Consider the following 230,686-nt stretch of genomic DNA (forward strand, 5'->3'; position numbering starts at 1 on the left):
TGGTAATGCTTTTTTGCCCATTCGCATACGTTTCAATCATCGATCGGTCTAGGAAAATATGAAGCTTCACATTTTCTCCTTCTGTGGAAAGAGTTCCAGAACTGCTAGTTTTCGCAACATCAGGGTCTACACTCATTTTGCTAGCGTCTACTCCAAATTGCTCGTTTGTTTCGTCAAAATAGAGGTTGACTTCTTCTGATGAATCTCCTGATTGACGAACTTTAATACCATATTTCTCATCCGATTTTACTTTAATTTCAAGGATGATTTCTAACATATCTCCTTTCACTTTCTCAAGCTTCTTATTTGCCTTTGATAGACTCGAATTTCTAATATTAATCAGTTGTTTGCCTCGGAGAGTTTCTAATTCTTTAATCGGCTCAACACCAAGCTCTCCATTCTTTAATAGAGACAATTCTAATGGTAAACCAGCGTTATGTGCCCAACCTGCATCATAATGCTCCTGGTCCGTTCTTCGGTCTTGAGCAATACTAAATAGGATCGAACGTCCTTTATCATCAATCATTCCACTTGGTCCAGTAAAATGAACACCGTAATCAAATAGTTTCGGCTCCTCATGGTCTGGGATAAATTTATTCTTTTCTTTATCCCATGAGCCCACCCAATGGAACACGTATTTTATATTATGTTCACTATAGCTCTTAAACCAAGGATTGATAAAAAACGCATACTTTTGTTCTCCGTTTGCATCCTTCCCAATAGGTAAAAACACTGGTAATTCCCATACATCTCCAGTTTTTGGATAGGCTTTGGAATTCCCTGTAAAGAATGGACCGTTATACTCCCAATTTTCCAGGTCTTTTGAAGTGTAAAGGAGTGCGGATCCACCAACATTCTCAATACCCGAACCAACAATTTGATACCAAGTATCACCATCTTGCCAGACAAATGGATCACGGAACTGACCATACATTACCTTCCCTTCCTCTGCTGGAAGATCAGGTGCTTGAACTGTAACCGGATGTTCTAACATATCCCACATCTTCAGCATTGGATCTTGGACATCCATCGGTTTCGCCAAACCTGTCATTTGGTTCGGTGTTTTACTGTCATCTCCCGCTGTAAAAAATAACACCGGCTCTCCATTTTCATCAAAGCTTCCAGAGCCAGACCATACTCCGTCTGGTGACACACCTGATGGAGCTAACGCAACTGGCGCATCTTCCCAATGAACCATATCATCACTTACCGCGTGACCCCAATGGATTTGATGCCAATAAGGTCCTTGAGGATTATGCTGATAGAAGAGATGATATTTTCCGTTATAATAAAACGGCGCATGAGGTTCATTCATCCAGTGACCTGGTGAGAGAAAATGATATTGTGGGCGATAGCGATCCCCATCATACACACTGCGGTCAAAAGATAAATCCGGAAGAGGTAACTGTTCATTTTCATGGCTTGTAATCACTTGTTGATAGTGGCTTTTAATCTCCTCTTCAGATAATGCTTTATTGTAGATTTTCAGATCATCAATCATCCCGTTAAACATATTTGCTGTAAACGAGCTTAATACGGCGGCTGAATTATGCTTACCAATTAAAAGATTATTCTCGGTCGCTGTAATCGTGGCATTTCTAGGAGTATCTACTTCCCCAACCAGGTCACCATTTAAAAATAACTTCATCTTTTTTTCATCCTGGTCAAAAGTGGCTACAATATAGGACCACTGATCTTTTTCAAGCGGTTTGTCTTCTTTTGCCCACACTTCTTTCCATTCGCCATTCATCCCGGCTTGGAATGACCATTTTCCATGTCGACCCATTCCTAAAATATAGCCTTCGCCTTGAGCTTTATTGTGCTGATTAACAATCGCTGACAGCTGACCAAGATCTCCCCATTCATACGATCGTGGTGCTACCCATACTTCTATTGTCAATGCATCACTTGGCTGTGCTGCCTTTTTAATAGGTTGATTGATATAAGTGGAATAGCCATCAAATAGAAGTGCCTGACCCACGACCCCTTTTCTCCAAAGCGGATCGGTAGAAGGCTTATACTTTGCTTCATTAAAAACATATTCTACCTTTAGCTGTTCGTTTTTGACTGATTCAAGAGCGGTATGGCCCTTTTGTTCATCAAAACTCCAGTGACTTAACATCCCGCGACCTTTCACTTGAAAATCATCCACATTCAGATGTCCAAACCCTCCTATATGTTGATCGACCACTTTGATATATACTTTTTCACCTACATATTCCGAAGCCTTCCAGGTAACACGTTTATATGACTCTGATTCAGGTCCTGTTGCTTTGAACAACTCTTTTCCATCGGAAGCACGAACCAAGGCAACATATAAATCGTACTTTTTCTCCCCATCCATCTCATCTCCCCCTCCTACTAGGAAAGAGACGTCACCATTTCCTGATAGTTCAAAGGTATTAGAAGTGAGGGTTCCAGTTCTTTGATCCGCTCCATTGGGATCCGCACCGTTAAAGCCCCATAGATGATACTTCCCTTGATGTTCAAACGGAATTTGTGTATCCCAATAAGTGGCTTGGTCAGTTACCGTTCCATTGAATGCATTTCCTTCTGCTGTCCATCCAGTTAAATCTCCTGTTTCAAAGCCAGGGTTAATGAGATCATCTTGCTTTCCTACGTCTTCGTTAAAAACATGAAAATCATCCACATTGATATGACCAAAACCACCAGAATGATAATCTACTACTTTTATAAAGAGTGCTTCTCCCAAGTACTCGGAAGCATCCCACTTGACTCGCCGGTATTTTTCTGTATTTGCTCCTGTCGCCTTCATCAGCTCTTCACCGGTTGAAGCATTTACTAGTGCTACATACAGGGTATTTAGGTCCTGACCTCCACCTACTAAAAAGTCAATAACTCCATTTCCTTCCAGCACAAAATTGCTAGACTTCATTACACCGGTTCGTAAATCTGATTTATCATCACTCTTCGCTCCGAGGAATCCCCATGAATGATAGATACCTTCATGCTCAAATGGCCCACCCCAAAAGCTTTTCACATCGGAGACAGGTGCCCTAAACGCCGAGCCCGTTGTTGTCCAGCCAGTTAAATCACCTGTTTCAAAATTAGGATTTTCAATCGTATTTGGAAGGTTTTCTACATCCACGTCTTCTACAAATTTCGTAAATGATGCTTCTTTTAATGGATAGAAGGATAAGGAACGTAATGATACCTCTCCGTCTTTTGCATATAATTCAATTTTTTTGCTTGTTTCACTCGGGAAGATTTGATTCGTAAACACGGCGGTTCCTTCTTCTGCAAACACCTCAACCGAAGAACGGTCAACTAACAGTTTTACGTGTAAGATTCCATCATTTACTGTTAGATTCGTATACTGAATGGAAGGAAAATCCTTATGAAAATCGGTCTCTCCTGATTGTGTCCGGTTTACTGATAATTTTCCGTCTGCCACTTGATAGGAAATGGTAGTTCCTTCATTGTCCCCTTTACGTACTTGAAATCCAAACTCAGATGCTGATGTTTCATTCAGGTTAAACTCAGCTTCAAGCTCAAACATATCAGCGGTTACATTTTCTAATACATTTATAGTTGAAAATTTTTGATTCGCGATTTTCACTTCATTCGCTGTATCTCGTAAACTAATTAATTCCTTGACTGGTTGCTGCTTTAATCTAACCCCTTCATTTGTTTCCACTAATGAAAGCTCACGCGGCACAGTTGTGGCACCTCTCCAGGTGGAAGTTGGAATTTGCCCTGCGTATTGTGCAGGATTATTCATCCAGCCTAACCAGATTCTTCGACCATCTTCTGGCTGCTCAACAGTGTTACTCCATGTAACTGCTGCGTAAAAATCGGCCCCGTAATCTGCCCAATTTAATGGTTTGGAGTTGTCATCTGGAGTAAATGTTGTACCATTAAATTCCCCCACATAATAGTGCATCCCTGTTCCACCCGTTGGTGTTGGATTTATACTTACCGTTAGCACCCATTTCGAACCTGTTTGGTTTCCATTCGTATCATACAGGGGCAACTCGAATAAATCTGGACATTCCCAAAGACCAAGTTCTGCTGCTTTAGGATCTGAAAATTCGCTTACCTTTTTCCAGTCTAATAGATTAGTTGATGAGTAAATATCGATGCGCTTTCCACTAGTGATGACAAACATCCATTGCTTCGTTTGTTCATGCCAAAATACCTTTGGATCTCGGAACACACCTGATCCTCCATTACTTGCTTTTAACTCATTCGGCATGGAGATGATTGGATTTTGTTCAAGCGTGGACCATGTTCTTCCGCTATCTCCACTATAAGAAACACTCACATGTTGATTATCGCCGCCAAGTTCACTCGTATATAGAGCAACCATGGGTGGATTTTCTTTTGTTCCTAAACCAGATGTATTTTCATAATCCACCACCGCACTCCCAGACCATGCAAACCCATTTTCATCTGGATAAACCGATATTGGATAGTGCTCCCAGTTTACGAGATCTTTACTAATTGCATGACCCCAATACATCGGCCCCCATACTTTATCAGTAGGATTATGCTGATAAAACAAATGATACTCCCCATTGTAATAAACCATACCATTAGGATCGTTCATCCAATTTTTCTCTGGAGTAAAATGATACCCTGGACGGTAGATTTCATCTTTCACTACTGGTAGGGAAGCTGAGTGAACAGGCACTGAAAATGGTATAAATGATTGATACATAAGTACTAAAATTAAAAGCACTGAGAAAACCTTTTTCCACTTTAGTTTTCTAATCATGACATCACCTTTTTAGAAAAGTATTTTCACTTTCTGTCCATCCGTGGTGTCTTCAACTGGTTGCAAGAAAAAGGGGAGAGAAGCAGCATTGCTTTAATCTCCCGATTTCTTAAATTATCGCCAAGTAGATTTTAATGTATAAAACTCTAGCGATTGTAAAATTACATCTCCCTCTTTTACATACAGTTCTATTTCCTTATGTTCTTCGCTTGGAAAAATTAAATCTGTGATAACCACTTGTCCTTGATTTCCAAACACCTCTACTGACGACTGATCTACAAAGATGTGTAAAGTAATTTTGTTGTTTTCAGGTACAAGTTTACTTTCGTGTTTGCCAGCGAAAGCGTTATGAAAAGCAGCCTCTCCTGAATGGCTTCGATCCACAAAAACCCTTTGATTTTTCACATCGTATCCGACAATCGTTTCTTCATTTGCTCCCTTACATACCTTGAATCCAAATTCTGTTGCCTTTGTCAGTTCAAATTCTGCAATGATTTCAAATGTATTACTTTTTACATTTTCTAAGAGATTTGCCCCTGGCTTTACCTCTTCCTTTTGAAAAGATTTATGGTCCACCCGTAAACATTGCATTTCCTGTACAGGTTTCTGAACAAGTCGAATTCCTTCTTCTGTTGATTGTAATTCTACTACTCTTGGAAGTGTCAACGCACTGCGCCATTCCTTAGTTGGAGTGACATTTGCATAACGCCAATTGCTCATCCAGCCAATATATATTCTTCTACCATCTTTGTTGGGAACATCTGACCAGCTAACACCCGCATAGTTATCACGGCCATGGTCAATCCACAAGACCGTTTCTGGAGAGTTATCATTCACAAAGGTCTTTCCATCAAACTCCCCTGTAAAATATTGTGTTCGAGAACCTTCTGGTAAGCTGGGATCATCACCAATACTAACGAATAACACCCACTTTTTCTGATTTGGATCCTTATCAACAGGCAATTCAAAAAGATCAGGACACTCCCAAACTCCCTGGTGAGAGCCCTCTTCTTCTCCAAATTCACTAGCAAACTCCCAAGATGTTATATTTCTAGAAGTATATATTCGGATCGATTGTCCAGATGCAACGACCATAACCCATCGGTTCGTTTCACCATGCCAGAATACCTTCGGATCTCGGAAATCGGAAATATATTCTTCCTGAAGGACTGGATTGCCCACATACTTTATCCAGGTTCGACCATGATCCTTACTATAGGCAAGACTCTGCCTTTGTCTCGCACGATTGGTTTCTGGGTATGTGTCCGCGTGAGTAAATATTGCTACTAACCCTGATTTCCCCTCAAAAAAACCACTTGAATCGTTCCAATCAACGATTGCGCTACCCGAAAAAATCATCCCATGCTCATCCGGAGCCAGACCAATCGGCAGATGTTCCCAAGACACGAGATCTTTACTAACTGCATGCCCCCAATGCATGGGTCCCCATGTCGTTCCATGTGGATGGTATTGATAAAACAAATGATACTCTCCTTCATAAAACACCATGCCATTCGGATCGTTCATCCAATTCTTCTCGGGTGAGAAGTGATATTGTGGACGATATTTCTCTGTATAATACTGTTGCTTTTCTAAGACGTTATTCATAGTATTGGCCTGCCTCTCATTCGAAATCTTTCAGTTCAATCTTTGGTATGAATTGAAAAGCCAGACGAAAACACTGTCTGGCTTTATATGGCTTATTGCTTGTTATAGCGATCCAGACCCGTCTGGTACACTTCCATTAATTGATCAAGTCCCATATCTTTTAATTGCTGTACATAGTCATCCCATTCATCCTCAATGCCACCATCAACTAACCACTGAGCCTCTTTTTGTTTTACAAATGTTTTAATTTCTGGCTCAATGGTGTTAATGACTTCAAGCTCCTCTGGACTAAAGAAGATAGACGGGTAATTCTCTGATACCATATGCGGTCTATAATACTCATCAAGAATTTCTAGCCTTTCCTTCGCTCTTGGCTCCATATCTACCACACTACCGAAGTGTTCCTTTAAAACGACAAATGGACCACCTGGTGCCACTTTCTGACGCAGCTCACCCATCGCTACTCCCTCTGGAAGCTCTTTATTTACTAACATTCCATTTGCATCTTCTTCATATATCTCGCCAATCGGACCCCAGTTGATTTGTGCAGACATTTTCGGTTCATACAATTCATCAACCCAACGCATCGTCACTTCAGGATTCTTATTGGCAGATGTAATCACAAATGCATCCCTTCCATACTCAGAATAGTTGGATCGGCCAATGACAATATTCCCGTCTTTCCCTTTTAATGGTGGTAACACAACATAGTCATCTACTCGATCCGTTCCCACTACTTCCGTACTCTCCCACCAAATGAATGACCCTAGAGTTGGATCTTCTGTTTTTCCTTTAGCAAATATTTGTTCTGTCTTTTGCGTCACTACTTCAGAATCAATTAATCCTTCTTTGACCCATCCATTATAGTAATTGATCGCCTCTTTAAATTCCGGCTGAACAGCAGCGTATATCACTTTTCCATTTCTTACAACACGATGGTCCGCTTCAAAAGGTGAATCTGGTAATCCAAATAAACCAATCAAGTCTCCTTCATTCCCACACCAGCCGTTATACCAGAAAGTCAAACCAATTTCATCTTGCTTTCCGTTTCCATTTGGATCCTTTTCCTTAAAAGCTTTTAACACATCATGGTATTCTTCAAGAGTGGTAGGCATATCGAGGCCTAGTTTATCTAGCCATACTTTATTTATAAACATTATATTAGGCATACCAATTAGATCCATTTCCTCTGCACGAGGCAAGGAATAAATATGTCCATCAGGAGCAGTAACCACTTTTTTCAAGTCTGGTCTTTGCTCAAATAGTTTCTTTAAATTTGGTGCATATTTATCTATTAAATCCTCTAATGGGATAATCGTACCGTTTTGACCATATTGTACAAGGTCATGATCACTAAATCCTGATGAGTAGAACGCATCTGGCAGGTCACCACTTGCCAGCATTAAATTTTTCTTTTCCTGATAACCATCGCCAGGGATATTATTCCATTTAATTTTGACGTTTGTTGCTTCTTGAAGTCGATCAAAAATGACCATTTCGGAATAGTCAGGTGCTAATGCTGCCTTTGATGAAACGATGTTTAGCGTTACTTGTTTGTCAACAATAGGTAAACCTGTTTTGTTAAAGGCAACTTTTTCTGCACTATCAGAGCTAGCTGAATCATTGTTTGTGCAACCCGTCAACGCAAGTGTCGCTGTTAGTCCTAATACCAAAATCGTTGACGCTTTACTCTTCTTCATTCTTTTTCTCATTGATTTAAGCATTTCTTTTCCCCCTCATTTTTGATCATTTTTTTGTATTAACCTTTAATTCCGCCAATCATTACACCCTTTACAAAATACTTTTGAACAAAAGGATAGACGATTAGTAACGGAACAGAAGCAACAATTATGACACCATACTTGATTAACTCAGAAACTCTTTGCTTCGCAGCTAATGACTCTAGGTCGCTTATCATCATGGTAGACGCCTCATTTTGAATTAATATATTTCGTAAAATGAGCTGCAGTGGATATAAGTTTTCGTTATTCAAGTAGATGAGTGCATCAAAGTAGGAGTTCCAGTGTCCGACCGCGTAAAATAACACCATGACAGCAACAATCGGTTTGGACAAAGGTAAGACTATTTTCCAAAAAAACTTCGCGTCGGAACATCCATCCATTTTGGCAGCCTCTAAAAGTTCATTGGGTATGGAACTCTCGAAATATGTTTTTGCTACAATCACATTCCACACAGCTACTGCCTTTGGTAAAATAAGTGCCCACATGGTGTTCAACAGTCCTAAATTTTTTACAACTAAATACGTTGGAATTAATCCACCTGAGAAAAACATCGTCATTAGGAACAAGAACATGATCACATTTCTTCCATATAAATCCTTTCTTGATAAAGCATAAGCAGCCATTAATGTGAACGATACATTTACAATCGTCCCAACCACTGTATAAATGAGAGAGTTTTTATACCCCAACCAAATCTTGCTATCTCTGAAAATTCGTTCGTATCCTTCAAAAGTGATTTCCTTTGGTAGCAACCACACCTTACCTTCGTAAATCATATTAGGATCACTAAAGGAAGCAATAACAATAAAGTACAAAGGATAAATAACTAATATCACAATGAGCGCCACTAGGAACACGTTAATGGCATCAAACACTCGATCTTCCTTCGATCTTCTAGTAATCTTTTTATTCTTTAATGTTAGTAAACTCATCTTTGGCACCCCCTACCATAATCCTGTACCTGATAATCTCTTTGCGAACTTGTTTACAGCTACTAGTAAAATCAAATTAATCACTGCATTAAATAAGCCAACCGCAGCAGCAAAGCTATATTGAGCTTGCTGTAAACCCATTTTGTATACATAAGTAGGAATGATTTCTGCCGACGGCTGATTCATCGGTGTCTGCAATAAGTAAGCCTTTTCAAAACCAATGTTCATAATGCTTCCCACTGACAAGATTAATAAAATAACTGCAGTAGGCATGATAGCTGGTATATCCACATGGAAGATTCGCTGCCACTTATTTGCACCGTCCATTACCGCTGCTTCATGTAACTCAGGACTTACTCCTGCAAGAGCTGCTAGATAGATGATGGCAGCCCAGCCTGTCTCCTGCCATACTCCAGATGCAATATATAATGGTTTAAACCATTCAGGTTTTGCCATAAAGGAGATAGGATCTCCACCGAACATTAGGATCATATTATTGATCAATCCGTTATTGGAAAAGAACACATATATCATACCGGCTAAAACAACAACGGAAATAAAATGCGGTGCATAAACGACTGTTTGGACAAACCGTTTCGATTTCTCACTTCTCATTTGGTTTAACATAAGAGCGAGGAAAATCGGAAGAGGAAATCCAACGACTAGTTGTGTAACACTCAGTCCAAGAGTATTTTTTATCAACGACCAAAATTGGTAGGAATCAAAAAACCTCTCAAAATGTTTAAATCCAACCCATGGACTTCCCATAATCCCTTTTGTAGCCACAAAATCTTTAAATGCAATCAACACTCCATACATAGGTACATAATGGAAAACTATAAAATAGATTAATGCGGGTAAAAGAAATAAATAAAGCTGATAATTTGTTAAGATTTTTTTGAGCTTCAATCCTTTTTTCACTGTGGTAGTTGAGTTGATTACTGGATCTGCCTTTCTAGCTATTTCCATGCTATCCCCCACTTATATGTGTTTTTTTGAGATGAATCTCTCCGTTGAAACGTTTCCAATCTGTTTTAAAATTTTTTATGCATCTCATAATTATTTTTGAAACGTTTCAATTTGTTAGTAAAGTAATCCCCAACCCCTTTAAGCTTAATAGGGAGTTGAGTACAACCTTTTTGAAACGTTTCATTCTAAAGACTAAAAAAACTTACGTTGTTTCTCCTTCTCTATACATAACCGGAACTCGATAAATATCTTGGTCTAACGTTTCTCCTTCAATCTTTCTTAATAGGAGCTCCACAGACATCCTTGCCATTTCTTCGACTGGTTGCCGTATCGTTGATAAAAATGGACGAAACAGCTTATTATCTTGAATGCCGTCATAACCGATCACTTTTACATCCTTAGGAATAAGAATTCCCTTTTGTTTTGCTTTATCTATATATTTAGCTGCAAGCAGATCAGTATTGGCAAAAATGCCATTTACATCTTCGTGTTCTTTTTTGCTAAAGAAATCATAAAAGAAGGTGTCATCATCATAAACAGCATCGTGCTCTTCGTAAGTCACGTATTCAATTCCTTGTGCCTCCGCTTCGTCCATAAATCCTTTCTTGCGAAGCAAAACTTCACTATATACAGAACTAGTAATTCCAAGATAGGCAACCTTGGTTACCCCCGCCTTTACAAGCTCCATTACGGCCATTCGACCGCCGGCATAGTTATCTGAAGTGACACATGTTATCTTTTTCCCAAAATGTCGGTCCAAGCTAATAATCGGAATATCCGTACTCACACTATCTTCAATCTCATTGTAGGTAATCCCAATAATGCCAGCTACTTTGTTTTGATTAAGCATATCAAGATAGTAGATTTCTTTATCCGGTCTCCCCCCGCTATTACAGAGCATTAACTTATATCCTTCTTTATCGAGTGCGTCCTCAATGTAATAAGCGAACTCTGAAAAAAACGGATGCCATATACTTGGGAGCAATAACGCCACCATCGTTGATTTTTGCATCTTAAAGTTTCGCGCTACTTCATTTGGTATGTAATTCAATTTTTTAATAGCTGCATTTACTTTTTCCCTTGTTTCAGGCTTTACAGTGGGATTCTTATTTATGACACGTGAAACAGTGCCAACCCCAACTCCTGCTAAGTCTGCAACATCTTTTATACTTGGCACTAATAATACCCCCAAAACAATTAAAGCGTTTTCATAAATTTATCATAACATCATAATTGAAACGTTTCAACGGTTTTTTAAAAAGAATTTTCAAAATAAAAAAGAAGACACCGCCTCTCTGCATAGCCATTATTTTCAGCAACAAACACCACAGGAAGCCGCTTCCATATTGCAGCTAATTAATTTTTTGATTCCCTTTTCTATGTATAAAAATAATCGCACTAGTGAAAGCTCACCGTGCGATTACATTTACTTCTTTTCAGATTAAATATTTTTATAACCTCTCCCAAATCGTGGCGATTCCTTGTCCCCCACCTATGCAGACAGCAGATGCACCATATTTTCCACCACGTCTTTGTAACTCATAAGCTAGAGAAAGAGTAATTCTCGTCCCACTTGCCGCTAGTGGGTGTCCTAGAGCAATCGCACCACCATTTACGTTTCCAATTTCAGGATCAAACCCCAGCTCTTTTTGACAAGCAAGATACTGTGCCGAGAATGCCTCATTGATTTCGATTAAGTCCAAATCCTTCAGTGTAAGGTTTGCTTTTTGCAATGCGCTTTGAATCGCCGGAACCGGTCCAATCCCCATATATTTTGGGTCAACTCCCACCACTGCCCACGATACTAGTCTTGCGATTGGCTTTAATCCTTTTTCAGCGGCAAACCCACTAGAAGTGATAATAACTGATGCTGCCCCATCGACCATCCCACTTGCATTTCCCGGAGTAACAATTCCATTCTCTCTAAAACGAGGCTTTAACTTCGCAAGCTTCTCCAGGCTGGTTTTTCGGACATGTTCATCCTGATTAACGATTTTACTTGCTTTCCTTTCTTTTACTTCAACTGGAACAATTTCCTCTGCCATATATCCCCTTTCTATTGCGGCTAGAGCCCGTTCATGACTGGTAAGTGCATGAATGTCAGCCTCATGACGAGAAATGCCATATTTTTCGGCTAAATTTTCTGCTGTATCAGCCATCGTGCAGTCACCGGCGGTATCGTATAATCCGTCCCATACCCAGTCTTCAATAGCAGGTCCACCAAGCGGACTACCCCACCTCATCCCTGGAATAACATGAGGAACATTACTCATACTTTCTGTTCCACCAGCAAGTACCGCATTTGCTTCACTCGTCAAAATATACCTTGCTGCTGTGATAATTGCTTCAACACCGCTACCGCATAAGCGATTGATTGTTAAAGCTGGAACATCTACAGGTAGACCAGCCTTTAAACCAATATGACGAGCTAAAATATGTGCATCCTTACTTGATTGTTGAACATTTGCAAAGACGACGTGATTAATATCTTCGGGATTAATATTCGCTTTTAGAATCGCTCCTCGTGCAGCTTCCACCCCTAAATCGGTAGCTGAAATCCCTCTAAAGGTACCTGAAATTTCTGTAAATGCCGTTCGTGCCCCATCCACCAAAACAATATTGCTCATGTTTCCCCCACTCCTTATAAAACGCTCAGATGAAAGCGATCAAATTAACAATAATAACGTTCTTTCTCTAATACAACATCAGCAATTCTTCGTTTGATTAACACATTATTTTCTGAACTGCTCATAATCAATCGACTAGCAAATCGTGAGAAGATTTCTTCATCACCAAAATGGTTAATCATGTTTAATGCCCTGAGTGCAATCTGTTGTGAAGCTTCATGAGTATATACTTTAGTACAATCAAGCTTCTGCCTGTTTTTTTCCTCCCCCCATCTCATGATTAATTTTTCCGTTCTTAAAATAGCGCTTTCAATAGCGTAAATAGTAATAACCATATCAGCAAGTAATGCGGCAATTTCTTGCTCTATTTGAAAATTACTAAGGCTATTCTTATTTATAGACTGAATAGCAGCATGAAATAATTTTTTTATTAGTTGAAGAATCTGTCTTTCATGTTGAAGTAACCCATTTTTCCACTCTTCGCCTTCAGATAAATCTGCATGGTTTTTAAAGACAGTGGTGGCAATGAGTAGTCTATTAATTTCATTTGTTCCCTCAAAGATTCGATTAATTCTAGAATCACGATACAGGGTTTCAATTTCATACTCTCTCATATAACCGTAACCACCGTGAATTTGAACCGCTTCATCAACAATTTCATCTAAAGCTTCTGTAGACATGACTTTATTAATGGAACACTCTACTGCATAAGGTGCAATTGTAGTAGCAAAATCATCCCCAGTTTTTTTCATATAATCGAAGCCTTCTTCCATCATTCCCGCTGTTCTATAGATAGCACTTTCATTGACATAAGTTTTAATTACCATATCAGCCACTTTATTCTTAATTAGATTAAAGGAAGAAAGACACTGACCAAATTGCATTCGTTGGTTGGCATATTTTACTCCCAGTTCAATAGCTCGTTTAGCTGTACCGAGTGATGTTGCAGAAATCTTATGACGGCCAATGTTCAATACATTAAAAGCAATTTTATGTCCCCTACCTACTTCTCCAATAACATTTTCTATAGGAACCCGTACATTTTCTAAAATAAGTGATCGAGTAGAAGACCCTTTAAGCCCCATCTTCTTTTCTTCTGCACTTGTAGACACACCTTTAAAGCTCTTTTCAACAATAAAGGCGGTAAACTGTGTCCCATCCACTTTCGCATACACGATAAAAATATCAGCGAACGCAGAATTTGTAATCCATTGTTTTTCCCCATTTAATACATAATAATTTCCGCACTTAGATAAGACGGCTATTGTTTTCACACTCATTGCATCTGTTCCTGAAGATGGTTCTGTCAAAGCATATGCAGCAATTTTTTCTCCACTCAAGATTTCTGGAAGATACGTATCTTTTTGGGTATTCGTTCCAAAATAAGCAATAGGTAATGCTCCAATCCCGGTTTGACCCCCAAAAGTAATAGCAAACGAACGACCAAGTGCCATCTTTTCAGAAATAATGGTTGCACTAACCTTCCCTAATCCAAGACCACCATCCTCTTCAGGGATATCTGCACGTATAAGACCTAGTTCACCAGTTTTTTTCATTAATGAAACGGTTTCCTCAAACTCCTGATTTTCAATTTTTTCTAACTTTGGATAAACCTCGTTCATCACAAATTTACTTGCCAAATCTGCTATCATTTGATGTTCATCATGAAAGTCCTCTGGTGTAAGAATGTCCCCTAGTAATCTACCAGTATATAAAAATGGATGATTTTGCCTTTTTTCAATAAGCATGTAACTATCCCTCCATTGCTTTGACTTGAGATTCCATCTTTTCACGAATATAGTCTGGGATAGTTTGGGCTTTTGGTTTACCAGCAAAAGAGGCCCATGCACGGACTCCATAACCTTCGGCAACGATTTGGCCTTCTTTTATAAAAACATGCTTAATTTTAAAGACTTTGTTATGCAACTCTTCTATTGAGCTTTGTACAACAATATGGTCTTCAAACACGAGGGGGCTCTTGAATGCACAATTTGCCTCTAACAGAGGTACCCCAATTTGCTGTTCTGCAAAAAGCTTTGAAGAAGGATAACCTATTTTTGTAAAAAAAGCATGTGTTGCTTCATCCATCCATTTAAAGAAATTTGGATAATAAACGATACCTGCCGCGTCCGTATCTCCCCACCGTACTTGAAAATGATATTCCGATTTCATTTTTCTTACCTCCTTTAACTTTGAATAGTAGAATTAGTATTACTTATTTCTTCGCGAAGCCTTATTTTTTGAATTTTCCCACTTGCTGTTACCGGGAATTTACTTGTGAAAGTTACTTTTTGAGGGACCTTATATAAGGCAATATGGTTCTTTATATAATTGATGATTTCTTCCTCTGTACACTCTTCGCCACTTTTCAATTGAACAACCGCACACACTAACTCTCCTAGGGTCTCATCAGGCAAACCTACTACAGCAGACTCTACTATTTTGGGATGCCTTGCGAGTACAGACTCAATTTCTTGTGGATAAATATTAAGTCCACCCCGAATAATCATTTCTTTTTTTCTACCGACAAATGTTAAATAGCCTTGATCATTAAGAGTGCCAAGGTCACCAGTATAGTACCAATTCTCATGATCGATCACTGCTGCTGTATGCTCTGGCATTTTATAATATCCCTTCATTGTGCCAAAACTCTTAATCGCGATTTCCCCTTTTTCTCCAGGAGCTAACGCGTTACGATTACTATCAACAATTTTTAACTCTACTCCAGGAATTGGCTTTCCTAGGGTTTCTGTAATATTCTTTTCTTTATCATCGTAAGGAGTCATTGTAACGGTAACCGTCTCAGTAATTCCAAATGATTGGCAAAGGTTAATTCCCATGCGATACCGAATTTCTTTCACCTTTGATGGCGGAATCGGGGATGCTCCTACAACACCAGTTCGTAGCGTAGACAAATTATATTGATCGAAGTTTTCCACTTCTAGTAGTTTAATAAACATGGTAGGTACGCCATTTAAAATCGTTACTTTTTCCTGTTCAATTAAACGTAGCATTTCAGTTGGTTGGAACTTCTCCAATAACACGATACGAGAACCTGTGAAGGCAGCGCAAAACAAATTAACTGCCATACCAAATATATGAAATAAAGGAGCAGGAAGAATTAGTACATCTTTTTCAGAAAAAAAGAGTTCCACACCCATTGTATTAGCAGATTGTACGACACTACGATGAGTAACCATGACACCTTTTGGAACACCCGTCGTACCAGAGGTATATAAAATGCAAAATACGTCCTGATCTACATCTATTGGTACTTCGTCCAGATAGACAGATTCCTCGTCCATGATTTCGTGAAAGGATAAGAGTCCTTCCCAACAAAAACGGACAGTAATAACCTCTTCTACTAAAAACAGTACCTCTTTCAACCCAAAATTATGGTTAAATTCTTCAGAGACAATAATTACTTTTGGCTCAGAATTGGTTAGTATATGGTTCACTTCATGAGCTTTATATTTAGGATTAAACGGGACAAGGATAGCACCAATTTTTGCTACAGCAAAAAAAATAACAACTGTTTCGTACCAATTGGGTAAGGATACTGCAACTCGTTCCCCCTTATTTATCCCTCGTTTCGTTAAAGCCACTGCGAATTTATCAACATCACTTTTTAACTGTGAGTAAGTAACTGCTCTTTTCAAATCAAATAATGCTTCATTTTGACCATAATTTTTTGATGAAGACTCCAAAATTCCATATACCGAAAATAGATTTCGATCTTTTCCCACTCTTTTCATCACCCCTCGAAAAAAACATTTTTATTTAATGAAGTACCCATATTGTTTATGGATACTTCATTTGATAAAAACTTTCCCTACTTTCCTGCAAAAATTGGTTTTCTCTTTTCTATAAATGCTTGTAACCCTTCCTTTCGATCCTCTGTAGAGAAGGCGTTTGCAAAACAAGCACTTTCAATAATTAAGCCAGATTCTAGATCCGTGTTCCCTCCAGTATTAACGGCTAATTTTAACATTTGTAGAGCCACTGGTGGTTTTTGGGCTAACTTTAGAGCCCATTCCTGTGCTGTATCAAGTAAATCTTCAAGAGGGACTACTTTGTTAACCATATTTAATTCTAAGGCACGGTAGGCATCAAACATCTCGCCAAAGTAAAGAAGTTCCTTCGCTACTCCCTGGCCAACCATTTTTTGCAAACGCTGTGTGCCGCCCCCGCCAGGTATAATACCAAGTCCTACTTCAGGGAATGCAAACTTAGCTTTACTTGAACTAATCCGTAAATCGCAAGCAAGTGCTAGTTCTAATCCCCCACCAAGAGCTAGACCATTTATTGCTGCAATAACAGGCTTTGTTAAATTTTCAACTTTTGAAAAAACCGTTCTTGAAATTTTGTTCATCTTATTAATTCCAACAAGGCCAAGGTTAGCCATTTCATTGATATCAGCACCTGCAACAAATGCTTTTTCTCCACTTCCAGTAAGGATAATTGCCCGCACCTCATCATTTGCCTCAAGCTCACCAAATATAGTATTTAATTCTTGAAAAACTTTTGTATTCAAGGGATTTACAGGTGGGCGGTTAATTGTAACAACAGCCACATTTTTGTTAATCTCACATAATAAAAATTCATAACTCATTCGCTTTTCCTCCAATCATTATTCATATTCGTAAAATCCTGCACCTGTTTTCTTCCCATATCTTCCTGCTCGAATAACTTCCTTTAAAAGAAGTGGCGGTGCATAAAAGTTGTTATTAAACTCTTTTTTAAAATACTCCATTACATGGTAACCAATATCTACTCCAGCAAAATCTTGAAGCTCAAAAGGGCCCATTGGGTAATTCAATCCCAGTTTCACTGCTTTATCAATATCTTCATAAGAGGCCACTCCCTCTTGAACTAGTTTGATCGCTTCGATAAACTGTGGAAGCATAATACGATTAACAATAAATCCTGGTGAGTCTTTTTTAACTTCAACTGGTTCTTTTGCTAGCTTTATAGATAGCGCTTTCAATTCTTCTACCGTTTCATCACTAGTCTTATATCCACGTACCACTTCTACTAGCTTCATGATTTGTGCAGGATTAAAAAAATGCATTCCTGCTACTCGTTCAGGACGAGTGGTTGCCGAAGCAATCTCAGTGATTGACATAGAGGATGTGTTTGTCGCGATAATGACACCTTCACGGACAATCTGATCGAGGCTTGAGAATACTTCCTTTTTTAATGTTAAATCCTCGATAACCGCTTCAATTACGATATCAACATCCCTCAAATCCTCTAATTGAGTGGTTGTTTGTATACGACTTAATGCTTCTTGTTTCTGTTCTTCTGTTAATTTTCCTCTTGAAACACTTTTATCCATAAACTTACTCATTCGATTTAAAGCGTTTTCTAAAAATTGCTCCTCAATATCTCTTAATACAACATTGAATCCATTAATTGCAGCTAGGTTTGCAATACCCGTCCCCATGGATCCAGCTCCTACAACACCGATTGTTTGAGTGGTCATTGTCGCAACTCCTTTTTTGAATTTTTAATAATTTCTGTAAATTCATTATAACTAATAATGAATGTTTCCTTGTACCTACACTATGTAGGAAAATACTTATGATTTTTCGTCGTATTATAGTAAAGAAATTATCTTCTTATAAGACTTATAGATTTTTTTTGGTGTAACCCGTAATACTATAATGTCAACTATCAATTTATACGAAAAACTACTTTTTTTTCCCTCTTTAATGAGCTTATTTTTCAAGATAAATACACTTATATTTAGCATAAAGTTCCTAATCCTATAACGATCTACAATTTCTTCATAAGGAAAGGAGGATGTTATTAAATTCACCAAAATCGAAAGCGTTTTAATGATAGATTTAATAACTAGGGGGTATTACTAATGAAATTTAAGAAAAGGACCTTTTTCATTACGGTTTTATTAACACTTCTTCTTTCTACTTCAGTTATTGCAGGTGCCTTAAACAGCACCAGTAAACAGCTAGAGGTACCCATTCAAAAATTATCTGTTAGCTTGATTTCTGATGTTGTTTATTCTCAACCATCTATTTTTGGATATCCAAACTATCCATTAAAAATGGATATTTTAAAACCTAATAGTAAAGATCTACTCCCAGCAGTTGTATTTATTACTGGTGGAGGGTTTATGGCAGCTAACAAAGACAACTATTTGCAGCAAAGAATGGATATTTCTGAAGCAGGTTATGTTGTAACTAGTATTGAATATAGGGTAACTCCTCAGAGTACTTTCCCAGCACCACTCGAAGATGTTAAGTCTGCTATTCGCTATTTACGTGCCAACTCTGCAAAGTATGGAATCGATCCTAATCAAATTGCTGTCATGGGTTCTTCTGCGGGAGGATATCTTGCTGCATTAGCAGGTACAACAAATAATATAAAAGAGTATGACAAGGGTGATTTCCTCGATGTAAGCAGTAAAGTCAATGCCGTTATAGATTTGTACGGACTTTCAGATTTAACAAAAGTAGGGGAAGGTTATTCGAAAGAAGTGCAAGAAATTCATAAGTCTCCTTCAGCACCTGAAGCTATGTGGGTTAATGGGGCAGCAGTATTTGGACCGGGCGGTTCCATTCTTGACCATCCTGACAAGGCTGCAAAAGCAAATCCAATTACTTATGTAACAAATGATGACCCTCCTTTCCTGCTAATGCATGGCGATCAAGACACGCTAGTTTCACCGAATCAAACACAAATTCTCCATGAAGCATTAATAAATAAAGGGGTAGATTCAACTCGTTATGTTGTAAAGGGTGCTGGTCACGGTGGAGATGTTTGGGCTCAGCCAAAAATTGTTAATCTTATCATTGACTTTTTAGATTCACATTTAAAGGGAAAAGAAAATAAATAATTAGAAAAATGGCCAAAAATCTTATTTAAAGATAATTGGCCATTTTTTAAGATTGCTACTTTCATCTTAATAAGAGGTTTCTCTCTATTTCTTGGCCGTACATATCATGAAGTTTTAAAGCTAGCATTAAATTAAATCTCACTTCTGCATCACTTAACTGAACATCTAATAGAGATTCTATTCTTTCAAGGCGATATAGCAAAGAACTTCTATGTATATAAAGCTCTTCAGCTGTATTTTTAACATTCCCATTATTTTGTAGAAACGTATGAAGAGTATTGCAAAGATCGGTATTTTTCCCTTCTGAATAAGATAGAAGCCGTCCAAGTTGATTACTTACAAACAGGGCAACTTCCATGGAGTAGTTTAAGTGATGAAGGATCGCATATGAACCAAGTTCATCAAATAGCATATAACCTTTTTGACGTAAGCGACTATTGACAATATTTAGTGCCTGAATGGCTTGCTGATAACTTAAAAAGTAGTCTTGTATGTTACTAGTCATTCCTCCAATCCCCATAAACACTTTGCACCTTATATTGGTTTCCCCCACCCACTTGTTGATCTTCGTATAAAGTAATTGCCAATATTTTTTCGATTGTGTCCCTTCATTTTCACATGGAATTATTAACACATTTTTCTCCTCATGGGTTGCCGTTATGATGGCATAATCTTTTTCTGGTAAATGTGATTTAATATAATCCCATATAAGGTTCCTTTTTGACTGTTGTTCAAAAAGATTGGATCCTTTTACTTCATCTTCATCCAAAATGATAGACAAAACACATAGTTGATGGCTTTGAAATAGGTCCCATTGAAAAACATTTGCAAACTGTAAAATTCCCTCTTTATCTTCTACTTGTTTAGATAATAATTTACTAATAAAACTATCTTTTGTCTGTTCTTTTGCATCTAGTATGATTTTTTGCTTAATAAATTGGAGTGAATATATATTACGAGCAAGTTCAATTGTTAAACGATCGATCTCATCCATTTCTTGGCCCATTCTGCGTACGGCAAGATATCCTAGTAAACTTCCTCCCCCATGTACCATCAAGAACGAAAAAAAGGCGGAGGGATCACCTGAATCCTTAATTAAAAAGTAGTCTGGACTCTTTAATTTTCCCTTTTCTCTTTGTACAATTTCGGTAAGTTGATCGAGAAGCTGACCCTGATTGACTCTATTATTCATATGGACTGAAATTGGCTGCAAAAAACGGTCAAATAAAATCACTGGATTTTGAAATAGATTCGAAAGCATCGAGGTAATGCCATCAAAACCATCCACTTCTATTGTTTCTTTTACAAGCGCTTGTTGGAAATCTAAAAGAAATTGGAGGCGATTTTTATGCTCCTTCTCACTGTTAAATAGTCGTGCATTTTCTAACATGGTCGCTACATGATTAGACAATAGCTCTAATAGTCTCAAGTCATTTTCTGTAAATACATCTTCATTATTGTTCTCGATATGCAATACGCCAATTGTACGTAATTCTATGATTAAAGGGATGGTTAGTTGAGTGCCTCCTGGCTTCTCGAGAAATGGAAAATATTTATTCAGCTTATAATTATCTTCAATCATAATTGAATCAGGATGTTGTTTCTCTCCATAGGAAGGCGGTTGGAATATAAAACAATTTTCCTTTTCGTCATATAAATAAATACAAGCCAAATCAGCATTTGTTCCTTTTCCAGCCCTTAATGTTAACTCTTCAATGTGCTTTTCAATAGGAGCATTAAGAGAAAGGTTTTTGCCAATCCATTCAATCCCTTCGATCTTTTTTAACTGTGATTTCTTTTCTCTAGCCATTTCCATTGCCACAGCAATATCTTTACCGAATTCTTCAAAAGGAGCCTCCATTTCTAATAGTGGAACATAATTTAGGAATCCAATGATACAAAAACCTAAATCGGAATCGCTTTCATATAAAGGAACAGTAAACCATGTTTTTATTTTTGCCTCTTTAAGTACTCTAGATAAATTACAGGTTTCAGGAGGATCAGCGTTTTCATTCGTTAGGCTTTGTCGGAGAAGTCTGCTGGAGCAATATTTTTGTTCAAGGGGAAAATAGTTGGTGAGTTCTGGTACGTTTCCACTCCAAGCTTTAGTCACGAAGTTTCCTGTTTGATTTAAGATAACCCCTACAAAATCACAATAAAGTTCACTTTGAAACGAAGCTGTCAAATATTGTAGTACTTCCTCTTCCGTATCAAACTTTACTAGTTGTCTGGCAGTTGATCGTAAATGATTTTCTAATTTTTTCATAAGGTGATCTTTTACTGTATTTGGCATAGCTCATTCCCCTCGTTTTTGAATTTGATTTTTGAAAACAAAAAATATTCAAAATTTACTAACTAAAAATACTATACTCTTTTTTTAGTAAACAGTAAAATCCCATAGATTACTCTTTGGGATTAATAGCTGAAACTTTTCTATATATTTATTTATCTACTATTTGTCGTTTTTTATGCTCCAGCTGATTTAATGCCAAGATAAGCTGAGATCACCTGAGGATTAGAGCTTATTTCGTCTCTTGTTCCATTTATAATCATTCTTCCCTGATCAATGACATAGGCTTGATCACACACTTTAAGTGCAGCTTTCACATTCTGTTCTACTAATATGACCATTGTTCCTAAATCCTCTTTAATGATCATTAATGTATCAAGTATTTCATTTACTATTTTCGGTGCAAGCCCCATGGAAGGTTCATCTAGAAGGATGATTTTAGGATTTGACATCAAACCCCTACCAATGGCTAACATTTGCTGTTCTCCACCACTTAAATTTCCACCAAGGTTTTTCAAATGTTTCTTTAATCCAGGGAACATATCAAGTATTTTCGTTAAATTTTCTTCTGCTAGCTTCTTCTCCTTATAATATTTTGAAAAGATTCCAAGCAATAAATTTTCCTTTACAGTTAGGTTAGTAAAGATTTGTCTGCCTTCCGGAACGAGACTTAAGCCTTTTTCAACTACCTTATTAGCTGGATAGCCGCTTATAACTTCATTCTCAAGAGTAATCGTTCCAGATGTTGGCCGATAAAGTCCAGCAAGCGTATTTAACAGCGTACTTTTCCCAGCACCGTTTGCACCGATGATTGAGACAATTTGTCCTTTTTCCACCTGAAAATAGATCTCATGGAGAATTTTTATTTTCCCAATATGGGTACTTACGCCATCAACCTTTAGCATTAGACAACCTCCTCTCCTAGATAGGCAGCAATTACCTTTGCATTTTGTTGTATTTCGTCAGGAGTTCCTTCCGCAATCTTCTTTCCAAAGTCAAGGACAATTATACGATCTGCAAGCTCCATCACCGTCGCCATTTTATGTTCAACAAATAAAAAGGAACTACCTTCTGATTTTAATTTTTTAATATAATCTGCCATTCTATTGGTTTCGTAATCATTCAAACCTGCCATTGGTTCATCTAACATAATTAAATCTGGTTTATAAACAATCGCTCTTGCAAACTCCAACTGCTTTTGAAGGCCATATGATAACTGGCCTGCCTGTTCGAACATTAATTCTTCTAGGCCAACTAAATGAATTGCATCTAACGCTAGGTCATAGGCAATTCTTTCATCCTTTAAAATCCTTGGGAGTCGGAAGGCAGCATTCACCACATTGGTTTTCAACTTGACATGAGCACCCATCATTACATTTTCAAGGACAGTCAAGTTGTGAAATATTTGTAAATTCTGGAATGTCCTAGATATCCCTAAGTGAGCTAGTTGGGGAATCTTTTGTCCTGTTAATTTATTACCTTTGAAGTATACTTCTCCATTTGTCGGAGAAAGAAAACAAGAAATCATATTAAATAAAGTTGTTTTGCCTGCACCGTTTGGTCCAATGACTGCTACGATTTCTCCAGCCCCTACATCATAACTGATATCAGAGACCGCTGTAACTCCACCAAATCGTTTTGTTAATCCCCTTACTTCAAGTAGTTTTGACATGACCTATTAAACTCCTTTTTGAGAAATCATATCTTTATGAGCCTTTACACTTACTTTCTTTTTGGGCTTAATCTTTTGAATCGGTTTTGAAATAACATGTATCAGCCCTTTTGGTAAGAACATCATAATCAAAATAATAATTAATCCGTAAACAACAATCTCCACTTCTCCACTAATACCAAAATAAGTGTGTCCTACAAAGCGAATGATCTCATTCAAAAACATAATAACTGTTGTTCCTAGAATCGCACCCCAAACGGAGCTTGCCCCTCCAACCATTACCATAATTAAAAACAAGATTGATTTTGTTATATAAAATGTAGGTGGAGCAACAAAGGTAATATAGTGAGCATACATACTTCCTGCTAGCGATGCAAAAGCAGCACTTAATGCAAAAATAGCAACTTTATAATTCTCCACTTTCACTCCAAGTGTCTCTGTTGCTATTTCGCTATCATGAATGCTTCTTAACACTCTCCCTACATGAGAGCGGACGATATTTAGTGATAATAATAGAACAAGAACAGCAGCCGTCCAAACAAAGAAGTAGAAAAATAATTTATCTGTAAGCGGTACTCCAAATAAAGACAAGGAGGGTATCCCTATTAAACCTGCGGCTCCACCTGTTAACTGATTAAGACCTAAAATTAAAATATAAAATATGATGTTAATTCCAAGTGTTGCAAGAGCTAAAAAATGACCTTTCAATTTTAAAATAGGTATTCCAATTATATAAGCGATAAAAAAAGTAGTAATCATTCCTATAGTAAGTGCTATCCAGGGTGAAAGCTCAAAACTAGTAGTTAACACACCCGACGTGTAAGCTCCTATTCCAAAGAAAGCTGCATGCCCGAGGGATATTTGTCCTGCATAACCAATTAACAGACATAAACCTAGAGAGACGATTGAATAGATTCCTATTAAGATTAAAATGGTAAAAATATACGGAGATTTTACTACGAGAGGTAAAATCAAAATAAGTCCCACTAAAAATAGGATAGGTTTCAATCGATTTCCATACAAGATTTTTTCCAGCTTCGACATCTATATTCCCCCCCCTACTAAACTCTCTCACCTGAAGCTCTTGCAAATATTCCATTCGGTTTAAAAAATAAAACAAGGATCAGTACGAGAAATGTTATCGCATCACTATAAAACGTGGAGATAAAACCTCCAGAAAAAGTTTCCAACAAACCGACAATTAAAGCGCCTGCTACTGCCCCTGGAATACTATGCATACCTCCAATGACCATCCCAACAAATCCTTTTACACCAATTAGAAATCCCATTTCATACGTTGCGTCAGTAATAGGGGTAATCAAAATTCCAGCAATAGCTCCTAATGCGGCAGCCAAAGTGAAAGCCAAGGCTGACATGGTACTTGTATTGATCCCCATAAGTTTCGCGGCACGTTGATTCTTTTCACATGCTCGTAATGCAGAACCGATATAGGTTTTTTCAAAGAATACGTATAGCACAGCTAACAGGATTAACAAAACGATGAAAATAAAAATACTTTGAGGGTTAATAACTGCACCCATAAAATGAATGGGTTCCATTTTAATTAAGGGAGCAAGTTGCTTCGGATTGGTCCCCCATATAATTAATCCCATCCCCTTTAAGAAGGTGGAAACTCCTATTGTAATAATGATTAAGATAATGACTGTAGTATTTCTAGCATGTCGAATAGCCGTACGTTCTACTATTAACCCTATGGTAGCTGAGATAAGAATAGCTAAAATAATAGATGCAGATATTGGTAGTCCTGCATTCGCAAAAGTAATACAAGTCAGCGCACCAATCATCGCAAATTCACCCTGGGCAAAGTTTAATATGCCGGTAATGTTATAGATAGTCACAAAACCGATGGCTAATAAAGCATAGATACTTCCAACTGTTAGCCCCGTTACGATATATTGCATGAGTAATTCCATGGAGGTACTCCTTTCTTAATACCAATGGCAGAGCCTATGTTTCTGCCATTGGTCCTTTTTATTCTTACCATCTAGATACTCTTAAAAACACAACGATGGAACTAATTCTACTCATAATACTTCCATTCATTATTCTCAATACCAAGAACTGAGAATCCATCTTCGTAAGGTCCTACATAATCCGATTGTAATTCGAAGGAACCCGTTAACCCAGAATACTTATTGACTTCTGTCTTTAAGTAATTATGAATATCTTCAGAGGTGGTATTTCCTGCTTTAATCGCCTCAATTAGTAGATGGAACCCATCCGCTGCATGTGCGGTAAAATTATCAGGATCACTATTAAACATTGCACGATAATCTTCACGGAACTTTTCTAATCTGTCTTTTTGCTCTCCATTTGGTAATTGATCAACAACACTTAATTTACTGCCAATTACGTAGATATTTTCATTATTATCTTTCACTTGGTCTAAGAACCCTTTATTAGCAGATGCAGAAGATTGAATCATAGGAATATCAAACCCGAGTGCTTTAAAATTACGTGCTACGATTCCAGCACCTGGTGTTCTTGACCAAACGATTACTGCCTCTGGATTCTCTTTCCGAATATTTGTTAATTGAACCGTCATATCCGTAGCAGTTGCATCAAATTCCTCATGTGCCACGATTTTTATGTCATTTTCTTTTGCTACCTTTTCAAAGGAAGGGAGACCTTCTACTCCAAACCCATCACGAGCATTAATCCAGGCTACTTTTGAAATATTATTTTCTTTTAAGAATTCAATTATTAAGTTAGCATTCGTTAAGTTACTTGGTGCCATTTGATAAATATCCTTCGCTTCAGGATTAACAGGAGCCACAGTCATTAATGGTATTCCCTCGCTAGAGATTTTGGGTAAGATTGCCATTGAGGTACTAGCTTGAGTGGCACCAACAACCGCAACTACCCCTTCTGAAATTAATTTGTCTGCAGCAATCACAGCTTTTGTATCGTCCGTTTCATAGTCTTGCATAATAATTTCAATTTTCTTTCCATTTATAGATTCTTCTTCATCTAATTGTTGCTGGATGAGCTTCACATAATTCGCCTGAGTTTTTCCTAAAGTAGAAGCAGGACCGGTTTCGGCAAAAATAGCTCCAATTTTTATAACCTCTTTATCACCGTCACCATCATTTTTATCATTACTACTAGAAGTTTCCGTGTTACAAGCAGACAAAGCTATGACTAAAATTAACATCAAACTAAACGAACAAATAGATTTCCAAAACTTTTTCATTTTAAGTCCCCCTTTTAACCATGTTTAATTGCAACATTCGCATCTTCTAAACCCTGAAAGTAAAAATTAGTTCGTAACAATTTGTGTCATTAAATAATAAAAATAAACCTTTCACCTCCACTAAAAAACCTATTGTATCCGCTTTCAAAACATAAGAGATAAATAACCAAGAAGCTTTTTAGAATGGAGTCAAAATAAGCGGAGAAATAATATTCAAGAATGTTCAGAAATATCTGTAATTAGATTATAATTGATGGGTATTTTTAAAAATACCTACACCATATACTAAAAAACAAGATCATTTTCGTCATTTTTGTGGAGAAACTATGATTTATAAACTTTTTATAGTAGTAGAATTCTGAAACTCTCCTAATATTAATAATTTGACTTAAAGAACTTCGATCCAGTTTCTTTCATAAAAAATAAGAAAGCAGGGGACTATACATCAAGCCCCCTGCTCCTCACATATTCAAATATACAAAATAATGCCCCTGCCAAGGAATTTCATTTTAACACATACTTCGGGTTAACCAAACACTTTCACATTTTTTCTCAGATTATTTAAAAGACCTATTGAACTGAAAAGAATCGCTAAAATTCTTAAGTGTGTACAGTCTAGCCGTCAATATAAACAAATCATTATAGTTATGTTGGACATATTCATCAATAGTGGTGAGTCCTTTTTGAAAACTATCAACTAAATAGTAAGTGTACTTTTCATCCCATTCAAACTGATTGATTCGATGAAGTTCATCCGCAATAATCTTAAACTTATATTCGCTAATAAATAGTTTTACTTGGTATATTTTATCTGACTCGACCATGAAACTGTTTTTATGTTTTTCAACAAATTGAATAAAACCCTTTATAGCATCAGCAAGTAAAAGTGCCTTCTGCATCTCATGATTCATACACTTCATCTCCTTAGAAATACTATTAAAAAAAGTGTATGAGCGGAAACGTTCTTGTAACACAGATAATCATCACTTATTATCCTCAAGTTAGTATTTATATAATTTTCTGAACATTTAATTTTTCTTCATTGCCCTAATATAGGTAAATTGAACAAAAATTCAAATATTTCAATATAATAATTTATTTCACAATTTATAATATTCGTGTTAAACTATCTGATATTAACGTAGCAAAGCAAAATAGCTTTGTTTTCAGTCTTTATTTTTAATTTATAAAATTGGAGGGTCAAATGAAAAATCTATTTCTTAAGTGGAATGAAGTGAGCCTTGTTAAACGTATCCTCGTAGGCATGATTATCGGAATCATCTTTGCTTTAGCGATTCCGGATGCAACAAAATGGGTATCTATTTTCGGTTCATTATTCGTAGGAGCACTAAAGGCTGTTGCCCCAGTGTTAGTTCTTTTCCTAGTTATGCACGCCATTTCTAAGCACAGAACTGGTCAACAAACCAATATGAAATCTATTATCGGGTTATATGCAGCCAGTACCTTTTTAGCAGGACTTGTTGCGGTTGTGGCAAGCTTTATCTTCCCGGTTAGTTTAACTCTTACATCCGGAGCTGATGACCTAACTCCTCCTGGAGGAATTGTTGAAGTCCTTAGAACATTATTATTTAATATTGTTGATAATCCAGTAAATGCTCTAATCAATGCAAATTATATTGGTATTCTCACTTGGGCTATCCTTCTTGGAATCGCCCTTCGCAGTGCTAATGACTCAACTAAAAACCTGTTAGAAAGCTTTTCAAATGCGATTTCTCAACTTGTTAAATGGGTAATCAGCTTAGCACCAATTGGAATTATGGGTCTTGTGTATGATGCAATCGTAACAAACGGATTATCTGCATTATTAGACTATGGAAAACTACTTCTTGTACTAGTAGGTTGTATGTTCTTTGTTGCTCTTGTGGTGAATCCAATCATCGTTTATGTAAACATTCGTACAAACCCTTATCCATTAGTATTTAAATGCTTAAAAGAAAGTGGAATTACGGCCTTCTTTACTCGTAGTTCAGCAGCAAATATTCCAGTTAATATGACATTATGCGAAAAACTAGATCTAGATAAGGACACCTATTCTGTCTCTATCCCTCTAGGGGCAACGATTAACATGGCTGGTGCAGCGATTACGATTTCTGTTCTGACTCTAGCAGCTGTTCACACCCTAGGTATTCAAGTTGATATTGGTACTGCCCTAATCCTTAGTGTTTTAGCAGCTGTCTCTGCTGCGGGTGCCTCAGGTGTTGCTGGTGGTTCACTCCTGCTTATTCCTTTAGCTTGTAGCTTATTTGGAATTTCTAATGATGTGGCCATGCAAGTAGTTGCAGTTGGTTTCATCATCGGTGTGGTACAGGACTCTTGTGAAACGGCTCTTAATTCATCATCTGACGTACTTTATACAGCTACTGCTGAATACGCAAAGAAGCGTAAAGAAGGTAAAGCAGTTAAGATTAGTGCTTAAATAAATACTAACCCCCATTCATTTAGCTGAACTGCACCCCTTAAAGTAGATGTTGAAAAACCCCCTTCAGGGCAACACTTACTTTTAGGGGTGATTTTTTATGGGCATTAAAGGTCAACAGTACCAAACATACTCGTTCGACTTAAAAATGGAAGCGATGAAAATGAAGCAAAATGGTTATACAAATACCCAAATAACAGAAAAATTACAAATTAAGGATAAAGACCGAGTGAAATTTTGGTGGAGGAAATTTCGAAAGGATGGAGAAACAGCCTTTATCGATCAAAGGGGTCGACGTAATGAATATAAGGATCAGGATCTTTATATTAAGAAGTTAGAGATGGAGAATGACATATTAAAAAAGTATCTGGAAATTTTGAACGAGGAGGTAAGAAAGTAAGATTTCAAGTGGTACATCACTTTCGAGATAAGTATACGATAAAAGAATTGTGTGATTTCCTGGAGGTTTCTGTATCAGGTTATTATAAGTACTTAAAAAGTATGCAGATTAACAAAGATGCGAAGTTAAGTCAACGAATATTGGATATCTATAACCAACATGAAGGGATTTGGGGGTATAGACAAATCCATATGGAATTGACCGAAGGCGACCAATTGAGCGTGAATCACAAGAAGGTATTCAGGATATATCATGAGTTAGGCCTTAAGGCGAAAATCAGGAAAAAGAGATTTAGAAATCGTAACCAGTATAAACAAAAAGAACCAGAAAGAATTGTTCCAAATCTCCTGGAACGTAATTTTACAGCAATAAAGCTTAATCAAAAGTGGGTTACTGATATAACAGAATTTAATATTTTTAAACAAACACTTTATGTTTCAGCTGTAATGGATTTATATAACAATGAAATTATTGGCTATCAGTTTGGGAGAACAGCAGATAGATTATTTGTGATGAAAACGATAGAAATGGCAATAAAAAAAGAAAAGGACGTGTCTGGCGTTATCCTTCATAGCGACAGAGGAAGCCAATACACGTCCCGAGCCTTACAGGACACACTTGAATCTTATGGCATAAGGCCAAGCATGTCACGACCAGGCAATCCATATGACAACGCCTGTATTGAAAGTTTCTTTTCCCATTTCAAAACAGAAGGTATCTATCCATATGATGTCCAAACTGAAGAAGAATTAGAACAAAGAATCATAGACTATATTTATCGTTACAATAACGAACGTAGGCAGAAAAAGTTGAACAAAATGTCTCCAGTAGACTATAGAGTTAAAAATGCATCATAGTGTAAAGGTAATTGGTCCCAAAACGGATGTAAATAGTTAGATAAAGTATTGAGATCAGCTTGATATGGAGCACACGCATAGTAACCTATTTGGTGAATCCAGCTCTAGAAATGAGCTGATTTCCTGGAGGGAGAACTATGCGTGAAGAGGCTCCATGTCAAGCAACATGAGTAAGCTGGCAAAACAAACAATATAAAAGGGAGCAATTACCTTTAAAAGATAATTACTCCCGGGTTTTTTTAACTTCCACTTTTTTGGGGCTAGACCATCTTCATAAATGGTATTTCCTAAAAAATCCCCAAGTACTAATATAAAAACTAAGTGAAACGGGGTTAACTGAGAGATAGAGGTTCTGCGTGTTATGATAATAATAAAAAATAAAGCGACAAAACCTACGATAACTTTGATCGTCAGGAAACTAATGTTAACTTCCTCCAATATGCTTTTCCTCCCGTTATCTAATTTAAATTCGGCTAACTTATGGAAGGATATACAGACTCCTTACATATTTGAGTTGATTAGAAGGTGGTAAATATCAAATTATTTTAGTAGTACGGAGCTAGTTTTAATATGGAAATATCACCAATTTCCCGTTATCAGCAACACTATAAGAAAAGAATTGTTAAACAAGGAAACTGAGTTATCCTTAATTTTCAAGAAAAATAAAAATGGTTGTACTGTAGATTTAATATTGGTCATTTCACTTTACTTAGTTGTAAATCTTAAGATTTAGAAAAAGAGGCTAGTTTTATTAATTTCTAAAATAATGTCTCGTTTAACAAGTTTAGCCCATATAACCCAAGGCACAACTAAAAAAACGACTAGTATCCACCATTCCCAAGTTAAAAACTCATTTTTTAGCCAACCATTTAATTCTAAATGATACAGTTTATCTTCTAATAAACGTATTTCCTTAAGATTTTCAAATATATTATCTATTGATATCACCCCTATATTTAAATTAAAAGGTAACAGATATTTTTGAATTCAAACTCTTTGAGTTTTTGCGAACATGTCCATTTCTTTATCATCAAGGGTGCTCAACTCTGATCCCAATTCGGCTGACCATTTGGAATAATCTGCTCTGACGATTGGATTGATTTTCGTTACCTCTGATTTTGTTTTCAAATTTGTTTTTGATTTTATCCGTTCCGGCACAGCGATTTCCCAATGAACATCAAAGACAGGCTGCAAATCGGCTGATGCTTCTCCTATGACTTGCAAATGAGTATCCCGCCAGAAGCCAACGTCAGGCTTCAATCCTGTATATTCATATCCTATGTTAATGCCACCATTAAAAGCTATCTTTCCGTCGATTATGGCCATCTTACAATGATCCCGATAATTCCAATTGGACAAAAACCAGGGAAATCGCAAAGGAAATATTGTCCTGCATTCTATACCTGCTTCAACCATCTGCCGGATTTTTTCACGCGGGAACTTATAACTCCCCAAGCCATCTCTCATAAAACGAACCTGCACTCCAGTTAATGCTTTTTCGATTAGCAGTTCTGTGATGCGATTGCCAATTTGGTCATTCCGAAAAATGAAATATTCCAGATCAATTGTTTTTTGAGCATCTTGTAGGGATTCAAGGAGTTGTTCATATTTCGCTATTCCATTGTTAAACACTTGGACTCGGCCCATTCGAAGCCCATTCACAGTGAAATGCCGTAAAGAATCGGCAATTACCGATGCTGAATCACTGAATGTCTCAGGCTTCCTAAACGATATGCTTTCGTATGAAAAGTACATTACGGCATCTTATTCTACGGCAATGAATGAGGCAAGCCACGCTTCGCTATATCAGGACATTCACGCGATTTTCGACGAAACGAAGAATTTGCAGCGTGAACTGTATAATCTGATGTTTCAAAAGGGATGGTATTCGCTTGAAGTGGAACAGCCACAAAAACTTCAACAGGAGCACAGCAGTTTACAGGGTACATGTCCCAGTTTCCGCATAATCCTCCAATACAATAAGGTCGTAAAAAGCTATGGTAACCAGTCCATAGCTTTTAAATTATTCAATTTTTTTATATAGACTAACCTTAGTTAAACCGTTGTAACTTTTCCAGAAAATCCATTTGGCGAATAGGGGATTGCTTGTGAAGGATTTTCCTAGCAATATGATGTCAGAACCCAGAATTAGGAACCACTTGGGGATGAATTCAAAAATTTCAAGGTGTTTTTTAACTACAAAAGGCAACTTTTATAAAGGTTCATTGCCTTTTGCCTGACATGGGGTCAATAGGGGGAGTATTTCAGATTATTCATTTTGGGCTGCTTCCAGTGCATTCTTTACATCAATTAAGCCATTGCCGAAATCGCTATCATTTCCTGGGATTCCTAAATCATATGCAGAATTCTTAATAATGTCTATTACTTCTCTGTTAGTTAAATTAGGGTTTGCAGAAAGCAAGAGGCCAGCAAGTCCTGCCACATGAGGCGAAGCCATAGAAGTACCTGATAAAGCTGCATACTGCTGGTTAAAATAGGTGCTCGTAATTTGGACTCCGGGAGCTTAGACATCAATATAATCCCCGTAATTTGAGAAAGATGCTCGTCGTCCTGTGTTGTCGACAGCTGACACACTTAAAACTTCAGGATATGCTGCTGGATAGCTCGGTTGTATAGTATTTTCATTTCCTGCTGCAGAAATCATGACTACATTTTTAATGTATGCATAATCGATTGCCTCTTTCAAAAGAGAAGAAGGCTGATAATTGCCTAAACTCATATTAATGACATTTGCTCCATGGTCCACTGCCCAAATAATCCCTTTTGCTATATCAAAGGTCGTTCCATATCCTTCAGCACCCATTGCCTTTATAGGCATTATTTTGTTATACCAAGTGATGCCAGCAATGCCTTCTTGGTTGTTTGTTTCCGATGCAATGATTCCGGATACATGGGTGCCATGGCCACTGTCATCATCAGGAAAGTCGTTATTTTCCAGAACATTGTATCCATTTGTTAATCTTCCGCTCAAATCAGGATGGTCCAGATCAACCCAAGTGTCTATAACAGCAATAATAATATGTTCATCCCCTGTTGTAATATCCCAGCCTGCTTCGGCTTGAATGATCGGTAAGTTCCATTGATATTGTTCGCGGTATAGCAGATTATTAGGAAGTCCAATTTTATTTTGCAGATAAAGATAATTGGGATAGGTGTACCACGGAAATTAACTGTACCCATTACTTTGGTGCCTATAATGGAATTAATGGTAAGTATACCTCTAATGATTGGTCTTCCAGCTATAGAAGCATCAATACCCCATACAGATGGAAATGGGATACTAATCATGGTTTGGGTGCGGTTTGCAAAGTGGTCCTCTCCCTTATTCAATTTTAAAATATTCTTATAAAAACACATATTAGCGTTTTAGAAACATTTAATAAAATCTTTCATTAAACTTCCCATGATTCAACTGTTTTAAAAGCAGTTTGTGGGTCATATCCTTTTCCCAGTAAATAAGTCATGGCTACTACTTCTGAAAGGGCATGAGAATATGATGTAAATGTTGCTTCTTGCAAACCATAATTCAGAAAAGGTATTACAGTACGCAAAGTTTCACTTTTTACCCCCCATAGGGAGTATAAAAACTGGGGTATGAAAAGGGGTATAAAAACATTTGGTTTCTCAGATCCTTCCTTATAAATACTTCGAACTTAATGCTATCTTATGAATAAGGTAATATTTGGGTTGTTTGTACCATTAAAAATCCATATTTGCCTATCTGAGAATAAAATATAAGAAGGAGTAAATAAGAGAAAACATTAATTTATAGTGGGAGGAAATCGTCTTAAAATTAGTCGTTAACATCTATTTTGTTAATGGTTAATGAATGATCGGTATCTCTAACAGCAGCATAAAAAATATCTTTGATTTGAAGATATCCCTTTGCCTTTAGTTCTTCCTTTAACCACTTTTCATTTTTGTTGATTAATTTTAAATTACGCTTTTGCACTTTCCCTTCAATGACAACGGCTATGGGTAATCCGCGGTATTCCACTTTCATATGTAAATCTTTTGGAGTAATAGGAACTAATTCTTTTCTTGGAAAAATGCTAATTTCACCTGTTGCTTCCAAAATCGCATATTCAATATCGTGAATATCCGGATATCCTGATGTTCTTAAATTAGACAACAGCTCAGGTAAAGGATATCTACTTTCCTTTAAATTTCGATAGATAATTTTCCCGTGTTTAATTAGAATAGTCGGTTTTCCGATAATAAAAGGGTTTAACTTATTTAATAAACTTAACTTTGATATAAATAGATGAATGCATGTTATTACAATGATTCCAATAATCCCCTCCATCACTCCGTTTACTTTAATAGAACCAAAAGCTAAATAAGATAAAAAAAGAATCGCTCCAAAATCATGAGGGGTAAGTTGGGCTAGAGCTGATTTCCCTAAAATTTTTACTGCTACAATAAACACAATATAGATAAAAATAACTTTAACTAAAAAAATAGACACNAGCTGAATGGGGGTTGTTTTTTACCTGATTTACCTTTTCTTTATGATATTCAAATTTTTCTATTAGCTTACTTCTCAAGTCATCATCCAAACAGCTTTCCACTAATAAAAAATGATAATTCATTCGAAAATTGTGCCAACTATACAGTATCTTAGATATTAACGTCATATGTACCGCTCCTATCCTAGATTAACGTGTTGGACTTTACCCGAATCTAATGAATCTTAAACACAACAATCATTACTTTGAAATGAATTTAATAACACCAATAATACCTATCCATATCGGAAGACTAATCACCATAGCCCACGTAAATCCTTTAGCAAAATTCCCTTCATGTTCTTCCATTGTCATCACATCCACTTTTTTATTCTTTATGACCAAAATAGTGGATGATTAAACAAAGTGATGTCCAAGACTTCATAAAAAAAATTTTTAAATCGTTTAATATATAGCAACAACCTTCTTTTCAACATCAGAAGAATCTAATATACTCACATTAATAATCGAATTCCTATTACAAAAATCATTGTAAGCGTTATCAAATGGTGAGAGGAGACTAAACATGCAATCAACACAGGTATTAAACAAGAGTTATATTAACGGCGAATGGACGGAAGGAAAAAGTGAACGAACCTATGATATTTTAAATCCATATGATCATTCTGCGATTACCTCAGTACATCTTGCTACCAAAGAACAGCTAACTGAAGCATTCAATCATGCCCAAAGAGCTCAAAAAGAATGGGCCAAGTCTACCGTTGAAGATAGAAGAGCGGTTCTACATAAGGCTGCAGAATATTTAACTATGAATCGTGAAGAAATAGTTTCTATCATCGTACGAGAAACGGGTGGCACTTTTTTAAAGGCCAATGTGGAGTTACATCTTACCCTAGAATTTTTAGAGGAATCCATAAAATATGCTGATGAAATTTATAAATTAAAAGAAGTACCTGGATCACCTGAGAAATTACATCATATTTACCGTCTCCCACTGGGAGTTATTTCTTCTATTTCACCTTTTAATTTTCCAATGAATCTGTCTATGAGAACGATTGCTCCAGCAATTGCTTTAGGAAATAGCGTTGTTCATAAGCCAGATATCCAAGTGGGACTTTCAGGCGGGATCATCATTGCAAAAGCATTTGAATATGCCGGGCTGCCAAAAGGTGTTTTAAATGTGATTTTGTCTGATATTGAAGAAATTGGAGATGAGATGTTAACCAACCCTCAATCCAAGCTAATAAGCTTTACTGGCTCTTCTGCTGTCGGAAGACGTATTGGTGCCATCGCAGGACAAAATTTAAAACGTGTAGCTCTTGAATTAGGTGGAAACAGTCCATTTGTTGTCCTGTCAGATGCCGATGTCGAACAAGCTGTGAATGCTGCTATCTTTGGAAAGTTTATTCACCAAGGACAAATTTGTATGATTATTAACCGAATCATTGTTCATAAAGATAAATATGATGAGTTTGTTGATAAATTTGTAGCTAGAGCGAGAGAACTTCCGTTTGGAGATCCAAGTGATCCAAAGACAGTTATTGGGCCATTGGTTAACGAGCGCCAATTGGAAAAAGCCCTTCAATACATTGAAGAAGCGAAACTTGAAGGAGCAACTGTTGCTTTAGAAGGGAAACGAGTGGGTAACGTCCTTACTCCATTTGTTTTCACGAATGTCAATAATTCTAGTAAATTGGCACAAACCGAGTTATTTGCTCCTATTGCTACTATTATTAAGGCACAAACAGATAGTGAGGCCATTGAAATCGCTAACGATACTGATTATGGACTAAGTTCAGCCATATTTACAAAGGACTTAGCCCGGGGAGAAGAATTAGCCCTCCAAATTGATAGCGGGATGACACATATTAATGACCAAACCGTAAATGATGCTCCAAATATTCCATTCGGAGGAAATAAAGCTAGTGGATTAGGTCGATTCGGAAATCCATGGGTGGTCGAAGAATTCACAGTAACGAAATGGGTATCTATTCAAACAACAAACAGACAGTATCCATTCTAAATATTAATCAAAACTTGAAAGCACATGAGAATACAATTCGCTCTCATGTGCTTTCAAATTTCCACTTTTCTATTAATTTTTACTGCGCATTCGATCAAGCAGAACAGCAATGACAATGACTATCCCTTTTACGACTTGTTGCCAATAATAATCTACGTTAAGCAAGGTCATCCCATTTGTTAGTACAGCCACAATTAACACGCCAATGATGGTTCCTTGTATTCTTCCTCGTCCTCCTACAAAACTAGTACCACCAAGAACGACTGCTGCAATCGCATCCAGTTCAAACGCGATACCCACCATCGGCTGTCCAGAGAATAAGCGCCCTGCCATCACCACTCCACTAATACCTGCAAGCAAACCACTGATCGAGTAGACATTAATTAATGTACGATTCACTTTAATTCCGGTTAGATGGGCAGCCTCTTCGTTGCCGCCAATCGCATAGACATGGCGTCCAAACATCGTGTATTTCAATACGACAAACATGATGAGATAAACTATGGCCATGATATAGATCGGAGTATACATTCATTCATAAACGTGGATGTTTTTGATCGTTTATGCTCATTTTTGATTATATGTTCTTTTTTACCATTTTTCAATAACAATTTTCAGAAAAGTCAAAATCGAAATAGTCTTTTTTTATTTTTCTCAAATTTTAATTGACTGAATTATTATTTATTGATAATATCTAACTTAATTCAATACAGCCGCCATGATGGTAGTGGATCAAACTATTACCGGAGCAGCTTCTGGAGAGACCGTATGCATACGGCGCCGAAGGATTCACAATCTCAGGCAAAAGGACAGAAGAGAATGTTTGCATAATAATATTTTTGCACACTCTTCTTACCCGAGATTGGAGATACTCCAATCTTTTTTTATTTCAAAAAAATAATGAGGTGGAACAAATGGAAAGAAGACGTGCAGTGGTAAGTGTGATCGGAAAGGACAAGGTTGGCATTATTTCTAAAGTAACAACGATTCTTGCTGATAATAACATGAATATTTTGGATATCAGCCAAACTATTTTACAAGACTTTTTTACGATGATGATGATTATTGATGTGACCGGTAACGAAAATTTGTCACAACTCCGTGACCAACTGGATTTAGTTGGGGAGGAAATGGACTTAAAAATAAACATTCAGCTTGAAGAGATTTTTCAAGCGATGCACAGAATTTAGTTAGGTGGGGACAGACTATGACAATTGCAATGGATGAAATCCTTCAAACTATACGAATGGTTCAGATGGAAAACCTAGATATTCGAACCGTAACAATGGGAATCAGTCTCCGTGATTGTGCGGATTCCGATTTCCATAAAATGCAGCAAAATGTATTTCATAAAATTACTACTTATGCTAAGGATTTAACGAAAGTAGCAGTAGAAACAGAAAAAGAATTTGGCGTGCCGATTATTAATAAGCGTATATCTATTACGCCCATTGCTGAAATCCTAGGAAACGCAACCGTTGAACAAACGGTAGAGCTTGCAAAAACACTTGATCTAGCGGCAAAGCAATTAGGTGTGGATTTTATCGGAGGATTCTCTGCCCTAGTTCACAAAGGTTTTTCTAAAGGTGATGAGACCTTACTTAAAGCCTTGCCAGAAGCACTTAGTGTAACAGAAAGAGTTTGCGCCTCTGTTTCAGTGGCGACTACTCGTACCGGTATTAATATGGATGCGGTTAAGCAATTAGGTTTTGTTATCAAAGAAGCAGCCGAGCGGACAAAGGATCAAAATGGAATTGCTTGTGCTAAGCTCGTTGTGTTTTGTAATCCTGTTGAAGATAATCCATTTATGGCTGGAGCTTTTCATGGAGCTGGAGAAGGCGAAGCGGTTATTAACGTTGGTGTTAGTGGCCCTGGTGTCGTATTGAACGCGTTAAAAAAACACCCACATGCTGACCTTGGAGAAGTATCTGATATTATCAAAAAAACAGCGTTCAAAATTACACGTGCAGGTGAGCTTATTGGTAGAGTGGTAGCCGAGAGGCTCGATATTCCGTTTGGGATTATGGACCTCTCTTTGGCTCCTACCAATGCCATTAATGATAGTGTTGCAGAAATCTTAGAGGAAATTGGCCTTGAGCGCGTGGGTACGCATGGAACGATCGCAGCCTTGGCCCTCATGAATGACGCGGTGAAAAAAGGTGGAGCCATGGCCAGTTCTTATGTTGGTGGATTAAGTGGAGCTTTTATTCCGGTCAGTGAAGATAATGGAATGATTCGAGGAATTATCGACGGTGCTTTAAGTTTATCAAAACTTGAAGCAATGACATGCGTCTGTTCAGTTGGACTTGATATGATTGCTATAACAGGAGATGTTACGCCTGCTACCCTATCCGCAATGATTGCAGATGAAGCAGCTATCGGAATGATAAACAAAAAAACAACAGCAGTAAGGGTCATCCCTGTACCTGGAAAGCAAGAAGGAGAAATGGTTGAATTTGGAGGACTACTTGGGAGAGCACCCGTTATGGGGGTAAATCCATTCAGCTCACAGAATATGATTAATCGCGGCGGAAGAATTCCCGCACCCCTACAAGCACTGATTAATTAATTTTAGAATTAAGAAAAAAACAGTGTTTTCAAATTTTCCATACGTCGAGATTCTCTACTAGAAAAAATCCCACCTTCCTATATAGAAGGTGGATTTTTTCATTATGTTCCTATTGAAGGACTTCTTCTCCTTGAAATATCCGATAGGCTGGAACGATGGTGTCGGAGACTATTTCTTTTCCTTTTTCACGAATGAAGTCCAGTTTATAGTAGGAGTCAAATCGTTGGCTGATTTCTGTTTTCACGAGCTCGGGCGGAGTGACAACGATAAATTGGAACTTTAACTTATCGGCAACTGCAAAGATTGGGTCAAGGACATGTGTGGATGCAGCTTGTCCGAACGGATTATCGCAGACTAAAGGAACCCAGCTTTGATCGGTTTCGCTTTTAACTGATAATAACATCATCATCATCACCATGCGAGCTGATAACTTTTGTCCACCACTGCCATCCGATTTTGTCTTAGAACCTTGATTAATGGTCTGCCAAGTGGAGTAATGCTCTCTTTGCGGTTTCCCATACATAAAGGCATTATCCGTTCTCATATTATAGACAAGTAGCTCAGGATATCGATTTCTCAGTGATACAAACAAAATTTGCTCGTCACTAATAAGCTGTTTAATTTCCTGGTCTAATAATCGATTATGATCATCAATCATATCAAATTGCTTTGTAATTTTATTTATCGCTGAAACAAAGTGCTGCTTTAATAACGGTTCAATATCTTCCGCCTTTTTAGGCAGGATGTCTTCTTTTAATTGGACGAGAGGGAAAGATCCTCGTTCATTTTTCAACTTCATTTTCACAATCATGGAACGAATGGCTTCTGAAATACTCATCACTTTCATACTAGCACGGCTAGCCCAGAAGTTTTGAGCCTTTTCTGCCCTTTCTTTGTCTCGTTCTAATTGTTCTAAACCACTTTGTGAGAATCGCTTCATATTTTTCACAATGCTTTGAATATGCGAGTAATGCCTTGTATCCATATGGTCTAATGTCGTTAACACTTCATTCTTAAAACGAATCTCCCAATCTTTTCCTTCAATTGCAAGCTTTAAGTTACGCAAGGATTGATCAATTTTTGCATGCTTTTCTTGTCCTTCTTCTAAAATCTCTTGATGTTTTTCGCACCAGGATAAGATACATGCTTTCCCTTGAGTCTTAATTAACTCTAGCTCATGTTCGGTAAAGACTGCTGCATCTTCCTTTAAGATCACGGATAGAGTTAACAAGTCCCCTTCATAACTAGCAATATTGGTTTCTGTTTCTTTCTGACGTTTTTCCGTCTTCTTTACTTCATCCTTCGTTATCTTCGTTTGGTCTTTTATTTCTACTTCCTTTACTTCTAAGTCAAGATCTGCCCATTCTTCAGGCTGTCTTTCATGCTTAGCTATCTTTTTTCCAGTCTTTTCACGCTGTTCAGTCGCATGCTGCAACGATGTTTCAGCCACCGTTACAGCCGTTCCTTGTTCACGTTCTTCCTTTTCCGCAGCCTTTGCTTCCTTCTGTGCCGTTTGCAGCATATTTTCTAAGATACTAATAGGTTCGTCAGGTGCAGAGGCCTTTTCCCACTCCTCATTTGCTGCTTTGAGTTTTTTCTCTAATTTTGTTTGCTGCTTTTGTTCGGTTTCTTTCTTTGCTTGAATAACGAGCAACTCTCTAGCTTGTTCTTCCTTTGATTTTTGAAGCTGTTTCAACTCTTCCATTCTCCCATTTATCTCTTCTAATAAATGAGTGGATAGGCGTGGAACTTCTTCACTTTGGTCGACTTTTTCATCAGGTGGAAAAGCTGCTCCTTCCATAAAGAACGCAATCTCCTTTATATTCTGTTCGGTTGTCAGCTTCCATTCTACATACGTATGATTCCACTTGGTTTGCAGCTCCACAATCTGTTGGTGCTCTTTTCCTAATTCTTGTTGCTGTAGGACCAAGGCTTCCTTTAGTTTCTCTTTTTCTTCTTTCACCCGTTTATTTTCTTGATGAAGTGTTTTTTCTTTTTCAAACTCCTCTAATGTTTCCACATCTTTTGTAAGCTTTTCTATTTTTCGCTTTGTGTGTTCCAATTGCTCTTTTAACTGAAGCTGAAATTCCTTTTCCTTTTCTTGTTGAATGATGATTTCCTGCAAATTAGCTTTCTTAGTAAGAAGAGCGTTCTGTTCCTGATTAAGTTTTTTTACGATATCACTAGATAATTCGCCTGATAAAAACCGATCGATTTCTTTTAACATACGACGTAAGGAGTTTTCTGTTTTTTCAATCTCAATCAGTGTATCTTTCTTTTCTTCTATTTGTTTAGCCATACTAATTTTCCAGTGGGTGAATTGATTCTTATCCGATAACAACTCTTTTTCGGTTCCGTTAATGATGACAAAGGAAGATGGGTGATTGTCGCTGTTCATTTCCTCACGCATGAAAATCGGAACCGGACTTTTAAACATTCTTCCTGATAGAACCTGCTGATTAATTTTTTGCCACTGATGCTGACTTACGACTAAACCGTACGGAAGGAGCGGATATGTTAAGCAATAATTCGCCATATCTTCTGCACGTAATGATTGAAGAAACTGTGTACCATAAAACACATCAATGCCTGTCTTCTCGTCGATCCATTCTTTTAATTCTTTTACATCTTTATTAGCAATCCAAAACCCCTCATCATTTAAGGAATGATCAAGCTGCGTTTCCCAAAGTTCTTTTTTAATTTGTTCCCCTTGTTGTCTGTTACCCGCCAGAAGTTCTTCTATCTGTAACGCATACTTTGATAAAAGAGAGTGAGTAAACGGTGCTGTGACATCATCTAATAAACCATGAAGCTTATCTAATAGTTTTGATTCTCTTTGCTCTTGCTCGTTATTTGCTACCTTTAATTCCGTGCACTTTTCTTCTGAAAACTGAATGGATTGGACGAGCGTACCATGGGAAGAGGCAAGTGAATTTTGCTTTTCACTAGATTCTTTATCTTTTGCTTGTATCTCTTCTAAGCTCGTGTTTTTGTCCTCAATTTGTTTTGAGAAAGACTCGATCAAGCCCTTTAAGTCATACGTTAAGCGGTCACCAAATTCTTTGATGAGTGCCTCATCTTTTGATTCAAAAGCATGTATTTGTGTATAAAGAAAATCCATTTCCGTACTAATTTGCGCGATTTCTTTTGTCTTCTGCTTATCCTGTTGCGAGAGCTCCGTTTCTTTTTTCTTTAAGAACTTCTGATAGCCCAAGTACTGCCTTACACCTTCTTGTATGGTTAGATAAGAATGCTCCCATTGTTGTGCTACTTCTTTTTTGATTTCATCCATTCTTTGATTCACTTGCTCTAAGCCACTATTTTGCTCTAAGATGGCAATCTGCTGTGACAGGGAACGAATCGTTTGTTCGTTCTCACTCCACTCTTTCAATAATAACTGAAAGACGAGCTGTTCTTTTCGTTCCAGTTTCTCTTTCACTATTTCTTGAGAGGAGGTGTGTTTTTTTCTTTCTTCTACTAATTTCTTATCCCACGCCATTACCTCTCGATGAGCTTTTGCATACTCCAAATTATCTTTTTGATAGCGTAGGTCTTCTTGCTTGAGTGTTAACTTCTCTAGGTCTTTTTCTAAAGTAAGTAACATTTCCGTTTCTGTTGTCTTCAAAAGTTCTAATGCACCAAGAAGTTGTCTTCCGACCTTGATACTTTCCTGAACAATTTCTTTATGTTCGACCCCTTTAGCTAAATGCTCTTCAAAGGGAACAATATCTTCTAAAAATTCTTTATGGGCTTGCTCTCTTTTTAAAAGAACAGGCAGATCCTTGGCAATACTAGCCTGACTCTTAAAAATCTCGACCAGATCATTCTTTTGGTGTTCCGTTCGATGCAAGACTTGACTAACGGTAGGAATAATTCGTTTTTGGAAAAGGGAATGATCATCTTCAGCTCCCTCAAAATATTTTCCTACTCCACCTTCATCCTTGTTGATATCCTTCATAATGTCCCAATCTTTACGGTTAATTCCGTATGTATCAAGGATGCGATAGTGCTTCTTTATATCTTTATAAACGTCATATCCATTCCATTTCAGATAATCTTTCAAACTTTCACTGTCAGCAACCTCGTCATTTTCATAAAGTGGAATATGCTCAACGGCGGCCTCTTCTTTCCGTTCAAATTCTCTCGTGTAAAATGTAATATTAGGGAGAATCTTTGCTTCCTGCTCTAAAGATTTACTTTCATTTCCACCTTCTTCACTCATCGAAATTCTCTGTTCAGCAGAGAACATTCCTCCAGTGATTAGATGTCTGCGATCGGCACCGTCTAGTTCCCATTGAATGAGAACATGAAAGGTATAAGGAATAAACTGCTCTTTATTATTAAAGAAAAATTGCTGATAATAACGATTGTTTTGTTTTCCCCAAGATGTTCCAGGTTTGAGAATTTGGAAGACCGTTTGCAGAAACACCCCTTTTCCGCCCCCGTTCATCATAGCGATGAGACCATTAGTTGACGTTTCTTCATTATGGAAGTTAAAGGTCGTATCTTTATATTGCTTTTGCATGCCATCATATTTCAGGCCAACAATTCTAATTCGATGGATTTTCGGCATGCTCATTCTCCTCTGATGTCATTAATTTTTTTAAAACTTCGTAACGGTCATAATCATGATACAAGTATTCAATTCTCTCAAATAGCTCCTGTTTTGGAATCACCTTTGGAATATCATCCCGATCCAGAATGACGATTAACCCTTCTGTCTCTAATAACCGCATAGCGCTGGCAATTAATCCGATTCTCGTTCTTCTATTGCCTTTTTTCAATCCATAATCCTCGGTGTCGACCTCCATGTATTTCCATGTAGTCACCATTTCCTTCATATCGAGTCGTTCTTCTTCTCCGAAATTAGGTTTCACTTTAAGAATCTTCTCCCAATTCATCATCAAGTCATTAACATACCGTTCTAAGGCATAGTAGCTAATGCCTTCCCGTTTCGTTCGAATTTTTGCCGCCTGGTTGCGGTCTATCGATGCTAAGAATGACATGATGATCACGCTGATCAGGTGAAAATGTTTTTTCGTTTCGATCTGGCGATGCTTCTCTTTCATATGAGTGAAATTCGTTGCAAACACCGAGCCAGTTGGCTGAACGACTAAATGGATGCGTTTGGGCGATTCAATGATATACGTACCTGATTCGTCTGCTAATAATAAAACCGTCTGTCTGACTTCCGGGTCAAAGAAGGTTTGGAAGTGTTCACTATTTTCTTCGATGACTTTATCTTTTAATAACGTAAAATAGACCGCTGACGCTTTTTTGATCGTTTCAGCATTCATCGTTTCTCCTCCTCTATACATAATTTAAAAGGGGTGATTTTTGTTTGGTACCAAACGATAGGGTCGGCTTCAGGATCAAACATGGTAAAGATTTTTGATCCTTCAAACACTTGAAATTGTGGATATTCTTTCATTAATTTATGGAGAAGAATTTCTCTTTCATCGCTCAGTGTTTCTTCCTTCCGGTGCAGCACTTGAACCTTTAACGGCTTTTTATCAAACATCATCCATAAATCAATCGTTTCAGATTCCTCGAACCACAAATCCTGCACTTCTAATGGCATGGTTGCAAGATCGGATAATGAAAACTCTCTATTTGTTTGTAAAAATTGAAACACATAACTCCACGCACTTATTACCGAATCCCAGTTCGTCACCCGTGGACGAGTTTCGTTTTCTTCTGCTTCTTCTATCACTTCAACATCCGATAATTGTTGTTCATCAAATTCTTGTTCTCCCCAAATCCAATCAAGAGGCAAAATAAACTCATTTCTCGGTGAAAATAACGAAGAGATTACGTTTTCAATGGCTTTAAAATCCTGAACGCCTTCTTTAAATAACCAATTTTCATACACATGCTCGCGAAAGGAAACCATGCTCTTTTCCCAAAACAATGACGGATTTTCTGCTTTTAATTTTAGTTCATACGATATATTTTGAATAACGAGCTTTGCAAAACGATCATGCAATTGCCTTGTATGACCTATTTTTTCTTGAAGAAGAATCAATTCCCTCTGAATATAATCATCTGCTTCATTTCTACGTTTCGTTTTTTCTATCATACTAGTAATCGTACGAAAGTGATTTTTTTCCTCTTCAAATTGCTTTTCTATTTCCACACGATTGTCTGCTCTTTGCCTTTCCTCTTCAACCAATAAAATTTTGGGATTGTTGATCATTTCCTTTTGGAAGGTGAATTCATTTGCCATTAAGCGGTTTACTCGTGAAATGAGGTGATCGAGGTTTCGAGTAGCTTTTCTAAAATTACCGTTTTTTATCAACTGCATACTATAGAGCTGTTCAATCGTTATCGAGAATTCCTCAGCCATTTCTCGGCTCATAAATATCATTTCCTGAGCGACATCTGTTAATTTATAGACAATTGAGCCGCCTATTTCTAGATTCGTATATAATTCATCCATTGTGACGTATCGGAAAGTTTGCGTTTCCCAAGATTGCCTTATTTCGTCGTAATATAAGGCTTCAAATGGTCTACTATATTCCTCTTTCCCCTGATATAAAAGACCACTCGTGATTCGTTCAATGTGTTTGTCATCTGCTAAAAGTCTCATTTGTTTAATCGAATCTTCGACCATATACTTGATATCTGATTTGCTTCTATGATCATCATCATTTAGTTCTCTATAAAAAATGGTGAGGAGCACTTGCATGAGGATGGTTTGGATATGAGGTTTCAATTCCCCTACTTCCATTCCTCTCCCAAGCTCAAATAGAGGATTTAATCGCTGCATTCGCTGGGCGAAGCCTTCCCATGATTCGTTCACATCCATCTCCTCCATGTTTCGATTGTTAACACTTCTTGCGGGATCCGCTTATTTTCCTGCCACAATTCTAGCAATAATGCTTGTTCCTCTTCAGTGAACCATTGGAAAAAGGAATCGCGGTATTTGCTATTTTGCGTCTGACCAGATTTCTGGTCATTTCTTTGTTCTGTACATTCAAGCATTTTCCGATAGATCTTTAAGGCAGGCTGAATACAGCATTCAGGATACTTTTCAATAAGCCGAACCAAGATTCCATATCCTGAGGCATCTAGATCTCCTGCGTAATAGAACAGATAGGATTTGGGCGGAAACATTCGAAAGAAAAAGGAAAAACTACGTTCAATTTTTGTCCCTTCCCCATAAATAATTAGTTCAGGTTCATAATCCAGTACGTTGTCCTCCAATAATTTAATGGAAGTATGAAAGAAAGATAGATTCTCAACAATTAGAACCCTCTGAATATCTTTTATTTCTTTTCCTTGTTTCATCCAAAATACAAAAGGCTCCCCGTAGCTCACCATTTTCAGTTGCTCTTCTGACACTCCAATTCTAGCTAAAAAGCCTTTGCCTTCGGGGAAACTGTCACCATCTAATAAAAATTTTTCATAACCAAACAGTTCCAAGCTTCTTTCTTCAAATGAAACGATTTCCCGTTCCTGATTGCTTTGGAGAAAAGTATAAACATTATGGATTCGTTTCCATTCCTCAACCGTTTGCCATTCAGGATGACGTTCATAATAAGAAAAATCAAACTGATCACTTAACTTCATCATCTCCAAACGATCCCACTTGGTAGACTGAACTTTGATATTCACCCAGTAATATAAGGGGAGCGCCGGTGTTCTTCCGTTATATTGATTATTTTGAATAGGAATCAATTGTCCTTCTGCTTGCAATGTTTCAATGGAATGATAAAACAACGAATAACCATCCATCTCAAAATAATCCTCCATCAGCTTACGCAACTGAAACTCTAAATCGTTAATATTAATCTTCTTTTTTTGTTTAGGGTGTTGAATATCTCCAATAAAACCTCTCACCCGTGTTTCAATGATATCTATAGTAATCACCTACTTACTTTACTTCGTGTCAAAGTCCTACTGTTATCCTATTTGGACATCCTTTTATTATAAACTAGTTGGTCTGTTGTTTGTAAGTGAATTGTTGGTTAAAAAAAAAGGACATGGTTGATTTTAGAAAACATGTCCTTAAGCTATTAGTTTACATATAAAACGAGAACATTTATTTAATTGACCGATAATGTGACAAATCAACCAGCTTGATTTCTGTTTCGGAAGGAATAATCTGTTAAGCATTCTTTTTATTCACATTCAAGATGTGAATAAGGTATTCATTCCTCATCCGGTGTTCAGCAATAGATCCCATCAGTCAAAACTTTATTAAATAACAGTGCATAACCAGCTAATCTCACGACATCACTAGCGTATAATTATTTAATAAATACCGTAGATACCGGTCCTAATCTACTAGTAGAAAAACTGTTCAATTCCAATGATTCGGTTCCTAAAATTGTCAATTTCTTTTAAGTTAGACCATATTACCCAGTCCTTTTTTCATGTATAATTAACCTATCAAAATAGAAAAGAGGAAGTATATTGGAAAAAGTATTAGTTTTTTTAAAAAAAAGATGGAAATATGTATTAACTGGATTAGTTGCTTTTGCTATTGGAGCGTCCGCCGGGCCATCGCAAGAGCAACTGGATAAGGTACAAGGCAAAGTTAATTCTTTGAATAAAAAACTATTAGTAAAAGAGGAAACAGTAGCAAGTTTAGAAGTTACTAACAAAGAATTACAAGCGAAGGTAGATGAAGCTGCTCCTTGGTTTCAAATGAAAGACGACGAGCGTAAACAAAAAGAAGCGGAAGCTAAGGCAGCCGAAGAAAAACGCTTAGCAGAAGAAAAGGCAAAGGCTGAGGCTGAGGCGGCAGCTAAAGCAAAGGCTGAAGCAGATGCAGCAGCTAGGGCTGAAGCAGAAGCAAAGAAAGGCTATGATACAGGGATTACCTATGACCAGTTGGCAAGAACACCAGATGATTTCATTACTCAAAAAGTTAAATTTCGTGGAAAAGTAGTTCAAGTAATGGAAGGCGATGGCACGACTCAAATAAGATTGGCTGTTAATGAAAATTACGACACCATTCTTTTTGCAGAATTTGATTCTTCTGTTGTTTCATCCAGAGTCTTGGAAGATGACATTATAACGATCATGGGTTTGTCTAGTGGTTTAATCACTTACGAATCTACAATGGGCGGCCAAATATCAATACCAGGTGTTTTAGTTGATAAAATAGAACAGTAAATGTATTTTTTTTCATTAGTATAAGAACATTAGCAATGTTTTTAGGTGGCCGATCAATTAACCGGTCTACCAGCGGGTAATCTTTGGAATGTAGAATCCGGAGATTACTTTTTTATTTCTAATCTTCTTTCTAATGTAAGTTAACCATGCTAACAAGATAAACCACCAGTAACCATTGTACCTATATCGATATTAGCTACGTCTCACACCGATATAGGTGTGGACTGACCGATTACCCTCTCTATCACACTCTTAAGCTATACTATAAAACATTGAAATCATACGTATATTTCCCCAAAAACACATACTATATAATTGTATTTAGGTCATTTGTTATAAAAATTTATCAATTAAGTTAAACCACGAAAAGCATTAAAATAATTATATCCTACATACTATAGGCTACGAGGAAATATATTATACCTAAGATTTTGGCTACTCCTATTTTTCACTAGAATAAGGTAACTTAAGCAAAGCACCTTCATTGGTTATTCTTACTGACATTCTGTTTGCTTGTAATATATGAACCTTTGAACATTACAAAAAAGTTATATGTTTTCCTAAAATAACAACCTATAAAAAAATCCACTATTCCTTTTAAAGAATTAGCGGATTATGCACCCTATTAACATAATTCGGTCACACTAGGTCTATGTAGTTTACCGAAAAAATGCAAGTGACTTTTTTGAAGACATATCATCGTTAACCAGAAACTGATTAAAACATTTCATAACTTTAGCTTTTTGGCGGGACTGCCTGGGAATCGAACCCAGCTATCCTGGCACGCAGGACACAAGCGGTTTTGAAGACCGTGGAGGACACCAGTACCCCAATCAGCCCCGTAAGAAGAACCGTGTTCAAAGTTGTTTATTTATAGACAACAGTTTAAGACACGGTTTCTATTATGGAGCACTTAACTCTATTTTTCAAGTAGTTTATCCTAATATACCACGTGCAAACTACCTTTCTGTTAGTGCTAATTCAAAAGCAAGTCGATTATGGATATTATCCCAATCTGCATTAGTGTTGTTTATAATCAATGATCTTATCGGTACACCTCGGAGAAACTCGTTCTCAGACTGCTTCCTCTCTTCCAAGAAATGCAGAACTCCACTTACCCCTGACAGTCCCCTTTCTTTCCCATACTCCTGACCTGTGTAATACCAGGTTATAAAATCAAACCATTCCACAGGACGTTCCTGCCGAATTTTCTCTAGGTTTTCTGCTACATTATCCTGTTCAAAATAAACGATTACTGGATCGAGCTCCGTAATTACATTGGTTATCTGATTTAAGAAATTGAAAATAATCTCTTTTGAACAATTATGTTTTGCTAGTAAAAACGTAAAAGGATTTTGTAAATAACAGCATTCTAGTATGTACTCATGTGCTCCTGATTTTGCTTTTTCAACAAATTCCTTCCACTTTTCCAAAGCAACCTCTACGTAATCTTCTACTGGAAGCTCATATACATCGAACGCTTTTAATCTCTCAAATAACTCTGGATCTTTTTCATACAAACTCGCGTACGAAATGTAATATCTCTCGCCTTTTCGAGTTGCCATCCCCCGTACCGAAGGACACTCTTGTTCAACCACATTCAATTGCTCCTCAGTTAGACAAGCGACAGACTCATGATCAGCCGGATGTTCTCGATTACCCTCCAAATATAGTTTTGCATTATCTCCTAATCTATTTGCTAACCATTTGGCACTGGTCGTTTTTCCTGAACCAGGGACTCCTTCGAATATATATAGTTTCGTCATACTGTTCTCCTTCTCCCATTTTTAAATCGCTTTTAAAACGTTTGCTTGTCTCCCTGCTAGAAGTTTGGCTATAATAATAGTATTAATCATGTTTTGTAGGTGAGTTTATGTTAAGTGGATGGTTTTCAATATTTATTATTTTTTGGGTGTTAATACTAGTCGGTTCGTTTGCAATCGGTGGATTTTTTATGTTTCGTAAGTTTTTAAAAAGAATGCCTCTTGAAGACGGCAAGTCTGTCCTCGATTGGGAAGAGCACTTTGTGAATGAGACTCGTGATCTTTGGCAACAGCCGGAAAAGGATCTTCTTGAAGATCTTGTGAGCCCTGTACCAGAACTTTTTCGCGATGTGGCTCGACAAAAAATCGCTGGAAAAATTGGTGAGCTAGCCGTAGAGGAAAAACGTCCGTCGATTACCGAAGAGCTCGTGATTCGAGGATATATTTTAGCCACTCCAAAACGGGACCATAAATTTTTGAAAAAGAAGCTTGCTGAAAACAAAATAGACATGTCACCCTATCAACACTTATTTTAAAAGACTGCTTTACATGAAGCGGTCTTTTATTTTTTAAAAAACGCCAAATCCATTATGATTTGACGTTCAAAACCTCATAATTTTGTCAGTTTTTCCTGGAATCTTCTAAATTGAAGATACATAGCAATTCTCCACGGAAGGATCATGGAAAAAGCTAATATAAAGAACATTCCGCTTAGTTCCCCATAGTCAATTGAAGAGCTTAATAGTAACTTTAGAATGATTCGTAACACGAGGAGTCCGAACAAAATAAACACAAAAGCACGTGAACGTTTTAGGTATATTTCATTCTCACGTATCTCAAACTTTGAAGTTTTTATTAACAAAATAGAAAAGACTAGTCCAACAGCCATCGCTTCAAACAATTCTAAATATGTCACTCGAAACATCGGAACAACAAACATTAGTGCACCTGTACTCATAAACACAGGTGGTAGTATAATTTTCCTTGCAGTGGCAGGTTTTTTCGCCGCTTTCATACGGACGAACATGGCCAAAATCGCCATTCCAATGGCCCCTATTGAAGAAGCAATAACAACCATGTTGTTCATATACTTTCATTCCAATCTAAGAAATATATTTTCCCTATAATTATAGCGGATACACTTCCAATATTATAATATTTTTTAAAATAAAGAATGCTGACTATCAACGACTAGTCAGCATCTATTATATTTAGGTTAAAACACGATTCACGGCTTCAATTACCCTTCCTTCATCAAAGGGTTTTACAATGAAGTCTTTAGCTCCGGCTTCAATCGCTTCTACGACCATACGCTGTTGGCCCATTGCAGAACACATGATCACTTTTGCTTGTGGGTAGTTCTGTCTAATTTCTTTCATGGCCTCTAAGCCACTCATCTCAGGCATTGTAATGTCCATTGTAACCAAATCTGGTTGTCGCTCATGAAAAAGAGCGATTGCTTCTCTGCCATTTTCAGCCTCTCCCACGATCTCGTGGTTATTTCGAATTAGAATGTCTGAAAGGGTCATTCTCATAAATTTTGCATCATCTACGATTAATATTTTTGCCATCGCTGGTACCCCCTCAACACTACAACAGAATCATATCTCTAAAATACATATTTAAATATAACGAAAATTACATTCAATGACAAAAAGAATATTTCGACTATTTTTGACAGTTGTATCAAAATGACTTAAGACTATTTTCCTATATTATAACAGAAAGATAGCTAAATCAAAAGCCTGTAAAACCACCAAACATATTGGTAAAAATGATAATAATCTTTGTCATCCAATCAAAAAATAGGACAATTCCCATTACTATCATAATATAGCCACCAATTTTCATTATTAAAACATTGTGGCGCTTGATCCATTGTAATTTCCCTATAAAGAAAGATAGGATAAAAAATGGAATGGCAAAACCAAGTATATAAGCAACCATGTATACCATACCTGAACCAGGATTTGTCGCAGCTAGGGCAATTACTGACATTAAGATAGGACCCGTACAAGGTGTCCAGCCAGCCGCAAAAGCAATTCCTATTAAAACCGAACCAAAATATCCTGACGGACGGTGTTTAAACTCATATCTTTTTTCCCTCATCAACGAATCCGGTTTCAGAATACCAACGACCACGAAACCAAAAAAGACGATCACAATGGCGCCTAATTGACGAATGAGATCCTGATAGCCAGCAAAAATTTCACCAATAAAGGAGCTTCCAAAGCCGATCGCAATAAAGATAATGGAAAATCCAACTAAGAAAAACAAGGTATGTAATAAGCTGCGTCTTTGTAGCATGGCATTATCCGTCTTCAGTTCTCCTACTGACATACCAGTAATATACGAGAGGAACGCAGGATATAAAGGAAGACAGCAAGGAGAAATAAAGCTCAAAAAGCCGGCTCCAAGTGCAATTAATACGTTTACATCGGTCAAATGTAACCACTCCTAAAAAAATCATTCTTATTAATTTTATCAAAAGATAAATAGAAAAGATAATAATTAATATTTGAACATTCTGTGACAGCAACAAAAATCGGGCAAGCTCCAGACTCCATATAACTGTATGTAAGAACCCTGAAAAAATGTTAATCACCAAACAAAATTGTCTATTTCTAGATTTTTTCTTTTGAAATTCTCCTATTTCTTGGGTATACTATGTATATAGTTTCACGAAAGATTTTGGATATTATTTGGAAGGGACTAAACAGAATTGTCAAAACAGGAATTTTTAGCACTCATTGAAAAGAAACGAGCGGAGCTAATCGAGATCGCTATGATCAGTGGACTGAATTCTTCTACTGCCCTTCATTACAGTCAGGAATTGGACAATCTTTTAAATGAATATAACCGTATCTTTTTAAAAAAGGTTCCCACCTATTAAAAACAGCTTGAGCCGAAAGCAACTCAAGCTGTTTATTTTTTAGCTGACAACATCCTCTATTCTATCGGCTAAATTATTTTGGAGAAGATACATCTTATAGTACAAACCTCTTAGTGATAGCAGTTCCTGATGACTACCCCTCTCGACGATTTCCCCTTGATGCAACACTAAGATCAGTTCGGCATCTTGAATGGTCGACAATCGGTGGGCAATGGCAATCGTTGTTCGACCTTTTCGCATACGTGAAAGCGCCTCTTGAATCGCTTCTTCAGTCTCTGTATCAATATTGGCGGTTGCTTCGTCCAAAATTAATATTTTTGGACTAGCTGCTACCGTCCGAGCAAAGGCAATCAGTTGCCGTTGCCCACTTGATAGCGTAGACCCTCTCTCCACCATTTGATGCTCGTATCCTCCCTCAAGCTTCTCAATAAATGGATGTGCTTGAACAAACTTCGCAGCTGCTTCTACCTCTTCCATGCTCATCTTCTCATTATGCAAACGAATATTGTCTGCGACGGTTCCAAAAAACAAGAAAGGATCTTGAAGAACCAGACCCATCTTTGTCCGAAGTTCTTTTTCGGGATATTCTTTAATGGAATGCCCATCCACTAAAATTTCTCCTCTTTCAAATTCATAAAATCTCATCATTAAATTAATAATCGAGCTCTTGCCACTTCCGGTGTGACCAACCAGGGCGACTGTTTCACCTGGTTTTGCAGTGAAGGAAATATTTTTTAATACATCTCTTTTCCCATCATATGAAAAACTGACATCACGAAATTCTATTTCGCCTTCTTGAATCCTATTGGCTGTTTCTTTTTGTGAAGGTGATACCTCCTGTTCATCAAGAACATTGAATACCCTAGAAGCTGCGACAATTGCTTGTTGGTATAAAGATAAGCGCATCATCATATTGTTCACCGGCTCAAAGAATCGATCTAGATAGTTAACAAACGCATACAACACTCCGATTTGGATAGGACTTTCAAATGACGAAACACCAAAATAGCTAAGAACGATAATCAAGGCTCCCACATAAACCAGGTCAATCGCAGGACGCAAAAGCAAACCATCTACTTTTATATTCCTCATACCGGCAGTATAATGCTTCTCATTGGTCACTCCAAATTCTTCACGCATTCTTTTTTCCTGACGAAATACTTGAATGATTCCCATCCCTTGAATCGATTCACTAAGCTTTGCATTCAGCTGGCTTAGTCGCTCCCTCATATCATGGTAAAATTTCGAGCTTAGTTTTCGGTACAAGTTCATAATAAAAAAAATCACTGGTAGAATGACTAAACAAAACAATGCTAGTTTAACATCCAAAATAAACATTGCGATAAAAATACCCGTAATGAGGAACCCGCTTTGGATAAACGTTACTAACACCGTCACAAACATATCTTTAATCGCTTCGGTATCATTCGTCACTCTTGATACAATGCTTCCAGCAGGTGTTTTGTCAAAAAATTTCAATCCAAGTGATTGAACCTTTGAGAAGACATCAATACGAATCTCTTGAATAATTTTCAAGGCAATTTCTTGGAATTTTAAGAGCTGAAAATAGGAGATAATGACGTTTAAAATTTGAATACCTAAATACGCGGCACCTAGCATGAATAACGGTTCAAACGAAAGATTTCTAGGCTTTAAGTAATCATCTATAAATACTTTGACTAAAATGGGTCCAAGTATATCACCAACGGTTGTAAGAATGAGGAGACAAAAAGCCAACCCTATCGTTTTCGAGTGAGGCTTCGCATAGGCTAGGAGCCGAACTAATACTTTCCACTGTTGTTTCCCTTCTGATACTTGCTGATTTTCCATCATTTATCCTCCATGCTCCACAAGATCTTCCAGCTGTTGCCTTAGGTACATTTCCTTGTACCATCCCTCTTGATCCATTAACGTATCATGTGTACCCGATTGCGCGATCTGTCCATTATCAATGACTATAATAAGATCAGCATGCTGAATGGCACTTAGTCGGTGAGAGGTAATGATTGTTGTTTTCCCCTCTCGGTTTTCTTTAAGTGATGTTAAAATCGCCTCTTCTGTTTTAGCATCGACCGCTGAAAGAGAATCATCTAGAATGAGCACTTCCGGATTTAATAATAGAGCACGAGCAATGGAAATACGCTGTTTTTGCCCACCAGATAACGAAACACCTCGTTCTCCGACGACCGTATCATACCCATCAGTAAACTGAGTTATATCATCATGAATATTAGCTATTTTCGCTGCCTCTTGGATCTCTTCTTTTTCACATAGAGACTTGGCGAAAGAGATATTTTCACCGATCGTAGCAGAAAATAGGAAATGGTCCTGTGGAACATAGCCGACTGCCTCTCTTAATTTGTCGATTTTATATCGTGTAATGTGCTGACCACCGAATATGATTTGACCATCGGTAACATCATATTCCCTGATCAATAGCTTTAATAATGTCGTCTTCCCGGCACCTGTTTTCCCTACAATTCCAAGTGTTTGTCCCCTTTTCAACTCAAAATGAATATCATGTAGGATGGGTTCTGCTTCGTTCGGATAAGTAAATTGCTGAATCTCATATTGAATATCTCCGCTTGGAGTCACATTTAACGCTGCTTCTTCATCGACAATATCCGCTTTTTCATTTAATAGTGAGATAACGCGATCATAAGAAGCTCTACCTCTTTCAACGATATTAAACAACCACCCGAAGGCAAGCATAGGCCAAATTAATAAGCCTAAATAGGTTGTAAAAGAAACCAACTGTCCAATCGTTAACTCACCATTTATTACATATCTAGCACCAAATGTAAGAGAAAGAAAAAATGAAATTCCTACAATAATAGAAATCGTCGGATCAAACAAGGAGTCCACCCGTGCAACGGAAATATTTTTATCTACTACATCATTGGATTGCTTTCGAAAATCTTCTATATCTTCTTTTTCCTGACCAAAGGTTTTTATCACTTTTATTCCTGTGATACTTTCCTGTGTTTTATCGTTTAACGATGAAAAGGCCTCCTGCGCGAGATGAAAACGCCTGTGTAGTAACGTTCCGTACCAACTGGTTAAAATCGCCATAAACGGCATCGGAATCAAGCTAATTAACGTAAGCTTCCAGCTGATGGTAAAAGCCATGGCAAGAATGACAAAGCCACCTGTAGAAAGGGAATCGACAAAGGTGAGTACCCCTACACCTGCCGTCTGCTGTATCGCTTGAATATCATTGGTCGCATGTGCCATCAAGTCTCCCGTTCTTCTTCTTTGGTAAAAGGATTGTGACATTGAAGTAAAATGATGAAACAATCGATTTCGTAATTGCATGGAGAGCTTAACTGCTGAACCAAAAATCATGATTCTCCAATAATACCTAAGTATGTACATCATTAGAGCAGCCCCTACAAGTAGGAGCAAATATGTCCCTAATATCTTCATCGTTAAGGACCCTTGCTCAATATGATCGACTACAAGCCCAATCACTTTTGGAGGAACAAGCTGCAAAAATGCAACAATTAACAACAGAAGAACCCCAGTAATATATGCTTTTTTCTCCTGCTTGAAAAACCACATCAAATCAATAAAAACTTTCATTCCCCACAACCCCCAACCCTAAAAAACAATTCCTGTAACTAGAATAGTTTACCAAATCTTGTGAAAATAAGGAAGATACTTGCAGTGTTTTGGTATTGTAGTTTAATGAATGGGTGAAGTATTGGTATTTCAACTTCATAATTTAGTTCCTTCGTCCCACTAATTCCTGGAAATCATAGGCTTTAAAATCAAATTTAGTTCCCTCATTCCACTAATTCCTGGAATTCATAGGTCTTAAAATCAAATTTAGTTCCCTCATTCCACTAAATACTGGAATTCATAGGTCTTAAAATCAAATTTAGTTCCCTCATTCCACTAAATACTGGAATTCATAGGTCTCAAAATCAAATTTAGTTCCCTCATTCCACTAATTCCTGGAATTCATAGGTCTTAAAATCAAATTTAGTTCCCTCATTCCACTAATTCTTGGAATTCATAGGTCTTAAAATCAAATTTAGTTCCCTCTTTCCACTAAATACTGGTAACCATAGGCGCTAAATTAGTCCTTCACAATAAAAAACGCCATGATGGCGTTTTCATTGCGTACTATTATTGTTTTTATCGTCACCCTTACCTGGATGAACGGCCTGGTAAATAGCATTTGAAAATTGGTCGACTTCTTCCATCGTTCCACCATGCATCTGGTTGTCTGCACCTAGCTTACTTTTATCCCCTTTAACTGGGTTATGAATGCGTACCATATTTCCCACCTCCTCCTCTATAGGATGGACATTTCCCATCATACTTATCAATATTTAGATAGTGATGGACGAAATCACAATGTCCTGTATAATAGATGAGATAATAATTACAGGGTGAGTGTGATTAGGTGGTTAATGCAATAGGATATGTCACGTTTTTAACATATGAACTAAATCAAAAATTTTCTATTCGAAAGAACCATAATGTAATTAAACTACATAGCTACAAAGAAATTGCTGATCAATATAATAGACCCGCATATGAGGTTACATGTAAATATAGTGTCTACCTACCTGCACATTATGAATGTAAATCATTAGAGGACTATACAGGTAGAGTCTATCCCTTCTTAGAGCATTTTCTTAAAAACATTATTCGAACTGAAGTCCATAGCTTAACTTATAAAGAACCTCCGATAAGGAAGAGGCGAAAAAAGGAAAAAAATTCAGCAGAATAAAAAAACACCTTTTCTGTTTGTTTGTGCAGAAAAGGTGGTCTTTATTTGGGATTGAGTCAATCAAAACATAAGCCTATGTACAGGGCTTGTCCGTGACAAATTACTTGCCCGTTTGCTTGTTCATTGCTGACATCATTTGATTGATTTTCTTCTGAGATGGTTTCATTCCCATTTGCATCATCATCATTTTTAGCATTTGTTCATTGATTGGTGGGTTTTTCTTTAAGTAGCTCATCATGTAACGGCGAGCAATGAAAAAACCTAGTGCAACACCTGCTGCTAAAGCAAGTACGCCTACTAGAATATGCGTCCACATACTAAACTTCCTCCTTCATGTTGTCTATCATACAGTGTACTAAACCAAATGCTATTATACAATATTTGCTGTGCAATTTCTCCTATTTTAAATTAACTTTCTTTCCTTAATTGGTCTGAGCCACCCGTAACGCTCATGTCCGAGGTCAATTGCCAAAAATGAGCTTTCACTTTTACGTAAAACTTCGAAGAAAAGTGTCTCCGCATCGTAACTACCAAATGCATGAATAGTAATATGCTTTTCGAATATCTCTAGTTTGGCAGAGCTTACATGTCCATTTTGAATATAGTATATCCCCTGTTTGTGTTCAAAATCCTGATTTTTTCCTAGTTGTTGAAGAATATATTGTTGAAGGCGAAGTGTCGATAGAGGTTTTGTAATAAACTGGATTTGTTTTTTTAATATATTTTTCAGTTCACCGAAGGATTCATTATACTCAGCAAACAGATCAAAGAACATCTTTTCTCTACCAAAATAATGAGAGGCAAATTCATCATCGATTAAATACAACTGATATGTTCTCACCAAGCTCCTCCTCGTCTGACCAAATAATGTTATTTCTCTCTATTATAAAGAAGTAGAAATAGAACGTTTGTCTTACGTCGTCAAAAACTTCCACTATTTTTGTCGGAAAAAGTCGTAGATCTTGATGCATGAAAAAAAGGCTGTTCTATTTCTAGAACAACCTTTTCAAACTTATAATAGAGCCTTAACTCTAGCAACTACATTTTCTACTGTAAATCCGTATTCTGCCATGATTTTTTCACCAGGAGCAGAAGCACCGAATGTATCAATTCCTAATACTTCCCCTTCATCTCCTGCATAACGATGCCATCCTAGAGATGATCCCATTTCAATAGCTAAACGCTTCTTAACAGTTGGAGGAATAACACTTTGCTTATATTCACGAGATTGCTTTTCGAAGCGATCCCATGAAGGCATACTTACTACTGAAGCTGAAATTCCTTCTGCATCAAGTGCTTTTTGTGCTTCAACAGCTAAACCTACTTCTGAACCAGCAGCAAGCAATAATACATCTGCTTGTTCTTTAGATGCTGGTGAAATAACATAAGCACCTTTCTTAACGCCTTCATATGCATTTTTATCTGTGTCTTTAATGGTAGGTAAATCCTGTCTTGTTAACACTAAAGCTGTTGGAAGATCAGTTGATTCAAGTGCAAGCTTCCAAGCTGCTGCTGTTTCATTACCATCAGCCGGACGAATAACACCTAAGTTTGGCATTGCACGTAATGCAGCAAGCTGTTCAACTGGCTCATGTGTTGGTCCATCTTCCCCAACTGCAATTGAGTCATGAGTGAACACATACGTTACAGGAAGACCCATTAATGCAGCTAATCTAATAGCTGGACGTAAGTAGTCAGAGAATACAAAGAAAGTTCCTCCAAATACCTTTACTCCACCATGTAGAGCCATACCATTTAACGCAGCACCCATCGCAAATTCACGAACGCCAAACCAAATGTTCTTACCTTCAAACGATTCAGGAGTAAAATCACCTACACCTTTAATCATTGTTTTGTTAGAACCAGCAAGGTCAGCTGAACCCCCGATAAATGAAGGCGTGTTCTTAGCGATTGCATTAAGAGCTTCACCTGATGATGCACGGCTAGCAAGTGCTTTTCCTTCAGGATATACAGGAAGATCCTTGTCCCAACCTTCTGGAAGCTCACCTTTAATAGCAGCTGATAACTGTTGAGCAAGCTCTGGGTAGTCATTTTTATAAGAAGCGAACATGTCGTTCCACTCGTTTTCTTTCTTTACACCAGTTTCCACAATGTATTTATTAAATGTATCATATACTTCTGTGGGAACATGGAAATCTTCTTCAAACGTCCATTGGTAAGCTTCTTTCGTTAGCTTTAATTCATTTGCTCCAAGTGGGGCACCATGAACATCTGATTTACCAGATTTGTTTGGTGAACCATAACCGATTACAGTTTTTACTTCAATTAGTGTAGGACGGTGTTGATCACCTTGAGCATCTTCAATTGCTTTTGCAATTTCCTCAAGGTTATTTCCATCCTCTACACGAATGTATTGCCATCCATATGAATCAAAACGTTTTTCAACACTTTCAGAGAATGAACGGTCTAAGTCACCATCAAGAGAGATATCATTTGAATCATATAATACAACTAGACGACCAAGTTTTAAATGTCCTGCAAGTGAAGCAGCTTCAGCAGAAACACCTTCCATTAAGTCTCCGTCACCACAAATGCTATATGTATAATGATCTACTACATTGTAGTTACCTTTGTTATAAGTAGCAGCTAAATGTCTTTCAGCCATCGCCATACCAACTGCCATTGCAATTCCTTGCCCTAGTGGTCCAGTGGTTGCATCTATACCTGGTGTATGTCCAAATTCAGGATGACCTGGAGTTTTACTTCCCCATTGACGGAAGCTCTTAAGATCATCCATCGTTACGTCATAGCCTGATAAGTGAAGAAGACTATACAGCAATGCAGAACCATGCCCTGCAGATAAAACAAAACGATCACGGTTAAACCACTCTGGGTTTTTAGGATTATGATTCATAAAGCGCGACCATAATGTATAAGCCATTGGAGCAGCACCCATCGGCATACCCGGATGACCGGAATTAGCTTTTTCAATCGCATCAATTGATAAAGTACGTATTGCGTTTATTGCTAGTACATCATTTTGTTCAAACATTTTTTCAACCCTTCCTATTCTTTATCTAATAATCCCACTTTTTAATATTATATCTGCTCTACTATTTATACAACAGATTGGCTAAATAAATTTTGAAAAAAACACATATTTTATAATTTTCTGTGTATTCTATCATTTCCTGGTGAATAAATTTAGAAATTAATGTAGTTTTTTGCTATTTTTTAGTTTCTTAAGCTTTTCAGGTGTTACATCCTCGCCCAAAGGATCAATAATTTTTACACCTTCGAGCGTTCCTAGCATAGATGATCGAAATATTTGTAAATATTCACTACGAAGCTTTGACTGCTCCTTTGCTTCCGCTTCTGTTAACCCTTCAGCTTTTGCTTTTTTTGCTAGTTCATTAATTCTAGCGATTCTTTCCTTCGGTAGCATCTCTTTGCTCCTTCACTTTTAGTTTTACCAATAGAAATCATGTTACTAAAAGATATAGTCTTTGACAAGGAAGAAGCGTAAAGAGGTACGAATAACAAAAAATGCCAACAATTTTTATGACTTGTTAGCATTTGGTGAGATATTTTTTAGATGTTTTTCCTCTTCTATGTATTCAAGATATCTTCGATTTACTGTAGCTTTTGAGATTTCATAGCCGAAACCTCTTAAAGTTGCAGCGATTTCCGAAAATGTTAAATCATTGTCTCGTAACCGTACAATCTCTGTTATCGGTACTTCAATACGCTCTCTCCCTGCATGAACACCGTTATTTTTCAGATTTTTCTCTGGTCTGTAACCGTTTTGAACAGCTCGGTTCATTCCTCTTTTAATTTTACTATTATGAAGCTTTCGCTGATATTCCTCTACCATACTTACAATTTGCAATACCATAGAATCCGATTCAGATAATTGTAACTCACCGTTATGTGAGACACTGAAAAGTTTGATGTTATCCTTTAGTATACAATGAAGCAAAGCGATTTTGGCATTTCCTCTACCAAGTCTCGTTTCATCTTGAATAAGGACTGCATCTACTTTCTCATTCTTTAATCGTGAAAGTAGGAGCAAAATACCCTCTCTGTCAAAGTCATAACCACTTGCCTGTTCCTTTATCACTTCAACAACTTCCATGTCGTGTTGTTTTGACAGCTTCAATAACTCTTCTTCCTGTCTTTTTAGAGAAGAGTACTGTGATTCTTTTTCAGTACTTACTCTACAATAGATAATTGCCTTCATATTTCCTCCTAATTCGAAGCAAGCTCTCTAACAGCGGAATCGTTTAATTCTACAGGTATATAGATTTCATCACCTACTAACAATACGTTCCCATTAATATCATTAATTTCTTCTACCCAGGATACAAACTCTGTTTCAGACAAAGCATGCTTATCAGCGTAGTTTTGACAAAGGTCCCAAAGAGTTTCTCCTTCATTAATCGTTACAGACATATATTTTTCCTCAACTGATTCACCACTAGAAATTACTAAAATAATCGACGCTAGGATAGATAAGATAACTAGAATAATAGCATATGAATATTTGTTCCATAAAGTTTTCATGTAAAACACCTCTATTAGAATGTATGTTCGTATTTATGTTATTATTATAGACCGAACATTTGTTTTGTGTCAACAATTATTCGAACTTATGTTTGTATGCACTGGTAGAACATGCTATAATATAGTCAAGATTAACCAATGAGGGGCGGTAAGTATGACAAAACTATCAAAACGTCAGGTCGATATACTAGAATATATAAAAGAAGAAGTTAAGCAAAAGGGCTATCCGCCTTCCGTTCGTGAAATTGGGGAAGCGGTTGGTTTAGCTTCAAGCTCAACCGTACACGGCCATTTAGCTAGACTTGAAAGCAAAGGGTATATTCGAAGAGATCCAACAAAGCCAAGAGCTATTGAGATTCTGGATCTTGATGAGGTGGTAAGCAATATACCAAAATATAATATCGTTAACGTTCCTGTAGTCGGAAAAGTAACAGCTGGTATACCTATAACTGCTATTGAAAATGTTGAAGAGTATTTTCCTCTCCCGGAACGCCTTGCCCCCGCGGATGAACAAGTATTTATGCTTGAGGTTATGGGAGACAGTATGATTGAAGCTGGAATCCTTGATGGAGATTACGTGATCGTGAAGCAGCAGCAAACAGCGAATAACGGAGACATCGTTGTTGCCATGACCGAGGAAGATGAGGCGACAGTTAAGAGATTCTTCAAAGAAAAAGATTATGTTCGTTTACAGCCGGAGAACTCTTCTCTAACACCAATTATCCTACGAAATGTGTCTATCCTAGGAAAAGTTATCGGAGTATATCGTCATATTCATTAATAAAGGAAAGCAAGCATCAATAAATGCTTGCTTTCTTTTTTTACATACAATGGATCAAAGCTCTTTCTTCGACTGAACATTGAGATTATTATTCATAAACGCCACCTCACCATTTACATTCAATCATACAAAGAACCCTCAACACCAGAAAGTGTTGAGGGTTTCTTTATAAGGATTAATACATTGACATGTATTGCTCACGCTCCCATGGATGTACTTGTGTACGGAACATATCCCACTCGATCTCTTTTGCTTCCACGAAGTGTTCGAAGATATGCTCTCCAAGAGCGGTAATCATTGTTTCGTCTGATTTTAAGTTATCTAAAGCAGCAGCAAGTGTAGCTGGTAGATCTTCGATACCAACAGCTTGACGCTCTTCTTTGTTCATAACGTAGATGTTACGGTCAACTGGAGCTGGCGGTGTTAAAGAGTTCTTCACTCCGTCAAGACCAGCAGCAAGTAATACAGCCATTGCTAAGTAAGGGTTAGCAGCAGGGTCAACGCTACGTACTTCTACACGAGTGGAAATTCCACGAGATGCAGGGATACGGATTAGCGGTGAACGGTTTCTAGCAGACCATGCAACGTAGCAAGGTGCTTCGTAACCAGGTACTAAACGCTTATAAGAGTTTACAGTTGGGTTCGTTACAGCTGTAAAGTTAGGAGCGTGCTTAATGATACCAGCGATGAACTGACGAGCAGTGTCGCTTAGTTCTAGGTTTCCAGTTGGATCAAAGAATGCGTTCTTGCCTTCTTTGAATAATGAAACGTTACAGTGCATTCCAGAACCGTTTACTCCGAATAATGGCTTCGGCATGAATGTTGCATGTAGACCGTGCTTACGTGCAATTGTTTTAACAACAAGCTTGAACGTTTGGATTTGGTCACAAGCGCTTAATGCATCAGCATATTTGAAGTCGATTTCGTGTTGTCCTGGAGCAACCTCATGGTGTGATGCTTCAATTTCAAAGCCCATTTCTTCAAGCTCTAACACGATATCACGACGGCAGTTTTCACCAAGGTCCGTTGGAGCAAGGTCGAAATATCCACCGTTGTCGTTTAATTCAAGTGTAGGTTCTCCAGCTTGGTCAAGCTTGAATAAGAAAAATTCTGGCTCAGGTCCAAGATTGAAATCAGAAAATCCTAAGTCTTGCATTTCTTTAATAATTCTTCTTAAGTTGTTACGTGGGTCACCTGCAAATGGAGTTCCATCTGGATTGTAGATGTCACAGATTAAACGTGCCACTTTACCTTTTTCAGCTGTCCAAGGGAAAACCACCCATGTGTCTAAGTCTGGATATAAGTACATGTCTGACTCTTCAATACGAACAAAACCTTCGATAGAAGAACCGTCAAACATCATTTTGTTGTCTAAAGCTTTTTCAAGCTGACTGATAGGAATCTCCACGTTTTTGATAGTTCCTAAGATGTCAGTGAATTGCAAACGAATAAACTTTACATTTTGTTCTTCTGCCATTCTTGTAATATCATCTCTTGTAAACTTAGCCATTTTGTTTCCTCCCTTGAATAGTAAATCTCTTTTTATTAGTGGAAAAAGCGTGACATATCACCTTGGCGCAATGACGAACGATTAAAGCGGCCAGCATGCATAAGCTCTGAGCGCAACATTTTTCGTAACTCATCATCGGACAGATCACGTCTTGCTTTCTCTGCTTCCTTCACCATTTCTTCTGAAAGCACCTGTTGCTCTTTCACAGAAAAAATTTGCTTAATTCCTGCAAGATTCACACCTTGCTCGATCAGATCTTTTATTTCTAAAAGTTGATCAATGTCATTCAAAGAAAACATTCTTCTGTTTCCCTCTGTTCTAGCCGGAGAGATCAATTGGTGCTCTTCATAATATCGAATTTGTCTTGCAGATAGTTCTGTAAGCTGCATCACAATTCCAATTGGAAATAATGGCATGGAACGACGGATATCACTTCCGCTCATTTGTAGTCCCTCCATTTCTCTCTTTCATATTTTCATTATATGAAATGTCAGTTTTTCTGTCAACATAATGTTAGTTTATATAACATGGAATTTTTGTAGAAAAAGAGAAATATTAAAATACCCTACATAATCTACTTAGTTGAGACTAATTAGTTGTTTTTCTGCTAATCGGTTCAACGCAATCAGTATGGCCAATTTCACATGAGAATAAGTTAGTCCCCCTTGTACATAAGCAACGTACGGTGGTCGAATCGGTCCATCGGCGCTCAGTTCAATGCTCGCTCCTTGAATAAATGTTCCCGCAGCCATAATCACATCATCTTCATAACCAGGCATATAAGCCGGGTATGCCGTTACATGTGAATTAATAGGAGAAGCAAATTGAATAGCTTGACAAAAGGCAATCATTTTCTCTTTGTCATCAAACTGAACCGATTGAATTAAATCTGTCCGTTCTGCGTCCCAGGACGGATTTGTGTTCATTCCTAATCTATCAAGAATAGCTGATGTAAAAACCGCACCCTTTAATGCTTGTCCAACCACATGCGGAGCTAAAAAGAAACCTTGGTACATTTCTTGAAGGCTATAAAGAGAGGCACCCGCTTCTGCTCCGATACCTGGTGAGGTCATCCTATAGGCGCATGCTTCTACATATTTTTCTTTTCCAACGATATACCCACCGGTTTTGGCAAGTCCCCCACCAGGGTTCTTAATTAAGGAGCCTGCCATTAAGTCAGCTCCTACATGACAAGGCTCCATTAACTCCACAAATTCACCATAACAATTATCAACAAATACGACAACATCTTCTTTTATATTTTTAACAAATTCAATCATTTCTCTAATTTGATCAATGGTAAAAGAAGGTCGATTTGCATACCCTTTAGAACGCTGAATACCGATCATTTTTGTATTTGGTTTGATCATGGTTTTTACATATTCGTAATTGACCTGTCCATCCTCTTTTAAGTCCACACTTTGATAGGATATCCCAAATTCCTTTAATGAACCTACACCATTCCCACGAATCCCTACTATTTCCTCCAATGTATCATACGGTTTTCCCGTTATGTACAAGAGCTCATCTCCTGGTCTTAACACACCAAATAAAGCGATGGAAATGGCATGCGTCCCGGAGATGATTTGCGGACGAACAAGCCCTGCTTCTCCACCAAACACATCGGCATAAATTTTCTCTAAAGTATCTCTACCAATATCATCATAGCCATACCCTGTTGAAGGGATAAAGTGTGAATCACTTACTTGATGACGTTGATAGCTTTCTAAAACGCGAAACTGATTCGCTTCCACCGTCAGGTCAATTTGTTGATGCTTCATAAAAATTTGCTCTTCGACCTGCCGAACAATCGGCTTTAATGCTTCCCCAAATGTGAAATGCTGATACATGATGTTCTCCTAACTAAATGCTGTATTGATTTATTTGTCCTAATATTTGGTGATCATTGAGTACATATCCTTTGCATAGATACATATCCTTTTCTTCTTCGAATGCTAGCTCCCTTAGTATCGTATCATTTTTTAATTGAGCTAACAGCTTTCCTTCTGTGGAAGGAACCTCAACTTGGTAAAATTTCATTTCTGAAATAATCACCTGTTCCATTTTTTGCTTTAATAAAAAGCGATCTTCTTCACTAAATGCAGAAATCTGCAAAGTTTCCGTTTTGGCAGTTGGAACAAAGTCAGGATTTTTCATATCTCTCTTATTATAAACGGTCAATTGTGGGATTTGCTGAATATCTAAATCCTCGAGTAACTTATGTACGGTTTGTTCATGCTGATATGAGTCCGCACTCGACATATCCACGACGTGTAAAAGAAGATCTGCTTCTCGTACTTCCTCCAAGGTAGAACGAAAGGCAGCAACCAAAGTTGTTGGAAGGTCTTGAATAAATCCAACCGTGTCTGTTAGTAATGTACTAAAACCGCTTGGAAGAATCATTTTTCTCGTCATAGGGTCAAGTGTGGCAAACAGCTGATTTTCCTCGAACGAATCTGCTTCCGTTAAGCGATTGAAAATTGTCGATTTCCCCGCATTCGTATATCCAACAAGCGCCACTTGAAAGGCTTTATTCTTTTTCCGACGCTCACGATATCGATCACGATGCTGCACGATTACTGCGAGCTGGGCTTTAATATCGTCAATTCGTCTTCGAATATGTCTTCGGTCGGTCTCAAGCTGGGTTTCCCCCGGACCTCTCGTCCCTATTCCAGCACCCAGTCGAGAAAGCTGTGTTCCTTGCCCACCCAATCTGGGAAGTAGATATTGAAGCTGGGCCAATTCGACTTGAAGCTTCCCTTCTTTCGAACGTGCACGTTGGGCAAAAATATCCAAAATCAACTGCGTTCGATCAATAATTCTCGCAGAGATGTCTTTTGATAGATTTCGTACCTGACTCGGCGAAAGCTCATCATTAAATATGATAATATTTGCTTCTGTTTCCTCCTCTAACGCTCTTAACTCTTCAACTTTCCCTTTACCTATGTATGTAGATGGATGGATTCTGTCTCTCTTTTGAGATAATGTTGCTTGTACTGTACCTTTCGCGGTCTCCGTTAAAGAAGCGAGTTCCTCCATCGAATAGTGAAATCTTTCGTCATCCTCAATCGTTTGACAACCAACGAGAATCACCTTTTCATATTCATGCTTTTGATCCAAGAAATCACCTCATTATCCTTTTTTCATATCATACCAAATAATTGTTTTTAATACTAATTTGCTAATAACAAATAAAGCAGGCTACTTGTAGCCTGCCCCCTTTTTACTCATCTTCTTCAAATATAAGATCATTGCTTCGTATGGTCATTAAATCATGCCGATCGAAGTTGTTTATCATTAACAACCTCATTGCCTGGGCACGAATCGATTTTTCAAGTACATTTCTTACGTATCGTCCATTCGAGAAACCAGCTGGACTAAACGCAGATTTCACCCAAATGAGATGTTCTCGAAGCTTTCTTTCTGCTTCATGGCTCAAGGTGTATTCCTTTTCCTTCAGCATTCTTTGCCCAATTTCCATAAGTTGCTCAATGCTGTAATCCGGAAAATCGATAACAAGCGGAAATCGAGAATGCAATCCAGGATTGAGTGTGAGAAACTCATCCATTTCTCTCGAATACCCTGCCAAAATTAAAATGAATTCATGTTGCTTATCCTCCATATGTTTGACGAGTGTATCAATGGCTTCTTTACCAAAGTCTTTCTCCCCACCCCTACCAAGAGAGTAGGCTTCATCAACAAAAAGAATCCCTCCGAGAGCCTTCTTTACGAGATCTCTTGTTTTTTGGGCAGTATGTCCGATGTATTCACCGACTAGATCAGCCCGTTCCGCTTCAATTAAATGACCTTTCGTTAGGACATTCATTCGTAGAAATAACTTCCCAATCAACCTAGCAACCGTCGTTTTCCCTGTTCCAGGATTGCCTTTAAACATCATATGGAGCGCTTGTTTTCCTGCTTTTAATCCAGCAGCTTCTCTTTTTTTGTTCACATATATCCATGCGTAAATTTCCTTTATCATTCGCTTCATTTCTTCCATTCCAACAAGCGCACCAAGTTCTTCCTCAATCTCCTTTAATGCTGCATGCTCAGGGGGAATGGCCTTTGGAGCCACATATGGTTCGGTAACAGTGGGTTTTCGTTTCTGTGAATTTAAGACAATGCTGATTTGTCCATTGTTTTTCATTCGAATTGGTTGGTCCAAAGCTTTCACCTCACATAATAAAACAGTATACGCGCTTGGTGCATGATTTGTGACAAATGCCTATAATCAGCTATATTCATGGTCTCAAAGTAGTCATGCTTTTCCCATTATTTAAGCGATTACTCTATATGTATTCAAAAATATTTATTTTAGAAATCAAAGACCCGCTTCCGTGAAGAAAGCGGGTCTTGAATGAAGTTCCATTATTGATTTTGACCATCTAAATCAATTTGCACATTACGCAATGGAGAGAATGTGGAAATGGCATGCTTATATACAAGCTGTTGCTTCCCTTCACATTCAAATAGAATCGTAAAGTTATCAAAGCCTTTAATTGTTCCTCTTAATTGGAAGCCATTCAACAAAAACACCGTACAATTTGTACTGTCTTTGCGAAGTTGATTTAAAAATTGATCCTGGATATTAATGGCTTGCTTCATAATAAATCCTCCTCTTTTATCTCTATTTCATATGTATTCGATTTTATTTTTAGCTTTCCTTCAATATACGTAGAAATTTCCTTAATTTTTTTTCGAATCTGTTGCTCATTTGTCACATGTGTCATATCAAACCAAGTAACATCCATTTTATTTCTGAACCATGTGAGCTGACGTTTTGCATATCGTCGAGAGTTCTGCTTTAATTGTTCGATCGTTGATTCAAGCGATTGTTCTTTTGAAAAATAATGAAACCATTCCTTATAACCAATGGCTTGTAAAGCCTGTGTATGCATAAGCCCTTTGTCATACAATTTTCTCACTTCTTCTTCTAAACCTTCAGTTATCATTTCATCAACTCTTGCATTAATACGATCGTACAGACGCTCACGTTCCATGGTTAACCCAATGATGGAAATATCATACAACGGTTCAATCACTTGCTCCGATTGTATTTCTGTTAATGTTTGCCCTGTTGTTAAATAAACCTCTAATGCACGGATGACACGACGTACGTTATTTGGATGTATACGCCTAGCACTTATTGGATCTACTTCAGACAACTTCTTATGAAGAACTTCCACCCCATCTGTCTTCACTTGCTCTTCCAGCTTTTGTCTCAGTTCCTCATTATTGGGAGCATCAGAAAATTGGTAGTCATAGATGGCTGATTGAATGTACAACCCCGTTCCACCAACAATCATTGGTAGCTTTCCTCGATTGGTGATTTCCGTAATTTTCAGTCGTACAAGCTCTTGAAACTCCGCTACTGAAAACGTCTCTTCTGGATCCTTAATATCAATGAGATGATGAGTAATTCCTTCCATTTCTTCTTGCTTAATCTTGGCTGTTCCTATATTCATTTCTTTATATATTTGCATTGAGTCGCCACTAATTATTTCACCATTAAACCGCTTAGCTAATTCAATGCTCGTCTTCGTTTTCCCAACGGCTGTTGGTCCAATGAGGACGACGACTTTTTCCTTCTCCTGTTTCATGTTGACACTGCCTTTACAAATTTCTTTAGATGCTTTGTAGTATAACATGTAACTCCATTAACATAAAACTAGAAGCAGGTTAGCCTCTATGCATTATAACCAGATTTCAACCCGTTATACCTTTGTCATACACTTCCATTTCTTTCTTTTTTCATTACAATTATATAACGATTCGATAACAATCGACAGAGAACCCCCAAATTCGTGCTACTTTATATGAAGAGTGTAAAGAGACTTAAAATGAATTGGTGGGATAGATATGTTTGGAACGTTAGAGATTGGAATTGATTTAGGTACAGCAAACGTACTTGTATATAGTAAAAATAAAGGAATTGTCTTTAATGAGCCTTCTGTTGTCGCTCTAGATACTACAACGAATAAAGTCGTTGCGGTGGGACTAGAAGCAAAAGCAATGATTGGAAAAACTCCTGGTAAAATTACAGCGATTCGTCCTCTAAAAAACGGAGTGATTGCCGATTATGATATCACTTCGGAATTATTAAAGTACATTATTACAAAAGCATCAACCAGAATGGGGTTAACGATTCGAAAACCGAATGTGGTCATTTGTACACCAGCTGGCTCTACGAGTGTGGACAAGAGAGCCATCCAGGATGCCGCAAGAAACGCAGGTGCCAAAAAGGTCTTTCTTATTGAAGAACCAGTGGCCGCAGCGATCGGAGCCGGACTTCCCGTGGACGAACCTGTAGCCAATGTGGTAGTAGATATTGGCGGAGGTTCTACTGAAGTTGCGATCATATCATTCGGAGGCGTCGTTGCCTGCCACTCTATTCGCATTGGTGGCGATCATTTGGATGACGATATTATTCAGTATGTAAGAAAAGAATACAATGTTCTAATTGGAGAGCCCACTGCCGAGCAAATTAAGATGGAAATCGGTTATGCCCTAGTGGACCATGAAAAAGAAGTGCTTGAAGTTCGAGGAAGAGACCTGCTAACCGGTTTACCAAAAACGATCGAACTACATTCCTACGAAGTTCGTGATGCTATTAAAGAATCACTACTTCATATACTAGAAGCAGTTCGTGCTACGTTAGAAGACAGTCCAGCCGAGTTAAGCGGTGATATTGTAGACCGAGGAGTCATTTTAACTGGTGGTGGATCTTTATTAAAAGGCATGGAGCAGTGGCTAAGCGAGCAAATCTTCGTTCCCGTTCATTTAGCAAATGAACCCTTAGAATCAGTAGCCATCGGTACGGGTAGGGCACTTGATTTTCTTCACAAGTTACCTTCTGTTGCAAGGTAAGATACCCACAATCTTCGAAAAAGTCCCACGGTCTACCCGTTGGGACTTTTTCGTTTCAATAATACCATCTACCTTTATTATCAAAAAGGGCTCCACCGAGCAACCCCGCACCAAATCCTAGTAACCCTGCACCGAGCGGACTAATTCCTCCGCCATATCCCACTCCAGGACCACCGCCATAACCTAAGCCGAATCCCCCTCCAAACCCAGGAGTAAATCCAGGTCCTCCATAAGGAGAAGGGTATCCATAGCCTGAATGACCAAACTTGGGTGCTCCATAGCCAAAAAAGGGACTATATTTTGAACCTCCAACACCGACCGTACTTGGTACCTGGTCTTCAAATCCATAGTATTTAGCATCAGGATAACCAAAACTATCAAATTGGGAAAACGGGTTGTAGTTTGGATATCCACCAAGATTCCCCATACCGAAAGGGAAAGGTCTTCTCATTCCTCGTTTCAATTGGCATTCCCCTTTTTTCTAGGTTGTATACAAAATACTATATGTACTTATCCTAAAAACGGGTATATATCACGGATAAATAGGCTCATAAAAAAAGCCCCCAAAGAAAAGGAGCTCTACTCAATATGCTTTCTTCTCAATCTGTTAAAATAAATAAATATAGGTAGAGGAATGACGATAAATCCTAAGCTTTTAATCATTTGATTTTTGGCATTTTCTCTAATTCTTGCTTTTTCATCTTCTACCAACTGTTCATAATCAGCTCGTAGCTCTTCCTCGCTAATTTGCGTGTTTCCTCCTACCTTTTCACTCTCACGCATCATCTCGTAATCGGAAAAACTTTGATAATACCCTGATGGACTCACTAAGTCAGCAGTAACCATAAATATGGAAATCCCACCACCGATGACCATCATTAATGTCGCGAATAATACTAAATATGTGTATAAGTGCCGTATCATGGTTTCATCATCCTCCTTGTTTTTGTTTTTCGCAATATAAGCAATGGCAAAAATAACGATTACAGCAGGAAGAATTGTCGTTAGCAAACCAAAAACAAACATTGATCCTCCCCCTTTCTACCTTCAATATATAGGATTAATGATGCGCATGCTATACAATTTGTTCGACACTTTTCTCGATTTTACCCTTTTTGTGTAAAATTACTCTAATAATAAAAAAAAGAAGAACTGGATTCTATTGAATCCAGTTCTTACATTACACGTTTAAACATTTTTTCCATCTCATAGGTAGAATAATGAATAATAATTGGCCTTCCATGCGGACAGGTAAACGGATCTGAAGTAGACCGCAACTCATCTAAAAGTGCCTGTATTTCATCCTGCCGCAAATGATGGTTTGCTTTTATGGAGGCCTTACAGCTCATCATAATTGCCGCTTCTTCACGAAGTTTATGAATATCGACCTTTTTCATTTGTAGAAGCTGCTCGATCATTTCCTCCATAAGTTCTTTCTCTTCCCCTTTCGGAAGCCACTGTGGATGTGAGCGAAGAATAAAGCTGTTGTGACCAAACGGCTCTAAAAACACACCCACTTTCTCTAACTCGTGTTGATGTTCTAGAATCTTTAACGCTTCGTCAGAAGAATACTCAAGCGTTATCGGCACAAGTAACTCTTGAAGCTCATTTTGAACATCTCCCACCTTTTCACGGAAGTACTCATATTTAATTCTTTCCTGTGCCGCATGCTGATCAATAATATAAAGCCCTTTTTCATTTTGAGCTAGAATATACGTCCCATGCATTTGACCGATTGGATAAAATGGAGGAACTCTCATTTTGGTCTCTTGTAGATGATCCCTTTCATCTACAATTTCTTCTATCTCAATCTCCGCAACCGTTTCCGTCCTAACCGGTGCCAAGGTTTCTTCTTTAACAATGCTAACAGGCCTTTGAATCACTTCGACTCTTTCCGTTGTAATAGGTTCTCTTAAAATGGACTCTGTAAAAACGGTTCTCTCAACAGGGAGCTCTTTTTCCACCACATGATCCAGCTCGAAAAAGGTTTGCTCTGATTGTGGCTTTTCTTTTTTCTCCTGTTGAATAAAACCGGATGGAATCAGCTCTTGGCTTTTAAATACCTTTTTAATGGCATCTGTGACGAGTTGGTTTAACTCTTGTTCCTTACTTAAACGGACCTCCATCTTAGACGGATGCACATTTACGTCTACTAAAATAGGATCCATTTCGACTGACAATAAGACAATCGGATAACGACCAATGGGTAATAAGGTATGATAACCTTCCTGCACCGCTTTTACGAGGGGATAGTTTTTAATAAATCGTCCATTAATCATGGTAGAAATATAGTTCCTTGACGCTCTCGTAATCTCAGGAAGAGCGATCCAACCTTTTACCTGATAATCTAGTGAAGTAGCTGAAATAGGTACCATTTTCTTCACGATGTTTACTCCATAAATGGCAGCTAATACTTGCCGGACATCACCGTTTCCCGTAGTGTGAAGGAGCTTTCGATCATTATGAATCAGGCGAAACGAAATTTCAGGATGGCTGAGCGCAAGACGGTTCATAATATCCGTAATATTCCCAAGCTCTGTGTGAACGGTCTTCAAATATTTCAAGCGGGCAGGCGTGTTGAAGAATAGGTCCGTAACAATAATATCGGTTCCTTTTCTGGCAGCCGCTGCCTCATGAACCTGCAAAACTCCGCCCTCAAACACGACTCTTGAACCCACATCACCGGTTGATGTTTTCATTTCAAAATGACTTACCGAAGCGATACTGGGCAATGCTTCTCCACGAAACCCTAGTGTTCGGATTCGAAACAAGTCATCATCATTTTTTATTTTACTAGTAGCGTGACGCTGAAACGCCATTAGCACATCCTCTTCCGAAATACCGTCACCGTTGTCGAGTATTCTGATCTTACCTAATCCCGCTTCCTCAACCTCTACTTCAATGACAGTACTACCTGCATCAATTGCATTTTCTACCAGTTCCTTTACAACAGATGCCGGTCGTTCAACCACTTCTCCGGCAGCAATTTTATTCGATAGTCGGTCATCTAATTGAATGATTTTCCCCATCGTCTCACCTCCCTGAGATGTTTAGCTCTTTGCTTGCTTATGAAGATCAAATAAAATATTAAAGGCCTGCATAGGAGTCATTTCTAATATATTTAGTGATTTCAAAGACTCTAGTGTCTTCTTTTCCTTTGATGATAGGTTTGCTTTTACTTCCACCTTTGGTTCAGCAAAAAAGGACAGTTGTGCATCTTCTGACACCTTATTCGGTACTACTTTCTTTTCTTCTTTGGAACTGGTGTTGTCACCTGACTCTAATGCTTGTAAAATTTCATTCGCTCGAGCAATCAGTTCCTTTGGCAGCTCCGCTAGCTCTGCCACGTGAATTCCATAGCTCTTATCAGCTGCTCCTTCTTTGATTTTATGAAGGAACACCACTTTACCATTTTGTTCAATCGCGCTTACATGGACGTTATTTAACATCGAAAGCTGCTCTCCCAGAACGGTTAATTCATGGTAATGAGTTGAGAATAATGTTTTCGCCTCAATTCGTTCATGAATATATTCAATGATTGACTGCGCTAACGCCATTCCGTCATAAGTTGAAGTTCCTCTCCCGATTTCATCAAATAGAATTAAGCTATTTCTGGTGGCATTTACAATGGCATTTTTTGCTTCAAGCATTTCCACCATAAAGGTACTTTGTCCAGAAATTAAATCATCTGCTGCTCCAATTCTCGTAAACACTTGGTCAAAGATTGGGAGTTTGGCCTCATCTGCTGGTACATAACAGCCAATTTGTGCAAGGATTGAGGTAAGGGCAACTTGTCTCATGTACGTACTTTTCCCTGACATATTGGGTCCAGTAATTAACAGAATCTCTCGCTCATCCCCCATATGGCAGTCATTTGGTACGTATTCCTGAGCATTCATAACTTTTTCAACTACTGGATGACGACCATTTTTTATTACCAATCGTCTGTCAGTCGTAAAGCTTGGCTTCGTGTAATGACGTGCTTCACTAATTTCAGCAAAGCATTGTAAAACGTCTAGCTCACTTACGACCTTAGCTAATCTCTGTATCTGCGGAATATATTCCTTTACGTACTCACGAATAGTTGTAAATAACTCATACTCAAGCTCTGTGCTTTTTTCTTCCGCTTCTAAAATCAATGTCTCTTTTTCTTTTAAATCCGGAGTTATAAACCGTTCAGCGTTTGCTAGAGTTTGCTTTCTTTCGTACTGACCTTCTTTTAATAAGGAAAGATTCGCGCGAGTCACTTCAATATAATAACCAAACACACGGTTGTATCCGATTTTTAGCGATTTGATTCCCGTTTTTTCACGCTCTTCTTTTTCAAGCTCAGCAATCCACTGCTTTCCATTACGACTTGCATAACGATAGCGATCAAGTTCTTCGTTATATCCATCGGAAATGATATTTCCCTCTTTAATAGAGAGAGGTGGATTATCAACAATTGCTCTTTCTAATAAGTCGGTTATTTCCTCGCATGGTTCAAGCTTGTCGGCTAATTGTTTTGTTGCTTCATTTGGTAAATTCTCTACCATACTTTTCAACAATGGAATTTGCAGAAGGGATTTCTTTAACTGAATGAGATCTCTTGCATTCACATTGCCAAATGCAATTCGTCCTGCAAGACGCTCTAAGTCATACACTTCCGTTAACTTTTCACGGATTTCTTGGCGTTCAAAGTAGCAGCTAAAAAGAGTATCTACAACAGAATGGCGAAGTTCAATTTGTTGCTGATTGATAAGAGGACGATCTACCCATGACTTGAGCATTCTGCTTCCCATTGCTGTTTTTGTTTCATCCAATAGCCAAAGAAGAGAGCCTTTTTTCCCTTTCGAGCGAATCGTTTCTGTTAACTCGAGATTACGTTTTGAGTAATAATCTATTTTCATATACTGATCTACTGTATAAAAACGAACGGCTTGAAGGTGATCCAGCGATCTTTTTTGTGTTCGATATAAGTAATTAAATAATCTTGCGGCCGTCTGCTTAATCTCAACATTGGTTAAGTGTGACAAAAGAGCTTCAAAAGATACATAACTTTGAATATCTTCTTCCATTGAAAGGGTCACTTGACCTCGCTCACGAATTTTCTTCTGTAGCTCGTCCGTATGCGAAGCAGAGATGACCACCTCACGTGCACCAGAAGTTGCAAGTTCATTTAAAACTTCATCCATGCTCTTTGTAATCGTTACTTGAGATTCCCCTGTAGTCAAATCACTCACCGCAAACCCATACTGATCATCGGCGAACCGAGAGATGGATGCTAAATAATTGTTTTCTCTTTCGTTCAGTCCTTTTCCTTCCATCATCGTTCCAGGTGTGATTAACTGAACTACTTCTCTCCGAACCACACCTTTTGCCTGCTTCGGATCTTCTGTTTGTTCGCAAATTGCGACTTTAAAGCCTTTTTCAATTAACTGTTCAATATATTGAGGAGCAGCATGGTAAGGAACCCCACACATTGGGATACGGTCTTCTGAACCACCATCTCTGCTAGTTAGTGTAATTTCTAATACTTGCGACGCCTTCACGGCATCATCAAAAAACATCTCATAAAAATCCCCAAGACGAAAAAATAAAAAGGCATCCTGATACTCTGCCTTTACCTTTAAATATTGCTGTATCATCGGCGTATATGTAGCCATACAATCCTCCAAAACACTAATTCTTTCTTTCATTCCGTTCATTATTATAACATAAAGAAAGAAGGGAAAGGTTTTTTGAAAGCTGTAAATATCAGCCACAAAGAAAAACTAGGAAGTGAAACCTTCCTAGTTCACCATTACTCTTCTTCGTCACAGATTAGGAAATCTGGATTTAAATCTTCAAACTCTTCGTCTTCGACATCTAATCCCCAGTCGTCGTCGCAGTCACAATCATCGTAAACTGCTACACAAACCACTGTTTCTCCAATTACTTCAACAAGAAACTCTCTTTCTGCATGAACGATAATTGCATTACCGTTTGGTGAGATAACAGCTTCTATGCAGTTTGGCTGCTGAACGACACGAGCAATAACATCGTTGTCATCATGGCAATCTGGATCGCGGTACTTTAACTTAATGACGTCAACATAGTCAACTCGTGCAGTTACTACTTCAGTTCTTGTATTATCATTATAGGAGTACCAAACGTTAGTGTCATAGTAGCCGTGAATTTCGACTTTTTTTCCAACCTTTTTAGCTTCATACGTATGATTGATAATCCAGCAACCAAGGATGCTAGTCGGTTGGTGATCCGGGCGAATCGTATCGTTAGACTGTGTAAACTTACGTCCTTTCGCTACGACCGCTTTTGTAATAATCTCTCTGTAATCTGCCATTGCGAGCGAACCCTCCTCATTCATTTTCACTTCATCCTATGCGGGACATTAGACTAGTGTGATAATATTTTTCATGTTTGTATTTCCTTCGGCATTCGGTGGCGGATATAGTGCATTCTATGCGAATACCTAGGAAAGGTGAGAAATTATATGGGAGAATGGGAATGATTTTGATGCATAGAAAAAACCCCCGTTTCCACGAGGGTCTTTCCATTCTCACATCTTAGTGATGTGAACAGCTTTGATTTTTATTATTAACCTCTGCACCTGTTTCTCCACTTAGGACATTTCCACCCGTTGATAAGATGACTTCATCTGTTACTTTGTTGGAGATGGTGTTAGCCACCAATTGTAGTAATTCATTTACGTCTATTTGTGATTGCTTAAATTCCTGTACGACAGGGATAGAATCTAGCTCCTCTTCAATAGAAGCAATTTTATCTTCTGTTTTCTTTAGAGCTTCTGCTTTTCCATAGTGTTGTAAATTAACGGCTTGCTTTTGCAACCCTTTTATTTGCGAAATAAGTGAACTTACTTTTTCATTACTATGAATTTGCGCTTCCGCTTTCTTGAAAAAATCTACTTCTTCCGTGCTCGCAATCATGGAAGCTAGTTCTTTTGCACGCGCTATAATATCGTCTTTTGTGTACTTTTCCATTTATTTCACCTCTACACTTTGAGTTTCTTCCACCATTTCCCCGTTTAATGACCATGTTTTTGCTTCTGTGATTTTTACTTTTACAAGCTTACCGATTGCCGTTTTTGGCCCAACAAAGTTTACTAACTTGCTTTTGCGTGTGTAACCAGCAAGAACATCAGGGTTATTTTTACTTTCCCCTTCAACTAATACTTCCACTACTTCCCCTTGATACTTCTTCATCGCTTCTGCAGACATTTCATTTACCAAAGCGTTTAATCGCTGTAGACGTTCCTTCTTCACTTCCATTGGAACGTTATCCTGTATTTTAGCCGCTGGCGTCCCTTCACGTGGAGAATAGATGAATGTATATGCAGATTCATATCCAACTTCACGATATAAGGAAAGTGTTTCTTCGAATTGTTCTTCCGTTTCATTCGGATACCCTACTATGATATCTGTAGTGAAAGAAGCATTAGGAATAGCTGCTTTAATTTTACGAACAAGCTCAAGGTATTGTTCTCTTGTATACTTACGAGCCATGATTTTTAGTACTTCTGTAGAACCAGACTGAACTGGAAGGTGAATATGCTCAACTAAGTTACCACCCTTAGCAAGAACATCAATTAAGTGATCGTCAAAATCACGCGGATGACTCGTTGTAAAACGGATACGTGGAATATCAATCTTTCGGATTTCATCCATTAAGTCACCTAAACCATACTTCATGTCTTCAAAGTCTTTTCCGTAAGCATTAACGTTTTGTCCAAGAAGAGTAATTTCCTGATATCCTTGCGCTGCTAGCTGACGAACTTCTTGAATGATATCGTCAGGACGACGACTGCGCTCTTTTCCGCGAGTAAATGGAACGATACAATACGTACAGAACTTATCACAGCCGTACATAATATTTACCCATGCTTTAATATTTCCACGACGGATCTTCGGAAGGTTCTCAATAACATCTCCTTCTTTAGACCACACTTCTACAACCATTTCCTTGGACATGTATGCTTCGTGCAGGATGTTTGGTAAACGGTGAATATTATGCGTTCCAAAGATCATATCCACTTGATGGTATGTTTTAAGAATTTTATTAACAACCGATTCCTCTTGAGACATACAGCCACAAACTCCGATTAATACATCTGGGTTTTGCTGCTTCAAATGTTTAAGATGACCTAGCTCACCAAACACTTTGTTTTCAGCATTCTCACGGATCGCACAAGTATTTAATAAAATAACATTTGCATCATCAACAGAGTCTGTCGGCTCATAACCTAGCCCCATGAAAATACCAGCCATTACTTCTGTATCATGCTCATTCATTTGACAGCCGTACGTACGAATATAAAACTTACGACCTTGTCCCATCCCTTTAAATTCTTCAGGAAGTGAGAAATCCTTATGGTACTTTACTTCTTCTTTCCCACGCTTTTTCGCGTCTTTTAGCGATGGTGGAGTATATACTGTTTCAAAATATTTACTGTAATCCTTACCGGATTTTTTGTCCGAAGAATTACCTTCCTGCACTGCTTGTTGGCTTTCTAATCGTTGCTTTTCGTTCATAAATGTTTCTCCTTTCACTGCAATAATCAAACATTTAAACATACAACCAAACTAAAATAATATTATTTTCGTATAGTTAGTACTTTGATAGTAGAATGAATCACATTAGTTAAGTATAAATGCTTGAACAACTGAACACAATATAAAAAACTTAACCAATCGATAGCGGTTTCATTCATTACAGCAAATAATTTTACTCCTTATCACGTTCATTGAAAGTGATAGTTATCACAAGTATTTAGAAATATACTCATAGAGAAACCCCGAGATGTACTCGGGGTTTCTTGTTCGTTCTAGCTTACATAAACTCGGAAACTAATTTATTAAAATGAGCTTCATCTAATTGAAGATCATGCTGAGATAACGGGGTTTCAGAGTAACCGTTTATTAGTTCCTGGTAAGATTTACGTTCTGTATCTTGATAAATCAAGCCTGTTACTAATCCGTTATGCTGCATTAGAGTTTGCATCGCCATTTCACGATTAGATGAATCATAGCCTTCCACATCAGCAAGCTTTGTTAGGTTTTCCTTAAACCAGTCGTATGTGTTGATTTTATTGTATGTTACACATGGACTGAACACGTTGATTAAAGAGAAACCTTTATGCTTGATACCAGCTTCAATAATCGCTGTTAAGTCTTTTAAGTCTGTAGAGAAGCTTTGTGCCACAAACGTTGCACCAGCAGTTAATGCCATTTCCATTGGAGAAATCGGCTGTTCGATTGATCCTTGTGGCGTAGACTTCGTTTTGAAGCCTGCTGCCGATCTCGGGGATGTTTGGCCCTTTGTTAAACCATAAATTTGGTTATCCATTACGATGTAAGTGATATCGATGTTTCGACGGATAGAGTGAATGGTATGACCCATTCCGATCGCGAAACCATCTCCATCTCCCCCAGATGCAATAACTGTTAAATCACGATTCGCCATTTTTACTCCTTGGGCAATCGGTAAAGAACGTCCGTGAATGGAATGGAATCCGTAAGAGTTAATATATCCTGAAATACGTCCAGAGCAACCGATACCAGAAATAACCGCTAAATTATCTGGCTCTAACCCTACATTCGCAGCAGCACGTTGAATTGCCGCTTGAACAGAGAAATCGCCGCAGCCTGGACACCAGTTAGGCTTCACGTTGTTTCGAAAATCTTTAAACGTCGCCATAATTTAGAACAACTCCTTGATCTTTGAATGGATTTCATGTGGTAGGAATGGATTTCCGTCATACTTTAAATGCTTTACTACTTTCTCAGCATGTCCTACATTCATCTTAAGGATGTTTGCTAACTGTCCAGTTGCGTTATTTTCAACAACTACAACCTTTTTAGCTGATTTGACTAGTGGAAGCATTTCGTCAGTAGGGAACGGATGAATCAAACGTACATGCGCATGATTCACTTTCACTCCATCCTTCTCAAGGCGTGTCATTGCTTCTTCAATTGCTCCTCTAGTTGAGTTAAAACCAACAACTAGTACATCCGCATCCTCATGTGGAGCATGAACGTGAATTGGTGTATTAAATTTGATGTTCTCAACTTTACGGAAACGTTTATCCATTTGTGCATTACGGTTTAATGCTGATTCAGACGGTTTACCTGTTTCATCATGTTCTACACCTGTTACGTGGTGAATTCCACCCTTTACCCCAGGAATTACACGAGGAGAGATACCATCTTCAGTCACTTCGTAACGTTTAAAGTAATCTTTAGAATCTGATTCTGGTAGTTCAGTTACAAGTTTTCCGCGTCGAATTTCTACCTTACTAAAGTCTAAAGGCTCAACTGTTTGCTTTCCTAAAGAAAGTTGAAGGTCAGATAAGACGATAACAGGTACTTGGTACTCTTCAGCAAGGTTAAATGCCTCAGCTGTATCGTAGAACGCTTCTTGTACAGTACTTGGAGCCATTACGATCTTTGGAATTTCTCCGTGAGTACCATAGATCATGGCCATTAAATCAGATTGTTCTTGCTTGGTTGGTAGACCGGTAGACGGACCACCACGCTGTGTATCGACAATTACAATTGGTGTTTCGGTAATTCCTGAAAGACCGATTGCTTCCATCTTCAACGATAATCCCGGACCAGCTGATGCAGTGATCGCACGAACGCCTGCATAGTTTGCACCGATCGCCATTGTACATGCCGCAATTTCATCTTCAGTTTGAATTACTGTTCCACCAAGAGCAGGTAGTTTTTTAATTAGATACTCCATGATTTCAGAAGCAGGAGTAATTGGATAAGCTGCCATAAAGCGACATCCGCCAGCTAAGGCCCCTAGCGCAATCGCATCGTTACCAATCATGAACAACCGTTGTTTTCCATCTGCCTTTGCTAATACCATGGTAGCGGCTTCTTGAGCTTGTTCTTTCATTGCTGTATAACCAGCTTGGATCGCTTCCATGTTCTTATCAACCACAGACTGTCCTTTACGCCCAAAAATCTCTTGAACTACCGTCTCAAAAACGTTAATATCTAAATCTAGTACTGCACAAGTAGCCCCAACTGCCACCATGTTTTTCATTAATGATGTACCTAATTCAGTTGCAATATCTGTAAATGGAACCGCATACAAAGTTGCATTTGTATCCGTAGGTTTCACAGGATTAAACTTCGCATCTGCAATCATCACACCATTGTCATGTAGTTCTTTGTAATTTAAGTCAAGCGTTTCCTGATCAAATGCCACTAAGATGTCTAAGTCGTCTGAAATAGAGCGAACCTGTGACGTGCTTACACGGATTTTGTTATTAGTGTGTCCACCTTTAATACGAGATGAAAAGTGGCGGTACCCATATAAATAGTAACCTAATCGATTCAAAGCAATAGAGAAAATCTCCCCAGTACTTTCAATCCCTTCCCCTTGCTGCCCGCCAACTTTCCAAGAAAGTTGATTGATCATGTCTTACACCCCTTTGGATACGTTAAGAAATATGTAAAAACGTTTATTTTACCAATAGTGTAGCACTTTTCCGATTGTAACACGAAGATTTTGACTCTAATATTCATAGAGTAAAAATGTGAGAAATGGAAGGGTACTAAACGCTTTCAATTCTAGACCTATGTGAAAAAAAAAGCAACCCTTTACGCCCAAATAATGGCGAAAATATGAATATTTTTTTATTTTTGCGAAAATAATAGTTTTATCTGTCTTTTTTCAACCTGTTTAGTCTAAATAAAAATGAAAACGCTTTATTCACTCTTCTTTATTTCGGAAATCTTTTCGCCATATTTTTGTACAAAAACTTCTCAACCTGTATACTGGAATAATATTTTCCTAGTTCATTTACAAGATTGCTATAATTTTCTACCCGCTCAAGCCCTGTAACACAATGTTCGGTTCCATCAAAATCAGAACCAAATCCAACAAAATCCTCACCTCCAAGAGAGCAAATATGGTCAAGATGACGAAGTACGTCAGTAATAGTTGCTGTTGTTTTCCCAGAGAGGAATTGCGTAACAAAGGTTAACCCCATGACTGTTTCTCTTTCTATTAATGCCACAATCTGTTCATCTCGTAAGTTCCTCGGATGTGGACAAAGAGAATACGCATTAGAGTGTGAAGCAAAGGGATAATCTCCAAGCTCCAGCACATCCCAAAACCCGCTTTCTGATAGATGCGATACATCACACCATACCCTCTCCTTATTAAGAGTTGATACGACTCTTTTCCCGAACCTGGATAGACCCGCGCCCCGCTCTTCAAGTGCCCCATCAGAAACTGCATTAGAAAAATTCCACGTTAAACCAACAGATGTAACCCCAAGACGAAGCAGCGTTTTTAACTTCAGCAAATCGGAACCGATACAATCACACCCCTCAAGTGTAAGAATCGCTCCGAATTCACCATCTTTAAGATTAGCTAAATCACTTTGACTTGTAATCAACTTAATTTCTTTATATGGTTTGATAATTTTTTCATAGAAAAGGTCTATCATATGCAAAGCAGCATGGAAGGAAAGATCAGGGTGAATATTCTCTGGTACATAGATGGCAAAGCATTGTACTTTAACGCCACTTTTCTTCATACCCGCGAGCGTAACTTGAAGCTCCTTTGAATCTAAAAAGCTTGAAAGCTTCGGATTCATAAACATTTTGTATAATACATCACAATGCCCATCAAAAATTTTCATGATTTATACCCCTTCCATAGTCGTTGTATATAAAGCATAGACCAAAACTGACAAAAAAAGAACCTGTTTGCAATAAGAATGCAAACAGGAAAAAGATACTCCCTCATCTTGGCTCAATGATTAATTTGATCGCTGTGCGCTCTTCCCCATCAATTAATATGTCTGTGAATGCTGGGATACAAATCAAATCGACTCCGCTAGGTGCTACAAATCCTCGTGCAATGGCTACTGCCTTTACCGCTTGATTTAATGCACCCGCACCTATGGCCTGAATTTCTGCAGCACCTCTTTCGCGCAGAACTCCTGCGAGCGCACCAGCTACAGAATTGGGATTAGATTTTGCTGAAACTTTTAATATTTCCATTCCTAGCTCCTCCTTGTTTAATCCCCCCTGATGTTCTTGTTATTGAACAACTCAGGTATATATGATTCCATTGCTACTATATTCGCAAAAGCTTTAACATATTCCGGCTTGGACAAAAAAGTAAGATTAAAAGAAAAGTGTATATGTTTTCACCTGCAATCAAGCTTACATAAAAAAACACCTGCGTCTATTTTGCAGGTGCTAGTCGGCTATATGGTTTACAATTCTAGGAGAAAAATGGATGATCGTCATTGATGAGAATACGATCGATTTTTTTGGCTTTTCCCGTCTTTTTATCCAGTTCAATATGTACGGCACCAAGCTGTGTTTTATCTGTATCTGGAACTTCAAATCTTGCTGGTAAGTTGGATAGGAATCGTCTAATAACAATTTCTCTGTCCATTCCCAGTATCCCATCATATGGCCCTGTCATTCCAACATCCGAAATATAGGCTGTTCCTTGGGGCAATATTCGATTGTCAGCTGTTTGTACATGTGTATGAGTACCAACTACCGCTGTTACTCTTCCATCTAAATACCAGCCCATAGCGAGCTTCTCACTTGTTGCCTCAGCATGGAAATCAACAAAGATAATAGGTGTTCGTTTACTTGCTTCTTCGATCAGTTCATCCGCTTTTCGGAAGGGACAATTATTCGGTTGCATAAAGGTACGCCCCTGCAGACTGATGATTGCTATTTCATCTTGATTCATTTTTAAATACACAATTCCCTTACCAGGGTTATCTTCAGGAAAGTTTGCTGGTCTAACCATGTATTTTGCATCATCGATAAATTCAAAAATATCACGGTTATCCCATGTGTGGTTTCCTAATGTAACAGCCTGCGCACCGACCTCTAAAAAACCTCTATAGATTTTTTCTGTAATCCCTTTTCCTCCTGCAGCATTTTCACCATTTATAATGGTAATGTGTGGACGATATTTTTCCTTTAATCTTGGGACGTATTCCTTCACCATATCTCTTCCTGGTGAACCAACGACATCTCCAACAAATAATATGTTCATCAATTAAACCCTTCTTTTTCCGTATTTCTTTTCATTTTATCATATGTAATGAGCAAAAATAAAAGCGGTGCTAAAGCACCGCTTTATTTTGCGTATTCAACTGCTCTCGTTTCCCTAATTACCGTGACCTTTATATGGCCTGGATAATCAAGTTCCTCTTCGATTTTTTTACGAATATCGCGAGCTAAACGATGAGCCTCTAAGTCGTCAATTTGCTCTGGCTTCACTAGGATACGAACTTCACGTCCAGCCTGGATTGCAAATGACTTTTCCACTCCATCATACGATTCTGAGATTTCCTCAAGCTTTTCTAAACGTCGAATATAGTTTTCAAGCGTCTCACGTCTTGCACCAGGTCTTGCTGCGGATAGTGCATCTGCCGCTGCAACAAGAACAGCAATAACGGAAGTAGGCTCGGAATCGCCATGGTGAGAAGCAATCGAGTTAATAACCACCGGATGCTCCTTATATTTAGTAGCCAGTTCGACACCGATTTCTACGTGGCTTCCTTCAACTTCATGGTCAATTGCCTTACCAATATCGTGTAGTAGGCCTGCACGACGAGCAAGTGTTTCATCTTCTCCAAGTTCTGCAGCTAGCAATCCAGCTAATTGAGAAACTTCAGTAGAGTGCTTCAACACATTTTGACCATAGCTAGTTCGGAATTTCAATCGACCGAGAATTTTAATTAAATCTGGGTGCAGTCCATGTACTCCAACCTCAAAAGTTGTTTGCTCACCAATTTCACGAATATGTTCATCCACTTCACGGCGTGCCTTATCAACCATTTCTTCGATTCGAGCAGGATGGATACGACCATCTAGAACAAGCTTTTCAAGCGCTAAGCGGGCTGTTTCTCTTCGAATCGGATCAAACCCAGATAAAATAACTGCTTCTGGAGTATCATCAATAATGAGATCAATTCCAGTAAGAGTTTCAAGTGTACGGATGTTTCGTCCTTCACGACCAATGATTCGACCTTTCATCTCATCATTTGGAAGAGTGACTACCGAAACGGTCGTTTCTGCTACGTGATCAGCCGCACAACGTTGAATAGCTAACGACAAAATTTCCTTTGCTTTTTTGTCTGCTTCCTCTTTTGCTCTATTTTCACTCTCTTTTATCATTAAAGCGATGTCATGGGATAACTCCTGTTCCATACGCTCTAAAATGATGGATTTCGCCTCATCACGAGTTAAGCCCGAGATGCGTTCAAGCTCTGCCTGTTGCATTTTTACGATCTCGTCCACTTTGCTTTCCATCTCTTCAATATGCTGTTGTTTTTTGTTAAGAGAATCGTCCCTCTTCTCTAAAAGTGCTTCACGTTTGTCTAACGATTCGTCTTTTCGATCAAGATTTTCCTCTTTTTGAAGTAAGCGGTTTTCCTGCTTTTGCAGCTCGCTTCTACGATCACGAACTTCACGTTCTGCTTCTGTACGAAGCTTATGAATCTCATCCTTTGCTTCAAGCAGCGACTCCTTTTTTAAAGCTTCTGCTTCACGTTTTGCATCTTCTAGAATTTGCTCTGCAGCACCTCTAGCTCCAGCAATTTTTGCTTCAGAAAAAGATTTACGAACAAAATAGCCAACAACTGCACCGACGGGTAAAGCAAGCAAAATGGAGATGATCATTGTAAAAAGATCCATCATTTCACCTCCTCTTGCTATTAACTTGTGTTACGTTTTCTAAAATGTCGGCATGTACATTGTTTTGTCAATATACAGCACAAAGGCTTTTACACGTCTTCATTCATCATTAAAAAACATAAAATATACATATTAATTGTAAATGTGTGAATTTTTATTGTCAAGGGTTTGTCCGGCTTGGTTGTAATATTTCGTTTATATTGGTAGATAATGGTGAACTTTGTCAAACCCAGTGTTGTTAAAGCATTCATAAATCGAGTTCACTTTTCAAATTTCGAACCGTCAATTTGACTAATAATATAAAAAACAGCAGACCAAATAGTAGTCTGCTGTTTAATCTGTATTAATCTACTAAATCAAATTGTTCTTGATCTTCTTCATGGTCTTCCGGAAGAGTCTTCACTCCATCTAAACCGTAGTGTTCACGAATCTTATTTTGGATCTCTGCTAATAAATCTTTATTTTCCTTCAAGAACAACTTCGCATTCTCACGACCTTGCCCAAGACGCTCATCATTATAAGAATACCAAGATCCACTCTTTTGTACGATATCAAGTTCTGATCCCATATCAAGAGCTTCTCCCTCTTTCGAAATTCCTTCTCCGTACATAATATCTACTTCAGCCGTACGGAATGGAGGAGCTACTTTATTCTTCACGACTTTAATTTTCGTTTTGTTACCAACCATATCATTGCCTTGCTTCAACGTTTCTGCACGGCGAACCTCTAAACGAACAGAAGAATAGAATTTAAGCGCACGTCCACCAGGAGTTGTCTCCGGGTTACCAAACATAACTCCTACCTTCTCACGAATCTGGTTAATAAAGATAGCAATTGTTTTAGACTTATTGATCGCACCAGAAAGTTTACGAAGAGCCTGTGACATTAGACGCGCTTGTAGTCCAACGTGAGAGTCTCCCATTTCTCCTTCGATCTCTGCCTTTGGAACAAGGGCAGCAACTGAGTCGATGACTAGAATATCAACTGCTCCACTTCGTACCAATGCTTCTGCAATTTCAAGGGCTTGTTCACCAGTGTCTGGCTGTGATAACAGCAACTCATCAATGTTCACACCAAGTTTTTGTGCATAATCAGGGTCAAGTGCATGCTCGGCATCAATAAATGCTGCTTGTCCACCTGCTGCTTGTACCTCAGCAATTGCATGAAGGGCAACTGTTGTTTTACCCGAGCTTTCAGGACCATAGATTTCAATGATACGGCCTTTTGGATATCCACCTATTCCTAATGCTGTATCAAGAGCTAAAGATCCACTTTTCGAAGTAGAAATTTGACGATCTGTTTGCTCTCCTAACTTCATGATAGAGCCTTTACCAAATTGTTTTTCTATTTGTTTTAATGCCATTTCAAGGGCTGCTTGACGATCATTTGCCACTACTATTTCCTCCTTATTTAAAACGAATATATCTATCTATCATTCGTTGCATGTTCATTTCACTATCTTTACTATACTCGTTTTATTTCTGTTTGTCGAGCAAAAAATCGAACATTCATTCGATTTTTTTCACTACCAAATATAGTTGTAAAATTCTATTTTCCTCTTAACAAAATAGGTTTTTCGTCGATGTTCATAGCAGAAAAATATTATTTTAAATCAATTTCTAAATTTGGTAAAGAGAAAAAAAACAGAGCAAAATGATATGCTCTGTTAATCTTTCAAGCTATTGATTAGTGAGAAACAGCCGTACTTCACACTTCTCACTCGATTGCCTTCTCTTGTACCAGCAAAAAGAAATTTTTCGACTTTTACTGGAGATCCTTTTTTTGAAATTCCAATATACACCGTTCCTACCGGTTTCTCCTCAACAGCACCAGGCCCTGCTACACCAGTAAAGCTAATTCCAATATCAGCGTTAAGTAATGAAGCCACATTTTCAGCTAATTCCCTTGCACACTCTTCACTTACTGCTCCATATTTTTCCAGAGTTTCCTTTTTAACACCAAGGACCTTTTCCTTAACGTCATTCGTATAGCAAACGACCCCGCCTTTTACTACCGCACTAGAACCTGGAATAGCTGTCAGCTCCTGCTGAAACATCCCTCCAGTTAAGCTCTCTGCACAAGCAATGGTTAAATCGTTCTTTTGTAGCAGGGTAAATAACTCATTCATTAACGAGGTTTCATTATACCCGTAGAAGAACTCACCAACACGTGTACGTATCTTCTCTTCCGTTTCATTAATGAGTTCATTTGCAACGTCGGTTTGTTGGTGTTTAGCAGTAAGCCTCAACGTCACTTCCCCGTCGCTAGCAAGGGGCGCAATCGTAGGATTCGATTGCGCATCAATTAAATCCTCAATCTTTGTTTCTAATGCAGCCTCTCCTATCCCAAAGAAACGCAACACTCGTGAAACAATCGTCTCAGAGACGTCTGGTTCTTTTTGTAATAGTGGGAGTGCATAATGTAAAAACATGGGTTCCATTTCCTTCGGTGGCCCTGGTAAAAGCATATAACGGTGAGTATTAGTAGTTAAAAGCATGCCAGGAGCCATTCCGTTATCATTTGGCAAAACAGTAGAATCAGCAAGAACCAATGCTTGCTTCTTATTATTCTCTGTCATGACACGGTTTGTACGAATAAAGTACTGAGAGATAGAGTCAAGAGCAGCTTGATCAAATTCAAGCTCCTTACCGAGGTGTTTGGCAATTGTTTCCTTTGTCAAATCATCCTTTGTCGGACCTAATCCACCTGTAAAGATAATTAAGTTTGAACGACCTTCTGCCACAGCAATCGCTTGTTGCAAACGGGTCGGATTATCACCAACTACCGTATGATAAAACACATTGGTTCCAATACTAGCTAGTTGTTTGGAAATGAAACGAGCGTTTGTATTAACAATTTGGCCAAGCAACAACTCTGAGCCCACTGCAATGATTTCAGCATTCATGAAAAACAATCACCTAGCCTCTGTTTTATTTAGAATTAATAAATACCTGCTTATTTTTCGCAAAGTAGTCCCAACCAGACCAAATCGTGAAGAACGTTGCAACCCATAAAGCAATGTCAGCAAACGGAAGGGACACAAGTTCAAAAATCGTGTTATGTAATAACAATGCTGAAATGGCAACGATTTGTGTCCAAGTCTTAATTTTACCCAGCATATTTGCGGCAACTACCTCTCCGCCTCCCGCTAGGATGGCTCGTAGACCCGTTACAGCAAACTCTCGGCAAATAATGATGATAACTAACCACGAAGCCGCAAGTCCAAATTCAACTAAAACAATTAATGCTGCTGATACGAGCAACTTATCTGCTAACGGGTCAAGGAACTTCCCAAGATTGGTTACCAAATTATACTTTCTGGCATAATAGCCATCAACCCAGTCGGTAGCAGAAGCAAAAATAAAGATTAAAGCGGCGATAAAGTGAGCAACCGGAAGCTCCGCCCCAATGAACTGCATATCCCCCCAATGAAAAGGATCGTATACAATTACTAAAAATAGTGGAATTAATAAAATTCGTGAGACTGTAATTTTATTAGGCAAATTCATTTTAAAGACCTCCATTTTAACCTATAAAGAAAATTCCTTATTATTACTTTCTTCTTTTAATAAAACAAGCATACAACAAAATAGAAAAGAAAGCGAAAAAATAGTCACCATACGATGACTATTCGTTCACTGTTGGTACATAACGAATTGTGATATCCTGTCTAACTTGATCATCTGGAGGTGTAGCATATTCTAGCTTTTGATCATTCACATATATTTCAGTGGCTGTAGAATTCCCAATCACTAGAACAGCTTCTTGCTCTTTTGAATAATCAACTACTTTATTATCCTCAGCACCTGTTTTTAAGATCCCTTGCCAAAAAGAATGTCCTTTTCCATTTAGCATATTCACCCAAGTTTCACCGGTAGACACAAGCTTTACTTCAAATTTTTCTGCATTCTTTACTTCATATACGGTTTCTTTCCCTTTTGATTCGGCAACTGTAACCTCTTGTGTAGGGGAAGTTTCTTCTTCAGTCGCTTCTTCCTCTGTTACTTCATTGGCACCAGATGTTTGATTCTCCTCACCCTCAGATGCTTCCGTTTTATTTTCCTCATCCGCTTCCTTCTCAGATAAGTTGTCATTGTACTGTATTTGTTCGCTATCAGTTGTTGCTGGTTCCTCTGCCGATTCACCATCTTCTTTAATATTAACTACTAAAAAGTAGGCTAGGGCCACCGCACCAATAACGAAAACACCAATTAGCAACCTGGGTAAAACGGAAAAAATCTTCGAATTACTTGGTGCAACATCCTTCCTAGTTTGCACCCTTGAAAGCTTTTCTGGAAAGTCATCTCCATGAGTAGATGGGATTTCAGACTTATACTCTGCGAATAGCTCTTCTGGATCGAGCTGTACAGCTTCCGCATATTGCTTAATAAAAGCACGAACATAAAACGGACCAGGTATAATACTATAATTCCCCTCTTCTAACGCTTGCAAATACCGTTTTTGAATTTTGGTTGTTATTTGTAAGTCATCCAAGCTCAAGCCGAGTGAAAGTCGAGCTTCTCTAAGTTTGTTACTTAATTCTGTCAATTTCTAACACCTTCCAATGCTATTAAAGGCGCTTTCGTAAGTTTTATGCATAAACGAAAACGACTTTTTTAAAAATCAAATCCCCCAAAATCAGAATCTGAAAACATCGTATTTCTTACAATATCATACTTGATTTCCTCTTCTGGATCGTTTCTAAGCTCAATAATATAATCAAAATCATCGAGTGTGTACTCTGTATTCTGGACAAATACGTCCGGATGCTCAACAACCTTCACAGCCGGAAGTCGCATAATTTCTCGAACTAATTGCCAATGTCGCTCGTTTGCTCTTCTTGTTGAAACGATGCCGTCAATAATAAAGAGATTATTCTCGTTATATTCGTCCTCAATGAGTTGATTACGAATGGTTTGCTTTAAGAGTGTAGAGGAAACAAACAGCCATCTTTTGTTCGCACAGACGCTTGAAGCAACAATAGACTCAGTCTTTCCTACACGCGGCATTCCACGGATACCGATGAGCTTATGACCTTCCTGCTTAAATAATTCTGCCATAAAATCTACTAAAAGCCCTAGTTCATCGCGTACAAATCGAAAGGTCTTTTTGTCATCAGCATCTCTTTGTATGTATCTACCATGCCTCACAGCTAATCGGTCTCTTAACTTAGGTTCTCTAAGCTTGATTATCTTAATCGTATCCATTGTCTTTAAAATAGATTCGAGTCGCTCGATTTGTTCATAGTCCTGTGCAAGAATGAGCAATCCTCGTCTTCCTTCATCCACCCCATTAATGGTTACAATATTAATGGAGAGCATTCCTAATAGAGAAGAAATATCCCCTAGCAACCCTGGCCGATTTTTCTGAATTTCATACTCCAAGTACCATTCTGTTTTGTTCATCTTTTCCATAGAATACCTCCAAGGGAAGCGCCATATTTGACCAGTATTGGTGCAAATTAATCATCTTCTATCATATATGATTTTCTATTAAGATGAAAGGAAAAACAAGATCAAGTCGTAATTTGGAGATTTATTTGTATGATATGAAAAAAAGAGAGGATGATTGCCTCTCTTTTTTATTACCTATTTAATCAATCTTAATGGGATCCATTATTTTTGAACAAGCTTAACCATAATATTCGCAATAGCATGCTGTTCTTCTGGTGTAGCAACAGACCAAAGGTCAGCTAAAATGCGCTCTTGTTCATTTTTCGGATCGACTTGCTTCGCTAAATAGTCTCCGATTTGGAAAGCAAGATCACCAACTACTTGCTTGTTCATACCTTCATTCTGAGCATGTTGTAGGCGATCACCTAAAAAGTCTTTCCACTGCTCCCAATTATCAAGTACAGACATTGTATAACCTCCTTTTTTTTACTACGACCTTATTTTGCTTTGAAAAGGAGGGAATTATTCATTTAGGTACCGTGAACGTTTTGTGAATTATGTATACCATCCACCATTAACCGCAAGTGTTTGTCCTGTAATATACCTAGATCCAGAAGAGAGCAGAAAGGAAACTGAATCAGCCACATCCTCACCTGAACCTAGTCTACCAATAGGAATTTCATCCTTAAGCATCTGCAATTCGTCAGCAGAGAAATTTTCTAACATCGGCGTTTGAATGGCACCAGGCGCCACCGCGTTAACGGTAATTCCACTTAATGCAACTTCTTTACTTAACGCTTTAACAAACGCGATCTGAGCACCCTTTGCAGCAGAATATGCGACTTCACACGCAGCACCCGTCTGTCCCCAGATAGAGGAAATAACAACAATTTGGCCATTGTGTTGAGCCATTAATTTCGGAAGCAAACGTTTCGTTATTAAAATCGGTGCCGTAACTTGGAGCTTCATGATTTCCTCAAGGTCATCCTCCTTCAAGTCAACCAATAACCCATAATGACTCTGACCACAATTATGTATGATTGCATTTAATGCAAAAATATTTTCGCAAAGCTTTTTAATCCCATTTTTCTCAGTCAAATCCGCCTGTATTGGAATGTATTCATTTTCAAAAATTGAAAGTTCACGGAGCAAACGTTCCATTCCCTCTATATTCTTATGATAGTGCAAGTATAAAGAAAACCCATCCTTTGCAAGCTTCTTCGCAACGCATGAGCCGATCCCCCCGCTTGCTCCAGTAATTAACGCATATTTTTTCACTAGCTTCTCCTCACTTCAACAAAAAGGCGCCGTTAAACGACGCCTCACTTTAATTAGCTTTTTGGCACTACTTGGCAAATGGCCATTCGATTTTCAGAAATTAAGTTTTTACCTACTTCCTGAATATCCTCAATTTTAATTGCTTCTAATACAGGTACCACATCAAATAAATTCATGTCGTTAAATGCATATCGTGTAAATTGATTTGCAATGTACTCAGGTGAATTAACAGCACGTAGAAACGCACCAATTTTTTTCTTCTTTGTACGCTCTAAGCTCTCTACCGTTATGTTACTTGAGCTTTTTTCTTCCGTTAGGATTCTTTTTATTTCATCCGCTAATTGATCTGGGCTATTGGTATCTCCGCCAATCATCGCAAAACCAAACCCTTTCTCCTGCGTATAATCAAAAGAGAAGGTATCATCGATAAGTCCACTGCTGTACAGCTTATCATAATTTTCGCTACTTCTTCCAAACAATATTTCCAACAACACATTGGTTGTTAGTTCCTGTTTAAGCATTTCCTCGCCTTGTTTTTCCGTGTCAGTAGCTTTTATACTAACCAAGCATTTAGAAGAATGCACATTCATAGGCAGGACTAATTTCTTTTCGGATACATCTTCCTTTTCACTTTCGAATTTACGCTCAATTTCTACTTGTGTAGGAAACGACTTCTTTGCCTGGTTATCTTTAATCTGCTTCATAATTTCCTCTACTTGAACAGGGCCAACGATAAACAAGAGCATATTGCTTGGATGATAAAAGGTATGATAGCACTCATACAACATATCCTTTGTGATTTCAGCTATCGATTCTTTTGTCCCTGCGATATCAATTTTCACTGGGTGGTTTTCAAATAGGTTTTGAATCGCACCAAAATATAAACGCCAGTCTGGATTATCATCATACATATCAATTTCTTGGCCAATTATTCCTTTTTCTTTTTCAACCGTTTTTTCAGAAAAATAAGGATACTGGACAAAATCGATTAATGTTTCTAAATTTTTCTCGACGTCTGATGTACTAGAAAAAAGATATGCGGTTCTTGTAAAAGATGTAAAGGCATTCGCTGATGCTCCTTGGCGACTAAATTGCTGGAACACATCACCATCTTCTTTTTCAAAAAGCTTGTGCTCTAAAAAGTGAGCAATCCCATCCGGAACCTTAACAAGCTCTTTTTTCCCTGCAGGTACAAAATGGTTATCTATGGACCCATATTTGGTTGTAAAAGTCGCATAGGTTTTGTTAAACCCTTTTTTCGGAAGAATGTATACCTCTAAACCATTTTCTAGCTTCTCGTGGTACAGTTCCTCTTGAAGCTGATCAAATGAGATCTTCTCCATTACTTCGTCGCCCCCGTTCCCGTTAAGAAATAAATCGTATCGAGTTGGATTTTATTAGCAACCTGTACGACCTCTTCCTTCGTTACAGCATCGATTCGTTGTAACCATTCATCTAGCTGAATTTGTTGTCCTGCAACTACATTATGATAAAGTATTTCAACGATTCCACGTGCTGTATCAAGCGTTTCAAGCAGTTGATTTTTTATCACTGCCTTCGTTTGAATCAAATCCTCATCTGAAAAGTCTCCATTTTTCATAGCTTGCATTTGTTCCTTAATAATTGAAACTGCTTTTTCAAAATTACTATTATCTATTCCGGACATAACCATCAGCAACCCTTTATGGCTTTCCACCCGACTCGCAGCGTAATAAGCTAGACTTGCTTTCTCGCGTACATTAATAAATAACTTGGAATGTGAAAATCCACCGTACACTCCATTAAATACTTGAAGAGCAAAATAATCAGGATCTCCATACGTAACATTCGTTCGGTACCCAATATTTAATTTTCCCTGCTTTACATCTTGTTCTTCCTTAATAACGTTTTCTTCAACCTGCGCTGGTTGTTTTTTCTCCAAAGCATGAGGAGTTCTAGATGAGAAGGTAAATCTTTCATTCACCATCTGTTCTACTTCTTGTTCTTCTATATCACCGATTATATATAAACTGAGTTCATCTTCAGCTAATGCTTTTTGATAATAATCATAAAGATCTTTACCGTTAATGGAATCCACTTCTGATTCTTTTCCGTGAACGTGTAGGGAGTACGGCTCTTCCTTACACATTTCTTCAATTAACCGATTGTTTGAATACTTCATTTTATCATCATAGATCGATTGTATTCTTTGCTTTAAGCTACGCTTTTCCTTCTCCAGTGTTTCTTTATGAAATTCACCGCCATCGGCATTTGGATTGGTTAACACCTCTACCAGAAAATCAATAGCCGTTTTTAATAGTGGAGTAGGATCAGAAAGGAATCGCTCATTGGCTACTTCCATCGCAAAACTTATTGTATGATACTCACCTTTTTTTCCTAAATCAATATAAAAAGTCGCCCCATACAATTCATCCAAATACCCTCGAAGCTTACCAGTAGTAGGAAATTTTTTCGAATTACTTTGAAGAACATTTGGTAGCAATGCTCGTTTCGTTACAGTCTCTTTTTGTAAAGGTGCCTTCATTTTAAAAATAATGGTGTTTGTCTTGAATTTATCTGTTTTCACCATATGTAGCTTGAAACCGCTCAATTCTTTAATCGTTTCGGAAACCACTGCCATATTTCCATCCTCCTTTACATCATGTGCTCTTAAATAGCTTTCCCATCTTGTGATACGGAATGTATTTAGATATACTATACCCTTTTGGACAAACCGTTATCAACTTTTGGTATTAAAGGAAAACATATGAAAAAAAACCTCCATACTTGGAGGTTTAAATAAGTGAAGAAATTTGGCGAGGAGGATAGGAGTTTCGGTAAACAACTCCCGTATCAAATATCGCTTGGTTCTTTCCTTTTTTCTTCGCTTCATACAAGAGGCAATCTGCAATGGCTAGTAAATCTTCATCCTCTCGATGGTGCTCGGAATAAGCCACACCAAAGCTCATGGTTACATTGCTCATACAGGTATTAAACGTTAATGCATTCATCTTTGCATATAAATCTGTAAAAAATACATTCATTTCATGTTCATCAAGGTTTGGTAGAATAATAGCGAATTCCTCGCCACCATATCGGAAAGCCTCTCCGCAAGCTTGATTCGAACACTCTTTAAAAAGCTTTCCAATTTCCGCTAGAACTTCGTCTCCAGCAATATGGCCATAGCGGTCATTGATTCTTTTAAAATGATCAATATCTGACATAACTAATATAAACGGTTCCTTCTCTTTTTTCTGGTTTTTCATTTCTTCCTGAAAACTACGATGATTATATAAACCCGTTAAGTAATCGGTGATCATAAGCTCATAATAAATTTCTTTTTGCTTCAAGTGTTTTCTTTCACGTAAAACTAGCATGGAACCAAATAAACCAACAATCCAAATAAATGCGACATTAAGAGCAAAAACGGTCAGAATAAGTGGGGTGATGTTTTGTTCCGTTAACAAAATAATCGTATACCCTATAGTAGAACTAGCTGATGAAATAAATGCTCCTTTTGTGTACCAATAGATGGTCGCGTGCATGATAATCAAATAAAATATAGGAAATAAGGGACTTGTTACACCACCAGACAAGACTAGAAGCCAAATCACAGCTATGTAGTCAAAGATAATACCCGCTTTTGTTAATAAACGAAAATAAGGATTCTGAGGTTTAAGTTTCAAAAATGCTATTTGAGTACAAATCATATAGGTAATTCCCACTACCAGTAGGATAGGGAATGTGCGATGTTCGAGCTCTAGTAACTCTGAAAAAAATGGTGAATAAAATAAGATTACAGCTACAACTAAAAAAATCCAACGTAAGTAAGAAAAAACCTTTTCCGTCTCATAATCGTCTAAGTATAATGACAACCTCATATTCAAACCTCTTCTATCGAATGGATTACCCCTATTTTACCATATTCTTGTAGACAGAACATTAAAATTATACAAATGTTCGAAAATTTAACAAAAGTTAGTAGATTAGAGAAAATAAAAAAAATCCCCGTAAAAACGGAGATTTATCTATTTCCTTTAATATATGGTGTTCCAAGTGCCTTTGGTCCTTCTGCTCTTCCAATGAATCCAGTTAATGCTAGGATTGTTAAGATATATGGTGCGATCAACAAGTAGACATTCGGGATATTTTCTAATAATGGTAAGCTAGAACCAATGATACTTAAGCTTTGTGCGAATCCAAAGAATAACGCTGCGCCCATTGCTCCAAGCGGATGCCATTTACCAAAGATTAATGCCGCAAGCGCCATGAAACCTTGTCCCGAAATCGTCGCGTGACTGAAGTCAGAAGAAATGGACTGAGCATAAATTCCCCCACCAATACCTCCTAATGCACCTGAGATGATCACTCCAATATATCTCATTTTTGTCACGTTAATCCCCATGGTATCCGCAGCCATTGGATGCTCACCTACAGCGCGAAGTCGAAGGCCGAACGGTGTTTTAAACATAACAAACCATGCGATAAATGCAACGATAATTGCCACATATGAAGTGTAGTACGTATTGGAAAAGAATAGCTTTCCTAGAACAGGGATATCACTTAAAACAGGGATATCTATTTTACTAAAGCCTTTTTGAATAATGTCTGTTTGACCTTTTCCGTAAAAAAGCTTAACAAGGAAAAGTGCTGCACCAACTGCTAAAAGATTGATTGCCACCCCAGAAACGGTCTGGTCAGCTCGGAATGTGATCGATGCAACGGCATGTAAAACGGATAATAGCGCACCTACAACCATAGCTACTAATAATGAAACCCAAGGAGTCAAGTTACCGAGTGTCTGGTCAAAAGCAAGATTAAACACGATTGCTGAAAATGCACCGATTACCATTAAACCCTCTAGTCCAATGTTAACGATACCTGAACGCTCTGAAAAGTTACCGCCTAACGCAGTGAAAATAAGTGGCGCTGCCCAAAGTAAAGTAGAAGGTATTACGATATATAAAATATCCATGAATCCCACTTACTTCACCCCCTTTTTACTAATACGATCAATGAACAGACGAATCATATAACTTGCTGCTACAAAGAACACGATTAAAGCGATAATTATATCAACAAGCTCATTAGGAACTCCCGCCTCAAGAGGCATATTTAAAGCTCCAACCTTTAATGCTCCGAAAAGTAACGCTGCTAGAATAACACCAATAGGTCCGTTTCCACCGAGAAGTGCAACGGCAATTCCATCAAAACCAACTCCAGTGAAACCACCTTTAATGGATGCATAACCAAATGTCCCTAGTCCCTCCATTGCACCAGCTAGACCAGCAAAAGCACCTGAGATGACCATAGAAAGAATAATATTTTTATCCACATTCATACCAGCGTAGTGAGAAGCATGCTGGTTGAATCCAACTGAACGTAATTCGTATCCACGAGTTGTCTTTTCAAGTAGGAACCACATAATAAATACAGCAATTAATGCAATTACAATTCCCCAATGCAAACGTGAATAGTCGGTTAATCCTTCTAAAAATGATGAACGTAATGTTGCAGTTTCTTTAATCATTTCCGTACGATCGCTTTTTTCAGATAGAACTGAACGGATAATATAGTTTGTCACATGAAGTGCCGTATAATTTAACATGATGGTTACGATAACTTCATGTACACGGAATTTTGCTTTTAAAAGACCAGGAATAAATGCCCAAAGAGCACCCGCAACCCCCGATGCAATAACTGCAACGAGCGTATGTATAACAGCTGGAAGTTCAAACGCAACCCCTACCCAAACAGCTGCCAACCAACCTACGATTAACTGTCCTTCAACTCCAATATTGAAAAGACCTGTACGGAAGGCAAATGCGACGGATAACCCGGCTAATATTAACGGAGTTACCTGTCGGATAACTTCCCCAGTGTAATAAATCTCTCCAAATGCACCGTTCCAAAGTGCGGTAAAGGCAGCTAATGCATCGTAGCCTGTCACAATCATAATAATAGTTCCTACTAGCATCCCTAATATTACAGCCATGATAGGAACAATAATATTTTTCACACGATTAGACATTTGTTTGTTCACCTACTTCCTTCTGTTTGGAACCAGCCATTAATAATCCAAGTTCCTGTTCCGTTGTTTCCTTTGGATTGACAATAGCAACGATTTCCCCTTCGTAGATAACCGCAATTCGGTCACTCACATTAAGAATTTCATCAAGTTCAAAGGAAAGCAATAATACGGCTTTTCCATTGTCTCGCTGTTCAATTAGTCTTTTATGAATAAACTCAATGGCCCCAACATCAAGTCCACGTGTTGGCTGAGCTGCGATGAGCAAATCCGGATTTCGATCTACTTCACGACCGATGATCGCCTTTTGTTGGTTCCCCCCAGATAAAGCTCTTGCAAGAGTAAATTCACTTGGTGTACGAACATCAAACTCTTGAATAAGTGATTTTGCTTTTTGATAGATTTGTTTGAAGTTTAAAACACCAGTTTTTGAAAATGGTGTTTTATAGTATGTTTGCAGCACCATGTTTTCCCCAATAGGAAAATCTAAAACCAGTCCGTGCTTATGACGGTCCTGTGGAATATGCCCTGTACCAGCCTCGGTAATTTTACGAGGAGGAAGATTTCGAATCTCTTTCCCATTCAGCTGGATTGAACCACTTTCTGATTTACGCAATCCAGAAATCGCTTCAATTAACTCTGTTTGCCCATTCCCATCAACACCTGCAATACCCAGGATTTCTCCTGCCTTCACATCAAGATTCAGGCTATTTACTGCTGTTAATCCCCTAGAGTCTTTCACTATCAAACCATTTATCTCTAGAACACTTTGAGCAGGCTTTGCATCTGCCTTTTCTGTTTTAAACGTAACTTCTCGACCAACCATCAAGCTTGCCAGTTCATTTGGATTCGTTTCACTTACATTTACTGTACCAATCCCAACACCCTTACGGATAACAGTACAACGGTCACATACTTCCATAATTTCCTTAAGCTTATGAGTAATTAGAATGATTGACTTACCCTCTTTAATAAGCGTTTTCATAATTTGTATAAGCTCTTTGATTTCCTGTGGAGTCAATACAGCTGTTGGCTCATCAAAAATCAAGATCTCGGCTCCTCTATAGAGCGTTTTCAATATTTCTACTCTTTGTTGCATTCCAACAGAAATATCAGCGATTTTTGCTTGTGGATCAACCGCTAGCCCATAGCGCTCGGAAATTTCTCTTACTTCTTGCTCAGCCTTTTTTAAATCGATTTTCAACCCTGATTTGGTTTCCTTACCAAGAATAATATTTTCTGTTACCGTAAACTTGTCTACTAGCATAAAATGCTGATGAACCATTCCAATTCCTAAATCATTAGCAATATTTGGGTTAGTGATTTTCACCGCTTTGCCTCGAACACGAATTTCCCCTTGTTCCGGCTGATATAAACCAAACAGCACATTCATTAATGTTGATTTTCCTGCCCCGTTTTCACCAAGCAATGCATGAATTTCCCCTTGCTTTAGTTGCAAAGTAATATTATCGTTTGCGACGATTCCTGGGAATTCTTTACGAATACCTAGCATCTCAATAACATATTCCATTTCTTTTCTCACTCCTTGCTCAAAGTTTAAGCAAATTATTCGTAAAAGTAAGAGGTCAGACCTTTAGCAATTTTTAAAAAACTTGGTATCCCAAGCGTGTAGAATGACCTATTATTTTTGGGGTATATTCCCTTTTAATAAAAATGCAAATGAAACGTAGAATCATTTCTACCCTTCAGTTCCATTTCTACTTATTCCTTAAAAAAGGAATAAGAGGTAGGAAAGATCCTCTTATTCCTTTGTCCAAACATTATTGTACAGAGAAAGATTTTAACTCTTCTAAAGTAGAAGGGATCACTAGATCGCCGTTCTTAATTTTTTCAGAGAAATCTGCAACTGCTGTTTCAATGTCAGCTTTAGCTGCAACTTCTTCGTTAATTGGAGCTAGACCAACACCATCTTCAGACAGACCGTAAGTAATTGTTTCTCCACCAGGGAAGTCTCCATCTTTAGCTTTTAAAGAAAGGTCTTTAACAGCGTTGTCAACACGCTTAAGTGCTGAAGTAATGATTACGTTATGCTCTTTGCCATCGATTTCTACTACACCCTCAGCTGTTTGGTCAGAGTCAACACCGATTGCCCAAACTTGTCTTTCAGGCTCTTTCTTCTTAAGGTCACGAGCTTCTTTGAATAAACCGTTACCAGTTCCACCAGCTGCATGGAAAATTACGTCAATACCTTTAGAATACATGCTAGAAGCAATTGTTTGACCAACTTCCGCTTTGTCGAAAGCACCAGCATATTGTACGTCAACCGTAATATCAGGGTTTACAGCAGCAACGCCAGCTTTAAATCCAGTTTCAAAACGCTCGATAACAGGAATTTCCATTCCGCCAAGGAAACCGATTTTATTAGAAGTAGTAGCTTTTGCCGCAGCTACACCAGCTAAGAAAGCTGCTTCTTGTTCTTTAAACATAATGCTTACAACATTTGGCTCTTCAACAAGAGCATCAACGATTCCGAAGTTGCTTTCTTTTTGTTGTGCAGCGATTTCTTTAATTGCACCTTCCATAAGGAAACCAATACCGAATATTAGATCAAAATCTTGACGAGCAAGAGTGTTTAAGTTTGTAGAATAATCAGCATCTGATTGTGATTGTAGGTAGTCAAAACCATCTTTACCTTTTTCAAGGCCCACTTCTTCACCATATGCTTGAAGACCTTCCCATGCAGATTGGTTGAATGACTTGTCATCCACTCCACCTACGTCAGTAACCATTGCTACAGTAAATGCGTCTTCTGTTGTTTCTGTGTTGCCACCTTCAGCTGCATTGTTTTCTTCTTCTGCTTTTCCACATGCGCCTAAAATAGTTCCAGCAGCAAGAACCAATGATAGAGCTAAACCGAATTTACGCTTTTTCATGGTTTTAAACCCCCTATGAATTTTTGTTGGATTTAGCAAGAATGCTTAGCAATCCGATGAAACATTAGCTTCATTCTCTTTTAAGAACATTATATTCTTTTTCGAAGTACATGAAAACTAAATTTATCGGCTCTAAAGTAGTTTACCGAAAAAAGGATTGGTTCATCCATTTCGTCAAAATGCATTTGCTTTAAAACAAGCAAAGCAGTTTCAGGGTCACATTCTAAGATGGGAGAAACTTTTTCATGATAACCGATTGGTTCGATTTGAGCCACAGCATATGTAATATTTCGATTTGCTTCCTCTTCTAGTATGTTGAAGATTGATTCCTCTCCATGTGAAAAGGTCTCAGGCAAAATTTTGTTGGGAACTTTGTCGATACAATATACAACTGGTTCTCCATTGGCTGTTCGAACTCTCTCCATTACCACAATTTCATCATCTGCAGAACATGAGAAACGACGGATGTCCTCTTCGGTAGCTCCTTGAGTTGATGAGCTCAAGAAAATGGTACCTGGTTTCATACCTGCTTGAACAATCATGTTCGTTACACTATTTAGTTGTTCAATTCCCGACGTAAATAGCGGCTTAGCATGGACAAACGTCCCTACCCCATGACGACGAATGATGACGTTTTCCTCTTCAAGAATTCGCAGTGCTTCTCGAAGCGTCGCCCTGCTCACACCGAGCTGCTTAGCAAGGTCAAATTCAGACGGGAGTTTTTCTTTCTCTTTGTATATCCCCGACTCAATATCCTTTTTTAGCCGATCGATGACCTGTAAATACAAATGTCGGTTATCTGACTTAATAGACATGCAAGCATCCTCCAACCATTTCTAAAGACATCAGACCTCTGATGTTCAATCATTCCTACTAATCGAAAATACTATAACACTTTTTTAGGTATAAATAAATAGAGTTTAGAAATTTTGTCGAAAAAACGTGTTAACTTATTTTACACGTTTCCCATACAGTCCTTTAAGATCAATTATGCCACACTAAACAATTTGAAAACGTTTCCAATATGTTTTAAATAGAAAGGCGAAATAAATCGCCCTTCTTAGTCTATTTTTCCTGTTGAGGCATCATCAGCAGGCTTCGTCATTAACACGGTACGGGGCTTACTCCCCTCGTATGGTCCAACTACTCCTCTAAGCTCCATTTCATCAATAAGACGTGCTGCACGAGAATAACCAATACGAAATCTTCGTTGTAGCATAGAGACGGAGGCCGTTTGCATTTCAAGAATGAGATCAACAGCGTCATCATATAAATCATCATCCACTTCAGAGGTAGGCTCAGGAATATCATCTGGAATCATTTCCTGTTGATACTGTGCCTTTTGTTGACCAATAACAAAATCGACTATCTCTTCTACTTCTTCGTCCGATAAAAATGCACCCTGTACGCGTATAGGCTTTGACGCACCTACTGGCATAAAGAGCATATCCCCGCGGCCAAGCAGTTTTTCTGCTCCTCCGGAATCCAAGATTGTCCGTGAGTCGATTTGTGAGGAAACGGCAAAAGCAATTCTTGATGGAATATTTGCTTTAATAACACCGGTAATAACATCAACTGATGGACGCTGAGTAGCAATAATTAAATGAATACCCGCTGCACGAGCCATTTGAGCTAATCTTGTAATAGCATCCTCCACATCTGATGAGGCCACCATCATTAAGTCAGCAAGCTCGTCCACAATAACAACAATATACGGAAGAAGTGGTTGCTTTGTATCTTCCTCCAAATTAATTCGGCGAATATAATCATTATATCCTTCAATATTACGAGTTCCTGTATGGGAAAAGAGCTCATACCGTCTTTCCATCTCACTTACTACTTTTTTCAATGCCTGTGATGCCTTCTTTGGATCGGTTACAACAGGGGCTAATAAATGTGGGACCCCATTATAAACATTCAACTCTACCATCTTCGGGTCGATCATCATTAATTTTACTTCATGCGGTTTTGCCCTCATTAAGATACTCGTAATAATTCCATTAATACATACACTCTTACCACTTCCAGTTGCACCAGCAACAAGTAAGTGTGGCATTTTGTTTAATTCAGCTAAAACTGCTTCGCCCGTAATATCACGCCCAAGTCCAATCATAAGCTTTGATTCTGGTCGGTCGTTCTTCTTAGACTCTAAAACTTCACGTAGAGATACCATAGCAACCTCGGAGTTAGGCACTTCTATTCCAATCGCAGATTTGCCTGGGATTGGTGCTTCCATTCGGATATCCTTAGCCGCTAAAGCAAGTGCTAAATCATCACTTAAATTAACAATTTTACTAACCTTCACACCTACATCTGGATGAACTTCATACTTAGTAACAGCAGGACCTAAATGAACTTGTGTTACTTTCGCTTTTACTCCAAAGCTTAAGAACGTTCGTTCAAGCTTTGCTGCATTCGCATGGATAAGCTCATATTCGCCACTTTGATCCGTATGACGAGGTGCTTTTAACAAATGAATCGAAGGAAGCTCATAATCTTTATTCTCCACTTCCGTAAACGTAATTGGCGGAACACTATCGTCTTCCGTTTGTGACTGAGACTTCCCTTTTTTTGTCGTTTGTTCCACAGGTGGTTCCGAATAAGCTCTCTCTGTAAAGCTTGAAATGATTGGTTCAACGACTCTTTCTTCTTCTGGAGGCGTCATTGCACTTGAAATAGGAATGACTCTTTCTTCTTGTTCCTTTTTTTCTATTGCTTTTCGTTTTTCTTCTTTCTTTTTCTTGTTTTTTTCCGAACGCTCATTTCTCCAACCTTTCATATCATCGCCAAAAGCATGAATCTGTTTCTTTAGAAACTGACCAAATGCAATGATGGCTCTTCCTAGCGGTTCACCTAAGGTTCTACCAGTGAGCAAAATGAAGCCAATAATAAAAAATAAAGCAGCTATAATTTTTGTTCCTGCTTCAGCAAACAAATAATAGGACATGGCAAATAAAAGTGCACCAATCATTCCCCCGCCTAAATCGGTGGTACTCGTTTCTCCTCTAACTTCCATCCAATAAAGCTCGAACGTATTTTTTATTACACTTGGGCTTTCTGTTCTCCCATCATTTGCAAGAAGTTCAAACAATGTAACATGGCTCAGAAGTAATAGAGCAGAAACAATAAAATACATTCCTATCCATTTACTCTGGAAAAAGGATGGAATTTCACGTTTCCACATAAAATACGCACCAATGACTGCCAAACTAATTAAATTCACCATATACCATTCGCCCGAAAAGAAGCGAAAGAACATAACAACAGCATGTCCAACCGCACCAAGTCTGGCAATGGAAATAGTCGCTAATGCAATAAGTATAAGTCCAATGAGTTCGAATTTAACCGTTCGCTTAAAACCATCCTTGCTTCTTGTTTGTCGTCTTTTTTTCTTTGCCATTTTATCACCTTACTGTTGAATTATTACTACTATCTCAGTCTTTTGTTTTATGTACTAAACCCTTTAATAAAGACAAGAAAAGCAGCCTCAGTTGGCTGCCTACCTGATACAACTTTATTATAGCATAACTTATCCGTCCTGAAAGACACGCTTTACAAGAAAGATATTTTTGCTCCTGGTGTACATCTTTCATCTAAATAATGAGCCGGGTCACTACTCATAACACGAACCACTCGATAAGCACCTTCTGCGTCAGATTCGACTAATAAGGGGATCCCATCAAGATCATACATTTTCTGTTGAGTAACATCCGAATTGGCATTCGGATAAATCATTTCTGGTGGGGTGAGTGTATAAAGGATCATTGAACCAACCCCTCTGTTCCCTCACTGTTAATCGCAATGAGTTCATTTAATTTCTTCATTGCTTGGCCAATCCCGCCAACCTCATCAATTAAGCCGTATTTTACAGCATCCGTCCCCACTACATTTGTACCGATATCTCTTGTGAGGTTTCCTTTTTCAAACATTAATTCTTTAAACTTCTCTTCTGTAATCTTAGAGTGCTTTGTCACAAAAGTAACCACTCGATCCTGCATCTTATCTAAATACTCAAAAGTTTGAGGCACACCGATAAATAAACCGGTCAAACGGATTGGATGAATCGTCATCGTTGCTGTCTCTGCAATATACGAGTAATCACATGACACCGCGATCGGTACTCCTATGGAGTGGCCACCACCCAACACAATAGACACAGTTGGCTTAGATAAGGAGGCAAGCATCTCAGATATCGCTAACCCCGCTTCCACATCGCCACCTACTGTGTTTAAGACCACAAGTAACCCCTCAATCTTCGGATTTTGCTCAATTGCTACGAGTTGCGGAATGAGATGTTCGTATTTCGTCGTTTTGTTTTGCGGTGGAAGGGTCATATGACCTTCAATCTGACCGACAATCGTTAAGCAATGTATTTTTGAATCCTGCGCTAACTGTGGAACATTCGTTTGTCCTAACTGTTGGATTTTTTCAATTAAACTTGATGATTTTTCTTCCTTTGGGGTTTCTTGTTCGTTCCCCCCTCCATCATCCGGTTTATTATATTTAATTGGGTCCATACCAAATCTCCCTTCAGACATGATACCGTTAGTATGAAACCCTTGATGGTTTTTCATGCGAGAAATGGAAATTTGAAAAAGCTCGCGAATTTTTATAAAGAGTTTGAGTTAAAACTCATTACTTTATAAATAAGATGTTTTGTCCTTAATCGATTACGTAGCAAAAGTGAAATAAGCGGAGAATTTCCGGTTAGATGCAAATGATGCCTCGTTTTTGGGGTAAATAAGGGGAGTTTTTCCGCTTTTGCAAAGCAAAATCGCCTATTTTAGAATTTTTCGAGCCAATAGGCGGAATCTCTCCGTCTATTTACGCCTTTTTTAATAAAAATTACTAATTAAGCGGAATTTCTCCGTCTATTTATCAGCTCCGGGTGCTTAACCTGATCCCCAACCGATAAGTGCGGATTCTCGTGAACCTAGACGTGGAAAACAGCAGCTTTTTATCGACACGCTTATAAATAAAGAAAAGACGTATTCATACGTCTTTTCTTGTGTATTTTAATTAAGAAAGTACCCGAAAACAGAACCCTTTAAAATTTTTCATGAGTTTTTTAATCTTATATTTCCATAATAATCGGGAGAATCATTGGTCGACGTTTTGTTTTGTCGTACAGAAATTGATTTAATTCATCTCTCATACTTTGCTTCATCGTTCCCCAATCAAATGACTCTCTGGTTGTGTTTCTTTCAACAATACTTCTAACAAGCTGTGTAGATTCTTCCATCAGCTTTTCTGACTCTCTTACATAAACAAAACCACGTGATATGATCTCTGGACCAGCAGTGATTTTCTTTTCTGCTCTGCTTAGTGTGACAACAACGATTAAAATACCATCCTGAGACAATAAACGTCGATCCCTCAGAACGATGTTACCAACATCTCCTACGCCGCTGCCATCGATAAGAACATTGCCAGCAGGTACTTTTCCAGCGGGTTTAAAACGCTCATTTTTAATTTCTAAAACTTCTCCTCTTTCAGGAATGAAAATACGATCCGTAGTAATTCCACATTGGACAGCCACTTTGCTATGAGCCTTAAGCATTCGAAATTCCCCATGAACAGGAATAAACAGCTTAGGGTTCATTAAGTTGATCATAAACTTCAGCTCTTCTTGGCTACCATGGCTAGAAGTAGTCACCATTCTTTTTCCGGAGATCACATGAGCTCCTGCGCGGAACAACATATCAATTGTTTTATAAATAAACACTTCACTCCCTCTAAGAGGAGAGGCAGCAATAAGGACCGTGTCACCTTTTTTGATATTTACTTGTCGATGAATTTGTTTTGCCATTTTTTGGAGGGCTTCAATCGGTTCACCTTGTGTTCCTGTTATTAATACTACAATCTCATCGTCTGGATAATTATCAATTTCTTCAATTGGGATGATTAGTTCATCGTGAACTTGCAAGTAATGTAAATCCAATGCAATGTGAAAGATCTTTTCCAAACTTTTTCCAACTACAGCAATCTTTCTTCTGCTTTCATATGCTGCATCAAACACATGCTGAATACGATTAATGTCAGATGCAAAAGATGCTGCAATAATTCTTCCTTTCGCATTATAAAATGCATCAGACATTTCCCTTACAACAATTGATTCAGAAGGTGTGTAACCAGGCCTTTCCGCTTCCGTGCTATCAGATAATAAGCAAAGAACCCCGTTTTCCCCAATTTGGGCCATTTTGCCAATTTCAGGTTTATAAAGATCTGTCGCTGCCTGATCAAATTTAAAATCTCCTGTATATACAATCGCCCCTTCAGATGTATGAACACAGATTCCAACAGAGTCAGGGATACTATGATTTGTTTTGAAGAAAGATACTTCACACGTATCAAAATTCACTACAGTATCTGAAGTAACGATGCGGAAATCCGTTTTTCCTCTGTATTCCTGCTCGTCCAATTTTGCTTTTGCAAGTGCAAGCGTTAGCTTCGTTCCATATACAGGAACATGTAACTCTCTTAATGTATAAGATAATGCCCCAATATGATCCTCATGCCCATGTGTTAGAAAAATAGCTTTCACTCGATCTTTATTTTGAGCTAAATATGTAATGTCCGGAATAACAATATCAATTCCTAGCATTTCATTTTCTGGAAACATTAATCCTGCATCTAATACAAATAAATCACCGTCCACGTCAACCACATACATATTTTTCCCGAACTCTCCGACTCCCCCCAGAGCCACAAGCTTAATACTTTCATTCTTTCTCTTATTCAAAGTAGAATCCTCCTATGCTGTCATTTCATCCGACCCAAGATCAGTTATGATTATTATACTTGAATGATGAAATCCTTTACAACCAAAATTAAACTTGTTTGATTAGGAAGTGGATAAATCTGTATTTACATCCTAAACTTCGTCAAATACGGTCAAATTCCCACATAATAAAAGGCCAACCCACACGTGGTTGACCTAATTGGTTTTCATCTTATCGAAATAACGAGATTATCTGTGCTCTTTCTTCTTCATTCAATGGTACTAAAGGAAGTCTTACAGAGCCCACATCAAGACCTTTAATTTGAAGAGCTGTTTTTACAGGAGCTGGGCTCGGTGCTTTAAACAATCCTTCCATTTTTGGTAGGAGCTGTTGATGCTTCTTTGCTGCCGCTTGAATATCTCCATTTACAAAAGCTGACACCATTTCTTGCATCTCATTTCCGATCACATGTGAGGCTACTGACACAATCCCTACCCCACCAATTGAAAGAACTGGAATTGTTAGCCCATCATCACCACTGTACAACAAGAAGTCATCATCTGTACCAGCAATAATTGCTGTCATGGCATTTAAATTGCCACTAGCCTCTTTAACGGCTACAATATTAGCGATTTTAGATAAGCGAATGATTGTTTCTGGTAAGATATTGACAACTGATCTACCTGGGATATTGTACACCATGACAGGAAGAGATGTTGCCTCAGCAGCTGCCTTAAAATGCTGATACAAGCCTTCTTGATTTGGTTTATTATAATAAGGAGCAACGATCATCACAGCGTCTACGCCAATTTCCTCTGCTTTCTTTGTTAGCTCAATGGTAGCATATGTGTTATTGCTTCCCGTTCCTGCAATAACAGGAATACGCTTATCAACAACCTTCACCACATGTTGAAACAAAGCGATTTTCTCTTCCTTCGATAACGTTGGAGACTCACCAGTTGTCCCAGCAATAACAAGTGAATCTGAACCATTTTCAATCAAGTGATTGATTAATAATGTTGTTTTTGCAAAATCAATATGCCCTTTGCTATCAAAAGGCGTAACCATCGCCGTAGAAACTCGACCAAATAAAACCATATTGCCACTCCTTTAAATCTAATCCTTAGAAAAAATCTTAGTTCTCTTCATCAAGGTTAAAGGCATCATGCAACGAATTAACAGCTGTTACAAGATCATCTTCCTTAACAAGAACCCATATCGTTGTATGACTATCAGCCGATTGAAGAATACGAATTCCATTTTCAGAAAGTGCTGAAACAATCTTTGAAGTTACTCCAGGAACACCTGCTATTCCTGCACCCACAACAGAGACCTTTGCACAATTTTTCTCAAACTCAGGCTCATGACCCAAATCACGAAGAACTGTTAGTGCTTTATCTGTCATTTCACTGGATACCGTGTAAACCACTCCATTAGGTGAAATGTTTATAAAATCAACACTAATCTTCTCATTGGCCATTGACTTAAACACTTCAGCTTGAAGGTTATACTGACCTTTTTTTGCAAGTACCTTTATTTGAGTAACTGGTGACAGATGGGCAATTCCCGTAACCGTCCGTTCCTTTATATCACTTCCACGATGATCATTCGAAATAGAAGTTACAAGCGTCCCTTCACCATCCGAATAGGTAGAGCGAATCCTGATTGGTACCTTCGCTTGCATAGCAATTTCAACCGCTCTTGGGTGAATAACTTTGGCGCCCTGATACGCCATATTACATACTTCTGTATACGTAACAACCGAAAGTGGTCTAGCATTTTCAGCAATTCTAGGGTCTGCTGTCATTATTCCTTCGACATCTGTAAATATGTCGATAACCTCTGCTTTTAAGGCTGCTCCAAGTGCTGCAGCTGACGTGTCACTTCCTCCACGTCCAATCGTTGTAATGTCACCATTTTGAGCGGCACCCTGAAAGCCTGCAACTACTACTACATCATGTTGTTCCAGTTCTTCAATCACACGCTCACACTTCATCTTAATAATCTTTGCATTTGTATGGTCATCAGTAGTTAGAAAACCTGCTTGCGCACCAGTTAACGAAGTCGCGTTAACCCCTGCTTCAAGCAGTAAGTTGGAGAAGACCACACTTGAAATGGCTTCCCCACATGATAGTAATAAGTCTTGTTCACGTTTAGATATTAGACTCTGTGCACCGCCGATTAAGGATAGCAAAGTGTCTGTTGCATATGGATCACCTTTTCGACCCATAGCCGATACCACAACCACTACTTTATACCCTTCAGCTAATGCATTTTTAATATGTCCAATTGCAAGATTTTGACTTTTTTCATCTTTTACTGAAGTGCCACCGAATTTTTGAACAATCATTCTCATTGTTACACCTCTAGTTATACAGCTTTAAATTTCTATTTTACAATACCTAACTTCACTAAACTTTCTGCGATTTGGACTGAGTTCCATGCAGCTCCTTTAAGGAGATTATCTGATACAACCCACATATGGAAGCCTTTTTCATTGTCCAAATCCTTACGAATACGGCCAACAAACACATCATTTTTACCAACACAATTTGCAGGCATTGGATATAATTGGTTTTCTGGGTCATCTTGAAGTACGACTCCTGGTGCATTTTCAAGTAAGTTCTTCACATCCTGTGCCGTTACACCCGCTTGGTCTACTTCAACAAACAGTGACTCAGAGTGTCCTGTTGCAACTGGTAGACGGACGCAAGTAGCTGCTACTTGGATTTCTGGTAAGTGCATAATTTTCTTTGTTTCATTGATCATTTTCATCTCTTCATACGTAAATCCGTTTTCTTGGAACTTATCAATTTGTGGAATCGCATTAAAAGCAATTTGATAATGTTTCTTATCAGATTTTACTGGTAAGATTTTTGGTTCGTAATTTTCATTAGATACGATTGCTTTTGTTTGCTCGTACAACTCTTCCACTGCTGCCGCACCCGATCCAGAAACCGCTTGATACGTTGATACGATAATTTTATTTAAACCATATTGCTTACGAAGTGGTTCTAGTGCTACGACCATTTGGATCGTAGAACAATTCGGATTAGCAATAATTCCTTTATGTTCATGTAAATCCATTTCATTGACTTCAGGTACAACAAGAGGAACATTTTCATCCATGCGGAATGCACTTGTGTTATCCACAACAATAGCACCATGCTTAACCGCTTCTGGTGCTAGTTCAAGTGATACGCTTCCACCTGCACTAAATAACGCAATATCTACCCCTTCAAAGCTCTCTGGCTTTGCTACTTGAACCGTATGTTCTGCACCTCTAAAAAGGACTTTACTACCTGCTGAACGTGGTGATGATAATAACGTTAATTTTGAGATTGGGAATTCTCTATTTTCAAGAGTTTGAATCATTTGTTGACCTACTGCTCCTGTTGCTCCCACAACAGCTACATGAAATCCTTTTTCTGATAATGCCATTTCGTTATTCCCCTTCCAGTATCTCTAAAGATCGATATGAATTCTAGTAAAACATTTATCGCATTATTAAAAACATCAACATGTAATAAATGTCCATTTTACCGCCATTCTGTTCCATGGCTATATAATAACATCTATTTTAACATATTCATGCATTAATGAAGTACATTTTTTATTTAAGCCGTGCAAAGGAATCTATTTTTCCTTGTAACACGGCTTTTAGTCTATTGCTAGAGTTGGATGAGGGCATATTACCTCTATTGTCTATTGTGCATCTTTATACCTTTCAACGAGTACTGGTTGAATTTGTCGGCCAGAAAGAGCAGCCTCCACTGTATCAGCTAGCATAGTCATACGCGCGACTAATGAATTTGGCTTTTTAATTGGGTCATCTTGACCGTATGGAATAAAATATATATTTTTGGTCGCCATCAATCTCATTAAATTGACGCCATTTAAGCCAAGTGCATCATTTGTGGAAATCCCTAATACTACGGGTTTTCCATTTCTTAACGTCGCTTTTGCAGCCATTAACACTGGTGAATCAGTCATCGCATTAGCAAATTTACTCATTGAATTTCCAGTTAGTGGAGCAATAATCATGCAGTCCAATGGAATCTTTGGTCCTAGCGGCTCTGCACCAACAATGGAATCAATGGCTTTATTTCCAGTTAACTTTTCAATTCTTTCAATCCAATCCTCACCTTTTCCAAAGCGAGTAGTTGTATTTTTCACGGTGTTTGTTACCACCGGTAATACTTCAGCACCAGCATTGATAAGATTCTCGATTTCTGGATACACAGCATCATACGTACAGTGAGAACCCGTTAAACCGAAGCCGATTTTTTTCCCTTGTAAGCTCATGTTACTTCCCCTTTCTTGATTGCATATCATCTAACAGCAGTTGAGAAAGAACGTTTGCTAAAATTTGACCTGCCGTTTTTGGAGCAACGATGCCTGGAAGTCCTGGGGCCAAAAGCGCTTTTATTCCCCTTTTTTCAGCATATCGAAAGTCGGTTCCACCAGGCTTTGATGCTAAATCAATGATCAGTGTATGAGTAGGCATTCTTGAGATAACGGAAGCCGTTACGACTAGATCAGGAATCGTATTGATACAAATATCAACATCCTTCACCTGTTGCGTTAGTTCGTCAAGGTGAAATGGTGTTAAAGCCATTTCAGTGATTCGAGCAATATGCTCTCCTTTTCTCGCTCCCACTTTCACTTTTGCCCCTAAAGCAGAGAATGTGCGTGCCACACTCATTCCTACTCTTCCTAAGCCAAGCACCATAATCGTTGATCCATGTATAGTAAAGTCGGTGTGCTGAATCGCCATCATAATCGTACCTTCAACTGTCGGTATCGAATTATAGATAGCTACATCGTCCCGTTCGAACAATTTCACGAGTCTTCGATTGGAATCATCCGTGATTTTATTCAAGTATGCATTGGAAATTCCAGAATAAATCGTACAATGTTCTGGTGTTTGCTCCAAGTGTTCTGTAGTTAAAACTACTTTTTCATTCGAGAAGATCGTTTCTACTTGACCTTCCATATTCGTTCCAGCTACCGGCAAAATGATCGCATCTATATCTGAAAATACTACTTCATCCAATTTCTCCTTTACTGCACCAGTAAACGCATGGTCGAGTTGCTCAAAGCCAATCAAAGAGAGCTTCGCATCGAGCTCTGTTAGCTTTCGGACGATTTCGAGCTGTCTTGCGTCTCCGCCTATGACTGCTATTTGCATCCCTGTTAGCATGAAACACTCACCTTCTTTTTAAATGATCCAAATCCTAATCTTACTGCATTACTCCAACATACTATGTATTCACCCCGAAATCGGTGAGTTTTCCTAGGAAAAAAGCCTAATGAAAACAAAAAAAAGAACTGATGCCAACGCACAGTTCTTTACTCTTCTTGAATATCAATGATAATCATATCCGTCCCAATTGTTTTTATATGCTTCCACGGTACCCTTACCTCTCCACCTTGCCTTTTAAAACCAAACCATTTAACTGAGGGAATTAAAAGAGCCTGTATTTGTCCGTTGCTTTCATTAATCTCTAAATCTGTCTGACCAAGTATCCCAAGTCTTTCTGCTTTTTTGACATCGACAATTTCCTTCCCACTCAATTCACTAAGTCTCATTTTCAACTCTCCCCCTTTTGTCCTCTCTATATCCTAGTATTAGATTGATAAATATATACGTAGGAAAAATAAGAAATAGCAAAAAAGCCTGAGCAGAAAAACTCAGGCTTAAAAAACTAAATATTCTTTGGAAGAACTCCGTCAGGACTAATTAGGGACACTGAATACTTGTCATTGAAGATTTTATTAGCCATAGCATCTACACCATCTTTTGAAACGGCATCAATTTGCTCTACAATTTCATCAAGCGTACGATGTCTTCCTAACAGAAGCTCGTTCTTTCCGTTACGGCTCATCCGACTATTGGTACTTTCAAGGCTAAGCATTAGACTACCTTTTAGCTGTTCCTTACTATTTCGAAGCTCCTTATCTGTAATACCTTCAGCCTTTAGCTTTGATAACGTTTCTTGAATCGTATCAAACAATACATCTAACTGCTTCGCACCTGTTCCACCATAGAGCGTGATCACTCCGGAATCCTGGAACGATGAATGATAAGAGTACACAGAATAAGCAAGACCGCGCTGTTCACGAACTTCTTGGAACAATCTACTACTCATACTTCCACCTAGTATATTGTTTAGAGTGATCAAGTTATAGATTTCTTCATCTCCAACCTGTAATCCTTCATATCCAATACATAAATGGGCTTGTTCCGTTTCTTTCTTTCTAGAAAGTCGGTTTGTATGAAACTGTGGCTTTTCAAATTGATTATTCGATTTTCCAGCCTCATATGACCCAAACAACTTTTCCACTTCTTGAATAAAGACTTCAGAAATATTTCCTGCAACCGAAATAACCACATTTTCCGGTGTATATGTATCATGCATATATTGCTTTAACGTATCACCTGTAAAAGTTGCTAACGTATCTTCCGTTCCGAGTATCGGAAACCCAAGAGAATGGTTTTCATAAATCGCTTTACTTAACAGATCATGAACGATGTCATCTGGTGTGTCATCATACATTTTAATTTCTTCATATACGACATTCTTTTCTTTATCTAATTCTTCCGCAACAAATGTCGAGTGGAAAAACATATCAGATAAGACATCAAGAGCAAAGCTAGCATGGGTATCAAGAACCTTCGCATAATAGCAAGTATATTCCTTGGATGTAAAGGCGTTCACTTGTCCACCAATGCTATCGAAGCTTTCAGCAATCTCCCTAGCAGTTCTTGTTTTTGTTCCTTTAAAGAACATATGCTCAAGAAAATGCGAAATTCCGTTATTTTCAGGTGTTTCATTTCGAGAGCCTGTTCCGATCCAAACACCGATTGCAACGGAACGAACCGTAGGGATATTTTCTAAAACAATTCTAACCCCATTATGGCATGTATATCTCTTTATCACGTGAACTCCTCCTGTTCTACAGCGTAATGCTACGATCATTATACGTCTTTTGGTGTGACTATCAATTATTCTTGCTCATTTATTACCGATTTCTTCATAATTCGATCTTCACTCAATAACTCAGACACTGTATTAATTTCATATTTCTCAAGCTTAATTCGTTTAATAAGCTCATCTAGAGCTTTTGCCGTTGAATCGGTTGGATGCATAAGAATCATGGCCCCTTTATGCACTTTCCCCATCACACGATTGATAAGTTGCTGTGGTGTTGGCTTTTGCCAGTCAATCGTATCAACACTCCACATGAGTGTTCCAAGCTTATACTCTGCTGCTATTTTTACTACTTCCTCACGGTAGCTTCCGCTTGGTGGAGCGAGCCATTCAACTTCCTCTCCCGTTGTAGCATTAATTACTTCGTTTGTTTTTACAATTTCTTCTCGAATTTTTGCTGAAGATATTTCCTTCATATTGGGATGAGTGTAAGAATGGTTACCTACTTCATGACCGGCCTCTACAATCATTTTTGCAAGCTCTGGATTTTCTTTTACCCATCTTCCTTCAAGAAAGAAGCTTGCATGAACATTATTCTTTTTTAACGTTTCCAAAATTGGTCCAAGGTACTCATTTCCCCAGGCGACATTTATAATAAACGAAACCATTGGCTTATCAGGGTGGCCTTTATAAATGGCGGTCGGGGGCAAATCCTTTAAATGAACTGCTGGTGATGTCTGTATGTATACGAGTTTGTCTGGATCAAATTTCCCGTCCTTTTTCATCTTAGCATAACTTGCAGAAATGTCGACTTTTAAACCATTATATCCAGGGATGGCCTTCCAAACAGGATCAACCTTTGCATCTTGAGCTGGTTTTTCATATTCTTTTGCCTTCTCTTCAATCTCCATATACAAAGTACTTTTTTGACCTGAAGCAGGAATGTTTACCACCTTTAATCCATGGACGTATTGATCTGTAAGTGGATTGTTTACTAACATAATTGAGAGCATCCCAATCATAGAAATAGTCATTAGTTTCTTCATTCTTTTTCTCCTCCTTCACTTGTACATTATGTAAAGAAAGGACAAGGTAGAACAATCAAGGGACATTTCTTTCTATGCACTAAAAACCCGCCGTTTGTAAGCGGTATCATTATGTTGTATGGGAAAAGCCAGGGTAAAGCCCTGGCTTTTCGTTGTGTTCTTTATTTTTGGGCTTGTTCTTTTTGTTCACGTTGTTCTTTAAGCACGACTTTACGTGACAAGTTTACACGGCCCTGCTTATCGATTTCCATAACTTTTACTAAGATTTCATCGCCAATAGCAACTACATCTTCTACTTTGCCCACTCTTTCTTCAGCCAGTTCAGAAATGTGAACTAACCCATCTTTACCGCTAAATAGCTCAACAAATGCTCCGAATTTTTCAATTCGTTTAACTTTACCTAAATACATTTGTCCAACTTCTACTTCACGAACGATATCTTCAATAATCTTCTTTGCTTTCTGGTTCATTTCTTCATCCGTAGATGAGATGAAAACTGTACCATCTTGCTCGATATCAATTTTCACGCCAGTTTCTTCAATAATCTTATTGATTTGCTTTCCGCTTGGTCCGATAACATCACGAATTTTATCAGGGTTGATATAAATAGTAATAATCTTTGGTGCATACTTAGAAAGCTGTTCTTTCGGAGTTGAAATCGTTGCAAGCATAGAATCAAGGATTTGCATACGACCTTTCTTCGCTTGTTGCAATGCTTCTTCAAGAATTTGTCTTGATAAGCCTTCGATTTTAATATCCATTTGTAATGCTGTTACACCTTTTGACGTACCAGCTACTTTAAAGTCCATATCGCCCAGATGGTCTTCCATGCCTTGAATATCTGTAAGGATTGTATAATGCTCACCGGATTTTACAAGGCCCATAGCAATACCTGCTACAGGAGCTTTAATTGGAACCCCAGCGTCCATCATAGCTAAAGTACTAGCACAAATACTTGCTTGAGAGGTAGAACCATTTGACTCTAATACTTCTGATACAAGACGGATCGTGTATGGGAAGTCTTTTTCAGAAGGAATAATTGGCTCTAGAGCACGTTCACCTAACGCACCATGACCAATTTCACGACGCCCAGGCCCACGCATCGGACCCGTTTCTCCAACTGAGAAATTCGGAAAGTTATAATGGTGCATGAAACGTTTTTCTTCTTCAATTCCTAATCCATCTAAGATTTGTACATCTCCTAAGGCCCCAAGTGTACAAATACTCAATGCTTGAGTTTGTCCACGTGTGAACAGACCTGAACCATGTGTACGTGGAAGCAAATCTACCTCTGATGATAGCGGGCGAATCTCTTCTGGATTACGTCCATCAGGTCTTACCTTTTCTTCTGTAATCAAACGGCGAACTTCACCTTTAACCATCTTATCTAAAATCTGTTTCACTTGTTTTAAGTCATCGTCTGCTGCTTCTTCTTCCTCGTATTTTGCAATAACCGTATCCTTTACAGCACGGATAGCATCTTCACGAGCGTGCTTTTCTTGAACTTGAATAGCTTTAATCATATCCGCTTCACACATTCCACGAATTTCCGCTTCAAGATCAGCATCAAGTTGATATAAAACAACCTCTGTCTTTTCTTTTCCGATTTCAGCTGCAATTTCTTCTTGGAATGCGATTAATCTTTTGATTTCTTCATGTCCAAACATAATCGCTTCAAGCATCGTTTCTTCTGGTACTTCTTCTGCACCAGCTTCAACCATGTTAATGGCATCTTTTGTTCCAGCTACAACTAAGTGCATATCGCTCTTTTCTGTTTCTGCAACAGAAGGATTGATAATAAATTGACCATTGATGCGGCCAACTGTAACACCTGCAATTGGACCTTCAAAAGGAATATCTGAAACAGAAAGTGCAAGAGATGAACCAAACATAGCTGCCATTTCAGATGAGCAGTCTTGATCCACACTCATTACCATACTAACTACTTGAACTTCATTACGAAATCCATCAGCAAACAATGGACGGATCGGTCTGTCAATTAAGCGGCTAGCTAGTATTGCCTTCTCACTCGGACGTCCTTCACGTTTAATAAATCCACCAGGAATTTTACCAACCGCGTATAGACGCTCCTCATAGTTTACTGTTAATGGAAAGAAATCGAGTTTCTTCGGTTCCTTCGATGCTGTAGCCGTACTAAGTACTGCTGTATCGCCATAGCGAACGAGCACAGCGCCGTTTGCTTGTTTAGCAAGCTGTCCAATTTCCACGGAAAGCTTACGACCAGCCCAATCTATTGAATAGATTTTCTTGTCTTGTCCCATTTTTTACCCCTCTCTACCAATTCTCTTTGGTATGTTAACGTGTAATTACATGTATATAAATTGTTCTAACCCGTAATAGAGAACAAATATAAGAATATAGGCGAATATTCTATAGTATGTACATAATTATGAATCCTTAAAAAGCTTATTGATAGAAATTTATTGCTAACAAAAAAGCGGGAAAGAATCCCGCTTTAAAGATTAGCGACGTAAGCCAAGCTTCGTGATTAATTCACGGTAACGAGTAACATCCTTGTTACGAAGGTATGTTAATAAGTTACGACGTCTACCTACCATTTTTAAAAGACCGCGACGTGAGTGGTGGTCCTTCTTATGAGTACGTAAGTGGTCATTTAAGTTGTTGATTTCCTCAGTAAGGACAGCGATTTGAACTTCTGGAGATCCAGTGTCGCTTTCATGAGTTTTGTACTCATTAATAAGTTCATTTTTACGTTCTTTAGTGATTGCCATCCGTTTCACCTCCTATTATTTCAAATCCCCTGTTACTGAGCCAGCGTCGGTGACTCGACTAGCCAAGCAAAGGTTCATTTCGTACGTTTCTTAGAATACACTTTTTTATGACAAATTGCAAGGCTTAGTCTTTGAATTTTCAAAGTAGAGCAGTGAATTTTGTTTATCTCGCTCGATTTGTGCCACAAGTTCATCAATTCCAGTGAATTTCTGTTCCGAACGAAGGTATTTATGCCATTCTATCGTTACATACTCTCCATATATTTGATCATTAAAGTCAAAAATATGGACTTCTACACTCGGCTTATTCGATTTTTCCTTATTAAAAGTTGGTTTAAACCCGATATTACAAACACCTTCGTGCCATTTCCCATTTACAAGCATTCTTACAGCGTGAACACCAAGTGGTGGCAAGATATATTCCTCATTTAAGTCAATATTTGCTGTAGGGAACCCAATCGTTCTTCCTCTTTTGTCACCGTGTACAACTATTCCTGTTGTCGTATAGTAACGGCCTAGTAACTCCGGAAGTGTGTCAAGTTGACCCTCTTTTATATGGTTTCTGATTAAAGTTGAACTAATTTTTTCATCGTGGCTTTCAAGCTTAGGCACAACCGTAAAGGTGAATGCTTGTCTTGAATGAAACGGTAGAGTTTCCATCGTACCCTTACCAAGCTTTCCGTAAGAATAATCAAACCCAGCGACAACGTGAACAGCACCTAGGTCTATCAAGTATTGGTCGACAAACTCCTGTGGCAGAAGGTTGGCAAATTCACTAGTAAAATTCACAACAAACAGGTAATCAACCTGTTGTTCAGAAATAATTTTGATCTTTTCTTCTAACGGGGTAATATATTCAACCTTTTCCACCTTTTTGAGTACAACGGATGGATGTGGAGTAAATGTCATTACCGCACTTTTTATTCCCTTTTCCTTGGCTATTTTTGCAGCCGTATCGATCACTCTTTTATGGCCTAAATGAACCCCATCAAAATAACCAAGAGCAACGACCATTGGTTGAAACATATCCTTTGAGAATTGATGAGGATGTGTAATATTTAAAACTTCCACAAGCTTTCTCCCTTTCTTTACCAACCTAATTCTCTATATGTAGTACCTTTGTTGGCTTCATTAGATTAGGCTTATGAGGATGGTGCATGTATATAGCCAGCGCTTTATGATCCATCGTTTCAAGAACGACGGGTTGTTTAATATCTTGAAGTATTTCAGGAGTTTCAAGAACTGCACCATTTTTCACTTTCTCAACTAATTTATCACTTATTTGATATTTCGGCAAATGAATAAGTGCTCTTTCAATAGGATATAAAGCGTTTAATATCGTTCCGTTATTTACCATTTCCTCTACTTCTGATAGTGTCTTACAATCATCAAGAGAAAATGACGCTGACTCGGTGCGTCTTAAGTCAGACATATGAGCAGGGTAACCTAATCGTTCTCCAATCATAACAGCTAATGTCCTAATATATGTTCCCTTGCTACAAGCAACACGAAATTTAAAGGAAATGGTTTCTCCTTCAAACACTTCACGGTCATCTAAAAGTTCAATCGAGTAGATCGTCACTTGTCTTGTAGGACGTTCCACTTCAATGCCTTTTCTTGCATACTCATACAAACGTTTTCCATTCACCTTAACTGCTGAGTACATAGGTGGGGTTTGAGAAATCTCACCTGTTAGTTCTAATAACACAGCTTTCACTTGCTCGCGAGTAATCAGTGTTTCAATATCTTTCCTTTCAATGACCTCACCCGTCGCGTCCTCGGTTGTTGTAGCAAAGCCAATTGTTACTTCACCCTCGTATACTTTTCCTGCATCTGTTATGTATTCAGCCACCTTGGTTGCTCGTCCAAGGCAAATCGGTAACACTCCATCTACTTCAGGGTCGAGCGTACCAGTATGTCCGATCCGCTTCATTCGCAGTATTTTTCTAAGCTTAAAGACACAATCGTGAGATGTCATTCCTTTAGGCTTAAATAATGGCAAAATTCCTTCCATTTCTGTTCCTCCTGGTTTTTCAATTAGAAAAAAAGGATAGACATGATGTCTATCCTCTTTGATCAATCTTCTCGTTCGGTCTGTTCTTCCTTCGTCTCTTCCTTAATTTGATACAGAAGATTTTCGATTCGATTTCCATAGTCAATCGATTCATCGAATTCAAATGTAATTTCAGGAGTCTTTCTAAGACGAATTCTCTGCCCAATTTCCGAACGAATAAATCCTTTTGCTTTAGCTAAACCCTTCAGTGTATTCTCTCTTTGAAGGTCATCACCTAACACAGAAATAAACACTTTTGCTTGTTGAAGATCACCTGTTACTTGTACATCTGTAACAGTCACAAAGCCGATACGTGGGTCCTTTATTTTTCGTCCAATAATTTCCCCAAGTTCTTTCTTCATCTGTTCTCCAACTCGATTAGATCTAAGGCTCATGGTAGTCACCTCTTTGTCATCCTTTGAAAACAATGCTTTTAAAATAGCACTGTTTTTTAGGGAACGATTTATCTATTTGTTTTACGCATGATACACATGCATATAGAGTGGAGAGAATCTCCCCTCGTTTATGTTATTATATCCATTCCAAGTCCGTTATTGTGCGTTCGATTTCTGGAAATGAATCAATTAACTTTAATGCATGCTGCAGTTCTCTTTCAACGGCTACTTTTGAGGATGCAACTGACACAATAGCGATTTTGGTACGTTGCCATGTATCTTGATAATCAACCTCTGCAACAGACAGATTGTATCGTTGTCTGAGCCTTGTGATAATCCGTTGAAGGACAGCTCTTTTGTCTTTTAAAGAATGGGCATCATAAATGAGGCATTCACAGGCGGCTAAGCCAATGATCATTTACGTTCCACTTCTTGCATGACGAAGGCTTCGATTACGTCCCCTTCTTTTACATCGTTGTAGTTTTTGATGGTAATTCCACACTCATACCCTTGAGATACTTCCTTAGCATCATCCTTGAAACGCTTAAGTGCGTCGATTTCACCTTCAAATACCACGATTCCATCACGAATGACACGAATTCCACTGCCACGAGCGATTTTTCCATCCGTAACATAAGATCCTGCAATCGTACCAACCTTCGATACTTTGAATGTTTGACGAACTTCAGCTTGCCCGGTGATCTTCTCTTCGAATTCAGGATCAAGCATCCCTTTCATCGCTGCTTCAATTTCTTCAATTACTTTATAAATGATACGGTGCAAGCGAACATCTACTTCTTCCGCTTCTGCCGCGCGCTTTGCATTATTATCTGGACGAACGTTAAATCCAATAACAATCGCATTTGATGCCGCTGCTAAAGTAATATCTGATTCATTGATTGCACCAACACCAGTGTGGATGATTTTTACATTTATACCCTCAACTTCAATCTTTTGAAGTGCAGCAGCAAGTGCTTCAACCGAACCTTGAACGTCAGCTTTCACAATAAGGTTAATATCCTTCATTTCGCCTTGCTTCATATGTTCAAATAAGTTATCAAGACTTACACGTGTCTTTTCAGAACGAGATGCTTGGATAGCAAGCTGTGAACGTGCTTCACCCACTTGACGAGCTGTCTTTTCATCTTCAAACACTACAAAGCGATCTCCTGCATGCGGAACATCATTTAAACCTGTAATTTCCACAGGAGTAGATGGACCAGCTTCTTTCACACGACGACCAAGGTCATTAACCATTGCACGAACACGTCCAAAAGTTGTACCTACAACGATTGGATCTCCAATTCGTAATGTACCGTTTTGAACTAGAAGTGTAGCAACCGAACCTCTACCTTTATCTAGCTGAGCTTCAATAACTGTACCGATTGCCTTACGATTTGGATTCGCTTTATATTCCTCTACTTCTCCTACAAGAAGGATCATTTCTAATAAATTGTCGATTCCTTCTCCTTTTAAGGCTGATAGTGGAACGAAAATTGTGTCTCCACCCCATGCTTCAGGAACTAAACCATATTCTGTTAACTCCTGCATAACACGATCAGGGTTTGCACTTTCTTTATCCATTTTGTTCACAGCAACAATAATCGGAACCTCAGCGGCTTTTGCGTGGTTAATCGCTTCAATCGTTTGTGGCATAACCCCGTCATCTGCTGCAACTACTAAAATCGTAATATCCGTAATTTTCGCCCCACGAGCACGCATCGTTGTGAAAGCAGCGTGACCTGGTGTATCAAGGAATGTAATTTTCTTACCATTTTCTTCTACTTGGTAAGCACCGATATGCTGAGTGATACCGCCTGCTTCTCCAGCAGTTACCTTTGTGTTACGGATTGAATCAAGCAAAGTTGTTTTTCCGTGGTCAACGTGACCCATAATGGTTACAACAGAAGGTCTTTCCACTAACTCCGCTTCATTATCTTCTGTGAAATATACTTCAAGATCAGTAACATCAATCTTGATTTCTTCTTCCACTTCCACACCATATTCAGCTGCAATTAGTTCAATTGCATCCTTATCAAGTGATTGGTTAATGGTAGCCATTACACCTAGTAAGAACAATTTCTTAATGAGTTCAGATGGTTCACGGTGAAGCTTTTTAGCTAATTCAGCCACTGTAAGTGATTCTGTAAAGGTGATTTTTGCAGGTAATTCTTTCTTTTTTGGAGGCTGTGGTGGCTGTGACTGGTGTTGTACACGACCTCTTTGTTGGTTTTTACCCTTTTTACCATTAAAAGCTTTTGTTTCTTTTGATTGGTTTTCTTGGGTACCTTTTTTCCCTTGAACTGCCTTTGGAGCTGTTTTTACTTTTACTTTCGAAGGAGCCACATTACGGTCGTCGTCCTCATCAAAAGCACTAGCCTTTGCTTTTGATTGTACTTGAGCTGCAACAGGCTTTTGTTGTTGTGCTTGAGTCTGCTTTGGAGCTTCCTTCTTTTCTTCTTTACTACCCTTAGCATATTGTTCATCTAGCTTTTTAACAGTATCATCTTCAATCATTGTCATATGGTTAGAAACCTCGATATTCATATCTTTTAATTTTGTAATGAGTTCCTTACTCGAAACATTATGTTTTTTTGCATATTCATACACTCGCATTTTACTCATGTTTACACCCCCGCTAGAATTAATCGAGCAACGTCTTTAGCTTCTTGGCAAATCCTTCATCTAGAACGGCCACGACTACACGGGCTTCTTTTCCGATCGCTTGACCGAGTAAAAAGCGGTTCTCAACTATTTTACAAGGAATGTTATAGGATTTGCATTTATCTGTCACTTTTTTCTGTGTGTTTTGGGATGCATCTGCTGAAAGCAAAACTAACTTCGCTTTATTGCTACGAACTTCCTTAATAGAAAGTTCCTCCCCAGAAATCACTTTACGCGCTCGATTGGCTAAGCCAAGCAATGACATCCACTGATTTTGCTTCATTCGGATTGTCAATTCTCCTTCTCAACAAGCTTCAATAATTCTTCGTACACAGAATCGTTTACTTGAACTTGCAATTGATTCGATAATATATTCTTTTTCTTCGCTAAAAGAATAGCTTCTTTTTCTTTCGTAAGGTAGGCACCTCGACCCGACTTTTTACCGGTTAAGTCGATGGAGACCTCGCCTTCCTTCGAGCGAACGATGCGAACAAGTTCTTTCTTCGGTCGCATTTCTCCGGTAGCAACACATTTTCTTAATGGAACCTTCCTATTTGTGTTCACCATCATCCACCCCTTTCTTACTCCTGCTCTTCTACGTACTCTAAATGTAAATCGGTATCTGCGTGTGCATCTTCCTCTTCATCATCAAACGAAAGAATTCCTTCTTCACGAGGGAAAATACCAGCTTCTCTTGCATCTGTTTCTGATTTAATATCAATTTTCCAACCGGTCAACTTAGCCGCTAAACGCGCATTTTGGCCTCTTTTACCAATTGCGAGTGACAGTTGATAATCGGGAACAACTACTGTTGTTGCCTTTTCATCTTCATTGACGATTACGTCAAGAACTTTAGATGGGCTGAGCGCATTTGCTACAAATACAAAAGGATCATCCGACCATTTCACAATATCGATTTTTTCTCCCTTTAACTCGTTGACAATTGCTTGAACACGAGCACCTTTTGGACCCACGCATGCTCCTACTGGATCAACTTCTGGGTTATCAGAATGAACAGAGATTTTTGAACGGTCACCTGCTTCACGAGAAACTGATTTGATTTCAACTGTTCCATCATAGATTTCTGGAACTTCAATCTCAAATAGTCTCTTTAAAAGACCTGGATGTGTTCTTGAAACAAAAATTTGTGGGCCTTTGGTAGTTTTTTCTACTTTTGTAATAAACACCTTAATACGATCATGAGGCTTGTAACGCTCATTAGGCATTTGTTCGTTTGCTGGTAAAATTGCTTCAATTTTCCCTAAGCTCACATAGATAAACTTGGAGTCCAAACGTTGGACGATACCTGTCATAATATCTTCTTCACGGTCGATAAATTCAGAATAAATAATTCCTCTTTCTGCTTCACGAACTCGTTGCGTAACCACTTGCTTTGCTGTTTGTGCAGCAATGCGTCCAAAATCCTTAGGTGTTACCTCAAGCTCTACCACATCTTCAATCATGTAATTTGGATTGATTCGTCTAGCTTCTTCTAAAGATATTTCAAGTCTTGGGTCGAATACTTCATCAACGACTTCTTTACGAGCAAAAACACGCATCGTTCCAACACCTAAATTTAGATCGATTCGAACGTTTTGTGCTTGATTGAAATTTCTACGATAGGCAGAGATAAGCGCCGCTTCAATCGCCTCAATAATTACATCTCGTGAAATTCCTTTTTCCTTTTCAAGCAAAATAAGAGCATCTAATAATTCACTGCTCATGAAAATGGTCCCCCTTTAACACTCTAAATGTCTCTCATGTGAATTTGTTATATGAATTATGAGAAAGTCACCGCTAGGCGAGCATTTGCAACCTTTTCAAAAGGTATTTCAATCGTTTTCTTTCTCGTCTTAATCTTCACTTCAACTGTTACGGTGTCTCCCGTAAAGTTCGTTAGCACGCCTTCAAATATTTTTTCACCATCGATAGGCTCGTACGTTTTAATATGTACATTTTTTCCAACCGCTTTTTCATAGTCCTTCTGTTTCTTCAATGGACGCTCTGCACCAGGAGAAGAAACTTCAAGGAAATAGTTATAAGGAATAGGATCAAGCTCATCAAGCTTTTCGCTTAATTTTTCACTTACCATTCCACACTCTTCAATGTCAATGCCTTGCTCTTTATCTATAAACACGCGAAGAAACCAGCTTTTTCCTTCCTTCACATATTCAATATCAACTAATTCAAGGTTGAGGTCATTAACAATTGGTTCTACGATTTGTTCAACTACTTCAATTACCTTGCTCATTTTATTCCTCCTAACCAACCTAAAGTAGTTAATCTCCTAAAATAGAGTCCATACAACACGAAAGAGCGGGGAAGGCCCCACTCTTGTAAACGAGAGTTATTCTTAGTATTTCCAATAAAACTATACCATAACCATACCGTTTATGCAAATGCAATACCGGTTTTCACTAGGGAGACACCAACTTTCATACCATTTCTAAAACAATGAAAGTTGGTTTTGATCAGGTAAGGATTCCAGACATCCGTGGTTATCGAGATACTCAATAATCGTCTTCGAAACCTTTCCTCTTTGCTGAAGATCTTCTTTAGATAAGAATTCTCCATCTTCACGAGCCTTTACGATGTTAAGTGCCGCATTCGTACCTAGACCAGGAATGGCATTAAATGGAGGAATTAGCTTATTTCCTTCAATAATGAATTCCGTGGCACTCGAACGGTACAAATCTACCTTTGCAAAAGAGAAGCCTCGTTCATTCATCTCTAATGCCAATTCAAGGACGGTTAAGGTGTTTTTTTCCTTGGTTGACGCATCTAATCCTTTTGAATTAATTTCTTCAATTACTGCTCGGATCGCTGAAGAACCTTTTACCATCGCATCAATATCAAAATCCTCAGCTCTAACAGTAAAATAGGCTGCGTAATAAAGGATTGGATGGTGCACTTTGAAGTAAGCAATCCTTACGGCCATTAGAACGTAAGCTGCTGCGTGGGCCTTTGGGAACATGTATTTGATCTTTTTACAAGAATCAATATACCATTCCGGCACTTCGTTCTTTCGCATCTCTTCTTCCATCTCATCACTTAAGCCTTTTCCTTTACGAACGGACTCCATAATCTTAAAAGCAAATGATGGCTCTAATCCTTGATAGATTAGATAAACCATGATGTCGTCACGACAGCCGATAACTTCACTCAGGTTACAGATACTGTTGTGGATTAGCTCTTGCGCATTTCCTAACCATACATCCGTTCCGTGAGAAAGCCCCGAAATCTGGACCAACTCTGAGAAAGTGGTCGGCTTTGTATCTTCGAGCATTTGTCTTACGAAACGTGTTCCGAACTCGGGAATACCAAGCGTTCCAGTTTTACACATGATTTGTTCTTCCGTTACCCCTAGCGCTTCCGTTCCACTGAATATTTTCATTACTTCAGGATCATCGGTTGGAATGGTCTTTGGATCAATTCCACTCAAGTCCTGAAGCATACGAATTACGGTCGGATCATCGTGCCCTAGAATATCGAGTTTTAATAAGTTATCGTGAATCGAGTGGAAGTCAAAGTGGGTGGTTTTCCATTCAGACGTTTTATCATCTGCAGGGAATTGGATTGGGCTAAAATCGTATATGTCCATATAATCTGGCACAACGATAATACCCCCTGGATGCTGACCCGTTGTTCTTTTTACACCCGTACAACCCATGGCTAATCTTTCCACCTCAGCCCCACGTATTTGCAAATTATTATCTTGCTGGTAAGCCTTCACGTATCCGAAAGCAGTTTTATCAGCAACCGTACCGATTGTCCCGGCACGATATACATAATCTTCACCAAACAGCACCTTCGTATAGTTATGCGCACGTGGTTGATACTCTCCGGAGAAGTTCAAATCGATATCGGGAACTTTATCACCTTTGAAACCTAGGAAGGTCTCAAACGGAATATCGTGTCCATCTTTTTTGTATTTGCTTCCGCAATTTGGACAGTCCTTATCCGGCAAGTCAAAACCAGAACCAACTGAACCGTCATTGAAGAACTCCGAATGCTTGCATGTTGGACAAACATAATGTGGTGGTAATGGATTCACTTCCGTTATCTCTGTCATCGTAGCAACAAGAGAAGAACCAACCGATCCACGCGAACCTACTAGGTACCCATCATCAAGTGATTTTTTCACGAGCTTATGCGAAATCAAATAGATAACAGCAAACCCGTGACCAATAATACTCTTCAGTTCTTTCTCCAGTCTTGCCTCCACTATTTCTGGAAGTTCATCACCATAAATTCTTCTTGCCATATCGTAACTCATTTGACGCATTTCTTCGTCTGCACCCTCAATTTTCGGTGTGTACAAGTCGTCTTTAATCGGCTTAATCGTATCTATCATATCAGCAATTTTATTTGTATTCGTAATGACTATCTCACGTGCTTTTTCTTTTCCTAAAAACGAAAATGCATCTAGCATCTCATTAGTTGTACGGAAATGAACATCAGGTAGATTATGTCGATTAAGCGGATTTGCTCCACCTTGAGAGTTTACTAAGATTTTTCGATAAATTTTATCATTCGGGTTAAGGTAATGTACATTTCCAGTTGCGACAACAGGAATCTCTAGCTTTTCACCAAGTTTCACAATATTTGCTATAATATCCTCTAATGATTTTTCATCATTAACTAGCTCTAACTCTAATAAATGAGCATATACCGCTTTTGGATGTACCTCGATGTAATCGTAGAAACGTGCTGGCTCTTCTACTTCTTCTGGAGCCTTTTGCATCATACCCTCGAATACTTCACCCTTATCACAGCCAGAACCAATCAAAATTCCTTCACGATGCTTCTGTAATACAGAGCGCGGAATCCTCGGGACTCGATAAAAATAATTTAGATGAGAAATAGAAATGAGCTTAAATAAGTTCTTTAACCCCACATCATTTTGTGCTAAAAGCGTACAGTGATATGGTCTTGCCCGTTGATAGGCATTACCTTGACCCATATTGTCATTCAGTTGATTATGATACTGAATTCCTTTTTCCATTACATCCTTAAGCATCGTTAAGAGCAGATAACCAGTAGCTTCTGTGTCGTATATCGCACGGTGATGCTGTGTTAATTCGATATTAAATTTCTTTGCTAACGTATTTAAACGGTGATTCTTCATGTCAGGGTATAAGAAACGTGCAAGCTCTAACGTATCGATGACTGGGTTCTCAGCTCGTCCGAGACCGTACTTCTTGTAACCAACATTCAAAAATCCCATATCGAAAGATGCATTGTGAGCAACAAGTATGTCATCGCCTGCCCACTCTTTAAATTTCCCGAGAACCTCTTCTACCTCTGGAGCATCCTTTAGCATATCATCGGTAATTCCCGTTAAATTCATTATTGTTGCAGATAATGGATGATGCGGGTTAGCGAACGATTCAAATCGGTCAATGATTTCTCCATTTTTAATCTTCACCGCAGCAAGTTCGATAATGGTATTATAAACGGCTGATAAACCCGTTGTCTCAACGTCAAATACGACATACGTCTCTTCTGCTAACAGTCTCTCCGCTTCGTTATAAGCAATCGGTACACCATCATTTACGAGATTCACTTCCACCCCGTAAAGAATTTTAATATCGTTCTTTTTCCCGGCTCCAAATGCTTCCGGAAAGGATTGCCCTACCGCATGGTCTGTAATGGCAATTGCTTTATGTCCCCATTTTTTTGCTTGAGACACTAATGCACTAACTGGTGACACAGCATCCATTTGGCTCATTGGTGTGTGGAGATGAAGCTCTACACGCTTTTCAGAAGAAGTGTCCTGTCGTTCAATTGGCTTGATTTCATTAATATCGTTTCCAATCATAACTAGATCACGTACGAATGTATCGTTTTGGATACTTCCTCTTACTTTCACCCACATGCCCTTTTTCACGTTTTGGAAATTAGCGGCATCCTCTTTATCACGAGAGAACATTTTCACCATGATCGAGCTTGTATAATCAGTAACTTTAAAGGTTAATAGAGTTCTCCCACTGCGAAGCTCTCTTGTTTCAGCAGCAAAAATATACCCTTCGACAACGACTCTGCGTTCTTCATCAACAATTTCTTCGATTTTTCTAAAATCAGAATCATCTTTAATCGTTAATCCAATGGTTAATGGACCGGTGTATTCACCCGTACCTCCGGCAGCCTCTTTCTCTGCTTCCTGCTTGTCCATCTCGATCGCTGCCTGCATACCTCTTTCTTTGTCTTCCCTCATTTTCGCCTCGATAAATTGCTCATATTGTTCCGTAGAGGCTTCAGTGTTGATCTCTGTATCAATCACCACTTGGGGAAATCCGAAAAAGCCGTAGGCATCGGAAATAAAGCTTGCATATTTCCTTTTTATGGCTAAGCCTTCGAGTTCATTGCCAACAAAGATGGTGATTTTTGAGCCTTGGACTTTTGGCTTTTGTTCATTTAGTAGCTTAATTAATGGAGGTGAAATACCATCAATTTGCTGTATGCAACAGTTCCAATATTCAAGTATTAAATCCTCAGTCACCTGCTGATCCCTTACCTGTATGTTGTAAGAAATCGAGGCAATATGTGAGAAGGTTGTTTGTAATTTATTTGTAAACGTTTGATAGACGTTAATAGGTAAAATCTTCTCAAAAGAAAAATAAAAACTCCATTGTTTTTTAGATTTTTCAATTAATACTTTGTCAATTATAGCATCTTGAAAATACGGCATGATCCTGTCATCCGTTAGTTGTAGCTGCTGGAGCAATAGTTGGAATCGTTCCTTACCAGATGATCCGTTCATCAACTCTCTCCTCTCCATTTCATCTCTAGTCAAACTAGTAGTTATTATAACATAAAGAAATTATTGAAAGCCTTTTTAACATATAACCAATCAATGGGAAAAAAATCGGATCCGTGGTTAGCGGATCCGATACCTAATTATTTATTTTAATAACCCTGCAACTGTTTGTAGAAGGTCGTCTTTGTGAACTTCTAGCATTTCACCCGTTTTGCGGACTTTAAGTTCTACAATTCCTTCAGCAGCTTTTTTACCGACGGTAACACGTATAGGTAGACCTATAAGATCGGAATCAGCAAACTTAACTCCTGGTCTTTCAGCACGGTCGTCCATAAGAACTTCTAACGCCTGAGCTTTTAATTGTTCATATAACTCTGATGCTAGTTTCGCCTGAGCTTCATCTTTTAAGTTGATTGGAATCAAATGCACTTCAAAAGGTGCAATTTGTGCTGGCCATACGAGTCCATTTTCATCATTGAATTGCTCGGCCACTGCAGCTAATGTTCTAGATACACCAATACCATAACAACCCATAATCATTGGCTGTGATTTTCCGTTCTCGTCTAAATAGGTAGCATTCATCGCTTCACTATAACGAGTTCCAAGTTTAAATACATGTCCTACTTCTATTCCCTTGGCGAAAACGATTTTGCCTTGACCGTCTGGAGATAGATCTCCTTCTTGAATAAAACGAATATCAGCGTACTTTGTTACCGAAAAATCTTTATCTGCATTCACGTTGATGAAGTGATGGTGTTCTTCGTTTGCTCCGCATACTCCATTAACAATTGCTTGAACGGCTGAATCTGCAACAATCTCCACTTTATTTACGCCAACTGGCCCTAGTGAACCAATTGAACAACCAAGGATTACCTTCGTCTCTTCTGGAGTGGCTAGTTCAACAACGCTCGCTGCATATAAGTTCTTTAACTTAATATCATTCACTTCGTGGTCGCCACGAACAAGCACCAGTACATGTTGATCATCCACTTTAAACAGTAAAGATTTAATGCACTTTGATGCGTCAACATTTAAAAATGATACTACTTCTTCAATTGATTTCTTATTTTCAGTCAGAACCTTTTCCATCTCTTTTTGTGGCTCATCGGATTTTTCGTATGTGTTGACTACCGGCGCCATTTCGATATTAGCGGCATAGTTTGACGTATCTGAATAGGCAATCGTATCTTCTCCTACATCAGATAACGCCATAAACTCGTGCGTATCTTTTCCACCCATGGCTCCAGAATCCGCTATAACAGCCCGGAAGTCCAAACCGCAACGGCTAAAAATATTTGAGTAGGCAGAAAATAAACGATCATATACTTGGTCAAGACTTTCTTGAGAAGAGTGGAAGGAGTAAGCATCCTTCATAATAAACTCTCTCCCACGAAGTAAACCAAAACGTGGTCTTTTCTCATCTCTAAACTTTGTTTGAATTTGGTAAAGCGCTAACGGCAGTCGCTTATAAGATTTTACTTCGTCTCTTACTAAACTAGTGATGACTTCCTCATGAGTTGCCCCAAGAGCAAACTCTCTATCATGGCGGTCATTCAATCTCATCAATTCAGGTCCATAGGTGTACCAACGACCTGATTCTTGCCAAAGTTCTGCTTGTTGCATCGCAGGCATAAGCAGTTCCACAGCTCCTGCGTTATCCATCTCTTCACGAACAATTGTCTCAATCTTTTTTAGTACTCGCTGGGCCATTGGTAAATAACTATATATCCCACTAGCATTTTGTCTAACAAAACCAGCTCTTAATAGTAGCTGATGACTTTTAATTTCGGCATCTGCTGGAACTTCCCTTAAAGTTGGGATTAGCGTCATACTCTGTTTCATCTACTAGCACCTCTTCGACCAATTCATTTTATTAAATTAATATTTTAAGGCTGCCCCTTGAAGTGTCTGACACCTCTTTATGGGACAGCCTCATGTCAGATTAAAGGAATATCCTTTGTATATCATTCCAAGTAACTACTAGCATTAGGAGCATCAAAAGAGCAAATCCAATAAAGTGTACCATGCCTTCTTTTTGGCGATCAATCGGCTTTCCTCTCAATGCTTCTACTGCAAAGAACATCAATCTTCCACCGTCTAAAGCAGGAATTGGAAGCAAGTTCATAATTCCAAGATTAATGCTCAAAATTCCAGCCCACTTCATTAGATACAGAACTCCAGATTTAGCAACGGTAGCAGTTGACTCATAAATACCAACCGGACCAGATAGTGCATCAATTGAAAATTGCCCAACGATTAATTTTCCAAGCATAGAGAAAATTTCAACTGTCCAATAGTATACTTCTTTAAACCCGTACGTAACGGACTTAATAGGTGACTTTTCCATTGGATTATACACACCTATGATTCCGATTTCTGTACCATCCACATCTTGTGCTTTTGGTGTAACTGGAATTTCAAGCTCCTCCCCGTTTCTAGAAACCAAAAACTCTAATTCATTTTCAGGGTTTTGACGAATAATTTCAACTACATCTTCCCAAGTAGAGATTTCTCCGCCTTCAATACTTTGAACCTTATCGCCTTCTTGTAAACCCGATTGCATAGCCATTCCATCAGGAGTTAACTTCCCTAAGATGGGCTCATTTGTCGGTACTCCTTGCCATAAAGCAATAACAACAAAAATTAAAAAGGCTAAGACAAAATTCATCATTGGTCCAGCGAATATGGCCATTGTTCTTTGACCTAATGTTTTAGAAACAAATTGACGATCGTAGGGAGCAATCAGTGTTTCTGTACCGTTCTCCACTAAATAGGCATTTCGACTAATAGAGAAGGTTTTTAAAATATCTTCTTCTCCCTCTTCATAGCCTTTTATTTGTAATTTTTGTTCAATATCGGCAGATTCCACTTCAATGATCCTAGCATCCGGATACTTTTCTTTGTTGTTTAGTATGATCTTTTCAATCACTTCGTTCTTGTCCAGTATTAGTCCAACCCTGTAGCCTGGTTTAATTTCAGCCATCTCGGGATCTTCTCCAGCCATGCGAACATATCCGCCAATCGGCAATAAACGAATCGTGTAGAGTGTCTCTCCTTTTTGATAAGAAAAGACTTTCGGACCCATTCCAATTGCGAATTCACGACAAAGTATACCTGCTCGTTTTGCAAAGATGAAATGTCCTAATTCATGGAAAAATACGAGTGCCCCAAAAATAATGATAAAGGCTATGACTGTGTTCAAATTATAACCACCCTTTTTTATAGAAGTGAATTTACATACTTGCGTGTCTCATCGTCAACCGCTTTAATTTCTGCTAAACTTGGTTCCATTATTGATTGATGGTACGTTAACGCATTTTCGATTAAATCTTCAATTTGCAAAAAGGTGATCTTTCCTTTTAGAAATGCCTCAACCGCTATTTCATTTGCAGCATTAAGAACGGTCGGAAACGTGCCTCCAGCAATTCCTGCATCATAAGCAAATTTTAGGCAGCGAAATCTTTCGAAGTCCATTTCTGCAAAATGGAGTTGACCGACTTTCGCTAAGTTTAATGTTTGAGCTGTTTTTAATGGTAACCGATCAGGATAAGTTAATGCATATTGAATGGGAACTCTCATATCCGGAGTCCCTAATTGTGCCATGACACTACTATCATGAAATTCAATCATTGAGTGAATGATACTCTCCTTATGTAAAACAACATCAATCTTTTCATAGGGAATATCAAATAGCCAATGTGCTTCAATGACTTCTAATCCTTTGTTCATCATAGTAGCAGAGTCAATCGTGATTTTTGCTCCCATAGACCAATTTGGGTGATTGAGGGCATCTTGTACCGTTACATTCTCCAACTCCCGCCGTTTACGGTCTCGGAAGCTTCCACCCGATGCGGTTAAAATTAACTTCCCTATATTTTTTTCAAATTCTCCTTGAAGCGCTTGAAAAATAGCAGAATGCTCACTATCTACGGGCAATAAAGGGACCTGATTACGACGAACAGCATTCATTACGATATGACCCGCTGTAACTAGAGTCTCCTTATTGGCTAAAGCAATCGCTTTTCCTGCTTCAATTGCATGCAATGTAGGTTCTAGACCCACACTACCCATTACTGCATTCACCAAAATAGTAGATTTCTTATATACAGCTACTTCACTTAACCCTTCGAACCCATAGGTAAACTTAATTTCCGGAAATTCGAGCCTTAAAGAATCAGCATCTTCTTTATTTAACACACAAACTAATTCAGGATGAAATTCTGCTATAAGCTTTCTAGCTAAATCAATATTTCTCCCCACTGACATGGCTGCCAATACGAATTCTGTAGGGTGCTCTTTTATTATATCAAGAGTTTGTGTTCCGATAGAACCAGTTGCACCTAATAAACTTATGTACTTCATTTTTCCAACTCCGATTCAAAAGCGAGAACCTACTAGAAGATTCCCGTATATGTTGTTACGGTAACAAAATAAAATATAAGATTGGCCAAACGAACAGCAAGCTATCAAATCGATCTAGGATGCCACCATGTCCAGGCATTATATTGCCTGAATCTTTTACATTATAGTGTCGTTTCAATGCGGATTCGACGAGATCGCCAACCTGTCCAAAAATAGATAAAAAAACTGTTACTATAACAAGTCTTATTGTAGATACCGTTTCAAGCGAGAATAAGGCAAAAAAGATAGCTACAATTACCGCACATACGATGCCGCCGATAAATCCTTCAACTGTTTTATTTGGGCTTATGTCAGGCCAGAGTTTATTTTTCCCTTTTGCTCGACCGATAAAATACGCCCCGGAATCTGTTGCCCACACGATAAATAAGGAATAAAAAATAAACATCAGTCCTGCCGTTTCTCTAATTTCAATAAAATAGAAAAATCCCATTCCTATATATAGAGTGGCCATTATCGAAAAGGAAACATCATCGAAAGTAAAACGATTTTTTGTTACAACTGTGTAAGTTAAGAGCAGCAAAACTGCTAAGAGAGCAAATTCAACCTTGGTATAGTGCATAGGTCCAAATATATTTTGCAACTGCTTCGGTATTAAAAAGATCCAAAGGACAAGCATTGATATAAGCCCCGGAATGGAGACTAATTGGATGCTTCTCATTTTTAACAATTCATACAGTGCAACTGTTGCTAGAACATACACTAATAAAACAAAGGGTAATTTACCCAAAATTACTAGAGGTATAAATATCGCCCCAAATATAATTGCCGAAATAATTCTTTGTTTCATCTTATTATGTCAACACCTTTATTATACTCCCCCAAACCGCCTTTGACGGTTTTGGAATACTTCGATTGCTTCGACTAAGTGTTCTTCTGAGAAGTCTGGCCACAGTACGTCTGTAAACCAAAACTCCGTATAAGCTAATTGCCAGAGCATAAAGTTACTTAACCGTATTTCACCACTTGTACGAATGAGTAAATCCGGATCACTTAATTCACTCGTCATTAGGTAGTTTGAAAATACTTCTTCATTTAAATTATTCTCTGTCAGTATACCACTTTTGTGGTCTTTTAAGACGTTCTTTACTGCTTCTAAAATTTCAGCTCTGCTTCCATAGTTAAGAGCAAAATTTAATATTAAACCATCATTGTCCTTCGTGTCTTCAATTGCTCGATTAATTGCATTAAGCGTATGTGCAGGTAGACTTTCCTTATATCCAATCATACGTACTTGGACATTTTCCTCGATTAATTCAGGGAGAAAAGTTCCTAAAAACTCCTCAGGTAACTTCATCAAGTAATCAACTTCCATTTTTGGTCGTTTCCAGTTTTCTGTTGAAAATGCATATAAAGTTAACGTGGACACTCCCAATGCATTTGCAAGCTTCGTTATCTTACGGACAACCTTCATCCCTTCATGATGCCCCGCGATTCTAGGCAACGCCCGTTTTTTCGCCCAACGGCCATTTCCATCCATAATAATAGCAATATGAGCAGGAACGGATTGATTTTTTATTGTTGTTATCCGACTCTCGAGTTCAGAAGAAGGTTTATTCTTCCAAAGCTTTATTTTCTCTAACATAAGACGGCTCCTCCAAAATGTAATCATGTGGCTAAAAGACTACATTTAGTTGTAATAATGCTTCTTCTCTAGTCACAATGTATTTATTTTTTTAATGATCGTACACTGTAGCGCTAGAAAAGAGCGTAATGAAAAAAGCAGGTACCTAATTTTGCCTGCTTTTATCATACCAAAAAAGAGAAGAGATATCTCTAAAAAACTAAAGCACTACTTGGAAAAGAAATCAAATTTATTAGAACAGAAAAACCCCCTATAAATAGAGGGTATTCTCTCGGTTCATTAAACCTCTAAAATTTCCTTCTCTTTGTCTTTTGTTAGCTGGTCAACTTTTGTAATATACTCATCCGTTAATTTTTGAATGTCATCAGAATAACCACGTTGGTCATCTTCAGTGATTTCACCATTCTTTTCAAGCTTTTTCAACTCATCATTCGCATCACGACGGATATTTCTGACTGCAACTTTTGCCTCTTCTGATTCCTTCTTTACTACTTTCACCAATTCCTTACGTCTTTCTTCTGTTAATTGAGGAATCGCAAGACGAATGATGCTCCCATCATTTGAAGGAGTAATACCGATATCTGATTTTAAAATTGCTTTTTCAATATCGCCTAAAATAGATTTATCGTACGGTTGAATCACAAGCATACGTGCTTCTGGAACGGAAACACCTGCAAGTTGGTTAATCGGAGTTGGCGCTCCGTAATAGTCGACCGTAATTCGATCGAGCATAGATGCATTCGCACGTCCTGCACGAATTCCAGCAAGCTCACGAGTGTAAGCACCGATAGCTTTATTCATACGTTCTTTTGCATTTGCAACGATTTGTTTCGGCATTATTTTTTCCCCCTCACAATAGTCCCAATGGATTCGCCCATTACGGCACGTTTGATATTTCCTTGCTCCATAATAGAGAAAACAAGAAGTGGTATATCATTATCCATACATAAAGAAGAAGCAGTTGAATCCATAACAGCTAATCCTTCCTTAAGTACATCTAAATAAGAAAGCTCATCATATTTCTTTGCTGTTTTATCAATACGTGGGTCAGCAGAGTATACTCCATCTACATTATTCTTCGCCATTAAAATGACTTCTGCTTCGATTTCTGCAGCACGTAATGCAGCTGTTGTGTCTGTTGAGAAATATGGATTTCCAGTACCTGCTGCAAAAATAACCACTCGCTTCTTCTCAAGATGACGAATGGCTCGTCTACGAATATAAGGTTCCGCTACTTGTCGCATCTCAATAGAGGTTTGTACACGCGTTTCCACACCTGACTGTTCGAGACTATCTTGAAGCGCCAATGAGTTCATGACTGTGGCTAGCATACCCATATAGTCAGCATTCGCACGATCCATACCCATTTCTTCACCAATTTTACCTCGCCAGATATTCCCTCCACCAACAACAACGGCTACTTCAACACCTAAATCCGCAATTTCCTTTACTTGATCGGCAACCGATTTAATTACTTTCGGATTAATTCCGAATCCTTGCTCACCAGCAAGTGCTTCACCACTTAGTTTTAGTACGACGCGTTTATATTTCGGACTGGTCATAGAAACCTCCATATGTATATTGCTACTTTAAGCTTTCTTTAAAAATAGGGAACACAGGTGTGTTCCCTAGGAATAGAGTTGACGCTCTAGATATCTAGCTGCGACAGCTCAGAACTAGCTGTCTCCGCTTTTATTAGTTACCTTTAACTTGGTTCATTACTTCTTCAGCGAAGTTATCAGCACGCTTTTCGATACCTTCTCCTACTTCGTAACGAGTGAATTCGCGAATCTTTCCACCTTTTGATTCTACGAAAGCTTTTACTTTTTGATCTGGGTCTTTAACGAATGCTTGGTCGTTCACACATACGTCTTGGAAGTATTTGCTTAGACGGCCTTCAACCATTTTAGCTACGATGTTTTCTGGCTTACCTTCGTTAAGCGCTTGTTGAGTAAGAACTTGACGCTCACGCTCAATTTCTTCAGCAGAAACTTCGTCACGAGATACATACTTAGGGTTTAATGCAGCGATGTGCATTGAAACATCCTTAGCAGCAGCGTCGTCAGCTGTTCCTTCTAATACTGTTAACACACCAATGCGTCCACCCATGTGTAGGTAAGCACCGAATGCATCGTTGTCGCCTTTAGACTTGATTTCAAAACGACGTAGAGAGATTTTCTCACCAATTTTTGCGATAGCTGCGTTTACGTATGACTCAACTGTTGCACCGTTAGGCATTGTTTGTGCATTTACTTCCTCTACTGAAGCTGGCTTGTTAGCTAGGATATGCTCAGCAAGTTCCTTAACTAGCACTTGGAAACCTTCGTTCTTTGCAACGAAATCTGTTTCAGAGTTAACTTCTAGAATAACTGCTTCGTTTCCTTGAGTAAGAATATAAGTAGTTCCTTCAGCTGCTACACGGTCTGCCTTCTTCGCAGCGCTAGCCATACCTTTTTCACGTAAGAAGTCGATTGCTTGTTCCATATCCCCTTCAGTTGCTTGAAGTGCTTTTTTGCAATCTAACATACCTGCGCCTGTTCTTTCACGTAATTCTTTTACCATTTGAGCCGTTACTGCCATGTGAGTTTCCTCCTTAAAAGCTATGTATTTTAGTGTTAGCTAGCTTTAAAAAAGCTAGTCAAAGATTGTGTTATTCTTTAAAAAAAGGTGATAAAGGGGGTCCCTCTTATCACCTTTTAGTAACTAGTGTTTCCTCAGGTCAAAACGTATTACGCTGTAACTTCTTCGCCTTGCTTCGCTTCTAAAATAGCATCTGCCATCTTAGCAGTTAATAGCTTAACAGCACGAATAGCGTCGTCGTTTGCAGGGATAACAACATCAATTTCGTCTGGATCACAGTTTGTATCAACGATACCAACGATAGGGATGTTTAATTTATGTGCTTCAGCAACTGCAATACGCTCTTTACGAGGGTCGATAATGAATAAAGCATCAGGAAGTTGCTTCATATCTTTAATTCCGCCTAAGAACTTTTCTAAGCGCTCTTGCTCTTTTTTCAGTTGAACAACTTCTTTCTTAGGAAGTACATCAAATGTACCATCTTCAGCCATTCTTTCGATATCTTTAAGGCGTGCAATACGCTTTTGGATTGTTTCGAAGTTTGTTAAAGTACCACCTAACCAACGTTGGTTAACATAGTACTGACCTGAACGGATCGCTTCTTCTTTTACAGAGTCTTGAGCTTGCTTCTTTGTACCAACGAAAAGAACTGTTCCACCGTTACCAGCTAGTTCTTTTACCCAGTTATAAGCTTCTTCAACCTTCTTAACTGTTTTTTGAAGATCGATGATGTAGATGCCGTTACGCTCAGTGAAGATATATTTCTTCATTTTTGGGTTCCAGCGGCGAGTTTGGTGTCCGAAGTGTACACCAGCTTCAAGTAATTGCTTCATTGAAATTACTGACATGTTTGTTTCCTCCTAATGGTTTTTATATTCCTCCGCCCATTTCAACTTTAGACAAAACTGTCGAAACAGCACCCTTTGTCCAAATCCATGAACGTGTGTATTAACACCAAGAGTTACTATAGCATAATCAAATGCTACATTCAAGTTTATTCTTGAATATTTTGGCGAAATTTCAGTAAAAGCTCTATCTCTGTCTGACCTTTATGGAGTTTTTTCGCAATTTCTTCATAGGTAAGGCCTTGCTCTTGTAAATGTACAACTTCTTCTAGCAGGCTCTTTTCTTTTGGTGCAGTCTTTACTTCTTGTACTGTTTCCTCTACTTCCTTTTCCACTTTGAGGTCGATAGCAGGGTCTTTTGGCTCATTAAAGTCTGGAAGAAGCACCTCTACATCTTCGTCTGTTAATGACTGTGTAGCGCCTAACTTGTAAGCTTTAACAGCTTGGCTCTTTGAACTTTTAACCGGAAACCGGACCTTCTCTTCCTCTGCACTCGGAAGTATTGATTCTATGCTAGCTTCTTTCTTTCTTCTTTCCTGCTTGTTGGACTGATTATTAGCTGCCTTTGTCATTCTCTCAATAAAGCTTTCGTTTTCTTCTTTCATCTCAGCTAAATATGTTGAAATGACATCTTCCATTTCCTCAATCATTCTTTGTTGTTTTTTCTCTACTTCAAAAAGCTTTGACTGACGAAGGTATAAAATCACAATGGAAAACAAAGCAAAAATATTTAATAAGATACTAATAAACAAAAATACACTCGTCATATCATCCCTCTATCCGGAAAAGTCAAAAAAGTTTCCTTTATATGGATGAACTTCTTTCACTGGCTGACTCTCTTTATTTTTTCTATTTCTCTTCCCCTGTTGGTTCTCATTCTTATCTCGTTGATGATCCTTTAGGCGAACCTGTTCCTTTTGCTCATGTTTATTAACTGAGATTCTATTTTTTTCTACTTCTTTAGCAACGGTGTTTGCAGCAACATCATTTTGTTGCTGACCCCGCTGCTGTAATTGTTCTTGTAGCTTGCTAGCATCTTGCATCCTAGGAAGAGCAATTTGCATTTCGATTGCTTTTAAACTCATACCCGGTTGCCATCTCCCTATTTATTATGTATGGATGAAAATAACCTCTGTTAAACGATTTTTTGTAATGTTTGTCTTAGCTTAAATATGGCTTTTGAATGTATTTGCGATATTCTTGACGTTGATAAATCCATCACTTGTCCAATCTCAGTTAATGTCAACTCTTCCTGATAGAATAAGCTTAATACAAGCTGTTCTTTATCATTCAAATGAGAAATCATTGATGATAACTCAGAGATTAACTCATTTTTAATAATGGTCTCCTCTGGAATTTCTGCGGGTTCGTCCTTTAACGAGAATCCAGCTCCTTCTTTTTCCTCGCCATCCGGTTGCTCGTCAATTGATAATACATTAGCAAAAAAATGCTCGTTCATTGTATTGTGAACATCGTCTTCGCTCATATTTAGCTCTTCTGCGATTTCTTTAGAAGTCACATTTCTCATTAGTTTTTGTTCTAACTTTTCAATGGTTTGCTCAATTCGTTTGGCTTTATCTCTTGTATTTCTAGAGAGCCAATCTTCCTTTCTTAACCCATCAATGATGGCTCCGCGAATACGAAAGGACGCATATGTATCAAATTTCAAGTCCCTTGTAGGGTCAAATTTTTCAAGCGCATCGTATAAACCAATCATTCCTAAGCTCTTTAAATCATCTCGTGAAACATTCTTCGGTAAACCAACGGAAATCCTTTGGACATGATAGCTTACAAGCGGCAAATATTTTCTTACTAAAAAATCACCTGCATCACTGTCTCTTTTGGAAGTCCATTTTTCCCATATGTTTTGTTCCTCGATCGAAGGTGCCTGTCCCATGGTTTCCTCCTCCAAACGACATTGTTCAAATCAATCGTTAAATTAAATACTTTCTTAATATAAACAGTCCTTATTTCTTTCAAACAATAATCGATTTTTTAATTGCAAAAAAAATCAGCCATTCCAATAAAAGGCTGATCGTTCATTGCTTTCTATTCTACCATTCCTGAGTGCCTTTGTTAACCGTTCGGATGTGTAAGATTTTTGACTTCGGACAAAACTCAATCGTTCGCCCACTATTACCTCCAACATCCTCTGCTATGATAGCAATTTTCAACTCAGCCAACTCTCTTTTAACTGCTTCTACATTTCTTGGACCTATTCTCATCAGGTCACTTGTATTGCTAAATTGAAACATTTGCGCTCCACCAGCAATTTTTGCTTTTAGCATGGAAGGTCTTGCGCCTAATTGCACGAGCTTTTTTACAAGCTCCTTCACCCCGGTATCAGCATATTTTGCAAGATTCATCGTACCAGCTTTAGAAAGGGATGAATCAGGGAGCATAATATGAACAAGGCCTGCAATCTCTTTTACTTGATCATATATGACCACTCCCACGCATGATCCAAGTCCAGATGTTCGAATTCGGTTAGGAGCAGATACTACATTCATATCTGCTATGCCTACCTTAATAATTTCAACTTTTTCATCCATTAACCCTAACTCCTAAAGATTCAAAGATAATATGAAAGGAGTCCGGGTCAGGTAACAAGAAGAAGTGCCCTCGTACACTTTCACTTATTTCAACATCATCTTCATTTAGCGCTGTATCAATAACAATTGCATAATCACTCACCTGCGAAAGTTCAATCAATCCAAAACTTATAATTGCGCCGACCATATCCACGCTTAATGCAGGAACAGATGGATACAAGGCCAGTCCAGTAAAGTCGGATAATGAAGACAAATAGGAGCCAGATAAGATATTTCCAAGTTCCTGCAAGGCGGAGGTAGCTATTTCATTCTCAGCTAGTTGATCAAAGGTAAATTCTTCATCACCTATCATCTGCTTAATGAAGACCGTTGCTTGTTCAGGAGGTAAGACAAAAAACATACTGCCAGGTGCTTCTCCTTCAATACGGAGAAACACCGCTGCCACCACATGATCCGCACCACCCGATAGTTCCATCATTTCATCAAAGCTTACAATTTTCACATGAGGAACTTGCATATCTATCTTTTTATTTAAAAGTTTAGAAAGCGCAGTTGCTGCGTGGCCCGCACCAATATTGCCGATTTCTTTTAATATGTCCAAATGAATAGAAGAAAGATTACTAATAAACCCCATTTGGTTATCCTTCAATTCCTTGAGATGCTCTAACTTCGTCTGGATTTAAGACCATTTCAAGGTCAAGTAAGATCATTAAACGTTTATCGACCTTTACCACTCCACTAATATAGTTTGTCTCTTCGGTCCCAACCACTTCTGGCTGAGGTTCTATTGCTTCTGTTTGGACATCTAGAACGTCGTTGGCTGCGTCTACGATTAAGCCAACCTCCATATCTTCTAAAGTAACAATAATAACTCTTGTACTGTCAGAATAAGATTCCTCTTCAATTCCAAAGCGACTTCTCAAATCAATAATAGGAGTGACAACTCCTCTTAAATTAATAACACCCTTTACAAAATGTGAGCTACTAGGGACTCTAGTAATATGCTGTACCTTTTCAATAGAACGAACCTTACTTACAGGAATGGCATATTCTTTTCCTTTTAATTGGAAGATTATAAGTTTTAAATCTGCTACTGATGTCTCACTCATGAGACTTCCCCCTCTTTCCTAACATGCTAGACACACTTTTAGTTGTTATTTAATTAGTGCATTGCAATCTACAATGAGTGCCACTTGTCCGTCTCCAAGAATTGTTGCTCCTGAAATAGCAAATACATTTGTTAAATAGTTTCCTAGCGACTTTAACACTACTTCTTGCTGTCCAATAAAGGAATCAACCACAAGACCTGCCATCTTGTCGCCTTTTCTTACTATAATCACAGAGTAAAACTCATCCTCTTCTTCAAAAACAGGAACTTCAAAAATATCCTTTAAAAATAAGAGTGGAACTACTTTCCCTCTGAAATCAATTACCTTTTGGTTGTGTGCATTCAGAATATCTTCCTTTTTAACAATGGCTGTCTCAATAATTGAAGAAAGCGGGATTGCATATTTTTCCTTCTGAATTTCTACTAACATAACAGAAATAATAGAAAGAGTAAGCGGAAGTTGAACGGAGAATATAGAACCTTCTCCTTCTTTCGAATCAATTGACACGGTACCGCCGAGTGATTCTATTGTGTTTTTCACAACATCAAGGCCTACACCACGTCCAGATACATCAGAGATTTTTTCTGCTGTTGAGAAACCTGATGCAAAGATCAATTCATATACTTGCTTGTCTGTTAGCGTGGCAGCCGTTTGTTCTGAAATAATTCCGTTCTTTAGTGCCTTATTTAACACTCGATCACGGTTAATTCCAGCACCATCATCCGATAATTCAATAAACACATGGTTTCCACTATGGAAAGCCTTTAAGATAACAGTTCCTTCTTCACTCTTGCCCTTCGCTTTTCTTACCTCAGGTGTTTCCACTCCATGGTCTAACGCGTTTCGAATGAGGTGGACAAGAGGGTCACCGATTTCATCTATTACGGTACGATCTAGTTCCGTTTCTGCACCAACAATTTCTAAATTAATCTTTTTCCCAAGATCCCGCGCTAATTGTCGTACCATTCTTGGGAATCGGTTAAATACCGTCTCCACTGGTACCATTCGCATATTTAAGATAATATTTTGAAGATCTCCAGAAATTCGACTCATTCGCTCCACGGTTTCATGAAGCTCGGAATTATTTAAATCCCTTGAGATTTGCTCTAATCTACCTCGGTCAATGACAAGCTCTTCAAACAAATTCATTAAAATATCTAGTCTCTCAATATTTACACGAATCGTTTTATTACTAGCCTGTTTCACCGATGTTTGCTTTTTCTGTTCCTCTTGTTGAGCAGGTTCTTCTATTATTACTTCTTCTGCAATGATTACTTCCTGTTTAATTGGTTCAAGAGTTGTTTCTGCGGTTGGACGAAGTTGTTCAATGGATAGAGAGTGAATGTCAACTCTATCAACCTCGGATACTTTCATCACCTTGCTTTGAATATCAGACATTGGTTCCCTTGATACAATCGTTACGGTGAACTCTTGATCAAATTGTTCCTCTTCTAGCTGATCTACGGAAGGTGTTGATTTAATGACTTCTCCTAACTTCTCAATCACTTCGAATACCATGAAAACTCTTGCCGCTTTCAACAAGCAGTCCTCTCTCAGCGCAATCGTAATTTCATACGTTTGAAAGCCTTGTTCGATCGATTGTTGTAGTACCGTATACTCAAACTCATCGTATTCACCTTTTAGTGCACGAGGAGCATCTGGAGCTAATGTGGCAGCTACCTCCTTTGCACTCTGAGATACAGCTGGACTTTCTCCCTTTTCAATCAACTTAAGCTTTTCCACTACAGTAGCAACATCACGTTTTCCGTCGCCTCCATCAGCAATCGAAAACACCATTGCCTCTAAATCATCTGTAGCTTCAAACACAACATCAAGAGTTTCAGGTATAACAGATATTTTTTGGTTTCGGATCGCGTCCAAAACGTTTTCCATTTGATGAGTAAGACTAGCTAAGTCTTCGTAACCCATCGTTGCTGACATTCCTTTTAACGTGTGTGCGGAGCGAAAAATATCATTAACAATGCTAAGATCACTTGGATTTTTTTCAAGATCAAGTAATCGTTCATTACAGTTCTGAAGATGCTCTTTACTTTCCTCTATAAAAACCTCTAAATATTGGCTCATTTCCATGCCCAACAGCTCCTTGGAGTTATACATATTTCATTATTGTTTCTGCAATATTATCAACGTTTTTAACTTCATCCACTAGCTTTGTTGCAATAGCTGCTTTCGGCATTCCAAAAACGATGGATGTTTCCTCTGATTCCGCGATAGCCACTACATTCCCTAACTCTTTTAGCTTTATAAGCCCTTTTGTACCATCCGACCCCATCCCAGTCATGATGACGGAGATCTTTGCATAGGCAGATAACTCACTACAGGATTCAAACATCACATCTACAGCGGGACGATGACCGTTTCTTGGTGGAGATTGATCTAATTGGATCGCTAAATTAGCTCCTACCCATTTTAGTTTCAGGTGAAGACCACCTGGTGCAATATAGACTGTTCCTTTTTGAATGATGTCTCCTTCTTCAGCTTCTTTGACATGAACCTCGGAGAGCGAGTCTAATCTTACAGCGAGACTTTTCGTAAATCCTGCTGGCATATGCTGTACTACTAAAACAGGGGCATCAATCGTCTTTGGTAGCTTAGTAATTACTTGTTGAAGCGCACGCGGTCCACCCGTAGATGTACCTATACACACTAGTTTTTTTCCAGATAAAGCATTGAATTGATTCTTTTTACTTGGTTCTATTTTACTATAATCCATACGCTTTTTTACAGTGTTTTTTTCCTGACTGTTCAGCTTCACAAGCTGCTTTATATTGGCTTTACTCGCAGAAACTACCTTTTCTACCAACTCTTCTTTCACTTTATGCAAGTCAAGAGAAATCGCACCTGATGGCTTTGTAATAAAATCAGTGGCACCATATTGAATCGCTAATATCGTGTTTTCGGCTCCCTGTTTCGTTGTACTCGAGAGCATAACGACTGGAGTTGGTTTCTCAGACATGATTCGTTTTAATGCCTCAATCCCATTTAATATCGGCATTTCAACGTCCAATGTTACTACATCTGGCTCGAGTTCTATCACTTTTTTTATTGCGTCCTCACCATTTCTTGCTGAGCCAACAACAGTCATTCTAGGATCCTCGGTTAAAAAGTCTTGAATGAGCTTTCTCATAAATGCCGAATCATCCACAATAAGCACTTTAATTTTGCTCATAAACAAGCACTACCTTTCAAACAAAAATCGCTTTAATTTCGAAACAAAATGCGTCTTAGGTTTATCTGAAATTACTTCAAATTGTCTTTCCTCAAAACGACTCGTCATTTGTTGTAACGCTTTAGCAGCTGGTGCTTTCTCGTTAAAAATAAATGGCGTCTGTTTCGTGACCGCTTGATGAACCTGGCGATCATCCGGTATCATACCGAACTCAATAATTTCTCGGTTTAAAAAACGATTAACTACTGTTCGTAATCGTTTAAATGTTTCCATTCCTTCTTTATCAGAATGTACTCTATTGACAATTAGCAAAAATGGCAGATCCGAATCATGCAAATGAATATGCTTCATCATTGCATAAGCATCTGTAATTGATGTTGGCTCTGGTGTTGTAACCACTAGAACTTCATCAACCGAGAGGATAAAAGGCACCGTTTCTTTTGTGGCACCTGCCCCCATATCAAAAAGGATGTATTCATAATCTGAAAATAGATGAGACAAGTCCTCTGTAAACTTCATGTGAACCGGCTTGTCCATATTAACAAAATGAGATAGTCCTGTTCCTCCGGCAACATAATGCAATCCATGAGGTCCTGTAGAAACAATTTCGGACAGTGTTTTTCGCCCTTCAAAATAGTCTACGATTGAGTATGATGCAGACTGACCAATTAGAATATCAATATTGCCCATACCCACATCCATATCAAATAGGAGAACTTTGTATCCTCGGCTTGCTAAAGAAAGAGAAAAATTTAAAGAGAAATTTGATTTCCCTACCCCTCCCTTTCCACTCACGACTGCAAGTGTTTTTGGAGATGGCTTCCCACTCATTTGTTGGATTCTTTGTCTTAACATTTCTGCTTGATCTTTCATGGCTTATTCGACCCCAAGTATCAAATTCGTTACTTGCTCACGATTAGCTGAAATCATATCGTCTGGTACATTTTGACCGTTTGTAATATAGGCCACACCGATATGACTAGTTTTCATCAAATGGAGCATAGCACCATATGTAGATGTTTCATCAGCTTTTGTAAAAATAAATTTATTAATTTTTATTAATGAAAATTGTTCGTATATATCCATCATGTCTTTTTGTTTGGCTGTTAAAGCTAACACAAGAAATGTTTCCATATCATGTTCAAAATCAACAACCTTTTTTAAGTCCTCAACATATTGTTGATTTCTAAAGTTTCTGCCTGCGGTATCAATTAATATAATGTCGTAATCCTTAAACGCTTCACATGCTTGTTTGTAATCCTCCAAGCTGTAGCAAACCTCTAATGGAACATTTAATATTTTCGCATACGTTTTCAACTGATCAATGGCAGCAATTCGATACGTATCGGTTGTGATTAACGCTACCCTTTTTTTATACTTCAGGGCACATTCAGCAGCAATTTTGGCTAATGTTGTCGTCTTACCAACACCCGTTGGTCCCACAAGGTTTATATATTTTTTCGTAAAGGTAATTCTACCAAATGAAAGAGTGCTCAAACGATCATATAATTCTTGTCGCAACCACTTTTTTACTTCTCTTTCGTTTGCACCCGAACCATTTGAATACCATTTTTGTAGAAGTGATGTTAGGAGTTCATCCCTTATGTCCTTTGGAACTTCCTGATCCAATAAGCGCTGAACACAATTTTGTATGGGCTCAGGAAGCGGAAGATCCGTTTGCTGTTCTGTGATTGTTTGTAACATCTTTTTTAAACCTGCAATTTCAGCAAGCATGTCCACATCAGGCTTTTTATTGCCTTCGTTTGTCTGTTGTTTAGGTAGGGGGTTGGGAATAGACGGTGCTACATTCCTACTCGTAAGTGGAACCACTTCTCTATTTTCCATTGTAGGCATCGGTTTCACTATAGGCTTCACCTTCACCTTGGGCTGTTCAAATTGCATTTTTCTTTCTGCTTGAACCACTTCATCTATGGCCGCAATCACTTCAATATTTTCTTTTTTAAATAACCCTAAGAATCCGCCTGTTGTGACAATCTTAGAATTTAATATTACTGCATCGTTTCCAAGCTCCGCTCGAATCTGCTTCATTGCTTCAGGCATAGTCGGAGCTGTATATTTTTTTACCTTCAATCTATATTCACCACCCCAACGCTTTGTACTTCTACATTCGCTTCAAGCTCATTGTATGAGAGAATCGGTATCTGTGGAAAATATCGCTCTGTTAACTGTCGAACGTACATTCTTACAGCTGGTGAACATAACACAATTGGCGATTGTTCCATAATAGATAGCTGTTCTACTTGAGTAGCCAGAGACTCTAAAATAGATTGTGAAACAGAAGGGTCAAGTGCTAAGTAGTTCCCATGCTCCGTTTGTTGAATATTATCGACAATCAACTTTTCAATTTTCCCCGAAACAGTCACCACTCGAATCGTTTGACCACCGGCACGGTATTGATTAGTAATCTGTCGTGCTAGTGCTTGTCGAACGTATTCTGTTAGCAAATCGGTATCGATAGTTACCTTTCCAAAGTCGGCAAGTGTTTCAAATATAATTGGTAAGTTTCTAACAGATACATTTTCACGAAGAAGCTTCCCAAGTACTTTTTGGATTTCACCTACTGTTAAAGGATTAGGTGTTACCTCTTCTACTAAAATCGGGTAGCTTTCTTTTAAATGATCGATTAACTGCTTTGTTTCCTGTCGACCCAGTAGCTCATGTGCATTGTTTTTTATGACTTCAGTAATATGAGTCGATACAACAGACGGCGGATCGACGACTGTATATCCGAAAATTTCCGCTTGCTCTTTTACTTCTTCAGTAATCCATTTCGCTGGTAAGCCAAACGAAGGTTCAACTGTATCAATTCCCTCGATACTATCATCGTCAATTCCAGGGCTCATCGCTAAGTAATGATCCAATAACAACTCACCTCTAGCCATTTCGCTCCCTTTAATTTTCAAACGATACTCATTGGGTTGAAGCTGAATATTGTCCCGGATTCGAACAACAGGTATCACAAGACCTAATTCGATAGCAAGCTGTCTACGGATCATGACAATCCGATCAAGTAAATCTCCGCCCTGATTAGAATCAGCTAGTGGGATTAACCCGTAACCAAATTCAAATTCAATTGGATCTACATTCAGAAGACTGACCACACTTTCTGGCTTCTTCATTTCATCTGTCTGAATTTCTTCTTCCATTTCTTGAATCTCTGTCATGTCCTGCTTAGGAACTCTAGAAAACATGTACCCACCTAATACTAATAGTCCTGCGATTGGAATGGTTAATATATCTTCTATCGGCGTAAATAGACCAAGTATGAAGATTGTTCCACCGGTAATATATAGCATTTTTGGATAAGCCATTAATTGTCCAGTAATATCCGTTCCTAAATTCCCCTCTGAGGCAGCTCTTGTTACAACAATACCTGTCGCAGTTGAAATTAATAATGCAGGCAACTGACTAACAATACCATCTCCTACGGTTAGCAAAGAAAAATGTTTTGCAGCTTCAGCTATTGGTAAACCAAGTTGTGTCACACCAACAATAATCCCGAAAATCAAGTTGATCATCACAATAATGATCCCTGCAATGGCATCTCCCTTAACAAACTTACTTGCTCCGTCCATCGCTCCGTAAAAATCAGCTTCCCTGCTAACCTTCTCACGACGCTCCTTTGCTTCGTGCTCAGAAATCATTCCTGCATTTAAGTCTGCATCTATACTCATTTGCTTACCAGGCATCGCATCGAGTGTAAATCTCGCTGCAACCTCAGATACACGCTCTGATCCTTTTGTAATAACAATGAATTGGATAATAACAAGAATAATAAAAATAACAATCCCAACAATTACATTTCCCCCTACAACGAAATGGCCAAATGTTTCAACCACTCCACCCGCTTCCCCATGTGTAAGGATTGCTCTTGTTGTTGATACGTTAAGCCCCAACCTATAAAGGGTTAACAATAATAACAAGGATGGGAAAACCGAAAATTGTAAAGGTTCCTTCATATTCATACTATTTAACAGCACAAGAAGAGCCAATGAAATATTCAGCATAATTAAAATGCTTAATAACCACGTTGGGAAAGGAATAATGAGCATCGCGACAATTAATATTACGCCTACTACAACCGATAAGTCTCGTCCAGACATCACTATCTCTCCTCAAGTAATACAATAATATCTTTATATCTTTTGCTTTGTTTTATAAACAAATGCTAGAATTTCTGCAACTGCCTTAAAAAACTCCTCTGGAATGGCTTCTCCAATTTCCGCTTGACTGTATAACGCTCTAGCTAACGGGCGATTTTCCATCATAACGACATCATGCTCTTTAGCGATCATCTTAATTTTTTGAGCCATAAAATCTACGCCCTTGGCAACTACGTAAGGAGCATCCTGCTTGGCTTCATCATATTTTAAGCAAATAGCATAATGAGTTGGATTCGTAATGACAACGTCCGCTGTTGGAACATCCTGCATCATTCTTCGCATGGCCATTTCACGTTGTTTTTGCTTGATTTTCCCTTTTATTTCGGGATTTCCTTCGATATTTTTATACTCATCTTTTATATCTTGTTTAGACATTCGAATCTTTTTTTCGAAGTCATATTTTTGATACATATAATCCAGGATGGAAAGAAATAAAAGGGCTGCAGAAGCAATCAGTCCCATTTGTACAGTTAACCCCGCTAACGTAATCATAGAAGCGCCTATAGACTTTTGAGACAGAATTATGATATCTTCTTTCCGATTCCATAAAACAGCAAAGGTGACTCCACCGACAAAACTAATTTTAAGCATGGACTTTAGCAGCTCTACAATTGCACGCATTGAAAAGATATTCTTTGCTCCCTTTATCGGATCAAGCTTTTCAAGCTTAGGTTGAATCGCTTCTGTTGAGAAAAGAAATCCAAACTGAGCAAAATTCGATGCGACACCTGCTACCATAGCTACTGCCATAATTGGTGCTAAAATAAGAACGATTTCACTAAGTATTTCAAGAAACATCATTTGAATATTGCTCTCGGTTATCTCCAGTTTCATATATTCTTGGAATGAATGTTGGAATAATCGAAAAATGATATCCTTTATATATCCACCTGCAAAGAAAAGGAACAAGAAAACAGCCAGTAAGACGACGGCTGTATTCACATCCTGACTTTTTGCAACCTGACCTTTCTTCCGTGATTCCTGCCGTTTCTTTGGGGTAGCTTTTTCTGTTTTTTCCCCTGAAAAGAACTGTAAATCCAAACGTAGGGTTTTCAAGTTACAGACCCCCAATCAATTCCATTAACCCTCTCATCGTTGTTAACATCGTTTCAAATAGTGTTGCAACAGCACCCATTAATATACTCATTACAGCAATAAGAACAATAAAACCAACACCTAATTTTAGAGGCAGACCCACCACAAAAATATTTAGCTGGGGTACGGTTCTTGCTACAATTCCGAGGGCAACATCAACCAAAAATAGGCTTCCAACAATCGGTATTGATAATTGGAGGGCAACACCAAACATTTTTGAAATAGATGAAAGTATGTAATTAGGTATGCTTGCATCTCCTAGTGGAATCCAAGCTTGTTCCAAAGGAATAAATTGATAACTAAAATAAATTCCATCTAGTAAAAGATGATGTCCATTTAATGCTAATAAAAAAAACAAAGATATCGTATATAAATATTGTCCCATTAATGGACTTTGCGTTCCCGTCTGAGGGTCAATCACATTTGCAATCGCTAACCCCATTTGGAAATCAATAAAACCGCCTGCTATTTGGATGGCCGCCATAATGACATAAGCAATAAAACCCAACATAATACCAATCATCGCTTCTTTTATTATCAATAAAAAGTAAGCACCGTTTATTTCTAAAACCGGTGCATCAAATGTAAAAATCATAATCCATGATAAGAAAAATCCAAGTCCAACCTTATGAGTTGTCGGAATTGAACGATAAGAAAATAATGGCATTAATAAGAAAAAAGATGTAACCCGAACAAACACTAATAAAAATGCTGGAAATGTTGGAAGAAAATCTACCATTGGTTATCCCACATACCTTGTTAAATTAGTAAAGATTTCGTTTGCATAGGAGAGCATATGACTTAGCATCCAAGGTCCAAAAAATACTAATCCTAGCAAAACTGCAACAATTTTTGGAACGAAAGCTAGCGTTTGTTCCTGAATTTGCGTCGTCGCTTGGAATATACTTACAATTAACCCTACTATTAAAGCCAATGCTAGCAAGGGGCCACTAATCAGTATGACCATCCAAATCCCTTGTTCAGCAATGGCAATTACACTATCTGGAGTCAATCCAATCACCTTCTTAGAAGCTATCTAGTAGTGATTTAACCACTAAGTACCAACCGTCTACTAAAACAAATAGCAATATTTTAAATGGTAAAGAAATCATAACCGGTGGAAGCATCATCATACCCATGGACATTAACACACTTGCAACGATCATATCGATTACTAGAAATGGTATAAAAATCATAAAACCTATTTGAAAAGCTGTCTTTATCTCACTAATTGCAAACGCTGGTACAAGAGTGGTTAAAGGAATATCAGCCACCGTTTCTGGTCGCTCAGCCTTTGAATATTCGAGAAAAAGAGCCAAATCCTTTTGCCTCGTATGTGCACTCATGAACTCTTTTAGTGGCAAGGAAGCTCTTGAATAGGCTTCTTCAAGATTGATTTCTTCATTAAATAACGGTGTTAACGCTTGATCATTGACTTCTTGAAAGGTTGGCGCCATGATAAAAAAGCTTAAAAATAAAGCTAATCCAATTAACACTTGATTGGGCGGCATTTGTTGAGTAGCAAGCGCCGTTCTGACAAAGGAAAGAACGATTACAATTCGGACAAAGGAAGTCATTAGAACCAAAATACTAGGAGCCAAGGAAAGAACGGTAAGCATTAACAGTAGCCTTACTGAGGTAGACACATTTTCAGGATCGCTGCCGTTAAAAAACTCCATAAATTCATTCATCGCTTGTCTGACCCTTTCTTATCCATTTCATCAAAAAGCTTTTTCCTCCCTTTTGAGAGTTCCTCAAGCTGAGCTTTTAAAGTAGAGGAAAATGAGGTTTCTTCCTTACTAGTACCTTGCTTTATATTTCGTGTTCTTTCAATTAGCTTTGTCACAATATCGCTTGGTTGAACAAGCTGGTCCATACGATTGTTATAATCATTAATGATTTGGCGCGCTTCATCCTCATCATCGATTTCTTTTAGTAGCTTTACATCTTCGCCTACCCCAACTACTAACACACGGTTGCCTATTTTCACAATTTGAATGGAGCGATTTGTTCCTAGTGCTGTTCCACCTAAGTTCTCCACAAGTTGATTACTAGAGAAGGAACGACTTCTTTTATTGATAAATTTTAATACTGCATACAATAATGCAATAACAAAAATAGTTGCAAAAATCATTTTAATGAAATCCCAAAAGGTCAAACCAACTGTTGGTGTATTTTCATTATTGTCAGTCGCAGTTTCCTCATTATTTTCTACTTCTTTCAATTGATCCTCACTACATTTGCTTTCGTCCTCTAAGCAGTCCTTAATACTGTTAAATTGCTCTGCGAAGGCTCCTTGATTGGAGCCCAACAAAGCAATAAGTACTAGAAGCAACACTTTGAAGAATAACTTTCCTTTTTGCAATGCGCTGCACCTCTAACTTAAATTATTAACCAAGTGTTTTTGAGATTGCTTCAATTACACGATCCGCTTGGAAAGGTTTTACAATAAAGTCCTTTGCTCCCGCTTGGATTGCATCAATAACCATTGCTTGCTGACCCATTGCAGAACACATAATGACCTTAGCATTTGGATTAATTTTCTTAATTTCCTTTAATGCAGTAATTCCATCCATTTCTGGCATCGTGATATCCATTGTCACCAGGTCCGGGCTTGTCTCTTTGAATTTTTCAACTGCTTGAGCCCCATCTGCCGCTTCTCCAACAACTTCATATCCATTCTTGGATAGTATGTCCTTTATCATCATTCGCATAAATGCAGCATCGTCAACAATTAGAATTTTATGTGCCATGAAAATTTAACCCCCAAAAATTATCTTAATTTTTTTATTCGATCACTCTGACTAATGATGTCTGTTACGCGAACACCAAAGTTTTCATCAATGACAACAACCTCACCTTTTGCAATTAGGCGATTATTAACAAGAATATCCACTGGTTCTCCTGCTAGTTTGTCCAATTCAATAATTGAACCTGAAGATAACTCAAGAATTTCTTTAACTGACCGTCTTGTACGACCAAGTTCAACCGTAACCTGAAGAGGAATATCTAACAGCATGTCAAGGTTTTTAGACTCTGATTGCTGAAGTGGCGGATATTGCTCAAAGCTTGAAAAACTTGCTGGTTGAACATTTGGCTGTGCACCCATTGACGCATAAGGTGAACCAAAATGCTGTGGACCTTGTGGATACACTTGAGTTGGTGGGGCTTGGTAGTAGCCAGGTGGCGGTACTTGGCCCCATTGCTCTTGGTTCGGATGAGTTTGTGTTGGTGGTTGCATTTGTCCACCATAGCCTCCTTGCATTGGAGGTTGCTGCCCTGCACTTGGAATTGGTGTAGGCTCCACTAGGTCATTAGCCCTATGAGCACTCGTATCCTCTATTTTACCTGATTCCTTTTCATTTGTGGGACTTGGATTTAATAATTCTTCCACTAGTCCTTTTGCAAACTCTAATGGTACCAATTGCATGATACTAGAGTCGATTAATTCACCCACTTTTAGTCGGAAAGAAATTTTCACTAACATATCATCGACTGGAAGTCTGTCTGTCCCTTCCCCTACAAGTACATTTAACATGTCAATCGAAGGCGGTGAAATATCTACCTTTTTACTAAAAATGGTCGACATCGAAGTGGCTGAAGAGCCCATCATTTGATTCATTGCTTCTTGCACTGCACTTAATTGGATTTCTCCCATTAGGTCGGCTGGTTGTATCCCATCCCCGCCTAACATTAAATCAGCTATGATTGCTGCATCAGACTGCTGGATAACTAACAGATTGGTTCCTGAAAATCCTTCCGTATAACTCACTTGTATCGCAACATATGGTTGTGGAAATTCCTCTGCTAGTCTATTCTTTGGTATGACAACTACAGTAGGTGTGGTAATATCTACTTTTTGATTTAGAAGAGTTGATAGTGCTGTTGCTGAACTACCAAATGAAATATTACCAATCTCCCCAAGAGCATCTTGTTCCATCGAAGAAAGATAATCTTCCACATTAATGGCTTCTTCTGTTGCCATGTCATTATCAGGTTCATCTGTTCCTCTTAGAAGAGCATCTATTTCATCTTGTGAAAGCATGCCATCACTCACCATCATCGTCTCCTCCCTTCAATGTCTCTAATACTTGCACTGCAAGCTTTTTATTTACCTTTCCTGGTTGAGCTAAGAATTTAGGTATATCTCCAACTTTTATCGTTAAAGCTCCATCAATTGCCTGATTCAACTCAATCACATCACCTATATCTAGCATAAGGAAATCTTGAATGGAAATTTCCGAATGTCCAAGCTCGGCCGAAATAGGCACGGTAGCTGTTTGAATTCTTTTTTCTAATTGAGCAATCTCTTGTGGTTCTCTTTCCTTCTTTTCTGTTTGCATCCAATAGTGAACAGAAAGCTTTGGAATGATTGGTTCTAAAACAACATGTGGAATACAAATATTAATCATTCCAGTTGTTTCCCCAATCACGGTATTAAGAGAGATTACGACAACCGTCTCATTTGGAGATACCATTTGCAGAAATTGAGGATTCACCTCAAACGCAGCTAAATAAGGATCGATTTCTGAAATCGTTGACCAAGCTTCCTGTAAGTTTTCAAAGGATTTTTCAAACGTATTGGACATGATCTTTGTCTCGATTTCTGTTAAATTCTCTACTTTATTGATACTGGAGCCTCTTCCACCCATAAGGCGGTCTAGCATCGCATAGGCAATATTTGGATTCACTTCCATTAGGATTCTTCCTTCAAGTGGCGGAACCTCGAAAACGTTTAAAATTGTCATTTTCGGAATGGAGCGAATGAACTCCTCATAAGGAATTTGATCTGCTGATGCAACAGATATTTGTACATACGTACGTAATTGAGCTGAGAAATACGTGGTCAACAATCGAGCAAAATTCTCGTGTATTCGCGTTAAACTACGGATTTGATCCTTCGAGAATCTTAGTGCCCTTTTAAAATCATACACACGAACTTTCTTCTCAGATTGCTCCTTTTTTAACTCATCCGCATCCATTTCTCCAGTTGAGATTGCCGATAAGAGAGCATCTATTTCACTCTGTGAGAGTACTTCACCTGACAAATGTCCTCACCTCCGTTCTTCCTCTCTAAGGTTGCTATCTTACTGGAGGAGTGATTCTGTAATATACACATGCTCTACTTTTCCTTCTTGCATGATCTCAGAAATCTTCGTTTTTAAGTCATTCTCTAGCTTTTGCTGACCTTCTTTTCCTTTTAAATCCTCAGCAGTTTTTTCAGATAACTCTAAAATGATGATGTTTTTCACCTGGAAATCTCTTTTTTCTAATTCTTCTTTTGCTTTTACACTATCAGTTTGAATTTTGAATGAGATACGAATAAAGTCATTACTAGCAAGGTTTGCTGTCATTTGTGGAATATCTACTGATGCTTCTAGCACTTCATCAATGGTTAATTCCTTTTCTTTATCTTCCCCAGTAACCTTAAGAATCACTACAACCGCTATGGCACCAACCAGTGTTATTGCGACTAGCAAGATTGCCATAATCATGACTAGCTTATTTTTCTTCATTTTCTTTATCCTCCACCTGAAGCCGTCCTAAAAGGTTGACAGATTGATAAAACTTCTGTATTGCTTCATAAACTAGATCCTCTGCCTCTTTTACGACATATTTCCGCCCATTTGAAAGCGTGATGGTCGTATCGGGAAAAGACTCGATTGTTTCAATATAAACAGCATTTAACATGAATGACTTGCCATTTAGACGGGTTACTTTAATCACGGCTATTATTAGGGTTGAGTGTTTGGCTCAACCCTATCCCTCCCTTAGCTTATCGTTTTAAGTTTACAAGCTCTTGTAAGATTTCATCTGATGTTGTAATAATACGTGTATTTGCTTGGAATCCTCTTTGTGCAGAGATCATTTCAGTAAATTCTTCAGATAAGTCAACGTTTGACATTTCTAATGTACCAGCTGCGATTGAACCTCTACCTTCACCTGCTACATTAATATTTGCCACACCAGAGTTAATGGACTCTTGGAAAAGGTTTCCTCCAGCCTTTGTCAAACCTGATGAGTTGCTGAATTTAGCTAGAGCTAGTACACCAAGAGTTCTTACTAAACCGTTTGAATATACTCCATTGATTTCACCAGAAGAACCGATGTTAAAGCTCTCTAGAGCTCCTTCTGTGTTTCCGTTAGGATTAACTAGTGCACTTGTGCTTCCTGCCTCTTGAGTTAGCTGGTTAAAGTCAAGTTCTACAGCTATAGGATCGATACCTTCAATATTTATTGGTGTTGAGAACGTTGTAGGTCCGAATTTTTTAGTTTCAGTATTATAAGTGATTGTTGTTGTTGGAGTATCAGTGGTTCCATCTTCTTTTTTCACAGGTTTATTTACATAAACTCCCCATTGATTGTCCCCAGTTTTCGCAAAATGAACATCTATTCTATGTGCTTGTCCTGTGTTATCAATTACTTGAACCTGTTGAGTAAACGGTGTTCCATTGTTTACAGAATTGCTTGCTAAATTACCTGAAATTGAAATTTTATCAGTAGTAACCGGTGGTAATACCGCATTTACGTTAACTGCTACATCACCAAACTGATTACTTGTAGTTCCGTCTTCATTTAGTGTAAAGGCCTGTACTTTGTACCCATCGCCGTTTACTAAAGAACCATTATCATCTAAGTAGAAGTTACCTGCTCTTGTATAGAACTGTGCATCTCCTTGTTTAACCATAAAGTAACCATCACCTGAGATCGCTAAGTCAAGTGAGCGACCCGTTGTTTGCAAACTTGATTGTGTATGAATGGTATCAATGGTTGCTAATGTAGAACCAAGACCAACCTGTGTAGGGTTTTTCCCTCCTCGGTTATCTTGTGATGCACTTGCCCCTGACACCATTTGGTTCATTGTGTCTTTAAATGTTACACGACCTTTTTTGAAGCCATACGTATTTACGTTTGCAATATTGTTACCAATAACATCTAATTTAGTTTGGAAGTTTTTCATTCCACTAATACCTGAGTACATTGAACGTAGCATGATTTCATTTCCCCTTTCATAGTAAGCTACTTCTATCGGTCCGTAGCTTGTTGGCCTCCAGTTGGTCCAGCCAAAACAATTATTCTAAAATGATCGTTCCATTAATATTTGTAAAAATTTGTGCAGTAGCTTCCTGCCGATCCATAGCCGTTATCACTGTATTATTTTTTGCACTGACAATAAGGGCTGCATCCTGTAACAATACGAGCGAATCTTTAACACCCATTTTCTTCGCTTCATTTACTTTCTCTTGAATTTGGCCCCACTTGGCCTCATCGATTTGAATACCCCTTTGGGACATTCGCTCTTTTGCATGTTTACTTAATGTTAGTTTTTCTGGTTGTAATGCTTTCTGTAAATGCTGAGAGAAAGAGTCCGTGCTCGTAGGTTTAGATGTAACCGATCTTAGTTGATGGTTACTAATCGGCTGCGAATGAATCGGTCTAAACATAGACTTGTCCATTCAAACCATTCCTTTACGCTTCTATTTTTGTAATGCTTGTGCTTGACACACTCTCTCCATTTTCTAACTGAAATAATGATTTCCCATCTTTAAAGGAAACGGATGTTACCTTGGCTTGTTTTACTTCATTGTTTTCAGAAGAATAAGTGACCGTTTTTCCAATCATCATACTGGCTTGTAAAAGCATGGTGTCGCCTTTGGTGTCATTGATTTGCGAGATGTTCCCAGATGTTAAACTTGTTCCGTCCTCTAACAAGAAGGTCGCTACTCCATCTGTAAATTTCAAAGATACAATTTTTCCTGTACCTTGTTCAATTTCAGAACTTCCATCATCTGATTCCGTTAGCTTATGCCAACTAACTTCTTTCCCGATGAACTGGCTGTATGAAATTAATTGGTTTTGTTCTTGAGCACTGACTAATGATGTAATGGACTTATTCATATTCGTCATTTGTTCAAGGCTTGTAAAGGTAGCCATTTGCGCAATAAAGTCTTTATCTTGCATTGGGTTTAAAGGGTCTTGATTTTGCAACTGTGTCATTAAGATTTTTAAGAAATCATCTTTACCTAATGTATCTGAACCAGTACTACGTTGAGTAGTTTGATAGTTTGATAGTAAAAGAGATGAATTAATTGTGTTTCCCATTTGTTTCACCTACACTTCCGTATTTAAGAGTGCTTCTTCAAAGGATGAGATAAAATCTTGATCAGATGTTTGTTCTTCCTTTTGTTCAGCTTGTTCTTGCCTTGCTTGTTGTTGTTCACCCTCCCGGTTTAAGAAACGCTCTTGACCTGTTGTTTGTTGAGAAATCTCGACGCGTTCAACCTGAATGTTTTGTGAATTAAAGGCTTGCTTCAAATGGTTAAGTTGACCTTCAATTGCATCCTTTGCCGCCTGCGTTGATGTGACAATTTTCGCAACCATGACAGAATCCTGTTGAATAATCTCAATGCGTAGCGATCCTAAATGTCCTGGATTTAGCTGTAGAAACAATCTTTGGACGCCATTCACATTTGTAAATTGACTTCTAGCTAAAATATTTTCAAACTGCTTTATTAATTGTTCCGTTTGAACTTGCTTTGAACCATTTGAAACATTTAGCGTCAATTGTTCGGGTCTTGACATCTGCATAAATTGAACAGAACCAGAAATCATATCTGATTTTGATGAAGACGTACTCGTTAATTCTTCTCTTGAAGAGGAACTTGTCATAATACTCGAGAAAGTTTGTTTTAAAAAGGCTAGTCTCGAAGCAGTTTGCTCACTTTTAAACATGTTTCCCTCAAGGATGATTGTTAATTTTGCACTTAATGACTTAAAATCAAGTTTATTAGATTCTCCATTTAATGAGTCTTGATTTTTCGCCATTAGTTCATAAAGCTTTGTTGCCCTTATTAGTTTTAATGAGTCTTTATCTAGTACGCTACCCAACTGGCTCGCTGTTAAATCCCCCATTTTTTCTATGACCTGAAGCAGCTTGGCTAAGTCACTTTGACCTTCTTCACCTTCAACTTGAAGCTTGTCCATGAGGTTTGATAATAGATTTTGAAATTGGATATGACTGATTCCTAAGTAATTCTCAATCATCGTAAATAAATCTTCGTTACTATTCGATATCAATTGATCTAGTAACTGCAATCCATCTTCCACTTCTAAAAGATCATCTTTAGATAATAAAGATACAAGTTCTTTAATGTCTGTAGCAGTTAATTTCACATTCGCGGTATCAGTTGTTGTATCTTCTACAGGAGCCGTAGCTGATTGGAGAAGATTTGAAAAGGATGATTTCTCCTGGCTTGCGGAAGCCTTGTTCAACTGTGAAGCAAGCTTTTGAGTGAATCCTAGGCTCTCGATTTGCATTTTTTCAGTATCACCTCCTTTTTTATGAAATAAAACGGTTACTCTTCGTTGCTTTCAGCGGTTAGAAGCTCTGTATATTTTGCAGCGTTCTCGGCTGTCATATTTTCCATAATCGCAGCGAGTTGATCTGATTTAATCGTTGTGAGTATTTTTAGTGCTTCTTGTTCACTCATGGCTGTAATAATTGGCGCCGCCTTTTTTGCCGACATCGATTCATACGTTTTAATAATATCTTTAAACGCACGCTTGTTTTCTTCTTGAATGGCCAAGAGTTCATCAATTTGCTGCTGCAATTGTTCTTTTTCTAGATTTGATCGCTCTACTTGAGTATCTTTGCTTTCGATTTCGGATTCCAACTTTTCAATCTTGGCCTCTCGATCCTTAATCTCACCTTCTAATGCGATTATGCTCTTTTCCCACTCTTCTTCCGTTTGTGTTCCTTCTTCTGAAATTAGCGAGGAAACAAATGGAATCTGTGCACTAAGCTCTTTGGACTTTTCAAATACGTTTACCCCAGCAAAGCTTAAAACAACTAACGCAACTGTAACTAAAAACAAGAAGGGAATAAGAAAGACAAAAATAAACATTTGAAATTTATTTGATTTCTTTTCTTCTATTTCTTCAATTTCCTTTGCCATTCAATCACCTAACCTTCTCGATTCATGTACATTTGTATCGAGATATCGTCCATCTGTTTACCTTCGAATACTTTTAAATCCTCGGTAAATTTCATGTAATCCTTTTCTCGGATTTTTTCATATTTTTTTACTTCTATATTTTTTTCTAACAATTTCTCCTGAAATAGAAGCATTCTGTTTCTGGCGTTGATAACCATCTTTTGATAATGTTCAATCATCTTTTCGATATTACTAATGAACTGTTGGTGATGACGAATTTCTTGAATAGATAGTCCCCCATGTAGGCGTTCGGACTGATATACTTCAAGATCCTCTTTCCTTTTTAACAGTTCATAAAGCTTTTCTGCCACTTCTTCAAATTTTCGAACTGAATCTTGGTAGATAGAAACGGCTTCGTCTTTTTCACGTTCTTTTACAGCGAGGATTTTATGAAACTTGAACTCATATCTCATTATTAGTCACTTCTTCCAAGTAATTCATATAACGATTGGACACCTTCTTCATAGGATACCTTTTCATCAGTTGCTTGCTTAATAAACGAAATAATCTTAGGATACGAAGCAATGGCATCATCTATTTCTTTAGAAGATCCACGTTTATATGCCCCGATATTTATCAAATCCTCAGAATTGATATAAGTACTTAACAGCTCTCTCAGTTTTTCAGCAGATTTTTTATGGGCTTCAGGTACGATATTGTTCATAATTCTACTCACGCTTTTCAACACATTAACAGCCGGATACTGACCCTTATTAGCTAATGATCGATCAAGAACAAAGTGTCCGTCCAATATCCCACGAACGGTATCGGCGATCGGTTCGTTCATGTCATCTCCATCAACTAGAACCGTATAAAAAGCAGTAATTGATCCATGTTCATTCGTTCCTGTTCTTTCTAACAATCTAGGTAGGATTGCAAATACAGAAGGTGTATATCCTTTTGTTGTCGGTGGCTCCCCAATGGCCAACCCAACTTCGCGCTGGGCCATCGCAACCCTTGTCACAGAGTCCATCATCATCATGACATTTAATCCTCGATCACGAAAATACTCCGCTATCGCGGTTGCTGTAAAAGCACCCTTTATTCTCATTAGTGCTGGCTGATCGGAAGTTGCTACAACAACGATTGACCTCGCTAAACCCTCTGGTCCTAAATCCTTCTCGATAAACTCTCGAACCTCACGTCCACGTTCACCAATTAATGCGATCACATTCAAATCAGCATTTGTATTACGAGCAATCATTCCAAGCAGTGTACTTTTACCTACACCACTTCCGGCAAAAATCCCTACACGCTGACCCATACCGACTGTGAGAAGACTATCGATTAGTCGAACCCCGACTTCTACAGGTTCAGATATCGGTGGTCGTGTCATTGGATTCGGTGGATCCTGGTCTGTTCCAACCGATCCAAGTCCTTTTGGAAGCTGACTGCCATCAAGAGGTTGCCCTAAAGAATCTAGCACGCTACCGATTAAAGCTGGACCTATCTTCACCTCTAAAGGCTTCAATGTTGCCTCTACCAAACAGCCTGGCGAGATTTCATTTAAGCTTGTATACGGCATAAGCAGTATATTTTCATCCTTAAATCCAACCACCTCAGCTTGAATTTTTCGGTTGTTTTTGCCGATATGAATGTAACAAACATCACCAATTGAGCTTTCTGGACCTTGCGATTCAATCATTAGACCCACGACACGCTTCACTCTTCCATAGCGCTTAAACGTTTTCACCTGATCAATTTGTCCCAACAAATCGGCAGCTAGCACTCTATTCACTCTCCAATAGTTCGTAAAGTTTTCTTTTGATTTCATCGAGTTGTTGATCCACACTTGCATCGATACGACCATTTGCAGATTCAATAATACAGCTCTGTTCTGTTAACTCACTATCTGGAAAAATATATAATTCTGTCTCCTTTGGAAAGATTCGAATTAGATCTTCCTTTTGGACAAGCAAAAATTCGTAATGTGATGGATGAACGTGAAGCTGAATTTCACGATATTCTCTTGCTTCTTTTAATGCTTTTTTCACTAACGGTAAAAACTGCTCCGAGTCACCAGTTAGTGTGTCAGCAATAATTTTCTCAGCCACTTTCAGTGCAAGAGACAGAATGGTTCGTTCGCTTGAATCAATCTTCTTCTCATAATCATATTTTGATAAGGAAACTGTTTCCTTCGCTTGCTCAATGATGGCTTTTGCTTCATTATATCCGAGCTGTTTTCCTTCTTCCTGACCTTGCAGAAACCCTGCATTTTGAGCTTGTTCTGCCATCACTTGTAACTCCAGCTGAAACGATTGTTTCTCTAGCTCCATCTGTTCACGAACACCCGTTGCATATCCCCTTGCTTCTTGAACGATTCTGTCAGCTTCACTTTGCGCTGCCGCAAGAATCCTCTCTCTCTCTTGATAACTTACAAAAGACGACTCTTCTTCTGTATCATCGGTGTGATTCCTAATTGCTTTAATCGAAATCACTTTGTTTTCATTGGAAAATTCTTGAGGTACCCATGTTGATTTAATTAGCCTAGACAATGATGTCGTCACCTCCGCCACGAGCAACCACAATTTCTCCTGCTTCCTCTAGACGACGAATGATGGCAACGATTCTTGACTGTGCTTCCTCTACATCACGAAGACGAACCGGTCCCATAAACTCCATTTCATCCTTAAAGCTTTCAACCATACGTTTGGACATATTTCCAAACACGATATCCTTGACTTCGTCGCTTGATACTTTTAGTGACAGTTTTAGATCTTCGTTGTCACAGTCACGAATAATCCTTTGAATTGCACGGCTATCGAGTGTAACAATATCTTCAAATACAAACATTCTTTTCTTAATTTCTTCCGCTAATTCTGGGTCTTGAATTTCTAGTGCATCTAGGATCGTTCTTTCAGTTGCACGGTCGACTCCGTTTAACACTTCCACAACAGCCTCAATACCGCCCGTTTGCGTATAGTCCTGAGTCACAGATGCAGACAGCTTTCGCTCTAAAATTTGCTCAACTTCATTTATTATTTCAGGAGAGGTACTATCCATTACTGCAATTCTTCTAGCAATATCAGCTTGAACTTCTTGAGGAAGCTCAGATAAAATTTGTCCTGCTTGGGCCGAATCCAAATAAGATAAAATAAGTGCGATCGTCTGCGGATGCTCATTTTGAATAAAATTAAAAATTTGTCCTGGATCCGCTTTTCTAGCAAAATCAAAAGGTCGAACTTGAAGGGATGAAGTTAAACGGTTAATGATAACAGCAGCCTGCTCAGTCCCTAGTGCTTTTTCAAGAACCGTTTTTGCATACCCAATACCGCCTTGTGATATATAGTCCTGAGCTAGTGCAATATTATGAAACTCTTCAAGAATTTCTTCTTTTGCAGTAGATTCCACTTTTTTTACCCCGGAAATTTCTAGCGTTAATTTTTCTATCTCTTCTTCACTTAAGTGTTTATATACTGATGCAGACACATCCGGCCCAAGTGAAATGAGAAGAATGGCTGCTTTTTGTTTACCTGTTAATTCCTTTTGATCTCTTTTTGCCACCTTCACGCACTCCTCCTAGTCTTCAGCAATCCATGAACGCAATAGTTTTGCGAAATCCTCTGGCTTTTCTTTCGCCATTTTTTCTAGTTGTTTCTTTCTCAACGATCCTTCTGTTTCTTCCTTATCTTCATCAAGGTCACCAATAGAAATAGGTGTGTAATGATCAAATGCTACATCTTCTTCCTCTTGTACCTTCTTCTTTCTTGCTCTCATAAACAGAATAATTAACACGATAATAGCAGCTAGAAGGACTCCACCGATTGCGTATACCCACCATGGAATAGATGCCGTCTGAGTATCTTCAAACTCTACCTTCCCGTTAAATGGTTGAACCGATACAAGAATCTTTTCCTGTATTGCCTCATCCGTTAGTTGACCATTGACCGTTGTTTTATCAATAGACGTACGAACAATTGAAGCCAACATTTGCGTAATATCATCCACACGTTCTTGAGGCAATGTAGTTGGATCATCCGGCGTTGGAGGTTCCACCATAACCTGAATACCTAAGTCTCTAATTTTATAAGGACTCTCAACAATTTCTTTACGGATTTTATTCACTTCATAGTTGATTGTCTCTTCAATTCTTTCATAATCACCAGTTCCAGTTGCACCCTCAAGGTAGCCTGTACCAAGAGAGTCCGCTGCATCTTCAGTAACTGGTTCGCCACCAACATCAGCTGCATCACCAGTAAAGGTTTCAGTGATTTTTTGGGCACTTGCCGCAATACCTTCCATGTTCTCTTCATCTACAGGAGTTACAAGATTTTCTTCACGATTTTCTTGTGTAAAGTCAACATCTGCAGTAACAATTACTGCTACTTTGTCTTGTCCCATTAAGGTACCAAGCATACTTTGTACTTGTCGTTGAACATCACGTTCAATTTGTTTTTTGATATCATTTTGAGCAGCAAAAGTCGAACCTGAAGAATTTTCTTCATTATTTAAGTCAAAGTACTCAAAGTTTTGGTTCGTAATGACGATATTATCTGTAGGGAGATTGGGAACACTCTTTGATACTAGATGGTACAACGCTTTGATCTGGCTTTCCTCAAATTCATAACCAGGTTTTGTGTTCAGTACAATAGAAGCACTGGCCGCTTCTGATGCATCTGTTACAAAGATCCCTTTCTCTGGAAGATTAATCATAACCTTCGCATCATTAATCCCTTCTATACCTTTCATTAAGTTCGCTAACTCTGTTTGCATTGCGTCAAGCTTCATGACATTAAACTCGTTCTCAGTCATGCCAATTCCTGCATTTTGACTAAAAAATGAATAATCAATGCTTCCTGAATTAGGTATTCCTTCCGCAGCAAGTTCAACCTTCAACGTATCAATGCTCTCTTTAGGCGCCAATATCGTCGTTCCATTATCAGCAATCTCAGATACAATTCCTCTTGCATCTAAGCTTTCTTTAATTGCCCCCGTTTCGGCTGGCGACAAATTACTATATAAAGGTTCTAAAGTCGTTCTAGTTGCAAAAAACGTTACTAATGAAATTAGTGTCACTAATGACACTAAACCGCCAACAAAGAACATTTTTTGCTTTTTAGAACGACTTGTCCAATATTCTTTTATTGCATGTAATTGTTTTTGCAATTGGTTCATCACGTTCCTCCGGTTCAGTGTGTCATGCCAAAAGGTGCCTAAAGCACCTTTCCAACACGAAAGCTATTAAACTTGCATTCTCATTACTTCTTGATATGCTTCAATTACTTTATTTCTCACTTCAATCGTTGCTGACATGGTAATGCTTGCTTTTTGACTTGCAATCATCACTTGGTGAAGATCTACATTTTCGCCTTTTGCCAATTTCTCTGTCATCACATCTGATTGATTTTGTGCTTCATTAACTTTATCAATTGAATCCTTTAATACGGACGCAAAACTCTTTTGTGCTTCGAATGGTGTAGTAGATGGTGCAGAAACTGCTGCATTTGATTGAAAAACTTTAGATACAGATGGAATAGATATCGTCATCATTTAATCTCCCTTTTATTTACCGATCTCTAATGCTTTCATAAGCATTCCTTTAGATGCGTTCATTACAGTCACGTTTGCTTCATATGATCTAGTCGCGCTAATTAAATCCACCATTTCACGTAGTGGATCGACATTCGGTAGTTCTACATAGCCATTTTCATCCGAGTCAGGATGTTCAGGATCATATACAAGTTTAAAAGGAGTTTCTGTGTCTTCAACAATTTTTGAAACTTTTACTCCGTTTCCAGCACCTGTCGATTGTTTTGACATTGCTTGGCTTATAAAAGAAGAAAAGTTTCCTTCCTTAGGCTGAAGTACAACTGATTTCCTTCTATAACCCGCTGTGTCTACGTTAGCCATATTGGAAGAGATCACATCCATGCGCAATCTTTGTGCCGTTAAAGCAGATGCTGAAGTATTGATGCTATGAAAAATAGACATGGTTATCTTCCTCCTTTTATGACTGTTTGTAGCGAGTTGAATTTTCCACTAATTCGTTCGATCATGGCATTATAATAAATTTGATTGGTTGCAAGGTCTGACATTTCTTTATCAATATCCACATTGTTTCCCGTGTGGTTGTATGATGTAGTACGATCCGTAGATATCGTTACTCCCGCTTGTCCTGAGCTTTGAATGGCCATATGCTTACTGTTCGTTTGTTTCCCGGTCACAGTTGATATCGCATCATTCAGTTCTGACTTAAAGCTAACATTTTTAGCCTTATACCCTGGAGTATCGGCGTTCGATATATTTTGAGCGATCACTTTTTGTTTTGTAGAAGAATAATTCAACGCATTTTCAAGCGTATTAATTGTATTTGAAAAGAGCTTCAAGTTCTCCACCTCATATATAAATATATATATTTGTTGATTGGTGCAGAAACTTGTAGTTTTACGTCGGATTCTGCAAAACAATCATACTACTAATTTTAATAAATCGCATATAGGATGTCTATCTCAATACGGGCGAAATACTTAATCTATAAGTCCTATTTTAATCGAATTGTCCTATAAGCAAAACACTGAAAAGATTGGATTCATGTACATATTTTTGACATTTTTTCAGTTCATCAGGTCCATTTGTTTACTAAGAACAAGGAACTAGTAGGAATGTCTTATTTTTGTAATTGTGTATTTAGAATAAGCGAACACATTTTCATTGTAAAGAAAAAGTAGAATTCTGTCGAAATGTACCATAAAAAAACTCCTTATTTCTAATCGAAATAAGGAGTTTTTCATTAGTTAGATTTTAATTTACTTAATTCTATTAAGAACTTGTCGTTTAGAACTTTAATATATGTTCCTTTCATACCTAACGAACGTGATTCAATAACACCAGCACTTTCTAGTTTTCTAAGTGCGTTGACAATCACAGATCTTGTAATTCCTACACGATCAGCAATTTTTGAAGCAACTAATAACCCTTCTTTTCCACTAAGTTCTTCAAAAATATGCTCGATTGCTTCTAGCTCACTATAAGATAACGAGCTAATTGCCATTTGTACTACTGCCTTACTTCTAGCTTCTTCTTCAATTTCTTCTGCCTTTTCTCTTAGAATCTCCATCCCTACAACTGTAGAGCCATATTCTGCAAGAATTAGATCATCATCATGGAATTGCTCTTGCGTTCTAGCTAGGATTAATGTTCCTAGTCTTTCTCCGCCACCAATGATTGGAACGATCGTTGTTAAACCATTTTTGAATAGATCTTTGTTTTCCACTGGAAAAGCTGTGTATTCACTATTAACATCTAGGTTAGGTGATGTTTCATTGATGTTAAATAGGTTGTTTGTATACTCTTCAGGGAATTGACGATCTTCTAGCATTTTCTTAATACGTTCATTTTCAATCTGTTGGTTTACCGCAAAGCCTAATAATTTCCCACGGCGACTTACGATAAAAATATTAGCTTCGATGACTTCACTTAGTGTTTCTGACATTTCTTTAAAGTTAACCGGTTTTCCTGCTGCCTTTTGAAGTAAGGCATTAATCTTTCTTGTTTTTGACAGTAAATCCATTTGTTCTTCCTCCTAATTAGCTAAAACCATTGAGTAGCACTTACTCTGAATTCTGCATATGTATTGAACTGTTATGTGTCACATAATATACGTTTGATTCCCCCAACACGAGGGAATCAAACTCATGAATTACAAAATAAATTGACTTAAGTCTTTATTACGCGAAATGGCTCCGAGCTTTTCTTCTACGTATTGTGGTGTGATTGTGATTTTTTCCATTGTGATATCCGGTGCTTCAAAAGACAAGTCCTCTAGAAGCTTTTCTAAAATGGTATGCAATCTTCTTGCTCCAATGTTATCCGTATTTTGATTTACATCATAAGCAACTTCTGCAATCTTACGAATAGCATCGTCAGAAAATTCAATTTCTATACCTTCCGTCACTAACAATGCTTGATATTGCTTAATAAGTGCATTATCAGGTTCAATTAGTATCTTATAAAAATCGTCTACCGTTAATTTTGTTAATTCTACTCTAATTGGAAAACGTCCCTGAAGCTCCGGTATTAAATCAGACGGCTTCGCGACATGGAATGCTCCCGCTGCCATAAATAGAATATGGTCTGTCTTCACTGATCCATACTTCGTAACGACAGTCGAACCTTCAACAACTGGAAGAATATCTCGTTGTACGCCCTCTCGAGAAACGTCAGCAGATGATCCTCCTCCGTTTTTGCTAGCAATTTTATCAATTTCATCAATGAAGATGATTCCTGTTTGCTCAGCACGGAAAACAGCCTCAGACGTTACTTCATCCATATCAATCAGCTTTGAGGCTTCCTCATTCGTTAACACTTTTCTTGCATCGCGAACCGAAAGCTTCCGTTTTTTTCGTTTCTTCGGCATTAAGCCACTTAAAGCATCCTGCATATTCATTCCCATTTGCTCCATGCCTGAACCTTGAAGCATATCAAACATAGATGGTTGCTGTTCTTCTACTTCAACAGAAACCATTTCATTTTCAAGCTCTCCTTTAGAAAGCTTTTCGGCAACAACCTTCCTTTTTTCAACGATATTCATGTCTTCAGTAGGTGTTGGTTCTTGTTCCTGTGCACCACCTCCACCGAATAGCATCTCTAAAGGATTTTTATAGCCTGTTGCTTTTTTCGCAGAAGGAACTAACAAATCAACTAGTCGTTTATTTGCATTTTCCTCTGCTCGTTCTTTCACTTTTTGCATTTTTTCTTCTTTTACAAGTCTAACTGCGGTTTCTACGAGATCTCTTACCATGGATTCAACATCACGGCCCACGTAGCCCACTTCCGTAAACTTTGTCGCTTCAACCTTCACAAACGGAGCTGATACAAGCTTTGCCATTCGTCTAGCAATTTCTGTCTTTCCGACACCCGTAGGTCCGATCATTAATATATTCTTAGGACTGATTTCATCCCTTAAACCTTCGTCAAGTAAACTACGTCGATAACGGTTTCTCAGTGCAACCGCTACTGCTTTCTTTGCATCCTTCTGCCCAATGATATACTGATCCAATCGTTCAACAATCTGACGTGGGGTTAGATTTGTCCCTTTAGTGACCATTCGATCCCTCCTAAAGCTCTTCAACGATAATATTGTGATTTGTATATACGCAAATTTCAGCGGCAATCTCAAGGGAAGCCTTTGCGATTTCCTTTGCCGTTAGATGCTCTCCGGAATACTTCTTTAATGCTCTTCCGGCAGATAGTGCATAATTTCCACCAGATCCAATCGCAAGGATTCCATCATCTGGTTCAATAATCTCTCCTGTACCAGAAACCAATAGCATATCCGTATCGTTCATTACGATTAGCATGGCTTCAAGACGTCGTAGAACTTTATCGCTTCTCCACTGTTTTGCAAGTTCAACAGATGCTCGTTGTAGATTGCCATTATACTCTTCTAACTTACTTTCAAACATTTCAAAAAGAGTAAAGGCATCCGCAACAGATCCGGCAAATCCTGCTAAAACCCTCCCGTTAAATAACTTTCTAACCTTACGAGCTGTATGTTTCATCACAACAGCATTGCCAAAGGTTACTTGACCATCTCCAGACATAGCACATTGACCATTATGACGAACAGCAAAAATAGTTGTTGCATGAAATTGCGTCATATTATTCCTCCTAAAGCTTAAGCCCGGGGGTGGTGGGCCATATATGTTTTTCGCAAGTAATCATTTGTAACATGTGAATAAATTTGTGTAGAAGACAAAAACGAATGCCCTAACAACTCTTGAACACTCCTCATATCTGCTCCGTTATTAAGGAGATGTGTCGCAAAGGAATGCCTTAGTTTATGCGGATGGATGGACCCGTTTAAAGATGATTTTTTTATCATTCGATCCAGAATATGTCTCACTCCGTTTGTTGTAAGTGGTTCTCCACGAAAGTTAACAAACAAGGAATCATGTGAATGCTTTTCTCCAAGAAGTGCTTTTCTGCCATTGTTGATATATGTATCAATCGCTTCTTGAGCAAAGCTACCAAATGGAATGTATCGATCCTTTTGGCCTTTCCCATGAACAAGTACCGTTCCAATGTATAAATCAATATCTTTTAATCGAAGCTGACAACATTCACTAACTCGCATTCCTGTAGCATATAAAATTTCAAGCAAGGCAAGATCTCTTTGGCCGACAGGGGTATTAGCATCACAACTCAAAAATAATGCTTTAATCTCCTCTTCATAAAAAAAATCGGGCAATCTCTTTTCTTGCTTTGGCATAATCACTTGTGCAAAAGGATTATTCTGAACGAGATTATCTCGTAATAAAAACCGGTAAAAGCTTCTCATACTAGATATTTTTCTCGCCACAGATTTTCTTGCTAGATTCTTCTCAAAAAGCTTCGTTAAATACAGCCTAACATCGGAGTACTCGACATTAGCATAATCAGCTAACGATTGCTCCTTCATAAAAAGAGTAAAATCCCTAACATCCACTTGATAATGCTCAATTGTATATTGTGAATAATTTCTTTCTATTTGTAAATATTCAAAAAATAACTTTGCTGAATCGTTCACATCTTCTGACAATATTCGTCACCTCACAAAGGCTCCTAAATCGTATCACACTTCACATACCCTTGCAAGCAATTTACAAATTTTTCACAAAGTTCTGAATTGTTTCTAATGCTCGGTTTGCATGATGCTCTGCTCTTTCCTTTTTTCCTCTGATTTTAGTCGGTAACTCTGGGAACAAACCAAAGTTCGCATTCATCGGCTGAAAATTCTTTGCGCTTGCACTCGTGATGTATCTTGCCATACTCCCGATCGCAGTTTCTTCCGGAAACACAACAAGCTCTTCTCCTTGTACAAGTTTGGCTGCATTAAGCCCAGCAACTAATCCACTTGCTGCAGACTCCACATAGCCCTCTACTCCTGTCATTTGACCAGCAAAGAATAAATCCTTACGATTTTTGAATTGATAGGTCGGTTCGAGTACTTTAGGTGAATTAATAAAGGTATTTCTGTGCATAACACCATACCTTACGATTTCAGCATTTTCTAATCCAGGGATTAATTGAAGAACCTCCTTTTGTGGTCCCCACTTCAAATGTGTCTGAAATCCAACAATATTATAGAGTGTTCCTGCAGCATCATCCTGTCTAAGCTGAACTACAGCAAACGGACGCTTTCCTGTTTTTGGGTCCTCAAGGCCAACTGGCTTCATTGGACCAAAAAGCATGGTTTTCTTTCCGCGACTAGCCATTACCTCAATCGGCATACATCCTTCAAAGAAAATTTCTTTTTCAAACTCTTTCAATGGAACCGTTTCTGCTGAAACAAGTGCCTCGTAAAAACGATCAAACTCTTCTTCGGTCATAGGGCAGTTTAAATATGCTGCCTCCCCTTTATCGTAACGGGATTTTAAATACACCTTCTCCATATCAATGCTATCTTTTTCAATGATAGGAGCTGCAGCGTCATAAAAGTATAAATATTCCTCGCCAGTCAGTTCTTGCAGCTTAGCTGAAAGCGCCGGACTTGTTAAAGGTCCCGTTGCAATAACAGTAGGCCCCTCTGGAATTTCTGTTATTTCCTCATTGATCACTGTTACATTGGGATGATTTTTCACCTTATCTGTTACATGAGCAGCAAACTCATGACGATCCACGGCAAGCGCACCTCCTGCTGGAACTGCACAAGCATCTGCAGAAGCGATAATAACAGAATCTAGCTTTCGCATTTCTTCCTTCAGGACTCCAACTGCATTTGTTAAATTATTTGCGCGAAGGGAGTTACTGCAAACTAACTCAGCAAATTTATCTGTATGATGCGCAGGAGTTTGCTTCACTGGTCTCATTTCGTACAAGCGAACCTTTATTCCCCTCTTTGCAAGTTGCCAAGCGGCTTCACTTCCAGCTAAACCTGCTCCTATTACATTCACTGTTGCATCTATCATTTTATGAACCTCCAATAGCTCGTATGTATCTTTTTTGATATTAGCTTTTCCATATTCCATCTGCATTTTACACTACGTTTGAGAAACTTAAAAGTTTCAGGCATTTTGTCTTCACTGACAAGCGCAATAAAAAGAGTGAGCATAGTGCTCACCCTTAGCTTTGTGGCTCTTCCTTGTAGTCACAACTAATGCATTGAACTTGGACACCTTTTTTAAGCTTCTTCTCGATCAATAGTGATTCACATTTCGGGCAATTTCTAGGCAGCGGTTTATCCCATGAAATGAATTCACATTCTGGGAATGTATCACAGCCATAGAAAATTCGACGCTTTTTACTTTTTCTTTCTATAATATTTCCAGTCTTACAATTTGGGCATTTAACACCTATATCCTTTACGATTGCTTTTGTGTTTCGACAATCCGGGAAATTACTGCATGCCATGAACTTTCCATAGCGACCCATTTTATAGACCATCTCATTTCCACACTGCTCACAATCCTCACCAGCAGGCTCATCTTTAATTTCTACCTGCTCCATTTCCTTTTCGGCCTTTTCTAAATGTTTTTCAAACCCTCGATAAAACTCATCGATGATTCGTACCCATTTTGTTTTTCCTTCTTCTACATTATCTAATTCTTGTTCCATTTTTGCGGTAAACTCGACATCTAAGATATCTGGGAAGAATTCTACCATGAGTTCATGAACAATTTCTCCAAGTTCGGTTGGAATGAATCGCTTATTATCAAGAGTAACATATCCACGTTTTTGGATGGTATCTAGTGTTGGAGCAAATGTCGACGGTCGACCAATCCCCAGTTCCTCCAACGTCTTAACTAATCTAGCTTCCGTATACCTAGGAGGAGGTTGGGTAAAGTGTTGTTTTGGTTCGATGTCCTTTTTGAGGACTGTATCGCCTTCCTTTAGATCCGGAAGCATTTTGTTCTTGTCCTCTGTTTGATCATCTGTCCCCTCAACGTACACCTTCATAAAACCTGGAAACTTCACCTTGGATCCGGTTGCTCTAAAAATTACTTCTCCATTCTTCAAATCCACACTCATTGTGTCCATAACAGCCGGTGCCATTTGACTAGATACGAAACGCTCCCAAATTAACTTATATAGTCTCAATTGATCTCTAGACAGAAATTCTTTCATACTAGAAGGATCACGTAGCGTACTCGTTGGTCTGATCGCTTCATGAGCATCTTGTGTGTTCGCACCTTTTTTTTCTTTACGCTTTTCCTCAGGTAAAAAGTTGGCACCGTAAGTTGACTCAATATACTGATTTGCTTCTGCTTGGGCTACTTCAGAAATTCTAGTTGAATCTGTTCTCATGTATGTAATTAACCCGACGGTTCCTTCTTTTCCTAAATTGATTCCTTCATACAGCTGTTGAGCTAGCATCATCGTCTTTTTTGCTCGGAAGTTTAATTTTCTAGCTGCCTCCTGTTGAAGGGAAGATGTCGTAAATGGAACAGCTGGATTTCTTTTACGTTCTTTTTTGGTCACAGAGGTTACTTCAAACTGGTTGCCTTTCATTTTAGCTAAAATCGATTTTACCTCATCTTCTGATTTTAGCTCCATACGCTGATTTACTAATCCGAAGAAATCAGCCTCAAAACTCGTTGCCCCCTTTAAGAATTCGCCTTCTATCGTCCAGTATTCTTCAGGGATAAACGCTTTAATTTCGTTTTCTCGGTCAATAATTAATCGTACAGCTACGGATTGAACTCGACCAGCACTCAATCCTTTTTTCACCTTTTTCCAAAACAACGGACTAATATTGTATCCAACCAAACGGTCTAAAATTCTACGTGCTTGCTGGGCATCTACTAAATCCATATTAATGGGTCTAGGATGCTTAAAAGACTCTTTAATCGCATCCTTCGTAATTTCATTAAATACTACCCGACAATCTGAGTGGATATCCACATCCAGTGTGTGAGCTAGATGCCAAGCGATCGCTTCCCCTTCACGATCCGGGTCAGCCGCTAGATATATTTTCTTTGCTTTTTTTGCAGCTGTTTTTAATTCCTTTAGAACAGGTCCTTTTCCGCGTATAGTAATATACTTTGGTTCGAACTCATGATCAACGTCGACTCCCATCTGACTTTTTGGAAGATCACGTACGTGTCCCATCGACGCCTTAACTTTATATTTTTTTCCTAAGTATCTTTCGATCGTCTTCGCCTTTGCTGGTGACTCAACGATTACTAAAAACTCCGACATCTATTGTCCTCCTCAAGAGGGATTATATAAAAATTCACTTATTGAATGTTTATTGTAAATATTCATTATTATTAAACTTTTTATTGAAACTTGTCAAATATATCGTAAACGGTTTCAGCTTGCTTACTTTAAAATTTGTATTTTTATTTTCGAACGTCTGTTGCAAAATGTATAACAGTTTGAGCGATATTTCAACCTTTTTCATAAAAATATATTAAAATTTGGTGAAAAAGTATGGTAAATCGATGACATTTCCCTATTCCGTACCTTTTTGTCATCATATGTGATGTTCAACCGAATTACAAACATTATGCATAAAATAATTCATTGAGTATATCTTCATGGCTTCTAACAAGCTTCGCTCCCTGCTGAATTAAGTCATTTGTCCCTGTCGAATGCTGACTGAAAATATTTCCTGGGAGGGCAAACACCTCTCGACCCTCATGAACGGCAAAATTTGCAGTGATTAACGAGCCACTCTTTCTTTTTGCTTCTATTATAAATGTACCTTTAGAAACGCCACTAATAATTCTATTTCTCATTGGAAATTGCCAGCGCGAAGGAGTCGTATTAGGAGGATACTCGGAGATCACAAGATAGTGCTTCATAATATTTAGAGCAAGCTTTTGATTGGTTTGTGGGTAAATATGGTAGATACCTCCAGCGATGACCGCTATCGTCTTCCCGCCTAGTCGAATGGCAGCTTCATGAGCAAGCGTATCAACCCCTAAGGCTAAGCCGCTAACGATAATAATCCCCTTTTCAATCAGTGGTGGAAACAACCGATCAATGGCTCTTTTACCATACTCTGTTGCCTGTCTAGAACCGACTACAGCAAGCTTGGTTTGCTTCCCAAGTAAAGAAATGTCCCCCTTTGCATACAATACCCACGGTGGCTGATACGTTTCTTTTAATAATTCAGGGTAAGCTGAATCAAAGTAGGTAATTATTTTAATATCATTTTGTTGATAATGGCGGATTTGTTCCAATAAAACCGGTGAATGAAGATCTTCGAATAAGGTTTGAATGATAGATGATGGAAGTTCAGGGAATTGGTAGAGGAAAGTTGGGGAATATAGCTCTTTTAGCTCGGGATCATGCTTTAAAATATGATAAACCATTTTCCAGCCCGCTCCACGACAATGAAGCAAATGACACAAACGTAATGAAAAAGATTCCAAAATAGATAACCTCCTTTAGGAATAGTATTTTAATAATATCACAAATAGCCCCTCTAAAAAGAGGGACTATTTGAATTTTTAGTGAGTTTTACATTGATCGTAAAGATCTTTTTCTTTTAGTACTTTAATTAATGTTTCTCCCATAACAGAAGGTGTATCAGCGACTTGGATTCCACATTCATTCATCACTCGAATCTTCTCGTCAGCTGTTCCTTTTCCACCGGAAATAATCGCACCAGCATGCCCCATACGCTTTCCTGGAGGGGCAGTACGACCACCGATGAAACCAACTACCGGCTTAGTCATGTTTGCTTTTACCCACTCTGCTGCTTCTTCTTCAGCTGTACCACCAATTTCACCGATCATAATAACGGCGTACGTTTCTGGGTCTTCATTAAATGCTTTAAGTACATCGATGAAGTTTGTTCCGTTAACGGGATCTCCACCAATTCCAACTGCTGTAGATTGGCCAATACCTGCTTGTGATAATTGATGAACCGCTTCGTACGTAAGGGTTCCAGAACGTGATACCACGCCAACATGGCCCTTTGTATGAATATAACCTGGCATAATACCAATCTTACACTCATCAGGAGTAATAACACCTGGGCAGTTAGGACCAACTAGGCGAGTCTTTTTCCCTTCCATGTAGCGTTTTACTTTAACCATATCTAATACTGGAATATGCTCAGTAATACAAATCGCTAAATCAAGATCCGCATCAACCGCTTCTAAAATAGCATCTGCAGCAAATGGTGCAGGTACGTAAATGACAGAAGCATTCGCTCCAGTAGCCTTTACAGCATCTGCAACCGTGTTAAATACAGGTACACCCTCTACTTCTGTACCACCTTTACCAGGTGTTACACCAGCAACAATTTGCGTGCCATATTCTAACATTTGTTTTGTATGGAAAAGGGCTGTAGAACCAGTAATCCCTTGAACTATCACTTTAGTATCTTTATTAATAAATACGCTCACATCAATTCCCCTTCCTTATACTAATGAAACGATTTTTTGTGCGCCATCAGCCATAGATTCAGCAGCAATAATGTTGATATCTGATTCAGCAAGAATCTTCTTACCAAGCTCAACATTTGTTCCTTCCAAACGAACGACTAAAGGTACGTTTAGACCAACCTGCTTAGCAGCTTCTACAACACCAGTAGCAATAACGTCACACTTCATTATTCCGCCAAAGATATTTACAAAAATACCTTTTACATTTTTATCAGAAAGGATGATTTTGAATGCTTCTGTTACTTTTTCAGCAGTTGCTCCGCCCCCAACATCAAGGAAGTTTGCAGGATCTCCACCGTAATGCTTTACGATGTCCATTGTAGCCATAGCAAGACCAGCACCATTTACCATGCAGCCAATATTTCCATCTAAAGAAATATAGCTTAGGTCGTATTTCGATGCTTCAATTTCCTTTGCATCTTCCTCGTCAAGGTCACGATACTCTAACACTTCTTTTTGACGATATAATGCATTTGAATCAAAGTTTAGCTTTGCGTCTAACGCCATTACATTTCCATCACCTGTTACAACAAGCGGGTTAATTTCAGCGATCGAGCAATCTTTTTCAACAAACGCTTGATATAATCCCATCATAAACTTCACTGCTTTATTTACTAATTCTTTTGGAATATTAATATTAAATGCAATACGACGAGCTTGGTAGCCTGTTAAACCAACAACTGGGTCAATTACTTCTTTGAAGATTTTCTCAGGAGTTTTTTCTGCTACCTCCTCGATTTCTGTCCCACCTTCTTCAGAAGCCATTAATACAACACGTGAAGTAGCACGGTCTAGTACTAAACCAATATAGTACTCTTTCTTAATGTCACAGCCTTCTTCAATTAAAAGGCGCTTTACTTCTTTTCCTTCAGGACCCGTTTGGTGAGTGATGAGTGTTTTTCCGAGAATTTCGCTCGCATATGTACGGACTTCATCCAAGTTTTTGGCAACCTTAACCCCACCTGCTTTTCCACGTCCACCTGCATGGATTTGGGCTTTTACTACACAAACTTGTGTTCCAAGTTCCTTAGCAGCTTCCACCGCTTCTTCAACTGTAAATGCTACCTTCCCATTTGGAACAGCAACCCCGTATTTTCTGAGGATTTCTTTTCCTTGGTACTCATGGATATTCATTTCCCATCCTCCTTCTAATCTTGCTTTTGGCTATTGCAGCAATAAAGATATTCTACACTTTTTCCTGCAATCCTGCCTGCATTCATTTTTCCCTTTGATCGTTTTATATCTAAAAAAACAAGACTGCGCTTTCATTTTATATAACAACACATACCTTGTCTACTATTTCACACAAAATATTAAATTATTCAGAAATAAAAAAATAAAAGAAGTAGATTTTAAGATTTCCTTTTTCCTACTTCTTTATCTGTACGATAAACAAATGCAAACACTTCAGCCACTGCTTGATACAGCTCTTCTGGGATACTGTCATTTATATTTAATTTACTTAGTAACTCAATTAGCGTTGGATCTTCTTGGATTGGAATATTATTCTCTTTTGCCTTCTCGAGAATATTATCAGCTACTATTCCTTTTCCTTTCGCAATCACCTTTGGCGCGTCATTTTTCGTTGCTTCATAACTTAGAGCAACCGCTTCTTTTCTTTTTAGCTTTTCATTTATCATATTTTAATATCCACTCCACTATAAGATGAAGTCAATGGACTAGGAATGGCTGCTTTTTTCGTTTGGACAACGGCTCTATCAGCCTGGGTTTGAAAACTAACATTCGAAAGCTGGTAATCTAGCGTTTGTAAGCTATCTTTTAAACTAGCTAAAAAAGGGATGGAAAGGTGTTTTATATTGTCATGATCATTGATAATCGTAATTTTCATAATGCGATTCTGAATTTGCATATCGATAATCGTTTCATTCATGTGCTCTAAATCTAAGTAAAAAAGAACACGACAATAGCTTGGATCAATTTTTCCATTGGCGTCCTTTCTACCATTCCACTGAATGGTAAGATCGGTTTGCTTATTCATTAAAACAAGTGGAATCTGCATGACAATTTGCTGGACTGGAGTTGTATCCGATGACATGAGTTGTATCCCTGTTAATCGGTTCAGTAAAGCTTCTGCTGAATCCTTTACCTTACTCGGAATATCTTCATTCAGTAACTGAATCAATAACGATTTCACATTCTCCACTCTTGCACCTTCATCTGACACTTTTCCTTTTATCATATCAAGTGACTCAGATTCATGAGAAAGACCTAGCGTTTGAATACCTGATTTTAACAATGATTTAAACTCTTCTACTGGCTCTCTGTCTACCTGTGAAAGTACCGCTTGTAGATGCTGTGTCACTTCTTTATTAAGAGTTTTATTAGCGTCTATTCCGTCCTTACTCACTAGAGAGGCAACCGCTTCGTCAAATGTGGCCGAATCTAATTTTGGTGATAATAAGTGGAACAATTGCTTTATCGTTTGATTGCTTACATGAGAATCCTTGATGATACTACCGACCCAGTTTTTCAATACTGACGATACATCCTCTGTTCTTCCTGCTGCTAGTAGTGCCGATACTTGTTTTGCCGTTTGATCCATTCCAGGTAATTGGACCTGTGCTCTTTCTTCTGTAAGTCCAGTGATCCTTTTAGCGGCTTGTTGCAAGATATTTTGTTCATTCTCAATAGGCAAGAAGCCCAATTGCTGCAAAGCTTTCAATGCCTGTTGTGAGGTGAACGGATCCTTGGTCTGAGTCCAACCCCTAATTGTCTCCCTTAGCACTTCTGCTGAAAGCTTTTCTTTCCCTGTTTGGATATACGGCACTATCGTCTCTTTTAAACGTGTCCCTGCCTGAGGCAGTGTTTCTAGAGCGTCTAGCTCATTCTTGAAGGTAGCCATGACAGCATGAAACGAAGGGCTTTTTATTGTTGATCTCACTGCATCAAATGTCGTCTTTGATAATGGCAGTTCGCGAGTGATCAACTGCTTAATTGCCTCTAAGTCCTCCTTCGTCATTGTTTTCCCTTGAAATAGGCTATTAGCTATAGAAATGGATTCTTTTGTGATTGGGAGCTGTTCACTTAGAAAAAAACGTAATAACGCCATACTCGTTTTTGTTTCAGGGATGGAGAACTGCTTTAACAGTCCTTCTAAGTTAGCATTCCCCGTCCCTCTTCCTTCCGTTAGTACCTTCAGATGAACTTGCCCTTCTCCTTGTTGTACTTGAAACCAATATCGTTCCCCTGCTGAAAGTGGGATTTCTAACTGGGCGATTACCTTTTGAGAACCCACTTGTACTTCTGCAGTTTGATTGGGAAAAAGCTTCAATACCTTTCCTTGAAATACTTGTCCAGTCCGAAAACTTAGCTTGTTTCCTTCTATTGACTCTGGCCGATTAATAATTGTATGAACAAGATTAGCTTGTATCAAGTGAGTTCCCTCCCTTATTGTTTGTTTAATTCTTTAATAGGAGCAAATGATCTTCGATGATATGGAGTCGCTCCGTAAAGCTGTAGAGCATCGATATGTTCCTTTGTACCATAGCCCATATTTTGTTCAAAACGATATTCTGGAAAGCTTTGAGCAAGTTCCTTCATCATTCGGTCTCTCGTGACTTTAGCAATGATGCTAGCCGCTGCAATAGAGATACTTTTGCTATCCCCTTTAATAATAGCTTCTGATGGGATTGGGGTTGTTAGCTTCATGGCATCCACAAGTAAAAAATCAGGACTAATATGTAATTCGTTTAAGGCCACATACATCGCCTTTTTAGTGGCTTCATAAATATTGATTGTATCGATTTCCTTGGCTTCAATAATTCCTACACCGATGGAGAGAGCCGTTGAACGAATCAATTCATAAAGCTCCTCACGCTTTGTTTCCGTTAGTTTTTTTGAGTCATCAATTCCTAAAATTTGAAAATCATCTGGTAAGATTACAGCCGCAGCTACGACTGGGCCAGCTAGCGGGCCTCTTCCAACTTCATCAATTCCAGCGATTAAAGTAAATCCTTGGCTTTTATATAATCTCTCATATTCGCTCATTTCCAACAGCTTAAGCCTAGCCTGTTCTTGAGCCTCTTTTCTCTGCAACCATCTCTTTACTAATTGCTGTACACCTTTTCTACTATCTTTTTGAATTTCTATAAAAAAAGGATCTTTTACATCCTCAACTGTTTTTAACTTCGTCTGAATATCATCAATAGTTAATTTGTTCAAAACTAGTACTTCCCTTCGGACTTATATCTTGTATATCGGCATGTAACAAAAAAAATAAAGCCTTCTCAAAAAAGAAGGCTTTCCTATTTACTCTTCTACATCATTAGCAACTAGGTCAGATGGTTTCTCAAGCGTGATAGGACCAAATAGTTCAGAGCGAAACTCTCGGATAACTAATTCAGCTACCTTGTCATAATCTACCTCGCCACCGCCCATTAGACAGCCCCTACGCTTTCCGATTTGATCGAAGAAGTCCACTATATCCTCAGGGATATATTCAAGCTGAAAACGCTCCTTTAAGCGCTCTGGATATTCACGCTCTAAAAAACGAAGCGCATATACACATATATCCTGCAAGTTAAGGATCGTATCTTTTATGGCCCCTGTTAAAGCAAGCTTTGATCCTACTTCTTGATCCTCGAATTTTGGCCATAATATTCCCGGTGTATCTAAGAGTTCTAACTCTTTGCCTACTTTGATCCACTGTTGGGCTTTTGTTACACCTGGTGTATTTCCAGTCTTCGCAATGTTCTTTTTCGCTAGACGATTGATAAGTGTCGATTTCCCTGCATTTGGAATACCGACAATCATCGCTCGAATTGCTCTTGGTCTCACAACACCTTTTGCTTTCATACGATCAAATTTTTCTTTTAAAATTAATTCGGATGCGGAGACTATTTCTTTCATCCCTACTCCAGCTTGAGAATTAATTGCAAGTGCCTTTATTCCTTTTTTGTGAAAAAACTGAATCCAATCTTTTGTAATCCTTGGATCTGCCATATCCGCCTTATTGAGTAGCACTAACCTTGGTTTGTGCTGAATAATTTCATCTATCATTGGATTTCTAGAAGAATACGGTATTCTTGCATCCACTAATTCGAATATGATGTCAACAAGTTTTAGCTTCTCCGTGACCTGCCTTCGTGCTTTTGCCATATGCCCCGGAAACCATTGAATCGTCATGGGTGCAGTCCTCCTTCTATTTCACTATTTTCACGTCTTCAATCGGCCAGTAAATCACGCTCGTATTTCCTAGCACCTTCTCCATTGGAACGGTACCAATATGACGACTATCCTTACTAAATCTTCGGTTATCTCCCATCACAAATAAGTGTCCATCAGGCACGGTTTCTTGTCCGATAATTTCTTCTAATGTAAACGGCTCAGTTAAAGGACCATCTACTACTTGCTCTTTAAATTCATCAAGGTACGGCTCCTCATAAGCTTTCCCATTTACATAGAGTGTATCATCCTTGTATTCAATTTTATCTCCAGGTAAACCAATCACTCTTTTTATGTAATCTTTATCTTCAGGGGCATGAAACACGATAATATCAAAGCGTTCTGGTTCCCCAATTTGATAACTAAACTTATTAACGATCATACGGTCTTGATCTTGTAATGTTGGCATCATGGATAACCCATCCACTACGATCGGTGCAAATAAGAAATATCGAATAATTGCTGCTAATAACACCGCAATGATTAGTGCCTTTGTCCATTCCCATAGTTCATTTTTGCTCTTTGCCATAACACATCCCACCAATCACTGTTCTTTTCGTTTATTTCTCGCCGTACAGCTTTATTTTACAGTATCGGTATTTATTATACACGTAATAACTACTAGATAGACTACGAAAAAGGAGCTTGTATGACAAGCTCCCTTTCGCATTTGTCCAGCAACTTTCCATTTATCATGAAAAAGTTGCTTTTCTTTTTTATCGGATTTCTTTAATACGAGCTTTCTTACCACGTAGGTTACGTAGGTAGTAAAGTTTCGCACGGCGAACTTTACCGCGACGGATCACTTCAAGCTTCGCAATTTTAGGTGTGTGTACTGGGAATGTACGCTCAACGCCTACACCATAAGAAACTTTACGTACTGTGAAAGTTTCGCTAATTCCACCACCACGACGCTTAATCACAACACCTTCATACACCTGAATACGCTCACGAGTTCCCTCGATAACTTTTACGTGTACACGTACAGTATCACCAGGACGGAAAGCAGGAAGATCAGCGCGAAGTTGTTCTTTTGTGATTTCTTCGATTAATTTTTGCATCGTTTTCAACTCCTTCCAACAGACGCTCATGCATAACTGAAACAAATACTGATTGCAGCGGAACATCGTTATAAGACTGAACTATTTGTCACAGTCACAAAAAATATCATAACATATATATCAATGAACTTCAATACTATTTCTTTTGATTTTCAAACTCTAGCAACCATTTCTTCTGCTTTTCTGTAAGGTCAAAAGCCTCTAATAAATCTGGACGCCTTTCAAAGGTACGCTTTAGAGACTCTTTTTCTCTCCACTCATCTATTAAGCGGTGGTTTCCTGATGTTAAAACATCCGGTACCTTTAACCCGCGAAAATCGGCTGGTCTCGTATAATGGGGATGCTCTAATAAACCTGTGCTAAAAGAGTCTTGCAAATGAGACTCCTCTTTCCCTAGTACATTCGGAAGCAGACGAACAACACTATCTATAATGACCATAGCACCGAGCTCTCCACCCGTTAACACGAAATCACCAATCGAGATCTCATCTGTCACCACATGCTGCCTGATTCGCTCATCATAACCCTCGTAATGGCCGCAAACAAAGATTATATGTTCTTCCTTGGATAGCTCTTCCGCCTTCTTCTGGTTATAACGTTCACCTTGTGGACAGAGCAACACCACTCGTGGGGGTTTCGTCGTTTTGGCATGTTCTTGACAGCTCTTTACCGCATCAAAAATGGGTTGCGGCTTCAAGACCATTCCTGCTCCCCCACCATAAGGATAATCATCCACTGTCTGGTGCTTATTATCAGCAAATTCTCTAAAGTTGACAATATTGTACCGGGCAGCCTGCTGTTCCGCCGCTTTTTTTAAAATCGATTGTCCGAACACCCCATGGAACATCTCAGGAAACAGGGTTAGTACATCAATGTTCATCATGATAGCAGCCCTTCCATCGGCTCAATTAAAACGATCTTTTCCTTCACATCAATCTTCTTCACAATCTGCTCGATATAAGGAATAAGAATATCTTTTCCACCCTTGCCCTTAACAACCCACACATCATTCGCTCCAGGTGTTAAGATCTCACGGATCTTTCCGATTTCTTCCCCATGTGTGGTGAACACGAGACAACCTATGATTTGGTGGAAGTAAAATTCATTTTCCTCCAACTCACCTTGCTGCTCCTCTGAGATCTTCAGAACTCCACCCTTCATCGGCTCCACATCATTCACATTCGGATAACCAGTAAAGGTTAATAAATCAAATGATTTGTGCTTACGATGGGACTGAACAGTCAGCTTAATTGGCTCTTTTGAGTTAGGCATAAACAAAAATAAGTGATTTCCTGGCTTATACCGTTCGTCAGCAAAATCGGTCTGTGAAATCACTCGAACTTCCCCTTTAATTCCATGGGTATTAACAATCTTTCCGACATTAAACCATTTTTCCATCATCTTCACCTCAAACTACCGAATTTCATCAACGATTCCGTCCCTGATGATTATCGTTTTTTCAGCCTGAATATCCTCCCAAGCGTCACCTACATTCACTTCCACGATCGCTTGGCATTCCTTTTCCTTCAATTCGCTTCCTAAAGGTAGCATATGTAATTGTTCTATTTTAAAATCAAGTAGCTTAATCTTTTCTAATCTAGTATGAATCTCATTTTCGAAACGATTCTTAAATGAGTTAACGGTCATTTTCTTTGCTTTTTCAAGCTTTCTCATTTCAAAGCGAAGCTGTTCTGATTCCTTCTGAAGTTGGCTTTTCTCAAGTTCAAACTTGCTTAGCAATACTTGTTTGCTAGTTTCCGTTAATACTTGCTTTACCACGACGGTTTGAAGAATGTTCACGGACCACATCTCCCTTCAGAAATAACTACGAAAAAAGGAGGGTTGTCCCCTCCTTCTTCAGTAGCATTTATTCAATAATTTCTAGGTAGACTTTCTTCTGCTGTGATGCTCCTGCTGAATAGACAACAGTTCGAATAGCTTTTGCAACACGGCCTTGTTTTCCGATTACTTTCCCCATATCTGTTTTGTGAACAGCTAGTTGAAAAGTTATTTTATCCGATTCTTCTAGCTCAGTTACACGAACTTCGTCTGGAAGATCAACAAGTGCCTTGACAATGGTTTCGATGAGCTCTTTCATTATCTGCAGATTACTTGCTTAATTTTGCGTTATGGAATTTTTCCATAAGGCCTTGTTTTGAGAACAAGTTACGAACTGTGTCAGATGGCTTAGCGCCGTCTTTTAACCATTTTAAAGCTAAGTCTTCGTTGATTTCAACGATTGCTGGCTCAGCAACTGGATTGTAAGTTCCAACTGTTTCAATGAAACGTCCATCACGTGGTGAACGAGAATCTGCTACTACAATACGATAAAAAGGAGATTTTTTTGCTCCCATACGCTTTAAACGAATTTTAACTGCCATTTTAAATAAGCACCTCCGAATAGTTTCACACAAGATAGTATAATATCAATTGTTTTTTAGTTTGTAAAGTCTTTTTTCTTGTCACTATTATTTTCCTGTAATTTCGGCGTCAAAAAGGGTTAAATGGAAGCTTAAATCCGCCCTTTTTCTTAGCCTTGCCCTGCATACCCGACATCTGCTTCATCATTTTCTTCATGTCTTCAAATTGCTTTAAAAGACGGTTTACTTCAGGTACTGAAGTTCCACTTCCCTTTGCAATCCGCTTTCTGCGACCAGCATTAATGATTTCTGGATGAGTTTTTTCTTCCTTTGTCATAGACTGGATGATCGCTTCTACATGAGAAATTTGCTTTTCATCGATTTGCAGATTATTCAGGCCTTTAATTTTGTTCGCACCAGGCATCATCTTTAATAGTTCATCAAGAGGTCCCATATTACGAACTTGTCCAAGCTGATCTAAAAAGTCATCAAATGTAAACGAAGCTGTACGCATTTTTTGTTCAAGTTCTTTTGCCTTCGCTTCATCGACATTGGCCTGAGCTTTTTCGATTAACGTTAAAACATCGCCCATTCCGAGGATTCGTGAAGCCATTCGTTCTGGATGGAACGGCTCAATCGCATCCATTTTCTCTCCTAAACCGATAAATTTAATCGGCGTATTCGTTACGGAACGGATTGAGAGGGCGGCTCCTCCTCGAGTGTCTCCGTCGAGCTTCGTTAAGACGACCCCTGTAAGCCCAAGCTGTTCATTAAAGCTTGAAGCTACATTTACTGCGTCTTGACCAGTCATCGCATCGACAACAAGAAAGATTTCATCAGGATTTGCGAGTTCTTTAATATCTTTTAATTCTCCCATAAGGGCTTCATCGACGTGCAAACGACCAGCTGTGTCAATTAGAACGTAGTCATGATGGTCATCTTTCGCCTTTTGAATCGCTTGTTTCGCTATTTCAACCGGACTTACTTGGTCTCCAAGTGAAAATACCGGCATGCTGAGCTGCTTTCCAAGCGTCTCTAGCTGCTTAATGGCAGCAGGACGATAAATATCAGCCGCAACTAATAATGGGTTGCGGTTATATTTTTTTCGAATCAGGTTGGCAAGCTTCCCCGTGGTTGTCGTTTTCCCTGCCCCTTGCAATCCAACCATCATAATAACGGTTGGCGGACGATTAGAGACAGCAATTTTGCTTTGCTCACCGCCCATCAAGGTTGTCAGTTCTTCTTTAACCACTTTAATGACCTGTTGTCCAGGTGTTAAGCTTTGCATGACTTCCTGACCAACAGCACGCTCGCTTACTTTTTTGACGAACTCTTTAACAACCTTAAAGTTAACGTCCGCCTCTAAAAGGGCTAAGCGCACCTCGCGCATCATTTCTTTAACATCGGCCTCATTGACTTTCCCTTTGCCGCGAATTTTTTGGATCGTATTTTGCAGTCGGTCGGCTAATCCTTCAAATGCCATCTTAGGCCGCCTCCTAGTCTAATTTCTCAAGCTGTGCAACTAGCTCTAGCAGTGTGTCGTCTGATAAAGAACCCTTTAGCTTTACTAGCAGCTTGTTGCGCTCCTGAAATTTATGGAATAATAATAGCTTTTCCTCGTATTCCTCAAGCATCGCTTCTGTTCGTTTAATATTATCATAGACCGCTTGTCGGCTGACATGGTACTCTTCAGCAATTTCGCCTAGCGAATAGTCGTCCAAATAATACAGGGACATATAGCTTTGCTGCTTAGGAGTAAGTAATGACTGATAAAAGTCATACAAATAATTCATCCTATTTGTTTTCTCCAGCATCGCTCATCCCCCTTTGTTAAGTGAAAAGCCTTTACATACTTTAGTTTACACAGAGAGACGTTTAATGTCAAGATAGACCACGTGTCTCAACAAAAAAGCCCGGGTATTTTTATCCCGGACTTCACTCGTTTACTCTTGTACTTCTAGATCTACTAAGTCTGCAAACAATCCATACACGTATTGTTCGGCATCGAACTGTTGGAGGTCGTCCATTTTTTCCCCTAGGCCTACAAACTTCACTGGAATTTTCAGCTCATTACGTATCGCTAACACAATTCCACCCTTTGCTGTTCCATCAAGCTTGGTTAGAACAATTCCGCTAACATCTGTCGCTTCTTTGAATGTTTTTGCTTGGACCATCGCGTTTTGACCCGTCGTAGCATCAAGGACAAGTAATACTTCATGTGGGGCACCAGGAATTTCCCGTTCTATCACTCGCTTTACCTTCTCAAGCTCCTTCATCAGGTTCACTTTATTTTGAAGTCTTCCAGCTGTGTCGCACAATAGAATATCTGCATTTCTTGATTTGGCTGCTTGAACGGCATCATACATAACCGCAGCAGGATCTGAGCCGGCACTTTGCTTAATCACTTCCACTCCGACTCTGTCCCCCCAAACCTCAAGCTGTTCAATTGCCCCTGCACGGAAGGTGTCTCCCGCAGCTAACAACACTTTCTTGCCTTCACTTTTATATTTATGTGCAAGCTTTCCGATTGTCGTTGTTTTTCCAACACCATTTACTCCAACAAACAAAATAACCGTTAAGCCATCTTGGATATTAATCGTATTAACTTCTTCTTCCTCATCACCCTTATAGATATCAACAAGCTTCTCAGAGATAACGGCCTGAACAGCTGCTGGGTCTTGAATGTTTTTACGCTTAACTTCCATTTTCAGCTCATCGATGAGTTCCATAACGGTATCAAAACCTACATCAGCGCCGATTAGGATCTCTTCAAGCTCCTCGAAAAAGTCTTCGTCGACTTTCCGATAACGAGCAACAAGATCATTAACTTTCCCTGAAAAATTGTCTCTTGTTTTCGTTAAGCCATCCTTAAACTTTTCAGTTACTGCATCCGTTTGCTTTGTAATTTTTTCTTTTAGCTTTTTAAAAAAACTCAAAACTCACACGTCCTTTACGTTTCAATCAATTCTTTTGTTTCTTCCAATCTAACAGAAACAAGCTTTGAAACCCCCGACTCCTGCATCGTTACCCCGTAAAGCACATCCGCTTCTTCCATTGTGCCTTTTCGGTGCGTAATAACGATAAACTGCGTTTCAGCACTGTATCGTTTTAAATATTGACTAAAACGATACACATTGGCTTCATCTAACGCAGCTTCTACTTCGTCGAGAATACAAAATGGTACAGGTCTAACCTTTAAAATAGAGAACAATAGAGCAATGGCTGTAAGAGATCGCTCTCCACCGGATAAAAGCCCTAAATTCTGCAGCTTTTTCCCTGGTGGTTGTGCAACGATTTCAACCCCTGTATTTAATAAGTCCTCTGGATTCGTTAACTTCAAGTCTGCTCTTCCACCGCCAAACAGTGCTTGGAAAACAAATTCAAAATGTGAACGAATTCCGTAGAAGGTTTTTTCAAATCGCTTCTTCATTTCTTCGTCCATTTCATCGATGACTTGGAATAATGTATCTTTTGCTTCCTGCAAATCATTTTTCTGCTCGAGTAAGAATTCGTAACGCTCGGAGACACGCTCATACTCTTCAATCGCACCAATGTTTACTACTCCGAGCTCTTCAATTGCAAGACGAATCAGCTTTACTTTTTTACGAGCCTCCTCAACCGGTAAAAAAAGAGGATACTCCTCTTTCGCCGCTTCAAATGACAGCAGGTACTCTTCTCGGAGATGAGAAAGTCTATTTTCTAACTCCACATCGAGACGCCCTAGCTTTACTTCTTCATCCTTAAGCGCAAGAGTTAAACCCTTATGCTGTCTTAATAGCTCTCTTAATTCAAGCTCAGAATCTTCCAAGGTACTGTGAAGCTTCAAACGTTCTTCACGTCGTTGGGAAATCATAGAGATCGTTTCATTTTTATCTTGTAGCTTTTTGGAAGCCTCTTGTTCCAATAACTGTTCCCCTGAACTACTAGAGTTCATCTCCGTTGATAACAAGGATAGATCCTCTTCATACGTTTCATGTCTCTTCGAATGTTCTAATAGAGAAGCTCTTGTCGCTTCAAGCTTTTCGAACAACCCATGATGCTGCTCCATTAGTGCTGCGAGCTTCACCTTCAGTTCCCCAATTTCATTGGCCACTGATTCTTTTGAACTATTTTGGAAAGATTTCTTTTCTGATAGTGCTTGAATTTGCCTATCAAGTTCAGCTAGTTCCATAGCATACGTTGATAGCAATTCATTTAACTCCATTTTACGTGAAGACAATTGCTGTTGGTCTTGTAAAAATTGAGACATATCGAGATCATAGATTTTTAGCTTTTCATTGATATTTTTTTCTTCAAGCTCAATTTCTCTAAGGTCACCTTTTTTTGATTGCTCGAGAAGGCGAAGATCTTCCCCTTGCTTTCGGATATCCTCAAGCTTTCGCTCTTGGACTGTGATAGAAGATTTAAGCTCCTTCACCTGAGCTTCTAGCTCATGTGTTTGAGCTTCCATACCCGCTAGTCTACCTTTAAGCTCTTCAAGCTCACCTTTACGGCTCAGTAGCGAAGATGTATTTGCCTTTACTGCACCACCAGTCATCGAACCACCTGGGTTTACGATATCTCCATCTGTCGTAACAAATCGACATCGATACTGTAAAAGCTTAGCAAGTTCATTCGCACCCTTTAAGTCCTTCGTAATGACTACCGTACCTAAAAGATTTGAAAATATTTCTTCATATTTTTGATCAAACCCAATTAAATCCTTTGCTACGCCTACATATGACGAATGTCCTTTTAGTGACTGAAGCTGATTACTGGAAAGACTCTTCCCTCTAATGACACTAAGAGGCAGAAAAGTTGCTCGTCCAAAAGAGTTTTGCTTTAAATAGAGAATCGCTTTTCTTCCGTTCTCCTCATTCGCAACGACAACATGCTGCATCGCAGCACCTAAAGCAGTCTCAATCGCCACTTCATAAGATTTCGGAACTTGGATAAGCTCTGCTACAGCCCCTTCAATCCCAGAAAGCTTGCCATCTCTAGCCTTTAATACTTCCTTTACTCCTTGGAAAAAACCAGAATAGTCATCTTCCATCTCTTCTAGCATATCTTTTCTAGACTTTGCTTTTTGTAAAAATTGATACGATTGATAAAGCTGTGTTTCTTGCTTTTGGTACTTATTCTTCAAGTTCTCAAGCTTTTTCTGCTCTTCTCTAAATACATGTACCTGTTCTTCAAGATTATTTTGAACACTAGCAATACCCGCTTCAATTTCCTGCTTACAGGCTGAGATTCTCTGTCTTTCTTGAAGATATTTTTCGTTATCAGCTTCTAATCTTGTGTTTTTTACACCTTGTTGTCCAAGCTGCTTTTCTGTGTTTTGAAGTTCGTTTTTACTTGATGCTTGTTTGTTTAGAATTTCAATATAATCACTTTTTAATGACTCGATTCGCTCTTCCATATTCTCACTAAACGAAGCGAGAACTTCCTGCTTTTCTTTTAGCAGTTTTTTAAGAGATAATACCTCATCATTCATACGCTGATAGCTTTCCTCTTGCTCCAGTTGAAGCGAGGTTAACTCTTGAATTTTAAGAGAAACTTCCTCGATGCTTTTTCTAAGCTGCTCTTTGTTTTGAGTAGCATTTTTCTTTCTCTCTTTTAGAACCTCTTTTCTGCCTTCAACCTTTTCAAGTTCCTCACTTACACGCAGTAGAACGTCCTGTAAATCGGTAATCGATTCATCGAGGGCAGCCATATGATCTCTCATTTCAACAATCTTAGCTTCCTTTGATTGAAGAACGGTAGACAGCTTTATTTCGTCTTCTTTATGCTGTTCAATCTGTCTAGTTAGCTTTTCCCACTTTTCATGAAGCTCCTCAATTTCGTGCACCGTTACCGCAACTTCTATCTTTTCAAGCTCTTCTTTTTGCTGAAGAAAATCCTTTGCAATCGACGCTTGAATTTTAAGTGGCTCTACTTGTGTTTCTAATTCATGCAAGATATCACTCACACGATTTAAGTTATCTTGGGTTTCTGTTAGCTTTGACTCTGCTTTCTTTTTACGATTTTTGTATTTTAGAACACCAGCAGCCTCTTCAAAGATCGTTCTTCTTTCTTCGGCCTTGCTGTTTAATATTTCTTCTACTTTTCCTTGGCTAATGATCGAAAACGCTTCTCTCCCTAATCCAGAGTCCATAAACAAATCAACGATATCTTTTAGCCTGCATGTTTGCTTATTGATTTGAAATTCACTATCTCCAGAGCGATACACACGTCTAGTGACACTTACCTCATTGTATTCAATCGGTAATGCTTGATCTTCGTTATCCAGCGTCAATGTTACTTCAGCAAAATTCAATGCTTTTCGTGAATCACTACCAGCAAAGATGATATCCTCCATCTTTGCCCCACGAAGCGATTTCGCTGATTGTTCTCCTAACACCCAACGAATGGCATCAGTGATATTACTTTTTCCACTTCCATTTGGACCAACCACTGCTGTGACACCCGGGACAAAATCGACCCCAATTCTCTCAGCAAACGACTTGAATCCGACTACATCCAAACGTTTGAGATACACAGCTTTTCCCCCTTTATCTCTACTCCTGTTGTTTTTCTTCTAGCTGTTCTTTTGCTCCATTAAGGTGCGATTTGATCTTTTCTAAAGCCATTTGTGCAGCATGCTGCTCCGCTTCTTTCTTTGATCTCCCTGTACCTTGTCCAAGCTCTTCGTTGTTCAAACAAACCTTTGAGACAAACTCCCTATTATGGGCAGGTCCTCGCTCTAGTAAAATTTTGTATTCGATTGTACCAATTCCATCTCTTTGTACAAGCTCTTGCAGCTGACTTTTAAAATCCATCACATGAGAAAAAGCACCTTCGTTAATTTTAGGAAATACTACTCTTTCTAAAAATCCAATCACTGTTTCAATTCCTTTATCTAAAAAGAGAGCACCAATAAATGCTTCAAACACATCCGCTAACAGGGCTGGACGCTCACGGCCTCCTGTCATTTCTTCCCCTTTTCCAAGAAGGACTAGCTTCCCAAAAGAAAGTTCGTTTGCAAACCTTACTAAAGAGGGCTCACAAACAACAGCTGCACGAAGCTTCGTCAACTCTCCTTCGCTCATCATCGGGTATTTCTTGTAAAGGAATTGTGAAACGGTTAATTCTAATACAGCGTCTCCTAAAAATTCAAGCCTCTCATTATCTTCATAGGGCTTTCTACGATGCTCATTCACATATGATGAATGGGTAAATGCTTGTTTTAATAGCTTCTCATCTGTAAAGGAAATTCCTTGTTCTGCTTGAAATTCTTTAAATAATTTATCATAAGAGCGAAAGCTACGTTTCTCTCTTTCTTTTCCGTACTTGCTCATTTTGCCTCCACCTTGCTAATAGTTTACATACCATATCAAGTTTACGTAAAAGTTCTTAAAAACGCAAAGGAAGATTGAAGGTTTTTAATCAAATTTTTATACTTTCTAATCATCATGAAGAAAGCCCCGCATAGCTGCGGAGCTTTTTCATAAATTCTAACGATTATTGAGTACTTTTTATGTAATTCACAGCGTCACCCACTGTAGAAATCTTTTCAGCATCATCGTCAGAGATTTCCATATCAAACTCGTCTTCTAATTCCATAACTAGTTCTACTACGTCAAGGGAATCAGCACCAAGATCATCCTTGAAAGAAGCTTCAAGAGTCACTTGATTTTCTTCTACTCCAAGTCTGTCAACGATAATCTTCGTTACGCGCTCTAATACATCTGCCATGCGTTTCACCTCCCCTCAAGGGACATTATAGTGTATTTCCGACAATTAATAAATGTTGAATTTTGATTACATGACCATTCCGCCGTTTACATGGATGGTTTGTCCTGTAATGTAGCGGCTGTCATCAGATGCTAAAAACGTAACTGCATTGGCAATATCTTTCGGTTCGCCAAATTTAGCTAGTGGAATCATCTTTAACATTCCCTCTTTAATCTCATCAGTTAACTTATCTGTCATATCAGTCGTAATAAAACCAGGTGCAACTGCATTAACCGTGATCCCACGAGGAGCAAGTTCCTTAGCTGTCGTCTTCGTTAAACCAATTACTCCAGCCTTTGCTGCCACATAATTGGCTTGACCAGCGTTCCCGCTTTCACCAACAACGGAAGAAATATTAATAATTCTTCCACTCTTCTGCTTCATCATTTGGCGAGTAACGGCCTTTGTACAAAGGAACACACCTTTAAGGTTGGTATTAATAACATCGTCCCATTCGTCTTCCTTCATACGCATAATCAAGTTATCTCTTGTGATACCTGCATTATTGACAAGGATATCTAGGCTTCCCCAACGTTCTATCGTTTGCTTAACCATCTCTGCCACGGAATCTCCATTAGCAACATCGCATTGAACGGCAAATGCTTCTCTTCCAAGACTTTGAATTTCTTGAACCACTTCATTTGCACGAGCTTCACTTCCAGCGTAGTTAACCGCTACATTGGCTCCCGCTTTTGCTAGTTCAATAGCAATGTCTCTTCCTATTCCACGTGAAGCACCTGTAACAAGTGCCACTTTCCCTAAAAGTTTCATACGGTTCTCTCCTTTAATGCATTAATTGTTGCTAGTAGTGTTTCTTCGTCTGAAATGGAATAAGTTTGAACGGAACGATCCACTTTCTTTACTAAACCAGATAATACTTTTCCAGGACCGATTTCAACAAAAGTATCTACACCAAGTTCAATCATATGTCTCACGCTATCTTCCCATAATACAGGAGAGTATAGCTGCTCAAGCAACCGCTCCTTAATTTCCTCAGCACCTGTCATTTCTTGTGCGTTCACATTGGCGATAACAGGAACAGCCGCTTCACTAATTGAAATTTCATCCAACACTTCTCCCAAACGACCAGATGCTGGCTTCATTAACTGTGAATGAAATGGTCCACTAACTTCAAGTGGAAGAACTCGTTTTGCTCCTGCTTCCTTTGCAAGCTGGGAAGCAAGTTCCACTCCTTTTCTTGAGCCTGAAATGACAATTTGGCCAGGACAATTCATATTCGCAAGGCCTACTACGTCTCCTTCAGCCGCTGCTTTTTCTACCGCTTCTGCCAAAGTATCGCGTTCTAGACCTAATACAGCAGCCATCGCTCCTTCTCGATTAGGAACAGCTTCTTCCATAAACTCACCACGTCTACGAACCGCATACACTCCATCCTCAAATCCAATCGCTCCAGCAGCTACCAAAGCTGTGTATTCACCTAAGCTGTGCCCAGCCATATAGTCTGCTTTTATCTCAGCTTTCTTGAATTGCTCAAACAGTGCAATCGATGTAGTTAAGAGCGCAGGTTGAGTGTTCGTAGTTTTCGTTAGCTCCTCTTGTGGGCCTTCAAAAATAAGATTGGATAGAGAAAATCCTAATTTTTTGTCCGCTTGTTCAAAAACAGATTGAACTTCCACATTTGTCTCTGCAAAGGCTTTTCCCATTCCAACTGTTTGTGAACCTTGTCCAGGAAAGATAATTGCTAATTTACCCATAGTTACTCCTCTCTTGCTTCTGTGTATTTTAATATCGCGTCTTTAATCGTAGGCGCAACCTTCTTTTCGACCATGTCCCTCGTTTGTCTAATTGCATTGTAAACGGAGTTTGCATCAGATGATCCATGAGCTTTAATAACGGGTGCCTTTAGTCCGAACAATCCCGCACCACCATACTCTGAATAATCCATCTTTGCTTTTAATTGCATAAGGTCTGGCTTTAAAACAGCCGCTGCTAGCTTCGTCTTCAAAGAGCTATACAGCGTTGTCTTTAGCATTTTAAATACAGATAAAGCCGTTCCTTCAATTGTCTTTAATACCATATTGCCAGTGAATCCATCGGTGACCACAACATCTGCCACACCATCAAGCAAATCCCTAGCTTCCACGTTTCCAATAAAGTTAACAGGCGCTTCCTTTAGAAGATCAAAAGCAAGCTTGGATAGCTCATTTCCTTTTTTCTCTTCTGTTCCAATATTCAAAAGCCCCACTCTTGGATTCTTCACTCCTCTTACATTTTCAGCATAGATGGAACCCATAATAGCATTTTGCAGTAAGTGTTCAGGCTTTGCGTCAACATTTGCACCAACATCAAGCAAGAGAAACCCTTCTCCACCAATCGTCGGTAGAGTGGGTGCTAAGGCTGGTCTTTCAATTCCTTCAATACGTCCTACTACGAACAAACCGGTCGCCATTAATGCCCCTGTATTACCAGCAGAAATACATCCATCTGCTTCTCCGTCAGCAACCAACTTTGCAGCTAGAACCATGGATGAATCTTTCTTTCGTCTTACCGCTTTGACAGGCTCATCCGTTCCTAAAATGACCTCTTCCGTATGTAAAATCGATATTCTTTCGTGAGTGGTGAGATGCTCCTTAATTTTCGCTTCATCACCAACTAAACATATATGTAAATCATCAAAAGCTTGAACGGCCTTCATCGCTCCTAGAACGATCTCTTTTGGAGCATGGTCGCCTCCCATTGCATCAAGGGCCAATTTCATTGTTATTCATTCCTTATATCATTTTTTATACCGGTACATTTCAAATTCACCAGTAAATACTAGTTCATTATTCACAAAACTTTTTACTTCCACAAGAGTTCTACCTTTTTCTTCATCAATTCGTAACACTTTTGCTTTTGCAATAACTCGTTCATTTTCCTTAACTGATCTGGTAAATTGAATATTTGCCTTTGCCGTTAAAGCCAATTCATCATTGATCACTGCAACCGCTAATGAATTAGCCTGCGCAAAAACGTGGTGACCCCTTGCGATTTGGTTTCTCTTAAACACATGTTCATGCTTGACATCAAAAATAGAAATAGCCGTTTGGTCAAGCTCAATATCAATAATTTCACCAATCACTTCATCAATTGGTAAAGAACGTACTTCATCGTCGAATCGCTTTTCAGCGACATTCTTTATTCTTTCCCGTAGCTCAGGAATCGATAACTCTAACCGGTCTAACCGTATGGTTTGTACGCTAACCGTAAATTGGTCAGCAAGCTCCTCATCAGTAATAAACGGGTTATCTTTTATTGTTTCTATTAAAAGTCGTTGACGTTCTTTTTTACTTTTTCTCATATGTAAAACACCGTCCGAAGTATTAAGACTAGGTACTAATAGTAGTATATAAAACTAAAAAGCAGATTGCAACAAACTTTTTTGGGCAATCTACTTTTTGATCAAGGTACTTCCGCTTTTTTATCAATCTAGTTTTTCATTTTCTAAGACACCAGAATCTGCAAGCTTTGAACGCAACTTCGCATATTCATCACCGTTCCAAAATTCTTCAGATTCTATTAGGACCATTGCGTCGTTTCGAGCGGTTTCTAACGCCCGGTAATCATGAACCATATCAGCTACCTTAAACTCAGGAAGGCCACTTTGCTTTCGACCAAAGAAATCTCCAGGTCCTCGAAGCTCAAGATCTTTCTCACTGACTACGAAGCCATCATTTGTTTCGGTCATTATTTTCATTCGCTCTTTCCCAACCTCTGTTTTTGGATCGGCCAGAAGGACACAATATGATTGTTCGCTTCCTCTTCCTACTCGTCCCCGTAGCTGGTGAAGCTGTGCCAATCCAAATCTTTCAGCATCATAGATGACCATCATCGTAGCATTTGGAACATTAACACCCACTTCTACAACCGTAGTTGAAACAAGTACTTGATTTTGGTTTGAACTAAATGCCTTCATCACTTCATCTTTCTCATCAGAACTAAGTCTTCCATGCATCAAACCAACTTGATACCGATTGTGAAAGTATGTTTGTAACGCAACATGTACATCAATCGCATTTTGTACATCGAGCTTGTCTGATTCCTCAATGAGTGGACAAATCACATATGCTTGTCGTCCTTTTGCAAGCTCTTTTTCCATAAAGGAAAGGACACGATCAAGCATATCCGCCTTCGCCCAATACGTTTCAATCGTCTTACGACCTGCAGGCATTTCATCAATGATTGATACATCCATTTCTCCAAACACTGTAATCGCGAGTGTACGAGGAATGGGAGTCGCTGTCATAAAGAGCACATCCGGGTTCTCTCCTTTTTCACGTAAAACCCTTCTTTGCTCCACACCGAATCGATGCTGTTCATCAGTAATAACAAGGCCAAGTTTGGAAAATACAACTTCATCTTGAATTAATGCGTGTGTCCCAATTAATATATGAATTTCATCATTTTTTAATCGTTCTAACACTTCTCGACGCCTTTTTCCCTTTACCGAACTTGTTAACAGCTCGACTGATAATCCAACAGGTTCAAGTAGTCCCTTTAACGATTCCGCATGTTGTTCTGCTAATATTTCTGTTGGCACCATTAAAGCTCCTTGATATCCGGCTGTATAACTAGAAAAGAGAGCAATAGCAGCAACAACTGTTTTTCCAGAACCTACATCTCCTTGCAGCAAACGATTCATCCGGTATGGAGATTTCAGATCCTTCAATACCTCGTTTACCACTCGCTTCTGCGCATTAGTAAGCGGAAATGGTAGATGATCAATGAATTCCTTTACCTTAACTAAGTCATAGTTTTGAGAAAGTCCCTTAGAATTCTCCCTTTCAAACTTTCGTAACGCTTGCATCTTTAACTGAAAATGTAAAAATTCTTCATACACAAATCTTCGACGAGCTTTCTTAACATCTTCTTCGTTTAGTGGATTGTGCATGGAAAGCAAGGATTCCTTCCGATTTCCCAACTTATATTTGCTTATCATTTTTTCTGGAAGGGTCTCTGTAATATCCTTTCCATACTGGGAGAATGCTAGATTAATAAATCTCCTAAGACCTTTAACCGTCACATCTCCTTTCACACTATAAACGGGAACAAACTTTTTTTCTGATTCATTTGAACCCATTTTTGCTTGAGAGGCTGTAATCATTTGACGATGCTGATCCCATTTTCCTGTGACGGTAACCATTTCATTTACTTGAAACTTATTTTTTAAATAAGCCTGATTAAAAAATACCACTTGAATTAAATATCTTTCTACTAACAAACGGATGGTTAGTCTTGACCGCTTTTTTCCATAATACATAAGAGAAGGCTCACTATGAACCTTCCCTTCTACGGTAATCCTCTCGTCATGTTTCACTTCTGTTAAGTCGCGAAGGCGATAATCTTCATAACGATATGGAAAATATTCAAGTAAATCTTCTATAGTCACTATTCTCATTTCAGCTAGACTTTGTGCTGTCTCAGCACCGATCCCTTTTACAGCTGTTACGGATTGCTTTAAATTACTGTTGTTGTTCTCCATGAACATGCGGTATTCCGAAAATTTTCGCTTCCAGTCTGCGACCTGTCGGAGTTGCCGCCAACCCTCCCTGCGCCGTTTCTTTAAGTGCGGTAGGCATCGTTTGACCGATTTTATACATCGCATCAATTACTTCATCACATGGAATTCGACTAGTGATTCCTGCTAATGCCATATCCGCTGCCACCATTGCGTTTGCAGCTCCCATTGCGTTACGTTTTACACAAGGGACTTCTACTAAACCCGCAACGGGGTCACACACTAATCCTAACATATTTTTTAATGTGATCGCCATAGCTTCTGCACATTGAGCAGGAGTTCCACCAGCCATTTCTACAATAGCAGCCGCAGCCATTCCAGCTGCAGACCCAACCTCTGCTTGACAGCCTCCAGCAGCCCCAGAGATCGAAGCATTGTTGGCAACAACAAATCCAAATGCTCCCGATGTAAATAAAAAGGCTATCATCTGTTCTCTTGTAGGTTGCAGTTTATCTCTTACGGCAAATAAGGTTCCAGGAACCACACCAGCTGATCCTGCTGTAGGGGTTGCACAAATCGTCCCCATTGCCGCATTCACTTCGTTTGTAGCAACAGCCTTCGAGACGGCATCAAGGATCGTGTCTCCACATAATGACTTTCCTGACTGAATATATTTTTGAAGGAGCACGGCATCTCCACCAGTGAGACCCGAGTGGGATTTTACCCCATTTAGGCCACGTTCAACCGCTTGCTCCATCACGGTCAAATTCACATCCATCTGCTTCAGGATTTGTTTTCGTGTCCGACCGGTAACTTCCATTTCTTGCTCAATCATAATCTCTGATATTTTTTTATTTTGTGTACTAGCGAGCTCAACTAGCTCTGCGACATTGCGAAACATGATGTACACTCTCCCTGTATTCTAGTAATCTATTTTTGTAAGCGCTACCATAAAAACCCTTTGCTATTCCACGATTTTGGCAACTTTTACCACATGATCAAGAGCTTCTAATTCTTTAATAACTGAGTCGTCAATATTCTGATCCACTTCAATCGTCATTAACGCAAGCATTCCTTTTTCTTTCCTTGAAACTTCCATATGTCCGATATTTAGTTCGTGTGAAGCTAGTATATTAGAAACACTAGCAATCGCACCAAAACGGTCATTATGAACGACTAAAATGGCCGGGTGATGACCTGATAACCTTAGCTCAAAACCATTTAACTCTGTGATTTCGATTTTGCCACCGCCAATGGAGATGCCTACTAACTCTAACTCTCCTTGATCGTCACCAATGACTACTTTAGCTGTATTCGGATGATCGGGAATCGCTTCTTCCTCAATAAATGTGATTTCCATTCCGTTTGATTGTGCAATAGTAATGGACCCAATAATTCGTTCATCAAATGTATCAAAGTCTAATAGTCCGCCAATAATCGCTACATCTGTTCCATGTCCCTTATATGTTTGGGCAAAAGAGCCGTAAAGGGAAATCTTTGCCCACTTTGGTTCACGCCCAAAAAGGCTTCTTGCTACTCTTCCAATTCGTGCAGCCCCTGCTGTATGTGAGCTGGAAGGACCAATCATTACAGGGCCTATAATATCAAAAACACTTTTGTACTTCATCACTTTTCCCCCTTGTGGAGAATATTCTATTTTACTTTTAACGGTTTCCCACATTGTATTATACAATATTGTATGAAAAAAACATTGTAGTTTCTTCTATTTCCACTATATACAAAGTGGATTTTTTCAAATGAAAGGAAGCACAGCTTTGAGCCATGCTTCCATAAATATTATTCAACTGAGAAAATGAATGCATATAACGGTTGTTTTCCATCATGAATCTCGATTTCAACATCGCCGTAATTTGCTTCTACAAACTCGACTATCGCATCTACATCCGTGTCTGTTGCATCTTCACCTTTTAAGATTGTTAAAATCTCCGAGTCTTCATCAAGAAGCTGATCTAGGAGTTTCGTTGCAGAGACCACTTTATCTTTATCCTTTACAACTATTTTCCCCTCGGCAATTCCCATGAAATCATCTTTTTCAATCTCAAGACCATCGATACTTGTGTCACGCACAGCATAAGTAATTTGACCTGTTTTAACATTTTGTAGAGCTTCCGTCATGCCCGCTTTATTGCCTTCTAGGTCTGCACCTGGGTTAAAGGCGAGTAAAGCAGACATTCCTTGTGGTACAGTTTTAGAAGGGATAACAATCGCATCTTCTTCAGTTACTTCTGCTGCTTGTTCAGCTGCCATGATGATGTTTTTGTTGTTCGGCAAAATAATTACTTTTTTTGCATTCACTTCTTTAATGGCCTTAACGATATCCTCCGTACTTGGATTCATCGTTTGTCCACCCTCTATAACTGCATGTGCACCGATACTCTTAAACAATTCTGCAATGCCTGAACCCATTGAAACGGTTACAATCCCGTACTCTAGCTTTTCCTTTGGCTTTGCAGGAGCACTTGCTTTCTCATTGGAATCGGACAACAAATTCGTATGCTGCTCACGCATATTTTCTATTTTAAGGTTCACTAAGCTTCCATAGGTTTGTGCATACGTTAGCACATTTCCTGGATACTCTGCATGAATATGTACTTTGACAAGCTGGTCATCAGATATTACCAATAGTGAATCACCGTGCTGACTTAAATCTTGACGGAAGGTTTGCTCGCTAAATGGTTTAGAGTGAAGTTTCTCTTCGTCCAACTTGACCATAAATTCTGTACAATAGCCAAACTCGATGTCTTCCGTGTTCATATGGCTTTGTACACTCTTGTGATGTTCTGCATTGACTAGGTAATCCATTGAGGATGCTAGTGTAGGACCTTCAGGTAATTTTTCTCCCTTTAGTACCGCTAGGAAGCCTTCATACACAAACACAAGTCCTTGACCGCCACTATCAACCACTCCTACTTCCTTTAAAACCGGTAGAAGATCAGGTGTACGCTTTAAGGATGCCTTTGCTTCTGCAACGACTGCCTCCATAATTGTAACGATATCATCTGATTTTTTCGCTGCTTCAATTGCTTGCTTCGCAGAGTCTTTTGCAACCGTTAAAATAGTTCCTTCGACAGGCTTCATCACCGCTTTATAAGCAGTAATCACTCCTGCATCAAGAGAAGCGGCAAATTCAAATGCATTGATCCTAGCTTTTGTTTCGATTGCTTTTGAAAAGCCTCGGAAAAGCTGAGATAAAATAACGCCTGAGTTTCCTCTTGCACCCATCAGCAATCCTTTGGAAAGCGCAATACCAACCTTTCCAATATGGTCTTGAACATTATTTCTAACTTCTTTTGCTCCAGAAGTCATTGATAAGTTCATATTTGTTCCAGTATCACCATCTGGAACGGGAAACACGTTCAGTGCATCCACATATTTTGCATTAGAGGACAAGTGATTCGCTCCTTGTAACACCATTTCAGCGAAACGTTTTCCATCTAAAGATTTAATTGACACAAGTCTTTCCTCCTCACTAATGTTCGTCACTACGAACGCACTGCCCAAGGAAGCCTAAGCTTCTTCGGGCAACGCATTTTACTTACGGGTTCGTGACGCGAACACCTTGAACGTAAATATTAACTGAGTCAACGGCAAGGCCAACTGTTTTGTCTAAGGTATATTTCACTTTTGATTGTACATTATGTGCAATCTCAGAAATTTTTGTACCATAGCTAACAATTATATACATATCAATATGTACTTCATCATTTTCCTGACGAACAATTACACCTCTAGTAAAATTCTCTCTTCTTAATATTTCCGTAAGGCCATCTTTTAGTTGATGTTTTGAAGCCATTCCTACTATACCGTAGCAATCAACAGCTGCTCCTCCAGCGATTGTTGCAATTACTTCATTTGAGATATCAATTTGTCCGAAATTTGTTTTCAGTTCGATGGACATAAATGCTTCCCCCTTTGGAATTTGCTCCTTAACTACAGTCATTTTACTATAAGGACATCAAATTTAAAAGTCATATTCCCCGCACTTATAATAGAGCCCTAAGATTTTATCTATGTCAAGGAAATTTTCTTGAAACCTTTTGTTACAACTGTTGCATTCCTAATGGTTGTATGATAAATTATTAAAGTATCTTTTAATGCTTGAAAAACGGACAATCCGCTATTTTCACATTAAATAAAACTTGAAAGCAATTTTACATTGCATTTTAAAGATGAACAAATAATGCTTCACCTTTGATAGTAAGGAGGGAAATGTATATGCCACGTAAATGTGTTGTAACTGGTAAAGGAACTCGTTCAGGTAACGCACGTTCTCATGCTATGAACGCTAACAAGCGTACTTGGGGTGCTAACCTTCAAAAGGTACGTATTCTTGTAGACGGAAAGCCAAAGCGTGTTTGGGTTTCTGCAAGAGCACTTAAATCAGGTAAAGTTGAACGCGTATAATGTGTAAAGAGTATCCATTTGGATGCTCTTTTTCATTTCCTTTTAAAACTAGCCTTCCCATTAAACTTTAGAAATAGACTTTTAATTATGAACAAAAAAATACACCGATGTGATTCCTTTACATCGGTGTACATTGGTTTTTTAAGGTTGTCTTTCTTGAAAACGTGTTACACATACCACCTTGGTTTAGCCCTTTTTAAACGTACCTAGCATCGCGCGGACAATGCCGCCTAAGAATTTCGGCAATTTAATCGTGTAAAATCTCATAATGTCCCTCCTCACCATCTCACGCATGAACAAGTTTCAGAACTCTCATTATCATATTCAAAATATAAAGATAAGTACTAAATATAAGGAAGTTTAATCGCGACTCCTTATCACCATTAATATGCCTTCCGAAAAAGATATAGTACCAATATCAGAAATTAGTTCATTGCTAATACATAGAGTGGAATGAATCGGAATATGTCGAAGCGTTAATGGATACTTAAAACCAATAAGGGTTAATCCCTTCACTTCGCCATGAAAAGGAATAAAAGAAATATATTTGTACTCATCATTTCTCTCTATTATATGTGTACCTGCTTGGATTAATGAAATGATATTTTGACGGTCAATGATCTCAATCGGGACTGTATTATGAAAAGCCATCGGTTTGAAAAGCAACTGAATATTAGCAAAAAAATGATCCAGCCTTCCACCCGTAGCCCCAAAGATTCGAATTTTTTCCGGCCTTTGCTTTATCGCCCATGATATCGCAAGTTCCATATCTGTTTCATCTTTTTCTGGTGGAAACGTTTGTAATTCATCCACATGTTTTTTTATAAACGCAAGTTCTTCTTCCATCACAGAATCAAAATCACCAAAGGCTTTATCCACAAAGATTCCTTCTTTTATTAGTGTTAGGACTCCTCGATCCACACCAACCCACTCTCCACTGAATGAGTGAAGAGAAGGGATATGCTCTAGTGGACCACCTGCTAATATATTGATCTCCATTTTTGATCCTCCTTGTAATCAAGGAAAGGCTAGCTTCTAAAAAGCTAGCCTACATTCTTATCCTCTTATTTTTTCAATCGCTTTTTTTCTATCTCTTTCGTTGTATATAGCCGATCCAGCTACAAGAACATTCGCACCAGCTTCTACACATTTCCTTGCCGTTTCTTCGTTCACTCCACCATCTACTTCGATTTCTACAGATAACCCTTTTTTATCAACAAGTTCTTTTACCTGTCTTATTTTCGGTAGCACTTGCTCAATAAATTTTTGCCCTCCAAAACCAGGATTAACCGTCATCAATAGAACCATATCAATATCATCAATCACATGCTCAATGGTTTGAACAGGTGTTGCAGGATTTAGAACAACCCCCGCTTTGACTCCAAATGATTTAATATAGTGGATAGTCCGATGTAGATGCTTACAAGCTTCTACATGAACAGTAAGATAATCGGCTCCTGCATTAGCAAATGCCTCAATATACTGATCCGGATTTTCGATCATTAAATGTACATCAAGCGGAAGTTTCGTGATTGGACGAATCGCTTCTACAATCAGAGGACCAATCGTAATATTGGGAACAAAATGACCATCCATGACATCAACATGGATATAATCTGCTCCCCCTCGTTCTACATCTTTAATTTCTTCTCCCAGTTTTGAAAAATCAGCTGATAGTATGGAGGGCGCAACTTTCACCATAATTAATACCTCGGCTTTCTCTCTTTAATTTCTTGTACAAAAAGCTCATAATGCTCATATCGATACTCAGGAAGCTCTCCGTTACTCACCGCTTCCTTTACCGCACATTTTGGTTCCTTTAAGTGAAGACAGCCCCGAAACTTACAGTCTTCACTTAACTTTTCAATATCAGGGAAGCAATAGTTTAAGTCCTCCACCTCAATATCCGTGAATTCCAGTGAACTGAAACCAGGAGTATCTGCAACTAACCCTTCCCCAATTTTTATTAATTCAACATGTCTTGTTGTATGTTTTCCTCGACCGAGATGTGAGGATATATCGTTTGTCTTAAGTTCTAAATCTGGTCTGATTGCATTTAATAGCGAAGATTTTCCAACCCCAGACTGACCGGCGAATACGGATATAACTCCTTTTAAATGAGGAAGCAGCTGCTCTAACCCATCCTCGGTTTCTGATGAGGTTAAAATCACTTCATAGCCCGCGTTCGTATATTGATTACGGTATGTTTCCATCATTGCTTTTTCATCGGAACTAGTTAAATCCATCTTTGTAATACAAATAATTGGCTTGATACGGTTAAATTCAACTAAAACTAAAAAGCGGTCGAGCAACGCGGTGCTAAAATCAGGCTCAACAGCCGAAAATACTAATATCGCTTGATCGACATTAGATATCGGGGGTCTTACCAGTTCATTTTTTCGATCCTTTACTTCTAAAATATAGCCCTCAGTTTCATTTTCTGCTTGGAAAACGACTTCATCGCCTACAAGAGGGGTCACTTTATTTAAGCGAAATACCCCTCTTCCTCTGCACTGAATCACTTGATTATCATCTGTGAGAACATAATAGAACCCACTAAGTGCTTTTATAATTTTGCCTTCTGGCATACATACACTCCTTTAACAGAATGTGAACGATTAGTTCCTAAACCTATTTTAATTTGTCGGGTATGGTACCGGTTGTTCATCGATAACATCACCATCCCTTTGCACTCTGTATGCGCCCTGTTGATTAGGAGCAATAATTAACTGTATAGTCCGAGTCTCAGTTTGTGTAATTTCAAAGGTTTGTACCGGTTCTGATATATTGTGATCCATATCCTCTATATAAATTTGGACAACTTGCGGAGTCCCTTCCACTAAAGGTTCATAAGGAATGGTAATTTCCTTTTGTACGGTTTTCGGAATCGCTTCTTTTCCTTTAGAAAGGACTACGGTTACTGTAGACCCTTTTCGTAAATCTGTACCTGCAGCAGGATTTTGGGAGACAACTAATCCTTCAGCCACCGTATCGCTATATTCGCCGTCACTTGCGATCTGAATATTTAATCCAGAGGAATGTGCGTACTCTTGAATTCCTTTTTCATTATAATCTGAAAGATCCTTGAGCTTTATTAGCTGCGGCCCCTTACTAACGGTAAATTCCAGTTCCGTTTCTGCAGGAATAATTTCTTCCCCGCTAGATGGATTCTGAGAGATGATTTGTCCCACAGGGGCTGAATCATCGTAAACTTCTGTTTTTGTAATGTCTTTAAAGCCCCTTGCTTCTAATAAATCAATTACATCATCATATTGACGTCCGGTATAATCTAGCAATGTCCATTTCTCTTTACCAATACTTAAATAAAGGTCCACTTCCTGCCCTTCTTTTACCGTTTTCCCTTCCTTAGGGTTTGTTTTTATGATGAGGCCTTCCTCTACCTCTTCATCTGTAACTTCAATTGTTTCACCAATTTTTAACCCTTGCTCCTGAAGGACTTCCATAGCTTCATCTAACTCTTTACCAGATACATCAGGAACAAGCACATCTTTTGGTCCTAATAATTTTGGTAAAACCGTTACAGTTAATACGGCAAGGATAACCAATATGAGAAAGATAGATACGAGTACAATAGGCCATTTTCTCTTCTTTTTCTTCTTTTTATCTCCGTCTTTGTCAGTAGTGTGTTGAAGAACAGGATGCTCTTTACTATGTACAAGTGTCTCATCAAATGTTTGGTATTGATCCGCGGTAATGACTGGAATTGCCTTGGTAGCATCATCATCGATCGGAAGAGCAAACTTCGGCTCATCGATTCGATCAGGATCAAGTGCGGTTACTAAATCCATCTCCATATCTTCTACACTATCATATCGATGAAAAGGATCCTTTGCCGTCGCCTTCAATACAATATTTTCCACACTTTGTGGAATTTTTGGATTCCATCTTCTTAATGAAGGTGTTTCCGATTGTAAATGTTTCAAAGCAATTGAAACGGCTGATTCACCTGAAAATGGAAGCCTTCCTGTTAACAACTCAAACATGACAATTCCAAGAGAATAGATATCCGATTTACGGTTTGCCATTCCACCTCTTGCTTGTTCTGGAGATAAATAATGGACGGAGCCAAGCACTGAATTGGTTTGCGTTATACTTGTTGCACTCATTGCCATAGCAATGCCAAAATCCGTAATTTTCACATTTCCTTCGCGATCAATTAATATATTATGTGGTTTAATATCTCTGTGAACAATATGATTTTGATGAGCATGTGAAATAGCTGAGGTTAACTGCTTCATAATATTAATGGCATCAGCTACGTGTAACGATAGCTGCTGTTGTATGTATTGTTTGAGTGTTTGGCCCTCCACATACTCCATAACAATATAATAGATAGAATCTTCTTCACCAACATCGTATATACTAACAATGTTCGGATGGGCCAAGCTAGTTGCTGATTGTGCTTCTCGGTGAAAACGTCGAATAAATTCCTCGTCATTTGAAAAATCAAGTCTTAGTACCTTAACAGCCACGTCTCGATCTAAGATCATATCATGAGCAAGATAAACATTGGCCATTCCGCCGCCACCTATCATCTCAAGCACTTTGTAGCGGCCGCTTAAACGCTTCCCAATTAGCATGTATCCCCACCCCAATCATCGCCAACGTCAAATTGTAAAATGACTAAGGTAATATTGTCCTCACCACCATGCTCGTTTGCAAGGTTGATGAGAGTGGTTGCCTTTTCCTCTAATTTTTCTTCATTTTTTAATATACTATCCATTTCATCGGTTGATACTTTATTAGATAAACCATCTGAGCATAAAAGGAGAACATCTCCTTCTTCAAACATGATGGTGCGAATATCCATTTTTATATCTGGCTCCGTTCCAAGTGCACGTAAAATGACATTTTTACGTGGATGATGTTCGGCATCCTCCCTTGAAATTTGCCCCGTTCGAACAAGCTCATTCACAAGTGTATGATCTTCTGTTAACTGCTGAAAACCTGTATCATTTAAAATATAACAACGACTATCTCCAATATTCAGCACAGTCGAAAATAATGGAGTAACAATGGCAGCAACAACTGTTGTTCCCATCCCTTCACACTCGGCGTGTTGCTGTGAATGCTGGAATACTACTTGATTGATAAGTGGAATACTGTTTCTTAACCAATCCTCTGCATGAGAGGCCGTTTCGATTCCACTTGAATCCTTCCACATCTCTTCTAAATGCTTGATCGCCATGGAACTGGCGACATCGCCTGCTCGATGTCCACCCATTCCATCTGCAACCACACATAGATGCTGCCCATCCCGGTTGATAAAGATTCCCCCACTGTCCTCATTATGCTGGCGAATCCGACCTCGGTCTGTTTTAAATACCGCTTTCACCTATTGTCACCTCGTCTCTTCTTTTCGTTCCTTTGCACGAAGCTGTCCACATGCTGCATCAATATCATGACCATGCTCTCTTCGAATCGTTACGTTTACTCCGTGATTTTTTAACGTTTTTTCAAATGCAAAAATTTGATCTTTAGGTGTACGAACGTAATCTCTTTCTGGCACATAGTTTACCGGAATTAAGTTCACATGACATTTGACACCCTTAATAAGCTTCGCTAGTTCTTCCGCATGTTCTACCTGATCATTTACTCCACCAAATAACCCGTATTCAAAGCTTACTCGTCTTCCTGTCTTCTCAATATAATATCGTACCGCATCCATTAAATCAGGGAGCTTATACGCACGGTTAATAGGCATTAAACGACTGCGAATCTCTGTATTTGGTGCATGAAGTGAAATGGCAAAGTTAATTTGCATATTTTCATCGGCAAACTGATAAATCTTCGGGATAATTCCACTTGTTGATACCGTAATATGTCTAGCTCCAATATTCAGTCCCTTATCATGATTGATAATCTTCAAAAATGAAAGCATATCATCGTAGTTATCAAAAGGTTCGCCTATTCCCATAATAACGACAGAGCTTACTCTTTCATCTGTTTCATCTAAGGCTTGCTGTACCTTTACTACTTGAGCGACGATTTCCCCTGCCTCTAGATTTCTTTTCAGTCCACCTAAAGTTGATGCACAGAACGTACATCCAATTCGACAGCCAACCTGTGTAGTTACACACACCGAATTCCCATATTCATGTCTCATCAAAACTGTTTCAATGGAGTAACCATCATGTAATTCAAATAAAAACTTAATCGTCCCGTCTGATGATTGTTGTTGAATAAGTGTATTTAATGTAGTTAGTGAATAATGCTTTTCTAACGTTTCACGTAAAGTTTTTGAAAGATTAGACATGTCTTCAAAACTTGTCACTCTCTTTTTGTATAACCAATCAAAGATTTGCTCGGCACGAAATGCCTTTTCATTATGTTCAACTAACCATGCTTTTAAATCGTGTAATTCTATAGAGTAAATGGATGGCTTTTGCACGGATGTTTGTTCTTTTTCAATAGTTGTCTGTTCCATTTCTTTACACCTTCTTCCTTAAACTTGCAATATAAAATCCATCTGAACCAAAATCTTGAGGGAAAATCTGTAGCTGAAAGTCCGACATAAGCGGCTGAATCGCCTTAGGCATTCTCTCAATAACCGACGGGTCACCTTCAAAGTCCGTATGCTTCTGTAAAAACGCTGTTACTACCTCTTCATTTTCAGAGCGGTCGATTGTACATGTACTGTACACCAACGTTCCACCTGGCTTTAACAGTGGAGTAACAGAATCTAATAGCTGCAACTGAATGCTCTGAAGACGATCTAAATCTTCTTCTTTTTTTGTGTATTTCATATCTGGCTTTCTTCTCATTACACCAAGACCAGAGCACGGGGCATCAAGCAAAATCCGATCGAACGTGCTACCTTCAAACGCCTCTTGTACCCTACGGCTATCCATAGCTTTCGTTTCGATATTTTTCAGTCCAAGTCGGGCAGCATTTTCATTAATCAACTTCACTTTATGCTCGTGAAGATCTAATGAAATAACTTGTCCTGTTTCTTCTAGCTTTTCAGCGATATGAGTCGACTTTCCACCAGGAGCTGCGCACGCATCTAAAATCGTTTCATTTTGTTCGATACCTAATGCATATGCTACAAGCATAGAGCTTTCATCCTGGATCGTAATCAAGCCTTCTTTAAAACTTTCCGAATGGGCAAGATTTCCTTTTAAGCATTTAATTGCTTCAGGAACAACCACACTTTCCTCAACTTGATAGCCTTCTTCTGAAAGCCTTTTGATGCAAGCTTCTCTGTCGATTTTATTTGTATTGATTCGTGCGGTTTGCATGGGTGCAGTTAAATTGATCTCACACATCTCTTTTGCTTTATTATACCCAAATTGCTCGGTCCATCTTCTAACAAGCCAAGTAGGATGACTCGTTTCTATGGACAAACGCTCGACTTCATCCTTAATGTCATTCATATCTCTTATGCCTTCACGTTGTATAGAGCGAAGAACTCCATTAACCATCCCAGATATCCCTTTATGACCTCTCTTTTTAGCAATTTCCACGGCCTCATGAATGGCTGCACGGTCAGGAATTTTATCTAAATAAAGCATTTGATATAACGTCATTCGCAGTAGCTGCTTCACCCAGTTTTCAAGCTTTTTAGGGTTTTTAATAAAAGGCTCTAAGTAATAATCAAGAGTCATTTTTCTTTGTAATGTTCCGTAGGTTAATTCCGTTAACAATCCAATGTCCTTCGTGGCAATTTGATTCTTTTTAATCACATTGTTTAAAAGTAGATTGCTATATGATTGATTTTTTTCGATTTGCTCTAGAATGGTTACAACACTTTCTCGAACATTTGATTTTTCTGTCATTCGTTAACTCCTATACGATCTCCAACCTTTAAAAACGAACCTGCCCCTCGTAAAAATTGATCAGCTGTCATTTTCTTTTTACCAGAAGGCTGGAGCTCAGTCACTTTAATCGCTGTATCATTTCCAGTAGCAACGACAAATCCATCTTCCTCAATTGCAATTATTTCTCCTGGAACTGCCTTTTTCACTGCCTTAACTTTCGTCGCCCACCAAAGTTTCATCACTGAGTCAGAAAGATGAGTGTAAGCGACTGGCCATGGGTTCATACCCCTAATATGGTTGTAAATATCTTCGCCTGGTTTAGACCAAACAATTTTCTCTTCCTCGCGCTTTATATTATAAGCAAATGTTGCTTCTTTTTCATTTTGGGGAATTGGATCTAATTCTCCCTTAATCAGTCTTGGCAATGTGTCTAACAATAACTTAGAACCTGCCTCACTTAGCTTATCATGCAAAGAACCAACCGTATCTGTTTCTGCAATTTCAACTTCTACTTGCGTCAAAATATCCCCTGCATCCAGCTTTTCAGCCATATACATGATCGTAATTCCCGTTTTCTCTTTTCCTTGTATGATGGAGTAGTGAATGGGAGCCCCACCACGTAATTCTGGTAACAGAGAAGCATGAACATTTATGCATCCGAGTGGTGGCACTTCTAAGAGTTCCTTCGGTAAAATTTGACCGAACGCCGCCGTTACGACTAAGTCAGGCTTTAAGCTCAATACTTGATCCAAGTCCTCTCTTACACGAATCTTTTCAGGTTGAAGAACAGGAATACCATGTTTTTCCGCTTCCACTTTCACAGGAGGTGGAGTGAGTACTCTTTTTCTTCCAACTGGGCGATCCGGTTGTGTCACAACACCGATCACTTCATATCCAGCTTCTATCACACTTCTTAATATGGGAACAGAAAAATCAGGAGTACCCATAAACACTATTTTTGTCATTCGCTTTCGACTCCCTCTAACTCTTCTTCAGTCAAATATCTTGTCACTTTTGATGTAAATAGGATGCCATGAAGATGATCGATTTCATGAAGAATCGCACGTGCTAAAAAGTCTTCTGCTTCGATCACAAATGCTTTTCCTTTTCGGTTTCGGGCTTTCACTTTTACAAAATATGGTCTGGTTACTTCTCCGTAAACCCCTGGAAAACTAAGACAACCTTCCGGGCCTGTTTGTTCGCCGGACACTTCTAATATTTCAGGGTTAATTAGTTCAATCGTGCCTGATTCATCGTCTATATCAACGATGGCAATCTGTCTTGCTATGCCAATTTGAGGGGCTGCAAGACCTACCCCATCGAATTCAATCATCGTATCGTACATATCGTTTAGTAGCTTTTCTAGTTTTTTATCAAATACCGTTACTCTCTCACATTCTTGTTCAAGTACCTCTGCAGGATGAGTAACTAGCTTCTTTACCGTCAAAATACTTCCTCCGATTTTTTCATATTTATCACTATTCTCTACGAAAACAACCCGCTTCATAACCAGCTACATGAGAATATAAGGATTCACGTCTGTAGAAATGGTTAACCCGGTTGTTGCAGATTCATGCTGATATTGATCAAGTACCGTTTTAATGGCACGACCTAACTGTGGCTCACGTTTGTATTTTATCAAACATTGGTACCTATATCTATTTTTGATTCGAGGAATTGGTGAAGCGACAGGTCCTAGAACAATCGCTTCTGGAGAAAGACTATTCCGAATGTATCCGGTAATCTTCTCTGTCACCGACACTACCTTCATCAAATTCTCATGGCTTACTGTGATCAGGGATATATAGTAGAAAGGTGGATAATGATGAAGCTTTCTTATTTGCATTTCCCTTTCATAATACAGATCATAGTCCTGTTGAGAGGCAAACTGAATGCTGTAATGCTCTGGTGTATAGGTTTGTACAATGACTTCCCCTGATAGCTCATGTCTTCCAGCTCTTCCACTTACCTGTGTTAGCAGCTGAAAGGTTTTCTCAGATGAACGGAAATCAGGGATATGCAGCATCGTATCAGCTGAAAGAACTCCTACGAGCGTAATCTTAGGAAAATCTAATCCTTTTGCAATCATTTGCGTTCCTAACAGAATATCTGCTTTTCCTTCACCAAAATCAGTTAACAGCTTTTCATGCGCCCCTTTTTTTGAAGTTGTATCCACATCCATCCGGATCACTCTTGCCTCTGGCAACACTTTGCCTAGTTCTTCTTCAATCTTCTGAGTACCTGTTCCAAAATAACGAATATACTCTGATTGGCATTCCGGGCATTGTGTTGGAACATGCGACTCATAACCACAATAATGACACTTCATTCGCTCGCTGAATTTATGATAGGTTAATGAAATATCACAATCTGGACAGTTCACAACATATCCGCAGTCTCTACACATCACAAAGGAGGAATGTCCTCGCTTGTTTAAAAACAATACCGTTTGCTCCTGTTTATCGAGTCTATCTTTCAATTTTTCCATTAATGCTCTTGAAAACATGGATCGATTTCCTTCACGAAGCTCTTCTCTCATATCCACAACTTCAACATGAGGCATCGGTCCACTATTCATCCGGCTCGGCAAATTTAAAAGCTCAAACACACCTTTTTTTGCACGAGCAAATGATTCAAGTGCTGGAGTAGCACTTCCTAATACAACCGGGCAGCCATATTTTTTGGCACGTTGTATCGCCACATCTCTCGCATGATATCTTGGATTTTCCTCTTGCTTATAACTTGTTTCGTGCTCTTCATCAATGATGATAATTCCAAGGTTTTCAAAGGGAGCAAAAATGGCAGACCTTGCCCCTACCACCACTTTTACTTCTTTTCTCTGGATCTTTCGCCACTCATCGTATTTTTCTCCATTAGAAAGTCCGCTGTGCATGACAGCCACTTCATCTCCAAATCTCCCTTTAAACCGTTTCACCATTTGTGGAGTTAAGGAGATTTCTGGGACGAGTACGATTGCTTCCTTTCCCTTCTCTAACACTCGTTGAATTGATTGTAAATATACTTCCGTTTTACCACTACCTGTTACCCCATACAGTAAGAACACTTGATGGAGATTTTCTTCAATGGTTTGTAAAACGGGGGAAATGGCTCTTTTCTGCTCAGAAGTTAAGGGTAAAGCCTCTGTCCGTTCAAATACACGATTCTCGTACGGATCTCGGTACACTTCTACTTCTTCTTCCCTTAAGATCCCCTTATTAACAAGACCCTTTATAGCAGAGGAAGAAGTGTTTAAAAGGTTTATTAAATTTTGCAGTGGAACGGGAGCTGGGTTAGCTAGGAAAAACTCTATAATTTCCCTTTGTTTCGTTGCCTGAATGGATAGTAGCTTGAGTGAATCAGATAGCCCCTTTTCATTCACATGTGGCATTACATACCTGCGCTTTTTCTTATTCACCCGTTCCTTTACTTCATATATAAATTCAACATGACCATTTGCGATTTCTTTTTGCAATACTCTCCATGCATCCTTTTCAATCGTATCAAAGGGAACCATTTGAGTTTTCTCGAATACTCTTTGTAGGACTGGAGGTAACAGATTCACATCGATCGTCACTCGGATTTTCTTTTCGTATTTCGCTTTAAGTGCTGCCGGTAGCATCACCTGATAGGCAGATATTCGATAACAAAGTGTTTCTTCTGATAACCAATCCCCAAGCTGTAAAAGTTCGTTATTTAATACTGGAACAATATCCATAGGAGCAATAATATCTCTAAGCTTTTCAAACTCTGAGCTAGGCTGAATGGAAATGACAAACCCTTGAATTTTCCGAGGTCCAAATGGAACAACCACCCTCATTCCTGGGGTGATGACCCCTTCTAGATGCTCTGGGATACGATAATCAAACGGTCTGTCGGTTTGCTTAGCTGGGACATCCACAATTACACTCGCAATCATTCAGCTTCCTCTTTTGGGAGGAGCTTTAAAGCCTCTAAAAGAAGGGTTTTGGCCGCTTCTTGCTTAGTCATTAATGGTAACGAGATAGATTGTCCATCGCGCTTATAAATGGTTATTTTATTTGTATCGGTCCCAAATCCAGATCCTTCTTCTGCAACATTGTTTGCCACGATCATATCAGCGTTTTTCTTCTCAAGCTTTCTCATCGCATACTCTTCCACATGATCAGTTTCCGCAGCGAAACCAACCAATACTTGGTGCTTTTTGTTTTTACCAAGCTCAAATAATATGTCCTTGGTTCTTTCTAATTCAATCCTTGCGTCGCCTTCCTGCTTTTTAATTTTTCGATCTGAAACTATTTTTGGCTTATAATCAGCAACCGCAGCCGTTTTTACCACCAAATCACTAGATTCATATTGAGCGATCGTCTCATTAAGCATGTCCTGAGCACTTTCCACATGAATTACCTTCACTCCTGGTGGTGGTTCAATGGAAACAGGTCCTGTTATGAGTGTAACCTCCGCTCCAAGATTCCTAGCTTGTTCAGCAATGGCATATCCCATTTTTCCAGACGAAAAGTTCGTAATATAACGCACAGGATCAATTTTCTCTCTTGTTGGACCTGCTGTTACAAGTACCTTTTTACTTTTTAAAGGAGCTTGCACCGGTTGGAAAAATTCGGTGATTTTCTCTACGATTGTCTCAGGCTCTTCCATTCTTCCTTTCCCCACATACCCACACGCTAAATAACCCTCTCCAGGCTCGATAAACCCATATCCATAGCTTCGTAATGTTTCTAAATTCTTTCTCACGGCAGGATGGTCATACATATGAACATTCATTGCAGGAGCAATCCAAACCGGAGCGGTTGCAGCAAGCAATGTCGTAGTGATCATATTATCAGCAATTCCGTTGGCTAGCTTGCCAATGATATTCGCTGTGGCCGGTGCAACGACGATCAAATCAGCCCAATCCGCCAAATCAATATGTGCAATCACTTTTGAATTCTTTTCATCAAACGTGTCAATATGAACATCGTTTCTTGAAAGTGCCTGAAAGGTTAAGGGGGTCACAAATTTTGAAGCCGATTCACTCAAAATCACCTTTACGTCAAGCCCAGCTTGAGTGAGCTTACTAGTTAGTGCAGCTGCTTTAAAAACCGCAATTCCTCCAGAAACACATAGTAGGATTTTCTTTCCTTTCACAGACAAAACCTCCGTTCGATAAATATCTTTCTTCCATTATGCAAGAACCTATCTGCAATTGCATCTTTAAAACAAAAAACAACCTAAATATTTAGGTTGTTCCCCGTCTTTATTCAGCTGATTCGTCTTTTACGATACGGTAAGTGAGCTTATCGGCGTGAATTTCTTCTAACGCTTTTCCAACCTGCTTATGAGAAACATACTTATCTAAGTGCAGGTTTTCTCCTTGTTGTAGCTTTCGTGCTCTTTTTGCAGCAACGGAAACTAGTGAATACTTCGAATCAATTTTTGTCATTAATGAATCAATTGATGGATATAACATAGGATTAATCTACCTCCAAAATTCTTTTGTATCTAGGTTCTACTCGCTCACGACGTAAATGCTCCGCAATGACTATTGCATTAATGCGTTCAACTGCTCTGTCAACTTGGTCGTTTTCTACAACATAATCATAGAGATGCATCATTTCTAATTCTTCTCTTGCTGCATTCATACGATTGTTGATAACATCCTCAGTTTCCGTACCTCGTGTGACAATCCGGTTTTTCAACTCTGATAAACTTGGTGGAACGAGGAAAATGAAAAGACCATCCGGAAACTTCTTCCGAACCTGTCGCGCACCTTGTACTTCAATTTCCAAGAATACGTCTTTTCCACTATCTAATGTTTGTCTAACATAATCAACTGGAGTGCCGTAGTAGTTGCCCACAAATTCAGCGTACTCTAGAAGCTTTTCCTCTTTTATCAGTTGTTCAAATTCTTCTCTAGACTTAAAGAAGTAATCAACTCCATCAACTTCCCCTTCTCTTGGAGCACGGGTAGTCATTGAAATAGAGTATTCAAAGGCGGTATCAGGCTGTGAAAATACCTCTTTCCTTACCGTTCCTTTTCCTACTCCAGAGGGTCCAGATAATACAATTAATAACCCTTTCTCCTGCATGAATCTTTTCCTACCCTTCATCAATAATATCATCTTTATCATTTAAGCGGGCTGCAACCGTTTCTGGCTGTACCGCTGAAAGAATAACATGGTCACTATCCATCACAATTACTGCGCGAGTTCTTCTTCCATATGTAGCATCTATTAACGAACCACGATCCCTAGCATCTTGAATAATTCTCTTTATCGGAGCTGATTCGGGACTAACGATTGAAATAATTCGATTTGCAGAAACGATGTTTCCAAAACCGATATTTATTAGTTTAATTGACATGATTGTCCTCCAATCATAAGAATTATTTTTACCTTCCTAAAGCTTTTCTAAACCAAGAGCTATTCAATATTTTGAATCTGCTCCTTAATCTTTTCAATAGAGCTTTTTAACTCCACCACTTCGGTAGCAATTTTTGCATCATTTGCCTTTGATCCGATTGTATTAGTCTCTCTATTCATCTCTTGGACAAGGAAATCAAGCTTTCTTCCAATAGACTCCCGATCATTGAGGAAAGTTTTAAATTGTACAACATGACTATCTAGTCTTGTAAGCTCTTCATTGATATCTGCTTTATCTGCAAAAATAGCAATTTCAGTCACGATTCTCGCTTCATCGAGCTGCTGGTCTACATATTCTTGAATTCTCTTTTTTAACCGATTTGCATATTGCTCAACTACAGTCGGCGCATATTTTCTAAGCGCTTGGACAGTCGATTGTATTTTTTCAATATGGGATAAAATATCCTGCTGCAATGCCTTTCCTTCCACTTCACGCATATTCACACAATTTTGAGCAGCATCAAGCAAAGCATCTAACACAAGCTCTTCGATACACTCGATGCCAGATTCTTGCTCTTCAATACTAAATATCTCGTCTCGATTAAGTATATCTTTTATGGAAACACCCTCTTTAATTTGAAAGCGTTCCTGAATTTCCTTTATGTTCTGAAGATAGTCCTCTATGAGACTCCAATCGACTAAGAGTTTTCGAGTGGTCAGTCCTTCACCATCAATGGTGATAAAGACCTCGATTCTTCCTCTTTTTATGTATTCATTTAGCGTCTTTTTTAGCTTATCCTCGAGGCTAGAAAGACTTCTAGGTATTCGGAAGTGATATTCAGCAAATCGGTGATTCACCGTTTTAACCTCAACAGTTACCTTGATATGTTCGTTGCTGCGGATGCTCCTACCAAAGCCTGTCATGCTTTTTACCAAAGCCAACACCCCATAACTATTTGTGTATAGAAAAAGGTAATAGAGCTTTCTCTATCACCTTTTGGATTATAACATACTTTATTTATTTTTACTTGCCAAAAATGAACCTGCTAGTAAAAAAGTTGGGATGGAAGCAAAACCAATGACTAATAACCAATCACGAAGAGCCAGTGGGACGGTATGGAAGATTGGTTGTAATGGCGGATAGTACATAACTACTAGCATTAAAGCTAATGAAGAAATGACCGCCCATACTAGATACATGTTTCCGAATGGATTTCTTGAGAAAACTGATTTTTCACTGCGGCAATCGAAAACGTGAATCAATTGAGCTAAAACAAGAGTAGCAAAAGCAACTGTTTGAGCATGGATGAGATCATTAGGGTTTTCATTATATGAAATGATAAACGCAAGCAAAGTGGAAGTTCCAATTAAAAAGCCGCGTGAGATGACCTTCCAGCCTAACCCTCTTGCAAAAACTCCTTCTTTAGGACTCCGCGGACCGCGCTTCATTACATTTTCCTCTGGTTTATCAAGACCTAACGCCATTGCTGGTAAACCATCTGTAACAAGATTGACCCAAAGAATTTGAATCGGCACTAGAGGCAGCGGGAGCGCTAGCAACATAGCGAACAGCATCACTAATATTTCACCAACATTGGAAGCAAGTAGATAACGAATGAATTTACGTATGTTCTCGTAAATATTCCTACCCTCTTTAATCGCTGCTTTTATCGTTGCAAAATTATCATCAAGAAGAACTAAGGCAGATGCTTCCTTCGCCACATCTGTACCGGTAATTCCCATTGCTACACCAATATCTGCTGCTTTAATAGCCGGCGCATCATTGACTCCATCACCAGTCATCGCAACGATGTGTCCTCTGCTTTGTAATGCTTTTACAATCTTTAACTTATGCTCTGGAGAAACACGCGCGAATACTGAAACGTCATCCACCACTTCTTCAAGATCTTCTACAGACATTTCATTAAGTGCATTACCATCTAGCACCTTACTTTTTGGTGTTAATATACCTAGCTGTTTGGCAATTGCCTTCGCCGTTATTATATGATCCCCTGTAATCATGACGGTCTTAATGCCTGCTTCTTTACATTCTTTTACTGCATGCTTCACTTCTGGTCGCGGTGGATCAATCATTCCTTGTAATCCGATAAAAGTAAGATCCTTCTCTGCTTCTCTTTCATCAAGAATGAGCGTTCCAGGCGATACCTCTCGGTAAGCAATCGCAATCGTTCGTAATGCTTGAGATGCTAACCCTTCAATGGCATCCTTTACTTTTCCCTCCATATCACGAGACATAAACTGTCGACGATTTTCCCAAAGAATTGATTCACTTTTTGAAATTAAGACGTCTGGTGCACCTTTAGTGACAATAAATTGTCTTCCGTTCGTATCCTTCACTACAACACTCATCATTTTCCGGGCTGAGTCAAACGGAAATTCTTTTACTAACTCAAACTGTTTGTGAAGTTGGTCTCTTGTAAATCCTGCTTTTAGTGCAGATACTAGAAGCGCACCTTCTGTAGGGTCTCCATCAATAACATACTCACTGCCTTTTTGAGTGATTTCTGAATGGTTACAGAGCATACCAAACATCAGCATTTGCTGAAGTGCTTTTTCTTCTTTTATGGAAACCTTATGATCTCCCCGGTAGAATTCGCCTCTAGGCTCATAACCAACTCCACCAACTTGGGAAACCTCTCCCCCGCTCCATAAATGAGTTACGGTCATTTTATTCTGTGTCAACGTTCCTGTTTTATCAGAGCAAATAACAGAGGCACAACCTAACGTTTCAACAGCAGGAAGCTTACGAACGATAGCTTTTTGCTTAATCATTCGCTGAACGCCAAGGGATAATGCAACTGTTACAATTGCAGGTAGACCTTCAGGAATCGCAGCTACCGCTAGAGATACCCCAGCTAAAAACATGGTATATAAATCATGTCCGCCAAATACCCCTGCAATCACAACTAAGACCGTTAAAAGAAGGGCTGCAGTAATTAAAATTTTCCCTAATTGCTCAAGTCTTCTTTGGAGTGGTGTTTCCATTGTTTCCGCATTTTGTAGCAGGTCAGCAATTTGGCCCATCGCTGTTTTCATTCCGGTTCCAACGACAACTCCAACACCGCTTCCCCTCGTGACCATCGTCCCCATAAAGGCCATGTTTTGCATATCACCAAGGCCAAGGTTTTCTTCTTGCAATTTGTTATCTGTTTTTTGTACAGGTAACGATTCTCCCGTTAATGCTGATTCCTCGATTTCTAAACTATTGATTTCTATTAATCTTACATCTGCCCCGATTCGGTCGCCGCTTGTAAAGCGTAAAATATCTCCTGGTACAACCTCTCTTGAGGCGGTTTTTATCCAATTCCCGTCTCTTAAAACATATACTTGTGGTGCTGATAATTCCTTTAGTGCATGAAGCGAACGTTCGGCTTTACGTTCTTGGAAAAAACCTAAAAATCCATTAATAATGACAATCGCGATGATAGCAATCGCATCTATATACTCCCCTAACAGTCCCGAAATTAACGTCGCTGCTAATAAAACAAGAACCATGAAGTCTTTGAATTGACTAAAGAATAAGATTAAAGCGGACTGCTTTTCTCCTTCTTCTAGCTCGTTGAATCCATGTTGTTTTATACGATTTACTGCATCAGCCTCAGATAAACCGACCATGTAATCAGTATTTAAGGCTTTTTCCACTTCCTTTTTTTCCATTCCATGGAATTTCATCCGGCAATCCCTTCCTCCTTTTATTTTCAACAGAGTTGTCCCAACTCACTCTAAACTAAGCTTATTCAGCCTCGTCCAAAAAAATGATATAATTATTACAAAAGTGGGCGACCGCTTTTATTGAAAGGCACTATATAGAAAAGGATGTTCTCTTATGTCATTTGACGGACTGTTTACGCGTGCTATCACTAAAGAGCTCTCTGAGGCTTTACGTGGTGGGCGTATTAATAAAATTCATCAACCATTTAAAAATGAAATCGTGCTTGTTATTCGTGCAGGGGGAAAGAATCATAAGCTTTTGCTATCTGTCCACCCAAGTTACGCGAGAGCACAATTAACCACAGAGACTTATGAAAATCCAAATGAACCACCCATGTTTTGTATGTTATTAAGAAAGCATTTAGAAGGATACATACTGGAGGATATTCACCAGGTTGGTCTTGAAAGAATGATTGTCTTAGATGTAAAAGGAAGAAACGAGCTCGGTGATCTGTCCAGCAAACAACTTATAATTGAAATCATGGGCCGTCATAGCAATATTATCTTAATTGATAAAACACGAAACATGATTTTAGATAGCATTAAGCACGTTTCCTATGCTCTTAACAGCCATCGTGCGATTCTACCTGGTCAGGAGTATAAACTTCCTCCTGCTCAAAATAAAATTAATCCTCTAGAAGCTACAGAAGAGGATGTGTTAAGGAGCTTAGACTTTAATGCAGGGAAGATGGATAAGCAGCTGGTTGAGCATTTTGCTGGTTTATCTCCATTATTAGCAAGAGAAATCGTCCATGAAGCCGGAGTTGCCAATCGCAATACCATGCCTAAAGCATTTATCCGTCACATGGAAAAAATTCATACCCATCAATATGAACCATCGATTATGAATGCCCAAGGAAAAGAAATGTTTTATCTATTTCCGATGACCCATATATCAGGTGAAGTTCAGTCGTTTTCCAAGATTAGTGAAATGCTCGACCGTTTTTATTTTGGGAAAGCCGAAAGAGACCGTGTGAAGCAGCAAGGGAATGACCTGGAACGGTTGATTGTTAATGAACGGGATAAAAACAAGAAGAAAATCGATAAGCTTCAAAAAACGCTAGTAGACGCACAAAATGCGGAGGAATATCAATTATTTGGGGAGTTATTAACAGCCAATCTTTATGCAGTTGAAAGAGGAATGACATCCGTTGAGGTGATTAATTATTATGATGAGAATGCTGGAGTGGTTACCATTCCACTCGATCCTCAGAAATCACCTTCAGACAATGCGCAGCGATACTTTACAAAGTATCAAAAAGCAAAAACAGCACGTAAGATTGTACAAGAACAAATTGAAAAAGCGAACGAAGAAGTACTGTATTTTGAGACATTAATTCAGCAAATGGAGACCGCTTCTATTAAAGATATTGAGGAAATTCGTCAAGAGTTAGTTGAAGAAGGTTATATTCGAGACCGACAAAAAAATAAATCGAAAAAACAAGTTCTTGCAAAACCTGTGCTCGATCAATATGTGTCCTCTGACGGAACAGACATCCTCGTCGGTAAAAACAATAAGCAAAACGATTATTTAACAAACAAAGTAGCTAGTCGTGACGATATTTGGCTTCATACAAAGGATATTCCTGGATCACATGTTGTTATACGAAGCAAAAACCCTAGTGATTCGACCATACTAGAAGCAGCCAATATCGCTTCCTACTTTAGTAAAGCACGAAGCTCAAGCTCTGTTCCCGTTGACTTTACACAAGTAAGACATGTAAAGAAACCAAATGGAGCAAAACCCGGTTTCGTCATATATGACAACCAACAAACGGTATACGTCACACCTGACGAAAACCTTATCATCCAATTAAAAAAATAAAAAGCACAAAAAAAGGGTGTCAGACACCCCAAATGGACAGATTTGCTGTTTTTGTCCGTCTGGGGTGGACACTCTTTTTTCTGCATTTTATTTTATGCTTTTACTACCGGTTTCCAAGCGGTTGGGTCTTGGCTCCAGCTGCGAAGACTTGCTACTGCATCCTCTTCGATACTTCCAGCAGCTAAGGCAACGTCTACTAATGTTGAGAAATCTGTTAGTGAATATGTCTTAATATTAGCTTCCTCTAACAGCTTCTTCCCTTTTTCCAGTTCATACGTAAAGATAGACACGACACCTAATACTTCACACCCTGCTTCCCTTAATGCATCAACTGCTGTAATTACACTTCCACCTGTTGAGATTAAGTCTTCCACTACTACTACCTTTTGTCCTGCAAGAACACGGCCTTCAATTTGATTTCCTTTGCCATGACCTTTTGCTGATGAACGGACATAGCTCATCGGTAAATCAAGCAGTTCACTTACCCATGCCGCATGAGGAATTCCAGCTGTTGCTGTTCCAGCTACCATTTCTGTCTCAGGGAAGTTCTTAAGTATAAGTTCCTTTAGTCCAGCTGCAATCTCTCTTCTTGCTTCAGGAAAAGATAAAGTTAGTCTGTTATCACAATAAATAGGTGATTTAATTCCTGATGTCCAAGTAAAAGGATGATGGGGTTGTAACGAGACTGCTCCGATTTCTAAAAGTGTTTTAGCTATTTTTTGTTTCATATACTTTTCCCTCCCAGGCGTTTTTGTAAAGTTGATAAGCTAGTACCGGATCTTCGGCTCTTGTAATGGAGCGACCTACAACAATCATGGATACACCTGCGTTCCTAGCAAACTCAGGGGTAGCTACTCTCTTTTGGTCACCAACTGATTCCGAACTCATTCGAATTCCTGGTGTAACAGTTAAGAACTGTTCACCTAATTGCTCACGGATAAGCTTCACTTCATTTGAGGAGCAAACCACACCATCAAGTCCTGCATCCTGTGTAACCTTTGCGTAATGAAGAACGGATTGTTCGAGGCTCACTGAAATTAATTGTTCACCCTTCATTTGTTCCTCTGAAGTACTTGTTAGCTGTGTTACTGCGATGATTTTTGGTCTTTTCGCACCTAAAGCTGTTCCAGCCTCAAGTCCTTCTAGAGCTGCCACCATCATTTCTTTTCCACCCGCCGCATGAACATTCACTAAATCACAGCCCAGGCTAGCTAGATTTCTCATCGCACGACCCACTGTATTTGGAATATCGTGCAATTTTAAATCTAAGAAAATATCGTGACCCATTTCCTTTAGTTCTTGAACCATTGCAGGACCTTCTTTATAAAAAAGTTCCATGCCAACTTTAACAAATAGTTGCTCGTTATTAAATTTCTTTATAAAACCGTACACATCATTTTTATCTGGAAAATCAAGCGCGATGATAAGCGAGTTTTTCATTCTTCTTCCAGCTCCTTCCCGTACATTCTGAAATATGATCAAATCCAAGTTCATTTAATAACACTGGAAGTTGTTCAATGATTTTCGGACATACGAGTGGATCCACAAAATTAGCTGTACCAACTGCCACCGCACTCGCTCCGGCATAAAAAAATTCAATCACATCTTCTGCCGATTGAACGCCACCCATCCCAATAATAGGAATATTTACGTGCTGACTTACTTCATAAATCATTCGAATCGCAACCGGTTTAATTGCAGGACCTGAAAGTCCACCTGTATTATTAGCAAGCACAGGCTTACCTGTCTTCAAATCAAGCCTCATGCCAATTAAAGTATTAATCATGGTTAACCCGTCCGCACCGCCTGCTTCAACCGCCTTGGCCATCTCAACAATATTCGATACATTTGGTGATAACTTGACATAAACAGGTACACTGGACACTTCTTTCACTTTTTTCGTTAATTCCTTTGCCACCTCAGGAATCGTTCCAAAAGCAATACCACCTGTTTTTACATTTGGGCAAGAGATATTCAGTTCAAGAGCATGAACATTACTTACCTTTGAAATCTCACGTGCAACCTCAATATAGTCCTCTTCAAGTGAGCCAGCCACATTTGCGATGATCGGTACATCAAATTGGTCTAACCAAGCAAGCTCCTCATTAATCACCTTTTTAAGGCCAGGATTTTGCAAGCCAATCGCATTTAACATCCCCGCAGTTGTCTCTGCTACGCGTGGAGTTGGATTTCCAAACCGTGGTTCTACTGTTGTTGCTTTAATCATGATGGAACCTAATGTACTTAAATCATAAAACTGACTATATTCTCTACCAAATCCAAAGCATCCTGATGCAGGCATGATTGGGTTTTTTAATTGTAAACCAGGTAGGTTCACTGCTAGTTGACTCATATAAGAACCTCCCCTCCTTTAAACACTGGCCCATCCGTACAAACCTTTTTATACGTATATCCTGTAGGATCTTCCTGTGTTCTACATACGCATGCAAAGCAAGCTCCAATTCCACAGCCCATTCGCTCTTCAAGAGAAAGATATACATTTTTCTCAGGATACGCAGCCTCTAATGCTCGTAACATCGGGGTAGGACCACATGTGTATAATGTTTCAAACGAAAGATTCTGTGCGGAGATCACATCCGTTACAAATCCCTTTTCTCCAAGGGTTCCATCCACCGTTACAATATACGTTTCTCCTAATTCAGCAAATTTCTCTTCGTAAAAAACTGCATCTTTTGTTGCGAAGCCTAACACATGAATGACATTTACGCCTTTTTCTTTTAGCCTTAGAGATAATTCATATAGTGGAGGCACACCAATTCCGCCACCTACTAAAAGGGCGGTTGATCCAGCCTTTGCTTCCTCTACTGGAAATCCATTTCCTAATGGCCCAAGAACGTCTACAACATCTCCGATTTTTTTCTGTCCAAGCAGCTTCGTTCCAGTTCCTTCTGCCCGGAAAATCATCGTAAACATGTTTTTTGTTTGGTCGATTTTGGCAATACTAATCGGTCTACGCAAAAGTGGATCTACACTATCACTAACTTTTAGATGTACAAATTGACCTGGTTCATTCATCTGTTGGACGAGCTCACCCTTAAGGGTGAGCTCAAAAATATTGTGAGCTATTTCTTGATTGGAAAGTACGATACATTCCTCATTGCGAATCATAATAGTACTGCCTCCCTGCTGTTTGCGGGACTTTTCTCCATCGCCTCAGCTGAAAAATTCATTGATTCAATTACGCGTAAAATGGCATCTGCTGTATCTAATGAAGTTAAGCAAGGAACACCGTTTTCCACTGATTCTCTACGAATTCTAAAACCATCACGTTCTGGCTGCTTTCCTTTTGTTAATGTGTTAATCACAAATTGCGCTTGGCCGTTACGGATTACATCAACGATATCTGGGTGGCCTCCACCAATTTTCTCAACAACCTTCACTGGAATTCCTTGTTCTTGGAAGAACTTCGCTGTCCCTTCCGTTGCCATTACCCGGAACCCGATTGAGAAGAAACGCTTCGCGATCCCTAAAGCTTCTTGCTTATCTTTGTCAGCAATCGTCATAAGAACCGATCCAAATCCTTGAATTTTCATTCCTGAAGCAACTAATCCTTTGTAAAGGGCTTTTTCAAGCGTGTGGTCTTTCCCCATAACCTCACCAGTCGATTTCATTTCTGGTCCTAATGTAATATCAACTCTTCTTAGCTTCGCAAAAGAGAATACTGGTACTTTAACGAATACACCTTGCTTTTCTTCTACCAGTCCAGTCTCATAACCTTGCTCTTTCAGTGATAGGCCCAGAATCGCTTTTGTTGCCAGATTAGCCATAGGTACGTTTGTGATTTTACTTAAGAACGGCACCGTACGACTTGAACGAGGATTTACTTCCAACACATACACTTCTTCTTTTGAAACAACATATTGAATGTTGAAAAGTCCAATGATTCCTAATCCTTTAGCTAAACGAATCGTATAATCAACAAGCTTGTCTTTTACCGCTTGTGATATGCTTTGTGGCGGGTACACTGCGATTGAGTCACCAGAGTGAACTCCTGCTCTTTCAATATGCTCCATGATCCCTGGAATAATTACTGTTTCGCCGTCGCAAATCGCATCTACTTCTATTTCTTTTCCTGTTAGGTAACGGTCAATTAAAATCGGATGCTCTGGATTAATCTTTACTGCTTCCTTCATGTATTGCAATAACTCAGCTTCTTGGTATACGATTTGCATTGCCCTACCGCCAAGTACATATGATGGACGAACCAATACCGGATAACCGATTGAGTTAGCAATTACAGCAGCTTCAGCCGCTGTTCTTGCCGTTTTTCCTAACGGCTGTGGAATTCCTAGCTCTTGCAATGCAGCTTCAAAGCGGTCGCGATTTTCTGCACGGTCAAGATCATCTAAGCTCGTACCTAGAATCTTCACTCCTCTTTCTACAAGCTTTGAAGCTAGGTTAATTGCTGTTTGCCCACCGAATTGGACAACAACTCCAACTGGCTTTTCTAAATCAATAACATGCATAACATCTTCGATTGTTAAAGGCTCAAAGTAGAGCTTATCAGAGATACTGAAGTCAGTAGATACTGTTTCAGGATTATTGTTAATGATGATGGCTTCATAGCCAGCTTCTTGAATCGCCCAAACTGCATGAACCGTTGAGTAGTCAAATTCGATTCCTTGACCGATTCGGATTGGACCAGAACCAAGTACGAT

At 38.6% G+C, this 230,686-nt stretch carries 213 protein-coding genes, 1 tRNA gene, 3 pseudogenes and 1 riboswitch (2 of these 218 only partly in view); of the genes and pseudogenes, 15 read left to right on the plus strand and 202 right to left on the minus strand.

Going from position 1 to position 230,686, the window contains the following annotated elements; translation table 11 throughout:
• From ACFFHF_RS04650 to ACFFHF_RS04705, 12 genes are all read right to left on the minus strand, one after another.
• Nucleotides 1–4,738, minus strand: partial view of a GH32 C-terminal domain-containing protein gene (locus ACFFHF_RS04650; RefSeq protein WP_160545479.1) — the 5' portion only. It extends 668 nt beyond the left edge of the window; the window shows 4,738 of its 5,406 coding nt (coding positions 1–4,738); it begins with the start codon at nt 4,736–4,738; its stop codon lies off the left edge, out of view.
• 114 nt (nt 4,739–4,852) lie between these two features.
• Nucleotides 4,853–6,346, minus strand: coding sequence for a GH32 C-terminal domain-containing protein (locus ACFFHF_RS04655; protein WP_160545480.1), 1,494 nt, complete (start codon nt 6,344–6,346; stop codon nt 4,853–4,855).
• A gap of 92 nt (nt 6,347–6,438) precedes the next feature.
• Nucleotides 6,439–8,046, minus strand: coding sequence for an extracellular solute-binding protein (locus ACFFHF_RS04660; RefSeq protein ID WP_160545712.1), 1,608 nt, complete (start codon nt 8,044–8,046; stop codon nt 6,439–6,441).
• Between the two features lie 59 nt (nt 8,047–8,105).
• Nucleotides 8,106–9,020, minus strand: a complete 915-nt coding sequence (locus ACFFHF_RS04665; protein WP_160545481.1) for a carbohydrate ABC transporter permease — start codon at nt 9,018–9,020, stop codon at nt 8,106–8,108.
• A 12-nt stretch (nt 9,021–9,032) separates the two neighbouring features.
• Nucleotides 9,033–9,989, minus strand: coding sequence for an ABC transporter permease subunit (locus ACFFHF_RS04670; RefSeq protein ID WP_160545482.1), 957 nt, complete (start codon nt 9,987–9,989; stop codon nt 9,033–9,035).
• Nucleotides 9,990–10,191: 202 nt separating this feature from the next.
• Nucleotides 10,192–11,166, minus strand: coding sequence for a LacI family DNA-binding transcriptional regulator (locus ACFFHF_RS04675; RefSeq protein WP_377057664.1), 975 nt, complete (start codon nt 11,164–11,166; stop codon nt 10,192–10,194).
• 274 nt (nt 11,167–11,440) lie between these two features.
• The gene (locus ACFFHF_RS04680; RefSeq protein ID WP_160545484.1) at nt 11,441–12,616 is read right to left on the minus strand and encodes an acetyl-CoA C-acetyltransferase; all 1,176 of its coding nucleotides are present in this window, start codon (nt 12,614–12,616) and stop codon (nt 11,441–11,443) included.
• Nucleotides 12,617–12,660: 44 nt separating this feature from the next.
• Nucleotides 12,661–14,364: an acyl-CoA dehydrogenase FadE gene (locus tag ACFFHF_RS04685; protein WP_160545485.1), complete on the minus strand. Its 1,704-nt coding sequence runs from the start codon at nt 14,362–14,364 to the stop codon at nt 12,661–12,663.
• Between the two features lie 4 nt (nt 14,365–14,368).
• Nucleotides 14,369–14,788, minus strand: a complete 420-nt coding sequence (locus ACFFHF_RS04690; protein ID WP_160545486.1) for a thioesterase family protein — start codon at nt 14,786–14,788, stop codon at nt 14,369–14,371.
• A gap of 14 nt (nt 14,789–14,802) precedes the next feature.
• Nucleotides 14,803–16,371 carry a class I adenylate-forming enzyme family protein gene (locus ACFFHF_RS04695; RefSeq protein WP_160545487.1) on the minus strand — a complete coding sequence of 523 codons (1,569 nt, stop codon included), beginning with the start codon at nt 16,369–16,371 and terminating at the stop codon, nt 14,803–14,805.
• Between the two features lie 77 nt (nt 16,372–16,448).
• Nucleotides 16,449–17,228 carry an enoyl-CoA hydratase-related protein gene (locus ACFFHF_RS04700; protein ID WP_160545488.1) on the minus strand — a complete coding sequence of 260 codons (780 nt, stop codon included), beginning with the start codon at nt 17,226–17,228 and terminating at the stop codon, nt 16,449–16,451.
• 18 nt (nt 17,229–17,246) lie between these two features.
• Entirely contained in the window at nt 17,247–18,101 is an 855-nt protein-coding gene (locus tag ACFFHF_RS04705; RefSeq protein WP_160545489.1) for a 3-hydroxyacyl-CoA dehydrogenase NAD-binding domain-containing protein, read from the minus strand.
• A 387-nt stretch (nt 18,102–18,488) separates the two neighbouring features.
• Here ACFFHF_RS04705 and ACFFHF_RS04710 point away from each other — a divergent pair, with 387 nt between their 5' ends.
• Nucleotides 18,489–19,475 carry an alpha/beta hydrolase fold domain-containing protein gene (locus ACFFHF_RS04710; RefSeq protein WP_160545490.1) on the plus strand — a complete coding sequence of 329 codons (987 nt, stop codon included), beginning with the start codon at nt 18,489–18,491 and terminating at the stop codon, nt 19,473–19,475.
• A 61-nt stretch (nt 19,476–19,536) separates the two neighbouring features.
• Here ACFFHF_RS04710 and ACFFHF_RS04715 read toward each other — a convergent pair whose 3' ends face one another.
• From ACFFHF_RS04715 to ACFFHF_RS04745, 7 genes are all read right to left on the minus strand, one after another.
• Nucleotides 19,537–21,768 (minus strand): helix-turn-helix domain-containing protein, encoded by a 2,232-nt coding sequence (locus tag ACFFHF_RS04715; RefSeq protein WP_160545491.1) that lies wholly within the window; start codon nt 21,766–21,768, stop codon nt 19,537–19,539.
• Between the two features lie 173 nt (nt 21,769–21,941).
• On the minus strand, nt 21,942–22,670 hold the full coding sequence (locus ACFFHF_RS04720) for an ATP-binding cassette domain-containing protein (protein WP_160545492.1): 729 nt from the start codon (nt 22,668–22,670) through the stop codon (nt 21,942–21,944).
• Nucleotides 22,670–23,437, minus strand: a complete 768-nt coding sequence (locus ACFFHF_RS04725) for an ATP-binding cassette domain-containing protein (protein WP_160545493.1) — start codon at nt 23,435–23,437, stop codon at nt 22,670–22,672. Before ACFFHF_RS04725 ends, ACFFHF_RS04720 begins: the two co-directional genes overlap by 1 nt.
• 6 nt (nt 23,438–23,443) lie before the next feature.
• Entirely contained in the window at nt 23,444–24,481 is a 1,038-nt protein-coding gene (locus tag ACFFHF_RS04730; protein ID WP_160545494.1) for a branched-chain amino acid ABC transporter permease, read from the minus strand.
• Nucleotides 24,482–24,498: 17 nt separating this feature from the next.
• Nucleotides 24,499–25,371 carry an ABC transporter permease subunit gene (locus ACFFHF_RS04735; RefSeq protein WP_160545495.1) on the minus strand — a complete coding sequence of 291 codons (873 nt, stop codon included), beginning with the start codon at nt 25,369–25,371 and terminating at the stop codon, nt 24,499–24,501.
• A 107-nt stretch (nt 25,372–25,478) separates the two neighbouring features.
• A complete protein-coding gene (locus tag ACFFHF_RS04740) occupies nt 25,479–26,651 on the minus strand; it encodes an ABC transporter substrate-binding protein (RefSeq protein WP_160545496.1) in 1,173 nt (390 codons plus the stop codon).
• Nucleotides 26,652–27,208: 557 nt separating this feature from the next.
• A complete protein-coding gene (locus ACFFHF_RS04745) occupies nt 27,209–27,562 on the minus strand; it encodes a hypothetical protein (RefSeq protein WP_160545497.1) in 354 nt (117 codons plus the stop codon).
• A 293-nt stretch (nt 27,563–27,855) separates the two neighbouring features.
• Here ACFFHF_RS04745 and sstT point away from each other — a divergent pair, with 293 nt between their 5' ends.
• The 3 genes from sstT to ACFFHF_RS04760 all read left to right on the plus strand — a co-directional run bounded on the left by sstT (nt 27,856) and on the right by ACFFHF_RS04760 (nt 30,345).
• Complete coding sequence (sstT, locus tag ACFFHF_RS04750; protein ID WP_160545498.1) at nt 27,856–29,088, plus strand: serine/threonine transporter SstT; 1,233 nt, start codon at nt 27,856–27,858, stop codon at nt 29,086–29,088.
• A 100-nt stretch (nt 29,089–29,188) separates the two neighbouring features.
• The gene (locus ACFFHF_RS04755; RefSeq protein WP_377057667.1) at nt 29,189–29,488 is read left to right on the plus strand and encodes a helix-turn-helix domain-containing protein; all 300 of its coding nucleotides are present in this window, start codon (nt 29,189–29,191) and stop codon (nt 29,486–29,488) included.
• A gap of 8 nt (nt 29,489–29,496) precedes the next feature.
• The gene (locus ACFFHF_RS04760; RefSeq protein WP_377057668.1) at nt 29,497–30,345 is read left to right on the plus strand and encodes an IS3 family transposase; all 849 of its coding nucleotides are present in this window, start codon (nt 29,497–29,499) and stop codon (nt 30,343–30,345) included.
• Between the two features lie 135 nt (nt 30,346–30,480).
• Here the strand turns inward: ACFFHF_RS04760 and ACFFHF_RS04765 are convergent, their stop codons facing one another.
• Nucleotides 30,481–30,783, minus strand: a complete 303-nt coding sequence (locus ACFFHF_RS04765; protein ID WP_377057669.1) for a hypothetical protein — start codon at nt 30,781–30,783, stop codon at nt 30,481–30,483.
• 558 nt (nt 30,784–31,341) lie between these two features.
• Nucleotides 31,342–32,076, minus strand: a pseudogene (locus ACFFHF_RS04770) (phospholipase D-like domain-containing protein); the annotation flags it as partial.
• On the opposite strand from ACFFHF_RS04770, the pseudogene ACFFHF_RS04775 reads away from it, so the two are divergent.
• Nucleotides 32,033–32,328: pseudogene (locus ACFFHF_RS04775) on the plus strand (spore coat protein). The pseudogenes ACFFHF_RS04770 and ACFFHF_RS04775 overlap by 44 nt on opposite strands.
• 286 nt (nt 32,329–32,614) lie before the next feature.
• Here the strand turns inward: ACFFHF_RS04775 and ACFFHF_RS04780 are convergent.
• The 3 genes and pseudogenes from ACFFHF_RS04780 to ACFFHF_RS04790 form a co-directional block, all read right to left on the minus strand.
• Nucleotides 32,615–33,499, minus strand: a pseudogene (locus ACFFHF_RS04780) (S8 family peptidase).
• Between the two features lie 259 nt (nt 33,500–33,758).
• A complete protein-coding gene (locus ACFFHF_RS04785) occupies nt 33,759–33,917 on the minus strand; it encodes a hypothetical protein (RefSeq protein ID WP_340902415.1) in 159 nt (52 codons plus the stop codon).
• A gap of 242 nt (nt 33,918–34,159) precedes the next feature.
• Nucleotides 34,160–34,834: a DUF421 domain-containing protein gene (locus ACFFHF_RS04790; protein WP_340902416.1), complete on the minus strand. Its 675-nt coding sequence runs from the start codon at nt 34,832–34,834 to the stop codon at nt 34,160–34,162.
• Between the two features lie 566 nt (nt 34,835–35,400).
• Between ACFFHF_RS04790 and ACFFHF_RS04795 the strand changes: the two genes are divergently transcribed.
• Nucleotides 35,401–36,858, plus strand: coding sequence for an aldehyde dehydrogenase family protein (locus tag ACFFHF_RS04795; protein WP_340903282.1), 1,458 nt, complete (start codon nt 35,401–35,403; stop codon nt 36,856–36,858).
• Nucleotides 36,859–36,930: 72 nt separating this feature from the next.
• On the opposite strand, the gene ACFFHF_RS04800 is transcribed toward ACFFHF_RS04795, so the two are convergent.
• On the minus strand, nt 36,931–37,368 hold the full coding sequence (locus ACFFHF_RS04800) for an ABC transporter permease subunit (RefSeq protein ID WP_377057670.1): 438 nt from the start codon (nt 37,366–37,368) through the stop codon (nt 36,931–36,933).
• Between the two features lie 235 nt (nt 37,369–37,603).
• Nucleotides 37,604–37,681: riboswitch (glycine riboswitch) on the plus strand.
• Nucleotides 37,682–37,772: 91 nt separating this feature from the next.
• Between ACFFHF_RS04800 and ACFFHF_RS04805 the strand changes: the two genes are divergently transcribed.
• Together ACFFHF_RS04805 and ACFFHF_RS04810 are read left to right on the plus strand one after the other, a co-directional pair.
• On the plus strand, nt 37,773–38,048 hold the full coding sequence (locus ACFFHF_RS04805) for an ACT domain-containing protein (RefSeq protein ID WP_160545501.1): 276 nt from the start codon (nt 37,773–37,775) through the stop codon (nt 38,046–38,048).
• A gap of 17 nt (nt 38,049–38,065) precedes the next feature.
• Nucleotides 38,066–39,427: a PFL family protein gene (locus ACFFHF_RS04810; RefSeq protein ID WP_340903279.1), complete on the plus strand. Its 1,362-nt coding sequence runs from the start codon at nt 38,066–38,068 to the stop codon at nt 39,425–39,427.
• Nucleotides 39,428–39,536: 109 nt separating this feature from the next.
• On the opposite strand, the gene ACFFHF_RS04815 is transcribed toward ACFFHF_RS04810, so the two are convergent.
• The 4 genes from ACFFHF_RS04815 to ACFFHF_RS04830 are packed head-to-tail and all read right to left on the minus strand — an operon-like array spanning nt 39,537 to nt 47,299.
• The gene (locus ACFFHF_RS04815; protein ID WP_340903278.1) at nt 39,537–44,000 is read right to left on the minus strand and encodes a coiled-coil domain-containing protein; all 4,464 of its coding nucleotides are present in this window, start codon (nt 43,998–44,000) and stop codon (nt 39,537–39,539) included.
• Nucleotides 43,978–44,724, minus strand: coding sequence for a DUF6063 family protein (locus ACFFHF_RS04820; protein WP_340903276.1), 747 nt, complete (start codon nt 44,722–44,724; stop codon nt 43,978–43,980). Before ACFFHF_RS04820 ends, ACFFHF_RS04815 begins: the two co-directional genes overlap by 23 nt.
• Nucleotides 44,721–46,235 (minus strand): hypothetical protein, encoded by a 1,515-nt coding sequence (locus ACFFHF_RS04825; RefSeq protein WP_340903274.1) that lies wholly within the window; start codon nt 46,233–46,235, stop codon nt 44,721–44,723. The genes ACFFHF_RS04820 and ACFFHF_RS04825 overlap by 4 nt, the downstream gene beginning before the upstream one ends.
• On the minus strand, nt 46,226–47,299 hold the full coding sequence (locus ACFFHF_RS04830; RefSeq protein ID WP_340903273.1) for a Wadjet anti-phage system protein JetD domain-containing protein: 1,074 nt from the start codon (nt 47,297–47,299) through the stop codon (nt 46,226–46,228). Before ACFFHF_RS04830 ends, ACFFHF_RS04825 begins: the two co-directional genes overlap by 10 nt.
• Nucleotides 47,300–47,845: 546 nt before the next feature.
• Here ACFFHF_RS04830 and ACFFHF_RS04835 point away from each other — a divergent pair.
• Nucleotides 47,846–48,550, plus strand: a complete 705-nt coding sequence (locus ACFFHF_RS04835) for a toxin regulator (RefSeq protein ID WP_160545506.1) — start codon at nt 47,846–47,848, stop codon at nt 48,548–48,550.
• A 744-nt stretch (nt 48,551–49,294) separates the two neighbouring features.
• Here ACFFHF_RS04835 and ACFFHF_RS04840 read toward each other — a convergent pair.
• Nucleotides 49,295–49,391: transfer RNA gene (locus tag ACFFHF_RS04840), tRNA-Sec, on the minus strand.
• A 118-nt stretch (nt 49,392–49,509) separates the two neighbouring features.
• Nucleotides 49,510–50,316: a P-loop NTPase family protein gene (locus tag ACFFHF_RS04845; RefSeq protein ID WP_160545507.1), complete on the minus strand. Its 807-nt coding sequence runs from the start codon at nt 50,314–50,316 to the stop codon at nt 49,510–49,512.
• 107 nt (nt 50,317–50,423) lie between these two features.
• Between ACFFHF_RS04845 and ACFFHF_RS04850 the strand changes: the two genes are divergently transcribed.
• The gene (locus tag ACFFHF_RS04850) at nt 50,424–50,849 is read left to right on the plus strand and encodes a DUF2621 family protein (protein ID WP_160545508.1); all 426 of its coding nucleotides are present in this window, start codon (nt 50,424–50,426) and stop codon (nt 50,847–50,849) included.
• Nucleotides 50,850–50,923: 74 nt separating this feature from the next.
• On the opposite strand, the gene ACFFHF_RS04855 is transcribed toward ACFFHF_RS04850, so the two are convergent.
• The 3 genes from ACFFHF_RS04855 to ACFFHF_RS04865 form a co-directional block, all read right to left on the minus strand.
• Complete coding sequence (locus ACFFHF_RS04855) at nt 50,924–51,391, minus strand: CcdC family protein (RefSeq protein WP_340906197.1); 468 nt, start codon at nt 51,389–51,391, stop codon at nt 50,924–50,926.
• A 133-nt stretch (nt 51,392–51,524) separates the two neighbouring features.
• On the minus strand, nt 51,525–51,884 hold the full coding sequence (locus ACFFHF_RS04860) for a response regulator (protein ID WP_160545509.1): 360 nt from the start codon (nt 51,882–51,884) through the stop codon (nt 51,525–51,527).
• A gap of 166 nt (nt 51,885–52,050) precedes the next feature.
• Nucleotides 52,051–52,758 (minus strand): cytochrome c biogenesis protein CcdA, encoded by a 708-nt coding sequence (locus ACFFHF_RS04865; RefSeq protein WP_160545510.1) that lies wholly within the window; start codon nt 52,756–52,758, stop codon nt 52,051–52,053.
• 277 nt (nt 52,759–53,035) lie between these two features.
• Between ACFFHF_RS04865 and ACFFHF_RS04870 the strand changes: the two genes are divergently transcribed.
• Nucleotides 53,036–53,206 carry an aspartyl-phosphate phosphatase Spo0E family protein gene (locus tag ACFFHF_RS04870; RefSeq protein WP_119707638.1) on the plus strand — a complete coding sequence of 57 codons (171 nt, stop codon included), beginning with the start codon at nt 53,036–53,038 and terminating at the stop codon, nt 53,204–53,206.
• Between the two features lie 39 nt (nt 53,207–53,245).
• Here ACFFHF_RS04870 and ACFFHF_RS04875 read toward each other — a convergent pair whose 3' ends face one another.
• From ACFFHF_RS04875 to yneA, 9 genes are all read right to left on the minus strand, one after another.
• On the minus strand, nt 53,246–55,036 hold the full coding sequence (locus tag ACFFHF_RS04875) for an ABC transporter ATP-binding protein (RefSeq protein ID WP_377057702.1): 1,791 nt from the start codon (nt 55,034–55,036) through the stop codon (nt 53,246–53,248).
• 3 nt (nt 55,037–55,039) lie between these two features.
• Complete coding sequence (locus ACFFHF_RS04880; RefSeq protein ID WP_377057671.1) at nt 55,040–56,788, minus strand: ABC transporter transmembrane domain-containing protein; 1,749 nt, start codon at nt 56,786–56,788, stop codon at nt 55,040–55,042.
• Nucleotides 56,789–57,324: 536 nt separating this feature from the next.
• Complete coding sequence (locus ACFFHF_RS04885) at nt 57,325–57,489, minus strand: hypothetical protein (RefSeq protein ID WP_340903271.1); 165 nt, start codon at nt 57,487–57,489, stop codon at nt 57,325–57,327.
• A 558-nt stretch (nt 57,490–58,047) separates the two neighbouring features.
• On the minus strand, nt 58,048–58,263 hold the full coding sequence (locus ACFFHF_RS04890) for a YneF family protein (protein WP_119707634.1): 216 nt from the start codon (nt 58,261–58,263) through the stop codon (nt 58,048–58,050).
• Nucleotides 58,264–58,350: 87 nt separating this feature from the next.
• Nucleotides 58,351–58,788 (minus strand): sporulation inhibitor of replication protein SirA, encoded by a 438-nt coding sequence (sirA, locus tag ACFFHF_RS04895; RefSeq protein WP_340903268.1) that lies wholly within the window; start codon nt 58,786–58,788, stop codon nt 58,351–58,353.
• A 171-nt stretch (nt 58,789–58,959) separates the two neighbouring features.
• Complete coding sequence (gene tkt / locus ACFFHF_RS04900) at nt 58,960–60,960, minus strand: transketolase (RefSeq protein ID WP_340903267.1); 2,001 nt, start codon at nt 60,958–60,960, stop codon at nt 58,960–58,962.
• A gap of 159 nt (nt 60,961–61,119) precedes the next feature.
• Complete coding sequence (locus ACFFHF_RS04905) at nt 61,120–61,353, minus strand: DUF896 domain-containing protein (protein WP_160545516.1); 234 nt, start codon at nt 61,351–61,353, stop codon at nt 61,120–61,122.
• A gap of 114 nt (nt 61,354–61,467) precedes the next feature.
• Nucleotides 61,468–62,148, minus strand: coding sequence for a YneB family resolvase-like protein (locus tag ACFFHF_RS04910; protein ID WP_160545517.1), 681 nt, complete (start codon nt 62,146–62,148; stop codon nt 61,468–61,470).
• 8 nt (nt 62,149–62,156) lie between these two features.
• A complete protein-coding gene (yneA, locus tag ACFFHF_RS04915; RefSeq protein WP_160545518.1) occupies nt 62,157–62,471 on the minus strand; it encodes a cell division suppressor protein YneA in 315 nt (104 codons plus the stop codon).
• A gap of 154 nt (nt 62,472–62,625) precedes the next feature.
• On the opposite strand from yneA, the gene lexA reads away from it, so the two are divergent.
• The gene (gene lexA / locus ACFFHF_RS04920; protein WP_160545519.1) at nt 62,626–63,252 is read left to right on the plus strand and encodes a transcriptional repressor LexA; all 627 of its coding nucleotides are present in this window, start codon (nt 62,626–62,628) and stop codon (nt 63,250–63,252) included.
• Nucleotides 63,253–63,427: 175 nt separating this feature from the next.
• On the opposite strand, the gene glnA is transcribed toward lexA, so the two are convergent.
• The 7 genes from glnA to miaA form a co-directional block, all read right to left on the minus strand.
• Complete coding sequence (glnA, locus tag ACFFHF_RS04925) at nt 63,428–64,762, minus strand: type I glutamate--ammonia ligase (RefSeq protein WP_340903266.1); 1,335 nt, start codon at nt 64,760–64,762, stop codon at nt 63,428–63,430.
• Between the two features lie 35 nt (nt 64,763–64,797).
• The gene (locus tag ACFFHF_RS04930; protein WP_066058366.1) at nt 64,798–65,205 is read right to left on the minus strand and encodes a MerR family transcriptional regulator; all 408 of its coding nucleotides are present in this window, start codon (nt 65,203–65,205) and stop codon (nt 64,798–64,800) included.
• A 135-nt stretch (nt 65,206–65,340) separates the two neighbouring features.
• The gene (locus tag ACFFHF_RS04935) at nt 65,341–66,612 is read right to left on the minus strand and encodes a methionine gamma-lyase family protein (RefSeq protein ID WP_340903265.1); all 1,272 of its coding nucleotides are present in this window, start codon (nt 66,610–66,612) and stop codon (nt 65,341–65,343) included.
• Nucleotides 66,613–66,625: 13 nt separating this feature from the next.
• Nucleotides 66,626–67,882 (minus strand): GTPase HflX, encoded by a 1,257-nt coding sequence (gene hflX, locus ACFFHF_RS04940; protein ID WP_160545522.1) that lies wholly within the window; start codon nt 67,880–67,882, stop codon nt 66,626–66,628.
• A 103-nt stretch (nt 67,883–67,985) separates the two neighbouring features.
• A complete protein-coding gene (gene spoVK / locus ACFFHF_RS04945) occupies nt 67,986–68,927 on the minus strand; it encodes a stage V sporulation protein K (protein WP_160545523.1) in 942 nt (313 codons plus the stop codon).
• A 203-nt stretch (nt 68,928–69,130) separates the two neighbouring features.
• Nucleotides 69,131–69,367 (minus strand): RNA chaperone Hfq, encoded by a 237-nt coding sequence (gene hfq, locus ACFFHF_RS04950; protein WP_160545524.1) that lies wholly within the window; start codon nt 69,365–69,367, stop codon nt 69,131–69,133.
• Nucleotides 69,364–70,362 carry a tRNA (adenosine(37)-N6)-dimethylallyltransferase MiaA gene (gene miaA, locus ACFFHF_RS04955; protein ID WP_340903264.1) on the minus strand — a complete coding sequence of 333 codons (999 nt, stop codon included), beginning with the start codon at nt 70,360–70,362 and terminating at the stop codon, nt 69,364–69,366. The genes hfq and miaA overlap by 4 nt, the downstream gene beginning before the upstream one ends.
• A 259-nt stretch (nt 70,363–70,621) precedes the next feature.
• Between miaA and mreBH the strand changes: the two genes are divergently transcribed.
• Nucleotides 70,622–71,629 carry a rod-share determining protein MreBH gene (mreBH, locus tag ACFFHF_RS04960; protein WP_340903263.1) on the plus strand — a complete coding sequence of 336 codons (1,008 nt, stop codon included), beginning with the start codon at nt 70,622–70,624 and terminating at the stop codon, nt 71,627–71,629.
• Between the two features lie 55 nt (nt 71,630–71,684).
• Here mreBH and ACFFHF_RS04965 read toward each other — a convergent pair whose 3' ends face one another.
• The 130 genes from ACFFHF_RS04965 to ACFFHF_RS05610 form a co-directional block, all read right to left on the minus strand.
• Nucleotides 71,685–72,092 (minus strand): hypothetical protein, encoded by a 408-nt coding sequence (locus ACFFHF_RS04965; protein WP_160545527.1) that lies wholly within the window; start codon nt 72,090–72,092, stop codon nt 71,685–71,687.
• 116 nt (nt 72,093–72,208) lie between these two features.
• Complete coding sequence (locus tag ACFFHF_RS04970) at nt 72,209–72,655, minus strand: hypothetical protein (protein ID WP_340903261.1); 447 nt, start codon at nt 72,653–72,655, stop codon at nt 72,209–72,211.
• A 149-nt stretch (nt 72,656–72,804) separates the two neighbouring features.
• Entirely contained in the window at nt 72,805–74,658 is a 1,854-nt protein-coding gene (gene mutL / locus ACFFHF_RS04975; protein WP_340903260.1) for a DNA mismatch repair endonuclease MutL, read from the minus strand.
• 21 nt (nt 74,659–74,679) lie between these two features.
• Entirely contained in the window at nt 74,680–77,274 is a 2,595-nt protein-coding gene (gene mutS / locus ACFFHF_RS04980) for a DNA mismatch repair protein MutS (RefSeq protein ID WP_340903259.1), read from the minus strand.
• 137 nt (nt 77,275–77,411) lie between these two features.
• The gene (locus tag ACFFHF_RS04985; protein WP_340903258.1) at nt 77,412–77,951 is read right to left on the minus strand and encodes an outer spore coat protein CotE; all 540 of its coding nucleotides are present in this window, start codon (nt 77,949–77,951) and stop codon (nt 77,412–77,414) included.
• A 223-nt stretch (nt 77,952–78,174) separates the two neighbouring features.
• On the minus strand, nt 78,175–78,609 hold the full coding sequence (locus ACFFHF_RS04990; RefSeq protein WP_160545532.1) for a YlbF/YmcA family competence regulator: 435 nt from the start codon (nt 78,607–78,609) through the stop codon (nt 78,175–78,177).
• Nucleotides 78,610–80,157 (minus strand): tRNA (N6-isopentenyl adenosine(37)-C2)-methylthiotransferase MiaB, encoded by a 1,548-nt coding sequence (gene miaB / locus ACFFHF_RS04995; protein WP_340903257.1) that lies wholly within the window; start codon nt 80,155–80,157, stop codon nt 78,610–78,612.
• 298 nt (nt 80,158–80,455) lie between these two features.
• Entirely contained in the window at nt 80,456–81,322 is an 867-nt protein-coding gene (locus tag ACFFHF_RS05000; protein WP_340903256.1) for a 2-oxoacid:ferredoxin oxidoreductase subunit beta, read from the minus strand.
• Between the two features lie 3 nt (nt 81,323–81,325).
• Nucleotides 81,326–83,056, minus strand: a complete 1,731-nt coding sequence (locus tag ACFFHF_RS05005; RefSeq protein ID WP_340903255.1) for a 2-oxoacid:acceptor oxidoreductase subunit alpha — start codon at nt 83,054–83,056, stop codon at nt 81,326–81,328.
• Between the two features lie 304 nt (nt 83,057–83,360).
• Nucleotides 83,361–84,287 carry a dipeptidase gene (locus ACFFHF_RS05010; protein ID WP_160545536.1) on the minus strand — a complete coding sequence of 309 codons (927 nt, stop codon included), beginning with the start codon at nt 84,285–84,287 and terminating at the stop codon, nt 83,361–83,363.
• Nucleotides 84,288–84,390: 103 nt separating this feature from the next.
• Nucleotides 84,391–84,651 carry a stage V sporulation protein SpoVS gene (gene spoVS, locus ACFFHF_RS05015; protein ID WP_029281188.1) on the minus strand — a complete coding sequence of 87 codons (261 nt, stop codon included), beginning with the start codon at nt 84,649–84,651 and terminating at the stop codon, nt 84,391–84,393.
• 226 nt (nt 84,652–84,877) lie between these two features.
• Nucleotides 84,878–85,675 (minus strand): 2',3'-cyclic-nucleotide 2'-phosphodiesterase, encoded by a 798-nt coding sequence (gene ymdB, locus ACFFHF_RS05020; RefSeq protein WP_377057674.1) that lies wholly within the window; start codon nt 85,673–85,675, stop codon nt 84,878–84,880.
• A gap of 83 nt (nt 85,676–85,758) precedes the next feature.
• Nucleotides 85,759–87,321 (minus strand): ribonuclease Y, encoded by a 1,563-nt coding sequence (gene rny / locus ACFFHF_RS05025; RefSeq protein ID WP_377057703.1) that lies wholly within the window; start codon nt 87,319–87,321, stop codon nt 85,759–85,761.
• Nucleotides 87,322–87,664: 343 nt separating this feature from the next.
• Complete coding sequence (gene recA, locus ACFFHF_RS05030; RefSeq protein ID WP_340903253.1) at nt 87,665–88,714, minus strand: recombinase RecA; 1,050 nt, start codon at nt 88,712–88,714, stop codon at nt 87,665–87,667.
• 273 nt (nt 88,715–88,987) lie between these two features.
• Nucleotides 88,988–90,226, minus strand: a complete 1,239-nt coding sequence (locus tag ACFFHF_RS05035) for a competence/damage-inducible protein A (RefSeq protein WP_340903252.1) — start codon at nt 90,224–90,226, stop codon at nt 88,988–88,990.
• Between the two features lie 25 nt (nt 90,227–90,251).
• Entirely contained in the window at nt 90,252–90,830 is a 579-nt protein-coding gene (gene pgsA / locus ACFFHF_RS05040; RefSeq protein ID WP_160545539.1) for a CDP-diacylglycerol--glycerol-3-phosphate 3-phosphatidyltransferase, read from the minus strand.
• A gap of 118 nt (nt 90,831–90,948) precedes the next feature.
• Nucleotides 90,949–91,869 (minus strand): RodZ domain-containing protein, encoded by a 921-nt coding sequence (locus tag ACFFHF_RS05045; RefSeq protein ID WP_340903250.1) that lies wholly within the window; start codon nt 91,867–91,869, stop codon nt 90,949–90,951.
• A gap of 68 nt (nt 91,870–91,937) precedes the next feature.
• A complete protein-coding gene (locus ACFFHF_RS05050) occupies nt 91,938–92,726 on the minus strand; it encodes a DUF3388 domain-containing protein (protein ID WP_119710531.1) in 789 nt (262 codons plus the stop codon).
• A gap of 210 nt (nt 92,727–92,936) precedes the next feature.
• Nucleotides 92,937–93,182, minus strand: a complete 246-nt coding sequence (locus ACFFHF_RS05055) for a DUF3243 domain-containing protein (RefSeq protein WP_160545541.1) — start codon at nt 93,180–93,182, stop codon at nt 92,937–92,939.
• An 87-nt stretch (nt 93,183–93,269) separates the two neighbouring features.
• The gene (gene ymfI, locus ACFFHF_RS05060; RefSeq protein WP_340903248.1) at nt 93,270–93,992 is read right to left on the minus strand and encodes an elongation factor P 5-aminopentanone reductase; all 723 of its coding nucleotides are present in this window, start codon (nt 93,990–93,992) and stop codon (nt 93,270–93,272) included.
• Between the two features lie 53 nt (nt 93,993–94,045).
• Nucleotides 94,046–95,335, minus strand: a complete 1,290-nt coding sequence (yfmH, locus tag ACFFHF_RS05065; RefSeq protein WP_377057676.1) for an EF-P 5-aminopentanol modification-associated protein YfmH — start codon at nt 95,333–95,335, stop codon at nt 94,046–94,048.
• On the minus strand, nt 95,335–96,612 hold the full coding sequence (yfmF, locus tag ACFFHF_RS05070) for an EF-P 5-aminopentanol modification-associated protein YfmF (RefSeq protein WP_160545543.1): 1,278 nt from the start codon (nt 96,610–96,612) through the stop codon (nt 95,335–95,337). The genes yfmH and yfmF overlap by 1 nt, the downstream gene beginning before the upstream one ends.
• Nucleotides 96,613–96,766: 154 nt before the next feature.
• A complete protein-coding gene (locus ACFFHF_RS05075; protein WP_377057677.1) occupies nt 96,767–97,852 on the minus strand; it encodes a GGDEF domain-containing protein in 1,086 nt (361 codons plus the stop codon).
• Nucleotides 97,853–97,995: 143 nt separating this feature from the next.
• Nucleotides 97,996–98,955 carry an ABC transporter permease gene (locus ACFFHF_RS05080; RefSeq protein ID WP_340903245.1) on the minus strand — a complete coding sequence of 320 codons (960 nt, stop codon included), beginning with the start codon at nt 98,953–98,955 and terminating at the stop codon, nt 97,996–97,998.
• On the minus strand, nt 98,956–100,002 hold the full coding sequence (locus ACFFHF_RS05085; protein ID WP_160545718.1) for an ABC transporter permease: 1,047 nt from the start codon (nt 100,000–100,002) through the stop codon (nt 98,956–98,958).
• A complete protein-coding gene (locus ACFFHF_RS05090) occupies nt 99,995–101,530 on the minus strand; it encodes a guanosine ABC transporter ATP-binding protein NupO (protein ID WP_160545545.1) in 1,536 nt (511 codons plus the stop codon). The genes ACFFHF_RS05085 and ACFFHF_RS05090 overlap by 8 nt, the downstream gene beginning before the upstream one ends.
• A gap of 250 nt (nt 101,531–101,780) precedes the next feature.
• Nucleotides 101,781–102,893, minus strand: a complete 1,113-nt coding sequence (locus tag ACFFHF_RS05095; RefSeq protein WP_160545546.1) for a BMP family lipoprotein — start codon at nt 102,891–102,893, stop codon at nt 101,781–101,783.
• A gap of 89 nt (nt 102,894–102,982) precedes the next feature.
• Nucleotides 102,983–103,708 carry a GntR family transcriptional regulator gene (locus ACFFHF_RS05100; RefSeq protein ID WP_160545547.1) on the minus strand — a complete coding sequence of 242 codons (726 nt, stop codon included), beginning with the start codon at nt 103,706–103,708 and terminating at the stop codon, nt 102,983–102,985.
• 245 nt (nt 103,709–103,953) lie between these two features.
• A complete protein-coding gene (locus ACFFHF_RS05105; RefSeq protein ID WP_160545548.1) occupies nt 103,954–106,293 on the minus strand; it encodes a DNA translocase FtsK in 2,340 nt (779 codons plus the stop codon).
• Between the two features lie 152 nt (nt 106,294–106,445).
• Entirely contained in the window at nt 106,446–106,658 is a 213-nt protein-coding gene (locus ACFFHF_RS05110) for a YlzJ-like family protein (RefSeq protein ID WP_160545549.1), read from the minus strand.
• Nucleotides 106,655–107,410, minus strand: coding sequence for a ClpP family protease (locus ACFFHF_RS05115; protein ID WP_160545550.1), 756 nt, complete (start codon nt 107,408–107,410; stop codon nt 106,655–106,657). The genes ACFFHF_RS05110 and ACFFHF_RS05115 overlap by 4 nt, the downstream gene beginning before the upstream one ends.
• A 557-nt stretch (nt 107,411–107,967) precedes the next feature.
• On the minus strand, nt 107,968–109,635 hold the full coding sequence (locus ACFFHF_RS05120) for an RNase J family beta-CASP ribonuclease (RefSeq protein WP_160545551.1): 1,668 nt from the start codon (nt 109,633–109,635) through the stop codon (nt 107,968–107,970).
• A 211-nt stretch (nt 109,636–109,846) separates the two neighbouring features.
• Nucleotides 109,847–110,713 (minus strand): 4-hydroxy-tetrahydrodipicolinate synthase, encoded by an 867-nt coding sequence (dapA, locus tag ACFFHF_RS05125; protein WP_160545552.1) that lies wholly within the window; start codon nt 110,711–110,713, stop codon nt 109,847–109,849.
• Nucleotides 110,714–110,750: 37 nt separating this feature from the next.
• Nucleotides 110,751–111,971: an aspartate kinase gene (dapG, locus tag ACFFHF_RS05130; RefSeq protein ID WP_160545553.1), complete on the minus strand. Its 1,221-nt coding sequence runs from the start codon at nt 111,969–111,971 to the stop codon at nt 110,751–110,753.
• Nucleotides 111,972–112,003: 32 nt separating this feature from the next.
• Nucleotides 112,004–113,056, minus strand: coding sequence for an aspartate-semialdehyde dehydrogenase (gene asd, locus ACFFHF_RS05135; RefSeq protein WP_160545554.1), 1,053 nt, complete (start codon nt 113,054–113,056; stop codon nt 112,004–112,006).
• 264 nt (nt 113,057–113,320) lie between these two features.
• Nucleotides 113,321–113,920: a dipicolinate synthase subunit B gene (gene dpaB, locus ACFFHF_RS05140; protein ID WP_160545555.1), complete on the minus strand. Its 600-nt coding sequence runs from the start codon at nt 113,918–113,920 to the stop codon at nt 113,321–113,323.
• Nucleotide 113,921: 1 nt separating this feature from the next.
• A complete protein-coding gene (gene dpaA, locus ACFFHF_RS05145; RefSeq protein ID WP_160545556.1) occupies nt 113,922–114,818 on the minus strand; it encodes a dipicolinic acid synthetase subunit A in 897 nt (298 codons plus the stop codon).
• Nucleotides 114,819–114,967: 149 nt separating this feature from the next.
• Nucleotides 114,968–115,207 (minus strand): YlmC/YmxH family sporulation protein, encoded by a 240-nt coding sequence (locus ACFFHF_RS05150; protein WP_066053414.1) that lies wholly within the window; start codon nt 115,205–115,207, stop codon nt 114,968–114,970.
• 116 nt (nt 115,208–115,323) lie between these two features.
• Nucleotides 115,324–116,559: a M16 family metallopeptidase gene (locus ACFFHF_RS05155; protein WP_377057678.1), complete on the minus strand. Its 1,236-nt coding sequence runs from the start codon at nt 116,557–116,559 to the stop codon at nt 115,324–115,326.
• A 65-nt stretch (nt 116,560–116,624) separates the two neighbouring features.
• Nucleotides 116,625–117,596, minus strand: coding sequence for a polysaccharide deacetylase family protein (locus ACFFHF_RS05160; RefSeq protein WP_160545558.1), 972 nt, complete (start codon nt 117,594–117,596; stop codon nt 116,625–116,627).
• A gap of 161 nt (nt 117,597–117,757) precedes the next feature.
• Nucleotides 117,758–119,878, minus strand: coding sequence for a polyribonucleotide nucleotidyltransferase (gene pnp / locus ACFFHF_RS05165; RefSeq protein WP_160545559.1), 2,121 nt, complete (start codon nt 119,876–119,878; stop codon nt 117,758–117,760).
• Nucleotides 119,879–120,079: 201 nt separating this feature from the next.
• Nucleotides 120,080–120,349 carry a 30S ribosomal protein S15 gene (rpsO, locus tag ACFFHF_RS05170; protein WP_160545560.1) on the minus strand — a complete coding sequence of 90 codons (270 nt, stop codon included), beginning with the start codon at nt 120,347–120,349 and terminating at the stop codon, nt 120,080–120,082.
• Between the two features lie 105 nt (nt 120,350–120,454).
• The gene (ribF, locus tag ACFFHF_RS05175; RefSeq protein WP_377057679.1) at nt 120,455–121,420 is read right to left on the minus strand and encodes a bifunctional riboflavin kinase/FAD synthetase; all 966 of its coding nucleotides are present in this window, start codon (nt 121,418–121,420) and stop codon (nt 120,455–120,457) included.
• A gap of 25 nt (nt 121,421–121,445) precedes the next feature.
• Entirely contained in the window at nt 121,446–122,363 is a 918-nt protein-coding gene (gene truB, locus ACFFHF_RS05180; RefSeq protein ID WP_160545561.1) for a tRNA pseudouridine(55) synthase TruB, read from the minus strand.
• A 62-nt stretch (nt 122,364–122,425) separates the two neighbouring features.
• Nucleotides 122,426–122,797: a 30S ribosome-binding factor RbfA gene (gene rbfA / locus ACFFHF_RS05185; RefSeq protein WP_066053396.1), complete on the minus strand. Its 372-nt coding sequence runs from the start codon at nt 122,795–122,797 to the stop codon at nt 122,426–122,428.
• A gap of 136 nt (nt 122,798–122,933) precedes the next feature.
• Nucleotides 122,934–123,215 (minus strand): DUF503 domain-containing protein, encoded by a 282-nt coding sequence (locus tag ACFFHF_RS05190; RefSeq protein WP_119707579.1) that lies wholly within the window; start codon nt 123,213–123,215, stop codon nt 122,934–122,936.
• Nucleotides 123,212–125,422 carry a translation initiation factor IF-2 gene (gene infB, locus ACFFHF_RS05195; RefSeq protein ID WP_160545562.1) on the minus strand — a complete coding sequence of 737 codons (2,211 nt, stop codon included), beginning with the start codon at nt 125,420–125,422 and terminating at the stop codon, nt 123,212–123,214. The genes ACFFHF_RS05190 and infB overlap by 4 nt, the downstream gene beginning before the upstream one ends.
• Before the next feature lie 19 nt (nt 125,423–125,441).
• Nucleotides 125,442–125,744, minus strand: coding sequence for a YlxQ family RNA-binding protein (locus ACFFHF_RS05200; RefSeq protein ID WP_119707577.1), 303 nt, complete (start codon nt 125,742–125,744; stop codon nt 125,442–125,444).
• 8 nt (nt 125,745–125,752) lie between these two features.
• Nucleotides 125,753–126,025 carry an RNase P modulator RnpM gene (rnpM, locus tag ACFFHF_RS05205; protein WP_377057704.1) on the minus strand — a complete coding sequence of 91 codons (273 nt, stop codon included), beginning with the start codon at nt 126,023–126,025 and terminating at the stop codon, nt 125,753–125,755.
• Between the two features lie 17 nt (nt 126,026–126,042).
• Nucleotides 126,043–127,185 (minus strand): transcription termination factor NusA, encoded by a 1,143-nt coding sequence (gene nusA, locus ACFFHF_RS05210; protein ID WP_160545564.1) that lies wholly within the window; start codon nt 127,183–127,185, stop codon nt 126,043–126,045.
• 56 nt (nt 127,186–127,241) lie between these two features.
• Nucleotides 127,242–127,712 (minus strand): ribosome maturation factor RimP, encoded by a 471-nt coding sequence (rimP, locus tag ACFFHF_RS05215; protein ID WP_160545565.1) that lies wholly within the window; start codon nt 127,710–127,712, stop codon nt 127,242–127,244.
• A 195-nt stretch (nt 127,713–127,907) separates the two neighbouring features.
• Nucleotides 127,908–132,224 (minus strand): PolC-type DNA polymerase III, encoded by a 4,317-nt coding sequence (locus ACFFHF_RS05220; RefSeq protein ID WP_377057680.1) that lies wholly within the window; start codon nt 132,222–132,224, stop codon nt 127,908–127,910.
• A 141-nt stretch (nt 132,225–132,365) separates the two neighbouring features.
• Entirely contained in the window at nt 132,366–134,063 is a 1,698-nt protein-coding gene (locus ACFFHF_RS05225; RefSeq protein ID WP_160545567.1) for a proline--tRNA ligase, read from the minus strand.
• Nucleotides 134,064–134,163: 100 nt separating this feature from the next.
• Nucleotides 134,164–135,423: an RIP metalloprotease RseP gene (gene rseP / locus ACFFHF_RS05230; RefSeq protein ID WP_160545568.1), complete on the minus strand. Its 1,260-nt coding sequence runs from the start codon at nt 135,421–135,423 to the stop codon at nt 134,164–134,166.
• Nucleotides 135,424–135,440: 17 nt separating this feature from the next.
• Nucleotides 135,441–136,583: a 1-deoxy-D-xylulose-5-phosphate reductoisomerase gene (locus ACFFHF_RS05235; RefSeq protein ID WP_160545569.1), complete on the minus strand. Its 1,143-nt coding sequence runs from the start codon at nt 136,581–136,583 to the stop codon at nt 135,441–135,443.
• A 55-nt stretch (nt 136,584–136,638) separates the two neighbouring features.
• Entirely contained in the window at nt 136,639–137,430 is a 792-nt protein-coding gene (locus ACFFHF_RS05240) for a phosphatidate cytidylyltransferase (protein WP_160545570.1), read from the minus strand.
• Between the two features lie 21 nt (nt 137,431–137,451).
• Complete coding sequence (gene uppS / locus ACFFHF_RS05245; protein WP_160545571.1) at nt 137,452–138,225, minus strand: undecaprenyl pyrophosphate synthase; 774 nt, start codon at nt 138,223–138,225, stop codon at nt 137,452–137,454.
• Between the two features lie 279 nt (nt 138,226–138,504).
• The gene (frr, locus tag ACFFHF_RS05250) at nt 138,505–139,062 is read right to left on the minus strand and encodes a ribosome recycling factor (RefSeq protein WP_160545572.1); all 558 of its coding nucleotides are present in this window, start codon (nt 139,060–139,062) and stop codon (nt 138,505–138,507) included.
• A complete protein-coding gene (gene pyrH, locus ACFFHF_RS05255; RefSeq protein ID WP_160545573.1) occupies nt 139,062–139,787 on the minus strand; it encodes a UMP kinase in 726 nt (241 codons plus the stop codon). The genes frr and pyrH overlap by 1 nt, the downstream gene beginning before the upstream one ends.
• A gap of 133 nt (nt 139,788–139,920) precedes the next feature.
• Nucleotides 139,921–140,805: a translation elongation factor Ts gene (tsf, locus tag ACFFHF_RS05260; protein WP_160545574.1), complete on the minus strand. Its 885-nt coding sequence runs from the start codon at nt 140,803–140,805 to the stop codon at nt 139,921–139,923.
• Nucleotides 140,806–140,954: 149 nt separating this feature from the next.
• Nucleotides 140,955–141,653, minus strand: coding sequence for a 30S ribosomal protein S2 (gene rpsB, locus ACFFHF_RS05265; RefSeq protein ID WP_119707565.1), 699 nt, complete (start codon nt 141,651–141,653; stop codon nt 140,955–140,957).
• Nucleotides 141,654–141,799: 146 nt separating this feature from the next.
• The gene (locus ACFFHF_RS05270) at nt 141,800–142,417 is read right to left on the minus strand and encodes a hypothetical protein (protein ID WP_160545575.1); all 618 of its coding nucleotides are present in this window, start codon (nt 142,415–142,417) and stop codon (nt 141,800–141,802) included.
• A 9-nt stretch (nt 142,418–142,426) separates the two neighbouring features.
• The gene (locus ACFFHF_RS05275) at nt 142,427–142,735 is read right to left on the minus strand and encodes a hypothetical protein (RefSeq protein WP_160545576.1); all 309 of its coding nucleotides are present in this window, start codon (nt 142,733–142,735) and stop codon (nt 142,427–142,429) included.
• A gap of 50 nt (nt 142,736–142,785) precedes the next feature.
• Nucleotides 142,786–143,547, minus strand: coding sequence for a FliA/WhiG family RNA polymerase sigma factor (locus tag ACFFHF_RS05280; RefSeq protein ID WP_377057681.1), 762 nt, complete (start codon nt 143,545–143,547; stop codon nt 142,786–142,788).
• A 157-nt stretch (nt 143,548–143,704) separates the two neighbouring features.
• A complete protein-coding gene (locus tag ACFFHF_RS05285) occupies nt 143,705–144,202 on the minus strand; it encodes a chemotaxis protein CheD (RefSeq protein ID WP_160545578.1) in 498 nt (165 codons plus the stop codon).
• Nucleotides 144,195–144,836, minus strand: coding sequence for a chemotaxis protein CheC (locus ACFFHF_RS05290; RefSeq protein WP_160545579.1), 642 nt, complete (start codon nt 144,834–144,836; stop codon nt 144,195–144,197). The genes ACFFHF_RS05285 and ACFFHF_RS05290 overlap by 8 nt, the downstream gene beginning before the upstream one ends.
• Nucleotides 144,837–144,840: 4 nt before the next feature.
• Nucleotides 144,841–145,311 carry a chemotaxis protein CheW gene (locus ACFFHF_RS05295; RefSeq protein WP_160545580.1) on the minus strand — a complete coding sequence of 157 codons (471 nt, stop codon included), beginning with the start codon at nt 145,309–145,311 and terminating at the stop codon, nt 144,841–144,843.
• 45 nt (nt 145,312–145,356) lie between these two features.
• Nucleotides 145,357–147,402 carry a chemotaxis protein CheA gene (locus tag ACFFHF_RS05300; protein WP_160545581.1) on the minus strand — a complete coding sequence of 682 codons (2,046 nt, stop codon included), beginning with the start codon at nt 147,400–147,402 and terminating at the stop codon, nt 145,357–145,359.
• Nucleotides 147,403–147,421: 19 nt separating this feature from the next.
• Nucleotides 147,422–148,501 (minus strand): protein-glutamate methylesterase/protein-glutamine glutaminase, encoded by a 1,080-nt coding sequence (locus ACFFHF_RS05305; protein WP_160545582.1) that lies wholly within the window; start codon nt 148,499–148,501, stop codon nt 147,422–147,424.
• Between the two features lie 9 nt (nt 148,502–148,510).
• Nucleotides 148,511–149,374, minus strand: coding sequence for a MinD/ParA family protein (locus tag ACFFHF_RS05310; protein ID WP_160545583.1), 864 nt, complete (start codon nt 149,372–149,374; stop codon nt 148,511–148,513).
• A 3-nt stretch (nt 149,375–149,377) separates the two neighbouring features.
• Nucleotides 149,378–150,592 carry a flagellar biosynthesis GTPase FlhF gene (gene flhF / locus ACFFHF_RS05315; RefSeq protein WP_377057682.1) on the minus strand — a complete coding sequence of 405 codons (1,215 nt, stop codon included), beginning with the start codon at nt 150,590–150,592 and terminating at the stop codon, nt 149,378–149,380.
• The gene (flhA, locus tag ACFFHF_RS05320; protein ID WP_160545584.1) at nt 150,589–152,625 is read right to left on the minus strand and encodes a flagellar biosynthesis protein FlhA; all 2,037 of its coding nucleotides are present in this window, start codon (nt 152,623–152,625) and stop codon (nt 150,589–150,591) included. Before flhA ends, flhF begins: the two co-directional genes overlap by 4 nt.
• A 33-nt stretch (nt 152,626–152,658) precedes the next feature.
• Entirely contained in the window at nt 152,659–153,741 is a 1,083-nt protein-coding gene (gene flhB, locus ACFFHF_RS05325; RefSeq protein ID WP_160545585.1) for a flagellar biosynthesis protein FlhB, read from the minus strand.
• A gap of 1 nt (nt 153,742) precedes the next feature.
• A complete protein-coding gene (gene fliR, locus ACFFHF_RS05330) occupies nt 153,743–154,519 on the minus strand; it encodes a flagellar biosynthetic protein FliR (protein ID WP_160545586.1) in 777 nt (258 codons plus the stop codon).
• 3 nt (nt 154,520–154,522) lie between these two features.
• Nucleotides 154,523–154,792, minus strand: a complete 270-nt coding sequence (fliQ, locus tag ACFFHF_RS05335) for a flagellar biosynthesis protein FliQ (RefSeq protein ID WP_160545587.1) — start codon at nt 154,790–154,792, stop codon at nt 154,523–154,525.
• A gap of 13 nt (nt 154,793–154,805) precedes the next feature.
• On the minus strand, nt 154,806–155,471 hold the full coding sequence (fliP, locus tag ACFFHF_RS05340; RefSeq protein ID WP_160545588.1) for a flagellar type III secretion system pore protein FliP: 666 nt from the start codon (nt 155,469–155,471) through the stop codon (nt 154,806–154,808).
• Entirely contained in the window at nt 155,468–156,145 is a 678-nt protein-coding gene (locus tag ACFFHF_RS05345) for a flagellar biosynthetic protein FliO (protein WP_160545589.1), read from the minus strand. The genes fliP and ACFFHF_RS05345 overlap by 4 nt, the downstream gene beginning before the upstream one ends.
• Before the next feature lie 25 nt (nt 156,146–156,170).
• Nucleotides 156,171–156,533, minus strand: a complete 363-nt coding sequence (gene cheY / locus ACFFHF_RS05350; RefSeq protein WP_160545590.1) for a chemotaxis protein CheY — start codon at nt 156,531–156,533, stop codon at nt 156,171–156,173.
• Between the two features lie 20 nt (nt 156,534–156,553).
• On the minus strand, nt 156,554–157,840 hold the full coding sequence (fliY, locus tag ACFFHF_RS05355; RefSeq protein ID WP_160545720.1) for a flagellar motor switch phosphatase FliY: 1,287 nt from the start codon (nt 157,838–157,840) through the stop codon (nt 156,554–156,556).
• The gene (gene fliM, locus ACFFHF_RS05360; RefSeq protein WP_160545591.1) at nt 157,830–158,828 is read right to left on the minus strand and encodes a flagellar motor switch protein FliM; all 999 of its coding nucleotides are present in this window, start codon (nt 158,826–158,828) and stop codon (nt 157,830–157,832) included. Before fliM ends, fliY begins: the two co-directional genes overlap by 11 nt.
• Nucleotides 158,829–158,867: 39 nt before the next feature.
• Nucleotides 158,868–159,296, minus strand: a complete 429-nt coding sequence (gene fliL / locus ACFFHF_RS05365) for a flagellar basal body-associated protein FliL (RefSeq protein WP_160545592.1) — start codon at nt 159,294–159,296, stop codon at nt 158,868–158,870.
• Entirely contained in the window at nt 159,283–159,507 is a 225-nt protein-coding gene (locus ACFFHF_RS05370) for a flagellar FlbD family protein (protein ID WP_377057683.1), read from the minus strand. Before ACFFHF_RS05370 ends, fliL begins: the two co-directional genes overlap by 14 nt.
• Before the next feature lie 49 nt (nt 159,508–159,556).
• Nucleotides 159,557–160,774: a flagellar hook protein FlgE gene (locus ACFFHF_RS05375; RefSeq protein ID WP_160545594.1), complete on the minus strand. Its 1,218-nt coding sequence runs from the start codon at nt 160,772–160,774 to the stop codon at nt 159,557–159,559.
• Between the two features lie 79 nt (nt 160,775–160,853).
• Nucleotides 160,854–161,237 (minus strand): TIGR02530 family flagellar biosynthesis protein, encoded by a 384-nt coding sequence (locus ACFFHF_RS05380; protein WP_160545595.1) that lies wholly within the window; start codon nt 161,235–161,237, stop codon nt 160,854–160,856.
• A 13-nt stretch (nt 161,238–161,250) separates the two neighbouring features.
• Nucleotides 161,251–161,883, minus strand: coding sequence for a flagellar hook assembly protein FlgD (gene flgD, locus ACFFHF_RS05385; protein ID WP_160545596.1), 633 nt, complete (start codon nt 161,881–161,883; stop codon nt 161,251–161,253).
• A gap of 9 nt (nt 161,884–161,892) precedes the next feature.
• A complete protein-coding gene (locus ACFFHF_RS05390; protein ID WP_160545597.1) occupies nt 161,893–163,098 on the minus strand; it encodes a flagellar hook-length control protein FliK in 1,206 nt (401 codons plus the stop codon).
• Between the two features lie 38 nt (nt 163,099–163,136).
• Complete coding sequence (locus ACFFHF_RS05395; protein ID WP_160545598.1) at nt 163,137–163,736, minus strand: MotE family protein; 600 nt, start codon at nt 163,734–163,736, stop codon at nt 163,137–163,139.
• Between the two features lie 8 nt (nt 163,737–163,744).
• Nucleotides 163,745–164,188 carry a flagellar export protein FliJ gene (gene fliJ / locus ACFFHF_RS05400; protein WP_160545599.1) on the minus strand — a complete coding sequence of 148 codons (444 nt, stop codon included), beginning with the start codon at nt 164,186–164,188 and terminating at the stop codon, nt 163,745–163,747.
• A gap of 2 nt (nt 164,189–164,190) precedes the next feature.
• Nucleotides 164,191–165,504, minus strand: a complete 1,314-nt coding sequence (gene fliI, locus ACFFHF_RS05405) for a flagellar protein export ATPase FliI (protein WP_377057705.1) — start codon at nt 165,502–165,504, stop codon at nt 164,191–164,193.
• Between the two features lies 1 nt (nt 165,505).
• Entirely contained in the window at nt 165,506–166,270 is a 765-nt protein-coding gene (gene fliH / locus ACFFHF_RS05410; RefSeq protein ID WP_160545600.1) for a flagellar assembly protein FliH, read from the minus strand.
• Nucleotides 166,263–167,279, minus strand: a complete 1,017-nt coding sequence (gene fliG, locus ACFFHF_RS05415) for a flagellar motor switch protein FliG (protein WP_340903197.1) — start codon at nt 167,277–167,279, stop codon at nt 166,263–166,265. Before fliG ends, fliH begins: the two co-directional genes overlap by 8 nt.
• Nucleotides 167,280–167,294: 15 nt before the next feature.
• Nucleotides 167,295–168,890, minus strand: coding sequence for a flagellar basal-body MS-ring/collar protein FliF (fliF, locus tag ACFFHF_RS05420; RefSeq protein ID WP_377057684.1), 1,596 nt, complete (start codon nt 168,888–168,890; stop codon nt 167,295–167,297).
• A gap of 66 nt (nt 168,891–168,956) precedes the next feature.
• Nucleotides 168,957–169,265, minus strand: a complete 309-nt coding sequence (fliE, locus tag ACFFHF_RS05425; protein ID WP_377057685.1) for a flagellar hook-basal body complex protein FliE — start codon at nt 169,263–169,265, stop codon at nt 168,957–168,959.
• A gap of 12 nt (nt 169,266–169,277) precedes the next feature.
• Nucleotides 169,278–169,706, minus strand: coding sequence for a flagellar basal body rod protein FlgC (flgC, locus tag ACFFHF_RS05430; protein ID WP_160545602.1), 429 nt, complete (start codon nt 169,704–169,706; stop codon nt 169,278–169,280).
• Between the two features lie 2 nt (nt 169,707–169,708).
• Nucleotides 169,709–170,101, minus strand: coding sequence for a flagellar basal body rod protein FlgB (gene flgB / locus ACFFHF_RS05435; RefSeq protein WP_160545603.1), 393 nt, complete (start codon nt 170,099–170,101; stop codon nt 169,709–169,711).
• 404 nt (nt 170,102–170,505) lie between these two features.
• Nucleotides 170,506–171,285: a GTP-sensing pleiotropic transcriptional regulator CodY gene (codY, locus tag ACFFHF_RS05440; protein WP_160545604.1), complete on the minus strand. Its 780-nt coding sequence runs from the start codon at nt 171,283–171,285 to the stop codon at nt 170,506–170,508.
• A gap of 129 nt (nt 171,286–171,414) precedes the next feature.
• The gene (gene hslU, locus ACFFHF_RS05445) at nt 171,415–172,821 is read right to left on the minus strand and encodes an ATP-dependent protease ATPase subunit HslU (RefSeq protein ID WP_160545605.1); all 1,407 of its coding nucleotides are present in this window, start codon (nt 172,819–172,821) and stop codon (nt 171,415–171,417) included.
• Between the two features lie 10 nt (nt 172,822–172,831).
• Complete coding sequence (hslV, locus tag ACFFHF_RS05450; protein WP_160545606.1) at nt 172,832–173,374, minus strand: ATP-dependent protease subunit HslV; 543 nt, start codon at nt 173,372–173,374, stop codon at nt 172,832–172,834.
• Nucleotides 173,375–173,391: 17 nt separating this feature from the next.
• The gene (gene xerC, locus ACFFHF_RS05455; protein WP_160545607.1) at nt 173,392–174,294 is read right to left on the minus strand and encodes a tyrosine recombinase XerC; all 903 of its coding nucleotides are present in this window, start codon (nt 174,292–174,294) and stop codon (nt 173,392–173,394) included.
• Between the two features lie 61 nt (nt 174,295–174,355).
• The gene (trmFO, locus tag ACFFHF_RS05460) at nt 174,356–175,663 is read right to left on the minus strand and encodes an FADH(2)-oxidizing methylenetetrahydrofolate--tRNA-(uracil(54)-C(5))-methyltransferase TrmFO (protein ID WP_160545608.1); all 1,308 of its coding nucleotides are present in this window, start codon (nt 175,661–175,663) and stop codon (nt 174,356–174,358) included.
• 154 nt (nt 175,664–175,817) lie between these two features.
• Complete coding sequence (topA, locus tag ACFFHF_RS05465; protein WP_160545609.1) at nt 175,818–177,893, minus strand: type I DNA topoisomerase; 2,076 nt, start codon at nt 177,891–177,893, stop codon at nt 175,818–175,820.
• Nucleotides 177,894–178,201: 308 nt separating this feature from the next.
• Nucleotides 178,202–179,074 carry a DNA-processing protein DprA gene (dprA, locus tag ACFFHF_RS05470; RefSeq protein WP_160545610.1) on the minus strand — a complete coding sequence of 291 codons (873 nt, stop codon included), beginning with the start codon at nt 179,072–179,074 and terminating at the stop codon, nt 178,202–178,204.
• Nucleotides 179,075–179,152: 78 nt separating this feature from the next.
• Nucleotides 179,153–180,055: a succinate--CoA ligase subunit alpha gene (gene sucD, locus ACFFHF_RS05475; RefSeq protein ID WP_340903186.1), complete on the minus strand. Its 903-nt coding sequence runs from the start codon at nt 180,053–180,055 to the stop codon at nt 179,153–179,155.
• A 15-nt stretch (nt 180,056–180,070) separates the two neighbouring features.
• The gene (sucC, locus tag ACFFHF_RS05480; RefSeq protein ID WP_160545611.1) at nt 180,071–181,228 is read right to left on the minus strand and encodes an ADP-forming succinate--CoA ligase subunit beta; all 1,158 of its coding nucleotides are present in this window, start codon (nt 181,226–181,228) and stop codon (nt 180,071–180,073) included.
• 218 nt (nt 181,229–181,446) lie between these two features.
• Nucleotides 181,447–181,734, minus strand: coding sequence for a FlhB-like flagellar biosynthesis protein (locus ACFFHF_RS05485; protein WP_160545612.1), 288 nt, complete (start codon nt 181,732–181,734; stop codon nt 181,447–181,449).
• Nucleotides 181,731–183,488 carry a TP0910 N-terminal domain-containing protein gene (locus ACFFHF_RS05490; protein ID WP_160545613.1) on the minus strand — a complete coding sequence of 586 codons (1,758 nt, stop codon included), beginning with the start codon at nt 183,486–183,488 and terminating at the stop codon, nt 181,731–181,733. The genes ACFFHF_RS05485 and ACFFHF_RS05490 overlap by 4 nt, the downstream gene beginning before the upstream one ends.
• Nucleotides 183,489–183,502: 14 nt before the next feature.
• Entirely contained in the window at nt 183,503–184,276 is a 774-nt protein-coding gene (rnhB, locus tag ACFFHF_RS05495; RefSeq protein WP_160545614.1) for a ribonuclease HII, read from the minus strand.
• 87 nt (nt 184,277–184,363) lie between these two features.
• On the minus strand, nt 184,364–185,239 hold the full coding sequence (ylqF, locus tag ACFFHF_RS05500) for a ribosome biogenesis GTPase YlqF (RefSeq protein ID WP_160545615.1): 876 nt from the start codon (nt 185,237–185,239) through the stop codon (nt 184,364–184,366).
• Nucleotides 185,240–185,255: 16 nt separating this feature from the next.
• Nucleotides 185,256–185,807 carry a signal peptidase I gene (gene lepB / locus ACFFHF_RS05505; protein ID WP_160545616.1) on the minus strand — a complete coding sequence of 184 codons (552 nt, stop codon included), beginning with the start codon at nt 185,805–185,807 and terminating at the stop codon, nt 185,256–185,258.
• Between the two features lie 187 nt (nt 185,808–185,994).
• Entirely contained in the window at nt 185,995–186,339 is a 345-nt protein-coding gene (gene rplS, locus ACFFHF_RS05510) for a 50S ribosomal protein L19 (RefSeq protein WP_160545723.1), read from the minus strand.
• A 136-nt stretch (nt 186,340–186,475) separates the two neighbouring features.
• Entirely contained in the window at nt 186,476–187,222 is a 747-nt protein-coding gene (gene trmD / locus ACFFHF_RS05515) for a tRNA (guanosine(37)-N1)-methyltransferase TrmD (RefSeq protein ID WP_160545617.1), read from the minus strand.
• Nucleotides 187,219–187,737 (minus strand): ribosome maturation factor RimM, encoded by a 519-nt coding sequence (rimM, locus tag ACFFHF_RS05520; RefSeq protein WP_160545724.1) that lies wholly within the window; start codon nt 187,735–187,737, stop codon nt 187,219–187,221. The genes trmD and rimM overlap by 4 nt, the downstream gene beginning before the upstream one ends.
• A gap of 15 nt (nt 187,738–187,752) precedes the next feature.
• Nucleotides 187,753–188,139 (minus strand): YlqD family protein, encoded by a 387-nt coding sequence (locus ACFFHF_RS05525; RefSeq protein WP_377057687.1) that lies wholly within the window; start codon nt 188,137–188,139, stop codon nt 187,753–187,755.
• Between the two features lie 67 nt (nt 188,140–188,206).
• Nucleotides 188,207–188,437 (minus strand): KH domain-containing protein, encoded by a 231-nt coding sequence (locus ACFFHF_RS05530; RefSeq protein ID WP_160545619.1) that lies wholly within the window; start codon nt 188,435–188,437, stop codon nt 188,207–188,209.
• 10 nt (nt 188,438–188,447) lie between these two features.
• Nucleotides 188,448–188,720, minus strand: a complete 273-nt coding sequence (gene rpsP / locus ACFFHF_RS05535) for a 30S ribosomal protein S16 (RefSeq protein WP_119707515.1) — start codon at nt 188,718–188,720, stop codon at nt 188,448–188,450.
• A 109-nt stretch (nt 188,721–188,829) separates the two neighbouring features.
• A complete protein-coding gene (gene ffh / locus ACFFHF_RS05540) occupies nt 188,830–190,182 on the minus strand; it encodes a signal recognition particle protein (RefSeq protein WP_160545620.1) in 1,353 nt (450 codons plus the stop codon).
• Nucleotides 190,183–190,195: 13 nt separating this feature from the next.
• A complete protein-coding gene (locus tag ACFFHF_RS05545) occupies nt 190,196–190,513 on the minus strand; it encodes a putative DNA-binding protein (RefSeq protein ID WP_160545621.1) in 318 nt (105 codons plus the stop codon).
• 129 nt (nt 190,514–190,642) lie between these two features.
• The gene (gene ftsY, locus ACFFHF_RS05550; RefSeq protein ID WP_160545622.1) at nt 190,643–191,635 is read right to left on the minus strand and encodes a signal recognition particle-docking protein FtsY; all 993 of its coding nucleotides are present in this window, start codon (nt 191,633–191,635) and stop codon (nt 190,643–190,645) included.
• A 14-nt stretch (nt 191,636–191,649) separates the two neighbouring features.
• Nucleotides 191,650–195,216 carry a chromosome segregation protein SMC gene (smc, locus tag ACFFHF_RS05555; RefSeq protein ID WP_377057688.1) on the minus strand — a complete coding sequence of 1,189 codons (3,567 nt, stop codon included), beginning with the start codon at nt 195,214–195,216 and terminating at the stop codon, nt 191,650–191,652.
• A 19-nt stretch (nt 195,217–195,235) separates the two neighbouring features.
• Nucleotides 195,236–196,015, minus strand: a complete 780-nt coding sequence (gene rnc / locus ACFFHF_RS05560) for a ribonuclease III (RefSeq protein WP_160545623.1) — start codon at nt 196,013–196,015, stop codon at nt 195,236–195,238.
• A gap of 163 nt (nt 196,016–196,178) precedes the next feature.
• Nucleotides 196,179–196,412 (minus strand): acyl carrier protein, encoded by a 234-nt coding sequence (locus tag ACFFHF_RS05565; protein WP_119707510.1) that lies wholly within the window; start codon nt 196,410–196,412, stop codon nt 196,179–196,181.
• 66 nt (nt 196,413–196,478) lie between these two features.
• The gene (gene fabG / locus ACFFHF_RS05570) at nt 196,479–197,222 is read right to left on the minus strand and encodes a 3-oxoacyl-[acyl-carrier-protein] reductase (protein ID WP_160545624.1); all 744 of its coding nucleotides are present in this window, start codon (nt 197,220–197,222) and stop codon (nt 196,479–196,481) included.
• The gene (gene fabD, locus ACFFHF_RS05575; RefSeq protein ID WP_160545625.1) at nt 197,219–198,166 is read right to left on the minus strand and encodes an ACP S-malonyltransferase; all 948 of its coding nucleotides are present in this window, start codon (nt 198,164–198,166) and stop codon (nt 197,219–197,221) included. Before fabD ends, fabG begins: the two co-directional genes overlap by 4 nt.
• A gap of 2 nt (nt 198,167–198,168) precedes the next feature.
• Nucleotides 198,169–199,170 (minus strand): phosphate acyltransferase PlsX, encoded by a 1,002-nt coding sequence (gene plsX / locus ACFFHF_RS05580; protein ID WP_160545626.1) that lies wholly within the window; start codon nt 199,168–199,170, stop codon nt 198,169–198,171.
• A gap of 18 nt (nt 199,171–199,188) precedes the next feature.
• Nucleotides 199,189–199,752 (minus strand): transcription factor FapR, encoded by a 564-nt coding sequence (gene fapR / locus ACFFHF_RS05585; protein WP_160545627.1) that lies wholly within the window; start codon nt 199,750–199,752, stop codon nt 199,189–199,191.
• Between the two features lie 123 nt (nt 199,753–199,875).
• Nucleotides 199,876–201,933, minus strand: a complete 2,058-nt coding sequence (gene recG, locus ACFFHF_RS05590) for an ATP-dependent DNA helicase RecG (RefSeq protein WP_160545628.1) — start codon at nt 201,931–201,933, stop codon at nt 199,876–199,878.
• Entirely contained in the window at nt 201,914–202,810 is an 897-nt protein-coding gene (gene sdaAA / locus ACFFHF_RS05595; protein ID WP_160545629.1) for an L-serine ammonia-lyase, iron-sulfur-dependent, subunit alpha, read from the minus strand. Before sdaAA ends, recG begins: the two co-directional genes overlap by 20 nt.
• 63 nt (nt 202,811–202,873) lie before the next feature.
• Nucleotides 202,874–203,536, minus strand: coding sequence for an L-serine ammonia-lyase, iron-sulfur-dependent subunit beta (gene sdaAB, locus ACFFHF_RS05600; protein WP_160545630.1), 663 nt, complete (start codon nt 203,534–203,536; stop codon nt 202,874–202,876).
• Between the two features lie 170 nt (nt 203,537–203,706).
• Nucleotides 203,707–205,383 (minus strand): fatty acid kinase ATP-binding subunit FakA, encoded by a 1,677-nt coding sequence (locus tag ACFFHF_RS05605; protein ID WP_377057690.1) that lies wholly within the window; start codon nt 205,381–205,383, stop codon nt 203,707–203,709.
• Nucleotides 205,384–205,465: 82 nt separating this feature from the next.
• Complete coding sequence (locus tag ACFFHF_RS05610) at nt 205,466–205,828, minus strand: Asp23/Gls24 family envelope stress response protein (RefSeq protein ID WP_119707502.1); 363 nt, start codon at nt 205,826–205,828, stop codon at nt 205,466–205,468.
• A 317-nt stretch (nt 205,829–206,145) separates the two neighbouring features.
• Here ACFFHF_RS05610 and rpmB point away from each other — a divergent pair, with 317 nt between their 5' ends.
• A complete protein-coding gene (gene rpmB, locus ACFFHF_RS05615; protein ID WP_066053137.1) occupies nt 206,146–206,334 on the plus strand; it encodes a 50S ribosomal protein L28 in 189 nt (62 codons plus the stop codon).
• A gap of 186 nt (nt 206,335–206,520) precedes the next feature.
• Here rpmB and spoVM read toward each other — a convergent pair whose 3' ends face one another.
• The 17 genes from spoVM to ACFFHF_RS05700 all read right to left on the minus strand — a co-directional run bounded on the left by spoVM (nt 206,521) and on the right by ACFFHF_RS05700 (nt 224,143).
• The gene (gene spoVM / locus ACFFHF_RS05620; protein ID WP_019381739.1) at nt 206,521–206,601 is read right to left on the minus strand and encodes a stage V sporulation protein SpoVM; all 81 of its coding nucleotides are present in this window, start codon (nt 206,599–206,601) and stop codon (nt 206,521–206,523) included.
• 93 nt (nt 206,602–206,694) lie between these two features.
• On the minus strand, nt 206,695–207,333 hold the full coding sequence (locus ACFFHF_RS05625; RefSeq protein ID WP_160545631.1) for a thiamine diphosphokinase: 639 nt from the start codon (nt 207,331–207,333) through the stop codon (nt 206,695–206,697).
• 57 nt (nt 207,334–207,390) lie between these two features.
• On the minus strand, nt 207,391–208,035 hold the full coding sequence (gene rpe / locus ACFFHF_RS05630; RefSeq protein WP_160545632.1) for a ribulose-phosphate 3-epimerase: 645 nt from the start codon (nt 208,033–208,035) through the stop codon (nt 207,391–207,393).
• 2 nt (nt 208,036–208,037) lie between these two features.
• Complete coding sequence (gene rsgA / locus ACFFHF_RS05635) at nt 208,038–208,922, minus strand: ribosome small subunit-dependent GTPase A (RefSeq protein ID WP_160545633.1); 885 nt, start codon at nt 208,920–208,922, stop codon at nt 208,038–208,040.
• Nucleotides 208,923–208,970: 48 nt separating this feature from the next.
• Nucleotides 208,971–210,935 (minus strand): Stk1 family PASTA domain-containing Ser/Thr kinase, encoded by a 1,965-nt coding sequence (gene pknB / locus ACFFHF_RS05640; protein WP_160545634.1) that lies wholly within the window; start codon nt 210,933–210,935, stop codon nt 208,971–208,973.
• Entirely contained in the window at nt 210,929–211,690 is a 762-nt protein-coding gene (locus ACFFHF_RS05645; protein ID WP_340903167.1) for a Stp1/IreP family PP2C-type Ser/Thr phosphatase, read from the minus strand. The genes pknB and ACFFHF_RS05645 overlap by 7 nt, the downstream gene beginning before the upstream one ends.
• Before the next feature lie 6 nt (nt 211,691–211,696).
• Nucleotides 211,697–212,782, minus strand: coding sequence for a dual-specificity RNA methyltransferase RlmN (gene rlmN, locus ACFFHF_RS05650; RefSeq protein ID WP_160545635.1), 1,086 nt, complete (start codon nt 212,780–212,782; stop codon nt 211,697–211,699).
• Between the two features lie 4 nt (nt 212,783–212,786).
• On the minus strand, nt 212,787–214,133 hold the full coding sequence (rsmB, locus tag ACFFHF_RS05655) for a 16S rRNA (cytosine(967)-C(5))-methyltransferase RsmB (protein WP_160545636.1): 1,347 nt from the start codon (nt 214,131–214,133) through the stop codon (nt 212,787–212,789).
• Entirely contained in the window at nt 214,130–215,080 is a 951-nt protein-coding gene (fmt, locus tag ACFFHF_RS05660; protein WP_160545637.1) for a methionyl-tRNA formyltransferase, read from the minus strand. The genes rsmB and fmt overlap by 4 nt, the downstream gene beginning before the upstream one ends.
• The gene (gene def, locus ACFFHF_RS05665) at nt 215,077–215,562 is read right to left on the minus strand and encodes a peptide deformylase (RefSeq protein WP_160545638.1); all 486 of its coding nucleotides are present in this window, start codon (nt 215,560–215,562) and stop codon (nt 215,077–215,079) included. The genes fmt and def overlap by 4 nt, the downstream gene beginning before the upstream one ends.
• Nucleotides 215,563–215,628: 66 nt before the next feature.
• Nucleotides 215,629–218,031 (minus strand): primosomal protein N', encoded by a 2,403-nt coding sequence (gene priA, locus ACFFHF_RS05670; RefSeq protein WP_160545639.1) that lies wholly within the window; start codon nt 218,029–218,031, stop codon nt 215,629–215,631.
• On the minus strand, nt 218,028–219,236 hold the full coding sequence (coaBC, locus tag ACFFHF_RS05675) for a bifunctional phosphopantothenoylcysteine decarboxylase/phosphopantothenate--cysteine ligase CoaBC (RefSeq protein ID WP_340903164.1): 1,209 nt from the start codon (nt 219,234–219,236) through the stop codon (nt 218,028–218,030). The genes priA and coaBC overlap by 4 nt, the downstream gene beginning before the upstream one ends.
• 109 nt (nt 219,237–219,345) lie before the next feature.
• Nucleotides 219,346–219,558 carry a DNA-directed RNA polymerase subunit omega gene (rpoZ, locus tag ACFFHF_RS05680; protein WP_119707491.1) on the minus strand — a complete coding sequence of 71 codons (213 nt, stop codon included), beginning with the start codon at nt 219,556–219,558 and terminating at the stop codon, nt 219,346–219,348.
• Between the two features lie 4 nt (nt 219,559–219,562).
• A complete protein-coding gene (gene gmk / locus ACFFHF_RS05685; RefSeq protein WP_160545641.1) occupies nt 219,563–220,177 on the minus strand; it encodes a guanylate kinase in 615 nt (204 codons plus the stop codon).
• Between the two features lie 10 nt (nt 220,178–220,187).
• The gene (gene remA / locus ACFFHF_RS05690) at nt 220,188–220,451 is read right to left on the minus strand and encodes an extracellular matrix/biofilm regulator RemA (protein WP_066053091.1); all 264 of its coding nucleotides are present in this window, start codon (nt 220,449–220,451) and stop codon (nt 220,188–220,190) included.
• A gap of 59 nt (nt 220,452–220,510) precedes the next feature.
• Nucleotides 220,511–221,386 (minus strand): YicC/YloC family endoribonuclease, encoded by an 876-nt coding sequence (locus ACFFHF_RS05695; protein ID WP_160545642.1) that lies wholly within the window; start codon nt 221,384–221,386, stop codon nt 220,511–220,513.
• Nucleotides 221,387–221,464: 78 nt separating this feature from the next.
• Nucleotides 221,465–224,143, minus strand: a complete 2,679-nt coding sequence (locus ACFFHF_RS05700; RefSeq protein ID WP_160545643.1) for a calcium-translocating P-type ATPase, SERCA-type — start codon at nt 224,141–224,143, stop codon at nt 221,465–221,467.
• A gap of 154 nt (nt 224,144–224,297) precedes the next feature.
• Here ACFFHF_RS05700 and ACFFHF_RS05705 point away from each other — a divergent pair, with 154 nt between their 5' ends.
• Nucleotides 224,298–226,007: an Rqc2 family fibronectin-binding protein gene (locus tag ACFFHF_RS05705; RefSeq protein ID WP_160545644.1), complete on the plus strand. Its 1,710-nt coding sequence runs from the start codon at nt 224,298–224,300 to the stop codon at nt 226,005–226,007.
• A gap of 92 nt (nt 226,008–226,099) precedes the next feature.
• On the opposite strand, the gene pyrE is transcribed toward ACFFHF_RS05705, so the two are convergent.
• The 5 genes in view from pyrE to carB are tightly spaced (each overlapping or abutting the next) and all read right to left on the minus strand, a layout consistent with a single transcriptional unit that may run on beyond the window.
• Nucleotides 226,100–226,735: an orotate phosphoribosyltransferase gene (pyrE, locus tag ACFFHF_RS05710; protein WP_160545645.1), complete on the minus strand. Its 636-nt coding sequence runs from the start codon at nt 226,733–226,735 to the stop codon at nt 226,100–226,102.
• On the minus strand, nt 226,716–227,447 hold the full coding sequence (gene pyrF / locus ACFFHF_RS05715) for an orotidine-5'-phosphate decarboxylase (protein ID WP_160545646.1): 732 nt from the start codon (nt 227,445–227,447) through the stop codon (nt 226,716–226,718). The genes pyrE and pyrF overlap by 20 nt, the downstream gene beginning before the upstream one ends.
• Nucleotides 227,419–228,360, minus strand: coding sequence for a dihydroorotate dehydrogenase (locus ACFFHF_RS05720; protein WP_160545647.1), 942 nt, complete (start codon nt 228,358–228,360; stop codon nt 227,419–227,421). Before ACFFHF_RS05720 ends, pyrF begins: the two co-directional genes overlap by 29 nt.
• The gene (locus tag ACFFHF_RS05725) at nt 228,357–229,136 is read right to left on the minus strand and encodes a dihydroorotate dehydrogenase electron transfer subunit (RefSeq protein ID WP_160545648.1); all 780 of its coding nucleotides are present in this window, start codon (nt 229,134–229,136) and stop codon (nt 228,357–228,359) included. The genes ACFFHF_RS05720 and ACFFHF_RS05725 overlap by 4 nt, the downstream gene beginning before the upstream one ends.
• On the minus strand, nt 229,133–230,686 hold the 3' portion of the coding sequence (gene carB / locus ACFFHF_RS05730; RefSeq protein ID WP_160545649.1) for a carbamoyl-phosphate synthase large subunit. Its footprint extends 1,662 nt past the window's final position; only the last 1,554 of its 3,216 coding nucleotides appear in the window; its start codon lies beyond the right edge, outside the window; the stop codon is at nt 229,133–229,135. Before carB ends, ACFFHF_RS05725 begins: the two co-directional genes overlap by 4 nt.

The organism is Robertmurraya beringensis (assembly GCF_042433785.1).
GTDB classification, from domain to species: Bacteria; Bacillota; Bacilli; order Bacillales; family Cytobacillaceae; genus Robertmurraya_A; species Robertmurraya_A beringensis.

Coding starts and splice junctions, on each gene's coding strand:
- ACFFHF_RS04755 (WP_377057667.1), top strand. CDS start 29,189: ATGGGCATTAAAGGTCAACAGTACCAAACATACTCGTTCGACTTAAAA.
- nusA (WP_160545564.1), bottom strand. CDS start 127,185: ATGAGCAGTGAATTATTAGATGCTCTTATTTTGCTTGAAAAGGAAAAA.
- ACFFHF_RS04715 (WP_160545491.1), bottom strand. CDS start 21,768: ATGCCAAATACAGTAAAAGATCACCTTATGAAAAAATTAGAAAATCAT.
- ACFFHF_RS05000 (WP_340903256.1), bottom strand. CDS start 81,322: ATGGCGACGTTTAAAGATTTTCGAAACAACGTGAAGCCTAACTGGTGT.
- ACFFHF_RS04930 (WP_066058366.1), bottom strand. CDS start 65,205: ATGAGCGGAAGTGATATCCGTCGTTCCATGCCATTATTTCCAATTGGA.
- miaB (WP_340903257.1), bottom strand. CDS start 80,157: ATGAACGAAAAGCAACGATTAGAAAGCCAACAAGCAGTGCAGGAAGGT.
- pyrE (WP_160545645.1), bottom strand. CDS start 226,735: ATGAAACAAAAAATAGCTAAAACACTTTTAGAAATCGGAGCAGTCTCG.
- ACFFHF_RS04685 (WP_160545485.1), bottom strand. CDS start 14,364: ATGCTTATTGAAAAAAGGCAAAATCATCCATTTTTATATACTGGTAGA.
- ACFFHF_RS04990 (WP_160545532.1), bottom strand. CDS start 78,609: ATGGAAAAGTACACAAAAGACGATATTATAGCGCGTGCAAAAGAACTA.
- ACFFHF_RS05725 (WP_160545648.1), bottom strand. CDS start 229,136: ATGATTCGCAATGAGGAATGTATCGTACTTTCCAATCAAGAAATAGCT.
- ACFFHF_RS05300 (WP_160545581.1), bottom strand. CDS start 147,402: ATGGAAATGAGCCAATATTTAGAGGTTTTTATAGAGGAAAGTAAAGAG.
- ACFFHF_RS04970 (WP_340903261.1), bottom strand. CDS start 72,655: ATGTTTGTTTTTGGTTTGCTAACGACAATTCTTCCTGCTGTAATCGTT.
- ACFFHF_RS04825 (WP_340903274.1), bottom strand. CDS start 46,235: ATGGATGTGAACGAATCATGGGAAGGCTTCGCCCAGCGAATGCAGCGA.
- rimP (WP_160545565.1), bottom strand. CDS start 127,712: ATGAGCAAGGTAATTGAAGTAGTTGAACAAATCGTAGAACCAATTGTT.
- ACFFHF_RS04860 (WP_160545509.1), bottom strand. CDS start 51,884: ATGGCAAAAATATTAATCGTAGATGATGCAAAATTTATGAGAATGACC.
- dapG (WP_160545553.1), bottom strand. CDS start 111,971: ATGAGAATGATTGTTCAAAAATTCGGTGGCACTTCAGTAAAAGATGAA.
- ACFFHF_RS05530 (WP_160545619.1), bottom strand. CDS start 188,437: ATGAAAGAGCTCATCGAAACCATTGTCAAGGCACTTGTTGATCTTCCA.
- rpsO (WP_160545560.1), bottom strand. CDS start 120,349: ATGGCAATCACTAAAGAACGTAAAAATGAACTTATTAATGAGTACAAA.
- flgC (WP_160545602.1), bottom strand. CDS start 169,706: ATGTCTATTTTTCATAGCATCAATACTTCAGCATCTGCTTTAACGGCA.
- ACFFHF_RS04880 (WP_377057671.1), bottom strand. CDS start 56,788: ATGAAAGTTTTTATTGATTTGATGTGGTTTTTCAAGCAGGAGAAAAAA.
- fapR (WP_160545627.1), bottom strand. CDS start 199,752: ATGAGAAAAAGTAAAAAAGAACGTCAACGACTTTTAATAGAAACAATA.
- glnA (WP_340903266.1), bottom strand. CDS start 64,762: ATGGCTAAGTTTACAAGAGATGATATTACAAGAATGGCAGAAGAACAA.
- ACFFHF_RS05380 (WP_160545595.1), bottom strand. CDS start 161,237: ATGGACAAGTCTATGTTTAGACCGATTCATTCGCAGCCGATTAGTAAC.
- ACFFHF_RS04735 (WP_160545495.1), bottom strand. CDS start 25,371: ATGGAATTACTCATGCAATATATCGTAACGGGGCTAACAGTTGGAAGT.
- hslU (WP_160545605.1), bottom strand. CDS start 172,821: ATGGTCACTAAAGGGACAAATCTAACCCCACGTCAGATTGTTGAACGA.
- ACFFHF_RS05310 (WP_160545583.1), bottom strand. CDS start 149,374: ATGAAAGATCAAGCAGAAATGTTAAGACAAAGAATCCAACAAATGAGT.
- rbfA (WP_066053396.1), bottom strand. CDS start 122,797: ATGAGCCTTAGATCTAATCGAGTTGGAGAACAGATGAAGAAAGAACTT.
- tsf (WP_160545574.1), bottom strand. CDS start 140,805: ATGGCAGTAACGGCTCAAATGGTAAAAGAATTACGTGAAAGAACAGGC.
- miaA (WP_340903264.1), bottom strand. CDS start 70,362: ATGAAACAGGAGAAGGAAAAAGTCGTCGTCCTCATTGGACCAACAGCC.
- ACFFHF_RS05100 (WP_160545547.1), bottom strand. CDS start 103,708: ATGTCTATTAAGTCAGATAACCGACATTTGTATTTACAGGTCATCGAT.
- ACFFHF_RS05150 (WP_066053414.1), bottom strand. CDS start 115,207: ATGAGACTTAGTGAATTGAGTGGGAAGGAAATTGTCGATGTCAAAAAA.
- tkt (WP_340903267.1), bottom strand. CDS start 60,960: ATGTTTGAACAAAATGATGTACTAGCAATAAACGCAATACGTACTTTA.
- hfq (WP_160545524.1), bottom strand. CDS start 69,367: ATGAAGCAAGCCATTAATATCCAGGATCAATTTTTAAATCAACTTCGC.
- ACFFHF_RS04855 (WP_340906197.1), bottom strand. CDS start 51,391: ATGGTTGTTATTGCTTCTTCAATAGGGGCCATTGGAATGGCGATTTTG.
- ACFFHF_RS04745 (WP_160545497.1), bottom strand. CDS start 27,562: ATGAATCATGAGATGCAGAAGGCACTTTTACTTGCTGATGCTATAAAG.
- dpaA (WP_160545556.1), bottom strand. CDS start 114,818: ATGCTAACAGGGATGCAAATAGCAGTCATAGGCGGAGACGCAAGACAG.
- ACFFHF_RS05305 (WP_160545582.1), bottom strand. CDS start 148,501: ATGAGCAAAATTAAAGTGCTTATTGTGGATGATTCGGCATTTATGAGA.
- ACFFHF_RS05095 (WP_160545546.1), bottom strand. CDS start 102,893: ATGAAAAAGCGTAAATTCGGTTTAGCTCTATCATTGGTTCTTGCTGCT.
- ACFFHF_RS05200 (WP_119707577.1), bottom strand. CDS start 125,744: ATGAAGCAAAATCAGTGGATGTCATTGCTTGGCTTAGCCAATCGAGCG.
- ACFFHF_RS05055 (WP_160545541.1), bottom strand. CDS start 93,182: ATGTCTGTACTTGATAATTGGGAGCAGTGGAAAGACTTTTTAGGTGAT.
- yfmF (WP_160545543.1), bottom strand. CDS start 96,612: ATGGCAGTGGTTTCCGAAACGATTAAAGAATTGAGCGGTTTCAAGCTA.
- ACFFHF_RS05160 (WP_160545558.1), bottom strand. CDS start 117,596: ATGAAGAAACTAATGACTATTTCTATGATTGGGATGCTCTCAATTATG.
- cheY (WP_160545590.1), bottom strand. CDS start 156,533: ATGGCACATAAAATTCTAATTGTTGACGATGCTGCATTTATGCGAATG.
- ylqF (WP_160545615.1), bottom strand. CDS start 185,239: ATGACGATTCAATGGTTTCCGGGGCATATGGCAAAAGCACGAAGGCAG.
- ACFFHF_RS05220 (WP_377057680.1), bottom strand. CDS start 132,224: ATGAACGGATCATCTGGTAAGGAACGATTCCAACTATTGCTCCAGCAG.
- fliF (WP_377057684.1), bottom strand. CDS start 168,890: ATGAACCAATTGCAAAAACAATTACATGCAATAAAAGAATATTGGACA.
- ffh (WP_160545620.1), bottom strand. CDS start 190,182: ATGGCATTTGAAGGATTAGCCGACCGACTGCAAAATACGATCCAAAAA.
- fabD (WP_160545625.1), bottom strand. CDS start 198,166: ATGGGTAAATTAGCAATTATCTTTCCTGGACAAGGTTCACAAACAGTT.
- ACFFHF_RS05485 (WP_160545612.1), bottom strand. CDS start 181,734: ATGATAAATGAAAAGCTAAAAAGAAAAGAAGCGGTTGCTCTAAGTTAT.
- rimM (WP_160545724.1), bottom strand. CDS start 187,737: ATGGAAAAATGGTTTAATGTCGGAAAGATTGTTAATACCCATGGAATT.
- rpoZ (WP_119707491.1), bottom strand. CDS start 219,558: ATGTTATATCCATCAATTGATTCATTAATGACAAAAATTGATTCGAAG.
- spoVM (WP_019381739.1), bottom strand. CDS start 206,601: ATGAGATTTTACACGATTAAATTGCCGAAATTCTTAGGCGGCATTGTC.
- ACFFHF_RS05225 (WP_160545567.1), bottom strand. CDS start 134,063: ATGAAACAGAGTATGACGCTAATCCCAACTTTAAGGGAAGTTCCAGCA.
- fliY (WP_160545720.1), bottom strand. CDS start 157,840: ATGGTGAGTGATGGCATGCTTTCACAAGATGAAATAGATGCTCTTCTA.
- codY (WP_160545604.1), bottom strand. CDS start 171,285: ATGGATTTACTGTCAAAAACAAGAAAGATTAATGCCTTACTTCAAAAG.
- ACFFHF_RS05105 (WP_160545548.1), bottom strand. CDS start 106,293: ATGGCAAAGAAAAAAAGACGACAAACAAGAAGCAAGGATGGTTTTAAG.
- rny (WP_377057703.1), bottom strand. CDS start 87,321: ATGGATCTTTTTACAATGATCATCTCCATTTTGCTTGCTTTACCCGTC.
- ACFFHF_RS05085 (WP_160545718.1), bottom strand. CDS start 100,002: ATGTCTAATCGTGTGAAAAATATTATTGTTCCTATCATGGCTGTAATA.
- ACFFHF_RS05280 (WP_377057681.1), bottom strand. CDS start 143,547: ATGGGACAGGCACCTTCGATCGAGGAACAAAACATATGGGAAAAATGG.
- frr (WP_160545572.1), bottom strand. CDS start 139,062: ATGCCGAAACAAATCGTTGCAAATGCAAAAGAACGTATGAATAAAGCT.
- ymdB (WP_377057674.1), bottom strand. CDS start 85,675: ATGAACATATTATTTGTTGGAGATGTCGTTGGTTCACCAGGAAGAGAT.
- pnp (WP_160545559.1), bottom strand. CDS start 119,878: ATGGGACAAGACAAGAAAATCTATTCAATAGATTGGGCTGGTCGTAAG.
- ACFFHF_RS04655 (WP_160545480.1), bottom strand. CDS start 6,346: ATGAATAACGTCTTAGAAAAGCAACAGTATTATACAGAGAAATATCGT.
- topA (WP_160545609.1), bottom strand. CDS start 177,893: ATGTCGGAGTTTTTAGTAATCGTTGAGTCACCAGCAAAGGCGAAGACG.
- ACFFHF_RS05290 (WP_160545579.1), bottom strand. CDS start 144,836: ATGGGGTTTATTAGTAATCTTTCTTCTATTCATTTGGACATATTAAAA.
- gmk (WP_160545641.1), bottom strand. CDS start 220,177: ATGCAGGAGAAAGGGTTATTAATTGTATTATCTGGACCCTCTGGAGTA.
- ACFFHF_RS04720 (WP_160545492.1), bottom strand. CDS start 22,670: ATGCTAAAGGTTGATGGCGTAAGTACCCATATTGGGAAAATAAAAATT.
- pgsA (WP_160545539.1), bottom strand. CDS start 90,830: ATGAATTTGCCTAATAAAATTACAGTCTCACGAATTTTATTAATTCCA.
- ACFFHF_RS04660 (WP_160545712.1), bottom strand. CDS start 8,046: ATGAAGAAGAGTAAAGCGTCAACGATTTTGGTATTAGGACTAACAGCG.
- ACFFHF_RS04800 (WP_377057670.1), bottom strand. CDS start 37,368: ATGGCCATAGTTTATCTCATCATGTTTGTCGTATTGAAATACACGATG.
- rpmB (WP_066053137.1), top strand. CDS start 206,146: ATGCCACGTAAATGTGTTGTAACTGGTAAAGGAACTCGTTCAGGTAAC.
- truB (WP_160545561.1), bottom strand. CDS start 122,363: ATGGAAGGAATTTTGCCATTATTTAAGCCTAAAGGAATGACATCTCAC.
- ACFFHF_RS04695 (WP_160545487.1), bottom strand. CDS start 16,371: ATGAAAAGAGTGGGAAAAGATCGAAATCTATTTTCGGTATATGGAATT.
- uppS (WP_160545571.1), bottom strand. CDS start 138,225: ATGTTAGAGAAAATAAAGCTTTGGAAGAATAAACCTTCTTCTGAACTC.
- ACFFHF_RS04815 (WP_340903278.1), bottom strand. CDS start 44,000: ATGCCGAAAATCCATCGAATTAGAATTGTTGGCCTGAAATATGATGGC.
- ACFFHF_RS05720 (WP_160545647.1), bottom strand. CDS start 228,360: ATGAGTCAACTAGCAGTGAACCTACCTGGTTTACAATTAAAAAACCCA.
- ACFFHF_RS04710 (WP_160545490.1), top strand. CDS start 18,489: ATGAAATTTAAGAAAAGGACCTTTTTCATTACGGTTTTATTAACACTT.
- priA (WP_160545639.1), bottom strand. CDS start 218,031: ATGATTGCGAGTGTAATTGTGGATGTCCCAGCTAAGCAAACCGACAGA.
- rpsB (WP_119707565.1), bottom strand. CDS start 141,653: ATGTCAGTAATTTCAATGAAGCAATTACTTGAAGCTGGTGTACACTTC.
- ACFFHF_RS04850 (WP_160545508.1), top strand. CDS start 50,424: ATGTTAAGTGGATGGTTTTCAATATTTATTATTTTTTGGGTGTTAATA.
- ACFFHF_RS05035 (WP_340903252.1), bottom strand. CDS start 90,226: ATGAATGCTGAAATCATTGCAGTGGGCTCAGAGTTGTTGCTTGGCCAA.
- infB (WP_160545562.1), bottom strand. CDS start 125,422: ATGAGTAAAATGCGAGTGTATGAATATGCAAAAAAACATAATGTTTCG.
- ACFFHF_RS05270 (WP_160545575.1), bottom strand. CDS start 142,417: ATGACGAGTGTATTTTTGTTTATTAGTATCTTATTAAATATTTTTGCT.
- ACFFHF_RS04705 (WP_160545489.1), bottom strand. CDS start 18,101: ATGACCACTCAAACAATCGGTGTTGTAGGAGCTGGATCCATGGGGACG.
- ACFFHF_RS05545 (WP_160545621.1), bottom strand. CDS start 190,513: ATGCTGGAGAAAACAAATAGGATGAATTATTTGTATGACTTTTATCAG.
- yneA (WP_160545518.1), bottom strand. CDS start 62,471: ATGAAAACTTTATGGAACAAATATTCATATGCTATTATTCTAGTTATC.
- ACFFHF_RS05705 (WP_160545644.1), top strand. CDS start 224,298: ATGTCATTTGACGGACTGTTTACGCGTGCTATCACTAAAGAGCTCTCT.
- spoVS (WP_029281188.1), bottom strand. CDS start 84,651: ATGGAAATATTAAAAGTTTCAGCAAAATCTAATCCCAATTCTGTAGCT.
- mreBH (WP_340903263.1), top strand. CDS start 70,622: ATGTTTGGAACGTTAGAGATTGGAATTGATTTAGGTACAGCAAACGTA.
- ACFFHF_RS04680 (WP_160545484.1), bottom strand. CDS start 12,616: ATGAGCAATATTGTTTTGGTGGATGGGGCACGAACGGCATTTACAGAA.
- ACFFHF_RS04810 (WP_340903279.1), top strand. CDS start 38,066: ATGACAATTGCAATGGATGAAATCCTTCAAACTATACGAATGGTTCAG.
- fliP (WP_160545588.1), bottom strand. CDS start 155,471: ATGAATGAATTTATGGAGTTTTTTAACGGCAGCGATCCTGAAAATGTG.
- pknB (WP_160545634.1), bottom strand. CDS start 210,935: ATGCTAATTGGGAAGCGTTTAAGCGGCCGCTACAAAGTGCTTGAGATG.
- ACFFHF_RS05235 (WP_160545569.1), bottom strand. CDS start 136,583: ATGAAGTACATAAGTTTATTAGGTGCAACTGGTTCTATCGGAACACAA.
- ACFFHF_RS05115 (WP_160545550.1), bottom strand. CDS start 107,410: ATGGACCCAATTAAATATAATAAACCGGATGATGGAGGGGGGAACGAA.
- ACFFHF_RS05610 (WP_119707502.1), bottom strand. CDS start 205,828: ATGTCCATCGAACTGAAAACAAATTTCGGACAAATTGATATCTCAAAT.
- ACFFHF_RS04805 (WP_160545501.1), top strand. CDS start 37,773: ATGGAAAGAAGACGTGCAGTGGTAAGTGTGATCGGAAAGGACAAGGTT.
- fliR (WP_160545586.1), bottom strand. CDS start 154,519: ATGGTAGATTTTCTTCCAACATTTCCAGCATTTTTATTAGTGTTTGTT.
- trmD (WP_160545617.1), bottom strand. CDS start 187,222: ATGATGAACATTGATGTACTAACCCTGTTTCCTGAGATGTTCCATGGG.
- ACFFHF_RS05050 (WP_119710531.1), bottom strand. CDS start 92,726: ATGAACAAAACAGAATGGTACTTGGAGTATGAAATTCAGAAAAATCGG.
- fabG (WP_160545624.1), bottom strand. CDS start 197,222: ATGAAACTTTTAGGGAAAGTGGCACTTGTTACAGGTGCTTCACGTGGA.
- ACFFHF_RS05275 (WP_160545576.1), bottom strand. CDS start 142,735: ATGAGTTTAAAAGCAATCGAAATGCAAATTGCTCTTCCTAGGATGCAA.
- ACFFHF_RS04690 (WP_160545486.1), bottom strand. CDS start 14,788: ATGAAATCGGAATATCATTTTCAAGTACGGTGGGGAGATACGGACGCG.
- ACFFHF_RS05190 (WP_119707579.1), bottom strand. CDS start 123,215: ATGATCATTGGCTTAGCCGCCTGTGAATGCCTCATTTATGATGCCCAT.
- fmt (WP_160545637.1), bottom strand. CDS start 215,080: ATGACAAAAATAGTGTTTATGGGTACTCCTGATTTTTCTGTTCCCATA.
- rsgA (WP_160545633.1), bottom strand. CDS start 208,922: ATGCCAGAAGGCAAAATTATAAAAGCACTTAGTGGGTTCTATTATGTT.
- lexA (WP_160545519.1), top strand. CDS start 62,626: ATGACAAAACTATCAAAACGTCAGGTCGATATACTAGAATATATAAAA.
- ACFFHF_RS05090 (WP_160545545.1), bottom strand. CDS start 101,530: ATGGAATATGTTATTGAGATGCTAGGTATTCGTAAAGAATTCCCAGGA.
- pyrF (WP_160545646.1), bottom strand. CDS start 227,447: ATGAAAAACTCGCTTATCATCGCGCTTGATTTTCCAGATAAAAATGAT.
- fliE (WP_377057685.1), bottom strand. CDS start 169,265: ATGATGACGATATCTATTCCATCTGTATCTAAAGTTTTTCAATCAAAT.
- ACFFHF_RS05110 (WP_160545549.1), bottom strand. CDS start 106,658: ATGATCCTTTATACACTCACCCCACCAGAAATGATTTATCCGAATGCC.
- remA (WP_066053091.1), bottom strand. CDS start 220,451: ATGTCAATTAAACTAATAAATATCGGTTTTGGAAACATCGTTTCTGCA.
- dpaB (WP_160545555.1), bottom strand. CDS start 113,920: ATGAGCTTACAAGGGAAAAAAATCGGCTTCGGTTTAACGGGTTCTCAC.
- sdaAB (WP_160545630.1), bottom strand. CDS start 203,536: ATGAAGTACAAAAGTGTTTTTGATATTATAGGCCCTGTAATGATTGGT.
- ACFFHF_RS05375 (WP_160545594.1), bottom strand. CDS start 160,774: ATGCTACGTTCAATGTACTCAGGTATTAGTGGAATGAAAAACTTCCAA.
- mutL (WP_340903260.1), bottom strand. CDS start 74,658: ATGGGGAAAATCATTCAATTAGATGACCGACTATCGAATAAAATTGCT.
- trmFO (WP_160545608.1), bottom strand. CDS start 175,663: ATGATAGATGCAACAGTGAATGTAATAGGAGCAGGTTTAGCTGGAAGT.
- yfmH (WP_377057676.1), bottom strand. CDS start 95,335: ATGGAGAAGATCTCATTTGATCAGCTTCAAGAGGAACTGTACCACGAG.
- ACFFHF_RS04885 (WP_340903271.1), bottom strand. CDS start 57,489: ATGGTACGCATTCATAACCCAGTTAAAGGGGATAAAAGTAAGCTAGGT.
- mutS (WP_340903259.1), bottom strand. CDS start 77,274: ATGGCTACATATACGCCGATGATACAGCAATATTTAAAGGTAAAGGCA.
- rnc (WP_160545623.1), bottom strand. CDS start 196,015: ATGAGCAAGTACGGAAAAGAAAGAGAGAAACGTAGCTTTCGCTCTTAT.
- ACFFHF_RS04730 (WP_160545494.1), bottom strand. CDS start 24,481: ATGTCGAAGCTGGAAAAAATCTTGTATGGAAATCGATTGAAACCTATC.
- rsmB (WP_160545636.1), bottom strand. CDS start 214,133: ATGACAGAAAAATCAAATGTTCGAGAAAGTGTTGTAACCATTCTAGAG.
- ACFFHF_RS04985 (WP_340903258.1), bottom strand. CDS start 77,951: ATGGCAGATTACAGAGAGATTATTACAAAAGCGGTCGTAGCGAAAGGA.
- ACFFHF_RS05010 (WP_160545536.1), bottom strand. CDS start 84,287: ATGAAAATTTTTGATGGGCATTGTGATGTATTATACAAAATGTTTATG.
- sstT (WP_160545498.1), top strand. CDS start 27,856: ATGAAAAATCTATTTCTTAAGTGGAATGAAGTGAGCCTTGTTAAACGT.
- ACFFHF_RS04740 (WP_160545496.1), bottom strand. CDS start 26,651: ATGAAAAAGTTTTGGAAATCTATTTGTTCGTTTAGTTTGATGTTAATT.
- sucC (WP_160545611.1), bottom strand. CDS start 181,228: ATGAATATCCATGAGTACCAAGGAAAAGAAATCCTCAGAAAATACGGG.
- ACFFHF_RS05295 (WP_160545580.1), bottom strand. CDS start 145,311: ATGAGTGAGACATCAGTAGCAGATTTAAAACTTATAATCTTCCAATTA.
- plsX (WP_160545626.1), bottom strand. CDS start 199,170: ATGAAATTGGCCCTTGATGCAATGGGAGGCGACCATGCTCCAAAAGAG.
- ACFFHF_RS05565 (WP_119707510.1), bottom strand. CDS start 196,412: ATGGCAGATGTATTAGAGCGCGTAACGAAGATTATCGTTGACAGACTT.
- hslV (WP_160545606.1), bottom strand. CDS start 173,374: ATGACGCAATTTCATGCAACAACTATTTTTGCTGTTCGTCATAATGGT.
- ACFFHF_RS04875 (WP_377057702.1), bottom strand. CDS start 55,036: ATGGAAAATCAGCAAGTATCAGAAGGGAAACAACAGTGGAAAGTATTA.
- ACFFHF_RS04670 (WP_160545482.1), bottom strand. CDS start 9,989: ATGGAAATAGCTAGAAAGGCAGATCCAGTAATCAACTCAACTACCACA.
- rpsP (WP_119707515.1), bottom strand. CDS start 188,720: ATGGCAGTTAAAATTCGTTTAAAGCGTATGGGAGCAAAAAAATCTCCT.
- ACFFHF_RS04665 (WP_160545481.1), bottom strand. CDS start 9,020: ATGAGTTTACTAACATTAAAGAATAAAAAGATTACTAGAAGATCGAAG.
- ACFFHF_RS05625 (WP_160545631.1), bottom strand. CDS start 207,333: ATGGAGATCAATATATTAGCAGGTGGTCCACTAGAGCATATCCCTTCT.
- ACFFHF_RS05285 (WP_160545578.1), bottom strand. CDS start 144,202: ATGGATGAAAAAGTTGAAATTATTAAGGTAGGCATAGCAGATATGAAT.
- ACFFHF_RS05240 (WP_160545570.1), bottom strand. CDS start 137,430: ATGAAACAAAGAATTATTTCGGCAATTATATTTGGGGCGATATTTATA.
- dapA (WP_160545552.1), bottom strand. CDS start 110,713: ATGGTTTTATTTGGTCGAGTTTCTACGGCGATGGTTACGCCTTTTGAT.
- ACFFHF_RS04890 (WP_119707634.1), bottom strand. CDS start 58,263: ATGTGGACGCATATTCTAGTAGGCGTACTTGCTTTAGCAGCAGGTGTT.
- ACFFHF_RS04700 (WP_160545488.1), bottom strand. CDS start 17,228: ATGAGTTATGAATTTTTATTATGTGAGATTAACAAAAATGTGGCTGTT.
- ACFFHF_RS04905 (WP_160545516.1), bottom strand. CDS start 61,353: ATGCTACCGAAGGAAAGAATCGCTAGAATTAATGAACTAGCAAAAAAA.
- recG (WP_160545628.1), bottom strand. CDS start 201,933: ATGGAGAACAACAACAGTAATTTAAAGCAATCCGTAACAGCTGTAAAA.
- fliL (WP_160545592.1), bottom strand. CDS start 159,296: ATGAAGAAAAATAAGCTAGTCATGATTATGGCAATCTTGCTAGTCGCA.
- ACFFHF_RS05395 (WP_160545598.1), bottom strand. CDS start 163,736: ATGGCAAAGGAAATTGAAGAAATAGAAGAAAAGAAATCAAATAAATTT.
- rpe (WP_160545632.1), bottom strand. CDS start 208,035: ATGGTGAAAGTTGCGCCCTCCATACTATCAGCTGATTTTTCAAAACTG.
- ACFFHF_RS04820 (WP_340903276.1), bottom strand. CDS start 44,724: ATGAATGCTGAAACGATCAAAAAAGCGTCAGCGGTCTATTTTACGTTA.
- ACFFHF_RS05700 (WP_160545643.1), bottom strand. CDS start 224,143: ATGAAATTCCATGGAATGGAAAAAAAGGAAGTGGAAAAAGCCTTAAAT.
- fliJ (WP_160545599.1), bottom strand. CDS start 164,188: ATGAGATATGAGTTCAAGTTTCATAAAATCCTCGCTGTAAAAGAACGT.
- lepB (WP_160545616.1), bottom strand. CDS start 185,807: ATGGCAAAGAGCAAAAATGAACTATGGGAATGGACAAAGGCACTAATC.
- asd (WP_160545554.1), bottom strand. CDS start 113,056: ATGGCATTATCAGAAAAAGGATTTCATGTAGCTGTTGTGGGAGCAACA.
- ACFFHF_RS05005 (WP_340903255.1), bottom strand. CDS start 83,056: ATGATCAATCAACTTTCTTGGAAAGTTGGCGGGCAGCAAGGGGAAGGG.
- ACFFHF_RS05075 (WP_377057677.1), bottom strand. CDS start 97,852: ATGAGGTTGTCATTATACTTAGACGATTATGAGACGGAAAAGGTTTTT.
- ACFFHF_RS04795 (WP_340903282.1), top strand. CDS start 35,401: ATGCAATCAACACAGGTATTAAACAAGAGTTATATTAACGGCGAATGG.
- rplS (WP_160545723.1), bottom strand. CDS start 186,339: ATGCAAAAATTAATCGAAGAAATCACAAAAGAACAACTTCGCGCTGAT.
- flhA (WP_160545584.1), bottom strand. CDS start 152,625: ATGTCTGGACGAGACTTATCGGTTGTAGTAGGCGTAATATTAATTGTC.
- flgD (WP_160545596.1), bottom strand. CDS start 161,883: ATGGGAAACACAATTAATTCATCTCTTTTACTATCAAACTATCAAACT.
- ACFFHF_RS04845 (WP_160545507.1), bottom strand. CDS start 50,316: ATGACGAAACTATATATATTCGAAGGAGTCCCTGGTTCAGGAAAAACG.
- ACFFHF_RS04725 (WP_160545493.1), bottom strand. CDS start 23,437: ATGTCAAAACTACTTGAAGTAAGGGGATTAACAAAACGATTTGGTGGA.
- ACFFHF_RS05390 (WP_160545597.1), bottom strand. CDS start 163,098: ATGCAAATCGAGAGCCTAGGATTCACTCAAAAGCTTGCTTCACAGTTG.
- rlmN (WP_160545635.1), bottom strand. CDS start 212,782: ATGGAACAGACAACTATTGAAAAAGAACAAACATCCGTGCAAAAGCCA.
- sdaAA (WP_160545629.1), bottom strand. CDS start 202,810: ATGTTTCGCAATGTCGCAGAGCTAGTTGAGCTCGCTAGTACACAAAAT.
- ACFFHF_RS04935 (WP_340903265.1), bottom strand. CDS start 66,612: ATGTATCAGCATTTCACATTTGGGGAAGCATTAAAGCCGATTGTTCGG.
- pyrH (WP_160545573.1), bottom strand. CDS start 139,787: ATGACCAGTCCGAAATATAAACGCGTCGTACTAAAACTAAGTGGTGAA.
- ACFFHF_RS04910 (WP_160545517.1), bottom strand. CDS start 62,148: ATGAAGGCAATTATCTATTGTAGAGTAAGTACTGAAAAAGAATCACAG.